Here is a 230,686-nt window from a genome sequence, read left to right on the forward strand (position 1 = left end):
ATGTTCCAGCGGTGGTTTCTTGCCAGCATGGTTGAATATGACAGTAATCAACTTGCCCAAGGCCTCGCTGTTTTCCTCATGCAGGTCATAGTAATGCTGCGAGAACGCTTCATCACGCAGGGCAATCAATTGCAACTCGGCGTCGAGGATCGCACAGCGGGTATTGTTCTTCAGGGTGTCGATATAGGCGTTCAAGCCATGGCTCAACTGCTCCGACGAATACCCCGACGTCAGGGTCGTACTCAATCGATCGATTTCAACGCGCTTGAAGCGTTGAGTCAGTTGCAGGAGCAAGTCCGATTTACTGGAAAAATTGGAAAAGAAGGCGCCTTTGGAGAAGCCGGCCTCCTCGGCAATGACGTTGACGCTGGCGGCATGAAAGCCTTTGCTGATCATCAGCTCAGTAGCGGTGTCGAATAATTTGTCTCTTGTTATTTGCTGGCTCTCTTCTCGACCTAGTCTCTTTTTAATCACGCCCTCGGCTCCTTTGGCCAGTCAAAATATGCACCTGTATCTGAATGCGACGAAGCGATTACTCACTGTAGTGAACCCGTGTTCGCCATCATATCTTATACGCGCCTCATTCAATCATTTACATTTTAACTTTCAAGAAGTGCCATGTATGTGCCATGTAACCGGGACAGCCTGCCGTGATGCAAGATGGACTATGCAGTCACGTTTTTCACACCGGGAACAGGTGAATCCAAACCATCGAGGCTCGTTGCTCGCGGGCGGGTTGGCCCCCTCTTTGACCTTCCTCAAGGCCGCATTTTCCGCATCTCCACGCCACGCTATCGGATGAAAAAATCCACGTAACGGCCGGCTCAGAGCCATCGATTCGCTAGCTTTGCGAAATACCGCTTGATTTTCAGATACCGAATGGTTTTTACTTGCGCCGTTGGTGGAGCCCAACGCCTGATCAGAGCATCGAGTCAGTGACACCGATCTCAATGCAATGACAGGTCACCTCACAGGAGCGGGATTTTAATGGAATATGCCTTCGTTACAGGCTCTACTGGCCTGCTCGGGAATAATGTCGTTCGTGCGCTGTTAAAACGAAACATCAAAGTAAAAGCCCTGGTTCGTTCCGCAGAGAAAGCCAAGAAACAGTTCAGCGGCCTGCCCGTCGAATGGGTCGAAGGCGACATGCTCAATGTCGACGCCTTCAGTCATGCACTGCAAGGGTGCGATGCCTTGTTCCATACGGCGGCTTATTTCCGCGACAGTTACAAAGGCGGGAAACACTGGCAAAAACTCTATGACACGAATGTGACCGGCACCGAGCGCTTGCTGCAAGCTGCTTATGACGCCGGCATCCGTCGTGCCGTGCACACCTCGTCCATTGCGGTGTTGAAGGGCAATAAAGATCAAGTGATCGATGAAACCATGTCTCGCAGTGAACAGGAGGCTGATGATTATTACTTGAGCAAAATATTGTCCGAACAGAAAGTCCAGCAATTCCTGGCGCAGCACCCGGACATGTTCATTGCCATGGTCTTGCCAGGGTGGATGTTCGGCCCGGGGGATATCGGCCCGACGTCCTCAGGGCAGTTTCTGCTGGACTTTGTCGGACAAAAACTGCCCGGCGTACTTCCCGGCAGCTTTTCCGTCGTCGATGCCCGGGATGTGGCCGAACATCAAATCGCGGCCATCACCCGCGGCAGGTCCGGAGAGCGTTACCTCGCCGCCGGCAATCACATGGACATGAAGAGCATCTTCCAGGCGCTGGCCAGCGTCAGTGGCGTAAAAGCCCCGGAACGAAAAGTGCCTTTGTTCATGCTGCGACTGATCGCGCTGATCTATGAAGGCTATTACCGAATTACCAAGAAGCCGGTACTGATCAGTACGTCTACGGTCAAGCTCATGGCGCAAGAACAAGACCGCACGCATTTCAGCCACAACAAAAGTTCAAGGGAGTTGCAATGCCAATTCCGCCCTGTCGCTGAAACCCTGACCGATACCCTGGACTGGTATCGGAACAACAACTACACAGATGCTTAATTGAGACCATTCATAAAGCCTGCCTCTGTAGTACTTTTTTGACACGCCCTATATCCAAGGATTGAAAGAGGTTGGTAAATGAAAAGCCTTTCATATAAAGAAGGTTTTCTGCATCGTTTTGTCGGTTTTTCGGAATCCTTTCCCGAGCAAGTGGCTATCCGACACTTGGACACGGAAGAAGACACCGTTACTTATCGCGAGCTGCGCATCAAGGCCGAAGCCTGCAATGGCGCCCTGACGGCACTCGGTGTATTGCCAGGTGATAAAGTCGCGCTGGTGCTGCCCAACGGGGTGGCCTTCATCGCTTATTACCTGGCGATTATCGGGCGGGGTGCCATTCCGGTCATCCTCAACTACAAGTTGACCTCTTTTGAAATGAACAGTGTGGTCAGCCTCGCCAGGCCGACCCTGGTGGTCACGACCCCAGTGCTATGGGTGCAACACAACGAGATATTCCAGCCCAACAACGGCGTCAGACACGCCCTGGTGCTGGACGACGGGAGCGAACCTTCATCGCCCCTGCCCGCCAGTGCAACGGCCGCCTCTCACTTGCCTCGACAGCTCGAACCCTTGTTGCTGCCCGAAGGCAATCCGATCGTCTCGGTGCAGTTCACTTATCGAGGCATCGGCAGGCCCCTGGCGGTTTCTCACCGCTACCTCGACCTGACGCAATCGAGCGATGGGCTGCACGAGCATTTTCACCTGCAAGGCGTCGGCTCCGTGCATCTGGTGACACTGCCGCTGTATGCCATCTTCGGCCTGTCGGTGATGATGGTGTTTCCCTTGAGCGTGGGCGCCACCCTGCTCATGACCAACACCCTGCTCAACCGGGACCTGGCAGAAGTCCTGTCCGAGCACCAGGTCACCTTTGCTTGCCTGGTGCCCGATGTCATTCGCTACTTCAATACGCGGCTGGCAAAACGCAAAGGCCCGCGGTTGCCGTTGCACCCGCAACTGATGCTCTACTCGGGCGGCAGCCACCTGCCGGCCGATGAAGCCGAAAAGCTGGGCACGCTGCTGGGCTGCAATCCGGTACTCCAGGGCTACGGCTTGACCGAAAGCATGCCGGTGCTCGTGCAGAGTTCGATTGGCCCGGTCCACCGCGGCGCCATGGGCCAGCCGATCAGCGGCGTGGAACTGCGCATCGTCGATGCCGAGGGCCAGGACGTGGCACCCGGGCGCATCGGCGAGTTACTGATCCGCGGCGCGATGGTGATCGGCGGCTACAACGATGCCGAGGACACCAATGCCCGATTCTTCCGCGACGGCTGGTTCCACAGCGGTGACCTGGTCTGGCGCGACGACGATGGGCATGTATTTTTCTTTTGCCAACGCCTGCGCATCTCGAAGATCAAGGCGCAGATGGTCGACCTGGTGGAAATCGAATCCATCGCCCTCAAGCACCCCGACGTGGTGCGCGCCAGGGCCTATATCGTCCCGGATCACAAGGAAGTCAACGTGCTGCACCTGTGCGTCGAAGGGACCGGCGAGCTGACCCAGAACGCGCTGGGCACCCTGCTTTCGCGTGACCTGTCGGGCTTCAAGCTGCCCAAGACCATCGAGATCATCCAGCTCAAGGAAGAGGCACATGCACATTAACAGCACCCAACCGGTACTGGCCGTTTTTGACTTCGACGGCACGTTGACCGACCGGCACACCTTCTGGCGCTACATGCGCTACATCGTCGGCACCCGTTCGTTCTGGCTGCGGATCATTCCCCTGCTGCCCAAGATGCTCAGCGTGATCCTGGGCATCACCCCACTGATGCAAGCGCGCCTGGCCTTCATTGCCTGTTACCTGGGCGGGCTGTCGGTGGAGCAAGAACGCGAGCACGCCAAATACTTCATCAGCGAACAGCTGCCGCTCTGGCTCAGGCCCGAGGCGTTGCGGCGACTGCAATGGCATCAGTCCATGGGGCATATCACCGCGCTGGTCAGCAACTCGCCGGAAAACTACCTGATCCCTTGGGGCCAGGCCGCGGGGTTTGACTATGTGTGCGGCACGCGCCTGGCCACGGCAAAAAACAAACTCACCGGCGGGATCGCCGGTACCAATTGTGTAGAGCGAGAGAAAGTCACGCGCCTGAAAGGCTGCCTGAGCAATCTGGATGATTTTTATATTTATGCCTACGGCGACTCATCAGGCGACGCTGACCTGCTCGGCATCGCCAACTCTCCCTTCTACAGAAACTGGTACTGATCGATGAACACGCTGAGCAACTTGGCCCCCAAGCATTTCAAGCGCCCTGACAGCGCCCCGACCGTCATGATCGTCGGCGCCGGGCCCATCGGCCTGTCCTTGGCAATCATGCTGAAAAAATGGGGCGTGGCGTTTCGCATCATTGAAAAGAACGCCGGCCCCTCGACCGCGACCAAGGCAATGGCGATCCATTCCCGCGCCCTGGAAATCTTTCGAGACCTGGGGGTTGCCGAGCAAGCCATTCACGACGGTTTCACGATCAACCAGTTTTCCGTGCAGTCGAATGCCAAGCGAGTGTTGAACTACAACTTCTCCTACCTGGACGCGACCTACCCCCTGCTCTTGAGCCTGCCACAGCCGCAAACCGAGAAGATTCTCCTGGAGCGGTTGAAGGAACTGGGCGCGGAGGTGGAGTGGAACACCGAACTGGTGGACATCGAAAACCTGCCGGGTTCGGTGCGCATGACGCTCAAGCATGCCGACGGCACCGACGAAACCTTCGCCAGTCGCTGGGTGGCCGCCTGTGACGGTGCTCGCAGCAACATTCGAAAACGCCTGGACATGACCTTCGAAGGTTCGTCCTATGACCGCTTTTTCATGCTCGCCGATGCCGATATCCAATGGTCCGGCAGCCAGGATGAGGGCGCGTTTTTCCTCGGTGCACAAGACGGTTACGTGGCGGTTGCGCCGATCAGCGCCCAGTCCCGTTATCGGCTGTTCATCGAAATGCCCTACAACCTGCCGCCAGAAGGCGAGCGTCCGTCGCTGAGCCTGGAGAACTTCCAGCGCCTGTGCGAAGGACGTGGGCAGAAGATGACGTTGTCCAATATTTCCTCGACGACCATCGCCTCGTTCCAGCATCGCCGCGTGCAAACGATGCAACAAGGCTCGGTGTTCCTGCTGGGGGACTCGGCGCATATCGGCAGCCCCATCGGTGGCCAATGGATGAACCTGGGGGTTTCCGAGGCCTATAACCTGGCCTGGAAAATCGCCTATGTCGATCAGGGCCTGGCGGATCCGTCCTTGCTCGACAGTTACAACGAGGAGCGTTATCCGGTTGCCCTGGAAGTCGAGAACACCGCCCACCGGTTGACGGGACTGATTACCGTCCGGCGGCGCGCCCTGGTCTGGCTGCGTGACAACGTCCTGCCGTTGTTGAGTAAACGGAAAAAGGTCCAGCGTAAGTTGCCGTCAATGATTTCCGGTCATCAGTATCACTACGAAAAGAGTGATTACATCCAGGAATCGCTGACGAAGAAACAGCGCTACAACTGGAACAAGAAAGGTAAAAAAACCGAGTTCCCGAGTGCAGCACCTCGCGCCGGGCAACTGGCACCCGATGTCGAGTTGTGGCAACTGCAAGGGCTGCCCACAAAACACTTGATCGACCTGTTCCACGGAACGTTCACGCTGTTGATCTTCAGCGCGGCCGATCAGTTTTCACCTTTATTGCCGGGCCATTACGCCTTGGCCGAGTCGGTGGAAAAGGACTACCCAGGCATCAAGGCTTATTGCGTGATCGATGCCCTGAGCAGCGCCGGGCTGCCCTCCTGGCACTCGACACTGCTGGATCCCGATTGGCGACTGCACAAGCGCTACCACGCCAAGGCAGGCACGTTGATGCTGATTCGTCCTGACGGCTACATCGCTTTCCAAGGTGCCAATGCGATAACGCTGGCGACTTACCTGAACGTAAGGTCCGGGTTGCTCAAGGGCGCCAGAAAAACCACCTCTTATGAGATCGACGCAGTGGAACTCCAACTTTAAGTCGCCCAATGGCTATTGCCAATTTGCTTCATTGATATAAACAAGGCCCAGTCCTGGGCCATGATTTTTGATCTTTCTTTTATATAGAAATATCGACCGACTTGGTTAGGAGAACCTGATGCGCTTGCAACTTAACGATGTGGTGCAGGAATTCATCGTGTCCAACGGGAGAATAGCCCACAGCTATTTCTCTCTGTCTGAAAAGATCATTGAGTCATTGTGCGAATCCAATGTCGCCAAGGAAGCGATATTGCTGCGCGTGTTGGAACAGGCCGAAACCGTCACGGCCCATTACTTCAATGCTCATCAACAAGTTCTCGAGGGCGTTTATGCCCATGGGATCGAAACCTCCGTCAGCCAAAGTGTTGCAGTGCTGGAGCCTGTTCACGCTAAACCGACCATATTGGCCCCGATGCCCGTCGCCGAAACCGTCGCAGAGACATCGGCACTCAGCTACGGGCAATGGTTGCGCGGCGAAATCAGCGCCGTCACCGGCTTCCAGGCACAACAGATCGACTTCGATCAAAGCTTCGAGAGCCTGGGGATCGACTCGCTGGGACTGGTGGATATTTTCGAGTCCCTGGCCCAGCACTTCCCGGAAAAGAAAGCGCTCACCGCGCAGCTCTTCGATGCCCCTACCCCGACCGCCTTGCTGGCCCGACTTGAAGCCGATCCACAGGCGCCGGCGGTGGATGTCCAGGGTTGGGTACTCGACCAACTCGCGGCGATCACCGGCTTTACGGTTGAGCAGATCGACCCGACACAAAGCTATGAAAGCCTGGGCCTGGATTCGCTCGTGCAGCTGGATTTCCTCGAGTCGGTCGTCGCCCTGTGGCCGCAGCTCAAGGCTCACAGTTCCGAGCTGGCCAATGCCAAATTCCCGCAGGCAACCATTGCCCTGATCCAAGCCGCCCTGGCCGATCCCCAACCGCAAGCGACGCCCTCACCTGCCGCGGCCGCCACTCAAGGGCAGGCGGAAAACCTGCTGCTCAACGCCCTGTCGCCGTTGATCCCGGACGCCGCGCAGTCCATCGATATCCAGACGCCGTTCGCCCAACTGGGCCTCAACGGCTTCGCTCGGGAGGCGCTCTGCCATTCCATGGCGCAACAGTGCTCGGCCAGCGAGTTTGCCGGTGAAGCGTTGATGTCCCGTCGCACGCCCCAGGATGCCTTGTCGCTGCTGGCCAGACTGAGCTGAGCCCAGCAACGAGCAACAGGAATGGAATCCGGGTGACGAACCAGTCACCCAGCAGTTTGGCGATCAGGAGACAGGGTATGAGTGGCGCAGCAACAACAGCGGGCGATTTTTGCTTCAGCGCGATGGCGGGCGAGTTTCCAGGGGCGCCGTCAACGGAAGCGCTTTGGCAGTTGCTTTCCCAAGGGCAGGTCGCACCGATCGAATCGATGCCGACACGCTGGGACGTGGACAAGGCGTCGATCTATTCAACCAAGGCCGGCGAGAAAGATCGCACCTACCTGGACAGCGCTTTTTGCCTGACCGACGACGCTTCCACTCCGTCACGGCACGAAGGCCGACAGGTCGCCATTGGCAAGAAAGTGCTCCAGACGCTGTTCAGCCAACTGGCCGCACAGGGCTCGCTACTGAGTAGCGAACGCACGGCATTGGTGGTCGCGACATCCTGGAGTGACGAGAGCTATTTCGTCACCGGCATGTCCGGAAAACCCGATGCACCGCTGGGCTTTACCCCCGGTGAACAAGTCGCGGCGCTGGCCGCGGCCTTTGCCTTGGGTGGGCCGGCGCTATCGGTGGACACCGCGTGCAGCTCGTTCCCCTATGCCTTGGACATGGCCCAGGCGCTGGTCAACAGCGGCCAGGCGGACAACGCGATTGTCATGGCCCTCAACACCGTGCTGCCACCGGCGCTGTTCCTGGGCTTCTCGCAGTTGACGGCGTTTTCCGCGCGGGCGCGGATGGAAGCCTTCGGCCAAGACGCCGACGGCATTGTACCGGGCGAATGTGCCGTTGCGTTCCTGGTCGAACCGGTCGCCCGGGCCCTGACCGCGCAACGCCGGCCCCTGGGTGTCTTGCGCGCCTTGGGCATGTCCGCCGACGGCGCCGAAGGCTCGGTGTTTGCCCCCGGCAAACAGGCTCAATATTCGGCTTACCAACGTGCTTATCGCGGCCTTGATCCAAAGGACGTGGACTACATCGAAACCCACGGCACCGGTACACCGCTGGGGGATGCGACGGAACTGGCGTCGCTGGACAGCTTCTTCGCACCCCATCGCACGGACGGCGAGAAAATCACCATCGGTTCGATCAAGTCGGTCATCGGCCATCCCCTGGCCGCTGCCGGCGGCGCTTCGCTCGCCAAGGCCCTGATGATATTGCGCCACAAAGGCATTCCCCCACAGCCGGGCTACCGCCCCAGCACGAAGGTCGACGCCACCTGCCTGCGACTCGCCACCCAGCAGGTACATCCTCTGGAGGCGCGTCAGTCGGCGAGCCGGATTGGCATCTCCAGTTTCGGCTTTGGCGGCGCCAACGCTCACCTGGTGGTGGATGAATACGTTCCCAACGAACGGCCTGCCGCAGCCCCCGCCAACACCTGCGGCGTGGTGATGCTGGACCTTGCCATCGTCGAGGCTGAGGCCGCGCTGGGTAGCCACCGTTCGTTGCAGGCATTCCAGCAGCAGCTCGACCAACCCGCGGCGCCTTCGGTCGTGTTCCCTTATGGGCGCTTCGTCGATTACACCCCGGCGCCCGGTCAGCCTTTGCTGGGCAAATTCCTCGCCCAGGACCACGTCATCGATATCGACGGCTTCGGCATGGGGCCCAAGCCGCTGGCTCACGTCGACCCGTTCAAACTGTTGATCACCGATCGCGTCAACCACTTGCTGCGACGCTTGCCGGGCGTGGCCGGTTCGCCCGGCACCGCGATGGTCATGTGCTGCAACATGGGCGGCGAGCGCTTCAGCAACGCCTACAGCAGCGCCCACAACTTCTTTTCGCGGACACAAGGCGCGGCGCCGGGCGTCGAAGTGACTGACGTGGCAACCATGCTTCCGAACATGTTGTCCGGCTACCCGGCGCAGATTTTTGACTTCAAGGGTTTCCATCAGACCCTGGTCGGCACCGCGGGCCTGTTCTGGCAAACCTTGCTGGCTTCGCCGCAATGGTTCGACAACGGCATCACCACCCTCCTGCTCGGTGCCGGGCGTTTTCTCAGCGGTGAAATCGAGGTCGAGCGTGCCCGGCGTACCGAAACCCAGCAGGGTGAAGGACTGGGGCTGCTGGCGGTGCGTCGCTATCAGCCGCAGGCCTCAGACAAACCGTTGCTGGTGATCCGCGCCGCAGTCCTCGCCCACGCCGCCGACTCGTTGGAAGCGGCTTGCCGGTTGGTGGGCAAAGCGCCGAGCGATTATCCGAACGTTGATGTCTGTGAGTTGCAGCCTGCTGCGACGCCTGCCAGCGGATCACTGCAGGAGATCACCGGCTTCCTGGCTGAAGCCAGTGGTATCGAAGCCCTGTTGGCGGTGATGTTGAAGGGCGCGACCCATAGCGTGATCGAGGTGCGTGAGGCCGGCAAGACGGTGATGTGGCTGTTTACCGAACGGCTTCGCCAATGGAGCCCGACCACAGCCGAGGCCAGCTCGCCCATCAAGCATCCGTTCATGCTGCGCTTTGCCCATTCGTCATCCCAGGAACTGCAGCAGGTCATCACGCCTGTCAGTCTGGTCCGCGAGCCGCAGAACGATGGTGTCGACGTGCAACAGCTCAGCGACATGCTCACCAGTACCCTGCTCTCCGGGCTGCGGGTGCGGGTGCGCGCCATGGAAAGCCTGTTCGCCCTGCACCGTGGCGATACCACCCAGCGCCCGACACCCTGGCAGCGCAGCGCGGAACATAGCGTGATCACCAACGCCCGGCGCAGCCCTCAGTCGCTGCACGCCCAACTGGTGGTGAATGAAGCGCACCCCTACTTCTTCGACCACCCCTTGGATCACATTCCGGGCATCTTGCTGCTGGAGGGCGTGCTGCAATTGCTCGAGCTGGCCATGCCGCCACTGAGCGGACGGGTCGCCTACATCAAGACCCTGACGATCAAGTTCCAGCACTACGTACAGAAGCACGGCACGGTCGATCTGCATGTGGAGCAAGGCGAAGATTCCCAGGTGTTCAATGCCAAGGTCATGCAGGCCGGAAAAGTAATGTGCACGTGCGTGCTCGGGATGGCCTACAGCTCGGCGTTCGAGACCTCGCCGGCCAGCGAGTTCACCGCCACGCCCTGCCGTGACGAGGCCCTGTTGCACAAGGCCCGGGCGGAAAACGTCATCGTCAGTGACATGAGTGGCATCGCCCAAGGCCTGAGCGTGGACACGGTGAAACTGCCGCCGGAACACTTCTTCCAGGCCGGTGATCCCGAGCACTATTCGATGGTGTATTTCCTCGAGGTGGCTCGCCAGTGCTACATGCAGATCGCCCATAGCCATTTGCGCATCCCGCTCAACACCCCGATGAACCTGCTGGCCTTGAGCTTCACCCTGGATCGTCCCATCCCCAGGAACAGCCCGCTGTCCTTGGCGCCGCAGGCCGGTTTTGACGCTGCGCTCCAGGCCTTCAAGACCAACCGCATCTACATCGACCTGTTCAACCGGGGCGAAAAAATCGGTCAAGCGAGCATTACCGCCCAGGTGCTGAGTCAATCCGCACCGGCGGCCTGAGCATTGAATGGATCTGCCCTCCAGCATGACCGTGCCCCCCACAACCAAGGTGTCGCCGTGAACGATGTCAAAGTGCAAGTCATAGTTAAATCGCCTCCTTCTGAAATCTGGAAGATCTGGAGCAATTTTGCAGAAGCGCCGCTATGGGATACCGACGTCCGCCAGTGTCAACTCGACGGCCCGTTCCAGGTGGGGACGCGCGGCAAGTGTGTGCTCAAGAATGGCTTGAACATGCCACTGAAACTGGAAGCCGTGAGCCTGCACGAAAGCTATCGCAACAGCGCACGGCTGCTGTGGATCGACCTCGAATTCGATCACCAGATGCGCAGGATTTCTCCCGATGAAACCCATGTCATCCATAGCGCGAAGATTTCCGGCCCGCTGAGCTTCCTCTACCGCGGGCTGCTGCGCAAAGCGTTGACCGCAGCGATGACCACGGCACTGGACAACCTGTGCACGCTGGCTGAACAACGGGCCATCGGCGCCCCAGGACACGAGAAAACCGCGACGCCTTTGCACCTCGTATGAATACCTCCCGGCAGGAGGCGCGCTGAACGCGCCTTCCCGGACTCGCTTCGCCTACTTATCGATAACAGCACATTTCGGATCTAGCATGAACCTACAAAAAAACATCCAGTATCTTGTCATGGGCATCGTTGGCCTGGGTGTCATCGCCCCAGCATCGACCTTCGCCGACACACTTGGCCCTTATGTCAGTGCCATGGGTGGCGTGAACTGGGTCTCTAATCAGGACCTGACCCAGAACAACCTCGACTTCGTCGAGATGGAATACAATCAACCGCTGCACTCGGGCTACGCTACCGGGCTGGCACTGGGCTGGCGGTTCCCGGTCGGGCTACGGCCCGAGGTGGAGCTGAGCTACCGCCGCAACACCATGGACCAGTTCAATAACCGGGTCTACGAAGGCGGCACCAGCATCGAGGGCAAAGGCGAACAGGAAGCCACCAGCCTCATGGCCAACCTCTGGTATGACATCTCGAACCTGCCGGCCCCCTTGAGCCGCTTCACACCTTATGTAGGCGGTGGCCTGGGCTACGCCGTGCTGACCATAACAGGCCTGGAAGCTGGCGGCGTCGAGTTCGGCGGCACCCATCGCGACACCGTCACGGCCTGGCAACTCGGCGCCGGCGTCGCTTACGAGCTCAGCGAACATTGGTCCATGTCCCTGGATTATCGCTACTTCAAGACCGGCGAAGCGAACTTCGGCAAGATCCAGGGCCTGCCCCAGGCCGATGTGGAAACCGAATACAATGCCCAGTCCTTGATGGTCGGTTTGCGGTACTGGATGTAAGCGCTGGACGGATCGGCGCCTGGCCTTGGCCGGGCGTCGATTATCATCCCGACTAACGCAAAGTGCCTGGCGCCCAGCTTGTTCAATCATTGCCTCAGGTATCAGGCGCTCCAGTAACAGCGTCATCCCCTCTCGGAACAGCGGGTGTTCGTCTGCCACGATGATTCGACAAATCTTCTGGCCCCGAAACGCATCGTTCATTGCGCCTCAAACTGCATCTTGATGACTTCACTGATTCTCTGCGCAACGCCATTGGCCAGCGGCGTGACGGATCGGATCGACTTCATGCAAACTCGCCCATGATCACCCCAAAGTTTTCCATGAATACGCCGATACATGACTGATAAACTGACCGGCTCGCAGATAGCCCCTTGCGACGCATCGATTAAGGAGATCCAACGGACATGATTGTCGGCATTGACCTGGGCACCACCCATAGCCTGATCGCAGCATGGCGCGACGGCGCGGCGCAACTGGTGCCCAACGCATTGGGCGAGTGGCTGACACCGAGCGTGGTAGGCCTGGACGACGAAGGCCGCGTCATGGTCGGCCGCGCGGCGCTGGAGCGCCTACAGACCCATCCCCAGGTCACCGCCTCGCTTTTCAAGCGCTATATGGGCAGCGCCCGCCTCACCACGCTTGGTCATCAACAGTTCCGGGCCGAGGAACTCTCGGCCATGGTATTGCGCAGCTTGCGCGAGGATGCCGAGCGGCATTTCGGCGAACCCGTGGAAGAAGCCGTCATCAGCGTCCCCGCCTACTTCAGCGATGCCCAGCGCAAGGCCACGCGAATTGCCGGTGAGCTAGCGGGCTTTAAGGTCGAGCGACTGATCAATGAACCCACCGCAGCCGCACTCGCCTATGGCTTGCACCAGCGCGATAGCGCCAGCACCTTCCTGGTTTTCGACCTCGGCGGCGGGACTTTCGACGTGTCCATCCTGGAGCTGTTTGAAGGCATCATGGAAGTGCGCGCCAGCGCCGGCGACAACTACCTGGGTGGGGAAGATTTCGACACGCTGCTGCTCCAGGATTTCGTTGCCGCCCAGGCGGACAACACCGAGGGCCCGCTAGCCCTTGAAGACGCTCAGCTCTACGGTCGACTGCGCCGTGAAGCCGAACGTGTACGCAAATTCCTGGGCCAGGAATCAAGCGCAACGTTTGCAGTACGCCAGGGCGAGCGCGAATGGCGTCGCGAATACACCCAGGCCGGTCTGACCGATCTGTATGCGCCCCTGTTCAGCCGCCTTCGAGCCCCTATCGAAACCGCTTTGCGCGATGCCCGTATCCGTGCCAGTGAGCTGGACGAAGTATTGCTGGTGGGCGGCACCACCCGTATGCCACTCGTGCGCAAATTGGCCGCCAGCCTGTTCGGACGTTTTCCCTCGATCCAGCTCAACCCCGATGAAGCCGTGGCATTGGGCGCCGCCGTGCAGGCAGGGCTGAAAAGCCGCGACGCGGCACTTGAAGAAGTCGTGCTCACCGACGTCTGTCCTTATTCCATGGGCATCGAAATTGCGGTCGAGTATGGCGGCAAGCTCGAAAACGGCCATTACCTGCCGATCATCGAACGCAACTGCGTGGTGCCCGTGAGCAAGGTCAAGCGCGTGTTCACACTCCAGGACCAGCAAAAGTTCGTGCTGCTGAAGGTCTATCAGGGCGAAAGCCGTCGGATCAGTGAAAACATTCTCCTGGGCGAACTGGAAATTCCGGTGCCGCCTATGCCTGCCGGGGAAGTGGGGATCGACGTACGCTTCACTTACGATACCAACGGCCTCCTGGAAGCCGATGCGCAGATCGTCCAGACAGGAGAGCGACGCAACCTGGTGATCGCCAGTAACGCCGGCGTGCTGAATAGCGAAGAGATCAGCCAGCGCCTCAAGGCCCTGGAAGCGCTGAAGATCCATCCACGGGACGAACAACCCAATACCTTGCTGTTCGCCCGGCTGGAACGCCTTTATCAGGAAAGCCGCGGTGATCTTCGCCAGCGGATCGATGAGCTGGCGACCCGCTTCGCCCAGATGCTCGATTCCCAGGAGTTGCACGACATCCGCGCGCTCCGGCTGCAGATCAGCGCCCAGCTCGACAGCCTGGAAGAAGGTGTCTGGCGATGACCTGTTGGATGGTACTCGGGCTACCGGAGGACGCCGATAAGCGCAGCATCAAGCGCCAGTATGCAAGCCTGCTCAAACAGCATCGTCCAGACGAGGATCCCGAAGGGTTCCAGCGCCTGCGAGAGGCCTACGAGCAGGCTTTGGCGTGGGCTGATTGGCAGCAGGAAGTGGCCGTCGACGAAGAACAGCCCGCCCCCATCGAGCTACCCCTCATGGAACTGCCAACCCCGAGGCAGGCACCGACAGGGCCTTCCCCCAGCCAGCGTCTGGCGGCGCAATGCCTGGAGGCGATAGACGCGACCAACCTCGCCAGCCGCCTGACGCAGGCGCGTCTTTATGCCTGCGAGCGTGAATTCGAAAACGGCCTGCTGGAGTTTTGCCTGGCGCAGGAAGATACCTACGACCTGGCCGAAGCGGCCATCGCCCAATTGCACTGGCTGACCCCTTGGCAACGCGAGGACCTGCCCAGCGCCGCCACCGAGCAACTGCGCGGCAGGCTCATGGATCTGGCATGGTCTCGCCTGACCGGGGCCTGGCACGATAGCCAACGCTTTCTCGATCTCGCCCGCCAGCTCGACGCCAGTCCTTGGCTACAGAGCCTGGACGCTCGGCAATGGCTGAACCGCTGCCTGGCCATGGCCCTCCTGCAGGCACCGACTTGGTCGGAACAGTTGTTCGACGCCATCTGCGCGCAACAGGGCTGGAAGCAGACCGGCCACCATAGTCCGTGTCCAGAACCCTGGTGGAGTCAACTGCTTGCCCGCAGCCACTGCGCTACGTTCCTTCAGCAGCAGGCTCGCCTCGCCCAGGGTTCCCACAGCAGCGAATCCCAGGCTGCACGCATGCTGTTTGGATCGGCCGATGAAAATGCCCGGATGCACTTGAGCATGAGCTTCAGCGCCAAAGATTGGGCAGCTGGCGAAACGCTGTATCGCAACGTCCAGCTTCGCTACCCCCGTCTACTGGACGAAATGCCTCAGTTGGCCCCGGAACTATGGCGCCCGCTGCGTCGCCACCCGCCGATCCTGGCCGTGCCACTGGCCCTGCTCGGCGCTTCGGCCTACATGAGCTGGGCCTTGGAGTATCAGCTTGGCGGCGCGTTCTACAGCAGTGTGATCAACATGTTCCTCCGCGCCCTGCTGTTCGGCGTTATCGCCTGGGGGCTCAAGGCATTCTGCAAAACACTGGGCCGTGGTGCCTGGCGCCTCGACCAATCGATCAATGCACGCTACGGCCACTGGTTGAGCTTGCGACGCCCCACCCCGCTGCCGATCCGCGAGAGCCTCTGGGTCGGCTTGCTAGGCATGCTCGTCTACATGGTTGGTGGCATTCTTGCAGCGGGAGCGTATTTCGGCATTCTCGGCGCGTTGGCGGGCTTGAGCCGGTGGGCCACGTCTAAACCTCACATTCCTTTCTTTTCTCGATTCTCTGAGCGGGTACCTCGAGGTGTCCTTATCGCATTACGCCTAGGGATGATCATTCCTGTGGTCTTGCTGGGCGCCGCCTTCGCCAAAAACAAGCCCCTCGCCGCAAACGAAGGCCTCCAGGCTTGGCCGCAACGAACATGTGCCGCTCCCAAGCAAACTGATTCGCCCTGCCCAACCCAACTGTCCGCAGCTCAGTGGCATACGCTTAAAAAACCACAGGTCAGTGAACCGTGATCAATACCCGATCCTTCATTTTTGTGGTTCTCGTTTTGGTGACATTGACCTGGCAAGCCCAGCGTTGGGCCGACCGGACAGATTCACGCAACAGCTACGTCAAGGCCTACGAACACTTGCGTCCGCCAGCTCAAGCCTTGAACTGGGAGTTGGAACATCAGCCGAACCCGCTTCTCGTGGAACAGCTCGACCAAAACCCACGTTTGCAAGCGGAGAGTAGTCAGGCCGCACCTTCGCAAGAAGCGTTAGAGCGACCACAATTGCTACTACGCGAGCAACAGTTGGCATCCATCGAAAAACGCCTGGGACATGACCAGCATTGGCACACGCTGCGCTTCATGATCCTGGCACGCCAGACCATCAACGCCCTAGACGCAATGACCGAAGGCGCCCCGCTGACCCCGCAACAACTGCTTGTCATGCATCAAATGCTGGCAACCGTCTGGACAGACGCCGATACCTTCGTGCTGGCTCTGCCCCGTCTACGCTCAGCCAACGACAGCCGCCCCGTGTGGACCCAGATCAACTTGGCAGCCAAAGATTGGATCACCGCCCTGGAGCGTCTGCAGCAGCACTGGGCCTCAGGGGCCGACGCCGCAGAACTGAACCAGGACCTCGCTGAAGCACGGGCCGGCTATGATGAGTTGCTGTCGCGATATAACGCTGCGGTGGAGCATCAGTATTAAGAAGTCGGGATTGTTATTCGAAGGGGCCCCTGCTTTAGAATCGCACAGTCACAAATGGTGATAGCGCATGCAAAATTCATCTGGTTAGAGTGAGCTTATGGTTCCCATAGCTGTTCAGGAAGAAGTTCGAGGCCGTCTGCGCCGTGCTGAAAATGAACATGAGGTGAAGGTCCTGCTCGCCGTAGAGTCAGGCAGCCGCGCCTGGGGCTTCGCATCCCCTAATAGCGACTACGACGCGCGCTTTATCTACGTCAATAAACCCGAGTGGTATCTCTCGGTCGGCCTTGAGGAGCAACGCGACGTCATCGAGTACCCAATCGTCGATGACATGGACATCAATGGCTGGGATCTGCGCAAGGCCTTGAGGCTGTTCTGGAAGTCAAACCCGGGGTTTGTCGAGTGGGTGCAATCCACCATCGTCTACGAACATTCCGGCTCCTTTCACGAACGCGCCAAAGCGTTGCTACCGCAGGTGTACTCGGTTGAAAGCGGTATCTACCATTATCGCAGCATGGCGAAGACCAATTACCGGGGGTACTTGCAGGCCCCTGAAGTACCGCTGAAAAAATATTTCTACGTACTGCGGCCATTGCTATCGGTACGGTGGCTGGAGCGCTTTGATAAACCAGCGCCCATCGAGTTTGACAAGCTGCGCGAAGTCATCGACGGCGAACCCGAATTGCACCGGGCCATTGATGACTTGCTTGCGATCAAGCGCGCATCACCAGAAATGGGGCTTTCCCCGCAGATCATGCCGATTCAGAAATTCATTGAGCGTGAACTGCATCGACTCGAGGCCATCAAGCCGACCCGCAGCGAACGCAAGGAAGTCGAGCCGCTATTGTCGGAGCTGTTTCGCTCGGTACTGAAGGAAACGTGGGGATAGCCCAAGACATTGGCTGTATCGAAAGTCGCTTGGACGGATTTAAAACGTACAAGCGACTCCTGACACTGTCCGGCGTGGATCGAGTTTCTAGATCGAAAGCACAAGGCGGCTTCCATTCTCGATGTCCTCGCCATCCGACAGCGCTCCAGGCACAAACCCGCACCGTTCAAGGACCTTCTTTGAGCCGACATTGCTCTCATAAACATAAGCCACCAACTGCGTGAGGTTCCAACGCATCCGTGCCTCTTGGATCAGATGTTTCAGAGCCAGCGTTGCCAGCCCTTGCCCGCAAGCGCGTTGATCAATGCGATAGCCCACCTCGGCGCAACCGTGTGATGAATGGATGCCTTTCAGATTCGCTCGCCCCACTATCCTCCCGTTGGAATCTTCGATGACAAACGGGTGCCAGGCACCCTCAGCGAAATCGGCCAGGTAGCTTTCGATGTGATCGGCGACACCTGTCAATGAATAAAAGGCCGGGTCGCGTGGGTCGATCTGCGACTCGAACCATTCACGGTTGTGGATTTCGAAGGCCAGCAGCGCTTGTGCATCAGTGCTTTCCAACTCGCGAATTCTGAATGGTTTCACTGATTGTTTCTCCGGGGCCTGGAAGCGCAATCGTAAGGTCGGATGATCGTTCATGACCAGGGTTTCTGCTTGAGCCGTCTGGCGCTGGGGGCTGCTGCGCAGCCCAGCGGGAGCAAGCTCCCTCGCCACAAAAGCGGCGCAGGTGCGTTCGAGAGAATAGATAGATGGAGAAATCCGAAAGGCCTTTGTGGTTATACCGGTGGATGACTCACGACTCCCCCAAGCCAAACACAACACCGTGGCGAGGGAGCTTGCTCCCGCTGGGCTGCGCAGCAGCCCCAATAAAGCCGAATGCGGTCTGCTGAAACACCACTGGTGTCTGGCTTGAGGGTCGCTTCGCGCCCCAGCGGGAGCGAGCTCCCTCGCCACGGGTTCATTTTGATGGGGGTATAAACGAAAAATGCTCCGTACCTTTCGATACGGAGCATTTCTTCAAGGCTTCCTCAGATGGCCAGGGCTTCACGCGGTGGTGAATCGCCTGGTTCAATCGCCTGCAGAATTCAGAGGGATTCTGCAGTTCCTGTCGGGGAGTCGGAACGGAACCTGCCTGGCGTCCTTCAGGCGTTCTGGTTCCAGGGACGATCTCCATGCTCGTCCTTGATGCGCGTCGGCAAGCCCATCACATCCAGCGCCTCGAGGAACGCCTCGGCAGGCAGCTCCTCGACGTTGACCATGCGCTGCACGTCCCACTCGCCACGGGCCACCAGCAAGGCTGCGGCCACGGGTGGCACGCCGGCGGTGTAGGAAATGCCCTGGCTGTCGGTTTCGGCGTAGGCATCCTCGTGGTCGGCTACGTTGTAGATGAACATCTCGCGCGGCTGGCCATCCTTGGTGCCCTTGACCAGGTCGCCGATGCAGGTCTTGCCGGTGTAGCCCGGCGCCAGCGAGCTCGGGTCAGGCAGCACGGCCTTGACCACTTTCAGCGGCACGACTTCCAGGCCTTCGGCGGTCTTGACCGGTTGCTCGGAGAGCAGGCCAAGGTTCTTGAGCACGGTGAACACATTGATGTAGTGCTCGCCGAAGCTCATCCAGAAACGCACGTTGGGCACGTCGAGGTTCTTCGACAGCGAGTGCACTTCGTCGTGACCGGTCAGGTACAGGTTCTGCGAGCCTACGACTGGCAGGTCGTCGGTGCGCTTGACTTCGAACATGGTGTTGCTGGTCCACTGGCTGTCCTGCCAGCTCCACACCTGTCCGGTGAATTCGCGGAAATTGATTTCCGGGTCGAAATTGGTGGCGAAATATTTGCCATGGGAGCCGGCATTGACGTCGAGAATGTCGATCGAATCAATGCGGTCGAAATGCTGTTGTTGCGCCAGTGCCGCATAGGCATTGACCACACCCGGGTCGAAGCCCACGCCGAGAATGGCGGTGATGTTCTTCTCCTGGCACTCCTGGAGATGGTTCCACTCGTAGTTGCCGTACCAGGGCGGCGTCTCGCAGACCTTGCCCGGTTCTTCGTGGATGGCGGTGTCCAGGTAGGCCACGCCGGTATCGATGCAGGCACGCAGCACCGACATGTTGAGAAAGGCAGAGCCGACGTTGATGACGATCTGCGACTCGGTTTCGCGAATCAGCGCCTTGGTCGCTTCGACATCCAGAGCGTTCAGTGCAAAGGCCTTGATGTCGGCGGGTTGCTTGAGACTACCCTTGGCCTTGACGCTGTCGATGATGGCCTGGCATTTGGAGATGTTGCGCGACGCGATAGCAATACGACCGAGTTCGTCGTTGTGCTGCGCGCACTTGTGGGCCACCACCTTGGCGACACCTCCTGCACCAATGATAAGTACGTTCTTCTTCAATTTCTTTATTTCTCCTTCCGCCAGCTCAAGAGAGGCTGGACAAGTAGTCGTCGTAAACAAACTCGCGAACCACCTCGACGCTGCCGTCGAGTTGCTTCACAACGATGGACGGCATCTTCAGGCCGTTGAACCAGTTTTTCTTGACCATGGTGTAGCCCGCTGCGTCGATGAACGACAGCCGATCGCCGATGGACAACGGACGATCGAATTTGTACTCGCCAAAGATGTCTCCGGCCAGACAGGATTTGCCGCACACCATGTAGGTGTGTTCGCCCTCGCTCGGTGCCAGCTTGGCGTCCAGGCGATAGATCAGCAGATCGAGCATGTGCGCCTCGATGGAGCTGTCCACCACGGCCAGGTGCTTGCCGTTGTAGAGCGTATCGAGCACGGTGACTTCCAGCGACGCGCTCTGGGTGATCGCGGCCTCGCCCGGCTCCAGGTAGACCTGCACGCCATACTTTTGCGAGAAGGCCTTGAGCCGTGCGCAAAAGGCGTCCAGGGCGTAGCCCTCGCCGGTGAAATGGATGCCGCCACCGAGGCTGACCCACTCGACCTTATGCAGCAAGTGACCAAAGCGTTCTTCGATAGTGCCCAGCATCTGGTCGAACAGGCCGAAATCGCCGTTCTCGCAGTTGTTGTGGAACATGAAGCCGGAGATGTGCTCGATGACCTGCTCGATCTTCACCGGATCCCACTCGCCCAGGCGACTGAACGGTCGCGCCGGGTCGGCCAGCAGGTAATCGGAGCTGCTCACCTGCGGATTGACCCGCAAGCCACGGACCTTGCCGGCGGACGCTTCGGTGTAGCGCTGCAATTGGCCGATGGAGTTGAAGATGATCTTGTCGCAGTTGGCGAGCATCTCCTCGATCTCATCGTCGGCCCAGGCCACGCTGTAGGCATGGGTCTCGCCGGCGAATTTCTGCCGGCCGAGCTTGAGCTCGTAAAGCGACGACGAGGTGGTGCCGTCCATGTACTGCTGCATCAGGTCGAACACCGACCAGGTGGCGAAGCACTTGAGCGCCAGCAAGGCCTTGGCCCCGGACTGCTCACGCACATAGGCGATCTTCTGCATGTTCGCCAGCAGCTTTTGTTTGTCGATGAGGTAGTACGGCGTTTTGATCATTTTCGAGGCCTCCGGGCAAGGCGAGCCAAAAAAGGATGCGCATTGTGCCTTCACTGACTGCAGATCGAAAGAGCGAAAAGCCCCGTTCGCGCAATCATCCTGATCCAGGCCGACGCTTTGCGATAACCGGACGTACCGGCCGCCCAGGCGACAAGAGGCTGGATCTGGCAACGAAGGGATAATCAAAAAGCGCTGACGCTCGACCTTGAGCCGTCACGGATAAGCGGCACGGCGGGTCAGCCGTCCGTGATCAGCTTTTATACATCAGGCCATGGAGCACACCGAACCTGAGGCCCGCTTCGCTAGCGAGCATGTCTGTAATACCGAAGACCTTGAACGCCGCCAGCATGATCGCCAGGCCACCGGGCAAGATGCCCAGGCGATGGCGTTGCAAGCCGGCCAACCTGAGTTGATCGACATGCCCGACTTCCAGCAGCCGCAGCGACAGGCGCAGCAACCCGCCGTAGGTGATGCCGCCTTGTCCGAAGTCGTTGAGGCCATTGGCCTTGAGCACCTTGGCCAACATCCGCGCCGTACCGGATGAGCCGATCACTTGCTGCCAGCCCTGCGCGCGATAATGCGCCGCCACGGCCTCAAACTGCAGGACGGCTACGCGTTCAGCCTCCAGCAGCGCCTGAGCGGTGATGCGTCCGCCCGGAAAGTAACGCGCGCCAAAGGTGCCACTGCCAATGGCAATGCTCTCCGTCAACAGCGGTTGGGCGCCCTGCCCCAAGATCAGTTCGGTCGAGCCACCGCCGATGTCCACCACCAATCGCGTCTGTTCGACGCCGGGCACCGTATGGGCCACGCCGGCATACACCAGCCGGGCTTCTTCATGCCCCGACAGCACGTCGATCCGAAACCCCAGGTGCCGTTCGGCACTGGCCAGGAACAGCTGGGCATTGGCCGCTTCGCGCACGGCACTGGTCGCCACCGCCCGTACCCGCCCTGCTTCAAAGCCGCGCAGTTTCTTGCCGAATCGGGCCAGGGCCTGCCAGCCTCGATCCAGCGCCAGCTCGTCCAGCGCCCCGGCCTGCAAGCCCTCGGCCAATCGGACCGGCTCGCGCAAGGTTTTCACTTCCTGGATCACCCTCTGTCGATTGCGCCTGACCGACTGGCCAATCATCAGGCGAAAGGCGTTGGAACCCAGGTCAATGGCCGCGAACAGGGGGGCGTCGCCTTTCATAGCGGTATTCCTTGATTCATCAGCCAGCAGGCACAAGCGCTGCCGAGCATCCCACAATGATTTGCGAGGATCCTGCCACGCGTTCGATGACACCTGGATGACACTCCCTGTTTTAGCCAACGACAAACGCATGAAGCGTAGATGACGTCACTACTATGTAACAAACTGCAGATAGCGTGGATCGCGCCTCCACGACCGAGTTCTCCACCATGCTTTCAACCCAGGACACCTTGGTACAACGCATCCACCGCGAGTTGCTCGATCACAGTGACGAAGAACTGGAGCTGGAATTGTCCGAAGACGGGCATGACCTGAACGCCCTGTTCGATGAACACGCCCCGCAAAGCAGCGAAAAGGAAAGCCGCCGACTGTATTTCAGCGAACTGTTCCGCCTCCAGGGCGAACTGGTGAAGCTGCAAAGCTGGGTGGTCAAGACCGGGCACAAGGTCGTGATCCTGTTCGAAGGACGGGACGCCGCCGGCAAGGGTGGCGTGATCAAGCGCATTACCCAGCGGCTCAATCCCCGGGTGTGTCGCGTTGCCGCCCTGCCCGCCCCCAACGACCGTGAACGGACTCAATGGTATTTCCAGCGCTACGTTTCGCACCTGCCGGCGGCAGGTGAGATCGTGCTGTTCGACCGCAGCTGGTACAACCGCGCCGGGGTCGAACAGGTCATGGGCTTCTGCACCGACGACCAGTACGAAGAGTTCTTCCGTACCGTGCCGGAATTCGAGCGGATGCTCGCCCGCTCCGGCATCCAGCTGATCAAGTACTGGTTCTCCATTTCCGACCAGGAACAGCACCTGCGCTTTCTCAGCCGCATTCATGACCCGCTCAAGCAATGGAAGCTCAGTCCCATGGACCTGGAGTCCCGTCGGCGCTGGGAGGCCTATACCAAGGCCAAGGAAATCATGCTTGAGCGCACGCACATCGCCGAGGCCCCCTGGTGGGTGGTGCACGCCGACGACAAGAAAAAGGCCCGGCTCAACTGCATTCATCACCTGCTGGGGCAAATGCCCTATGAAGAAGTGGAACTGCCGACCATCGAGCTGCCGCAGCGGGAACGGCAGGAAGACTATTCCCGCAGCCCGACGCCACCGGAGCTGATCGTGCCCCTGGTCTATTGAGACCCGCCTGGCAGGGACGCCCGGCATCGGCTTGTTCACCTACTGCCGTCACATATCTATGTGGGAGCGAGCCTGCTCGCGATAGTGGTGTGCCAGCCAACATCCATTCAACTGTCCGGACGCCTTCGCGAGCAGGCTCGCTCCCACACTGTTCCGAGGCGCTGCGAGTATTGATGTCTGGCCCAATTCCCCTGTGGGAGCGAGCCTGCTCGCGAAAGCGGTGCATCAGCCAACATCCATTCAACTGACCGGACGCCTTCGCGAGCAAGCCCGCTCCCACACTGTTCCGAGGCGCTGCGATTATTGATGCCTGGCCCAATTTCCCCTGTGGGAGCGGGCTTGCTCGCGATAGTGGTGTGCCAGCCAACATCCATTCAACTGTCCGGACGCCTTCGCGAGCAGGCTCGCTCCCACACTGTTCCGAGGCGCTGCGAGTATTGATGTCTGGCCCAATTCCCCTGTGGGAGCGAGCCTGCTCGCGAAAGCGGTGCATCAGCCAACATCCATTCAACTGACCGGACGCCTTCGCGAGCAAGCCCGCTCCCACACTGTTCCGAGGCGCTGCCACTATTGATGCCTGGCCCAATTTCCCCTGTGGGAGCGGGCTTGCTCGCGAAAGCGGTGCATCAGCCAACATCCATTCAACTGACCGGACGCCTTCGCGAGCAGGCTCGCTCCCACACTGTTCCGAGGCTCTGCCACTATTGATGCCTGGCCCAATTTCCCCTGTGGGAGCGGGCTTGCTCGCGAAAGCGGTGCATCAGCCAACATCCATTCAACTGACCGGACGCCTTCGCGAGCAGGCTCGCTCCCACACTGTTCCGAGGCGCTGCCACTATTGATGCCTGGCCCAATTTCCCCTGTGGGAGCGGGCTTGCTCGCGAAAGCGGTGCATCAGCCAACATCCATTCAACTGTCCGGACGCCTTCGCGAGCAGGCTCGCTCCCACACTGTTCCGAGGCGCTGCGAGTATTGATGTCTGGCCCAATTCCCCTGTGGGAGCGAGCCTGCTCGCGAAAGCGGTGCATCAGCCAACATCCATTCAACTGACCGGACGCCTTCGCGAGCAGGCTCGCTCCCACACTGTTCCGAGGCTCTGCCACTATTGATGCCTGGCCCAATTTCCCCTGTGGGAGCGGGCTTGCTCGCGAAAGCGGTGCATCAGCCAACATCCATTCAACTGTCCGGACGCCTTCGCGAGCAAGCCCGCTCCCACACTGTTCCGAGGCTCTGCGAGTATTGATGTCTGGCCCAATTCCCCTGTGGGAGCGGGCTTGCTCGCGAAAGCGGTGCATCAGCCAACATCCATTCAACCGACCGGACGCCTTCGCGAGCAGGCTCGCTCCCACACTGTTCCGAGGCGCTGCCACTATTGATGCCTGGCCCAATTTCCCCTGTGGGAGCGGGCTTGCTCGCGAAAGCGGTGCATCAGCCAACATCCATTCAACCGACCGGACGCCTTCGCGAGCAGGCTCGCTCCCACACTGTTCCGAGGCGCTGCGAGTATTGATGTCTGGCCCAATTCCCCTGTGGGCTGGGTGAGTTCATAGCCAGAAACGGTTAACATCCCTTTCCTTCGTCTACCCTCACAGAACGGCGTACTGCCCCTGTGGGCTGACGCTTCAATATTTCCTTGCCTTCCTGTATCGGAGATCCTTCATGCTCAAGCCGTCCTTGGCGTTGGCCGCTGGTGTTGCCCTGTCGTTTTGCAGTTGGCTGGCGCAGGCCGCCGACACCCTGAAAGTCAGCGCGATTCCCGACGAAGCCCCGACCGAGCTGCTGCGCAAGTTCAAGCCACTGAGGGCTTACCTGGAACAGCAGACCGGCATGAAGGTCGAGTTCGTCCCCGTGAGCGACTACCCGGCCGTGGTCGAGGCGCTGGCCACCGACCGGATCGACATGGCCTGGCTGGGTGGCTTCACCTTCGTACAGGCGCGCCTGAAAACCGGCAACGCCATCCCCCTGGTCCAGCGCGAACAGGACGCCCAGTTCACCAGTAAATTCATCACCGCCGACCCTGCCGTCAAATCCCTGGCCGACCTCAAAGGCAAGAGTTTCGCCTTTGGTTCGGTGTCGTCGACGTCCGGCAGCCTCATGCCGCGCTATTTCATGCTCCAGGACGGCATCAAGCCGGAAACCTACTTCAGCCGCGTGGGTTATTCGGGCGCCCATGACGCCACCGTCGCCTGGGTCCAGGCCGGCAAGGTCGACGCCGGGGTGCTGAACGCCAGCGTCTGGGAAAAACTGGTCGCGGCCGGCAAGGTCGATACGGCCAAGGTCAAGGTGTTCGCCACCACCCCCACCTACTTCGACTACAACTGGACCGTGCGCGGAACCCTCGACCCGGCGTTGGCGGCCAAGATCAAGGCGGCCTTCCTGGCCCTCGATCCGGCCAACCCGAAGGACAAGGAAATCCTCGACCTGCAAGCCGCCAGCCGCTTCATCGAAACCAAGCCTGAGAACTACAAGGGCATCGAGGAAGCCGCGCGCGCCGCCGAACTGCTCAAATGACCCTGCAACTGACCCAGGTCAGCGTAACCCATGCCAACGGCGTCCAGGCGTTGCGGGGCATCGACTTGCACATCGGCGCCGGCGAACAGGTCGCGGTCATCGGCCCGTCCGGTGCCGGCAAGTCGAGCCTGCTCAATCTGCTGGCCACCGCCCTGCGCCCGGGCAACGGCGAGGTGCAGCTGCTCGGCGAGCGTGCCTGGCAGCTGCCTGCCCGTCAGCGGCAGCGCTTGCGCGCGCGCATCGGCCTGATCCACCAAGCGCCGCCCCTGCCGCCACGCCAGCGGGTGGTCACGGCGGTCCTGGCCGGAAAGCTCGGTCAGTGGGGCATCGGTAAAAGCCTGTTGAATCTGCTGCACCCGCTGGACATTCCCGGCGCCAGGGCGGCATTGGCCCGGCTGGACCTGGGCGACAAACTGTTCGCGCAATGCCAGCAACTGTCCGGCGGTCAACTGCAACGCGTGGGCATCGCCCGGGTGTTGTACCAGGCGCCGGAGGTGTTGCTGGCCGACGAGCCGGTTTCGGCCATGGACCCGGTATTGGCCGAACACACGCTTTCGGTGCTTTGCCAGCATGCCCGGGAGCACAACGTGACCCTGGTCGCCAGCCTGCACGCGGTGGAACTGGCCTTGGCGCACTTTTCCCGGGTCATTGGCCTGCGTGAGGGGCAGATCCTGTTCGACCTGCCCACCGAGGCGGTCGACCGTCCGCTGCTCGACACGCTCTACGCCAACGATCAACTGCAGCCTTCACCAACGCCCCCTACTACCTTGAGCGTGCAGATCCCCCGATGCTGACACGCGATACCCGAGACCCCGCCACCCGCCCTCGCCTGCTGCTCAGCCTGCTGGCCCTTGTGCTGCTGTGGCCGGGCATCCGGTTCAGCGAATTGGACCTCAGCGTATTGGTGGCGAGTGACAGCCAGAGCGAGATGGGCCGCTTTGTCGCGGCGTTCTGGCCGCCCGCCCATGGCGACGAGTTCGTTGAACTGCTGTGGCAGGCCACCTTGCAGACACTGGCCATCGCCACGGCGGGCATGGCCCTGGCGTTGCTGCTGGCGGTGCCCGCGAGCCTGCTGGCCAGCCGCGCCCTGTCACTGTCGGCGGCCTCCCGTGCCGGCCACCCTGGCTATTGGGGCCAACTGCTGCGCTGGTCGGTACGCGGCCTGTTGATCTTCTTGCGCAGCGTCCCGGAAATCGTCTGGGCACTGCTCTTCGTCCGCGCCGTCGGCCTCGGCCCCACGGCCGGCGTACTGGCGATCGCGATTACCTACAGCGGCATGCTGGGCAAGGTCTACGCGGAAATCTACGAATCGGTCGACCAGCGTCCGGCCCACGCACTCTTGCAGTCCGGCAGCAGCCGACTCGCCGCCTTCTGCTACGGGATCCTGCCCAATGTCGCGGCGGAACTGTTGTCGTACACGGTGTATCGCTGGGAGTGCGCGATCCGCGCCTCGGTGGTGATGGGTTTCGTCGGTGCCGGGGGCCTGGGCCAGCAGATGGACCTGTCGCTGCGCATGTTCGCCGGCGGCGAAGTGGCCAGCCTGCTGCTGACATTCCTGGCACTGGTGCTGCTCGCCGATCAACTCAGCCGCCTGCTGCGCTGGAGGCTGGCATGAATCGCCTGATCAACGCGGCCATTGTCCTGTGCCTCGGCGCGGCGGTCATCGCCTCGTTCGTTTACCTCGGCATCGACCTGGGCGAGCTCGGCGACAGTCGCAATCTGCACCAGATGGGCGCTTATGCGCAGCGTTTCTTCAGTCCAGACCTGAGCCTGGCTCATTTGAAGGCGATCGGTCACGGCGCCCTGGAAACCCTGGCCATGTCGGCCCTGGGCACCCTGCTCGCGGCGGTGTTCGGCCTGCTGTTGGCCTTGCCGGCAGCCGGGCGCTTTGGCTGGCCCCTGCAGAGCGCATCGCGCCTGGTGCTCAACGCCTTGCGTGCCGTTCCAGAACTGGTGTGGGCCGCGCTGATGGTCCTCGCCGCGGGGCTCGGCCCGAATGCCGGCACCCTGGCCTTGGCGCTACACACCACCGGCGTGCTCGGCCGGCTGTTCGCCGAAGCCCTGGAAAATACCCCCTCGGAACCTGCCGACGCCATCCGCCTGCAGGGTGGCAACGCCGTGTTGGCGTTCTGTTACGGCACGCTGCCCAATCTCCTGCCGCAACTGCTGGCCTATGTCCTGTATCGCTGGGAAAACAATATCCGCATGGCCAGCGTGCTCGGCTTCGTCGGTGCCGGGGGCTTGGGGCAAATGCTCTACGTCAGCCTCAGCCTGTTCCAGGAAGCCCAAGGCAGCACGGTGATTCTGGCGATGCTGTTGCTGGTGTTGGCCGTCGATACGTTAAGCGGTTGGAGTCGCCAGCGTTGGGTCAAGGCTTGAGGGCGTTACCTTGCATTGATGTGGCATGAGCACAACTGCGCAACCCTGTGGGAGCGGGCTTGCTCGCGAAGGCATTATCAGATTCAACATCATCGTTGGCTGACAGTCTGCGTTCGCGAGCAAGCCCGCTCCCACAAAAGCTTTCCCCTGGGCATTTACCGCCCCCCATCGGCTGGGCTGGCGGTTCCGACAGGCCGGATTCAAGCCGGCGCCAGCCCAGCCGATAACCCTATCAATGATAGCCCCTGGCCTTGCCGGGCTCTGCCAGTTGCATAGGGTAATGATCAATGGGTTTGCCGCTGAATCGCCTGCTGATGTGGGGCGTCCTGATGTTCCTCGCTGCAAGCGCTCGCGCGGCAGAGACACCGCTGCGCATCGTGACGGAGGAGTTGCCGCCCTACAACATGACGCAGGACGGGCGCGTGACCGGCATGAGCACCGAGGTGGTCCAGGCCGTGCTCAAGGAAGTCGGCATGGACGCACCCATCCAGCCCATGCCCTGGGCCCGAGCCTACGAAATGGCGCTCAATGAAAGCAATGTGCTGATCTATTCGATCGTCCGCACGCCTGCACGGCAATCGCTTTTCCAGTGGGTCGGCACCATTGGCCCGACGCAGTGGTACATCTATTCCCTGGCAGACCGGCCGGTAAAACTCAACTCGCTGGCCGATGCCCATGGTCATCAGATCGCCACGGTCAATCAGGACGTGGGTGAGCAGTACCTGGTCTCGAAAGGCTTTCGCATCGGCGAAGACTTGCAGTCGAGCACCAAGTATGAACACAACTACCGCAAGCTCAAGGTCGATCACGTGGAGCTGTGGATTTCCAATGAGCTCAACGCGCTGTACCTGACGCGCCAGAACGGCGAAGACCCGGACAAGGTGCTGATCCGCTCCCTGGCGCTACCCGAACTGAGCAGCCCGGACGGCCTGAGCATGGCGTTCAGCCGCAAGACGCCGGCCGAAACCGTGGAGAAGTTCCGCGTCGGCCTTGAAACCATCCGGCGCAACGGGGTCTACGACGCCATCCTGCGCAAATGGTTATGACATGGGTGACCCTTTCCGCACGACGTCCTCCCTGCCACCAGCGACCAAGGCGTTCAGTTCCCTGGGCCGGCGCCTGGTGCTGGCAACGCTGTTGTTCTGCCTGGTCTTTACCCTGGCCATGGTCACCTGGCGCACCTGGCAGGCCTGGGAAAACAACCTGGCGGACATGAATTCTGAATTGGCCCTGATCGATCAGGTCTTCCAGAACACCCTGGCCTACGCCATTTGGGAACTGGACCGTGAATCCCTCGACCAGCAAATCACCAGCGTCGCCGCGGCCGCTCCCGTGGGTCGCGTGGTGTTGAACATCTTGCGCCCGGGACAAGCGCCGGAAGTCATCGAACTCAAGCGCTACACCGTCGATCAATCGGGCGTGGTGCCGGTGCTGCATCGCCAACTCATTGCCCACCCCTACGCCGGGGCCCATGAAAAAGTCGGTGAGCTGACCATTGAAGGCGACAATAACCTGCTGTGGGAGCGCCTCTGGAGCGAAGCACGCGGCATCGTCATCACCCAGCTTATCCAGTCCTTGCTGCTGGCTGGGTTGGTCATGACCATGTTCAACCGCCTGGTGACCGTGCATGTGGTGCATATCGCCCGTCACCTGGGTGAACTCGCGCCGCACACCCTCAAGCATCATCTCAAGCTGCAACGAGCGGTGCAGCGCCAGGACGAACTGAGCCTGCTCGAGTTCCAGGTCAATGAACTCCAGGACAATCTGCGCGCGCACCTCGAACGCCAACACTCGGACGAACTGGCCTTGGCCGCCAGCCGCGATCAAATGGCCGAACTGGTCGAGGCACGCACGGCGGAACTGAAGGCGGCGAACCAGTCGCTTGAAGCGCTGTCCCGTCACGATGCCTTGACGGGCCTGGCCAACCGTCGCTATTTCGACGAATTGAAGGAGATCGAGTTTCGCCGGGCGATCCGCCACAACACCCCGCTGGCCGTGCTCATGTGCGACGTCGATTTCTTCAAGATCTACAACGACACCTACGGCCACATGCAGGGCGACCTGTGCCTGAAAGAGATCGCCGAAACCCTGCGCACTGTGTTCGGTCGCTCAGGCGAACTGACCGCCCGCGTAGGCGGCGAAGAGTTCGTCGTGGTCCTGCCCAACGTCGACGCGGCCCAAGCCTGCGAAGCCGCCCAACGCTTGCGCGCCAGCCTGGCGGAACGTGAGCTGCCCCACAGCGGTTCCAAGGTTTCACCTTTCGTCACCGTGAGCATCGGCGTCGCCGTCCTGGACCCGCAGACCATGGACCATTTCGATCAACTGTTGCAACGCGCCGACCAGGCGCTGTACCGGGCCAAACACCAGGGACGCGACCGCGTCGCCCTGTAATTACTCTCGCGCGCCATGAGGTCTATCTATGCACTATCGCCTGATACTCTGCTCGTGCTTGCTACTCGCCTCGATCAGCCTGCACAGCCACGCCGACACGATCGAAGTCGTGACCGAAGACTCCCTGTACGCCCATCAGCGTGACGACAAGGTCATCGGGCCGGGCATTCGCATCGCCGAAGAAACGCTGAAAAGCGCGCAGCTCACCGATTACAGCCTGTCGCTGTACCCATGGGCCCGGGCCTACGAAAAGGCGCTGCACGAGCCCAACGTGCTGATCTTCCCGCTGGACCGCACCCCGGCCCGCGAACAATCATTCAAATGGGTGGGTGAAATACATCGCGTGGCGAGCCGGCTCTATAAATTGCGCGACAATAAAGACATCGCCGCCAACAGCCTCGAAGAAGCCAAGCAGTACAGCATCGGCGTGGTGCGAAACGACGCCAAGCAGATCTACCTGCAACAACGTGGATTCACCCGGCTGGTCATCTCGGCCAACAACCACGACAACTTTGAAAAACTGCTGAATCGCCAGATCCAGTTACTGCCGATGCCGGAGAATACCGCGCGCCTGATGAGCAAGGATGCCCAGGTGGATTTCACTTCGCTGGAAGAGGTCTATACCCTCGACGAACAACCTCACAGAGTCCACTTGGCCTTCAGCCTGAGCACGCCGGATGACGTGGTCGCCAAGGCCCAACTCGCTTTCGAAAAACTCAAGGCGTCCGGTGAAGTCGCACGAATCATGAACGAACAGCGGTAGACTCTGGGGGATCACACCGCAAGCAACGATGAGGTATGTCCCGATGAGTAAAGCGTCCTACGTTCCGCCCAAGGTCTGGAAAAACGACGCCCCGTCTGGCGGCCATTTCGCCAGCATCAACCGCCCAGTCGCCGGGCCGACCCATGACAAAACCTTGCCGGTTGGCAAGCACCCGCTGCAGCTCTACTCCCTGGCCACGCCCAACGGCGTGAAGGTGACCATCCTGCTGGAGGAGCTGCTGGCGCTGGGTCATGCGGGCGCGGAGTACGATGCCTGGCTGATCCGCATCAACGAGGGCGATCAGTTCTCCAGCGGCTTTGTCGAGATCAACCCCAACTCCAAGATCCCGGCCTTGCTGGACCGCAGCGTGGAACCCGCTATCCGTGTCTTCGAGTCCGGTTCGATCCTGCTTTACCTGGCGGAAAAATTCGGCGCCCTCCTGCCCACCGACCCGGCAGGTCGCACCGAAACCTTGAACTGGCTGTTCTGGCAGATGGGCTCTGCGCCCTACCTGGGCGGTGGCTTCGGGCATTTCTACGCCTACGCGCCGGAGAAACTCGAATACCCGATCAATCGCTTCACCATGGAAGCCAAGCGCCAACTCGACGTCCTGAACCGCCGCCTTGGCGAAAGCCAATACCTGGCCGGCGATGACTACACCATCGCCGACATCGCGGTCTGGCCCTGGTATGGGCAACTGGTGCGCAACAACGTGTACGGCGCCGCCGAATTCCTGAGTGCTCACGAATACACCCATGTGCAGCGCTGGGCGGAAGAGATCGCCAAGCGCCCGGCCGTACAGCGTGGGCAGCGGGTCAACCGCACGTGGGGCGATGAAGCGAGCCAGGTGCCGGAGCGGCATGCGGCTGGGGATTTGGGCTGAGGCCAGGTCCCATGTCGGATCGCTGGTAAACCCCGATTTCTCGACTGCCACAAATCTCCTTGTGGGAGCGAGCCTGCTCGCGATGGCGGTGGATCAGTTGGCATCGATGCTGAATGTCCGACATCATCGCGAGCAGGCTCGCTCCCACACTGGATGGGTGGTGAACCTCGGTTTCTCGACCAACACAGCCCCCTGTGGGAGCGAGCCTGCTCGCGATGGCGGTAGATCAGTTGGCATCAATGCTGAATGTGCCGACATCATCGCGAGCAAGCTCGCTCCCACATTGGATCGGTGGTGAACCTCGGTTTCTCGACTGGCACCGCCCCCCTGTGGGAGCGAGCTTGCTCGCGATAGCGGTGGATCAGTTGGCCTCGATGCTGAATTTGCCGCCGTCATCGCGAGCAAAGCTCGCTAATTCCCGCTCTGCAAAAAAATTCTGTTTGACAGCTTACGAGGCCCATTGAGTTTTCTCAGGATATACGCCCTCCTTCCAGAGCCTCGCTAATTTCATGCTTGCCCTCTGCATCCATTCTCCGTCTTGGTCTAATGGGCACGCAGCAAGTACCGTTAGCGTTCCCCGCACTTTGTTTAGCCTAAGAACACCAACATCCGTACCCCGCCCAAACGAGTAGTCAACGTACTCCTCGGTATCAGCAAGCTTGTCCATTTCAATGTAAAAGGCCATATTTTTCAGTCCTACCTTTGTTACTTCGTTAACGGGACACCGCCGTTAACGCGGAACAGCGGACGATCGGAGCAATAATGGAATGGGGTGTAGCCGACGGTTTTTGCTTCTGCTCGTTCGGTCATTTGCGATCTCCACTGACTGAGATGCAGCAGGACCGCGATACAGAGCTGCGGAGCAGATGAGGCTGTTTGCTTGATCTATTGATATGCACTGTTCAACTCCATTGATTCGAAGAGCTGCCGCATCCGTTACCAAGCGAATGGGTAGCAGCTGTGCGCAGGTTGGTAAACCGGGGAATCAAGGAAACCGGCACGTCAGAAGACGTCCCACGCACAGCTGCCATAAAACAAAATCGCAGGCCTGAAAGCCTGCAATCCTGTCCGTGCACTGTTACGCCTTATTCCACCGGGTTACCAAGCCCGGTCGCTGAATGTGCAGCGACATCCAGAGCGTAACGCGACAGAAAACCTCCGGCGAGAGGCTTAGGGCTAGGATAGTGCTTTTGGTGGGATTTTCAGAAGTTTCCTACGTGAGAAGCCAATGCGAATGAAGCAAGGCTCAGGGTCTCTCCGGGATCCTCAGGGTCTGTCCCTGAGGCTCCTCCCCTACTCGCACTTTAGCAATCGCTCTTGAATAATATGTTGTGCCGGTAAAGTAGTAAAAGTCTCTTCGCTCACTTCCTTGAAGTCATCGCACCACCTGTAAACTTTGCGATTTTTATAGAAGGCTGATACCAAGTGGAGTAACAATATTTCGTCTAGCCCCACGCCACCTTCGTCTAACTCAAAAACGACGAGGATTTCGTGTGAGACCTCGATTGGTAGAGAATGGCCTTCATCCTGCAAATATTCTTCAAGCGCTTGCTCCTTGAGTATCTCAATTCTAATCCAAGGTTCGCTGCCCTGACGGCTACTCCACTGAGCATTTACTTGCCATTTGTTGACTTTCAAATCAAGAAAGCTGCACTCATTGAAAATCTCCTGATCCTGGACATAAGAGACTGGCGCATCGCCCCATGCTTGGCTGACCAATAAGTCTCTTTCTGGCAAGACAATATCTTGGTCCAAAATAACAGCGTATTTACTGCCCATCGCATATTCCCTGCTTCTTGTAAACGTCTCAGCCCATTCTCAGCATTTCTGATCAACCAAAAATGGGGATAGACCCTGAGGGATCCTCACAAATCTACTCCAATGCCCGCACCTCTTCATGTACCTCTGCGCGCGCGGTGTAAGAACCGGATGGCTTGCATGAGACGGGATCTTGTTTTGTGTGGTGCAACACAAGCTGCCGACTCATGCAGGCCTCTCAAAACTCCAACTTATAGATTTGCGCAAGAAAATCAGGGAACCTCTCAGGGTCTGCCCCCGTTTTTAGCGATACTTCTGCATAAGTTGCTTCCTACCAATATCTGTTTGCCATATGTAGGCCAAGTAAGCTCCAAAATCATGCTCCTCGTCATCGGGATCACCAAGGGCCGGCCACCCTCCCTCCCCGTATCGTAACCACCACGAAGAATAAATAAATTCACGCAAAAAATCTCCGTCTTGCCTAACTGAAAGACAACTAACGCCTCCATTCCCATGAACGAACTTTACTGACAAGGATGGGGCAGACGCATCCCATAAATCGTCGCCAATCTGAAGAAAATAACCCTTCTCCTTTTTGTAAAAGGCCACTAATACGCCTTCAATTATGCTACCGACCCCACATACGACTTCACCCGGGCTCAATTCAAAAACCGTAGCATCACGACTTCCCTCATAAAACTCAATTCCACAACCAAACTCAGAAAACGATCTAATTCGCATCACAGCACCTATTATCCCCAGCAACATTAATTACCAAAAACGTGGTCTGCTCCTGAGGAATCCCAGAACCTACGATGCTCACGAAAACGGGACAGACCACGTTTTCTAAACTAAGACAGCAATCGCTGCCCCGGTCGATCTCGCTGAGTTCCGTGTCCGATAATTGCTTCAACTTCATCAGAGAACGTGGTCTGCCCCGCTTTTCCCAAGCAAAAACCGCTCTTTCAATGCAGCCACAACATCACGCATTGCTAAAAGCGGAGGAATCTCATCTTGAGAATATACGCTGCAAGAAGTCATATCCTCTGGGTAGTCAAAATCCGCATAAGCTTCTTGAAGGAAATTTATCTTCTCTTCGTAAGAGCCATCTAATGCTTCTATCCGCAATAAGAATCCCAGTCGCCACTTATCTACGTCGGAAGCACTATTTGTGCTCTCTAGCGTTGAAATTAGACCAATAAGCTCATCGTCACTTAAATCCTCGCCCCCGGCAATGATAGCGACATTCTCATTACTAGCATGACTGCCACTCACAAGCTGATTGACAGCGTAATCAAAAATGTCCTCTCTCTTTACCCACCCCCTTCTAAACCCAAAAACAAGTGTCGACCAACTCATCAAACCCAACCCAATCAGTATCTTGAACGGACACATTTTTTCCATCTTGTTTTTGGGACTCTGGTTAGGCAGCCGGGGGGAAACGGAGATAGACCACGTTTTCTAAATTAAGACAGCAATCGCTTTCCCAGGCGCCCCGGACGGCCTCGTTGAGCTCGCCGTCCAATCTTTGCTTCAATTTCATCAGAAAATGCGGCTTACCTCCATTTTTCCTGCCTGGCGGGGACGAATGGTGGTGGTTCCTTGGTTTACCGTAGAGAGGCCCCATTCCCAGCCGAGGGGGCTTCAGGCTTTTCCCATAGGGTGTATTCTTGGCCCATCATGCACGATCTCTCCTTCATTCGCGGCGCCCCCATAAAAAGACCTTTCAAACCGATGAGTTACAGCGAGAAAAGCAATGAATCAAACTGCTCTCCAACAAATTCGCGCTGTTTATGACGATAAAACCATTCGTGTTTATCAAGCCTATTCCGATGCCATTGCCGACAGCGCCTTAACACGCGGAACGTTTGTTTCGCCTCCCTTTAAAATGGAGCGCATGACGTGGATTAAACCATCATTTCTGTGGATGATGTATCGCGCCGGTTGGGGATTCAAGGACGAAGGCCAAAAACGCATCCTTGCCATCGACATAACCCGCGAAGGTTTCGAATGGGCACTGGCACATAGCTGCTCTAGCCATTCTGAACCTAACATGAGCCACGAGGAATGGAAACAACTCAAAAGCCGCTCCCCGGTACGTGTTCAGTGGGACCCAGAGCGCAATCTACTACTGCAACCACTGCCGTATCGTGCCATCCAGATAGGCCTCAGCCAAGAGGCCGTCCGTTTATATACCGAAGAATGGATTCAGCGGATTACTGACATAACACCACTGGCCCACAAGATCAATTCACTTGTAATGAATCAGCAGATGGATGAAGCAAAAAAACTACTACCTCCAGAAGCTCCACTGCTAGGAATATGAACCAAAAGGCCCATATACCACTTTGTTGTTCTGCATCGCCTCTTCAAACTCAAGCTGCGTTGGCATAGATTCAAAGTGATCTACCCACTGCTCTTTTATGTGTTCGAACCAGTCTCCAGAGTTCATCTCATGGATTGGCTCCAGAATTTCAATTGGACACAGACCATCATCAGAGAGCCGCTTTAGCGATTTCTGAGTAGCATCAACATAATCAATTCCAGACGCATAGCAACTTACATATGCCCCAGAAAAATCGGACGGCATGATTGACGACTCAAGCGGCCGAACATGAAAAGGAATAATAAAAATTATCGCCACCTTTACGCCTCTACTTAAGGAAAAAACGGAGACAAACTACGTTTCCAAACCAAGACAGCATCGCTTTCCGGGTGCCCCGGTCGGCCACACTGAGCTCCCCGCCCGATCATTGCTTCAATTTCATCAGAAAACGTGGTCTGCCCCCCGCTTCTCGCAAACTCAAGCTGCGTTAGCAGAGAATCAAAGTGATCTGCCCACTGCTCCTTTATGTCTCGGACCAGTCTTCATAGGGAAACGATTTTTATCAAATAAATTCGAGTTTCAACAAGACGATTTCGCACTTGATTCACATCAAAAACAAAATCTCCACCTTCAGGGCGATAGCACGCCAAAACTTCCACCGTCGCTTGCAAAAAATCATCTTCTGGATAAGCGTTATCAATCAACACTTCTAAACGATTTGCAGCTTCAATACTTGTATCTCTCCCATCAATAAAATGATCTAACAACGTCACTATCACCTCCATATTAACTTCTCTTTGATAAATTAAAGCGGAAATCCACTCTCACTTCTAGCTCAGCAAAAAAATCGTCCCATACTGGAAAACAGTGACCGCGTGCCGCTATCCGTCTCCGCGCCTCATACCACCTCAGAAGTCCTCAAAATAATTTACTACCAAATCCAACTGCTCGATCAAATTTCTAGGCGGTCGAGTATCGACATATGCTTGAGCCAAAGAAAATGGATCTATGGTTTTTTCTGACCCAAAGGTCCCAAACTCTCCAATCACATACCTCGAAAAGGTCTTTGACTCAACGCTTTCATCAACTACCCAGCACCCGTCAAATTTACCAACAAGCCACTCCCCAATAAAATAGCCAATCCTTGTCATCAACCAAATGCGATTGCTATCGCTCACATCTTGCACTGCCATATATCTACTTATATAAGGTAAAAACTTTTCAGGCACAATCAGGATTTCATGAGGACTTTCACAACCTAATATTTTAGCAAAATCATGTAGAACGGGCATACGTTCCTTGCGAAACACATCAAACCTGTCCTTTCTCTTTTTCAACTGAACCTTTTCTTCATCCGTCATTTTTCTCATTAAATTTTCTCACATTATTTATAAATTACACAAATACTAATACAGGGACAGACCACACCTCCAACCAAAACGGTAGGGACTTTCCCAGATGCCACACAGAAGACGTGCCCCCCGCCAACCCGTCTTTACTTTATTCTACAAGCAACTGCCAACGCCCACTTCTTGCTTCCTCTTGCGACAGCTCCACAAAATCTATTATTTCAATAACCGTGTAATCAAGATTTGATTGTTGATTTAGCATCTTACGCTCACCAACTACCGTCAGAGCCTGTCGAACCTCATCACCAGAAACCGGGTAAAATCGCTTACCGACAACATCAATACTTGAATTACAGCCTTTACAAGCGAGGATCGTAACCCCACCTGAAAGCTCAAATTTCTCGACTACGGTCATCGTAAATTTCACTTATTAGAGTCCCTTTTCTCGAAGAGATGTTGCCTTCCGACTTCTCTAGCGCGTTGGTCGATGCGCCCAACCCAAAAGGTTCATTGCTGGCAAAATTTATCGCTTACTGCCCTATCGATGATGATCTCGGAATGGTCCTTGTCACGTTTGACTATTGGCGACACTGAGCGAATCAGCTTGATATCGAGGACCTTTCCACAGACCTTAATGTTTTGACGATCAAATGACTCTAACCTCTCTTCGTCACTATCATTATCAACGTGCGAAACGAAAATTACGCTGTAGCTTCCGCCGCTCTGGACTACCTCAGAACAGGTCGTAGCATCGAATTCGTTGCAATATATTATTGGTATTGCTAGCTTGTTCTCAATACGAAGCTCGTCAAAAAAAACCTGCTCCATCTCTATCAGACAACAACTAGACAACGCCAGCGGCAGAACCACCACTATCATGGCGCGTAGAAATATAGATAGAATTTTCGACACAACTCTCACTCGCAATAGATTGGGAATATTTTTAAGGCATTATTTTATTAGTCACTTCAGCAGCTATTGAAGACACCACTAAGACTCTCGACCGCATTGTTAGCCTCATCAGACTCTACCCTCCTCCCCCTCATCAGTAAGCACAATATTCGCCAGCAATGAACCTAGAGGAAGCCCCATCGTTTTCCTAATTATTTGGCCTATTAATGTCCAGTAGACATCAAGGTCTGAAACCTCTAGGTTTTCGACAACATCTTTACCATTGAGAAATAATGGCACCTTGTATCCGATACATTCTTCATAGCCAGGAGCAGAACCTTGAGCTAGCCACTGAATATGGAAGCTAACAGCTAAAGCCGCTTCTCGGTGTTCAATCAATTCTTTGTTATGGAAAGTCACGATATTGCAAGGAATCTCTAGCGCCTCTCCGGTTCCTGGCTCAAACATAACAACTCCAGGATGCCCCTCTTCCAACCGGCCTGAATCAAGCGCAAATATACGCCCTAGCCAATCGTAACCAAAGCATTGCACGCGTCCATCGAAATTGGGAAACGCATATTCAATAGTTTGGTTCCACTCCTCAGCCGAGCTAGGCGTCATCACTCGGTATAATGCTCTATCAAATGAACACCCTCCAAACTCCGACGTCAGTTTAGACACTCTATAGTCATCGCCTTGAATATCCAGAGCAGCCAGGCTTTCATCGGCCACACGATAATCCTTGGAGAAAGAACTGCGAAAAATATCATACATGCATCAATCTCCAATCTTCCATATTGTCAACTCTAAAAAAACATGGAAGCAACTCACATTTTCTACAGCGTCCGCTTTTGTCTCCATGCCCTTGGGGCGCACTGGCTTATTCATCCTCGTTAGCTAAATAAGCAAACAGCCCCGGGAGATCGTAGGCTAGCGTTTCGGCATACCGTCGATCCATGCCTATAAACGGGATGCGTACTATCGGCATCGCTGCGTCATTGGTATCGAAGCCATACCCCTCTCCGCCTCCGCTCGAAGCGAATAAGAAAATGCCGGGAGCATAGATTTCTACTTCGTACTCCCGATTGAAGTCGGCCAACTCCTCTGCACTCCAAAAAACAATGTAATTCTCGCCTATGAAACCTTCGCCACCATTATGCTGCTTGAGGAAGTCGATATAGTTTTGGGGAAGTGCGACACCCGAGTGAATCGCGAGATCATTAAGGATCTCGAATTCAGCAGGGTCATTGAGCTCCCCCTCTATCAAATGATATTTCATAGCTAACAATACCTACTCCAATCACTTGGTTCGTCTGACGAATTTTCCTTACCAACTATAGCCCACAGCATCAGCTTCTCTCCCGTCAACCAAAGGGGAACTCCTGGCGTATCAGATACCTCTTCAATAGGAGCCAGAATTATTAACTCACCCTGTAATATTAGACGACAGTCTCCAAAACCTCGCTCCCCAACCCTAAGATCTATCAATCGATGTACGTCAGGTACTCACCACACGTTTCCGAAAATATTTCCGGATGGGCGCTGAACACTTTAAACAACTCCACGCCATCACCAAACTCAAGGTATTGAAGTAGAGCAGACTTAAGTCGGCATTGAACGCTCAAGCAAGCTCTCCAATAGCAGAAAACCGAAGGAAGTACAGGAACGGCCCCCACCCCTCACATCATCTTTCTTTGCCAAACACTTGATTTAGAGCTCCGCCACGCATGCCACCCAAGCGGAAGATCAGCCAACTCAATAACAGTTGGGTCGAGCATCACAATGCTTTGCAAACTCACGACCATTGCATCTTCTTCGCTGACAGGCTCCGATTGACTGGTATGAAACTGCCAAGCACCATCATCGCTATCATGCGAAACATAGGCTATCCAGCCACCCGATAAAACTATTTTCTGACTTGCAACGACCGCGACGTTCGGAGGATCACTAAACTGCCAACCTGCCGTTACCATACTTATCATCCTTAACTGCTTTTTGTTTTTTCTGTTTCCGTCTAATCACTACAGCCCCACTCGGCATAGTTAAATCATACACCCGCCAGCAATCCAACTCGTTAACGATATACCGATCCTTTTAAACTCATCAGGATCCATACTGCCCTGATCCACCAAGTACACACCTTCACCTGCAAGCGGAAGCATTATAGAACGACCACCACTATCGTCACCTATAGCAAGATAGGCCGGTGCATATTTTTCCACCTCGAAGGTCTTATTCCTCTCAACAAGGTCACTAGGAGAATATAAGACCACACCATTTTGCAATGAAAATCCGCCTACTGAATTAAGCACTTCCACATAAGGACTTGGCAGTTTCACGTGAAAACTTTCTTGCAACTGAGCTAGCTGAGCGCTCGGAATCGCATCATTAGCTACAGCCCCTTTAATATTTGAAATTTTCATCTAACCTCTCAGAAATCTGCCCCCATTACCACCTCATGAACCGTACCTGCAAGAGGAGACGACAAGTAGGTTTCCGTCTCACGCCAAGGATTGCTTCTGTCGGCCAAAAAAAGTAGCAAGAGGCCATCACCGAAGCATAGCGGCTACCATTTTTTCGTCTAGAGGTCAGAGACTGTTTTTTCATCGCCCTCCCCTGGCACCCATACGAAAGTCGCTAACCAACAGACCCAACAAACCCCAACCAAAAGCCCCTATGGACCACCCCCGCAACTAGCACAAGCTCACGCTCACACAAGCCCCCCCAGCCGTGACCGCTACAGCGAAAGGACTCCCCACGCATCCCTCGTATGCATCACGTCGCGCTCAACCGAGTCCAGCCATGAACCTAGCGAACCTCTTCAACAAGGCCCGAACCCACACTCAAGGGACGGTCAGCGTGGCCTGCACTTCGGGTGAACTTGACCAAACGCTGGCCAACCTACGTACCACCCCAGTACTGATCACCGGTTTCGTCTCCCCTCACCTGGACATCGACCAGGTCGCCGCCAAGATCAAGAAGCGCTTCGCCCACAGCACCATCAGCCTGTGCACGACCTCGGGTGAGTTGTGCAACGCTGCGAACACGCTGTACTGCCAGACCGGCGAAACCTGGGACCGGGTGGTGCTGCAGTTGTTTGACGCCAGTGTGATTGTGTCGGCCGAGGTGGTAATGGTGCCGCTGGAGTGCGAGGACATTCGCGGTGGCGGCAAGCGCCTGGCCATGCGTGAGCGAATCACCCGGTTGGTGAATAACATCAAGCAGGCGCAGGTGCGCACGCCCATTGATCATCGCGATACCTTGGCCTATGTGGTGTTCGATGGTCTTTCGGCCTCCGAGTCGTTCTTTATGGAAGCGCTGTATGAGTCTGGACGCTTCCCCTGCCTGTTCGTCGGTGGTTCGGCCGGGGGCAAGGCTGATTTCAAGAAGACCCTGATCAGTGATGGGCAGCGCAGTTACCAGAACCATGCGCAGATTGTCTTCCTGAAAACCGCGGCGGACGTGCGCTTCGGGGTGTTCAAGAGCCAGAACTTCCAACCGACCGGATTGACGTTCAGCGTGCTGACCGCGTCGGTCGAAGACCGCACCATCGATCAGGTCATCGACAGCCGGGGCAATATCAAGAGCATGGTCCAGGCGCTGAGCGAGGCATTCGAGTGCAGTGCCCAGGCGTTGGAGAAGAAGCTGGCCGATTATTCATTTGCCATTCGCGTGGGCGAAGAATTGTTCGTGCGTTCCATTGCCCGCATCGACCTTCAACAGCAGATCATCCAGCTGTTTTGCGACGTGGCGCCTGGCGAAGAGTTGGTGATGGTCAAGCGCACGCCCCTGCGCGAGGCGACCCGGCTCGACTACGAGAAATTCCTCAAGGGCAAAGGCGGCCAACCGGTGGCGGCTATTCTCAATGACTGCATCCTGCGTCGGCTCAACAACAGCAGCGACCTGGGCAGCATGACCGGTATTTTCGGGGATGTACCGTTGGCCGGTTTCTCGACGTTTGGTGAAATCCTCGGCCTGAACCTGAACCAGACGCTCACGGCGATTTTCTTCTTCAGGGTCACCAAGGGCGCCGGTTTTGTCGATGAGTACGTCGACAACTTCATCGCCCACTATGGCGAGTTCAAGGCGTTTTTCCTGCGCCGCCAGATCAAGAAATTGGCGGGGCTGAACCATGTGGTGGTCAAGCAGATCAAGGCGTTCAAGCTGAATGATTTCAGCAGCGCCTTGGATACCCGCGGCCTGGACCCGACGATCCTGCCGGTGTTCGATGGCCTGACGGACCTGGGTCAGGTATTGGCGCAGGCCAGCCAGCAGCAGGCGCAGATGGCGACGCAGATCAAGCATTACTCTGGCGAGTTGCACCTGTCGATGGATGACCTGACAGGCACGATCGACCGGCAACATAGCGTCGCCGAGCAGGCCGGCACGACCGTCGAGCAGCTGGCCACGCAAGCGGGTGAAGCGGTGGTCGGCGCCCGTGCGCTCGCCAGTTCGAGTTTGCGCATTCAGTCGATTGTCCAGGTCATCCAGCAAATCGCCGGTCAGACCAACCTGTTGGCCCTCAACGCCGCCATCGAGGCCGCGCGGGCCGGTGAAATGGGCAGAGGGTTTGCGGTGGTGGCCGATGAGGTCCGCAAGCTGGCGGAGATCACCCGCAAGAATGCGGCGGAAATCGGTGTGGACATTGATCTGCTCTCGACGGAGATCCAAGGGGTCGCCCAGCAGATCGAAGACCAGTCCGTCGCCGTGAGCGCCTTGCGGGCGATGCTCGATGCCCTGGAAGACTCGAGCCGGACCACCGAAGGCACGGCACAACGCACGAAGGCCATTGCGGACACTTTGACCGGGCTGACCCATGCCAATGCTTGAGATCGAGTCGGCCAGACAGTGAAGCGAGGGTAAGCGCCTGCCACAGATCCCTTTGTGGAACACTCCCTTGTGGGAGCGAGCCTGCTCGCGATGACGGCGGCCCAGTCAACATCACTGCAAACTGTCCACCGCTATCGCGAGCAGGCTCGCTCCCACAGGGTCAGTTGCAATGCCTGCAAGATCGCCTGTCAGGGAATCAACATCTGCACCTGCCCCGGCACGACGATCTTGATCACCCCAGCCCAGGTGCACATCAAGGTGCTGTTGGCGTCGATGGCCGGCATGTTGCCCAGCAACAGGGTCGGGGCGCCGCCGGGGATCCATGGGGCGGCGGTGGCCGGGATGCAGGGCATGGGGGTCAGCACACCCAGGGCCGCTGCGGTGGCGGCGGCCACGGTGGGGTTTGCCAGGCTCATGCACATGCCGAAGGTAGTGATGTTCACCAGCGGGATGTGATCCATGATGTTCGCCGCCGGCATCCCGCCGGTCAGCAGGCGATTGACCGGCAGCACATTGAGCACCGCCGGGGCTGCGCCGAAGCTGCATTGAAGGGTCGCGGTGCCACAGACTTGCGGGCATCCCATCGCGGTTGCTCCTTTGAAAGCGACAGACCCCAAAACCTTAGCTCGCCCCCATCCAGCGCGCACGCCGCCATGCATCAAGCCCGCTGATTATCCGGCAACACGCTAACCTATAAGACCCTGGCGTGCTTGTGACGCCTCCCACGCGCCATTAGATTAGCCAATGATCGATGGCCTCCAAAATAAGCAGAAGGGATAAGCATGGCGTTTACTGATCAGTCCACCCGCGTGCGCGACGGTGAAGAACTCGATGCCAACCTGATCGACCCGTACCTCAAGGCCCACATCCCCGGCCTGACCGGCCTGCCGACGATCAGCCAGTTCCCCGGTGGCGCGTCGAACCTGACCTACCTGCTGGAGTACCCCGAACAGGAATTCGTCCTGCGCCGGCCGCCGTTCGGCCACAAGGCCAAGTCCGCCCACGACATGGGCCGTGAGTTCCGCATCCTCAACCAATTGCGCGATGCGTTCCCGTATTGCCCCAAAGCCTACGTGCACTGCACCGACGAATCGGTGATGGGCGCCGAGTTCTACGTGATGGAACGCGTCAAGGGCATCATCCTGCGCGCCGAGCTGCCGCCGGAGCTGGGTTTCGACGCCGCCCGCACCGAAGCCCTGTGCAAGAGCTTCATTGACCGGCTCGTCGAATTGCACCGCGTCGACTACAACGCTTGCGGCCTGGCCGACCTGGGCAAGCCCGAAGGCTACGTGGCCCGGCAGATCCGTGGCTGGAGCGACCGCTACGAAAAAGCCCTGACCCCCGATGCGCCGAAATGGGAGACGGTCAAGGCCTGGCTCAACGACAAAATGCCCGCCGACCACCCGACGTCGAGCATCGTCCACAACGACTACCGCTTCGACAACGTGATCCTCGACCCGCAGAACCCGATGCAGATCATCGGTGTGCTGGACTGGGAACTGACCACCCTCGGCGACCCGTTGATGGACCTGGGCAACAGCCTCGCCTACTGGATCGAGGCCGATGACCCGTCACCGGTGCAACTGATGCGTCGCCAGCCAAGCCATGCACCCGGCATGCTGACCCGCCGCGAATTCGTCGACTACTACGCCGAGCGCGCCGGAATCCGCATCGACAACTTCGACTTCTACTACACCTACGGCCTGTTCCGCCTGGCCGGGATCGTCCAGCAGATCTACTACCGCTTCTTCCACGGCCAGACCCAGGACAAACGCTTCGCGCAGTTCGTTCAGATGAACAAATTGCTGGAGCAGATGAGCCTGCAGGTCATCGCTAAATCCACGCTCTGAGCGCCCTCATAACAAGGAAACAGCATGTCCAAGACCCAGTTGTTCGACCTCGACGGTAAAATTGCCTTCGTTTCCGGCGCCAGCCGCGGCATCGGCGAGGCTATCGCCAAACTGCTGGCCCAGCAAGGCGCCCACGTGATCGTGTCCAGCCGCAAGCTCGACGGTTGCCAGCACGTGGCCGATGCGATCATCGCCGCCGGCGGCAAGGCCACCGCCATCGCCTGCCACATCGGTGAAATGGAGCAGATCAGCCAGGTGTTCGCCGGCATCCGCGAACAGTTCGGGCGCCTGGACATCCTGGTGAACAACGCCGCCACCAACCCGCAATTCTGCAACGTCCTGGACACCGACCTGGGTGCGTTCCAGAAAACCGTGGACGTGAACATCCGCGGCTACTTCTTCATGTCGGTGGAAGCCGGCAAGCTGATGCGCGAGAACGGCGGCGGCAGCATCATCAACGTGGCGTCGATCAACGGTATTTCGCCAGGGGTCTTCCAGGGCATCTACTCGGTGACCAAGGCTGCGGTGATCAACATGACCAAGGTCTTCGCCAAGGAATGCGCGCAGTTCGGCATCCGCTGCAACGCCCTGTTGCCGGGCCTGACCGACACCAAGTTCGCCTCGGCACTGGTCAAGAACGACGCCATCCTGAAGACCGCCTTGGCGCAGATCCCCCTCAAGCGCGTGGCCGACCCGAGCGAAATGGCCGGCGCGGTGCTGTACCTGGCCAGCGATGCGTCGAGCTACACCACGGGCGTGGCGTTGAATGTGGATGGTGGGTTTCTGTCCTGACAGCGGGCGCCATAAAAGACCTGTGAAATCCCCCAGTGGGAGCGGGCTTGCTCGCGAATGCGGTGTGTCAGTCACAGCTGTATTCACTGATCCACCGCATTCGCGAGCAAGCCCGCTCCCACAAAGGGATCTTCAGCAATCACGGAAATGAATATTTATTCCAATATTTGCAATTAGCGAATATTTATTCCATAAAGAACCCTTCTGAAAATAAAAACTCAAAAGGGCTCTTTCTCATGCGTGAACTCGGCATCGGTCTGATTGGCACCGGCTTCATGGGCCGCGCCCATGCCTTGGCGTTCCACAATGCCAAGGCGGTGTTCGACCTCCCCTTGAACCTGAAACTGGCGGCCCTGGCCGACGCCGATCCGCAGCGTGCCCGGCAATGTGCCCAGAGCTGGGGGTTCGAGACGGCCCACAGCGACTGGCAACAGCTGATCGACGACCCGAAGGTTCACCTGGTCGCCATCACCACCCCCAACCACCTGCACTTCCCGATGGCCATGGCCGCGTTGGCGGCGGGCAAGCCGGTCTATTGTGAAAAGCCGTTGGCGGTGTCCCTGGAACAGGCCGGGCAGATGCGCCAGGCGGCCAAGGCCGCCGGGGTGGTGACGCGGGTCGGCTACAACTACCAGCACAACCCGATGATTCAACGGGCGCGGGACATGATCCAGCGCGGCGAACTGGGACGGATCATCAGTTTCCAGGGTGAATTCAGCGAAGATTTCATGGCCGATCCGACCTCACCGTGGTCATGGCGCTGCGAAGCGAGCCATGCCGGTGGCGCGCTGGCGGACCTGGGCAGCCACTTGCTGGCCATGGCGCGGCACTTGTTGGGCGATGTCGAGGCCGTCTGTGCCGACAGCCAGACCGTGCACCACCAACGCCCTGCCAGCGCCGGCAATGCCGAACAGCGGGCCATCGCCGTGGATGATCAAGTCCATGGGCTGCTGCGTTTCGCCAATGGCGCCCGGGGCACGGTGAGCAGCAGTTGGCTCAAGCACGGCTACAAGAATCACCTGGGTTTCGAGATCAGCGGCACCCTTGGCACCCTGGCGTTCGATCAGGAACGGTTGAATGAACTTCGCCTGTGCCGCGTCGGCCAGCCCGGCTTCCAGCGTTTGCTGGCCGGCCCGGATCTGCCCGGCTATGCCGCGTTCAGCCCGGCTGCCGGGCACCAGTTGGGCTACAACGAATTGAAGACATTGGAAGTGCAGGAACTGATCATGGCGCTGGCCGGCGAAGGCGCCGGCGGGACGGACTTTGACGAGGCCTGGGAAGTGGAGCGATTGGCGGCGGCAATTCGCATCGCGGCGCGGGAGGAGCGCTGGGTCAAGGTCAACGAGCTATAACTTGCTGAGCAAACCGCTCATGTAAACGGCTCTTGTGGCGAGGGAGCTTGCTCCCGCTGGGTTGCGCAGCAACCCCAGAGAGGCTGAATGCAATCAATCTGACATACCGGGGTGAATGGTTTTGGGGCTACTTCGTAGCCCAGCGGGAGCAAGCTCCCTCGCCACGGGGGGCTGTGTTCAACCTAGAGAAGGGTTTGCAGTTCAACCAATCGCCCCGCCAACGCCTTGGCCTGGCTCGCCACATCAGTCACCGCCGTGCTCTCCCACCACATCCCCCGCAGCGGCGGGCCCATGGCGAACAGGCGGCTGGCCGGCTCGCCTTGAGCATCCAGCACCGCACCATCGGCACGCGCGGCGATGCCCAAAGCCAACGGCCCCGGTTGGATCAATCCTCGAGCCAACAACTGTTGCGGCAACGGTCGCGCAACACGACGCCAGTCATATTCAATGCCACTGGAGTTGATCAACGCGGCGCCCTGCACCACTTCCAATCCAGCCTCGCCCCGTCGACGAATATTGATCGCTACCGATCCTTCGCCAGACGCCGCCAACCCCTTGAACGACGCCGCCTGAATCCGCAACCGCCCTTCCCCATGCAGGCGCGCCACCAGCTCCGCGCTCAACGGTGGCGAGCGATGATGATGACTCTCCCACCACGGCCGCACATGCCGCACGAATTGCCGGCGCTGCAAATCGCTGGCCTGGTTCCACAAGCGCCCGATGTGCGCGCGCACCGTGTCCAGCGGCGCCTGCCAGTCGATCCCTTGGGCTTGGGCCTGGCGGCATTGCTCGCGCAGAGCGCGCATCAACTGGCGTGGCGAACGCAGACTGTGATCTTCGGCGAGGAAATCCACCCAGGCGGGTGGCTGGCGGCGCACATGGGGCAGCAGGCCATGGCGGGAAAACACTTCGATCGGCCCGCGATGCCCGGCCTGTTCCAGCGACACCACGGCGTCGACCATGGTCAGCCCCGAGCCGATGATCAGCACGGTGGACTGCGGATCGAGCTGGCGCATCGCAGCGACGTCCCAAGGGTCGAGGGCTGCAGCGTTCAAGCCGCTGGATTCGGTCTGCGGGGTGCGCGCCGCCGGGAACATGCCGGTGGCCAGCACTGCAAAACGGCCACGCAAGCGTTGGCCGTCATCCAGCGTCACCATCACGGCGTCGTCGGCAAGCCGCAGGTCCACGGCCTCCCCGCGCACGTGCTCGGCGGTCGAGCCATTTTGTGCGCCCAGCTCGCGAGCCTCGGCCAGGCGTTGCTGCACATAGAGGCCAAACATCCCCCGGGGTGGGAATAACTCGCTGATGGGCACGTGCTGCTGATCCGACTCGGGCCAGCCGCCGGCCTCGATGAACGCGGTGAGCCATTGGGTCAGGTCATCGGCGTTGTCCGGGTCGACGCTCATCCGCGCCGCGTTGCCGTTCAAGGTATGGCCCAGCTCTACGGCGCTGTAGGCCTCTCCCCGTCCCAACTCGCTACGCGGCTCGACGATCAGCACCTCGCGCCGGCCCGGCAGGCGCAGCAGTTGCGCGGCGAGAATGGCGCCGCTCAAGCCGCCACCGATGATCAGGATGTCGGCGAGAGGTGGCGCGAGCGCAGTCGAGTCATTTTTCATTGAACGCTTCCATAAAAACAGTAAACGCCTCATTGATTACTCGTCATCGGCCAGGTGCACGGTGCGAGTTCCAATGAGATGAGCCACCTTACTGTCTTGCCTGATTTTTCGGAAGCTGGTTATAAAGCAGTTCACTTCATGCAGGGTCTGAGGGCCAAGAGATTAGCGATAGCTGAGCGAAGCCAGTAACGACTCTGCCCAATTTCCTGCTAGCTGACAACTGCCCCAGGGGCTCTAACCAGACTCAATCGCCGCGTCCAATCAGCTTGCAACAACCTTATAGATCTGTATGTCGGAGCTAATTGGGTCATCTTGAGATATCCGGGAAACCAACGACACCTGCGAACCCACAGGTAGGGGGTTGATACTACTTCCTAAGCTCCAACTCACCTTGCCGGCCTCCACGTGCTCATTATTGATCCACGTTGTGAACCTAAACATCCCCCCTTCGAAAAACATGTCACATTCGAGCATTTCCCCTAAGCCGGTTTTTGGAGGGAGGTCAGCAGTAACAGTAAAACCTCTAACAATCTCGGGCGGCACCGTCCCATTTATCGCACCCTCAATTCTTGGTTTTGGAAGAAATTTGGACATCCGATAAGTTCTGATTTCTTCTTTAGCGTTCATTTTTAGATCCTCGGTGATAATAGAATTTACAAGCGACGGACTATCACTTCATCCACCGCCAATAAAAGACTACGGATCCTATTCACAAGAAACTACTGTCAGAGTTGACAGGTGCCTAAATGCGTGGCGGACTCAAATCACCACATTGCGCACAAACCGCGTCGCCACCGAGCCATCGTTACGATAGGCATGGGGCTGGTTGCTGGCGAACATGAAGAACTCACCGACGCCTATGCGGCGCTCTTCGCTGCCCAGCAGCAACGTCAGGCAGCCTTCGAATACATAAAGTTGTTCGCTCCATCCATCTGCGTCGCACTCAGAATGGTAATGCTCGCCTGGCTCCAGCCGCCATTCCCAAAGTTCTACCTCCCGGCTGGCGGTGGCCTTGGCGAGCAACACAGCTTTGCTGCCCGGGATCACACCGGCCCAGACCAGTTCGTTGATGCGGCTCGAGTCGCGGGCTTCGGGGGCTTGGATCAAGTCGCTGAAGGCGACATCGAGGGCTTCGGCGACCCGGTCCAGGGTCGTCAGGCTGACGTTCTTTTCGCCGGCCTCGATGGCCACCAGCATCCGCCGACTGACCCCCGACAGCTCGGCCAGCGCCGCCTGGCTGAGCTCGGCGGCATGCCGCAGACGACGGACGTTCTGGCTGACGTGTTGCAGGACGGAGGCCCGCTGGCCGGATTCTTTGTGCACTATATTGCTCACATGGCAGGGTTGCGCATTATACTGCCCAACTTCGGGCGCATTGTGCGTCCGCCTCAAGTGGCGCGCAAGGTCATGGCATCGGTGAATTCCCCCCAAGCTTCCTCCCGTTTCTCAAGGTTCAGCAAGGCCGAATGCGTGCTGGTGCTGATTACCATGATCTGGGGCGGGACTTTCCTGTTGGTGCAGCACGCCATGACGGTCAGCGGGCCGATGTTTTTCGTAGGCCTGCGCTTCGCTGCCGCGGCCGCGTTTGTCGCGCTGTTCTCCTGGCGGCATCTGCGTGAACTGACGCTGTTCGAACTCAAGGCGGGGTGCTTCATCGGCGTGGCGATCATGCTCGGCTACGGTTTGCAGACCGTCGGCCTGCAAACGATACCCAGCAGCCAGTCGGCGTTCATCACCGCCCTCTATGTGCCGTTCGTGCCCTTGTTGCAATGGCTGGTGCTGGGCCGGCGGCCAGGCTTGATGCCGAGCATCGGCATCATGCTGGCGTTCACTGGGCTGATGCTGGTGTCCGGTCCGGCCGGGGCCTCGCTGAACTTCAGCCCCGGTGAAATCGCCACGTTGATCAGCGCCATCGCGATTGCCGCCGAAATCATCCTGATCAGCGCCTATGCCGGCCAGGTCGATGTGCGCCGAGTGACCGTAGTGCAACTGGCGAGCACGGCGGTGCTGGCGTTCCTGATGGTGGTGCCGACCCAGGAAGCGATCCCGGATTTTTCCATGTTGCTGCTGGTCAGCGCCGTGGGCCTGGGGGCCGCCAGCGCAGCGATCCAGGTGGCGATGAACTGGGCACAGAAAAGCGTCTCGCCGACCCGCGCCACGCTGATCTATGCCGGTGAACCGGTATGGGCCGGCATCGCCGGACGCCTGGCGGGCGAGCGGCTGCCGGCGATCGCATTGTTCGGCGCGGCGCTGATCGTGGCGGCGGTGATTGTCAGTGAGCTGAAGACTCGCAGCAAAGGTGTTGTCGAAGTGGATGAGGGGCTTGAGCGCGAGCAGTGAGGCCGGTTACCGGCAACGGTGATTGAACCTGTGGCGAGGGAGCTTGCTCCCGCTGGGTTGCGCAGCGACCCCAAGGAAGCCGAATGCAATCAACCTGACACACCCGGGTGACTGGTCTCGGGGCTACTGCGTAGCCCAGCGGGAGCAAGCTCCCTCGCCACAGGGATAAGCGCGACATTGCGCAAGACCTCGCCCCAACGGCTCCAATACGCGTGCTGATTCCTGAGCGGTGTCCGCTGACCCAAACACGCAAAGTCAGAAAACTCCACCTACCTTGTAGGATTCTGCGACACCCTTGCGGTTGGTGATCGGGAATACGCCACGTATGATCCCTCACAACCTTCCGCCGAATAGAAGCCTATGTCACTGATAGTTCTATTGCTTTTGCCCTTCATCGGCAGCTGTGTCGCGGCGCTGCTGCCGCATAACGCCCGTAACGCCGAATCACTGCTGGCCGGCCTCGTCGCCCTGGCCGGCACGGTTCAGGTGGCCTTGCTGTACCCGCAGATCGCCGACGGTGGCGTGATCACCGAGCGCTACACATGGCTGCCCAGCCTGGGCCTGGATTTCGTGCTGCGCCTGGACGGTTTCGCTTGGCTGTTTTCGTTGCTGGTGCTGGGCATCGGCACGCTGGTGTCGCTGTACGCCCGCTACTACATGTCGCCGGACGACCCAGTGCCACGCTTCTTTGCCTTTTTCCTGGCGTTCATGGGCGCCATGCTCGGGTTGGTGATCTCCGGCAACCTGATCCAGATGGTGTTTTTCTGGGAACTGACCAGCCTGTTCTCGTTTCTGCTGATCGGCTACTGGCATCACCGTGCCGACGCCCGGCGCGGTGCGTATATGGCGTTGATGGTCACCGGTGCCGGTGGGCTTTGCCTGCTGGCCGGGGTGATGCTGCTTGGCCATGTGGTGGGCAGCTATGACCTGGACAAGGTCCTGGCCGCCGGCAACCTGATTCGTGACCACGCCCTCTACCCCATCCTGCTGCCGCTGATCCTGATCGGCGCATTGAGCAAAAGCGCTCAGTTCCCTTTTCATTTCTGGCTCCCCCACGCCATGGCCGCCCCCACGCCGGTGTCGGCGTACCTGCACTCGGCGACCATGGTCAAGGCCGGGGTGTTCCTGTTGGCGCGGTTATGGCCGTCGCTGTCGGGCAGTGAAGAATGGTTCTACATCGTCAGCGGCGCGGGGGCCTGTACGTTGCTGCTGGGCGCTTACTGCGCGATGTTCCAGAATGACCTCAAGGGTCTTTTGGCCTACTCCACCATCAGCCACCTCGGGCTGATCACCCTGCTGCTGGGCCTGAACAGTCCGCTGGCGGCCGTGGCGGCGGTGTTCCATATTCTCAACCACGCCACGTTCAAGGCGTCGCTGTTCATGGCCGCCGGGATCATCGACCACGAAAGCGGCACCCGGGACATTCGCAAGCTCAGCGGCCTGGTGCGGCTGATTCCGTTCACCGCGACCCTGGCGATGGTCGCCAGCGCGGCGATGGCCGGGGTGCCGCTGCTCAATGGTTTCCTGTCCAAGGAAATGTTTTTCGCCGAGACCGTATTTATTTCCGCCACGGCCTGGGTCGAGCTGGCGCTGCCGATCATCGCCACCATCGCCGGGACGTTCAGCGTCGCCTACTCCCTGCGCTTCACCGTGGACGTGTTCTTCGGCCCCACCGCCAGCGACCTGCCCCATACTCCCCACGAACCGCCACGCTGGATGCGCGCGCCAGTGGAGTTGCTGGTGTTCACCTGCCTGTTGGTGGGGATCTTTCCGGCCCAGGTGGTCGGCTCGTTGCTTGCCGCCGCCGCGTTGCCGGTGGTGGGCGGCACGCTGCCGGAATACAGCCTGGCGATCTGGCACGGCCTGAACGCGCCGATGATCATGAGCCTGGTGGCGATGTCCGGCGGCATCGTCCTGTACCTGTTGCTGCGCAAGCAATTGCGCCAAGGGCACATCAAGCACCCGCCGTTCATTGGCCGGCTCAGCGGCAAGCGCCTGTTCGAGCGCTGCCTGGTGTTGATGATGCGCCAGGGCCGGCGACTGGAGCGCAGGATCAGCACCCGGCGCCTGCAAGCCCAACTGTTTTTCCTGGTGCTGGCGGCAGTATTGGCCGGGCTTATCCCGATGTTGCACAGCACGCTGGCCTGGGGCGACCGGCCGAAGATTCCCGGCTCCATCGTCTTCGTGACCCTTTGGCTGCTGGCGATCGCCTGCGCCCTGGGCGCGGCCTGGCAGGCCAAGTATCACCGGCTCGCGGCCCTGACCATGGTCAGCGTCTGCGGCCTGATGACCTGCGTGACCTTTGTCTGGTTCTCTGCCCCTGACCTGGCCTTGACGCAACTGGTGGTGGAGGTGGTCACCACGGTGCTGATCCTGCTGGGACTGCGCTGGCTGCCACGGCGGATCGAGGACGTCTCGCCGCTGCCCAACAGCGAGCGGCGGGCGCGTATCCGGCGCGTGCGGGACTTGCTGCTGTCCATCGCCGTCGGCGGCGGCATGGCGCTGTTGTCCTATGCGATGCTTACGCGGCAGACGCCCAACGACATTTCGTCGTTCTACTTGAGCCGGGCCTTGCCCGAAGGCGGCGGCAGCAACGTGGTCAACGTGATGCTGGTGGATTTCCGGGGCTTCGACACCCTGGGGGAAATCACCGTGCTGGTGGCGGTGGCCCTGGCGGTGTTCGCCCTGTTGCGACGCTTCCGTCCACCGAAGGAAAGCATGCAGCTACCGGCGCAACAGCGCCTGTTGGCGCCGGACGTGGTCACCGACCTGGTCAACCCGCGCCATGCCAGCGATACCGCCCTGGGTTTCATGATGGTGCCGTCGGTGCTGGTGCGCCTGCTGCTGCCGATCGCCCTGGTGGTGTCGTTCTACCTGTTCATGCGCGGCCACAATCAACCCGGTGGCGGCTTCGTGGCCGGGCTGGTGATGTCCGTCGCGTTCATCCTCCAATACATGGTCGCCGGCACTCAGTGGGTCGAGGCGCAAATGAGCCTGCGACCGCTGCGCTGGATGGGCACCGGGCTGTTGTTCGCCACCGCCACCGGCCTGGGGGCGATGGCCGTGGGGTATCCGTTCCTGACCACCCACACCTGGCATTTCGAACTGCCGCTGCTGGGGGATATCCACCTGGCCAGCGCGCTGTTCTTCGATATCGGCGTGTACGCGGTGGTGGTCGGTTCCACCCTGTTGATCCTCACCGCCCTGGCGCACCAGTCGGTCCGGGCCCATAAACCGGGCCTGCAACCCAAACCCGTCGCCGCCGTCAAAGGAGCCACCGCCTGATGGAAGAAGTCATCGCAATCGCAATCGGCGTACTGGCCGCCTCGGGTGTCTGGCTGGTGTTGCGGCCACGGACCTTCCAGGTGGTCATGGGCCTGTGCCTGCTATCCTACGGCGTCAACCTGTTCATCTTCAGCATGGGCAGCCTGTTCATCGGCAAGGAGCCGATCATCAAGGACGGCGTGCCCCAGGATCTTCTGCACTACACCGACCCGCTGCCCCAGGCACTGGTGCTGACCGCCATCGTGATCAGCTTCGCCATGACCGCGCTGTTCCTGGTGGTGCTGTTGGCCTCCCGGGGGCTGACCGGTACCGACCACGTGGACGGTCGGGAGCCCAAGGAATGATGTTGACGCCTCATCTGATCGCCGCGCCCATCCTGCTGCCGCTGCTGACCGCCGCGTTGATGCTGATGCTGGGCGAGAAGCACCGCCCGCTCAAGGCCCGGATCAATCTGTTGTCCAGCCTGCTGGGCCTGGGCATCGCCGTGCTGTTGCTGCGCTGGACCCAGGACCAGGCCCTGCCCGCGTCCATTGGTGTGTACCTGCCGGGCAACTGGCAGGCGCCGTTCGGCATCGTCCTGGTGGTCGATCGCCTGTCGGCGCTGATGCTGGTCCTGACCGGAATCATCGGCGTCAGCGCCCTGCTCTTCGCCATGGCCCGCTGGGACCGCGCCGGTGCCAGTTTCCATGCGTTGTTCCAGATCCAGCTGATGGGCCTCTACGGCGCCTTCCTGACCGCGGACCTGTTCAACCTGTTCGTGTTCTTCGAAGTGCTGCTGGCGGCTTCCTATGGCTTGATGCTGCACGGTTCGGGCCGGGCGCGGGTGTCCTCGGGCCTGCATTACATTTCCATCAACCTTTTGGCGTCGTCGTTATTCCTGATCGGCGCGGCGCTGATCTATGGCGTCACCGGCACATTGAACATGGCCGACCTGGCCCTGAAGATCCCGCTGGTGCCGGAGGCCGACCGCGGCTTGTTGCACGCCGGCGCCGGCATCCTCGCGGTGGCGTTCCTGGCCAAGGCCGGCATGTGGCCGCTGAACTTCTGGCTGGTGCCGGCCTACAGCGCCGCCAGCGCACCGGTGGCGGCGCTGTTTGCAATCATGACCAAGGTCGGCGTCTACACGATCCTGCGCCTGTGGACGCTGCTGTTCTCCGGCCAGGCCGGCGCCTCGGCGTATTTCGGCGCCGACTGGCTGGTCTACGGCGGCATGGCGACCATCGTCTGCGCCGCCATCGCCATTCTCGCGGCCCAACGCCTGGAGCGCATGGCGAGCCTGAGCATCCTGGTTTCGGCGGGGATCCTGTTGTCGGCCATCGGCTTCGCCCAACCGAACCTGGTGGGCGCGGCGCTGTTCTACCTAGTGAGCTCAACCTTGGCGCTCTGCGCGCTGTTCTTGCTGGCGGAGCTGATCGAACGTTCGCGCTCGGCCAATGAACTGTCCCTGGACGACGACTTCGACACTTTGCCGCGGCCGTTGGAATCCTTGCAGCCGCCCAAGGGCATCAACCTCGATGACGAGCAGAAAGCCGTGGTCGGCCAAGTGATTCCCTGGACCATGGCCTTCCTCGGCTTGAGCTTTATCTTTTGTGCGCTGTTGATCATCGGCATGCCGCCGCTCTCGGGGTTCATCGGCAAGCTGAGCCTGCTGAGCGCCTTGCTCAATCCCCAAGGATTCGGCGCCAGTGCCGGGGCGCCGGTGTCGAACCAGGCGTGGGGCTTGTTGGCGCTGCTGATCCTCTCGGGGCTGGCCTCACTGATCGCCTTCTCGCGCCTGGGCATCCAACGCTTCTGGACACCTCAGGAACGCCCGTCACCGTTGCTGCGGCCGTTCGAATGCCTGCCGATCGTCGTACTGCTGGGCCTGGGCATCGCCCTGACCTTCAAGGCCGAGCCGTTGCTGCGCTATACCCAGTCGGCCGCCGACGCGTTGAACACTCCGGAACATTACGTGATGTCGGTACTCGCCACCCGCGCCGTGCCCAACCCCGAAGCCCGCGCCGCGTTGCGGGAGGTACAGCCATGAAGCGCCTGTTTCCCGCCCCGTGGTTGTCCCTGGCGTTGTGGCTGCTGTGGCTGGTGCTGAACGTGTCCGTCAGCGCCGGCCATCTGCTGATGGGTGCTGCATTGGGGTTCCTGGCGCCGTTGCTGATGCGTCCGTTGCGCCCACGGCCCATCCGTATCCGCCGGCCGTGGGTGGTGTTGCGCCTGTTCCTGCTGGTGGGCCGCGACGTGCTGGTGTCCAACCTGGCGGTGGCCTGGGGGGTGCTGAACGCCGCCCGCCGCCCGCCTCGCTCGCGATTCATCAAGGTGCCGCTGGACCTGCGCGATGCCAACGGCCTGGCCGCGCTGTCGATGATCACCACGGTGGTTCCCGGGACCGTCTGGTCGGAACTGGCCCTGGATCGCAGCATCCTGTTGCTGCACGTGTTCGACCTGCCGGACGAGGCGTCATTCATCGCGCACTTCAAGGCCACCTACGAGCGCCCCTTGATGGAGATTTTCGAATGAGCCCGTTGCTGTCCAATGCGATCCTGTTGAGCCTGTTCCTGCTCTCCCTGGCGATGGTGTTGACCCTGTGGCGACTGTTCAAGGGACCCTCGGCCCAGGATCGGGTACTGGCCCTGGACTACCTGTACATCGTGGCGATGCTGATGATGCTGGTGCTGGGCATCCGATATGCCAGTGACACCTATTTCGAGGCGGCGCTGCTGATCGCCCTGTTCGGCTTTGTCGGCTCGTTTGCCCTGGCCAAGTTCCTGTTGCGTGGCGAGGTGATCGAATGACCGGCGAACTGTCGATGTGGGTGGAACTCCCGGTGGCGATCCTGCTGGTACTCAGCAGCTTTTTCGCCCTGGCCGGGGCGATCGGCCTGGTGCGCTTGAAGGATTATTTCCAGCGCATGCACCCACCGGCCCTGGCCTCCACATTGGGCGCCTGGTGCGTGGCATTGGCCTCGATCATCTATTTTTCGGCGCTCAAGTCCGGGCCGGTGTTGCACGCCTGGCTGATCCCGATCCTGCTGTCGATCACGGTACCGGTGACCACCCTGCTGCTGGCCCGGGCGGCACTGTTCCGCAAGCGCATGGCGGGGGATGATGTGCCGGCCGAAGTGAGTAGCCGCCGGACCGACTGACAGGTATCTCGCGCCGGTACAGCTTTTGTGGCGAGGGAGCTCGCTCCCGCTGGGGTGCGCAGCAGCCCTTGGACCTGTCACCTCGGTGTGTCAGGCTGACTTGTGTTCAGCTTTTTAGGAGGGCTGCGCCCTCCAGCGGGAGCAAGCTCCCTCGCCACAACTGTGTTCGGCCGGGTGACGGCGTGAGTCAGGCCCACGCCACCGTCAACAATCCGGCCCCGAGCACCACGCACAACGGCGAGTAGACCCAGGTGTCGAGCCTGGCGAAGGTCGAGCCCTTGACCTCCTTGAAGAAACCCACCAACTCCGACTCGCCAATGGCTCGGGCGAACATCAGCAAGGCAATCGCGCTGATCAGCCACTGCAACGCCCGATGGGTGACCGGCTGGGCGAGCAGGCCGACCCGCAGGCATACCAGCAGCGCAATCATCAGCAGCGCCAGGGCCACCAGCAACGTCAGCCAGCCCGAGGGGTCGAACGCCGGTCGCAACGCGTCCCCCTGCTTCACCGGCACCTGGGGCACCACCGCCAGGGCCGCCCACCGCCCGCCCAGGGCCCAATACAAATGAATCAAGCTGATGGTCGCAAACACTGCGACCAGCGACCGAGCCAATAAAAGCGTCATTCGCCAGCCTCCTCAAAAAGGTTGAACAATCATCCTAGCTCGAATTTGGCATTTCGCTGGACGGGCGCAGGTTGCCAGTTTTCAGCGAATGACGACTTGCCCAGGATCAACTGTTCAATTGACTGACGTACTCGCTACAGACCGGCGGACACCTTGTCGGCGACGTCCTTGGGCAGCCAGGCCTGCCAGACCTCAGGATGGGCCTTGAGGAACGCCTCGGCGGCTTCACGGGGTGGCGTGCGTTTCTCGCTCATGTCGGCCAGGGCCTTGTTCAACGGCTCGATGGGCAAGTCGACCTTGCTGAAGAACTCGGCAATGTCCGGGTATTGCTTCTGGAACGGTGCGGAGACGCCAATCGACAGTTTCGAGGCCAGCGAGCGGGTCGGCTTCGGGTTGGGGTTGTCGGCGTCGGTCAGGGTTTTCCAGGCCTCGGCATCGAAAGGCGGCTCTTGCAACTGCACCAGCTTGAAGCGCCCGAGCAGCGGCGTGGGCGACCAGTAGTAAAACAGGATCGGCTTGCCCCGGCGGATCGTCGAGCTGATTTCCGCATCCAGCGCCGCCCCCGAGCCGCTGCGAAAATTCACGTAGCTGTCGGACAGGCCATAGGCCTTGAGCTTCTGCTTGTTGACCACCTCGGAGGTCCAACCGATGGGGCTGTTGAGAAAGCGGCCCTTGTCGGGGCTTTCCGGGTCCTTGAACACGTGCTTGTAGCGCGCCAGGTCCTCGACGCTGCGCAGGTCTGGCGCCAGGGGCTTGATGCCCTTGGCCGGGTCGCCCTTGATGACATACTCGGGCACCCACCAGCCTTCGGTCGCGCCTTTGACCGTATCGCCCAAGGCGACCACCTTGCCTTCGGCCTCGGCCTTGACCCACACCGGGCTGCGGCCGGCCCACTCCTCGCCGATCACCTGGATATCGTTATTGGCCAGGGCGGTTTCCAGGGTGATGGTGGTGCCGGGCAAGGTGTCGGTCTGCAATCCATAGCCCTTTTCGACGATGACCCGCAGGATATCGGTGATCAGGCTGCCGCTTTCCCAGTTCAAGTCGGCAAAGTGGATCGGCGCTGTGGCGGCCGACGCCGGAAGGGGTGAAACCAACACAGCGAAGGTGGCCCAGGCAGCCAGCCACTGTCGAACTCGTCTCATGCTTTGCACCTCGTGCCAGATAACAGCAATCCCTGAACGGCCCTGCGTAACGAAACGCAAGCCCCTGAATAGTTCAGTCAATTGACTGTAGCCGAGGTTCCAGCGAGATCTTGCGAAACTGTCAGCGGTTTGGGTGCACAGGCGCCGAAACGGTCACTCACTGGCCTTGAAAGTGACCAGTTCGCCCTTGCGCCACTTGGCGGCCTTGGCGGTTACCGCTTTCAAGGTCTTGGTCAAGCCTTCCTGCAGCTGTTCATTGGCCGCGAACACGGTCACTACGCTGTGGCCTTCCTTGAACAGGATGGCCTGGCCACCGGGAGTCATGACGAAGGCGTAATCGCCAAGGCCATAGACCGTCAGCTTGATTTCGCGAAAGCGGATTTCAAACTTGCCGCCTTCGCGACTGGGCAATACCGCCGCGCGAAAATGATCACCGACTTTGAGCTCCAGCCTGGGTTTGTCATCGACTACCAGGGCCGATTCGGTGTCGATTTCGGCAACATAAATACCTTCGGCGGTCTGCTCGGTGATGTAGACGAAACGTGACTGGAATTGTTTGACCAGTTTTGCCCGCAGGTCACCAAGTACAAATAACGCATGCATGTCGAGATTACTTACTGCCAAGGAAACATCCCCATCTTTGAAAAAGACCCGCCCCGCGCAAAGGACGGACCACGAGAACCCGTACCGACTGTAATGTCGTAATGGACCTGTCACTGAAATTCGAAATGAACGGCGCGCCCTGTCCCGGGCCGAGAGCAGACTAAAGGTTGCCGCTCTCGCCGTCTTTCCCGGGGAGTCGCCAGAGGCTGAAGGAAAACGCCACTCTGAGCATCGGAAAAGATGGGACTACTAACTTTAGGGAAATTTCTCACTTAAAAAAGCATTTTTCTGACATCGAGCCCAAAAAAAATTGCTTTAGATAGGCGCAACCGTCCACACGGCTCTGCCGATTCTAGAGCAGCTCAAGGCGTGGAGACTACTCGAAGTCACCGGCAATTCGTCGGTAAATCATGAAAAGGAATTCATAATGATCGCTTTCCCTCCCCTGACCCACCCCTTCGCCCCATGCATCGCTGGAGCAGCCAACAGCTTTGACGGTGTCGATCGCCTGTCAATTTCGTTGATTCAACCGCGTTACCGGGTAGTCCTGGCCGGCAAGTGTTTTTTTCATATAGAAGAAACATCGACTGGACGTGTAAGAGGATTCCGAACCGACCATAACGAGGCCTGTCACCTGGCCAGGCGTCTCGAACAGAGCGCCTGAATGCCTCGTCCATGACTTAACTCAGCCGCCGACGGGCAACTGCTGCCATACTGCCCGTCCAGCGAAGATCGTCGTCCAATGGCGGATCGCGCACCCATAATGATTTTGAGGAGCAGGCGCGACGTGACGGAATTTGATATTGGCGAATTTTTTATCCGGGGCGAGGCCAGGGAAGTCGAAGGCGAGTTCCAAGCGGTCATTGTAATGCGTGCCAAACCACCGTTAACCACTGTCACCTGCCACCAGGTGGAAAAGGATCGCTGGTTCAAGACTTCGCAAGTCGCCGCCGAGGCCGCCAGGGAAGCAGCCAGGGCGCTGAAGGCCGCCGTGGACGAAGGCGCCTTGAAAGCCTGATTCCAATCGAACTCCTGATAAGCGCTTGCCTCAGATAAAGGAAGCACAGACGCGCCATGACGGCGCCGACCAGAGGAGACTCCCATGGAACAGCCTTCCCACGACCTCAAGACCCTGTTCGACCAACTCGGCCTGCCCTCCGATGGCAAGGCCATTGACGATTTTATCGTGGCCCACCCACTGTCCCCGGAAATCAAGCTGGTGGAAGCTGATTTCTGGTCGGACCAGCAGAAAGCGCTGCTCCAGGAATGGCTGCTCGCAGACGGCGAAGAAGCGGTGCTGGTGGACCAACTGAATGTGCGCCTGCACGACGGCAAGTAGCGGCAAGGCCCATTAATAGCATTCACCACCGCTCTTGTGGCGAGGGAGCTTGCTCCCGCTGGGGTGCGCAGCAGCCCTTGGACCTGCCGCCTCGGTGGGTCAGGTTGAGGAGGGTCAGCCTTTGGGGCTGCTGCGCAGCCCAGCGGGAGCAAGCTCCCTCGCCACAAAAGCTTCCTTGTCACATCCGTGGCGCTGAGGTCTAGCGCGGCTTCTCGGGTTTGTAGCCCAAGCGCAAGCCGCCCCAATGACGCCCCTTGAGCATGATTGGCACGGACAGGTCATGCATCAACTCCCCCGTGTCCCGGGTGTAGGTCTGCAACAGCACCGGTTGCTGGTGGCTGCCGCAGCGGATCCCGGTGCGATCGGAGAACTTGCGCTTGGTGCGGTTATTCAGCGTGTCCACCTGGGGATCGCCGGTCAGCGGCTGGCTGAAGACCTTATTGTGGGTCGGCACATAACCCTGCTGGGTGCAGGCAATCGCAAACACCAGGCCCTCGTGACGGGCCAGCAGCGGTTCCTGGATGGCGGGCATGACCTGGTCGGTGTAGCGGTCGAAGCGTGTCTGGTATTTGGCCGGCTGGGTATTGGGGATCGGTTGATAGTTACGGTCGAACAAGTCCTCGAGGCTGACACGGCCCTGGTCGATATCGGCCTCGAACTGCGCGGCGATCTGGCTTGCCCCTTCCCGCGCGAGGTCGTAGACCCGCTGGTGATAATCGTCGAGGCCCACCTCGGCCAGGCGTTCGCTGATGGTTTCGGCCTGGCCTTCCATCTGCACCGCCGCCTCGGCCAGGCGCTGGGTCTGCTGGTCGCTGATGGACAGGTCGCTGCGCATCTGCTCGATGGCGTGGAACAGGCAGTCGAGTTGTTCGCGATTGGTGTCAGTGCCCTGGGCAATGGCACCGACCTGGGTTTCAACCCCTTCTGCAAGGCGGGCGATGTTCTCCAGGTGCTGGCCGGTGTGCTCGACCTGCTGCACACCACTGTCCAGGTCGGCGGCCAGTTGGCGGATCTGCTCCACCACCTGGGCGGTGCGCTGCTGGATGTCGGCCACCATCACCCCGACTTCGCCGGTTGCCGCGGCGGTACGCCCGGCCAGGCCGCGAACTTCATCGGCCACCACCGCGAACCCACGGCCATGCTCACCGGCCCGGGCCGCCTCGATGGCCGCGTTCAGCGCCAGCAGGTTGGTCTGGCTGGCGATCGATTGGATCACCAGGCTGACCCGCTGGATTTCATCGCTGCGTACGCTCAGGGCTTCGATCAATTCCCGGCTGTCATTCGCCCGCTGGCTGAGCTGGTGCATGCGGCTGATGGACTCCACCAGTTCGCTGCGCCCGGCCACGCTGCTGCGATGGGCCTCGCTGGCGGCGCCCAGGGCTTGCTGACTGAGTTGTGAAGTGGCCTGTTCAGTGGCGATCATCGATTCGGCATTGCTGACGATCTGCGCCGCCGCATCGAGTTGGGACTGGACCTTGCCGGCCAGTTGCTTGACCGAATAGGCAACACCGGCGGCCGACAGGGCGTTATGGCTGGTGGTGTAGGACAAGTCGCGGGTCAACTCGGCCAGGGTGTCGGTGCTGGGTGCGGCTGCCGCGGCCACGCGTGAACGCAGGCGCGGCAACCAGACGATCAGCATCACCAGCGGCAGGCCCAAGTACAGCGACCAGCCGCCCAAGGCCATGCCGCACAGCAGCAAGGCCAGGGCCAGACTCTGCAAGGTCGGCGTCAGCCAGCGCGCCGCGCCTTTCGTTTCGGCTACCGAGGCCGGCACCGCACCCACCAGCGTTCCGTCTGTCGCCATGTTCGTCACCCACATTCTCGTTGTTATGACCGCATTAAACGCCACTACCGAGCCATTATCCATGGTCCATTAGTCGTGTTCTTGCAGCAGGTCAACGGGAGTAGACGAACAGGTACCGGCGAAAGCAAAAGATCGCGGCCTTCGTCAAAAGGTCGCGATCTTTTTGAACAACGCGAATCAGGCCTGACGCTGGTGCTTGTCGATTTGTTCGTGACGTTCCTGGGCTTCGATGCAGTACTTGGTGGTCGGGCTGATCAGCAGGCGCTTGAGGCCGATCGGCTCGCCGCTGTCGTCGCACCAGCCGAAGCTGTCGTCGTTGATACGGTCCAGGGCCTGCTCCAGTTGAGGCAGCATGCGCTGGTCGCGATCGATGGCGTTGACCAGCCAGGTACGCTCTTCTTCTACGGAAGCAGCGTCCGCCGGGTCGGCCGGGGTGTCCAGGCTCTCAATGGCGATTCGGTTCTGTTCGATGCGCTCGTGGGTTTCGACTTTCATGTTCTGCAACAGCTTGGTGAAGAAAGCCAGCTGCTCGGCATTCATGTAATCATCCGCCGGCATGGCCAGCAACTTTTCCTTTGTCATTGATTTCTCTATAAAAAAACGTGCATTAAGGCGAATTATGGAGCGTCCCGCAGCGCAGCTGCCACGCTCATCGGGAAAGGCGCCGTCTATTCCAAGCGCCACCCGGCACTCAATTTACGAGGGGCGGCAGTCTAAGGCCGAGTCGAGGCCTCAGCAACTGAAAACATAGGGAAAATGTCCGACAACCCCCTCAAATGTTCTCTGACAGGCTTTTGGCAGTCATCGGAGTGCGTTTATAACAAGAAATTCGGTGCAATTGCTGTATTAAGAAGACAAATGGCAACGCCACGCGGGTCAGGCGTGGCGCTTTGTCGCAACTTTCGGCTATCAGCGCTTGAGTTTGCGCTTGTTGCGGTACTGGTCGATGACCACCGCCACCACGATGATCAAGCCCTTGATGATGTCCTGGATGTAGGCATCGACCCCGACGAAGGTAAAACCGCTGGCCATCACCCCGAGGATCAGCGCCCCGATCACCGTCCCGGTGATGCGCCCCACCCCACCCGCCAGGCTGGTGCCGCCGATCACCGCCGCCGCAATCGCGTCCAGCTCATAGGACATGCCCATGCCCGCCTGCCCGGTCGCCGCCCGCGCCGAGGCCACCACGCCGGCCAGCCCCGCCAGCAACCCGGCAATGCTGTAGACGATCACCAAGTGGCGCTTGACGTTGATGCCCGATGTGCGCGCCGCCTGCATGTTGCCGCCAATGGCGTAGGTGTACTTGCCGTACTTGGTGTAGCGCAGGGCAATGTGGAAGATCACCGCCACCACCAGGAAGATGATCACCGGCATCGCGCCATGGCCAATGGCGGTATAGGAATCGGACAGCATGCTCACCGGCTGGCCTTCGGTGTAGTAGCGTGCCAGGCCACGGGCCGAGACCATCATGCCGAGGGTGGCGATGAACGGCGGGATGCCGGTAATGGCGATGATGCTGCCATTGATCGCCCCGGCCAGCAGCCCGACCCCAAGCCCCGCCACCACGGGTATCCACACCGGCAAGTCCGTCAGCGAGGGAAACACCGCCCGGGCGAAGTCCGAGGTCTGGGCCAGGCTGGCGGCGATCATCGCCGACAGCGCCAGCACCGAGCCGGACGACAGGTCGATGCCGGTGGTAATGATCACCTGGGTCACGCCGATGGCCAGCAGGCCGATGATCGACACTTGCAAGATCATCAGCACCAGGCGCTGGGAGTTCATCAGGAAACTCTGGTCACGCATGATCCAGCCGAACATTTCGAACACCAGGCCGATGCCGATCAGCACCAGGAAGATGCTCAGTTCCGTCGGCAACCGCCGCCGGGTCCTGTTCGGTGCTGCCGCGGGTTTGTTTTCCAGTATCGCGTTCATAGCCAATCACCTTTTTTGATCCGTGGCCAGGGAACTTGCTCCGCTGGGCCGTATTGCGAGCCGACACAGGGCCGCTTCGCGCCCCAGCGGGAGCAAGCTCCCTCGCCACATTTTTGCTCGACTTTATTTACCTGAGCCAAAAGGCATCAGGACAGGCCCGAGGCCAGTTGCATCACGCGTTCCTGGGTCGCTTCGCTGCGGTCGAGCGTGCCCATCAGGTCGCCTTCGTGCATCACCATGACCCGGTCGCTCATGCCCAATACTTCCGGCAGTTCCGAGGAAATCATGATCACCGCCATGCCTTCGCTGGCGAGATAGGCGATGAGCCGGTAGATCTCGGCCTTGGCGCCGACATCGATGCCGCGGGTCGGCTCGTCGAGGATCAGGATGCGTGGATTGGTCATCAACCAGCGCGCCAGCAAGGCTTTCTGCTGGTTGCCGCCGGACAAGGTGTCGATGCACTGTTCCAGCGACGGGGTCTTGACCCGCAGCTTCTTGCACATGTCCTCGCACAAGGCGCGCAGGGCTTTCTGTTGGATGAAGCCGTTGCCGACGTAATGGGGCAGCACGGCCATCTCCATGTTTTCCAGCACCGACAGGCACGGGAACAGGCCACTTAGCTTGCGGTCCTCGGTCAACAGCGCGAAGCCTTTTTCGATGGCCATGTGCGGGTCGGTGATGCGCACCGGTTGGCCGTCCAGGAGGATTTCGCCGCCGGTGCTCGGGGTCACGCCGAAAATCGCTTCGGCCACGTTGGTCCGGCCCGAGCCCATCAACCCGGCGATCCCCAGGATCTCCCCGGCATGCAGGTCGAAGGACACGCCTTTGAAGATGCCGTCCAGGCTCAGGTCGCGCACCGACAGCACCAACTCACCGATGGGTTGCTCGCGCACCGGGAACAATTGGCTCAGCTCACGCCCGACCATCATCGAGATCAGGCTGTCGCCGTCCATGCTGTCGGCCCGTTGCAGGCCGATATAGGCGCCGTCGCGAAACACCGCCACTTCATCGGCGATGGCAAACACTTCGTTCATCTTATGGGTGATGTAGATGATGCCTTTGCCCTGGGACTTGAGGTCGGCAATGATCGAGAACAGGTGGGCGACTTCGGTCTCGGTGATGGCCGAAGTCGGCTCGTCCATGATCAGGATGTCGGAGTCATACGAGACCGCCTTGGCAATCTCCACCATCTGCCGCTCGGCAATGCTCAGGTTGCCCACCTGCTCCTCGGGGTCGAGCTTGATGCGCAGGCGCTCCAGCAGCCGGGCGGTGCAGCGGTGCATTTCGCCATGGTCGACCATGTGCAGGCCGTTGAGCTGCTCGCGGCCGATCCAGATGTTTTCGGCGATGCTCATGTGGGGCATCAGGTTCAGTTCCTGATGGATCATCGCGATGCCGGCCTGCAACGCCGCCAGCGGCGTGTCGAACGTCACCGGTTTGCCGCGCAGGCGCAGTTCGCCGGCGTCCGGCTGGTAGATGCCGGCGATGATCTTCATCAAGGTGGATTTGCCCGCACCGTTTTCACCCATCAGGGCCAGCACGGAGCCGGGGCGCACCCGCAGTTGAACATCGGACAAGGCCACCACACCGGGAAAGCCCTTGCTGACGTTGACGACTTCCAGCAGGTACGGCTCATCAAGTAATACGTCCGGCTGGAAAGTCATGGCCGGGGCGCTCGAAGCAGTCGCTGAAGCGAACATGATCAGGTACTCCCTCGGCAAGGTGGCGTTGCAACCTTGCCTGCTTATTGTTGTGGTGGGACCGGGTTGAACGTCACTTGAACTGATCGACGTTGTCCGGCGTGATCAAGCGGTACGGCACCACGACGGACGCCATTTTCTCGCCCTTGGCCATTTTGACCGCCGTGTCGATGGAGCCATCGGCCTGGCCCTTGGCGTCCTGGAACACCGAGACCGCCATTTGGCCTTTCTTGATGGCGTTCAAACCGTCCGGCGTGCCATCGACCCCGGCAATCAATACGCTGCCTTTCTCTTTACCCGCTTGCTTGAGGGCCATGGCCGCGCCGATGGCCATTTCGTCGTTGTTGGACACCACCGCGTTGAACTCGCGGCCTTGGGTCAGCCAGTCGTTGACCAGGGTCATACCCTTGTCCCGCGACCAGATACCGGTCTGTTCCTGTTCGATCTTGATGCCCGGGTACTTGGCCAGCACTTCCTTGACGCCCTTGGTGCGGTTGGTGGTGGAATTGTTCGCCAGGTCACCCAACAGGATCACGATGTCGCCCTTGCCGCCCATCTTGTCGGCCAGGTATTGCATCTGCATGCGCCCGGCTTCGAGGTCATCGGAGGCCACGGTGACCACCCCTTCCGGCAATTTCGGATCGTCCGGGCGGCGGTTGACGTACACCAGTGGGATACCGGCAGCCACCGCGGCCTTGGTGATGCGCTGGGTCGCGGCGGTGTCCACCGGGTTGACGATGAGCGCATCGACCTTCTGGCTGATGAAGCTTTCCACCTGGCTCAGTTGCTTGACCACGTCACTGCGCGCGTCTTCGAACTGCAGGGTGACGCCATCGGGCAAGGACTTGGCCTTCTTGTCCATGGACTCGCGCAGGTAGGTCAACCAGGTGTCATCGAATTGGGACATGCTGACGCCGATCTTCAGGTCCGCCAGGGCAGCGCCGCTGGTGAGCATCAACGACAGGGCCAGCGAGGCGATACGGGTCTTGGTCTTCATGAACGGTCTTTCTCCACTTTTTTGTTGGTTTTATGGATAAGGCGTGACGGATCAGGAACGGGGCAAGCGCACGATAGGCGCACCGGGCATGCAACAGACCATGGCGCCCTTGCGCTGGATACAAAGGGATTCGAACAGGGGGAGGACTGCGGACAGGCGCAGCAGATGTGGCAGGTGAAACGCAGAGCGGCTGAAGGTTTTCATCGACGGTACCTAGCTGTGTTTCTTGTTTTTGTTTCGTCTGTCGTCCGTTCAAGGTTGGCTTGGCGGGAGGCAGACAGGGTTGTCGGTAACCTGGAATCGACTTTATTGGAAAATATTTTCCATATCAACTAATTTTAGAATTTTATTCGTTTTTTATTCCATGTCCCACAGGCGCGGATAAACACACCACTTCGCCCTGCTCGGCACTCTGCCTGGCCGCATCGAGGAGGCGCGTGGTGGCCAACGCGTCACGGGCCTCCACCGGCAGCGGGCCAGCGTCCTGCAACGCGCTTTGCAGTTGTTGGTAGAACGCCAGCCAGCAGCCACGTTCGGAAGTCACTCGCTCGCGCTCGGTGCCGTGTTCGAACCAGCCCCAGCGTCGATGTTCTTCCGCCCCCCAGCGTTCGCCCTCGGTCGCCGGGCTCAAGCCGGCCAGCGCCTGGGCCTCTTGCCCATCCAGGCCTTCGACGGTGTAGCAGCCCTGGGTGCCGTTGACCCGAAAACGCGGGCGCGCTGCGTTTTGCACGCAATTGCCGCTCAAGTGGGAAATCACGCCGCTGGCATGGGTCAGGGACATGAAGAAACCGTTGTCGAACACCTGGTCCGGCTGCCGATAATCCAGCTCGGCGTAGACCCGCACCACCGGGCCGAACAATTGCAGCGCCTGGTCCACCAGATGGCTGCCGAGGTCGCGCAGAAACCCGCCGCCGCTGCCTTTGCCCACCGACGTTGGCGAATAACGCTCGACGCTGGATTCAAAACGGATGATTTGCCCGAGGGCACCAGAGGCCAGCAGTTTGCGCAAGGTCAGGAAATCCGAATCCCAGCGACGGTTCTGGTACACGCTCAGCGGCACGCCGCGTTGTTCGGCGGCCAACACCATGGCCTCGGCCTGGGCGGCGTCAGGGGCGAATGGTTTGTCGCTGACCACCGCCACGCCGAGTTCGATGGCCTGCATCACAATGGCCGGGCGACCGTCCAAAGGGGTGGACACCACCACCGCATCGACGCCGGCCGCCACCAATTGTTCGAGGGTGTCGAAGGCCTGGGCATCCGGGTGATCGCTGGCCAATTGTTGACGGCGCTCGGCGGACCGCGTCACCACGCCGACAAACGTAGCCCCTGGCAGGCTGCTGATCAGCGGCGCATGAAAGAACCGCCCACCCTTGCCGTAGCCGACTAGTCCGATTCGCATGAAAGCTCCTTATCTGGAAATAACGCCGGGCCCTGTGGGAGCGAGCCTGCTCGCGATGGCGGTGGATCAGCCAGCATTGCGTTGACTGACCCACCGCTATCGCGAGCAGGCTCGCTCCCACAGTTTGTTCCCGGATGACTGCGGGAACTCTGCTCACCACAAATCCCTTGTGGGAGCTGAGCTTGCTCGCGATGGCGGCGGATCAGCCAGCATTGCGTTGACTGACCCACCGCTATCGCGAGCAGGCTCGCTCCCACAGTTTGTTCCCGGATGACTGCGGGAACTCTGCTCATCACAAATCCCTTGTGGGAGCTGAGCTTGCTCGCGATGGCGGTGTACCAGTCGACATCAATGCAAGCTGACCCACCGCCACCATCGCGAGCAAGCTCGGCTCCCACAGTTTGACCGAGTACCTTTGAGGGGAACGCAGCCGACTGTGGGAGCGGGCTTGCTCGCGAAGGCGGCGGTACATTTAGCATTGATAGCGACTGACACTACGCCTTCGCGAGCAAGCCCGCTCCCACAGAGAATGAATCTAGCCGTAAAAATGTGGGCGCTCGGGCAAGTCGACCTTGACGATCTGCCCACTCTGTTGCGCCTCGACACAAGCATCCGCCGCCACCGCCGCGGCAAACCCATCCCAGGCCGACGGCCCGCCCACTTGCCCGGCGCGCACGCCATCGATGAAAGCCTGCAACTCGACGTCGTAGGCGGCGATGAAGCGGTCCTTCCAATCCATCAGGATCGCATTGGACAGCTTGGCGCCGCTGCGCAGTTGCACCTGGGACGGTTCCGGCAGCTTGGCGATGCCGGTCTCCCCCACCACTTCGCATTGGATGTCGTAGCCGTACTGGCAGTTGACGAACACTTCGACGTCGATGCGCGTGCCCCGGGCGGTTTCCAGCAGGACAATCTGCGGGTCCCGCAGGTGGGCCAGGGCCTTGCTGGTCTTGCGGGGGAACACCACTTGCACCGAGACGTAGTCATCGGCCAACAGCCAGCGCAACACATCCAGTTCATGAATCAAGGTGTCGGTGATCGCCATGTCGGTCTTGTAGTTCTCGCCCACGCTCGGGTTGCGGTGGGCGCAGTGCAGCATCAGCGGTTCACCGATCTGGCCACTGTCGATCACCGCCTTGAGCGCGCGATAGCCTTCATCGTACGGACGCATGAAACCGACCTGCACCAGGCGCTTGCCATGGGCCACTTCGGCGTCGACGATCTTGCGGCAGCCTTCGGCCGTGACCGCCAGGGGCTTTTCACAGAACACCGGCTTGCCCGCCGCAATTGCCGCCAGCACGAACTCTTCATGGCTCGGGCCCCAGGAGGTGACGAGGATCGCCTCCACGTCCGGCGCCTTGATCAATGCATGACCGTCGGGATAGACCTCGGCGGTCAATTTCAAGTCGGCCACCACCTTCGCCGCCTGGGCGAGGTTGATGTCGGTCACCGCCACCACCTGGCTGTTGAGCAAGGTCTGGCTGCAACGACGGATATGGTCCTGGCCGATGGCCCCGGTGCCGATGACGCCCAGCTTCAAAGACATTTGGAACTCCTTTCGTAGGGTTGGGGCAATCAGTATTGACGGGCCTTGGCCAGTCGTTCGTTGAGGGTTTTGGCGACGGCATCGGTGCGGGCGCTGGTGGACACTTGCGCCACGCCAACCCGCCACCACGACAGGTATTTGTGGATCATGGTCTTGGGCAGAACCTTGATGTCGATCAGCGTCGAGACCGTCTGGCGCCGCGCATCGGCCAGGGCCGCGTGCAACTCATCCAGCGTCTTGACCTTGTAGGTCTTGCAACCGTAGGCCGCCGCGCTCATGGCGAAATCCACTGGCACAAAGGCACCGTCGAGCTTGCCGGTCTCGGAGTTGCGGAAACGGAACTCGGTACCGAAGCTGTCCATGCCGTGTTCCATTTGCAGGTTGTTGATGCAACCGAACGTCATGTTGTCCAACAGCACCACGTTGATCTTGCGGCGCTCCTGGATCGAGGTCGCCAGTTCCGAATGCAGCATCATGTAGGAGCCGTCGCCCACCAACGCATAGACCTCTTTGTCCGGCTCGGCGAGCTTCACGCCCAGGGCGGCATTGACCTCGTAGCCCATGCACGAATAACCGTACTCGACGTGATAAGTGTCGACGCCCTTGCTGCGCCAGCTGCGCTGCAAATCGCCGGGCAGGCTGCCGGCGGCGGCGACGATGATGGCGTCATCCGCCAAGGCTTGGTTGAGCGTACCGAGCACGCGGCTCTGGGTCAGGCAGGAACCGGTGAGCTCGATGAATTCGCGAAACACCGCCGGGTCCATGTGGTCGTTGATTTCCGGGACGAAATCCTCAGCCTGGTAATCCGCCTGGTAGATACGGTCCACTTCGGCGTCGAGCTGGGCCTTCGCATCGGCAACCTGCCCGCCCCATTCGGCACGATAATCCCCCATCGCGGCCGACAAGGCCTCCAGGCCCGAACGGGCGTCGGCCAACAGTTGCACGCCGTCGAGCTTCAAGGCATCGCACGGGCTGATGTTGAGGTTGAGGAACTGCACATCCGGGTGCTGGAACAGCCATTTCGACGCGGTGGTGAAATCGCTATAGCGGGTGCCGATACCGATGATCAGATCGGCTTTCTTGGCCAGCAGGTTCGCCGCCAGGCAACCGGTTTCGCCGACACCGCCAACGTTCAGCGGATGGCTGGACACCACCGCGCTTTTCCCCGCCTGGGTCTCGGCAAAGGGAATCTCGAAGCGCTCGGCAAACGCCTGTAGCGCGGCGTTGGCGCCGGAGTAGCGTACGCCGCCACCGCAGATGACCAACGGCTTGCGCTTGCCCTTGAGCAACGCCAGGGCATCGCCGAGCATCGCTTCGGTGGCCGGCCGGCGGTCGATGCGGTGCACGCGTTTTTGCAGGAAGTAATCCGGGTAGTCGTAGGCTTCGGCTTGCACGTCCTGGGGCAGCGCCAGGGTCACCGCGCCGGTTTCGGCCGGGTCGGTCAGCACCCGCATCGCGTGAATCGCGGCGGTCATCAATTGCTCGGGGCGGTTGATGCGGTCCCAGTATTTGCTCACGGCCTTGAAGGCATCGTTGGTGCTGATGCTCAGGTCGTGGAACTGCTCGATCTGTTGCAGCACCGGGTCCGGCTGGCGACTGGCGTAGACATCGCCGGGCAACAGCAGCAGCGGAATGCGGTTGGCCGTGGCGGTGGCCGCGGCGGTCAGCATGTTCGCCGCACCGGGGCCGACCGAGGAACTGCAGGCGTAGATCTTGCGCCGCAGATGCTGCTTGGCAAACCCGATGGCGGCATGGGCCATGCCCTGCTCGTTGCGGCCCTGATGGACCACCAGGTCGCCGCTGTCCTGCTCCAGCGCCTGGCCCAGGCCCAGCACGTTGCCGTGGCCGAAAATGGTAAAGACCCCGGCGACGAACTTGCTCTGGACGCCATCGACTTCGATGTACTGGTTATCGAGGAATTTCACCAAGGCCTGGGCCATGGTCAGTCGTGTTGTGGTCATGCTTGCACCTTGTCTGGAATGCAAATCTGGCGGTTTGCTCACTCCCCTGTGGGAGCGGGCTTGCTCGCGAAAGCGGTATGTCAGGTCACATCAATGTTGGATGTACTGCCGCCTTCGCGAGCAAGCCCGCTCCCACAAGGGGGATCTTCATCAGGTTGATAACGGGCTCAGGCCCGTGAGCTTTGCAGGTGATTCATGCTCGCCCCCAACGCCTGGCGAATGTCGGCCAGCTCATGGACGCTCTCGGCAAATGGCTCGAAAGACAGGTAGCCGTCATAACCGCCGCTGAGCAACGCCTCGATCTGCTTGGCATTGCCAAGGATGTCAGCCTTGCCCACCAGCACCCGGTGGCCGTCACGAATCGTCGCCAGAGGTGCCTGGGCATCCTCGACGCCGGAGATGTGCACCAGCCCGGTCAGTTCGGGGAAGAACTCCTGCTCGCCGGCCAGATGATGGTGGAAGGTGTCGTGCACCAGGCGGAACACATCCAGCCCGCCAATGCTCTTGATCGCTTCCACCGCCGTGCGCTTGCGACGCAGCGAGCACTCTTCGAACCCCAGGGGCTCGATGAAACCGTAGATGCCGAAGGCGCGCAGGATCGGTGCCAGTTCACTGAGGGCAGTACGCAGCCCAGCCGCACGCTCGGCTTCGCTGCGCGGGTCGGCGCGGTCATTGAGTGGGCACATCACCAGCCCCTCGGCGCCGCACTCGCGGGCGTAGTCGGCCAGCCGCACGGCCTGGGCGCGGCGCTCTTCGTTCCACACATCGAAGGGGTACAGGGCGTTGATCGACAGCACCTTGATGCCGCGGGCCTCGCACAATTCACGGACGCGAGCCGGCGGCATGCCGTCTTCGATCTCGACACCCTTCAGGTCGTTGCGAATCTCGATGGCATCGGTTTTCAACGCCAGGGCCAAGTCGATGAATGCCGGCAGTGACAGGCGCGGGGCAACCATTCGGTTCAAGGCAAAACGCAGGGGCTTGTTCATTGTTGTTCTCCCTCCGGCAGTCATTCGAAAAATGCGTTATTGGGCAGTCGGCATGCTGAATTCAGGGCCCTTGGCGATGCTGTCGGGCCATCGCTGCATCACGCTCTTATAGCGGCTGTAGAAGCGTAGGCCTTCCTCGCCGTAGGCATGGTGGTCGCCGAACAACGAGCGCTTCCAGCCGCCAAAGGAATGCCAGGCCATGGGCACCGGAATCGGCACGTTGATGCCCACCATGCCGACCTTGATACTGCGGGCGAACGCCCGGGCGATGCCGCCGTCGCGGGTGAAGCACGACACGCCGTTGCCGAACTCATGGGCGTTGATCAACGCCACCGCCGTGGCGAAGTCCGGCACACGCACGATCCCCAGCACCGGGCCGAAAATCTCTTGCTGATAGATGCTCATCTCGGCAGTGACCTGATCGAACAGCGTCGCCCCGACAAAGAACCCCTGCTCCGCCCCCGGCACTTTGAAGCCTCGGCCGTCGACAATCAGCCGGGCGCCCTCGGCCACGCCGGCATCGATGAAACCTTCGACCTTGGCCTTGTGCTCGGCGGTGACCAGGGGCCCCATGTCGGTGCCGGGTTGCTGGCCGTTGCCGACGTTCAACTGGTCGATGCGCGGCAGCAGCCGAGCGATCAGTTCGTCGCCGACGTCGCCCACTGCCACGGCGATGGAAATGGCCATGCAGCGTTCACCGGCCGAGCCGTAGGCGGCACCGATCAAGGCGTCCGCCGCCTGGTCGAGGTCGGCATCGGGCATGACGATCATGTGATTCTTGGCCCCGCCCAGGGCCTGCACACGCTTGCCGTGGGCCGTGCCCTGCTGGTGGATGTACTCGGCGATGGGCGTGGAGCCGACAAAGGAAATCGCTTCGATGTCCGGGTGCTGCAACAGCGCATCCACCGCCACTTTGTCACCCTGGACCACGTTGAACACACCGTCCGGCAGGCCGGCTTCGGTCAGCAAGCGGGCCATCAGCAAACTGGCGGACGGGTCGCGTTCCGAAGGCTTGAGGATGAAGCAGTTGCCGGCAACCAGCGCCAGGGGAATCATCCACAGCGGCACCATCACCGGGAAATTGAACGGCGTGACCCCGGCGCAAACGCCCAGGGGCTGGCGCAGGTTCCAGTTGTCGATGCCGCCACCGATGTTGTCGCTGAAATAGGTCTTGAGCAGGTTCGGCGCACCGCAGGCGTACTCGACGATCTCGATGCCGCGGGTGACCTCGCCGTGGGCATCGGACAGCACCTTGCCGTGTTCACGGCTGATGATTTGGGCCAGTTCGTCGTGGTGACGATCGAGCAGTTCCTTGAACTTGAACATCACCCGCGAACGGCGCAATGACGACTGCTCGGACCAGGCTGGGAACGCCGCCAGCGCCGAGGCCACCGCCGCGTCGACGGTACTCGGTTCGGCCAGGGCCACCCGCGCCTGCACCGCACCGGTGGCCGGATTGAAGACGTTGCTGGACCGCGGACTTTCGCTGTCCTGCACCTGACCGTTGATGTAATGGCCTACTACCGGGGCGTCGCTCATCGTGCTTGTTCTCCCTGCGTATGTGTGGGGTCAGAGATCCAGCAGCCAGCTGTGCTGCGGATCGTTGTGGAATTGCCAGACCCGCTTCGGGCCGGCCATGACGTTCAGGTAATACGACTCGTACCCGTAGGGCACGCTGACTGGGTGATAGCCCTTGGGGACGACCACCAAGTCGTTGTTCTCCACCGCCATGGCCTGGTCGATGCTGCGGTCGTCGGTGTAGACCCGCTGGAACACGAAGCCTTGGGACGGATTGACCTGGTGGTAATAGGTCTCTTCGAGGAAACTCTGGTGCGGCAGGTCGTCGGTGTCGTGCTTGTGGGGCGGGTAACTCGAGGAATGCCCCGACGGCGTGCGCACCTCCACCACCAGCAGCGAGTGCGCCGGTTCGCTGTCCGGCAGGATGTCGCAGACATAGCGGGTATTGGCGCCTTTGCCGCGCACGCTGCGCTTCATGCTGTCCGGGCGGATCAGCCGTGGGCCATGACTGTTTTGCGCCGAACCCGGTGCGGCGCACACGGCAATCTGCACGTCGCTCAGGGCGGTGACCTGGGCCTGGCTGCCGGGCGGCAGGTAAGCGGCATAAGGTGATTTGTCCTCGAACACCGACTGGCGATCACCGAGGTTGTCCCAATCGAAGGCGCCCTGCCCCGGCGCTTCGCCCTTGAGGCTGACGCGACCACTGAGCAGCACCAGGCACAATTCCTTGTCCCCGGCGGCCACTGGCAGGGTTTCACCGAGACGCAGGCGGTAGGCAGCGAAGCCGACGTATTCCAACTCGCCCGCCGGCAACTGGACCATGGTCCGGCCGCTGGATTGGCTCTTGATCAACAGGCTCATGACGGGCTCCTTTCGTTCAGCAAGGCGCGCAGGGTGTCGTAGCCCTTCTTGGCGTAGGCATAACTTGGGGCTACGGCAGGGTCCTGCTCGGCTTCCACCACCAGCCAGCCTTGGTAGTCGGCGGCCAGCAGCACGTCGAGCAACGCGGCGAAGTCGATGTCGCCATCCCCCGGCACGGTGAAGGTGCCGTTGATGATGCAGTCGGGGAAGCTCCAGAGGTTGTTGCGGGCCAGTTGCACCACCGGTTTGCGCACGTCCTTGAAGTGCACGTGGCAGACCCGCTCGATGTGTTTGCGCAGCACCTGCAACGGCTCGCCACCGCCCATGTAGCAGTGACCCGAGTCGAACAACAGGCCCACTTCGCTGCCGGTCAGGGCCATCAGTTTGTCGATGTCCGTGGGCGATTCGACGTAGGCGCCCATGTGGTGGTGGTAGGCCAGGCGCACGCCTTGGGATAGGGTGAAGCGCGCCAGTTCGGTGAGTTTGTCGGCGTAGGCTTGCCAGGCGTCATCCGTATGGAAACGCGGCCGCTCGACCAATGGAATCCGCTGGCCCTGGATGGAATCGGCCACTTCGCCGTAGACCAGCACCGTCGCGCCGTTCTGCGCCAACAGCTCGACGTGGCTGGCGATGGCGTCGATTTCTTCCGCCGCCGAACGCCGGGCCAGGCGACTGGAATACCAACCGGAAACCAGCGCCAGGTCATAAGGCCGCAGCACATCGCCGACGCCCTTGGCGTCCTTGGGGAATTTGCCGTTGAGCTCAAAACCTTCGTAGCCGATGGCCTTGCCTTCACTCAGCGCCGTACTCAACGGCGTCTCGCCGCCCAACGACGGCAAGTCATCGTTGCTCCAGGAAATCGGGTTGATGCCAATTCGAATAGCGGGCATGGCTGCACCTTTTATTGTTTTCACAATCAGTAAGAACGACGCTGAACACTTGTGGGAGCGGGCTTGCTCGCGAAGGCGGCGGCATATTCAACATTGATGTTGCCTGACACACCGCTTTCGCGAGCAAGCCCGCTCCCACATTGGATCTGCGTTAACTCATCAAGCACGGGCACTGCGCCACGCCTCGATCAATTCCACAAACCTGCCCTGCACATCCCGGATCAGCGTTTCGTCGTCGATTTCCCCGGCCAGCCAGGCCCGGCTCGGCTCCTGGAAGATCGTACGGCCCACGGCAAACCCACGGCAGGTGGTGCTCCGACGGGCCTGGCGAAAGCCTTCGGCCAACGCGGCGGCCGGGGCATTGAGGCCCAGCAGGACCACGCCACGGCAATACGGGTCGCGCTGCTGGATCAGCTCGTCGAGCTGCTGCCACTCCTGCGCGCCCTGGGCCTCGATCTTCCACCACGCCGGGAAGATACCCAGGTTGTAGAGGCGCTTGAGGGCACGATAGAGCACGTCCGGGTGCGGTGATGGGTGATCCTTGGGCGGTATGATTTCCAGCAGCAATTCATGGCCGCTGGCCTGGGAGGCCTTGTACAACCCCATCAACTGCGCCTCTTGCTCCAGGCGCAGCAGCGGTTCGTCGTCAGGGTGAAATTGCACCAGGCACTTGATGATCTGCTCCTGTGGCCAAGCGATCAGGTTGCTGCCAATGGAACGCCCATGTTCGAAGGCCAGCGGCCGCGAACCTTGCACCTCCACCGGCCGCGCCACCCACCAGCCGCGCCCGGTGGCAGCGTTCAGCGAATCCTGGCCGAAGCGCTGGTCGGCCAGCAGACCGACGTCAGCCTCGATGCCCTGATGCCGCAGGTCGGCTTCGACCCGCGCCACCGCCTGGATGAATAGTTGCTTGAGCTCGCCGATGCTGCTCAACTCGCGACCGCCCTTCTGGGCCAGTTCCACCAATTGTCCGCGATGGTCGAAGGCAAAGATGAACAACTGTTTCCAAGCCTTGCGGGGTACGCTGACCTGGTGCAGCCGTTGCAACACGACATCCTGGTCGGGCCGGGTGATCGGCACCGGGCTCTGGAATAAATAGTCGAGCTCGGCCCGGGTCGGCATCGCCGGGGCGCAGGCATGGCGCGACACCACCAGGCCGCCACAGGCATTGGCCAACTGACAGCAGCGTTCATCGCTGGCATCTTCCAGCCAGCCGGCAAGAAAGCCCGACATGAACGCATCACCGGCGCCCAGTACGTTCAAGACTTCGACGCGAACACCTGGGTAAATCGCACCGTCTTCGAGCCGGGCCGGGATAGCGCCATGGATCACCGTGCAGCCCTGGGGGCCGAGCTTGACCACCAAGGTCGCCGCCGTCAGCGAGCGTACGGTGCGCAGCGCGGTCAGCAGGTCTTCGCTGCCACCGGCGATGAGGAATTCTTCTTCGGTGCCAACGATCAGGTCGAAACGCGGCAGGATGCCTTGCACGTGCTGGCTGACCTTCTGGTCGGCGACAAACCGGGTTTCTCCGTCAGCCTTGGCCGCCAGGCCCCAGAGCACCGGCCGATAGTCGATGTCGAGGACGCGCTTGACCTGGTGCTTTTGCGCATAGTCCAGCGCCTGGATACTGGCCTGGTAGACGCCATCGGTGGAGAAATGCGTGCCGGTGATCAGCAGGGCCTTGCTGGAGGCAATGAAGGTTTCGTCGATGTCTTCGGCGCGCAGCGCCATGTCCGCGCAATTTTCCCGGTAGAACACCAGAGGGAAGGTTTCCCGGTCCTTGATCCCCAGCAGGACCATGGCCGTCAGGCGCTCGGGATCGACCTTGATGCCGCTGACATCGCAGCCTTCGCGGGCCAGGGACTCCACCAGGAAACGCCCCATGTGGTCGTCCCCGACCCGGCTCAGCATCGCCGACCGAAGCCCCAGGCGCGCCGTGCCGAACGCGATGTTGGCAGAGGAACCGCCCAGGTACTTGGCGAAGCTCGAAACATCTTCCAGGCGCGCGCCGACTTGCTGCGCATAGAGGTCGACGCCCAGGCGTCCCAGGCAGATCACATCCAATTGACGCCCACTGGCAAAACGAGTCTGGCCCATGCTGGCTCCTGTTATTTTTATCAGCCTGCGCTTGTCGCCGACACCGGCGCCAACGCTGTTGGTGAATGCAGACTAAAACGAGCCGCAGGCAAGAATCAATAATTATTCTATAAATTTTTTACGTGGAATATTTTTTCCAATACGCTATGACCCAAGCGAACCAGGCACAGTGCATCGTTTCAGCACTGCTGCAACATTTGTCCGCCCATGATTTTCCCTGCGCCTACGCTGTAGACTGCGACCAGCCAACCTATTGTCGAGGGCCGGTCTTTTTTGGGCCGCCCTATAAGAACAAGCCAGAAGGATTTCCTATGACCCGCCCCGATGATCTGCCGGCGCCGTCCGAGAGCGCGTCCGAACCCGCCCTCCCGAGCCCACCGATCAATGCCGAGCGCCTGTTGCAACTGATCACCGACGAATACGAAAGCCTGCCGCGCCAGCTCAAACGCATCGCCAGCTACATGAGCCAGCAGAGTGACCGGATCATGGTGGATCGCATCAGCGACATCGCCCGGGAATGCGAAGTGCACCCCTCGGCCATCGTCCGGTTTTCCCAGCGCTTCGGCTTCAGCGGGTTCAGCGAAATGCAGGCGTTGTTTCGCGAGGCCTACACTCACAAGACCACCCCGGTGCAGAACTACCAGCAGCGCATCCGCAGCATGATCGCCAACAAGTCGCAGAAAGCCAGCGGTGGCGACCTGGCCCGCGAATGCGTCAACGCAACCTTGTCGGGCATCGAGCGCCTGGGGTTGGAGCTGGACGACCAGGCGTTCGAAAAGGCCGTGGACCTGGTGGTCAACGCCGACAACATCTATGTGGTGGGTGTACGCCGTTCGTTCGCGGTTGCCGACTATCTGGTCTACAACCTGCAGCACACCAACAAGCGCATTCACCTGGTGTCCGGCCTGGGGGGCAGTTACCGCGAGCAGATGCGCAGCGTGCGGGCCAACGATCTGGTCATTGCCATCAGCTTCACACCCTATGGCAAGGAAACCCAGCACTGCTTGCGCATCGCCCAGCATCACCAGGCCAAGACCCTGATCATCACCGACAGCAACCTTTCCCCCCTGGCCAAACGGGCCAATGCGGTGTTGCTGGTGAACGAAGGCAGCTCGTTCGCCTTCCGTTCGCTGAGCGCCACGTTGTGCCTGTGCCAGGCGTTGTTCATCGCCGTGGCTTACCGGCTGGAACTCAAGGTCGATGAAATCCATGAACAGGTCGGGTTCGAGGATTAACACCCACAAGACTTTCTGAAGGAGATGTCATGAAACTGATCGGCATGCTGGACTCGCCCTATGTGCGACGCGTCGCCATTTCCGCCAAGTGCCTGGGGGTTGCCCTGGAACACGAATCCGTTTCGGTGTTCAGGCATTTCGACCAGTTCCAGCGCATCAACCCGGTGGTCAAGGCTCCGACCCTGGTGCTGGACGATGGCAACGTGCTGATGGACTCGACGTTGATCATCGACTATCTCGAGGCCTTGGCCGCGCCGGGTAAAAGCCTGATGCCGGTCGACAGTGGGCAGCGGCTGCGCTCCCTGCGCCTGATTGGCCTGGCCCTGGCGGCGTGCGAGAAATCGGTGCAGATCTACTACGAACGCAACCTGCGCCCGACGGAAATCCAACACGCCCCCTGGGTTGAACGCGTGGAAGGCCAACTGGCGGCAGCCTATGACTTGCTAGAGCAGGAACTGGGGAAACAGCCACTGGTCACCGATGGCACACTCGATCAGGCCGGTATTACCGTGGCGGTGGCCTGGAGCTTCACCCACCTGGTGGTACCGGACCAGGTGCAGGGTAAGTCATTCCCGTCGATCAGCGCGTTCACCGCCTATGCCGAAGGGCTGGAGGCGTTTGTCAGCACGCCGATGGAATAGCGAACGAGCGCAACTTCTGTAGGAGCGGGCTTGCTCGCGAAGACGGTGGCACATTCAGCATCATCGTCTCAGATAGACCGCCATCGCGAGCAGGCTCGCTCCCACAACTGGTCCTGAGTGACTGCCGGCCTGGTGGTCAACTCAAATCCCTGTGGGAGCGAGCCTGCTCGCGAAGACGGTGGCACATTCAACATCATCGTTTCAGATAGACCGCCTTCGCGAGCAGGCTCGCTCCCACAACTGGTCCTAGGTGATTGCCGGCCTAATGGTCAACTCAAATCCCTGTGGGAGCGGGCTTGCTCGCGAAGACGGTGGCACATTCAACATCATCGTCTCAGATAGACCGCCTTCGCGAGCAAGCCCGCTCCCACCACTGGTCCTGGGGACTGCCGGCCTAATGGTCAACTCAAATCCCTGTGGGAGCAAGCCCGCTCCCACCACTGGTCCTGGGGACTGCCGGCCTAATGGTCAACTCAAATCCCTGTGGGAGCGAGCCTGCTCGCGAAGACGGTGGCACATTCAACATCATCGTTTCAGATAGACCGCCTTCGCGAGCAGGCTCGCTCCCACAACTGGTCCTGAGTGACTGCCGGCCTAATGGTCAACTCAAATCCCTGTGGGAGCGGGCTTGCTCGCGAAGACGGTGGCACATTCAACATCATCGTCTCAGATAGACCGCCTTCGCGAGCAAGCCCGCTCCCACCACTGGTCCTGGGGACTGCCGGCCTAATGGTCAACTCAAATCCCTGTGGGAGCGAGCCTGCTCGCGAAGACGGTGGCACATTCAACATCATCGTTTCAGATAGACCGCCTTCGCGAGCAGGCTCGCTCCCACAACTGGTCCTGAGTGACTGCCGGCCTAATGGTCAACTCAAATCCCTGTGGGAGCGAGCCTGCTCGCGAAGACGGTGGCACATTCAACATCATCATTTCAGATAGACCGCCTTCGCGAGCAGGCTCGCTCCCACAACTGGTCCTGGGCGACTGCCGGACTAATGGTCAACTCGCTCCCACAAAGGCGGCGCACGCCTTGAGTCAGCCTGGCGCGCGGGAGCGGACCTGGACCGTCACCCACTCGGACCGCTGGCTGACGTCATCCAGGCGCTCGACCTGATAAAACACGCTCACTGACCTGTCGCGCTGTTCCTGCCAATAACTGGCAGGAATCACAAACTTGAGCGATTGACCTGCCGTGGCCTCGGTGATTTCGCGTTCAAGCACATGAGTGGAGTTGCCATTGCACTGCAACCAGACCCACTCTCCCGCCTCAAGCCCGGGGTCATCGATGACAATCGTCACCCCTTCTTGCAGGGCGTCGACCTCCAGCCATCCGGCGTTCATTTCTAGAATCTGGAGCGCCTTCAGCGCAGGACGCCGCAGCGGACCGATGTGCAGCGACAAAGGCTCGGCACGACGCACCGAATGCCCGTGCCGGACCACATAGACCAAGGCCAGGTCGTGCCCTTCATGGGGTGCGATCAACGAATGATCGATCCAGAGCGATACCTTACGCCCCACCGCGTGGGCTTCTATGTCCAGCACATCGCGCCACAGCACGTTGGAATCCTTGCTGGCCGTCAGGATCAAGCGATCGCCGACCGCCATCCTGGCGTAGGGCCGGATGCTCACCCAGGTTCCTTCAGGCACCCGGTTCGGATCGAGACTGCCACCCACCGCATCGTTGGCAATGACGGGCAGCAGTTGCGGCGCGGCATCGCCGATCCCCAGTTGCAGGTGTTCCGACGCCAGCGTGCCCGGCAACCGTTTGCCCGTCACTTGGTAGGAGATCTCCAACGAGCCACCGTCCAACTCGGCGATATGCGGTTCGCGCACGACGAACACGACATCTCGCCCCACTTGCCGTTCGGTGACGAACCCGGCCACTTCATGCCGGTAGGGTTCGCCATCGTTGTTGAGGCCGTGCCAACGCAGCAACACCTCATCCCCGCACGTCATCATGGGATACGGCTTGACGGTAATCACAGCCCTGCGCCAAGCGGGGTTGATCACCCCGTCCCTGGCCGCCGCCAGGACCGGTGGTGGCAACCTGGTTTCGGACATTGAACGGGTTCGTTGAAGCGATGGATAGGTGATCATGTGCAAGCTCCAGTCCTTGGATGAAGGCACCGTTCCGATAACGGCGCCTGATGGAGCCATTAAAACCCGCCCGCGGCAAACCCACAGCCAGACAAGGCGACAGCGGGAGTGAGTCCTTGGCGCTCGAACCTGTAGCTGCAAACGACAATGGTTATCGGAGGTCTCCTACACCTTTGAGCGCCACCGGGTTACCTCCCACTATTCCCACTTTTTTTATTCCGATTTCCCTGGATCAGGGCGGTTCCTTCCTACACCACACAGGATGAGCCTGCATTAGAGTGAAGTCGCAAATTCAAGGTGAACCTCTTCGAAAAAGGTACGAACATGCAACGGAATGCAACCACTCAATTTCCCATCCTGCTGGTCCATGGGTTGTTCGGGTTTGACCAGATCGGCGGCTTCGAACTTTTCCATGGCATCAAACAGGCCCTACGCGCAGGCGGTGCCCGGGTATTCATCCCGTACTTGTCGGCCAACCACTCCAACGAGGCCAGAGGCGAACAATTGCTGGCGCAGATCGATCGGGTCCTGGCCGGCACCGGTACTACCCGGGTAAACCTGATCGGCCACAGCCAGGGCGCGCTGGCCGCCCGGTATGCCGCCGCGCTGGCACCTGACAAAGTGGCCTCGGTCACCTCGGTCAGTGGTCCCAACCATGGCTCCGAACTGGCCGACTTCCTGCGCAAGGCCCTTACCCCCGGACGACTGCCTGGGCATGTGGCACGGGGTGTCGCCACGCTGTTCGCTGACTTCATCTCGTTGCTGGACGGCCAGGCGCAGCTATCGCCGGCCGCCGTCGCCGCCCTGGCGACGCTGACCACAGAATGCGTTGGCGCCTTCAATGACAAATACCCCCAGGGCCTGCCGAAGCACTGGGGCGGGAACGGACCGGAGCGGGTCAATGGCGTGCGCTACTACTCATGGAGCGGCACGTTGCAAGAACCGATGGGTAAAGAACAGGTGCCTTTGCAGGCTTTCTGCCGCGCCTTTTCCGAATACTTCATCACCGAAGCCGGGCAGAACGACGGCCTGGTCGGGCGTTTCAGTTCGCACTTGGGCAGGGTCATTCGCTCTGACTACCCCATGGACCACATGGAGGCCATCAACCCTGGAAGCGGCAAGGCATGCTCGGGAACAAACCCCGCAGAGCTTTACCTGCGCCACGCCGAGCGCCTGCGCAAGGCCGGCCTTTGATCGCCGGGCCCAAGGTTTTGACGCAATTTTGACAACACCCCGTCGATGAATCCGGTAGGCTCAACACCTTTAAATACATTGAAAGGAATTTTGCCCCATGGCCAAAGCCACTGCCCGCCACATCCTGGTTTCCAGCGAAGACAAGTGCAACGAACTCAAGGCCCAGATCGAAGCCGGCGCCGATTTCGCCGAAATCGCCAAGGCCAACTCTTCCTGTCCATCCAGCCGTCAGGGCGGCGACCTGGGTTCGTTCGGCCCGGGCCAGATGGTCAAGGAATTCGACACCGTGGTGTTCAGCGCGCCGATCAATACGGTCCAGGGCCCGGTCAAGACCCAGTTCGGCTACCACTTGCTGGAAGTCACCAGCCGCCAGGATTGATTCCGGTACAGAGCCCCTTCACTCAAGGGTGATGTGATTCATTGTGGCGAGGGAGCTTGCTCCCGCTGGACTGCGAAGCGGGCCCAACCATTGGCGGCTGCTGCGCACCCGAGCGGGAGCAAGCTCCCTCGCCACAAGGGCTGGCGATTCAGCCGCTGCTCGCGTACAAATCATGTCAACGTTCACCCGGCTTTAAGGCTGACAATGCGACTGGCGTTTTCTTCACTGCTATTGACTGCCGCAGTCCTGCTCACAGGCGCCCCAGGCGTCGATGCAGCACCGCAACATGCTCTGACCGTCTATGGCGAACCCGCCAAATATGCCGAAGGCTTCGGCCACTTCGCCTACGCCAATCCCCAGGCCCCCAAAGGTGGGACCATGCGCCGCTCGGCCATCGAGATCGGCCACTTCGACCACATCCTGCCCTACATCGACAAAGGCATCGGCGTCAGCCAGATCGACGGGATGCTGTATTCGCCGCTGGCCCAGCGCTCGCTGGACGAGCCCTATACCGTTTATGGCCTGGTGGCGCAGAAGATGGAGGGTGCCGACGATGGCCTGTCCCTGCGCTTCTACCTGAACCCCAAGGCCCGCTTCGCCGATGGCAAGCCCATCACCGCCGAGGATGTGCGCTATAGCTTCGAGCTGCTGATGACCCAAGGCAGCCTGCGCTATCGCACCCAGTTCGCGGCGGTCAAGGACGTCGTGGTCGAGGACGCGCGCACCGTGCGCTTCAACTTCAAGAACAACGAAAGCCGCACGCTGCCCCTGGACGTCGCCACCCTGCCGGTCTTTCCCGAACACTGGTGGAAGATCCGCGATTTCGCCAACGGCGGCGGCTACGAGGCCCCACTGGGCAGTGGCCCTTACCGAGTGAGCAAGGTCGATTCCGGGCGCAGCATTACCTTCGAACGCAATGCCGATTGGTGGGGCAAGGACTTGCCGGTCAGTCGCGGGCTCTACAATTTCGACCATTTCAGCATCGAATATTTCGGCGACACCGACGTCGCCCGCCAGGTGCTGCGCGGCGGCGCCTATGACTACAACCGCGAATTTTCCGCCACCGGCTATTCCATCGGCTATGACGGCCCGGCCCTGCAGGACGGGCGCCTGCAAAAGGCCCACCTGGCCAAAGAGGCGCCCCAGACCGCCCAGGGTTTTGTCTTCAACCTGCAAAAACCGCAATTCCAGGACCGCCGCGTGCGCCAAGCCCTGGCGATGCTCTGGGATTTCGAATGGAGCAACCGCCAGATGATGCGCAACCTTTATGTGCGTCAGCAGAGTTTTTTCTCCAACACCGACCTCGCCGCCCGCAAACTGCCGGACGCCGGCGAGCTGGCGATTCTCGAGCCGTTGCGCGGGCAGATTCCCGACGAAGTCTTCACCCAGGTCTTCCAGGCCCCGAAAACCGATGGCAGCGGCGTGATCCGCGACAAACAACTGCAAGCCCTGGCCTTGTTGGAACAGGCGGGCTGGAAACCCGAGGGCGACCGCCTGGTGAACGCCGAGGGCGAACCGCTGAGCTTCACCTTCCTGAACAGCCAGAACGGTATCGACCGCCTGCTGCTGCCCTACAAGCGAACCCTGGCGCAAATCGGCATCGACATGAGCATCCGCCGCATCGACGCCTCCCAGTACGTCAATCGCCTGATGAGTCGCGACTACGACATGATCATCACCGGCTATCCCGTCAGCACTTCGCCGGGCATGGAACTCTACAATTACTTCGGTTCGGCGGCCGCCAACGATCCAGGGGCCAACAACTACATGGCCTTGAAGAACCCGGCGGTAGACACGCTGATCGACGGGCTGGTCAAGGCCAGCACCCAGGCCGACATGCTGCACCATGCCCACGCCCTGGACCGGGTGCTGCAATGGAATTACTACTGGATCCCCAACTATTACCCGCCTGGCAGCTCCACCGTGTGGTGGAACCGCTTCGGCATGCCAAAGGTCCAGGCCAGCAATGACGAAGCCATCGAAAGCTGGTGGGAAGTGAGCACCACACCGCTGACCAACGAGCAGATGCGCGCCGAACGCCTCAGGCGCGGCACACCCGGAGGGCCGCATTGATGTGGGCTTATATCGCGCGGCGCCTGCTGCTGATCATTCCCACCCTGGTGATCATCCTGCTGGTGAACTTCGTCATCGTGCAGGCCGCACCCGGCGGCCCGGTGGAACAGGCCATCGCCCAGCTTCAAGGCATCGGCGGCGGCAGCGTCGGCAGCTCGGGCGGTGAGATGACCGGCAGCTCCCGAGCCAGTCGCGGCCTCGACCCGCAGTTGATCAAGGACATCGAAAAACAATACGGCTTCGATAAGCCGGCTCATGAGCGCCTGTGGCTGATGCTCGGCAGCTACGCCCGCCTCGACTTCGGCAAGAGCTTCTTCCGCGGCGCCACGGTCACCGACCTGATCCTGGAAAAAATGCCGGTGACCATCTCCCTTGGGCTCTGGGCGACCTTGATCACCTACCTGGTGTCGATCCCCCTGGGCATTCGCAAGGCCGTGCGCCACGGCTCGGCATTCGATGTGTGGAGCAGCACGGCGATCATCATCGGCTACGCCATGCCGGCGTTTCTTTTCGCGATGTTCCTGATCGTGATGTTTGCCGGCGGCACCTCGCTGAACTGGTTTCCGGTGCGCGGGCTGGTGTCGGACAACTTCGAGTCGCTGTCCACGCTGGGCAAGATCGCCGATTACTTCTGGCACCTGGTGCTGCCGGTCACCTCCCTGGTGATCGGCGGCTTCGCCACCCTGACGATCCTGACCAAGAACTCGTTCCTCAATGAAATCACCCGCCAGTACGTGGTCACCGCGCGAGCCAAGGGCATGAGCGAACGCCGGGTGCTGTACGGCCACGTGTTCCGCAATGCGATGCTGTTGGTGGTCTCGGGCATTCCCCAGGCGTTTATCAGCGTGTTCTTCGCCGGTTCCTTGCTGATCGAAGTGATCTTTTCCCTCGACGGCCTGGGACGCATGAGCTACGAGGCCGCCGTGTCGCGGGATTATCCGGTGGTGTTCGGCTCGCTGTTCATCTTTACGCTGTTCGGCCTGCTGATCAAACTCATCGGCGACCTCTGCTACACCCTGGTGGACCCGCGCATCGACTTCGCCGCGAGGAACGCCTGATGTTCAAGCTTTCCCCCTTGGGCCGCCGACGTTTCGAACGTTTCAAGAAAAACCGCCGGGGCTGGTGGTCATTGTGGCTGTTCATCGGCCTGTTCATCCTGAGCCTGGGCGGCGAATTGATCGCCAATGACAAACCGCTGGTGGTCAGCTACCAGGGCTCGCTGTATTTCCCGGTGTTCAAGCGCCATACCGAACAGGAGTTTGGTGGGCAGCTGCCGTTCCAGGCCGACTACCGCAGCAGCTACGTGCAGAACCTGATCCACAAGAACGGCGGCTGGCTGTGGTTTCCACCGATCCCGTTCAGCGACGACACGCCCAATTACGACCTCAACCAGCCGGCCCCGAGCCCGCCCTCGGCGGTGAACTGGCTGGGCACCGATGACCAGTCCCGGGACGTGCTCGCCCGGGTGATCTTCGGCGCGCGAGTGTCGATCCTGTTCGCCCTGGCCCTGACCACCATCAGCGCGTTGATCGGCATCGCCGCCGGTGCGTTGCAGGGCTATTACGGCGGCTGGGTGGATCTGCTCGGACAGCGCTTGCTGGAAGTCTGGTCCGGGCTGCCGGTGCTCTACTTGTTGATCATCCTGTCCGGCTTCGTCGAGCCGAATTTCTGGTGGCTGTTGGGGATCATGGCGCTGTTTTCCTGGCTGGCCCTGGTGGACGTGGTCCGCGCCGAGTTCCTGCGTGGGCGCAACCTTGAATACGTCAAGGCCGCCAGGGCCCTGGGCCTGTCCGACCGCAAGGTGATCGTGCGGCATATCCTGCCCAATGCGATGAACGCCACCCTGAGCTACCTGCCCTTTATCCTCACCGGGGCGATCTCCACCCTCACCGCCCTGGATTTCCTCGGTTTCGGCATGCCAGCCGGCAGTGCATCGCTGGGCGAGTTGATCGCCCAAGGCAAGCAGAACCTGCAAGCGCCGTGGCTGGGGTTGACGGCATTTTTCACCCTGGCACTGATTCTTTCCCTGCTGGTATTTATCGGCGAGGCGTTGCGCGACGCCTTTGATCCACGATCTTGAAACAGCCATGAAGCGGAACCTTGAGATGAGCGACAACCTGATCGAAATCCGCGACCTGAGCGTGGCCTTCAACGACCAGACGGTGGTGCGCAACCTGTGCCTGGACATCCGCCCCGGCGAATGCCTGGCCCTGGTGGGCGAGTCGGGCTCCGGCAAGTCGGTGACGGCCCATTCGATCCTGCAATTGCTGCCCGAGACCGGCACTCGCACCACCGGCAGCATTCGCTACCGTGGCCAGGAACTGCTGGGGGCCGAGGCCAAGACCCTGCGGGAATTGCGCGGCAACCGCATCGCCATGATCTTCCAGGAACCGATGACCTCGCTGAACCCACTGCACAGCGTCGAAAAGCAGATCGGTGAAACCCTGATGCTGCACCGGGGCCTGGGCGGCAAGGCGGCGCGCCAGCGCATCCTGGAACTGCTGGCCCTGGTGGGCATCCAGAAACCCGCCGAGCGGCTCAAGGCCTACCCCCATCAACTGTCCGGCGGCCAGCGGCAACGGGTGATGATCGCCATGGCCCTGGCCTGCGAGCCGGAGCTGTTGATCGCCGACGAACCGACCACGGCGCTGGACGTGACCGTGCAGCGCAAGATCCTGCTGCTGCTCAAGTCCTTGCAGCAACGGCTCGGCATGTCCTTGCTGCTGATCAGCCACGACCTCAACCTGGTGCGCAGCATCGCCCAGCGGGTGTGCGTGATGAAGGCCGGGGAAATCGTCGAGCAGGCACCCTGCGAAACCCTGTTCAGCGCACCGAAACATCCCTACAGCTGCGAGCTGCTGCACGCCGAACCGGAAGGCGAGGCCCTGCCCCGGGACGAACGCGAAGACGTGTTGCAGGTGCGGGACCTGCGGGTGAGTTTTGCCTTGGGCGGTGGGCTGTTCCGACGCAAGGAATACTTGCGCGCCGTGGACGGCATCAGCCTGAGCATCCAGCGCGGCAAGACCCTGGGCATCGTCGGCGAATCCGGTTCCGGCAAGTCCACCCTGGGCCAGGCGATCCTGCGGCTGATCGAATCCGAAGGCAGCATCCACTTCCAGGGCCATGCCCTTGAACAGTTATCCCACAAGGCCCTGCGGCCGTGGCGCAAAAAGATGCAGGTGGTGTTCCAGGATCCGTTCGGCAGCCTCAGCCCGCGCATGTCGGTGCAACAGATCATCAGCGAAGGCCTCGAAGTCCACAGCCCGTCCAGCGCCGAGGCGTGTGAGGCGCAGGTGATCCAGGCCCTCAAGGAAGTCGGACTCGACCCCCAGAGCCGCCACCGCTACCCCCATGAGTTTTCCGGTGGCCAGCGCCAACGCATCGCCATCGCCCGGGCCCTGGTGCTCAAGCCGGCCCTGATCCTGCTGGACGAACCGACCTCGGCCCTGGACCGCACCGTGCAGAAACAAGTGGTCGCCCTGCTGCGCCAGCTCCAGGAAAAGCACGGCCTGACCTACCTGTTCATCAGCCATGACCTGGCGGTGGTCCGCGCCCTGGCCCACGACATGATCGTGATCAAGGACGGCAAAGTGGTCGAGCAAGGCGCCAGCCATGACGTGTTCGACTCGCCCCAGCATCCCTATACCAAGGAGTTGTTGGCGGCGGCGCATCCGGGGTGGGCATAATCGGCGTCATGCCGTTGGACCGCGTCGCGGCCTGCTCGCGAAGAGGCCCGAACAGAACCCACACATTCTGGAACTAGCATGAACCCCACCGAAAGCCTCAAGGATTACAAGCGCGTGCGCACGCTGGCGATCCGTTCGTTGTTCGAGATCATCGAGCAGTCCAGCGAAGGCACGGTGATTGTCGACCGTGACGCGAATATCGTCTGGATGAACGAGCGCTACGCCCGTCGTTTCGGCCTGAACTCGGCGCAGGAGGCGATTGGCCGGGCCTGCGAGAGCGTGATCCCCAGCAGCCTGCTGCGGGAAGTGGTGCGCACCGGGCGGCCGATCCTGCTGGACATGCAGGACACCCCCAAGGAGCCGCTGGTGGTGATGCGGCTGCCGATCCACGACAGCGCGGGTGCGGTGATCGGCGCCATCGGTTTTGCCTTGTTCGATGAATTGCGCAGCCTGTCGCCGATGCTCAAGCGTTACCTGAGCATGCAAGAAGAGCTGGCCTCCACCCGTTCGCTGCTGCGGGCGCGGCAAACCAAGTACAACTTTGCCCATTTCATTGGCACCAGCAGCGCCGGCCTTGAGGTCAAGCGTCGTGCCCGGCGCAGCGCCAGCGCCGATTCGCCGGTGCTGCTGCTCGGCGAAACCGGCACCGGCAAGGAGCTGCTGGCCCAGGCCATCCACAGCGCTTCGCCGCGGGCACACAAGGCATTCGTCAGCATCAACAGTGCAGCGATTCCTGAATCGCTGCTGGAAGCCGAGTTCTTCGGCACCGCGCCGGGGGCCTTTACCGGGGCCGACCGCAAGGGCCGCGCCGGCAAGCTGCAGATTGCCCAAGGCGGCACGCTGTTCCTCGACGAGATCGGCGACATGCCGTTGCCGCTGCAAAGCAAACTGCTGCGGGTGCTCCAGGAAAAGGAATACGAGCCGGTGGGCTCCAACGAGGTGCTGCAAAGCGACGTGCGGGTGATCGCCGCCACCTCTATGGACCTGGAAGCGGCGATCAAGCGTGGAGAGTTTCGCGCCGACCTGTATTACCGCCTCAACGTGCTGCCGATCCAGGTGCCGCCGCTGCGCGAGCGCCTGGATGACTTGCCGGCCTTGAGCGAAGCGATCCTGGAAGAGCTGCGCAGCCAGCACGAATTGAACCCCGCCGCCCTCGACCTGCTGCGGCAACACGCCTGGCCGGGCAACATCCGCGAACTGCGCAATGTGCTGGAACGGGCCGCACTGCTCAGCGATGACCTGGTACTCACGGCAACGGACATCCGCGCGGCCATCGGGACGTTCACGCCGGTGGCGCGGCCAGCGGACGTGAGCATTGAACCCCTGCCCCATGAAACCTTCAGCCAGGCCCGGGCGCGCTTCGACCGGCAATTGATCGAAACCACCCTCGCGCAATGCGGGGGCAAGGTGGTCGAAGCGGCCGAGCGGTTGGGGCTGGGAAGGTCGACGCTGTACAAGAAGATGGTGGCGTTGGGGATTGCCGAGTCTCAATAAAGAGACTCATATCTCTATATTTAGACTCCTGTTTTGGAGCGCTTCGCGCTCATCGCGAGCAGGCTCGCTCCCACATGGGGACAGCGTTTCTCCTGTTCAACGCGGTCAACTGTGGGAGCGAGCCTGCTCGCGATGAGGCCCGCACAGCTCCAGAAATCTCAAAACAGAGACTAAATCTTCAGATCACCTCCACAAAATCAAACAATATCCTTATATTTCAGCCAGTTACACATCTGGCACAAAACTCGCTATAGCCCCGCCACCGCTTCACCACAACAATAACAATCCAGGAGACACACCATGAGTGTGATCATTGCCTTGGCAGCTCTCACGCTGCTGATGGTCGCCGCCTACCGTGGCTACAGCGTTATCCTCTTCGCCCCCATCGCCGCCCTCGGTGCCGTCCTGCTCACCGACCCGTCCGCCGTCGCCCCTGCCTTTACGGGGGTGTTCATGGAGAAAATGGTCGGTTTCATCAAGCTCTACTTCCCGGTGTTCCTGCTCGGTGCGGTGTTCGGCAAGCTGATTGAGTTGTCGGGATTCTCCCGTTCCATCGTCGCCGCGGCGATTCGCTTGCTGGGGACGCGCCAAGCCATGCTGGTGATCGTGCTGGTCTGCGCCGTGCTGACGTATGGCGGCGTGTCGCTGTTCGTCGTGGTGTTCGCGGTGTACCCGTTCGCCGCCGAGATGTTCCGCCAGAGCAACATTCCCAAGCGGCTGATCCCGGCCACCATCGCCCTCGGCGCGTTCTCGTTCACCATGGACGCCCTGCCCGGCACGCCGCAGATCCAGAACATCATCCCCAGCACGTTCTTCAACACCACCGCCTGGGCCGCACCGTGGCTGGGAGTGATCGGTACGATCTTCGTGTTCAGCCTTGGCATGCTGTTCTTGCAACGCCAGCGCAACAAGGCCCAACGCGAGGGCGAAGGCTACGGCACCGAGCTGCGCAACGAGCCGGAAACCGCCGAAGACATCCAGCTGCCCAACCCGTGGATTGCCGTTTCACCGCTGCTGGCGGTGGGGGTCATGAACCTGCTGTTCACCCAGTGGATTCCCCAATGGTATGGCAAGACCCACAGCCTGGCGCTGCCGGGCATGAGCGCCCCGGTGACCAGCGACATCGCCAAGCTCACCGCGATTTGGGCGGTGCAGGCGGCGTTGCTGGTGGGCATTATCATGGTCCTGCTGTTCGGCTTCCGGGCCATTCGCAGCAAACTGGCCGAAGGCAGCAAGAGCGCGGTGGGCGGTGCTTTGCTGGCGGCGATGAACACCGCGTCGGAATACGGCTTCGGCGCCGTCATCGCGTCCTTGCCCGGCTTCCTGGTACTGGCCGACTGGCTCAAGAGCATTCCCAACCCATTGGTCAACGAAGCGGTGACCGTCACGCTGCTGGCGGGCATCACCGGCTCCGCCTCGGGCGGCATGAGCATCGCCTTGGCGGCGATGTCCGAGACCTTCATCAGCGCCGCCCACGCCGCCAACATCCCTCTGGAAGTGCTGCACCGGGTGGCCGCCATGGCCAGCGGCGGCATGGACACCCTGCCCCACAACGGCGCGGTGATTACCCTGCTGGCAGTGACCGGGCTGACCCATCGCGAAGCCTATAAAGACATTTTCTGCATTACGCTGATCAAGACCCTCGCGGTGTTCTTCGTGATCGGTGTGTTCTACGCCACTGGCATTGTGTGAGGTTCCCCATGACAACCCCTCTTTCGGGCAAGACCGCCCTGGTTACCGGCTCCACCAGCGGCATCGGCCTGGGCATCGCCCTGAGCCTGGCCAAGGCCGGCGCCAACCTGATCCTCAACGGCTTCGGCGATGCCTCGACGGTGATCGCCGAGGTGAAACAGTTCGGTGGCAAGGTCGGTCATCATCCGGCCGATGTCAGCGACCCGACGCAGATCGCCGACATGCTCGCCTACGCCGAGCGCGAGTTCGGTGGCGTGGACATCCTAGTGAATAACGCCGGGATCCAGCACGTGGCCGCCGTGGAAGAGTTCCCGGTGGAGCGTTGGGATTCGATCATTGCCATCAACCTGTCCTCGGTGTTCCACGCCACCCGCCTGAGCCTGCCGGGTATGCGGGCCAAGGGCTGGGGACGGATCGTCAATGTCGCCTCGGTGCATGGCCAGGTCGGCTCAGTGGGCAAGGCGGCGTATGTCGCGGCCAAGCACGGGGTGATCGGCCTGACCAAGGTGGTCGGCCTGGAAACCGCCACCAGCAACGTGACCTGCAACGCCATTTGCCCGGGCTGGGTGCTGACGCCGCTGGTGCAAAAACAGATCGATGATCGCATTGCCACGGGCGTCGACCCGCAACAGGCACAGCATGACCTGCTGGCCGAGAAACAGCCGTCCCTGGAATTCGTCACCCCGCCGCAACTGGGGGAACTGGTGTTGTTCCTGTGCAGTGAAGCCGGCAGCCAGGTGCGGGGCGCGGCGTGGAATATCGATGGTGGGTGGTTGGCTCAATAGATACGCAACCTTGTGTGGTGAAAGCGCCCTTTGTGGCGAGGGAGCTTGCTCCCGCTCGGCTGCGTAGCGGCCGCCTATTGGGTCTGCTTCGCAGCCCAGCGGGAGCAAGCTCCCTCGCCACAGAAGCGACCTGGCTACAGGAAGCACCGTTTCACCGCTTGCTCCCTCGCCACAAAGTGCGCCTTGTGCTGCAATGTTTATAAGCCCGAAAAAACAAGAGGCACCCCATGTCCGACATCCTCTGGCAACCCAGCCCCGAACGCATCGCCCAGTCACGCATGGACGCCTTTCGCCGGTTCGCCAACGCGCGGCATCAGTTGCAACTGAACGACTACCCTGCCCTGCACGCCTGGAGCATCGACCAGCGCGAGGCCTTCTGGCAGGCCATCGTCGATTTCTTCGAGATTCGCTTTCACCAAGCCCCCGACGCGGTACTGGTGGAAGGCGTGCAAATGCCCAGCGCCCAGTGGTTCCCGGGCGCCACGCTGAACTTCGCCGAACACCTGCTGCGCCGCCGCGATGACGCCCTCGCCGTGGTAGCGCTGGCCGAAAACGGCGACGAGGAATACCTGACCTGGGCCGAACTCGCCGCCCATGTCGCCGGCCTGCAAAAAAGCCTGCAAGCGGCCGGCGTGACCCGGGGCGACAGGGTCGCCGCCTGCATGCCCAACACCTGGCAGACGTTGGTGGGAATGCTCGCCAGCACCAGCCTGGGCGCCATCTGGTCGTGCTCATCGCCGGATTTTGGCACCCAGGGCGTCATCGACCGCTTCGGCCAGATCGAGCCCAAGGTGTTGATCACGTGCGCGGGTTATCGCTATGCCGGGAAAACCATCGACCAACGGCCCAAGATCAACGAGATCCTTGAACGATTGCCATCATTGCAGCAATTGATCGTGCTGCCTTATGCCGAGCCTGACGCCCGCGTCGAAGACTTCAAGACCTCGGCTGCCGTCGCGTTGTGGAACGACTTTTACCAAAGCGGCGGCGAACCGGAGTTCGTCAGCGTCCCGTTCGACCACCCGCTGTACATCCTGTACTCCAGTGGCACCACCGGCGTGCCGAAGTGCATCGTCCATGGCACCGGCGGCGTGCTGCTGCAACACGTCAAGGAACATGGCCTGCACGTCGGCCTCGGCCCCGAGGATCGGCTGTTCTACTACACGACCTGCGGCTGGATGATGTGGAACTGGCTGGTGTCGGCCCTCGCCGTGGGCAGCGCAGTGGTGCTCTACGATGGTTCGCCGTTCCACCCCGGCCCCGCGCGCTTGCTGGACCTGATCGATCAGCAGCGCATCAGCGTGTTCGGCACCAGCCCCAAATTCCTCGCGACCCTGGAAAGCGAGGGCCTCAAGCCACGGCAGACGCACCGCTTGGACAGCCTGAAAACCCTCCTGTCCACCGGCTCGGCACTGGCGCCCCATAGCTACGACTACGTGTACCGGGACCTCAAGCCCGACATCTGCCTGGCCTCGATGTCCGGCGGCACCGACATTGTGTCGTGCTTCGTCAACGGCAACCCGCTGTCAGCGGTCCGCCGGGGCGAGATGCAGGGCAAGAGCCTGGGCATGGCCGTGCAGGTCTGGAACGAGGCCGGCACGCCGGTCATCGGTGAAAAAGGTGAGTTGGTGTGCACCCGGCATTTCCCGGCGATGCCCATTGGTTTGTGGAACGACCCTCGGCAGGAAAAACTTCGCGCGTCCTACTTCGCCCAGTTCCCCGGGGTATGGGCCCAAGGTGACTACGCCGAGGAACTGCCCCACGGCGGCCTGTTGATCCATGGACGCTCCGACGCCGTGCTCAACCCGGGCGGTGTGCGCATCGGCACGGCGGAAATCTATCGGCAGGTGGAAAAGGTCGAGCAGGTGCTGGACAGCGTCGCCATCGGCCAACAATGGCAGGGTGATGTCCGGGTGGTGCTGTTCGTGCGCCTGCGTGATGGCGTGATGCTGGATGAGGCCTTGGAACAACGGATTCGCCAGGTCATCCGGGCCAACACCACACCACGGCATGTGCCGGCGAAGATCCTCGCCGTCACTGATATTCCGCGGACCATCAGCGGCAAGGTAGTGGAGTTGGCGGTGCGCAACGTGGTGCATGGGGAGGCGGTAAAGAACACCGATGCCTTGGCCAATCCCGGGGCGCTGGAGCAGTTTCGCGGTCGGCCTGAGCTGGCGAACTGACCGTCAGGGCCTCATCGCGAGCAAGCTCGCTCCCACAATGGATCTCCGGTGAAACGCGGGCCACTGTGGCGAGGGAGCTTGCTCCCGCTGGGCTGCGAAGCGGCCCCCATTGGGTCGCCTCGATCACTCCAATAGACCGCGCAAGCCGTTTTACGACGGCTGCGCCGCCGAGCGGGAGCAAGCTCCCTCGCCACAAGGTGAGTGTTTGCCTGGAATAGTCAGTCTCTGAGCATCAGAAAAGCGAGATTGCCCGCGGTGCACGATCACCTGATCAATCCATCAACCCCCACTCACCCGCCGACGGATCGGCCGGTGGCGCCGCCGCGCCCGACTCGCTGTGCAGCTTCAAACGCAATCGCAGGTTGTTCGCCGAGTCGGCATTTTTCAGCGCTTCTTCCTCATCGATGGCCCCTTCGACTACCAGGTTGAACAGCGCCTGGTCAAAAGTCTGCATGCCCAGTTCCTCTGACTTCTCCATGATCCCCTTGAGCTCACCAAGTTCGTTGCGCCGGATCAGGTCGGCCACCGTCGGTGAACCCAGCATCACCTCCACCGCCGCCCGCCGCTGGCCGGTGCGGGTGCGCACCAGACGCTGGGAAACAAAAGCCTTGAGGTTGTTGCCCAGATCATGCAGCAACTGCGGCCGGCGTTCTTCCGGGAAGAAATTGATCACCCGGTCCAAGGCCTGGTTGGCGTTATGGGCATGCAAGGTGGAAATCACCAGGTGCCCGGTGTCGGCGAAAGCCAGGGCATGCTCCATGGTTTCCCGATCGCGGATCTCGCCGATCAGCACAACATCCGGTGCCTGGCGCAACGTGTTCTTCAGGGCGGCATGAAAACTGCGGGTGTCGACACCGACTTCCCGTTGGTTGATGATGGATTTCTTGTGCCGATGGATGTACTCCACCGGATCCTCGATGGTGATGATGTGACCGCTGCTGTTGCGATTGCGGTAATCGATCAGCGCCGCGAGGGAGGTCGACTTGCCCGAGCCTGTCGCACCGACGAACAGCATCAAGCCCTGTTTCTGCATGATGGTGTCCAACAACACCCGGGGCAGTTTCAGGTCTTCGAAGCGCGGGATATCCAGCTTGACGTTGCGGATCACCATGGACACGTCGTTGCGCTGCTTGAAGATATTGACCCGGAACCGCCCGACGCCCGCCAGGGAGATCGCCAGGTTCATTTCCAGTTCCCGATCGAACTCAAGGCGCTGTTCGGCGTCCATCAAAGACTCGGCGAGACGGGCAATGTCGCCGACCTTGAAGGCCTCGTTAGCCAAGGGCTTGATCACCCCCTCGAAACGCGCGCATGGCGGCGCACCGGTGGACATGTAAAGGTCGGAACCATTCTGGCTCGCCAGGATTCGCAACAACGGATCGATTTCCATGGACTGAAACTTCCGCGAGACATCAATGAAACAAGCTGAGCCGAACATGAAATCTTTCAGCCCCACTCGCACTTACCTTCCTCAAAGGATAGTAGACGCCGTGGTACAGACACGACAGGCAGGGAGCGCGTGATGAACGCGACACCCGCCAGCAGCGATACACAACGCCTGGTCAGCCAGGTGGACTGGGCCCAGACCCCGTTGGGCACCGCCCGGGACTGGCCCCAGAGCCTGCGCACCGCCGTGGACATCGTGCTCCATTCGCCCATGCCCATGGCCTTGCTGTGGGGCGCGCAGCTGTCCCACCTCTACAACGACGCCTTCGGCCGACTGGCTGGTGACAAACACCCTCGGGCGTTCGGCCAGCCAACCCATGCAGCCTGGCCCGAACTCAAAGGCACGACCGAAGGAATTTATCAGCGGGTGTTACAAGGCCAGACCCACACTTGTCGCGATCAGCGATGGCGCGTGCCCTTCGCCGGCCGTCTCTGCGATGTCTGGCTGGACCTGACCTACAGCCCGGTGCGTGACGAACGCGGCAGTGTCGCCGGCATTCTGGTCACCGCCATCGAGACCAGCGAGCGACGCCGCCTGGCCATGGAGTTCGAGCGGCGTTCCGAGGCCAGCCTCAAGGCCCAGCACGAAAGCGAAGAGCGCCTGCAACTGGCCCTGGCCGCCGCCGACGCGCTGGGCACCTGGGATTGGGACATCAGCGAGGACCGCTTTATTGCCGACGCGCATTTCGCCCTGTTGCATGGCGTCGATCCGGACCTGTCGCGACAATTGCCCATCAGCGCCTATCTTGAAGGCGTGCATCCCGAAGACCGGGCGATGGTTGCCCGCAGCATCAAGCACTGCATCACCCACGGCACCGAATACGCCGAGGAGTACCGGCTGCTGCAGCCCGACAATGAGTTGCGCTGGGTGTATGTGCGCGGCCGCTGCTACAAGGACCGCCACGGCCGGCCCAAGCGTTTCCTGGGCGCGGCCCTGGACCTGACCGAACGCAAGCGCACCGAGCAGGCCCTGCGCCAGAGCCAGACCGAGCTGCAACTGATCATCAACGCCATGCCGATCCTCATCAGCTACGTGGACCGCGAGGAGCGTTTCCGGCTGAACAACAGCGCCTATTTGGACTGGTACGGCATGACTCCGCAGGAGCTCTACGGCAAGACCATCCGCGAAGTGCTCGGCGATGAGGCCTATGCCGCCCGCGCCCAACAGATCGCCGACGCCCTGGCCGGCAAGCCGTGCAGCTTTGCCGTGCAGTCGGATCATCGCGACGGTCGCCCGCGCCATTCCTTGATCAATTACCTGCCGCGCCACGGCGCGGATGGTGCGGTGAACGGCTTCTACATCTTTGTGATCGACGAAACCGAGAGTCGGAAAACCGAGGAAGCCCTGCGCAACCTCAACGAAACGCTGGAGGAACGGGTCATCGCTCGAACCCAGCAACTGGCCGAGGCCAACCACCGGCTGCAGAGCGAGATGTTCGAACGCGAGCGCGCCGAAGAAGCCTTGCGCCATGCGCAGAAAATGGAAGCCGTGGGCCAGCTCACTGGCGGCATTGCCCATGACTTCAACAACATGCTGACCGGCATTCTCGGCAGCCTCGACCTGATGCAACGCTACATCGCCGCTGGCCGTGCCGCCGAGATCGGCCGCTTCACCGAAGCGGCGGTGTCCTCGGCCAACCGTGCCGCGGCCCTGACCCATCGGTTGTTGGCGTTTTCCCGTCGCCAATCCCTGGACCGCAAGCCGCTGGACGCCAACGAGCTGGTGCGCTCGCTCGAAGACCTGCTGAGCCGGACCACCGGCGATCACATCGTGCTGCGCCTGCAACTGGCCAATGAGCTGTGGCCGGTCAGCACCGACGCCAGCCAGCTGGAAAACGCCCTGCTCAACCTGGTGATCAACGCCCGCGATGCGATGCCCGAGGGCGGCGAATTGATCGTCGAAACCGCCAATGTCTATCTCGACGGCACGGACATCAACACCCTGGAACCGGTCAAGGCCGGCGACTACGTGATGATCGCCGTCAGCGACAACGGCAGCGGCATGACCCCCGCCGTGCTGGCCAAGGCCTTCGACCCGTTCTTCACCACCAAGCCCATCGGCCAGGGCACCGGCCTGGGCTTGTCGATGATCTACGGGTTTGCCCAACAGTCCGGTGGTCACCTCAACCTGGACAGCGTGCCGGGCCAAGGCACGCGAGTGCAGTTGTACCTGCCGCGCCTGCACGTTGCGCCGACCCAACAACCCGCCACGCCGGAGGCGGTCGAGGCACCACCGGCCATCGCTGGGGAAACCGTACTGCTGGTGGAAGACGAACCCGCCGTGCGCATGCTGGTGCTCGACCTGTTGAAGACCTTGGGCTACACCGCACTCGAGGCCCAGGACGCCATGATGGCACTGCCCCTGCTGGAATCGGAGCAACGCATCGACCTGTTGGTGACCGACGTCGGGCTGCCGGGCATGAATGGCCGGCAACTGGCGGAAATCGCCCGCCAGCACCGCCCGGGGCTAAAAGTGCTGTTCATGACCGGCTACGCGCAGAAAGCCGCCGAACGCCAAGGGTTCCTCGAACAGGGCATGGACATGGTCGCCAAGCCCTTCACCCTCGATCTGTTGGCCAACAAGATTCGGACGATGATCAACCATGGCGGCTGACTTGAGGCATAATCGCCGCCCCGTCGCACCCTTCAGGTCACCGCTGCAATGAAAGCCCAAGCCCGCCATATCCTGGTGAAAACCGCCGAAGAAGCCGAACAGCTCAAGCAACGCATCGCCAAGGGCGAAGCTTTCGATGTGCTGGCCAAGAAATACTCCACCTGTCCCTCGGGCAAGCGCGGCGGTGACCTGGGCGAAGTACGGCCGGGGCAGATGGTCGGGGTGATCGATGCGGTGATTTTCAAGAAGCCACTGCGGGTGGTGCATGGGCCGATCAAGAGCAAGTTTGGTTATCACCTGGTGCAGGTGTTCTACCGGGATTGAAGTGAATTGCCCTGACAACGCGATCCTGTGGCGAGGGAGCTTGCTCCCGCTGGCCTGCGCAGCAGGCCCATTTTTGCGACTGCTGCGCAGCCGAGCGGGAGCAAGCTCCCTCGCCACAAAGGCATAACCTGATTCCAAGGAGATGTCAGTCCTTGGGAATCAACGCCCCCGGCATCTGGATCACCCGGCTCGCCAACCGATGCCCCGCCTCGGCCGCTGCCACCGGGCTACCGCCCAGCAAGCGGCTCGCCAGATACGCGGCGCTGAAGGAATCTCCCGCCGCCGTGGTGTCGACTACACGCTCTACCCGCACGGCAGGCACTTCATAAGACTGCCCATCGCAACGAATCAAACAGGCCTCGGCACCGCGCTTGAGCACCACTTCAGGCGTGCCCAATTGTGCATACGCAGCGAATACCGCCTCGTCATCGACATGGCCGAACAGCGCCTGTTCGTCATCCACGGTCAAAAACGCAAGCTCGACGTAGGGCAACACGCTGCGGTAGGCCGCCCGGGCTGCCTCGACCGAGGCCCAGAGCCGTGGTCGGTAGTTGTTATCGAACACCACCTGGGCGCCGCGGCGCCGTGCCTCGATCAGGGCCTCAATGAGTTTGCGCCGCCCCTGCTCGCCGAGCACCGCCAGGGTGACGCCGCTGAAATACAGCACATCGTAATCCGGCAATGCGGCCAGGATCGGGGCGGCGGCCGGGGTGGTAAAACACTCGCGCACCGCCGCTTCGTTGCGCCAGTAGAGGAATCGCCGCTCGCCCGCCGCATCGGTCTGGATGCAATACAGACCCGGCAGGCGTCCAGGCAAGCGTTGAACCCTTTGCAACCCGATGTTTTCTTCGGCCCAGCGCTCACACATGGCATCGCTGAAACTGTCGTCGCCCAGGGCGGTGACGTAATCCACCGCGCCCCTGTCACCCAAGGCGCGGGACAGGTACACGGCGGTGTTCAGGGTGTCGCCGCCGAAGCTTTGCAGCAAGCTGCCGTCGGCGCGTTGTTGCAGTTCGATCATGCATTCGCCGATCAGGGCGATGCGGGGTGTGGGGTTGCTCATGGATGTTCCTGATATTTCAGCGGTGTTTTACAGGCCGTCTTCGCGAGCAGGCTCGCTCCCACACTTAGGGGGTTGTGAACACAAAATTTGTGACACCTAAGGTCCCCTGTGGGAGCGGGCTTGCTCGCGAAGGGCGCGACTCGGTCTCAAGCCTCAGAAACAAGTCTCCATAGCCTCGACCACCCTCAGTTGCTCATCCACCAGGCATCCCACTCGCCACTTATCGAACGTCAGGCACGGGTGGGAAGTCCCAAACGAAATGATGTCGCCCACACGCAGCTCAACCCCCGCCGCCACGCTCATGAACGCATGCTGGTCCATTACCGCCGTCACCTTGCAAGCGCTGACATCGTCCCCCACCACCGCGTCCGATCCGGGCGTGTAGCGCTTGAGCGGCACCGGTAACCCGGCGTCGTAGGCGACGTCGCGCTTGCCCAGGGCGATCACCGCGAAGCCCGGCTCCGGCAGCGATTGCACATGGGCCCAGACCTCCAGGGCCGGGTGCAGGCCTTCGTGCAGGTCGCTGCGGCGCTCCAGTACACAGCACTGGGCCTCTTTGTAGATGCCATGGTCATGGGCCACGTAGCTGCCGGGCCGCAGCACGCTGAGGAAACGCCCGTGGGCATTCTGGGCTTCGAAGGATTCGGCGATCAGGTCGTACCAGGCCGACCCCGAGGCGGTGATGATTGGTTTGTCGATGGCAAAGACACCGCCGTCCTGTAACTGCACCGCCAGCCGTACCAAGGAGGCTGCGAACGCGCGGATGCCGCTGATGGCGTGGTCGCCGTGGATCACCCCTTCGTAGCCTTCGATACCGGTCAACGCCAGCGCCGGTTGACTGCGGATCGCCTCGGCCAGGGCCAACACCTCGGCTTCGGTCCGGCAGCCACACCGACCACCGACCACACCGTACTCGATCATCACATTGAGCCGCACGCCGCGAGAAGCGAAGTAAGCGCCCAGGTCAGCGACGTTGTCTGGATGATCCACCAGGCAATGGAATTCGAACGCCGGGTCGGCGAGCAGATCGGCAATCAGCGCCATGTTTGGCGTGCCCACCAATTGGTTGGCCATCAACACTCGACGCACGCCGTGGGCGTAGGCGGCACGGGTCTGCACGGCGGTGGCGAGGGTCAGGCCCCAGGCGCCGGCCTCCAACTGTCGGCGAAACAACGCGGGGGTCATGCTGGTCTTGCCGTGGGGCGCCAGTTCGGCACCGCTGCGGGTGACGAAATCCTGCATCCAGCGGATATTGTGCTCCAGGGCCGCGCGGTGCAGCACCAGCGCTGGCAGGCTGACGTCCCGCAGCAGGTGGGCGCCGACGGTGGCAGCGCCCTTCTCGACGCCGGCATTAAGGATGGCAGATGACATGTTCGAACTCCTCGCGCACGGCCGCTAGTGCCGTTGCTGTCTATTCATTGATGCGACGGGCCAGGTTGTTGGCGCTTTCGATCAGCACCCGGCGGTAGTCGGCGTAATTGTTCTTGGCGTCGGCCCGTGGGGCGACGATGCACAGGGTGGCGATGGCCACGCCGCCGGGGTCTTTGACCGGTGCGGCGAAGCAATGGGTGAAGGTATCGGCGACGCTGTCGAAGGAGAAAAAACCATCGAGGCCGGCCTGACGGATTTCCTTGAGAAATTGCTCCAGGGGCAGGCGCTCGCCGTCCGGCAGGATGAAATCGTCGGGGTCGATCAGGTCGACGATCTGCTGGTCGCTCAGATGCGCCAGTAGCAGGCGCCCGGACGCGGTCCATGGGATCGGCGCGTTTTCACCGATGTCCGAGGAGATACGGAAATGCCGCTCGCCTTCTTTCATCAGCGCGACGGTGTATTTGCGCCCGTTGAGCAGGCACATCTGCGCCGTTTCCCGGGTCTGGCGCACGATCTCCTGCAAGGCCTGGTCGGCCTCGCGGCTCAGGTCGAAATGCCGCAAGTGCGCCTGTCCAAGAAAATACAACTGGCGGCCCAGGTAGACGTGACCGTCCTTGCCCACCGGCTCGAGGATGCGTCGCTCCAACAGCGACGCCACCAGTTCATAGACCGTGGACTTGGGGCTGCCGATGCCGCTGGCAATATCGTTCGGGCGCAGCGGTTGGCCAATTTCCTTGAGAAAATCGAGGATATCGAACGCCCGATCCAATCCCCGGGCCCGGCGTTTGATGGTGTCTTCGGTCATGTTTTCGGTTCCTGAAATTTCACCCATAGTCGCATGTATCTTTACTGTGGCGAGGGAGCTTGCTCCCGCTGGCCTGCGCAGCAGGCCCAGTTTCTCGCGACTGCTGCGCAGCCGAGCGGGAGCAAGCTCCCTCGCCACAGAAGCGAATTTTCCAGAATATCGTGTTCAGCCTTTTTTCTTGTAGGCAATGCAATCGATCTCGACCTTGCAATCGACCATCATGCTCGCCTGCACGCAGGCCCTGGCCGGGGCGTGTTCCGGGTTGAAGTATTCGCCGAACACTTTGTTGAAACTCCAGAAATCCCGCGGGTCCTCCAGCCATACGCCGCAGCGCACCACATCTTCCAGGCCGTAGCCGGCCTCTTCGAGAATGGCGACCAGGTTCTTCATGGTCTGGTGGGTCTGCTCGACGATGCCGCCGACAATGATCTCGCCGTTCACCGCCGGCACCTGGCCAGACACGTGCAGCCAGCCATCAGCCTCCACGGCGCGGGCGAAGGGCCGTGGCTGGCCGCCGCCTGCGGTGCTGCCGGTGCCGTAACGCGTAATGCTCATGGGTATCTCCTTGTTGAATTGATTGATAGCTGAATGGATTAAAAACGGGTGTTCTTGAGGAATTCCGCCAGACGCGGCGATTGCGGCCGCTCGAACAGTTCCTTGGGTGGCCCTTGTTCTTCGATGCGGCCCTGGTTCATGAACACGATCTTGTCGGAGACCTCAAAGGCGAAGCGCATTTCGTGAGTCACCAGCAGCATGGTCATGCCGTCTTCGGCCAAGCCCTTGATCACGTTCAGCACCTCACCGACCAGCTCCGGATCCAGGGCCGAAGTGACTTCGTCGAACAGCATCAGGCTGGGGTTCATCGCAATCGCCCGGGCAATCGCCACGCGTTGCTGCTGGCCGCCGGACAACTGGCCGGGAAAGTGGTCGCGCCGCTCCAACAGGCCGACCCGCTCCAGCCATTTTTCGGCCAGGGCCACCGCTTCGTCCTTGTGCAGTTTTTTCACCTTGAGCAGGCCCAGGGTGACGTTCTGCAAAGCGGTCAGATGCGGGAACAGGTTGAACTGCTGGAAGGCCATGCCGGTCATGGCCCGATGGCGGGCGATGACTTTCTCGGGGTGGCGCACGCGCTTGCCAGCCACCTCGTCATAACCGATGGACTCGCCGTCGAGCACGATCCGGCCGCCCTGGAATTCTTCCAGCATGTTCACGCAACGCAGCAATGTGGTCTTGCCCGAACCGCTGGAGCCGATCAGCGTGACCACATTGCCGCGCTGCATGCTCAGGTCCACGCCCTTGAGCACTTCCAGCGGGCCGTATTGTTTGCGCAGGCCGCGAATGTCCAGCAGCGGTTGGTTGTTTGAGAGCTTTGTACTGGAGAGTTTCGAAACGTCAGTCATGGCAACGCCACCCGCTTTTCAATGTGCCGCCCGAGCAATTCGATGGCGTAATTGATGATGAAAAAGAGAAACCCGGCGAACAGGTAAAATTCCAACGTCATGAAGGTCCGGGCGATGATCTGCTGGGTGCTGAGCAGCAATTCGGCGACGCCGATCACCGACAGCAAGGTCGAGGCCTTGACGATCTCCGTGGAGGAATTGACCCAGGTCGGCAAGATCTGCCGCAACGCCTGGGGCAACAGCACGTAACCCAGCGCCTGGTAGAACGTCAGGCCGATAGCCTGGCTCGCTTCCATCTGTCCACGGGGCAATGCCTGCAAGGCACCGCGCACGATCTCGGCCACGTGGGAGCCGCAGAACAGCGTCAAGCCCAGCACGCCGGCCTGGAACGCGCCGATCTGCCAGCCCAGGGCCGGGGCCATGTAGAAGCAGGCCAGCACCAGCACGAACACCGGCGTGCCGCGAATCAGGTCGACGTAGAAACGAAACGGCGCACGCATCCAGACACGGCCGTACGTCAACGCCAACCCGGCGACGACACCGATCAAGGTGCCCAACACAATCGCCAACAGCGAACACTGCACGCTGGTCAGGAAACCGGCCCACAGGGTGTCCCGGGCGACCCACAACTCATGCAACCAACTGGGGGATTCGTACATGGCAGACTCCTAACGGCGGATCGCCAGGCGCTGCTCGAAATACCGCAGCAGCATGGCAATGAGGTAACAGGCCGCGACATACAGGGCCGTGGTCACCAGCCAGGTTTCGATCACCCGGTAGCTCTCCACGTTGATCTTGCGGGCGTAGTAAGTCAGCTCCGGCACGGCAATCGCCGCCGCCAGGGAAGTGTCCTTGAACAGCGAGATGAAGTTGTTCGACAACGCCGGCAATACGTTGCGCAGCATCACCGGCACGGTGACGTAGGCCTTCACCTGCCACTCGCCCAGGCCGATGGCCAATCCCGCCTCACGCTGTCCCTTGTGAATGCTCAACAGCCCGCCGCGAAACACTTCGGTCAGGTAGGCCCCGGCGTACAGCGAGAGCGTGATGACGAACGACGGCAGCTTGTCCAGGCGAATGCCCAGGCTTGGCAGGGCGAAGTAGATCAACAGGATCAGCACCAGGATCGGCGTATTGCGGATCACCGTGACATACACCGACGCCAGCACCCGCAACACGCGATGCTTGCTGAGCAGCGCGAACGCCATCGCCAGGCCGATCACGCAACCGATGGCGATCGACACCAGCGCCAGGGAAAGCCCCAGGCCGAGCCCCGCCAGCAAGGTGTCGAAATCGCGCCAGACGGCGGCAAAGTTCAACTGATAATTCATGGTCGGCAGTACCTTCGACGGTGCGCCCACAAAGGGCGCCCCGGGCTCACAGGGTCATTTGAATTCAACGGGGAAACCGATCGCCGGCGACGGCAGCTCGACGCCGAACCACTGCTTGAACGACGCCGCGTAGGTGGGGAACTCCACACCGGTCATGGCCTCATGCAAGGTGGTGTTGACGAAGTTCAGCCAGTCCTGGTCGCCGCGCTTGACCGCGCAGGCGTAGGTTTGTGGGCTCCAGGCGTAGGCCGGGCTGCGGTAGCGCCCAGGGTTCTGCACCATCAGGTATTTGACCGAGGACTGGTCGGTGGCGGCGGCATCGGCACGGCCGGAGTTCACCGCCTGGTACATCAGGTCGACGCTGTCGTACTGGTCGACCTTGGCCTTGGGCAACGCCTGGTGCACCAGTTCTTCGGCGTACACGTTCTGCAGCACCGCCACGGTAACGTCGTCATCCGCCGCCTTGAGGTCTTCGATTTCCTTGTACTTGCTGTTGGCCGGCAGCAGCAGGCCCACGCCTTCGCGGTAGTACGGCAGGGTGAATGCCACTTGCTGGGCGCGACTGGCGGTAACGGTGATGAACTGGCAGCTCATGTCGACCTTGTCGGTCAGCAGGTTGGGAATCCGCGCATCGGACGACTGCACCACGAACTCGACTTTCTCCGGGTCATTGAACAGGCCCTTGGCGACCATGCGCGCGATGTCGATATCGAAGCCCTGCAACTTGCCATCCGCTCCCTGGAAGTGCCACGGCGCATTGGTACTGCCCGTGCCCACGATCAATTTCCCCCGCTGCAGCACGCTGTCCAGCTTGCTGTCGGCCGCCTGAGCGACCCCCATGGCAGCCGTCGTGGCCACGAAGAGAAAAACACACGCTTTGAACAAGGAAGGTCGGCGTTGCATGGCAAGCACTCCAGAGTGAGTTTATTCCGCTATACCGGAACATGGTATGTAACAACGGAATAGACAGCAGAAAGTGTGCCACAGGCTCGACGGCCCTGGGTGAGAAAAATAGAAATTGAGGGAAATCAGAGAGATGGAAAACAAGACGATTGACGGCGTCCTGCAGGTCGCACCGCCATTGCTACCGTTGACCACGGCTGGCGGGTAGCAAGGACCCAACCCGGTGCAACTGCACCGAAACGAAACGGCGAGCGCAACGCAGAAGTGGAATTGCGAATAGGTACATGTGGGAGCGGGCTTGCTCGCGAAAGCGGCGTGCCAGGCAACCAAGAATTTGAATGTGCCGGCCTCTTCGCGAGCAAGCCCGCTCCCACAATGAATCAGCGGTGTTTTTAGGCGTGAGAGGGCGCGCTATTTGCGCTTGTAACTCTTGCTGCCGCCAGGCGTGAGGCAATAGACCCCGCCCCGGGGCCCGACGCAGTAATTGCCACTGCCGCACTGGCAGCCGTCGGATGATTTGAGCAGCGATTGCGGCCGGGCGTCGTTGCGAAGCCCCAGCACCGCGGAACAGGACTTCTTCGAAGCGCTGATGGAACCGTCGTTGCACAAGAAAGTATCGCCGTCACACCCGGCAATACCGCCCTTGCGCCCGGAACACGGTTGATTGGCGGCAAGGGCCGAAGTCCCCAGGGCCAACAACAGGATCGCTACACTGGTACGAAGTAGAGTTGACGTTCCGTGACAGGGTTTCATGGCAGCTTCCAGGCCAATAGGCCGCCCTATGCTAGCACCTGATCAACTACTTACACCTAACGTCCGCAAAACCTCACCCGGGACAACATCCGCAAATCCCCCTCGCGGTAATAGTCATCGCTCCAGCTGTCATCCACCGCCAGCGGCTTGACCTGCTTGAGGGCGAGTTTTTTCGCAAAGTAGCGAAAGCGGTAATGCTCATAGAAACGCAGCAGTTCCAGGCCATAGCGGTCGGCCAGGTCGGTGTCGCCCTGGATGATCAGGTAATTCTCGTCGTTGCCACTGCTGGCCGCGGCGCTCAGGTTGTGACTGCCGCTGAGGATGGTCGGCGTGTCGCTGGTGAAGTCGGTGACGATGGCCTTGGTGTGCACCAGCAGATTGCCCTTCTGGCCTTTCATATTTTCCCGCAGCCAGCCTTCCAGGCCGGTGTTGAGCAACGCGGTGGCGGCGAACTCGGCGGTGCGGTCGGCATGGAAGCCGGTGATGCGGCTCCGGGTGTTTTGCAGGCCATAGCGCAGCACATCGTCATTGGGCGCGCCGAGCAAGGCGTCGAGGATGCGGTCGGGCAATACAAAGGCGGTGACGAACAACAGGTCCTTTCGCGCCCCCTTGATGATGTCGACGAAACGATCCAGGTCGCCCTCCCCGGTGCGCGGCGAGAACCCGGCGAACAACGCCTCTTGGGGCGCCATGGCGTTGTTCAGGTTCAACCATTGGCGAGTGGCATCGACATCTTGGGGTGTCGCCCAGATTTGCTCGAACACCTTGAGATAGCTGCTGCTGATCCGAGGATCGTCCAGCACATGCACGACGTTGGCCTGGCGGTAGACACCGTTGGCGGTGAAGTTGGTGCTGCCGCACAGCACGGCCTCCGGTTGTAACGAACCGCTGCCCTGCACCTTGCTCAGCACAATGAATTTGTTATGGAAAATGTTGTGGGTGACCCGCCCGCGTTTGTTGGCCGCCGGCATGCTCTCCAAGCTGGCTTCGTTGCGTGCCGTGGTGTCGTCCCCGGGCTCGGCGTGATACAGCACTCGCACCCGGGCGCCACGAGCGTGAGCGGCGGTCACCGCGTCGACGATCACTGGCAACTCGTATTCATAGATAGCGACATCCAAGGCCCAGCTGGCATCCAGCGCCCGGTCGATGAAACCGATCAAGCGCCCCAGCAAACCGTTTTCCAGCCAGCGACGCGGGGCGTCGGGCCAGTCGTCGATGGACAGGTGCTTGTTGGCGTCGATCAACGCGTCCAGTTCGGGAAACTTGCGTTGGAACGCCTGGCTGGCGGCCACGGCACGGTTGAAAATCACGCGCTGGTTGGTCGGTTGCCCGTCGTCGCTGGTGACGGTGACTTCCAGGGATTCGCCCAACTGCGGTGCCTCGGGGCTGCCATAGGCCAGGTGCACACGGTAATGGATCGTCACGCCGGGGTTGACGGCGTAGTCGGCCCAGCGAAATTTCTGCAGGGGCGCCTTGTCGCTGGGGGTGGCATGGAATTGGGGAAAGGTATGGGCCTTGTCGGGGAAGGTCAGGCTGTTGAACAGGAACAGCCAGGGCTTGTTGCCCTGCTGCTTCTCGATGGCAAAGCCCAGCAAGCCCTGGCGCCGGTGTTCAGCCAGGTCCATGGCGAGCAGCACGCCGTTGGTGCCAGCATAGGCCTTGACCCGAAAATCGTCCTGGGGATTGGTGACGAGTACGCGCATGGTTCACTCCTGTGAGGGGCTGGCTGAGCATAGTGCAGTGATGCGGGCTGGGTGGGCATATCCAGAACCGAGGTGATGCCTTCGCGAGCAGGCTCGCTCCCACAGGAAGAGCTGTGGTGGTCATTGGCTTTGTGTTCTCAACAGAACCAATGTGGGAGCGAGCCTGCTCGCGATGAGCCCAGATAGGCCACCGCAAATCTCAATTAGGAACCCCTTCATCAATATGCCGATACTCAGCCCCCAACAGCCCCGCCAACTGCCGGGCCCGGCCCAGGCGAATCGGGCCTCTTTCGATGTCGATCAACAGGCACGGGCAATCGAGGACCGGCGGTGAAAGCCCTTCCTTGACGCGTCCGTCGGTCATTACCAGCACCCGTTGCTGCTCCGCCGGGTAGCGCTTGCGCCGCGCCACCAGCCAGCGACCGGCCTCGTTCAACGCCGCCAGCAACGGCGTTCCGCCCCCTGCACCCAAGCCATCGAGCCAGTCGCGCAGACCGGCCGAGGCCTTTAGCCCCTGCACCTGCCAGTTCGGTTGCGTGCCGCTGGCTGTCAGCAGCGCCAAGCGGGCGCGTTGTCGGTAGGCGTCGTCGAACAATTGCGCCAACAGGCCTTTGCCGTCACTCAAGGCGCGGTGACGCCGGGTCGAGGCCGACGCATCGACGATGACCAGCCACAGCTCATGGGGAGACCGATGGCGATCGTGCCAACGCAAATCTTCATGTCGGCGTGGTCGGCCGTTGAGCAACGTCCCCGGCCAGTTCACCGCACCGCTGGCCGCCGCTTTGCTCCGGCCCTGGCGACCCTGGTCGAGACGTCCGGCGCGGGGTCTGGCATTCGCCCCCGCCGGCGAACGGGGGCGAATGCCTAGGGCTTTTTTGGCCAGCTCGGCACGTCGCGCCGGGCCCCGGTCGGCAATGCCCGCGCTGGCAGGTCGCCCCACTGGCCCTGGCCTTCGTTGGGTTCAGCGGTTTTTTCCGCCCCCGCCCCCGCCCCCGCCGGCGTCTGGGACGGCGCCGGTGCCGGTGCCGAATGCCCGCGCCGCCGGTGCCGCAAGGCAAACTCGGCGACCGCATCGATATCTTCGTCGGTAATCGCCGCGGCGCCGCGCCAGGCGGCATGGGCCCGGGCCGCCCGCAGCCAGACCAGGTCGGCGCGCAAGCCATCGACCCCAGCGGCAAAACAACGCTCGGTGATCTGCGCCAGCGCCGCATCATCGAGGGCGATCCCGGCCAAGCGCTCACGCGCCTGTTGGCAGCGTTCGCGCAACTGCTGCTGGGCCGTATCCCACTCGGTGCAGAACGTCAACGGATCGCTGTCGAAATCCAACCGCCGCCGAATGATCTGGCCGCGCTCGGCCGGTGCGGTGTGACCATCGAGGGCGACGTTCAGACCGAAACGGTCGAGCAACTGCGGACGCAGCTCGCCCTCCTCCGGGTTCATGGTACCGATCAGTACAAAGCGCGCCGAGTGCCGATGGGAAATGCCGTCACGCTCGACCAGGTTGGTGCCGCTGGCGGCCACATCAAGCAGCAGATCCACCAGGTGGTCGGGCAGCAGGTTCACTTCATCGACATACAGTACGCCACCGTCGGCCTTGGCCAATACGCCGGGAGAAAACTGCGCGCGCCCTTCCCCCAACGCCGCGTCCAGGTCCAGGGTGCCCACCAGCCGCTCTTCGGTCGCACCGAGGGGCAAGGTGACGAACTGACCGCTGGCCAGCAGGTCCGCCAGGCCCCGGGCCAATGTGGACTTGGCCATGCCCCGCGGACCTTCGATCAGCACACCGCCGATTTTCGGGTCGATCGCGGCCAGGCACAGGGCCAGTTTCAGGTCATCGGCACCGACCACGGCGGAGAGTGGAAAATGGGGGGTGTGGGTCATGTTGAATGTCTCATGAGTGTTCGATAGTCCCCTGTGGCGAGGGAGCTTGCTCCCGCTGGGCTGCGCAGCAGACCCGAATCGGGCACCTCGGTCTGACAGATGGATTGAGTCACGGCTTTTGGGGTTGCTTCGCAACCCAGCGGGAGCAAGCTCCCTCGCCACAAAGGTACTTCAGCCATCCTCTTCAATGTCCAACAACAAATTTTCCAACGCCTCGCGATACTCGCCTGGATCCTGCCACATCCCTCGCTGCTGCGCTTCGAGCATGCGCTCGGTCATGTCCCGCAGGGCGTCGGGGTTGTGCTGGCGAACGAACTCCCGGGTGTCCGGGTCGAGCAGGTAGGCATCGGCCAGCAAGGCGTACTGATGGTCATCGATCAACTGCGTTGTGGCATCGAAGGCAAACAGGTTGTCCACCGTCGCCGCCAGTTCGAACGCGCCTTTGTAGCCGTGCCGCTTCACGCCGTCGATCCACTTCGGATTGGCGGCGCGGGAACGGATGACCCGGTTGAGTTCCTCCTTCAGGGTACGAATCCTGGGCAAGTCCGGCTGGCTGTGATCGCCATGGTAACTGGCCGCCGCATCGCCACTGAGGGTCTCGACCGCCGCCAGCATGCCGCCTTGGAATTGGTAGTAATCATTGGAGTCGAGCAGGTCGTGCTCGCGGTTGTCCTGGTTCTGCAACACCGCCTGCACCTGGCTCAAGCGCCGGGAGAACTGCTCCCGGGCGGCGGTGCCTTCATCGCTGGCACCGTAGGCGTAGCCGCCCCAGTTCAGGTACACCTCGGCCAGGTCCTCGCGGCTCTGCCACAAACGACCGTCAATCGCACCCTGCACGCCCGCGCCATAGGCACCGGGCTTGGCCCCGAAAATCCGCCAGCCGGCCTGGCGCGCCGCGGCTTCCGGCTCAAGACCCGACGCCTGCAAGGCTTCGCGCTCGCTGCGCACCTTGGCCGCCAAGGGGTTCATGTCGTTCGGCTCATCAAGGGCGGCGACGGCCTGCACGGCGGCGTCGAACAAGCGGATCAGGTTGGCAAAGGCATCCCGGAAGAACCCGGACACCCGCAACGTGACATCGACCCGGGGCCGGTCCAGCAGGCTCAGCGGCAGGATCTCGAAGTCATCGACCCGCTGGCTGCCGGTGGCCCACACCGGACGCACGCCCATCAACGCCATGGCCTGGGCAATATCGTCACCGCCGGTGCGCATCGTGGCGGTGCCCCATACCGACAGGCCGAGTTGGCGCAGGTGATCGCCGTGGTCCTGCAAGTGCCGTTCAAGGATCAGGTTCGCCGACTGGAAACCGATGCGCCACGCCGTGGTGGTGGGCAGGTTGCGCACGTCCACCGAGAAAAAGTTACGCCCGGTGGGCAACACGTCCAGACGCCCGCGGCTCGGCGCGCCGCTGGGGCCGGCCGGTACGAAGCGCCCGCCCAGGGCATCGAGCAGGCCACGCATTTCCGCCGGGCCGCAGGCGTCCAGGCGCGGGGCCACGATGGACCGCAGGTTTTCAATAATGTCGAAAACCGTCTCCCAGCCCACCCCCTCCAGTGGCTCGACGACACCGTCCAGCGCCCGCTCGATCAACTGCGCCGCGAACAACTCCAGGCGCTCGCGAGTATCACCGGCGGTGCGCCAAGGCTCGGTACTGACCTGACGCAACGCGTCGGGGCGCTCCCCCGTCCAGGGCTCGGCCAAGGCACAATCCAGCGGATCGAAGCCCAGCCCGAACGCCTTCGCCAACGCTCGCAGCAGGCTCGACTGGGCGCCTTTGCCATCGCCCCGGGGAATGCGCAGCAACGCCAGCAACGTATCGATGCGCAGCCGCCCGCTGGGCGACTCGCCAAAAACGTGCAGGCCGTCGCGGATCTGCGACTCCTTCAAGTCGCACAGATAGGTGTCCAGGCGTGGCAGCCAGATCGCCGCGTCGGCATCGCTGTCCAGGGCGGCATCCAGTTGCAGCTCACGGTCGATGTGCGTCTCGCGCACCAGGTTGAGGATGTCCCGTTGCAGTTCCCGGGCGCGGCGCGGATCGAGCAATTGCGCCTCGTAGTATTCGTCGGCCAGCAGCTCGAGGTTACGCAGCGGCCCATAGGTTTCGGCCCGGGTCAGCGGCGGCATCAAGTGGTCGATGATCACCGCCTGGGTCCGTCGCTTGGCCTGGGCGCCCTCGCCCGGGTCGTTGACGATGAATGGATAGATATTCGGCAGCGGCCCCAGCAGCACGTCCGGCCAGCAGTTTTCCGAGAGCCCGACGCCCTTGCCCGGCAGCCATTCGAGGTTGCCGTGCTTGCCGACGTGGATCACTGCGTGGACGCCGTAGGCGTGGCGCAACCAGAAATAAAACGCCAGGTAACCGTGGGGCGGTACCAGGTCCGGATCGTGGTACACCGCGCTCGGATCGACCTGATAACCCCGCGCCGGCTGGATGCCGACAAACGTCAGGCCCAGGCGCAGGCCGGCGACCATCAGGCGCCCGTCGCGGAACATCGGGTCCTGCTCGGGCGAGCCCCAGCGCGCCAGCACCGCTTGGCGATTGGCCTCGGGCAGCGCGTCGAACAGGGATTGGTAGGCATCGAGGGCCAGGCTCTGGTGGCAGGGGCGCAGGTCGAGGCTGTCCAGGTCGTTACTGACACCGCCGAGCAATTGCTGGATCAACGCAGTGCCGCTCGCCGGCAGTTCGGCCGGCAATGGATAGCCCTCGGCCTGCAAGGCCCGCAGGATATTCAGCGCCGCCGCCGGGGTGTCCAGGCCGACACCGTTGCCGATGCGCCCATCCCGGGTCGGGTAGTTGGCAAGGATCAACGCCACTCGCTTTTGCCCATTGGGCAGGCGCGCCAGGGTGGTCCAGCGCTGGGCCAGTGCGGCGACAAAATCCATGCGCTCGGGCGCGGCGCGGTAGCAGACCACGTCGCTCTGGCTGCGTTCGCTGCGCCAGGCCAAGTCCTTGAAACTGATGGGGCGGCTGATGATTCGTCCGTCCAGTTCCGGCAAGGCAATGTGCATCGCCAGGTCCCGTGGTCCCAAGCCCTGCTCGTTGGCGCGCCAGCCGGGTTCGTTGTCCTGGGCGCAAATGGCCTGGATCACCGGGATATTGCGGCGAAACGGTCGCAGATGTGGGGCTTCGGGGCTGGATTGAGCGAAGCCGGTGGTGTTGAGGATCACCCCCGCTTCCACTTCGTCCAGCCAGTCCTCGACCCGCGCCAGGCAAGCCGGCTCCTTGAGGCTGGCCACGGCAATCGGCAGCGGATTGAGCCCCGCCGCTTGCAGGCGCTGGCAAAACACGTCGATGAACGCGGTGTTCGCCGCCTGCAGGTGGGAGCGATAAAACAGCACCGCCGCCACCGGTTGCCCGACCTGCCAGTCGGCTTGCCAATCGCCGAGGCTGGCGCTGGTTTTCGCCGGGTGATAGATGGCCGTGCGTGGCAAAGCCTGCGGCTCGCCCCACGGATAATCGCGGCCGAACCATTGGCTGCCGAGGTTGTGAAACAAGTCCAGGGCATTGCCCAGGCCACCCTGGCGCAAGAACTGCCAGAGCCGGTCGCGATCCTCGACGGCCACGTTGCTCAGCTCACTGAGCTCCGGGTCCGGACGGTCATCCCCCGGCACCAGGATCAGCTTCACCCCGCGTCCAGCCAGTTCCATCAGGCGCTCGATGCCGTAGCGCCAATAGCCGATGCCGCCGTGCAGCGACAACAGGATCACCTTGGCGTGTTGCAGCACGTCTTCGAAATACAGGTCCACCGAGGCGTGGTTCTGCACCTGCATCGGGTTGGCGAGGCGGAACTGCGGGTAGTCGTCCGGCAACTGCCGCGCTGCTTCGGCCAATAGCGCCAGGCTGGAATCGCCGCTGCACAGGATCACCAGTTCGGCGGGGGTTTGCCCCAGGTCGGCAATGTTGTCATCCGAAACGAAACCGCCGGGCTGGGTCCTGAGCAGGTGCATGGCTTAGGCGCTGAGGGCGGCGCGCAGCTGCGCTTCGAGCAGCGCGGCATCCAGCGCCTGGCCGATCAGCACCAGACGGGTGACCCGCGCTTCCTCGGCGCCCCACTGACGGTCGAAATGCTTGTCGAAGCGCGTACCGACGCCCTGGATCAACAGGCGCATCGGCTTGTTCGGGATCGCCGCGAAACCCTTGACCCGCAGCACGCCGTGCTGGACCACCAGTTGCGTCAGTGCATCCAGCAGCAGGCTTTCGTCGGCCTGGGGCAGTTCGATGGAAATGGAATCGAAGGCGTCATGATCGTGGTCATCGTCGTCGCCGTCATGGTGATGGTCGTGATGGCTGTGGCGGCCGTCGATGTGTTCTTCGGAACCGGCGCCCAGGCCGATCAGCACGTCCAGTGGCAGGCGACCGCTGCTGGCTTCGATGACCTTGACCGCTGGCGGCAGTTCTTCGGCGACTTCCAGGCGCACCCTGGCCAGGTCTTCAGGGCTGATCAGGTCGGCCTTGTTGAGGATCACCAGGTCGGCGCTGGCCAGTTGGTCGGCGAACAATTCGTGCAGCGGCGATTCGTGATCCAGGTTCGGGTCGAGTTTGCGCTGGGCGTCGACCTGGTCGGGGAAGGCGGCAAAGGTACCCGCGGCCACGGCCGGGCTGTCCACTACGGTGATCACCGCATCGACGGTGCAGGCGCTGCGGATTTCCGGCCATTGGAAGGCTTGGACCAGTGGCTTGGGCAGAGCCAGGCCGGAGGTTTCAATGAGGATGTGGTCGAGGTCGCCACGCCGGGCCACCAACTCACGCATCACCGGGAAAAATTCTTCCTGCACCGTGCAGCACAGGCAACCGTTGGCCAGTTCGTAGACGCGGCCGTTGGCTTCTTCTTCGGTGCAACCGATGGTGCACTGCTTGAGGATCTCACCGTCGATCCCCAGCTCGCCGAACTCGTTGACGATCACGGCGATGCGCCGGCCCTGGGCGTTGTCGAGCATGTGCCGCAGCAAGGTGGTCTTACCCGAGCCGAGGAAACCGGTGACGATGGTGACGGGGAGTTTGGCCAGTGTTTTCATCGGATGCCCTTTGGCAAGGTGGCGGGCAAACGGGACGACAACCGCTGGCACAGGCGTGCGGAAGATTTCGCCACCGGATCACCCCGCCCGGTTGTAGTGAGAATCTGTCTCGAGGCAGGTCTCCTGGCTGACGGCGGGCCGGTCTTTCGACTGGCAATTGCTGCGCCTTCCCGTGCGCCTTTGGCAAAAGGGCATGCACAGTGGCCTTGCAGAAACCTCACCGTTCACAGTTGCGGGGGCAGCCGCGGCTTGGACCGCGTTCCCTTCTTAGCTCCGGCGCATGCCGAAGAACCTCGAAGGCGCAAGGCTACGCAGGGTGTGGGGGCGGGTCAATCGCCAGAGCGTTTTGCGGTGCATGGGCGGGCCTCATCGCGAGCAAGCTCGCTCCCACAGTGGATCTACATTGGCCTTGAATTTTGGGCCCGGCGAAGATCCCTGTGGGAGCGAGCTTGCTCGCGATTGGCGCGACTCGGTACTCATCTTAGACCTTCCAACCGGCAACTGAGCCGCACATGGGGACAGATACATCTTCCGAGCAGGCTTTCATCAAGAAAATGGCAAAAATAACAAGTACCACCAACCTGACGGGTGGATGCAACTCAAACCCAGCCAATCGTTTTAGCAATAAAAAAATAGTCATCAATAGAAAAATAACGACAAGCCCCAACATAACATCCATGAACCCTATACAAAGTTCACGCCAGGAAAACGTCTCCATCGTGCCTCCGCCGAATCAGGAACGGCCTTTGTGAAAAAATGGCAACACCCACTGACACTATATTTCACCAGCTATTCAGCCACACAAGCGAATAGGCATATTATCTGAACATACGCGCACCATGATGAAGCCACCCCCCATGAAAACCAGATACTTAACCGACTGAGAAAACTCAAACCCAGTAATTTTTTTAATTAACAAACAGACAGCTGCCATCACAAGAAGCGCCACCCCTCCCCACACTCCGCCCGTAGCCAACACCATACAGACCTCACTCCAAGAAAACGCGCTCACCCCACCTCCTCAATAATTAATTGACACCCCACACCAATTACAAAAAACCCTCCAGACATCACCACAAACAAATCCGAATACTATAAAACCAAGAAACCCAACCACGAGCTTGCAACCTTTTGTCACAAGCTAAAGTTCGCGATAGAAGTCCACCCCGCATTGCGGCCACGCGCCCATACAGTGCAACCACGGACTTCCATCTGCGAATTCAAGTTAAGAAGCTAGGCAGCAGTATTTCCGAGCCCCCGACTCACATACCCTCCCGCCATACCGCCATAAAAACCTAACATCGCTGCCCCGGCCGCTTGTGCGGTGGTAGTGGGCGTAAAAAATCCAGCCACCGCGCCACCTAACATAGCTGCACCCGCTCCTGTCCAAGTGGCCGATGAGCCGCTTCCTGCCTGCGCTCCAACATACCCCGCCCCCGCTGCTGCAGCGCCAGCGACTGCCCCCAATGGACCTACAGCCCCACTGATCATCTCGATTTCAGCCAACGTCAAATCACGCATTTCCATATCTCCTTTCGGTCAATAAAGCGGTTCCAGTAAATTAGCTTACCGCCACCGCCAGCAAATCTTTAAAAGCACCAACCAAACAACCTTAATTGCCCTTGAAAATCTAAAAGCCCCGCAGCTTCATTGAACAGCTATTTAAACGTCCGCAATGTGCGGCATAGGGACGTTTGCGAGCCCAGTAAACTCTATTAACACCCTCCCCTCGGAAAATTTCCTTCATCCTCCCTATAGCCTCTCTTGCACCCCCGACAGGAAAACAAAAATCAATAATCCAAGTTCTACCCCCTTCGTTCCACTCCGAAGGGTGAAGCAAAAACTGTGGATCCGTGAGCAAGCGCTCCTCTGAATCAGGCGCCAAGTACGCCCAAGTCACATACCCCCTAGGCAGCCCAGTACGATCAAAGAAAAACACTATTTGCCTATGATCAATTGCAGGCGACAGCCAGAAATCCAATGTCAGCATCCGAAAGGTGGAATACTGCCTGCACATGAACATGACCATGCTGGCGAACCCTAAAAACTTTGCCTTCTCTTCTGTTATAGAACAGCGGCATTCAGTCCGCAGATCAAACTCCATTTTCACCTAGACACCCCCTAACTGCGCCCCGCTAATTTCAAGCGCCTCCAAAAAAGTTCATGACTGAGTTACCTGATTAACAGCACCGCCTTGATTTGAAGGTGAATTAAATATCACTTAATGCTGGATGAATACCCTACATGTGTAGGGGTAGGCGGCACCTTGCCAATTGACGCCCCGCCCCCGCGCATGCTCTCCTGTGCGCCTAGTTACGGGTGCCCTTCACAGGGTGAAACGGGAAACCGGTGAATCGTGTGCTTTACTCCAAGCCCACGTCAGTCCGGTGCTGCCCCCGCAACGGTAAGCGAGCGAAGCGTCTGAACCACTGTGTCCACGGACATGGGAAGGGTGGCGCTTGCAGGCCAGGCACAAGCCCAGCCCCTCGTGAGCCCGGAGACCGGCCCATGACTCAAGCATCAACAAACCCGCGGTGGGCGGGCGCTGTTCGAACCTTGGCGGGTTTTCGCCCGGGGTCTCATCGCGCTCGCATCCCCCACGGAACAAAAACAGAGGGAAGCGCCATGTCGACCATCAGCAGCACCGCCCGCTCCGCCAGCAGCACCACCACCCTGAGCCAACGCCTGAGTGCCGCGATCCTGGCTTCGATCCTGGGGGCGGGGCTGGTCTATTTCGCCGGGTTCTCCCACATCGAAGCGGTACACAACGCCGCCCACGATACCCGCCACAGCGCCGCCTTCCCCTGCCATTGAGAACCGACGACATGATCAAGCGTATCGCCCAGACCGCCGGTTTCAGCGGTTTGCTGGCCGCCCTGCTGCTGACCCTGTTGCAGAGCTTCTGGGTATCGCCGCTGATTCTCCAGGCGGAAACCTTCGAGAAGGCTCCGGCGACCGAGGTTCACGAACACGCCGACGGGGCCGCCCATACCCATGACGCCCAAGCCTGGGAGCCGGAAGACGGCTGGCAGCGGGTATTGTCCACTACCGGCGGTAACCTGGTGGTCGCCGTGGGTTTTGCCCTGATGCTGGCGGGCCTGTACACCTTGCGCGCACCGACTCGCACCTCCCAAGGCCTGCTCTGGGGCTTGGCCGGTTATGCCACCTTCGTCCTGGCACCGACCCTCGGCCTGCCCCCGGAGTTGCCCGGCACCGCGGCGGCCGACCTGGCCCAGCGACAAATGTGGTGGATTGGCACCGCGGCGTCCACGGCGGTGGGCATTGCCTTGATCGCCTTCGGCCAGCATTGGCTGCTCAAGGTACTGGGCGTGGCGACGTTGCTGGTGCCCCACGTCATCGGTGCGCCGCAACCGGAAGTCCATTCGATGCTGGCACCCGAAGCGCTTGAGAGCCAGTTCAAGATCGCCTCGCAGGTGACCAACGTCGCGTTCTGGCTGGCCTTGGGCCTGATCAGCGCCTGGCTGTTTCGCCGTGGCGACCAAGCTCACCACGACGCATGAGCGCCGCGCCGATCTTGGTGATCGGCCTGGGCTGCCAGCGCGGTTGCCCGGCCAGCATGCTGCGGGCCTTGCTCGAACAGACGTTGCTGGCCCACGGCATCGAGCTTCACCAGGTACGGGCCCTGGCCAGTATCGACCTCAAGCGTGACGAGCCAGGGCTGTTGGAACTGGCCGGGCAATTGGGCTTGCCGCTGACCTGCTTCAGTGCCGAACAGTTGGCCGAGTACGAGCCGCGGCTCAGTCACCGTTCCGAGATCGCTTTCGAGCGAACCGGTTGCTACGGTATCGCCGAAAGCGCTGCCCTGGCCTTGGCCGACCCGTTGGGCACCACGCCGTCAACACTGCTGATCCCCCGACAGAAAGGCCCCCAATGCACGTTGGCATTGGCGGTCGTGGTGTAAAACCCGATAATCGGCGTCCAGGATCATGAGCGATATTCATCTGGGCGACGCTCACCCACCTTTCTCAGGAGCCGGTCAATGACCGTGTACTTCATCGGCGCCGGCCCCGGCGACCCGGACCTCATCACGGTCAAAGGCCAACGACTGATCCGCCAGTGCGCGGTGATTATCTACGCCGGCTCGCTGGTGCCGACCGCCGTCCTCGAAGGCCATTGTGCCGAACAGGTGATCAACAGCGCCGAGCTGCATCTGGAACAAATCATCGAATTGATCAAGAGCGCCCATTTCAAGGGCCAGGATGTGGCCCGGGTACATTCCGGCGATCCGAGCTTGTACGGCGCCATCGGCGAGCAGATTCGCTGCCTGCGGGAACTGGGCATCCCGTTCGAGATCATCCCGGGAGTAACCGCGACCTCAGCCTGCGCCGCGCTGCTGGGCGCCGAACTGACCTTGCCGGACATCTCCCAGAGCCTGATCCTCACCCGTTACGCCGACAAGTCCCCGATGCCCGCCGGGGAGGAACTGGGCAGCCTGGCGCAGCACGGGGCGACCATGGCGATTCACCTGGGGGTCAATCATCTGGAAAAGATCGTCGACGAACTGCGGCCCCACTATGGCGGCGATTGCCCGATCGCGGTGATCCACCGGGCGACCTGGCCAGATCAGGATTGGGTGATGGGGAGGTTGGACGATATCGCGACAAAGGTACAAGCCAAGGGCTTTCGCCGCACGGCGCTGATTCTGGTAGGACGGGTGTTGGGCAACGATGTGTTCAGCGAGTCCTCGCTGTACCGCGCCGGGCATGCGCATCTCTACCGGCCCTGACTCCCTCAGCAAGAGCTAACCCAGATTCCCCTGTGGGAGCGAGCTTGCTCGCGATAGCGGCAGGTCAGTTGACGACGCTGTCGAATGTGCCGACGCCTTCGCGAGCAAGCTCGCTCCCACAGGGATTTGCAGCGACAAGAAAAGTGACGGTCACCGCAGCTCCCACAGGGTTCGGCAGGTGCCCACAGGTTTACGCGCCGATCACCGAAGCTTTTGTGGCGAGGGAGCTTGCTCCCGCTGGACCGCGAAGCGGTCCCCTGGCAACCCTGCATCATCACGAGAATGCATCGATTACCTGGCGATTGCTTCGCAATCGAGCGGGAGCAAGCTCCCTCGCCACAGCGTTTTGCGCGCAGCGAACACCTATCAGTAGTAGGCGTTTTCTTTCTGCGTATGGTCGGTCACGTCGCGTACGCCCTTGAGCTCCGGGATGCGCTCGAGCAAGGTGCGCTCGATGCCTTCCTTCAAGGTCACGTCGGCCTGGCCGCAGCCCTGGCAGCCGCCGCCGAACTGGAGCACGGCGATGCCGTCCTCCACCACGTCGATCAGCGACACCTGGCCGCCGTGGCTGGCCAGCCCCGGGTTGATTTCGGTTTGCAGGTAATAATTGATGCGCTCGTTGACCGGGCTGTCGGCATTGACCATCGGCACCTTGGCGTTCGGCGCCTTGATGGTCAGCTGGCCGCCCATGCGGTCGGTGGCGTAGTCGACGACCGCATCGTCCAGGAAAGCTTCGCTGAACGAGTCGATGTACGCGGTGAAGCTCTTGAGCCCCAACGCGGTGTCTTCGGGTTTTTCTTCCCCCGGCTTGCAGTAGGCGATGCACGTCTCTGCGTACTGGGTGCCGGGCTGGGTGATGAAGATGCGGATCCCGATACCTGGGGTGTTCTGCTTGGACAGCAGGTCGGCCAGGTAATCGTGGGCGGCATCGGTAATGGTTATGGCGGTCATGGAAACTCCTCGCAGGCTTGCCGGCAGTTTACGCCAATCATCGCGCCGGACAAAGTCCTAGTATTTTTGTCAGGAAAGCATCCGGCGGCACGGGGTTTGCCACCGGACCTGTCGATCAGAGGTTCTGGTAGCGATTCATGTCCAGCACACCGCTTTCCACGGGCTCCGTCTCCTGGATGTACTGGCTCAGGTCATGAAAGTAGTACCAGAACTGCGGGTGGCTGCGGCGAATCCCCCAGCGCTCGACAATCCGCTCGAACGCCGGCGCGTCCTGGACGCCTTGCATGGCTTCGACGAAAGCCGGCACTTGCCCGGCCGGAATGTTGAACAGGAAGTTCGGATAGCTGCTGAGCACGCCCGGGTAGACCGTCAGCGTGTCCAGCCCCGGTTGGTAGCGCCGTTCCTCGCCCAGCAGGAACGCCACGTTGCTGTGGGCGCGGTTGCGCAGCAGGCTGTAGACCTCACGACGACCGCCAACGGTTTCGACGCGCAGCATCGTCGCTTCCGGCAGTTGATCGATCACCTTGAGCCCCGCCGCCGGGCGCGACACCAGCCGGCTGAGGGCCTGCTCGGCGTTTTGCAGCGCCGGGTCGATGTTCGGGCGCGAGCAGTAGGCTCCGTCGCAGCGGTTGAGCGGATCGGGGCGCGCGTTCAGCTCGCCATAGCGGGCTAGCAATTGCTGGGTGAAATCGCGCTTGGGGTCGTGCTCGTCAAGCTTGAGGGCCGTCGGCTTGTCATTGTCGATGGCCTCGTAATCGAGCCACATCTTGACTTTGCCACCGTCCTGATACCAGTCGTCCAAGTAGTCTTCGCGGGAGTCAGCGGGCATCAAGCGCAGGAAGTTCTGTTCCGCGCCGTTGCGGATCAAGTCGAAATACAACCGGGTCTGGGCCTGGTGGGACACGTTGCCGAACACGTCGAAATTCACCGCCAGCTGATAATAGGTACGCTCCAGCAACGGGAAGTCGAACAGCCACATTGTCTGCGGTACCTCGCCGATCAGCCCCTTGGTGACCGAAGCACTGTCGAAATGCCGGAAAATGCTCAGCAGCGCGTTGTCGTTGCCGGCCCACAGCGTCGACCAGCTCGGTGCCGGCAGCTCGGCATAGTTGTCGCGGCGCAAGGCTTCGTATTCGTTACGTTTGTCCCGATAGTCGAGCCACAGACTGACGACACTGCCCACGTCATCGTTCTGCCCCGGCATCGCCAACAGCGGCGTGGCCTGGCCGCGGTAGTTCGGATCGGTGATGTACAGGTCGTGCTCGGGGGCCTGGAACAGCGCCCAGAAATTGTCGCGGATCACATCCGTGGCGATCTGGCCACGGCACACCGGCCCGCGAATGAACGTGCGCACGAAGTATTCGGCGTTATCGAGCATGAACTGGTAGCGGGCCTGGGCCGGGATCGCTTCGAAGGTGGAAAACGGATTGGCCCGGCGCTCCGGCCCATAACCCGGCAGCGCGCTGACCTGCCAGTTGCCGCTGTAGAACAGGCTCTTGATGCGCGCCATTTTCGCCGCGCTCAAGCCGTAGGTGATGTGGGTCTTGTGCACGATCACCCCCTGCACCGGCCAGAGCCGGTAATAAATGCGGGTACCAGGGTCGTCGTTGGGACGGCGGGTGTTGATCAGGTCGATCGGCTGGCCCGTGGGTGTGCGCGAACGCACCCACTGGAAGAAATGCCCCGGCTCGCCGCCCTTGAAATAGATGTGCGCCAGGAACCAGTGTTCGAACAACCAGCGGCCCACCAGGCTTTCCCGGGCGCCCGGGGCATTGAGCAGGTTTTCCCATTGCACCACCTGCAAGGCTTCGGCGGCGCTTGGGGCCAGGGCCTGCTGATCGATAGGCGCACCGGCCGCCAGCCAGCGCTGCAGGGTCTGGTATTGCTGGTCAGTCAGGCCGGTGACGGCCAGGGGCATGCCTTCCTTGGGATGGGCGCCGGCATATTCGTCGAATTGACCCGGCATCGCGCAACTGTTGTCGCGGTTGAGGCCCAGGACGATCTCTTCCGGCAGCTTGGCGTTAGGCTGCAACGGCGTGCGATGGCCCAACTCCAGCATGCGCGCCATCAACGCAGCCTGGCTGCCCTGGGCGTCGAGCACTGAATAGAAGCCCTTGCGTTGCCAGGCGCGCGGGCCGGAGGCGTCATAGAACAAGCGGGTCGGGTCGGCCGCCTGGCGCCGCTCGCCGTCATACACCGACAGCTTGCTCGCCCCCCGCGCCGCGCCCTCGCCGCTGCCCAGGTTCAACTGGCAGGCGGAGTCGTAGCAGGCATGGCAGGCCACGCATTTTTCCGTGAAGATCGGCTGGATATCGCGGGTGTAGGAGATCGCGGAAGCGGGATTCCCGGCGGCTGCGGTAAAAGACAACAGCAGCAACAGACTGCCGAATAAGACGCGGTACGGCATGTCTCGGGTCCCTAAGAGATAATCCGGCGATTCTACCGGGCCAGCATCGCCTTGCAAACATGAGCGATATTCATGCAAAAGCCGTCATGATCAAATCCTGCACAGGTTTGCTATTATCCCGGCCTTCGTAATGGTCTTTTTTCCAGGTAGTCCTATGTCTGATCGCAGCGCTCGCCTTTATCTTCTCCAGCAAGCCCTCAAGGAACGCATCCTGATCCTCGACGGCGGCATGGGCACGATGATCCAGAGCTACAAGCTGGAAGAACAGGACTACCGCGGCAAGCGTTTTGCCGACTGGCCGAGCGACGTCAAGGGCAACAACGATTTGCTCGTGCTGAGCCGCCCCGACGTGATCGGCGCCATTGAAAAAGCCTACCTGGATGCCGGTGCCGACATCCTGGAAACCAACACCTTCAACGCTACCCAGGTGTCCCAGGCCGACTACGGCATGCAAGGCCTGGCCTACGAGCTGAACCTGGAAGGCGCGCGCCTGGCGCGTAAAGTGGCCGACGCCAAGACCCTGGAAACCCCGGACAAGCCGCGCTTCGTCGCCGGCGTGCTCGGCCCGACCAGCCGCACCTGCTCGCTGTCGCCGGACGTGAACAACCCCGGCTACCGCAACGTGACCTTCGACGAACTGGTGGAGAACTACACCGAGGCCACCAAGGGCCTGATCGAAGGCGGCGCCGACCTGATCCTGATCGAAACCATCTTCGACACGCTGAACGCCAAGGCGGCGATCTTTGCCGTGCAAGGCGTCTATGAAGAGCTGGGTGTCGAACTGCCAATCATGATTTCCGGCACCATCACCGATGCCTCCGGCCGCACCCTCTCCGGCCAGACTACCGAAGCCTTCTGGAACTCGGTGGCCCACGCCAAGCCGATCTCGGTCGGCCTGAACTGCGCCCTCGGCGCCAGCGAACTGCGCCCATACCTGGAAGAACTGTCGAACAAGGCCAGCACCCACGTCTCGGCCCACCCCAACGCAGGCCTGCCCAACGAATTCGGGGAATACGACGAACTGCCGGCCGAGACGGCCAAGGTCATCGAAGAGTTTGCCCAGAGCGGTTTCCTGAATATCGTCGGCGGCTGCTGCGGCACCACCCCGGCGCACATCGAAGCCATCGCCAAGGCCGTGGCCGGCTATGCGCCGCGTCAGATTCCGGAGATTCCCCGGGCCTGCCGCCTGTCGGGCCTGGAACCATTCACCATCGACCGCAGCTCGCTGTTCGTCAACGTCGGCGAGCGGACCAACATCACCGGTTCCGCCAAGTTCGCCCGGCTGATCCGCGAGGACAACTACACCGAAGCCCTGGAAGTGGCCCTGCAACAGGTCGAGGCCGGCGCCCAGGTGATCGACATCAACATGGACGAGGGCATGCTCGATTCGAAGAAGGCCATGGTGACCTTCCTCAATCTGATTGCCGGCGAACCGGACATTTCCCGGGTGCCGATCATGATCGACTCCTCCAAGTGGGAAGTGATCGAAGCGGGCCTCAAGTGCATCCAGGGCAAGGGCATCGTCAATTCCATCAGCATGAAGGAAGGCGTCGAGCAGTTCATCCACCACGCCAAGCTGTGCAAGCGCTACGGCGCCGCGGTGGTGGTGATGGCCTTCGACGAAGCCGGCCAGGCCGACACCGAGGCGCGCAAGAAGGAAATCTGCAAGCGCTCCTACGACATCCTGGTCAATGAAGTCGGCTTCCCGCCGGAAGACATCATCTTCGACCCGAACATCTTCGCCGTTGCCACCGGTATCGAGGAGCACAACAACTATGCCGTGGACTTCATCAACGCCTGCGCCTACATCCGCGACGAACTGCCCTACGCACTGACCTCCGGCGGCGTGTCCAACGTGTCGTTCTCGTTCCGCGGCAACAACCCTGTGCGCGAAGCGATTCACTCGGTGTTCCTGTTGTATGCGATCCGCGCGGGCCTGACCATGGGCATCGTCAACGCCGGCCAACTGGAGATCTACGACCAGATCCCGGTGGAGCTGCGCGACGCCGTGGAAGACGTGATCCTCAACCGCACCCCCGAGGGCACCGACGCCCTGCTCGCCATCGCCGACAAGTACAAGGGCGACGGCAGCGTCAAGGAAGCGGAAACCGAAGAATGGCGCGGCTGGGAAGTGAACAAGCGCCTGGAGCACGCGCTGGTCAAGGGCATCACCACCCACATCGTCGAAGACACCGAGGAGTCGCGGCTGTCGTTCGCCCGGCCGATCGAGGTGATCGAAGGCCCGCTGATGGCCGGCATGAACATCGTCGGCGACCTGTTTGGCGCCGGCAAAATGTTCCTGCCCCAAGTGGTCAAGTCCGCCCGCGTGATGAAGCAGGCGGTGGCGCACCTGATCCCGTTCATCGAGGCGGAAAAAGGCGACAAGCCAGAGGCGAAGGGCAAGATCCTCATGGCGACGGTCAAGGGCGACGTGCATGACATCGGCAAGAACATCGTCGGCGTCGTGTTGGGGTGCAACGGCTATGACATCGTCGACCTGGGCGTGATGGTGCCGGCGGAGAAAATCCTGCAGGTGGCCAAGGAGCAGAAGTGCGACATCATCGGCCTGTCCGGCCTGATCACCCCGTCCCTGGATGAGATGGTGCACGTGGCGCGGGAGATGCAGCGCCAGGATTTCCACCTGCCGTTGATGATTGGCGGTGCTACGACCTCCAAGGCCCACACAGCGGTGAAGATCGAGCCCAAGTACAGCAACGACGCGGTGATCTATGTCACCGACGCCTCCCGCGCCGTGGGCGTGGCGACCCAGTTGCTGTCCAAGGAGCTCAAGCCGGCGTTCGTCGAGAAAACCCGCCAGGACTATATCGACGTGCGCGAGCGCACCTCCAACCGCAGCGCCCGTACCGAACGCCTGAGCTACCCGGCGGCCGTGGCGAAGAAGCCGCAGTTCGACTGGAGCAGCTACCAGCCGGTCAAGCCGACCTTCACCGGTGCCAAGGTGCTGGACGACATCGACCTGAACGTCCTCGCCGAATACATCGACTGGACACCGTTCTTCATCTCCTGGGACCTGGCCGGCAAGTACCCACGCATCCTCACCGACGAAGTGGTCGGCGAAGCGGCCACGGCGCTGTACGCCGACGCCCGGGCGATGCTGCGCAAGCTGATCGACGAAAAACTCATCAGCGCCCGCGCCGTGTTCGGCTTCTGGCCGGCCAACCAGGTGCATGACGACGATCTGGAGGTCTATGGCGACGACGGCAAGCCACTGGCGCGCCTGCATCACCTGCGCCAGCAGATCATCAAGACCGACGGCAAGCCGAACTTCTCCCTGGCCGACTTCGTCGCGCCGAAGGACAGCGGCGTCACCGATTACGTCGGCGGCTTCATCACCACCGCCGGCATCGGCGCCGAAGAAGTCGCCAAGGCTTATCAAGAGGCCGGCGACGACTACAACTCGATCATGGTCAAGGCCCTGGCCGACCGTTTGGCCGAAGCCTGCGCCGAATGGCTGCACCAGCAGGTGCGCAAGGAACACTGGGGTTACGCCAAGGACGAAAGCCTGGACAACGAGGCGCTGATCAAGGAGCAATACACCGGCATCCGCCCTGCCCCCGGCTATCCGGCCTGCCCGGACCACACCGAGAAGGCCACGCTGTTCCGCCTGCTCGATCCCGAGGCCAGTGAAATGAAAGCCGGACGCAGCGGCGTGTTCCTCACCGAACACTACGCCATGTTCCCGGCGGCAGCGGTCAGCGGCTGGTATTTCGCCCATCCCCAGGCGCAGTACTTCGCGGTGGGCAAGATCGACAAGGATCAGGTCCAGAGCTATACCGCGCGCAAGGGCCAGGATCTGAGTGTGACGGAGCGCTGGTTGGCGCCGAACCTGGGTTACGACAACTAAACGGAAAGACTGCGGACCGGTCTGTCGACGACACAGGCATCGACAGATCGGCCTCTGTATCCCCAACAGCACATCAGTTGCGGTGGGACGGTCCGGGTTGGGGTGATCGATTACCGAACTGATCCGCTCCAGGCACGATGCTTCGCAAATCCTTCAACTCTCTTCGCGTCAGCTCAACCAGTTTGTCCGTGCGCAGGGCATCGATCGTTCTTCCCAACGCGTTGAGTTCCAAGTTGTACTGCTGCGTATCGATTCCGCCGTCAGCCCGGCGATCCTCCAATGCGTCCAGGAGTTCGTGGCGCCTGGTGGCGACAGCATTGGCGATGTCGCTCATCTGTTCTGGATGTCGCTCCTGCAGGTAGCTCGTCCAGTAGTCACGCGACGTCATGCTCACCAATAGCGCATCGCTGCGCTCTGCCTCAAGAATCGAGTTGCGCGTGCGCGCCGCCAGTTCTCCAGCGATCGGTGCGCCAAAAGCCATATGCGTAGGCTGCCCCGGCAAATCAATGCCGTCGCCCCATCCGCTCGTCAGGCCAATGCGATAACGCAGGCGTATTTCCGCCCGATCCCTGCCTTGACCAGCCGCTTCGGCCAACGTCTCGACCCGCTCCAGTCGGAACAACTGCCGCGACAAGCGCAGCAATGCCTGGCCCTTGAGCATAGGGCGGTCCAATGGAATATCACGCAAGCATTGAAAGACAAACACTCGGACTTCCAGCTCGCTGAACGTCAAGATGCGGCCATCGATGCAGGTCCCGTGGGTTTCGGCTACCCGAAACAGCAACTGGCGCAGCTCGCTGTTTTCGCTGGCAGCTTCCATGACGTTCCATACCCGTCGCGTCAGTTCTGCCCGGTTAAATCTGAAATCGAACGTGTCTGCCAACAGACCCAACAATTGGAAGAAGCGCTCGTGATCATTTTCTTCGGCCAACTGCGTCCAGATTCTTTGCCGAACCGTGACCTGCTCACCGTCAGCCCCCACCAGCCAGGGTGCCAACGCCTCGGTCGACGCATCGCCCGAAGGATCGAGAAGGGGTTCGACCGGAGCGACTGCGGCATGGATATCGTTACGGACATTGCCGCCTGCGCCGCCATCGGAGTCGTCATCAAAATCGGACATGTCGCCTTGCGGCGCCTCTGACAGGGCTATCAGGCCATCGATTTCGTCTCGGGAAAAACCCAAGACTTCCTCGCGGTCGCTCCGTTCAAGGTAATCCCTGAGTTCATAAAACACTTCGGGGGAAAGGTATTCGTTATCGTTGAGATCCATTCCGTCCAGCAGTCTCTGGTGAGTGACCTCCAGCAGCCCCGCCGGAAGATCCGTAAACTCGTTGCCGCTCAAGTTCAGCTCCTCCAGCGCTGGGGCATCCAATAGATGGCTGGGCCAGTTTCCGATTTCGTTATAGCTGAGATCCAGCGCTTCGATCTGGCCAAAATCGGGAGGATCGAACGTATCCAGTCTATTCATGGAAAGGTTAAGCGAACGCAGGCGGCCGTGAGTCAATAACGGGTAAGCCGCCGCGGGGGGCAAGTTGTTATAACCGAGCCCCAGGTGCTCCAATTGCTCCATTTGCAAGACAGCATTCGGTACGGCGCTCAGTCCATTGCCGCCCAGGTCCAATCGGTTCAGATGGGGAAAAGCGCCCAGGAAACCGTTTGAACCTTGTTCAGTCAACAGGACTCCTGACAGGTCCAGCGTCGTCACGCCAGGAAATGGCTCAATCAGTTCAGGCAAGTCGCCCAGTTGCAGGCCATGCAGACTGAGTGTTTGTCCTGCCCCACTGTGGCGTATCAGTCCCTCTTGCCAAACCTCACGGATGCTCTTGGCCGCCAGCGCGCGGCTTTGCGCGGAAACGGTGCCCCCTGCGACTCGGACTTCTCTGGTGAAGAGCCAGTCATTCAACCGACGAATCAGCGAGACACACGATTGGTGCCACTGGCTGACCTGGTCGTCGATCTGCGTCTCGGTTCTCCCGTTTTCACGCCATTGCCCGAGCTTCAGGGCTGCCTGTTCCCGGGTCAGGATCGGATCCAGCCGCTGCAGGCGCAGTTCGCGCCCCGCATCCCCCTCGACCACGGCCAACGCCTCGGGCGGCGGTAATAGAAGTTGAGCGATCGACCAGCTTGTTTCCGTCGGCGGGAATTGATCCGGTACAGACTCCTTGGCAAATCGGGCCAATGCCCCATGGGGAAGCCCTCTTGCATCTTCGACTCGCTGATGTGCCGCACTCAAGGCTGCCTCGCCATCAGGGCTGGAGAGGTTACCGTCCAAATGGGTCTTTAACAGGACTTCATCATTGGACAGCACGGTTGGCGGGAATGACTGCAGTTGGTTATCCCGCAAGTCAAGCCAGGAAAGCTGCGTCAGGTTCTCGGCACCGGTTGGCCAAGCTCGCAACCGGGTGGCTTTGAGGCCCAGTGCCTTGAGCCGGGTCAAGGCACTGACATCAAGACTCTCGAGCGGGTTGTTTTCCAGATTCAGTTGCTCAAGCATCGTCAACCCATTGAACTGCGCCTGAACAGTGGGAGTGACGAGCAGGTTGTTGTTGCGCATATCGAGTTGCGTCAAGGCTGGCAAGTCTTCGGCGTCGAAAGGCAGCTCGGTGAAGCCGTTGCCGCTTATTTCCAATGTTCGCGTACCGCTGAATGCCCTGAAAAAGTTGCGCGCCTGCTGGGAGGAAACATCCAGCGATCCCAAGCGCAGCGTTTCTACGTGGGAAAAGCTTGCGGGCGGCAACGCTGGAAGCGCCGCAAACTTCTTACCGGGAAGAGCAGACCCGGGAACCGGCAGCTCAAACAAAGAGCCGCCTGCGGTCGGCAAACCCAGGCGTTGGCGTACAGCGCTGCGCCAGCTGCCTCGCAACGCTCGAAACAACAGACCTCCGCTCTCCCACCACACTTGGGAAAGCATGGCGTATGACAAATCTTCCGCTCCCGTCGGCTCAAAAAACTGCGCAAAGATTCCATCGTGTTCCGCCCTGAGTGCTTCTACCGCAGCAAATCGTTCCTGAGGAGTATTGGAGGCACTGTCAAACGTCACGGGCAGGCGCCCGAAAGACTCGGCCTCCCCGACCAGCGAGCGCAATTGCCCGCGACAGTAGCCGTCCACCATTTGATCCACGTCCACCAAATGGCCGAATGCTCCCGAGTATTCACTGACGTACCGGTAGGCGCGCGAGAACGCTTGCGGAGTCAGCTCTGACCAATTCAGCGATAGCCCCGCCCACAACTTTTCGTGCCCTTCGAATAGTGCATCCGGCAACGTACGTATCGATGTGCGCGCCAGGTCCAGACGTTCGAGCCGGGGAAGACGCTGCACGTATTCAGGCCATTGCGATAACGTTTGAGGCGCCTCGATTTTCAACGTACGCAAACGGCTCAATGGTGTCAGGTCAAGGTTGTGCATGGCGGTCTGATCGAAACCTGAGTAATCGATGTGCAGCACCTCCAGCGAAGTCAGGGAAGAGAGCCTTTGTGGAAAACTCTCGGCCAGCGAGACAGCGGCGCTGGAGAACCGCAAGTGGGTGAGTCCTGGCATCTGGCTCACCGCGTGCGGCAGGGTGGTCAACGGTGGGTGCCCGAAGGACAGATCGAGGAATCCGGATTCCCTGAGGCCAATCTCCAATTTCGTGATCCCAGGGAAAAGTGCCAGGAAGGCATCCGCATTGGCGTCTGTCATGCCGCCGCCGATCACCGACAATTCCCGTACATGCGCAAAATGGGTGGCTATTGGGGGCAGCGGCACCTCACAGGAAAGCACCAGCCGCGCGCCTTCGGGGGATTCTTCCGCTAACGGGCGATTGCGCCAACAGTCCCTGAGCGCCTGGGTAAATCGATATCTGTGAACCTCGGCCGGGCTGCCCACCGTCTCGTCCAGCCATCGTTCAAGCGTGCCATCGAGCAACTCCCATTCGCGCTGGCGCGTTTGCAGTTCCAAATAGATCTGCCGTTCTGTCTTGCCCCGTTGTTGCCTGATGAACGCCTCGGCTTGCTGTTCGCTGGGATAAAGCGCCTCCACCCGCGCTTCAATGGAAGGGTGCATTCCCCTGCCCCGGCCGCTCGCGTAATACCCCTTGAGCGTTGCGCTCACGCGAACCGGTGGCTTGAAGCGCTTGGCGGGGGTTTCAAGCAGCTGTGTCATATCCCCACGATGCAAGTAGGCGTAATCGATGATCATGCGTTGCAGCTCGGGGCCTTGAGCATCTGGAAGCCCCAGTGCGGAACTCGCGCTATCGGGCAAAGCATGCAGGATCGCGTCGTAGAAGCTGCCGCCCCGCCAGGACACACTATCAAAGACTTCCCCAAGCTCGTTGAATGCGTAGTAGCGAGGTCCGTTTTTGATCAGGTACGTTTTCTCAGGCGCACTCTTGTCGCCGATGCTTTCAAGCAACGCACCCGTGTTGCTTCCCTCGCGCACTTCCAGACGCAGCGTACTCGGCCAGCCTGGTAGTCTTTCCAGGGCGTGCAATGCCAGGCGTCGACTGTCAGCCGAAACGATGTTGTCACTGTGCAATCCCGCATACGCACGAACCTGGCGTCCTTGCCGTGCGTACCAGCGAGCCTCTTCCAGCATGTTCAGCGGCGCACGTCGCCTTGCATCGAGACGGGCAAGATCTGCAACGCTACCGTGGGCGATAACCTCCTGGGCGGCGGCCTCGCTGAGGCCGGGACACTCACACTGCAAAATCCTGACGCGACCGTCGACAGGTTCCGTGCCCTTGTAGAGGCTTTCGAAAATCCGCTGCCGGGAGAACGTTCCCAATCCTGCTGGATCTTGTGACGGGGCAATCACCTTACCTGCCTCGGCATCCGCCTTGAACAGGCGCATCGCATCCCTCAACTCAGGAGGCGGCATTGCATTGTCCATGTGCATTTTACGCAGCGCGTTGTCGCTGACGCCGCTGACATCGGCGAGCCTGAGCAGCACCTCATCCGAAAACACGGCGGTTTCATGACCCATGCGCCTGAGCAGCGTCAGGCGATCCCAAGTCATTGGCCGCTCCAATGAATGCCGCCAGGCTCCGGTGCCGTTATGCTCGAGGATGGGTTGATACGCCGCAGCGTCCGTCGGATGCTTGATGCGCCATTTGTGGATCGACTCATCGAAAAACTGCTCGTAGACCTTTCCCTGCAGACGGATGCAGGTCATCCCACCCACTACGTATTGTCCCTGAGCGTTCGGAGCGTTCGTGTCGGAAAGCGTTACTTGGCTTTCATAGCGCCTCAGGTCCGGCTTCCACAGGCGGGTTTCGCCATTGGGCAAGGTCACGGACTCAAGGTGCTCGATCACGGGGTCGGGCTTGATTGCGGCGAACTTGCCGACCGCGGCGCCCACACCGGCCATCACGCCCATCAACGCCAGATTTTGCGCGAGATCGATCAAGTGAGCCCTGGCTGCCCGTTTGTCGCCCTCACCCCACTCGACTGCGCCTTCAAGAGTTTCGTATAACAGCTGTCCCGCCATGACCACCATCATGGCCTCGCCAAACACCGGAATGAACATGGACAAAACGTTCACGGTGTTGAGCCCTATTTGCAATAGGCTGGCCAGTTTCTCTTGCCTGGTCTTGGCGTCGACATCCTCCGTGGGGACCGCATGACTGCGCGCATCGGCCAGCACCTTTTCACGGTGTTGCTCATAGAGGTACTGCCACGGATCAAGGTTATCGGCCCACAACGTTCGGCCTTTCTGCGGCCACGTCGAAGGGGCGATGTAGGGATCTGGCTCGCGCGTTGCCTTTGAGGGGTCGGGAGGAATACCGGGGAGGTGAATCATCAGCGAAGAGGGCATCAAGGGTTCGAAAATACCCATCCATGGCGCAGGCAATTGGAGGCTGGGCAGGCCGTCCGCTTCCTGGATGAATTGGCTGAAGTAATAAGGCTGTTTGCCGTAGGGCACGAATCGACTGAAAAAACGCTGATAAGGTGTCGGGGCAATATTCTGCGATTGCCCGGTATCGGGCGTGGTGAGCAATTGCTTGAAGCGTGTTTCAAGCTGGTCGCCATCGTAACGCTTCAGCGGATGCTCAGGGTCATGGGGCACGTAGAGGATCACTTCATCGCTGTAGCGATGAAGTTCACAAATCGAAAACGCAACACAACCCACCAGTCTCTGTTTCATCAGGGACAGGTCTTCGAACCAGACCGGCTTCCCGCCGATCCAAGGGTCATTTTCACCCTCGATGACCGAAAGGATCATCGCGTGATCCCCTGGCTCGATATCCCCTGCCAACACTGCTTGCTCGGCTGCGGCCCTCATCGCAGCTTTCTGGCTGGCAATGAAGCGCTGGCGAAGCGCCGTTTCGGTCGCCGCGTCAGCCGGGTAGAAAAATGACTTGAGGTAGGCTTGGTATTTCGCGCCAATATCCAGGGTGCGGCACAGGGTGAGGAATTGACCGACCGACACGTTCAACGCCACGGGCGCAAAAGTGCCAGGCGTGTCCGTCGCTACGACAAATCCTGACGTTTCATGATAGGCGCCGTGCTCGCATTCCCAACTTTCGAAGTTGTGCAGCGCAACTTGCAGCATGGGCAACCTGAACAATGTGAACGAAGAAATCTCCACCTTGACCACGGTTGTTTCCCAGGGCCGTGTCAGGTGCAGCAAAGTCTTGTCGACATCCACCTCTGTCTCGAACTGATCTTTCAGTGCCTGGATCAACAGCGGCCTGGCGAACGTGTCGATGTCCAGGAACGAGGACAGGGTTGTGTCCAGTTGATTCTGCGCTACGACACTTTGCTTGAAGCAGGCATCCACGACCTTGCGCTGCTCTGGCGAAGCGTTCGCATACCAGGCCGGCATCTGCGTTGCGACTTGCCTTATCGCCTGCCTGCGTTGCGTCGAAGCCTCTATCAGCCATGCAGGCATGGCAGCTTTCAGGAAGTCCGCGTGCAGACTTTCCGTGGCTTGCGGTTTTGACTGTGCTTTTTCCGGGTTCTGTATGGGATCCGTCGGCATACATCGCTCCTTTGAATGAAGCGACAGCAGACCAGCTCGACTAACCGCACTGGCGGTACATAGTTATAGGCCCTTGGAAACTTGCGTAACGAATGGCAAAAGCAATCGAATTCATCCACACAGGCGCGGCTTGACTATGCTTGGAGCGACGCGACTTTCAACGAGGGATTTATGGACGATCCAGTGGACAACAAACCGCCAACCCTGCTTCAGATGATGCACAGCGTGCTGGCTGCGGCCTTCGGCGTGCAAAGCGGCAAGAACCGCGCCCGGGATTTCACCCACGGCAAGCCGAGCCACTTCGTGATATTGGGGATCACGTTCACGGTGATCTTCGCCTTGACGTTGTTTGGCATCGTCAAGCTGGTGGTGCATCTGGCGGGGCTATAACAGCTACCAACACAACACATAACCCTGTGGGAGCGAGCCTGCTCGCGAAAGCGGTGTGTCAGTCAACACATAGTCGACTGAACCACCGCTTTCGCGAGCAGGCTCGCTCCCACATTGAGTTGTGTGTTGGATTGAAATTACTGATGACTGACCCAGAACACCGCCGTGCCCACCACCAGGATAATCAGGAACAAAATGGCCCAGGCATCAACGGTACTGTCGCTTTTCCTTGCTTTGGTCGGATTGCTCATTGCATCGCCTCTTGTCGGTTTTGTAGGTGATTGCATAGGGACTCGACCACAGTTAAGACGATGATTGCCCGTACGACAAATGTGGGTTAGGCAATAATCAGTCTCATTAGTCGATTTGGTTCTTTACATATACTCAAACATCACTTTTGCGCATAACTCAAAACAGGTATCTTGCACCGGCTCCTCTAGGAGTGCGCGGCCGTGCGCGCAGAATTGCCGAGGCAGAACCCGATTCCAGCGAGCCAACATGCAGCTGTTTCTGATCGGCCCAAGCCTGAGACCGAGACTTATATGTACGTATATGACGAGTACGATCAGCGAATCATCGAGGACCGCGTCAAGCAGTTCCGTGATCAGACCCGACGCTATCTGGCAGGCGAGCTGAGCGAAGAAGAATTCCGCCCTCTGCGCCTGCAGAATGGCCTGTATATCCAGCGCTTCGCCCCGATGCTGCGCGTGGCTGTGCCTTATGGCCAGTTGACCTCGCGCCAGGTGCGCAAGCTGGCGCAGATTGCCCGCGACTACGACAAGGGCTATGCCCACATCAGTACCCGGCAGAACGTCCAGTACAACTGGCCGGCCCTGGAAGACGTGCCTGAGATCCTGGCCGAACTGGCCACCGTGCAGATGCACGCGATCCAGACCAGCGGCAACTGCCTGCGCAACGTCACCACCGACCAGTTCGCCGGTGTCGCGGCCGACGAGTTGATCGACCCGCGGCCGTGGTGCGAAATCGTTCGCCAGTGGACGACGTTCCACCCGGAATTCGCCTACCTGCCGCGCAAGTTCAAGATCGCCATCAACGGCTCGACCTCGGACCGTGCGGCCATCGAAGTCCATGACATCGGCCTGGAGACGGTCTACAACGCCGCCGGCGAGCTGGGCTTCCGTGTGCTGGTGGGCGGCGGCCTGGGGCGTACCCCGGTGGTCGGCGCCTTCATCAACGAGTTCCTGCCGTGGCAGGACCTGCTGAGCTACCTCGACGCCATCCTGCGGGTGTACAACCGTTATGGCCGTCGCGACAACAAGTACAAGGCGCGGATCAAGATCCTGGTCAAGGCCCTGACGCCGGAAGTGTTCGCCGAGAAGGTCGAGGCCGAGATGGCTCACCTGCGTGGCGGCCAGACCACCCTGACCGAAGCCGAAGTGCATCGCGTCGCCAAGCACTTCGTCGACCCGCAGTACAAGGCGCTGGCCAATCAGGACGCCGAACTGGCTGCCCTCGACAAGGAACACCCGGGGTTCGCTCGCTGGCGCACCCGCAACACCCTGGCCCACAAGAAGCCGGGTTATGTCGCGGTGACCTTGTCCCTGAAACCAACCGGCGTCGCACCGGGCGACATCACCGACAAGCAACTGGACGCCGTTGCCGACCTGGCCGAGCGCTACAGCTTCGGCCAACTGCGCACGTCCCACGAGCAGAACATCATCCTGGCAGACGTTGAACAGAGCCAGTTGTTCACCTTGTGGGGCGAGCTGCGTGAGCAAGGTTTCGCCACCCCGAACATCGGCCTGCTGACCGACATGATCTGCTGCCCGGGCGGCGATTTCTGCTCCCTGGCCAACGCCAAGTCGATCCCTATCGCCGAATCGATCCAGCGCCGTTTCGACGACCTGGACTACCTGTTCGACATCGGCGAGCTGGACCTGAACATTTCCGGTTGCATGAACGCCTGTGGTCACCACCACGTCGGCCACATCGGCATCCTGGGCGTGGACAAGAAAGGCGAAGAGTTCTACCAGGTCTCCCTGGGCGGCAGCGGTAGCCGCGACGCCAGCCTGGGCAAGATCCTCGGCCCGTCGTTTGCCCAGGACGACATGCCTGACGTGATCGAGAAGCTGATCGACGTGTACATCGAACAACGTACCCCGGACGAACGTTTCATCGACACTTACCAACGTATTGGCATCGACCTCTTCAAGGAACGCGTCTATGCAGCGAATCATTAAGAACAACGAGGTCATCGACGAAACCTGGCACCTGCTGCCCAAGGACGCGAGTTTCGATGGCATCTCCAACTGTGACGACCTGATCGTGCCCCTGGCCCTGTGGCGCGATCATGCCCACGCCCTCAAGGCTCGCGACGGCGGCCTGGGTGTGTGGCTGGACGCCGACGAGGAAGCCGAGGAAATCGGTGATGATGCCAACCAGTTGCAGGTCATCGCCCTGAACTTCCCGGCCTTCACCGACGGGCGCAGCTACTCCAACGCCCGCCTGTTGCGTGATCGCTATGGTTTCAAGGGTGAACTGCGGGCCATTGGCGACGTACTGCGCGACCAGTTGTTCTACATGCGCCGTTGCGGTTTCGACGCCTTCGCCTTGCGCGCGGACAAAGACCCCTATGAAGCCCTCGAAAGCCTCAAGGACTTCTCGGTGACCTACCAGGCCGCCACTGACGAACCGCTGCCGCTGTTCCGTCGTCGCTGAAACCTGATACATGAAAAAGCCCTGATCCGGGTGTGCCGGTTCAGGGCTTTTTTTGTTGATGGATGATCGATGCCCAGCCCACCCCCGAACCACTGTGGGAGCGGGCTTGCTCGCGAAGGCGGTGTGTCTGGACAGAGGATGTTGGATGTGCCGCCGCTTTCGCGAGCAAGCCCGCTCCCACAAGAGACTGGCGGTGCCCCTGCGGCCCTCGGATTACCAGAACCGCTGCTGGGTCAGGCGGCTCCACCAACTGAGCAGCACACGATCCACCGAACCGCTGGCGGCCATGCCGATGCGTTCCTGCAGGCTTTTTCGTTCGGCGTAGTGCAGGTGGTACAGCTCGGCACCCTTGGCCCGTTCGGCCAGGTACTCGTCGCTGGTTTTCAGCTCGTCCACCAAGCGCTTGTCCAGCGCCGCGACACCCAGCCAGACTTCACCTGTCGCCACTTCATCGATGGCCAATTGCGGACGATAGTTGGACACGAAGTTCTTGAACAGCTCATGGGTGATGTCCAAGTCTTCCTGGAACTTCTCCCGGCCCTTCTCGGTATTTTCGCCGAACACGGTCAACGTGCGTTTGTATTCGCCGGCCGTCAACACTTCGAAATCGATGTCGTGTTTCTTCAGCAGACGGTTGACGTTGGGCAATTGCGCGACGACGCCGATGGAACCCAGGATCGCGAAGGGCGCGCTGATGATCTTCTCGCCGATGCACGCCATCATGTAGCCGCCGCTGGCCGCGACCTTGTCGATACAGACGGTCAGCGGCACGCCGGCCTGACGGATCCGCGCCAGTTGCGACGAGGCCAGGCCGTAGCTGTGGACCATGCCGCCGCCGCTTTCCAGGCGCAATACCACTTCATCCTTCGGCGTCGCCAGGGTCAGCAATGCGGTAATTTCGTGACGCAGGCTCTCGGTGGCCGAGGCCTTGATGTCACCGTCGAAGTCCAGCACGAACACTCGGGGCTTGGTCGCCGGCTTGTCCTTGTTTTTCTTCCCGGCCTTTTCAGCCTTGCCTTCGGCCTTGCGCAGCGTCTTGAGCTGATCCTTGTCCAGCAGCGTCTGTTCCAGGCGCTCGCGCAGCCCCTTGTAGAAATCGTTGAGTTTGCTCACCTGCAACTGGCCGGCCGACTTGCGCCGCCCCTTGCTGCGCAGCGCAGCAAAACTGGCCAGCACCACCAGGATGGCGATCACCAGCGTCACGGTCTTGGCCAGGAAACCGGCGTATTCGATGAAAAACTCCACAGCAACTCCTTAAATGCAATGCGCCACTGAACGCAGGCGCGTAACGGTCCCAGCATACCCATGCGCCTGCGTCGCGACCAGCCAAGAAACCTATGGTTACCTTGACGCGAGCGCGACAGGGCAAGGCTGCAACAGGCATTTCAAACAAGCGTATGTTTTTTCATTGACAGCTCACCGCCATCCCCATAACCTCGCCAAACCTTCAACGTACCGGGATGACGCGGACGTGGGCAGTATCTATCTGATTCGACATGGCCAGGCCTCCTTTGGTGCGGACGACTACGATGTCCTCTCGCCCAATGGCGTACGCCAGGCGCAAGTGCTCGGCGGCCACCTCGCCGAGCTTGGTGTCGTATTCGATCGCTGCCTCTCGGGGGACCTGCGTCGCCAACAGGATACCGCCGTCGGCGCGCTGGGCCAGATGTCTGCCGCCGGCCTGCCGGTCCCCGAGCTGGAAATCGACGCCGCGTTCAACGAGTTCGACGCCGACGCGGTCATTCGTGCCCTGTTGCCAGACATGCTCCCCGAGGAGCCCGAGGCGCTGCATATCCTGCGCAACGCTGCGCAGAACCGCGCCGAGTTCCAGCGCATCTTTGCGCTGATCGTCGAACGCTGGCTCAGCGGCCGGTATGACCCGCCAGGCCTGGAAAGCTGGCTGGGTTTCGTCGAACGGGTCCAGGCGGGCCTGCAGCGCATCCTGGAACAAGCCGACAACAGCCACAAGATCGCCGTGTTCACCTCCGGCGGCACCATCACCGCCCTGCTCCACCTGATCACCCGGATACCGGCCCGACAGGCCTTCGAACTGAACTGGCAAATCGTCAACACCTCGCTCAACCACCTGAAATTCAGGGGCCGCGAGGTGGCCCTGGCTTCCTTCAACAGCCATGCCCACCTGCAACTGTTGAAGGCCCCGGACCTCATCACCTTTCGCTGAGTCCGGATTACTGTAGACCCTTGCTGTACCACCCAAATAAGGATCGAAACCATGACCTCCGTAGCCGACGCCGTACAAGCCATGAAAGCCAAGTTCAACCCTGCCGCTGCTGCCGGCCTGGACCTGGTATTCGGTTTCCGCATCGACGATACCAAGCATTTCTCGCTGGTCGTCAAGGACAGCACCTGCGAACTGTTGGAAGGTGAAAACCCGGACGCCCAGGTGACCCTGGTGATGGACGCCGAAACCCTGGAAGGCATCGTCGACGGCAGCACCGACGGCATGCAAGCGTTCATGGGCGGCAAGCTGCGCACCGAAGGCGACATGATGCTGGCCATGAAACTGTCCGAGCTGTTCCCGGCCTGAGATTGAGTTCGCCCTCTTCGCGAACCTTTCGATTGCAAACGAATCCCGCCCCCGTGGCGGGATTCGTGTTTCTGCCTCCCTGATTTCCCACCGCACACAACCTTGATCCCTGTCAGTTCCCGCTTCACCTGCAACCGCTAACGTAACGCTTCCATCAAGGCCAGGGACGGCTCATCGGCAGCCTGCGCCTGCGCATCTCAAGGAAGAGAGATTCATGCCTCCACTGAAAATCGTTCTGCTGTCCAGCGCCTTCAACGGCCTGACCCAACGCGCCTGGCTGGACCTGCGCGAGGCTGGCTATCGCCCCAGCGTGGTGCTGTTCACCGATGCGGCCTCGGTCTGCCGGCAAATCGAAGAAAGCGACGCCGACCTGGTGATCTGCCCGTTCCTCAAGGACCGTGTACCCAAGCAATTGTGGCGCAACCCACGACGCCCGGTGGTGATCATCCATCCGGGCATTGTTGGTGATCGCGGTGCCAGTGCCCTGGACTGGGCGATCACCCGGCAGCTCGATCGCTGGGGCGTCACCGCCTTGCAGGCGGTGGAGGAAATGGACGCAGGCCCCATCTGGGCCACTCGCGAATTCGACCTGCCCAAGGGCCTGCGCAAATCCGAGCTGTATAACGGCCCGGTCAGCGACGCGGCCATTCATTGCATCCGCGAGGTGGTGAAAAAACACCGCGACGGTTTCGCCCCGGTACCGCTGGACTATGGCCGCCCTGACGTGATCGGGCGCTTGCAACCGAACATGACCCAGGATGATCGCAGCTTCAGCTGGCACGACAGCAGCGTTTTCATCCAGCGCTGCATCGACGCCGCGGACGGTCAACCCGGTGTGCTCGCCAGCCTGGCCGGCGAACAATTCTACCTGTACGACGCCCATCTGGATGTTCGCCATGGCCTGCCCGGCGAACTGTTGGCCGTGCGTGACGATGCAGTGCTGGTGGCAACAGGGGACGCGAGCCTGTGGATCGGCGCCCTGCGCCGCAAACCGCAACCCGGCGAACAGACTTTCAAACGCCCGGCGCGCCATGTCCTGTCGAACCGCCTCGAAGGCGTCCCGGTGCTTGACAGTTCCCTGGCCCGGCAACCGTTCAGCGACGAGCCTTATCAACCCATTCGCTACCGCGAATGCGGCCATGTGGGGGAGCTGACGTTCGAGTTCTACAACGGGGCGATGAGCACGGAGCAATGCCAGCGCCTGGTGGCGGCACTGCGCTGGGCCAAATCCCGGGACACCCAAGTGCTGTTGATTCGTGGTGGACGCGGCAGCTTTTCCAACGGCGTGCACCTGAACGTGATCCAGGCCGCCGCAGAACCCGGCCTGGAAGCCTGGGCCAACATCCAGGCCATCGACGACGTCTGCCTGGAGTTGTTCAGCGCCCGGCAACTGGTGGTCAGCGGCCTGACGGGAAACGCCGGGGCCGGTGGCGTGATGCTGGCGCTGGCCGCCGATATCGTGCTGGCGCGCCACGACATCGTGCTCAATCCCCACTACGCGACCATGGGCTTGTACGGCTCCGAATACTGGACCTACAGCCTGCCCCGCGCGGTGGGTCCGGACATGGCCTGGAAACTCACCCAGGACTGCCTGCCCATCAGCGCCCTGGAGGCATTGCGCTACGGCATGGTCCAGGAGATCGGCCCGCGTTGCCCCGACGAGTTCGGCCTGTGGCTGCTGCAACGGGCCAACCGCGCACTGCTCGATCCGGCCTACGAAAGCATCCGGGTGCGCAAGGCCGAACGCAGCCTGACGGCGATCCAGGCCTGTCGCGATGACGAACTCGCACAAATGCGCCGCGACATGGTGGACGATCGCCACGGCTTCGCCGACAAGTGCCGTCGTTTCGTCTTCAAGCACAAGGCCTGCCGTACACCCGAACGCCTGGTCGCACCTTGGGCACGGGCGGCACAACCCCAAGCCGTCGAATAACAGCCGGCTTCGAGACCATACTGCTCACTCAAGAACAACGATGCCCCTGTGGCGAGGGAGCTTGCTCCCGCTGGGCTGTGGGAGCAAAGCTTGCTCGCGAAACAGACGCCTCGATTCCGCGAGACCGCATCGCCTCCATCGCGGGCGAGCCTTGCTCCCACACAGCGGGAGCAAGCTCCTTCGCCACAGATCAGGCATGAACAGTACGAAGGTATCGGGAAGGCCTGGCAGCTCTTACAATGCCCGCTTCCCCCGCATCGGCCTGACCATGGACATCGACCTCGCCCGCACCTTCCTGGAAATCGTCCGCCACGGCAGTCTCGCCGCAGCGGCCGAGAAGCTGCACGTGACCCAGACGGCGATCACCGCCCGGGTCCAGAAGCTCGAAAGCCAGCTCGGCTGCGCGCTGTTCGTGCGCAACCGCGCCGGCGCGCGCTTGACCACCGACGGCGAGGCCTTCGTGGTCTACGCCAACCAGCTCGTGCAAACCTGGGAAGCGGCCCGCCGGGACCTGCCATTGCCCGAGGGCTATCGCAACGTCTTGCACCTGGGTGGCGAGGTCAGCCTGTGCAACCCGTTGATGCTGGCCTGGGCTGGAGCACTGCGCGAGAAAATTCCCGGCCATGCCTTGCGCATGGACATCCGCGACGGCGAAAAGCTGCTGCAGCAATTGGAACTGGGGCTGCTGGATGCGGCGGTGGTCTATCAACCCGAATACTGGCCGCGCTTGCAAGTGGAACAATTGCTGGAAGAAAAACTCATCCTGGTGCGCCTGGCCGCCCGTCCCGACCCCTACGTGTACATCGATTGGGGCGCGGATTTCCGACGCCAACACGACACCGCGCTACCGGACAAGGCCAAGGCCGCGGTGACTTTCAACCTCGGTCCCCTGGCCCTGCAATACATCCTCGAAAAGGGTGGCAGCGGCTACTTCCGCACACGGGTCGTGCAGAGCTACCTGGACAGCGGCATCCTGGAGCGGGTGCCCAAGGCGCCGGAGTTCAACTACCCGACCTACCTGGTGTATTCCCGCGATCGAGACTCAGCGGCGTTGCAGCAGGCGTTCGAAGTGCTGCGGGAGATCGTCAGGACCGGCAGCGACTGGTCCCAGCGCTGGGATCCATTGACCTGAGGGGTTATGAGGCAAGGCCTGGGATCTGGCGTGGTCCCGCTTTGTAGGAGCTGGCGAAGCCTGCGATCTTTTGATCTTGATTTTGATCCTTCACTAGAAACTCAAATGTCAGGAGAAAGATCGCAGCCTCGTTGCACTCGACAGCTCCTACACAGCGCCTACAGTCGCAGCCTAGCGGGAGCAAGCTCCCTAACCACAAGAAAGCCCTCGGCAGATTGCTGCCTGGGCTACCTCTGCATCCGCGCGGCGATCTGGTCCTTGATCTGAAGCCGTTCCTTCTTGAGTGTCTCCAGTGCATCGTCGGGCATTACGGCCGGGGGGCTCTCGGCCTTCACGACCTTGGCATCAAGTTTGGAATATTGCTTGATCAACGCATCGAGACTTTCATCCTCGCGGCGTTTTTTCAGGATGTCTTCTTCTGTGCACTTCAGATCCTGACAAAGATCATGGGACACCGGCATGGAGCACCTCCTTTGTTGGTTCGGTGGCAAGTGCTTTTCATGGCACTGCCTGTCACCAGCATGGCCTTGCCGGTCGGGTTCTGTCGACCGCCAATCCGACCAGCGGTGACCGTTCGTCGTACCGTCGCGCATTGCGATCAAACCTTTGCCAACGCACCGCTCTCCATTGATCAGTGACCACAAGAATCACTTGTACAACCTGTGTGGAGACTTACCTATGGACAGATTTACCCTGCGTCAACTCGGCCTGGCAGTTGCCCTGAGTACCAGCATGGGCATGGCATGGGCCGCGACTTCAAATGACTTTGTCGACAACGCGGCGGCCGGTGGCATTGCGGAAATCGAAACCAGCAAGCTGGCCTTGCAAAAAAGTCAATCGGCGGACATCAAGGCGTTCGCCAACAAGATGATCACCGACCATACCAAGGCCAATGAAGAGCTGAAGGCGCTGGCTCAGAAACATGACATCCAGGTACCCGACGACACCACGTTGATGAAAAAAGCCAAGGCGAAGATTCTCGACGTGCGCGATGAGTCTTTTGATCCAGCCTTCGCCAACAACCAGGTCAAGGCCCACGAAGAAACCATCGAACTGTTCAAGAAAGAAGCCAACACCGTTACCGACGACAAGAAAGCTGGCAACACCGAACTCAAGGCGTTCGCCCAGAAGATGCTGCCGGACCTGCAACATCACCTGGATGAAGCCAAGAAACTTCAGGCTGCTCACCCAAGCAAGTAACGGCAAGCCCGTCCCTTGAGCCGCCATAGGGCTCGCTCAAGAAAAAACGGCGCTTCTTCCAATAGAGGAAGGCGCCGTTTTTGTATCTCGAATTCTTATCAGGCCTGAAGCCCCTTGCGAGCCACCGCGGCACCGGCCTGCAACGCCCTCCCCACCTGCTCTTCGAAATCCCCCTGGCTCATCACCTGCAAGGCTGCGGCCGTAACGCCCCGATAAGCCACCAAGGCGTCGATCATCTGCTGGGGGTCACGATTGGCCAACAGTTGACTGCTGTTGACCACGACATTTTTTGCGGCCATCTGCGCGATGTCGCCAGGTATGCCGGCCAGCATCGCCTGACGGGCCAGGGCCGTCATCAGCAAGGCCGGAAAAGCCGGGCCGGTGCCCGAGAGCGCAGAGAGGTAATCGATGAAGTCCTCTTGCTGGACTTCTGCCGCGGTGCCTACGCATTCGAACACACGCTGCACCAGGTTTTTCGTTGCCGCTCCTACCCCGGTCGAACAATACCAAGGCGTAAAGGACTGCTCGATTTCCACCGCCGCGTTGGGCATCGCCCGCACGATCGCTGAAGCTGACGTCTGCGCTGCAATCATCTGGGCCGTAATCCCGGCCATCAATGAAATCACGATTTTGCCCGTCGCATCGATGCCCAGGCTGGCGAAATGCTCGGGGCGCACCGCGATGATCACGACGTCGCTGCGATCCACCAACCGTTGGTTGTCCGTGACCAGGCGAGCGCCTTGCTCAGCCAACGGATGGTTGCCGGAGCGATTGGAAATGATCAGGTTCCCCGCCGGCACCAGTCCCTTGGCCAGGACCGCCCTGGCAATCGCGCCACCCAACCAGCCGGTGCCGCCAATGATCCCCAAGGTTTTATTGATCATCGGCATTGCCTTCGAAAGTGTCCGTCAACGGAACGAAGACCCCGGGCTCTTTTTCGGCATAGCCGAACTTCCCGTAGAAACGATCCAGCTCACGCTGCTTGGGGACCTTGCCGGTAAAAATGCTCACGTAATGCGGGATGCGCTGGAAGCGCACGGTGATCAGCTCAGTGGTGTTCATGGTGATGTAGCCGATCTGCGTCAGGTAGATCGTTCGGGCCCGTGCATCAGCGCCTTGAGTGTCGTAGCCGAAGCGCTTGAACATGCTCGCCAGGGCATTCATGCGCTGCTCGTCCACCACCGCCACCTCCTGGGCCACTTCAGCGGACTGAAGCGCCCAACTGCGCACGGCGAATTCGAATTGCGAGTCGAACAATTGCGGATTTAGCCAGCACTCGAACACATTCAGGATCGCCTCGGAAATGCTTTCGGCATAGCTTTCACTTTGCCGTATGAGTCCCCCTGTATTGGTCTCCCGCCAACGCGACAGCAACGCCGCCAGCAGTTGCTCGCGATCCTCGAAAAACCAGTAGAAGCTGGTGCGTGACAAGCCCAGGCGCTTGGCCAGCGGCATGACCCGCACCGCATCGATGCCCGACTCCTTGAGGGCCTCATAGGCCGCTTCCAGCCAACCCTCCGGCGAGCCCCGCCAGCCTGCGTCCTGGGCCTTGCCACGTGCCTTTCCTACCTGGGGCATCCTGCATACCTTCTTCAATCATGCGTAGCACGAATGTACTTGGATGACCGCTGAATGTACACCAAAGTACATTTAATCGACTTTTTGGCCCAGAAGTGGCGAATCATTGATGATAAAAACTCATGAGGCACTGATTTAAAATGGTTTGTCAGCCAAAGGCACCTGGATAACTATCTCCCATAGGCAACGGACTCCAAACCAAAACAACAACGAGCCGCCATTATGAATCTTGCAGTGCACTCCTTTGGAAAACCCTCGACATCCGGCCAAAGAAAGCCGGGGCGACTGGCGTTGTCACACGCTTCTTCTGTTACCCCTTCCCTGCCCAACCTTCGATAACTGCTGACGCGACGCCTCGCGCAGTCGTTTTGCGTTGCCTGCGAACCTGGCACGCGAAGCGGCGCCCGGGCGGTTGCTGGCATGCGGTTTCTTTCCATCAACCGGATCAGTGATATGTGGATGACACAAGAGAAGCTTCCCCTGGGCGAACACATCGCCCGGTATGTCGAATGGTTGACTCAACATGGCGCCGGTATTTTCGACGCCATCTCGCTGTCGCTGTCGGGTGTGATCACCGCGTTTACCACCGCACTCCTGTGGTTCAACCCCTTGGCGTTGATCGCTGTTTTCGCCCTGCTCGCCTACTACATCCAACGCAAGGTGAGCCTCACCCTCTTTGTCACCTTCGCCTTCCTGCTGATCTTCAACCTCGGTTACTGGCAGGAGACCATGGAAACCCTCGCCCAAGTGACCTTCGCCACACTCGTTTGCGTGGTCATCGGTGTACCGCTGGGCATTGTTGCCGCGCACAAACCGATGTTCTACACACTGATGCGTCCGGTACTCGATCTGATGCAGACCGTACCGACCTTCGTTTACCTCATTCCTACGCTGACACTCTTCGGTCTGGGTGTGGTCCCGGGCCTGATCTCAACGGTGGTATTCGCCATCGCCGCCCCCATTCGCCTGACCTACCTGGGCATCCGCGATGTCCCGGAAGAACTGATGGATGCCGGCAAGGCCTTCGGCTGTTCGCGCCGCCAATTATTGGCGCGCATCGAACTGCCCCACGCCATGCCCAGCATCGCCGCCGGCATCACCCAAAGCATCATGCTGTCACTGTCCATGGTGGTGATCGCCGCCCTCGTGGGCGCCGACGGGCTTGGCAAGCCGGTGGTCAATGCGCTGAACACCGCCGATATCTCGATGGGTTTCGAAGCGGGTCTTGCCATCGTGCTGCTGGCGATCACGCTCGACCGCATCTGCAAGCAACGTGAAACCCTGAAAAGAGGTGACGTATGAGCATCATCCGTTTTGAAGACGTCGACGTCATCTTCGCCGCTCGCCCGAAACCTGCCCTGGATCTGCTCGACCAAGGCTTTTCCCGTCCGGAGATTCTTCAGAAAACCGGTTTGATCGTCGGCGTGGAGAAAGCCAACCTGGCGATCAACAAAGGTGAGATCTGCGTGCTGATGGGCCTGTCCGGCTCCGGCAAGTCCAGCCTGCTGCGCTGCATCAACGGGCTGAACACCGTCAGTCGCGGCAAACTGTTCGTCGAACACCAAGGCCGGCAGATCGACATCGCCGTTTGCACCCCCGCCGAGCTGAAAATGATGCGCACCCAACGCATCGCCATGGTGTTCCAGAAGTTCGCCCTGATGCCCTGGCTGACAGTGCGCGAGAACATCAGCTTCGGCCTGGAAATGCAGGGCCGCCCGGAAAAGGAACGGCGCAAGCTGGTGGATGAAAAACTCGAGCTGGTGGGCTTGACCCAATGGCGCAATAAAAAACCCCATGAGCTGTCCGGCGGCATGCAGCAACGGGTCGGCCTGGCCCGCGCCCTGGCGATGGACGCCGACATCCTGCTGATGGACGAACCCTTCTCCGCCCTCGACCCACTGATCCGCCAAGGCTTGCAGGATGAGTTGCTCGACCTGCAGCGCAAGCTGCACAAGACCATCGTGTTCGTCAGCCATGACCTGGACGAAGCCCTGAAGCTGGGCACGCGCATCGCCATCATGAAAGACGGCAAGATCATCCAGTACAGCAAGCCTGAAGAGATCGTACTGAACCCGGCCGACGACTACGTGCGCAACTTCGTCGCCCACACCAATCCGTTGAATGTGCTGTGCGCGAAAAGCTTGATGACCCCGCTGGGCCAGTGCGTTTTCGCCCGCGACGAATATTGCCTGGATACGGCTCGAAACCTGTGGATGGTGGTCACTGCGCAGCGTCATTTGAGCAGCGTGCGAAAAGGCGCCACGACCGCACACGTCCAATCCTGGAATCCGACCCAGGCAATCGGGACCTTGGCTCGGCAACCGACGTGCGTGCCGCCGACCACTACCATGCGCGACGCCCTGCAGATCCGCTACGAAACCGGCCACCCCCTCATCGTGCAGGAACAGGCCGGTACCGTCCTGGGCATCGTGGGCGACGGTGAACTGTATCGGGCACTGCTGGGGCATAACCTGTCGCGGCCCGTGCCTTCCGCCCCCCTAAAAGAATTTTCGCTGGCTTGATGCGCCAGTCAACGGCTTTGCCCCCACCGCCACTACCCCGTTTGAGTTTGAGCGAGATCGGAAAATGACCCTTAATACCTTGAAAACCCATCGTGCACTTCTGACCGACCGCACTCCCGGTCATGGCATGCCGGGTGGTTTGTTTGGTCGCCAGGATGTTTTTGAAACCGACGTCGAGATCTTTTTCACCCAGCATTGGATTCTGGTGGGGGTCACCAGCGACGTCCCCGAACCCGGTGATGTCTCCACCCTCGATATCGGCAAGTCATCCATCCTCCTGGTGCGCGACGATGACGAGCAGGTGCAGGCCTTTCGCAATGTCTGCCGGCACCGCGGGGCTCGCTTGAAGCAGGCCGGCAAGTCGACGGTGGGCATGCTGGTCTGCCCCTACCACCAGTGGACGTACGACCTCGACGGTAGCCTGAAACATGCAGCGCACATGGGGCAGGCCTTCGACCCAAAGTGCAAAAGCCTGATTCCCGTGCACACTCGGGTTATCGGCACCCATGTCTTCGTCTGCCTGGGCGACGAACCGCCAGAAGACATCCAGTACCTCGATCAGGTCATGACACCGCGTTTCGCTCAATATGACATCGCCCGTTCAAAAATCGCCTTCGAATCGGAAATCATCGAGAACGGCAATTGGAAACTGGTGATCGAGAATAACCGCGAGTGTTATCACTGCGCAGCCACTCACCCGGAATTGACCGCCTCGTTCCTGCCCGAAGATTTCGGTTTCTGCACCGATGGCCTGGGGGAGGACTCACTCCAGGCGCTGGCGGAGTATCACCGCCGCAATGCCGAGACCAAGGCCAACTGGGAGCGCGAAGGTTATATCTGCGAGGCCGTCGAACATCTAGGTGAAAACGCCGTGACCCAGTTCCGCTCGCAGCGGCTGGCCATTGCCGGCAACGGCGAATCCCAGACCCTGGACACCCGTGTGGCGTGCACCCGGCTGTTCGGCGACCTCACTCGCCGCGACTTGGGCGACATGCATTTCTGGACCCACAACTCGTGGACCCATGTCATGAGCGACCACGCCGTGGTTTCCTACATCATTCCGTTGGCGCCCGACAAGACCCTGGTGCGCAGCAAATGGCTGGTCCATGCCGACGCGGTCGAAGGCGTCGACTACCACTTGGATAAGCTGACCGAAGTCTGGGTCGCGACCAACCTGCAGGACGCCAGCCTCGTCGGCATCACCCACAGCGGCACCCAGGATCCGGCCTACACGCCCGGGCCGTTCTCGGCCTTTACCGAAACCTATGTCGACCAGTTCTCGCGCTGGTACGCGGCGCGCCTCGCCGCCCACGGCGTGTGAGGAATGAACATGACGACTTACGAACACCTGACGCGCCCTGGAAACGCCAGCGCGGTCCAGCGTTTCACTGACCCGACCACCTGGGGCACGTTCGGTGCGCAGTGGCACAGCGGCGAGCAGAAAACCCTGCAATGCTGCGCCGTGCGCCAGGAGACCCACGATGTCAGGACGTTCATTTTTCGCTGTGCCGACTTCAGCGCCCTGAGTTTCGAGCCCGGTCAATTCATCACGATCTCGCCGGTCATTGGCGGGCAAACCATTGCCCGCTGCTACACCCTGTCGTCCTCCCCGACCCGGCCCTTTGCCTTTTCCATCACCGTCAAGCGCGTACCGGGGGGCGTGGTGTCGAACTGGCTGCATGACAACCTCAAGCCCGGCGATAGCCTGAAGGCGTCCGGCCCAGCGGGCAGCTTTACGCCGGTCGGCCATCCGGCCAACAAGTTGTTGTACCTGTCCGCCGGCTCCGGCGTGACGCCGTTGATGTCGATGACCCGGGCCGCCTGCGACATGGCTGGCAACCTCGATATCGTATTCGTGCACAGCGCCCGCACGCCCACCGACATCATCTTCCATGGGGAATTGACGCACATGCAGGCAGCCATGCCGGGGCTGCGGGTCATCAGTATTTGCGAAGGGCTTGGCGACACCACGCAATGGCAGCAACCGATAGGCCGGCTCGACTTGTCGTTGCTGAGCCAGCAAGTGCCGGACTACAAGGAGCGGGAGATCTTCACCTGTGGTCCCCAGGGGTACATGGAAGCGGTCAAGTCGCTGCTCAGGGAAGCGGCGTTCGATTTCGCCCACTACCATCAGGAAAGCTTCGACATTGCCGCACTGAATGAGCAACCGTTGCTTGAGCAGGCCGCTTCGCTCGATCAACCAGCCGAGTTCACGGTGACCCTGTCGCGCTCCGGCAAGACATTCAGCATGCCGGCCAATCAGACCGTGCTGTCCGCCGCCAAGAAAGCCGGCGCCATCGTGCCCTCCTCCTGCAGCCAGGGCGTGTGTGGTACCTGCAAGACCGCCCTGCTCCAGGGCACGGTGGACATGAACCACAACGGCGGCATCCGGCAGCGGGAAATCGACAAGGGCCTGCGTTTGCTGTGCTGCAGCAAGCCCACTTCCGACCTGGTCCTTGATCTTTAGCCGTTCCTCGCTAATTAGGTAGTCACTGCACGCCGGCTTCTGCACAATCTCTGTGCGCCTAACACTGATAAGACTGAAGCCTGATGAAACTGCAACCCTTGCCGCCCCTCAACAGCCTGGTGGCGTTCGAGGCCGCCGCCCGCCACTTGAGCTTCACCATGGCGGCACGGGAACTGAACGTCACCCAAGGCGCCATCAGCCGCCAGGTACGCTTGCTCGAAGATTACCTGGGCACGGCGCTGTTCACCCGCACGACCCGGGAGATCAACCTCACCGCCACCGGCAGCCAGTATTACGAAAGCGTGCGCGACACGCTGCTGCACATCGCCCAGGCCACCGCGGGCATACGCCATTGGCAAGGTGCGCAGCAAGTCACGGTGGTCACCAGCACGGCGATGGCGTCGCTATGGCTGCTGCCGCTGGTGTCGCAGTTCCAGCGCCAGAACGAGGAGATTGACCTGCGCATCATCGCGACGGATCAAGTCAGTGATTTTTCCCGGCTCGACTGTGACCTGGCGCTGTATTACTGCAGCACGCCGCCAACCAACATGAAAGTCACACCGCTGTTCAACGAAGAGATTTTCCCGGTGTGCAGCCCCGCTTATCTGGCGCAACACCCGGAAATCGAGACACTGGAGCAATTGGGTGGATGCACCTGGTTGTGGCTGGAAGACCAGCACAGTGACTGGATTGGCTGGAAAGAATGGTTCCAGCGCCTTGGCTACCCAGCGCCAGAACCTCGACGGCGCATCAATATCAACAGCTACGCCATGCTGATCCAATCGGCCCTGGCTGGCCAAGGGATCGCCCTGGCGTGGTCGGGCCTGCTCAGCAATCACCTGCAAACCGGCAACCTGGTGCGGCCAACGCACGCCATCCTGCGCACCGACGCGCAGTTCTGCCTGCTGGAACCCCAAGGCCGGGCCCCGAACAGACAAAGCGTCAACCGCTTCCGCCAGTGGCTGATGGCCCATCTGGCAGAAACGGTCGACGCTTGATGGGCCGGGCGATCTAGCCGATTTTCACGTTCATGGTGATGCGCGCCGTAAAGACCTTTATCCCCGCCTCGTCGAAGATCTCGACCGGGACAATCTTGTCGCCCGAAGTCTGCCAGTCGATATCGCTACCGTCGGCAATCGCGTGGATGGACGTCTTGGCCTTGGCCAGGTATTCGACAGTCATGCCTTTGGGAATCCAGCGAGCGCCACTGGGGATGGACACCTCGGTCATCATGCCGCCGGCCAGCTCTGCCGCGTTACACAGTGCGATGGCGTGAACGGACGCCAGGTGATTGGTGATTTCCTTGCGAAACGGCACCTTCACTTCGCCGCGACCGGGGGCCAACACCGAAATTTCCGGGTTGATGGTGCCGAAGTACGGGGCCATCTGGCAGGCCATATTGCTGAACGCGGACGGACCGACGCTTTGGTACATGCTGAGAGTCTGGCTCATGGGGTATCTCTGGTCAGGTGGGCTTGAGTCATGAACAGAACATCACTCCATTACAGAATATTGCTCTGTTACAGAACAATATTCTGTAATCTGCCGCCCTGTCAATCGCTCGTGCCAAGCCTCCGTTTCAATTAACATGGCCCCTTTTTGCCTGGGCCGAAAAATGGAACCTGTCGATCTCCTCGAGCGCTGTTACCCAGGGCGTCGTGCCGAGTCCAAGCGGCATATCCTTCGATGTGCCTTGGCGCTGTTCAACCAACAGGGCATCGAAGCGACCACCATCGATATCATCCGTGCCGAAAGCGAGATGAGCGTGGGGGCCATTTATCACCATTTCGAGAACAAGGAAGGCTTGGTCGCGGCGTTGTACATGACCGCCCTGGACGATCAGGCGCGGCTCAGGGACAGCTACCTCGGCGCTGTCACGTCGACCCGGGAGTGGGTGCATGCCCTGGTGTTCAGCTATGTGGATTGGGTGGTCAGCCAACCCGATTGGGCACGGTTCCAGTACCAGGCGCGCTTTGCGGTCGCGCGCAGCAGCTTCAACGAGCGGCTGGCCGAGGCGAATCTGGCCAGGAACGCCGAACTGAAGAAATGGTTCAGTGACCCGGCCCACCAGCAGGATCTGCAGGACCTGCCTTTCGAGCTGATTCCCTCACTGATCATCGGCTCGGCAGAAAGCTACTGCCGCGCCTGGCTCTCCGGCCGCGTCAAACGCAGCCCTGAAGGCTACCGGCAGCAGTTGGCCGAGGCCGCCTGGCGTGCCGTTGGCATGCACGCCGGCACCTCGTCCTGAAGGTTCCGAGCCACCCGAACAGATTCATTGCATAGCGGCCCAGCCCTAGTGGCCTGTGTGGCTAATTCGTGCACTCAAATTAACCGTACAGGCCACTAGTTGCGCGCCGTCGGCATGGCACGATGGCCGAAACTGGTCGATGGCCGCGAACCTGCTATCTTTGAAACAAACCTGAGTAGTTGCGATCCCATACGTATCCAGGTTTGTACAGGGAGTAACGAAGTTTGGAAGCAGTGGAACTGCTCGCTGTTGATGAATGGGCAACATCATGTCTACGTGGCGATTGTGATGTGATCATCGTCAACTACAACGCCGGTGAGCTTTTGCTGGCGAGTGTAGGGTCGGCCTTTGCCGCCGGGGCTTCCCGCGTGATCGTGGTGGATAACAACTCCCACGATGACAGCCTGGTGCAGTTGGAGCGAATCCACCCTGCCGGCGACTCGCTTCAGATCGTCCGAAATACCGCCAACCTCGGCTTCGCCGTGGCGTGCAATCAAGGTGCTCGCCTGTCTGCGGCCCCCAACGTTTTTTTCTTGAACCCGGACACCGAACTGGCCGCCAATGCCATGGACCGCATGCTGCAGGCACTGCGCAGCTCGCCCGAAATCGGCATGGTCGGAGGTTTCCTGTGCAATCCGGACGGCAGCGAGCAAGCCGGTGGACGCCGGGTGTTTCCAACGCCCAGACGCGCCTTCATGCGAGCTTTCGGGCTTTCGCGACTCTCGACGCTTTTCCCATCGCTGTTATCCGATTTTTTATTGCATAAGGAACCGCTACCCAGTGCCCCCACTGTCGTTGAAGCCATCTCCGGTGCTTGCATGCTGGTCAAGCGTGAAGCGATCGAGAGCGTCGGGCTGTGGGACGAAGACTATTTCCTTCATTGCGAGGACCTGGACTGGTGCATGCGCTTCCATCAGGCCGGCTGGCGCGTACTGTTCGTGCCGGATGCCCGGGTAATGCATGTGTTCGGCGGTTGCAGTCGCGATCGACCTTATTTCGTCGAATGGCACAAACACTTGGGGTTCCTGCGTTTCTATCGCAAGTTTTTCCGCCGTAAATACCCTGCCATCCTGTGGATCAGCGTGGTGATGGGAGTCTGGTTTCGATTCAGCCTGGTGGTCCTTCGCCACGCCACGACCCGGCTTAAGCATGCATGGGACCTTCGATAATTGCGTCTAGGCATATTGGGCGGCACCAGCCTCCTGGGCGAGCGCGTCCTGCCATTGCTGGCCCAAGCCGGTCACTCGACGAGCGCCTTTGCCCGAAGCTTGCCCAGCGTGTCCTGCCCCGGCGTCACCTGGCGAAAGGCTGACGACTGGCACGGACTGGCGCTGGACACCTTCCTGTCATTCGCGCCCCTCTGGGTGCTGCCCGACTATCTGGAGCGCCTTGCCAGCACCCAGGTCAAACGTGTTGTTGTCCTCTCCTCCACCAGCCGCTTTGCCAAGCACGCATCGCGCCCGACGCTCGGGAACGGGACGTGGCGCAACGCTTGATACGTGCTGAAGAACAGCTTGAGCAGTGGGCGGTCGAACGGCAAATCGAATGGATAATCCTGCGTCCGACCCTGATCTATGGCTATGGCCGTGACAAGAACATTTCGGAAATCGCGCGGTTCATTCAACGCTTCGGATTTTTCCCGCTTATCGCTGGCGGTACCGGGTTGCGCCAGCCGGTGCATGGGGATGACGTCATCCAGGCGTGCCTGTCCGCCGTGAGCACGCCTGACCTGCCCAGTGGCGCCTATAACCTCTCGGGGGGAGAGGTCCTGCCTTATTGCACCATGGTCAGGCGCATATTCCAGGCCATGGGACGCCCGGAGCGAACACTGCCCCTCCCTGCCCCGGTATTGAGCCGGGCCGTTTCGATCATGCGCTGCCTGCCACGCTACCGACATCTTTCCAGCGCGCTGGTGGGGCGGATGAAAGAGGATCTGGTGTTCGATCATTCCCACGCCAGTGATCGACTTGGCTTTGCGCCCAGGGCGTTTCAACTGATGGATGAGGACTTGCCTGGGCGCAGAGGCTGCTGACGGCGGTGGGTCAGCTGCAGGGATGTTGAGTTGGCGGGCCTCATCGCGAGCAAGCCCGCTCCCACAGGGGAACTGGGTGCATATGAATTTTGTGCCTACCGAGAATCCAATGTGGGAGCGGGCTTGCTCGCGATAGCGGTGTGTCAGTCAATGAAAATGCTTGAGATGGACTCTTCGCGAGCAAGCCCGCTCCCACAGGGGGACTGGGTGCATATGAATTTTGTGCCTACCGAGAATCCAATGTGGGAGCGGGCTTGCTCGCGATAGCGGTGTGTCAGTCAATGAAGATGCTGGACTCTTCGCGAGCAAGCTCCCACAGGGGGACTGGGTGCATATGAATTTTGTGCCTACCGAGAATCCAATGTGGGAGCGAGCCTGCTCGCGATGGCGGCATGACCGTCGACGAGGATGTTGAAGGTAATGGCCCTGTGACGGCCTAACCCTTGTCCCCCGCCTCGTTGCGGTGAACATGGGCTTGCCAAGCGCCCCATTTGCTTTCGAAGTACGCCTGGTTCTTGTCCCAGAGGGCCTGGTACTCGCCACTGGCGATCAGCTTCCTGAACGAGGCCTGCCCGTAGTGATGGATAAACGCATCTTCGGCGCAGACCGTCCGATAGCCGGCCGCCTGCACGCGACGGCTGTAGTCGTCGTCCTCGAACATCCCGATCCCGAATGCCTCATCCAGATACCCCACTTCCTCGAGGACGCTGCGGCGAAAGGCGACACAAAACATCGCCAGCATCGAGATATCGAACGAGCGTCCCTTTCGGGCTTCGGTGTAGCGGCCTGCAAAGTCTTGCATCTGTTGAATGTCGGTATAGGAAACCTCGATTTTCGCTTCGTTGCCAACCGCATTCGTGACCGGCCCGACCAAGCCGATACTCGGATCCCGCACATGCCTGACCAGCGGGTCCAGCCAGCCGTCAGGCACGACCGTATCGTTGTTGAGCAGCAGCAGGACGTCACCATCGGCTTCGCGCAAACCCTGGTTGTTCGCCGCGGCAAAGCCCCGGTTGTCCGGGTTCAGGATGATCTTCGCGCTCGGCACCGCTTGGCGCAGGCGTTCAAGATAATCACCTGTCCCATCGTCCGAGCCATTGTCGACAACGATGAGCTCGTAATGGGGCCAGGTGGTGTTACGCAGAATGCTGTTGACGCATTGAATGGTCAGGTTGAGGTTGTTGTACGTCACGACCACGATGGAGACTTTTTCGTACAGGCCGACGATAGCCCGGTGCATGCTATCGAATCGATCCTTCCAATCATTGGCCCGGGCCAGCTCCACGCGCCGTTTGTACAGGGCCAGGTCGCGTTCGGCCAAGGCACGCTCGATCTGCTGGAGGAACTCATCGACCCCAGTGGCGAAGTACAGCAGGTCTTTATAAATGCTCATCTCCGTCAGTGGCGTGGAGATCACCGGCTTGCCTGCGCTGATGTACTCGTAGAACTTCACCGGATCAACCGCATGCGTCACGTTGTAGAGCCTGAAGGGAATCAGGCAGGCATCGAAATGATCCAGGTAAAGCGGCATTTGCGAGTACGGCTTGTGGCCCAACAGCTGCACATTGGGCTTGTGCTCGAGGCCCGCCAGATCCTCGACGAAAATGTCCCCCACCAGGACGAAGTTCCACGCTGGCCGCCGGTCCGCCAGCGCCGCCAGCAACGGATAATCAAGCCACTGGGCCAGGGCGCCGTAGTAACCAATGACAGGCCCGACAAGCCCGCTCAACACATCATTGGTAAAACAGTGCTGCCGGAAAAAAGCGAAATCCACCGCGTTTCGGACCAACACACAGCGTGGGTTGTAGGCACACCATTTTTCGTAAAGCAACGCGGCGGAAACGGTCACCAGGTCGGCCTGGGCAATCAGGGTCTTTTCCTCGCTCAGCAACTGTTCGCCGATGTTCGGAAAGCCATCCCAGTCATCCATGCAGTCGTAGTGAATGCGCCAGCCATGCACGGCGCGCAGGCTGAGTGCCACCGGGCTCCAGTAGGCGATATGCACCACCGAGAGGGCGGTCCTGATCTGCATGTCGGCAACCAACGCAGTAAGGGCTCGCAGCAAGGCTTGATGATTCTCAGGCGTCACGATCTTTTCGTAATACGCCGCTTGCGCGTCGCGCTGCAAGGCCACTTCAAAGACATTGGGCGCCACCGACGCCAATCGATAGAGCTGCCCCTGCTCCGGCACAACGGAGGGGACGATGTAAAACACTCGATAACCATTGTTCGCAAACTGGCTCATCAACTGCTGCGGTCGCTGAAAGCGCGCGGCCCACTCGATGTTGGCGAAGCAGAGAATATCCAGGCGTACTTTCGTGGCGAAATCAGGCGCCACCGCAACGTTCGGCAACGGCTCCGGTGCTGCCGGGTAGACGATTGCCGCGGCCGTTTCGGGAAATTCCCGGGTGGCGGCAAAACCATAACGCATCACCCGGAACAGTGAGCGCAGGGGGCGGGTGAAACGCCACGAACGGGTGTTTTGCAGGAAGTCGACTTTCGCCAGGGCGATATCGCGCTCGTTGATGGCCGCATCCCGTTGAGCCAAGGCGGCATCGCGGTCGATCAGGGCGCTGTCGAGTTTAAGCACGGGGGTACCCATGCAGCGGCGTGCTGTCACCCGGCGGCCACATGGAACTGACGGAGCCCGGCCGGTAGAACGTTGCCGTCAGGCTGCGGCGGGAAGATTGGCAGCCACTCACCACGGGGGTGACGGCATGCCATGAATGGTCCGAGCGCACCAGGATCGCCGAATTGCCCACCAACGGCTCGATCTCGGCCGCCACGGCGGTGGGATCATTGCGGTGCAGGATGGTCAGGCAGCCGCCGTCGTTGCGGTCCCAGGACTCATTGAAATACAGGATATGGGTGACCAGTTTGTCGGGCAGGTCCGGATGGGCTCCCAGGCTCGCACCGGGGCCGTAATGAAAGACGTTGACCTCCATCGGCACACTGCGCAGATCGATCCCGCTCAGCTCCGACATGGCCTCTCGATAGGCGGCCGAGCCGAGGTCCAGTGCCAGTCGCAACCACGCCTCGCTCAGTTCTTCGGGAAACGCGATGGTAGGGGTGCCCATGCTTACCAGGGCCCGCGCCTCATAGTCATAGTTTTTCTCGCCACCGTAACCACTCACCGTCTTGAAGTGATCGTGAGGAAAGGTTGCCGCCAACGCGGCGGCATCCTCGGTCGAATACAGATTGCCGATTTCAGCCCATGAGAACGGATGGGCCTTTAGCGCCGCTGGCGTGAGACGAGAGAGATCTAGCATTGTGGGTTCTTGTTCGCTGTCAGGTTTCGGATACCACGGGCGATGGAACGCAGTGGTGCGGTCATTCGAAATGAATTGGAGTTCTGCAACTCAAGCATCCTGGCGTCACTGAGGGCCAGTTGCTGGCTGAGCTGGACAATCCGTTGCTGCTGGGCGAACTCCTGCACTGCAAGGTTTTGTGCCGGTTCGATGATGGCCGGCTCTGGCACGACGGGGCTTGCCGGCCGTTCAGTCGACACGGGGTCACGGCCCTCGGCTGCGGCTTCAAGCAGATTGGGCAGATGCTGTAGAAACGCTCCCAACACCGGCTGGGACGCTGTTTTACCCTGGCGAATGATCGCCGCGACCCGGTCCCAATGCTCGACCAACTGATCCGCCGCCGCACGCGCCGCGGGCGATGGACAGGTCTTGCCCACGCGGGCGAGCAACCATTGCGGATCGATCGTCGCCACGTCCGGCAAGGCGTGGAGCGAGTCGAACCCCGCCAGCGCCGTGTATTTGCCCGTGGTCAGGTCCGCCGAGCAAAACACCGGGACGCCAAACGCCAAAGCGGTGATCGCCAGGTGGTAGCTATGGCCGATGACCGCTTGGGCCTGGCTGAGAATTTCCGCCATCAGCAATGGCTCTGGCCAGAACGACAAGGTAACGGCCCCCGGCAGGCGCCCGGCAATGACCGACGGATCGTCCCCAAGGACGGGGCCAATCGGCACCACCAGGAACTGATAGCCCTGGAATGCCTCGGCGTGGTCTTCGAACAGTTTTATAAAGGATTCCACCACGTGAATGGCGTGGATCACGATGTAGGGCCCGGTCAGCCCGGCCTGTTCGCGCAGGCCAATGAACTCGGCCGAGGGTTGCTGCTCATCGATCAGGCGCGGCAAGCCAAACGCGGTATCGGGCAGCACTTCGATCTCGGCCTGTTGAGTCAGCGTGGCGAGGGAATCGCGCGACAGTGCATCGCGCACGCGCACGTACTGGCTCTGCTCAAGGGTCATTTTCAATAGCGGCCTGGCCCAGTCGGGAATATCGTTGCAATGCATCCCGGGGGCATTCCACATGACCGGGACCGCGTGTTGCAGCGCGATTAGCGCAGGGGTCAGCCAATAACCGGTGGGGTGGTGGATATCGGCGGTTGTCGGACCATAGCCGTGGGCAACGACTTTATCGAAGCGGATCAGGAAACCACCGCCGATCAAGACCCCATCCAGGCTCGCCGCGACATGGGGCAACTCCGTCAGCGATGTCACTGCATAAGGCCATTGCAGTCGGGTTTTCCCGTGGTAGGAAAACCGATGCAGGTTGACAGAACCCAAGCGCCGGGTCAGCTCCGCCTCGGCGATGATCGGAAACAGCAGATCGCCGTAGTTCTCCACGTCAAAGGTGCCGAATATGGCGACCTGCCACGTGCGCGTGTCCGGGTGCTCCGTCAAAACCTGTTCTCCTTGAGCGGCGCAGACCTCGGGAGGCGGTTCAACCGGCCGAGGGTCGATCCGCTGTAACCCCAGGTCAACCATGCCCAAGAAGTTCTTGTGGTTCGGCAACATGTCGAACGCCAAGGGCGCCACCTGCTTTTCGATCAATTGCGAGGTGTCTTCCGTCGCGCCGTGCAACAGCTTGAGCGTGACATGATAGCGCCCCTCGGCGAGGTTGGCCGGGAAGCGCACCGTGATCGCCGCATGCCGCCAGCCGTTTTCGGGCGGGCTGGGTTGCAGTGCGAAGTTGCCCCCGCCGATCACCAGCAGCCTGGCCTCCTGGATAGTGAAGCTGATGTTCGGCTGCGTGATCGATTCATGCAGCAACGCCTCGACGCGAATCTCGATATCGTCCCCATACAGGTAGCTGGACGAAAGTTGCTGGGTGTTGGTGAAGCAGGCAGCGCTGATGTGCCCCTCGTCGGTCCCGAAGGCCATCCCCTCCTGCCCGCCCATGAATGACTTGCGCGTCACCGGTATCACGCCGCCACTGGCCCAGCGACGTTGCTCGTCCCGCATGTCGAGCAAGTGCAGCTCGGCCATTTCATCGGGCGAGCCGCTGGCCACGACCCGGCCTGCGCGCAGGTAGATGACCCGGTGGCAGAAGCGCTTGACCATGCTCATGTCATGGGAGACGAACAGCAGCGTCGTGCCTTTGGCAGCCAGCTCTTCCAGCCGGTTCAGGCATTTGAATTGAAAAGAGGCATCACCAACGGAAAGGGCCTCGTCGACGATCAGGATCTCCGGTTCGACACAGACCGAAACGGCGAAGGCCAACCGTACCAGCATCCCGCTGGAATAGATCTTGGTGGGCTGGTCGATGAAGTCGCCGATATTGGCGAAGGCGATGATGTCATCGAAGCGAGCGTCGATTTCCGAGCGATCCAAGCCCAGCACCGCCGCATTCACATAGACGTTTTCGCGACCGGTGAACTCCGGGTTGAAACCAGACCCCAGCTCGAGCAACGCCGCAATCCGACCATTGCCCTGGACACTGCCCCGGGTCGGCATCAACGTCCCGCAGATCAGTTGCAACAAAGTGGACTTGCCACTGCCGTTACGGCCGATGATACCGACGGTCTCCCCCCTCGCGATGGTCAGGGAAACATCGTCCAGGGCCCAGAACTCGCGATAGAACCGCTTCCTGCCGCGCACCAGCATCTGCAATAGACGGTCCTTGGGCGCATCATAAATCTGATAACACTTGCTCAGGTTTTCGGCACGGATGGCCACTTCAAACGACATCGACAAAACCCTTCCATGAATCACGGCCATTATTGCGGCGCTACTCAATCAGTCCTTCGCTGGGCACTGCGGATGAGTTAAGCACAGATGGGGAAAAAAACTTCGAATGAACCTGCACGTGGTCTACCCTCCAATGAGGACGCGACACAGGGAGCATCCGAATTTTGCCTTAAGGATCAAGCACCAATGCAGTCGTTCAGCACGTCCCCCATCGCCATGATCAAGAGTGTCCTGGTCAATCGAATCCTGATCTACGTATTGATCCGCAGAGAAGTCATCGGGCGCTACAAGGGTTCGATGCTCGGCGTCTTGTGGTCGTTCTTCACTCCGGTTTTCATGCTGGTGGTCTACACATTCGTGTTCAGCGTCGTCTTCAAGGCCCGCTGGTCGGGCGGCGGTGAATCCAAGAGCGAATTCGCCCTGGTGCTGTTCGCGGGCCTGTTGGTCTTCAACCTGTTTTCCGAATGCGTGAGCCGTGCGCCGGGCCTGGTGCTGGCCAATACCAACTACGTCAAGAAGATCGTGTTCCCACTGGAAACCCTACCCCTGGTGTCGCTCGGCGCAGCGCTGTTCCACATGGCTGTCAGCGTCCTGGCCTGGCTGATCTTTTATATCGTCCTGTTCGGAACGCCACCGGTAACCGCCCTTCTATTGCCATTGGTGCTTTTCCCCTTGGTGCTGATGACGCTGGGGCTCTCCTGGTTTCTCGCCTCGATCAGCGTCTACCTGCGTGATATCGGCCAGTTCATCGGCATCATCATCACGGCGATGCTGTTTCTCTCGCCGATTTTCTATCCCCTCTCGACGCTTCCGCAGGGCTATCAGGCCGCGTTGCAGGCAAACCCACTGACGCTGCCGGTGGAAATGGTTCGCGATGTGCTGTTCTGGGGCCGGCCGCCGCAATGGGCCTACCTGGCGGCTTATTCGGCCATTTCCGTGCTGATTGCCTGCGCCGGGTTTGCCTGGTTCCAGCGGACCCGCAAAGGCTTTGCCGACGTCATCTGACACTGTTGCATGGCGCCCCGCCCAGTACCCGCTATGCTGATTCATGCCACGGCGGGGAGCCTGGCTGGTGATTGACGCACACATCGTTACTGAAAGACCGAGTGTGCGTCGCCGTATTGACCAAAGGACCAGAAAACCGCATGGACCAGATCAACCGTCTTGTTGATTGCATTGACCAACTGACTCGCTCAACACAATCCAGAACCATTGAAACCTTGCAGTTGGTCAAGGAAATCGAGAATCGAGATCGGCTTATCGAACAACTGAACCTTGGTTCGAAAGCGCTTCGCACCCGTCTGTCGCTCCAAGAAGGCAAGACCGGGCGACTGCGCGAGCAACTGCGGGTGGCCGAACAGCGCCTCAAGGACGCCGAGGCATTAATCCAGACCAAGGAAAAAGAGGCTGTCGTGCTTTCCGATTGGGCGGTGGATCTGCGTGCCCAACTGGCGGCCAAGCAAGCCGAGATGTTCAAGCTTTCCGACTGGGGCAACGCCATCGAACGTGCACCGCTGCGTTATTCGATACGCAAGCAACTGTATAAGTTATCGCGTCGGGTCTACGCCTGGTTGCCACTCACCCCACAGCAGAAAAGCAAGCTGGCGCGTCGGCTTCGAAGTTGGTTGAAACCCGGCAAGGCAACACCGGGCGAATCATCGGCAGACGCCAGTTCTGCGCTGCAATCTCTGCCACCGCCGGTAAACCTTGCAGTACCGTCCAGCCTCGGGCAGCCCACGATCCTGATGTTCGGCGTGATCGATTGGCACTTTCGCATCCAACGCCCACAAAACCTGGCAAAGGAACTCGCCCGGGCCGGACAGACGACTTTTTATATCTCGAACAATTTCATCGACGACGAGGCCTCCGGCTTCGAAGCAGAGCCCTTGGAAGGTTCCAACCGGCTGTTCCAGATCCGTTTCAAGGTGCTCGGTGCACCGGCCATTTATCATGCCCCGCCATCAGCGGCCGCGATCCGCCAGTTGTGCGAAGGCCTGGCCATGCTCCTGCAATCGGCGAACGTCAACGCGGCGGATTGCATTGTCCAGCACGCCTACTGGTTCCCGCTGGCCAGGCGAGTGCCAAACGCCACGCTGGTCTATGACTGCATGGATCACCACGAAGGCTTCGGCAACGTGGCCCAGGAACTGCTCGACCTGGAAATCGCCCTGATGCGCCGGGCCGATCTGCTGGTGGCGACATCCGACTGGATCGAACAACACGGCAAGCGGGAAAACCGTAACGTTGAGGTGATCCGCAACGCCTGCGAGTTCAGTTTCTTCAGCCGACGTCCCGACAAGGTCTACCGGGCCCCCGGCAACAGAAAGATCATCGGTTACTACGGCGTCATTGCCGAATGGTTCGACCTGGACTTGGTCAAGCGGGTCGCCCAATCCTTCCCGCAGCACCTTATCCTGTTGATCGGCAGTGATATCGTCCAGGCAAAAAGACACTTCAAGGCCTTCCCGAATGTGGTCCTGGAGGGTGAAGTGCCGTATGCCTCCCTGCCTTACTACCTCCACGCCATGGACGTTTGCCTGCTTCCGTTCAAGGTCATGCCGTTGACCCTCGCCACCAACCCGGTCAAGGTCTATGAATACCTGAGCGCGGGGAAACCGGTGGTGTCGGTGAAACTGCCGGAGTTGAGCCAGTTTGGCAAACTGGTCTGGGCGGTTGAAGAGCCGACTGAGTTCATCTCGACCCTGCGCAGTGTCCTGGGCGCACTGCCGGAGGACAGCGCCACGCTGGCGGCCCGTCAATCGTTCGCCCGGGGCCAGACCTGGCAGCATCGGGCCGCCAGCCTGCGCGAGGCCATTGCAACCTTGCCCGTGCCCAAAGTCAGCGTCGTGGTGTTGACCTACAACAACCTCGAACTGACCAAGGCCTGCCTCGACAGCCTGTTGACCCAGAGCCAGTACCCGAACCTTGAAATCATCGTCGTCGACAACCACTCCAGCGACCAGACCCCGGCGTTCCTCACTGCCTGGGCCGACGGCCATCCAGACCGGATCGTGATCCTCAACCAGGACAACAAAGGATTCGCCGCCGGCAACAACCTGGGCCTCGCAGCGGCCAGCGGCGACTACCTGGTTATCCTGAACAACGACACGGTCGTCACCGCCGGCTGGATCAAAGGCTTGATCCGCCACCTGCAAGACCACAAGGAGATCGGCATCATTGGCCCGATCACCAACAACATCGGCAATGAGGCCAAAGTCAGCACCCGCTATGAGCGGATAGAAGACATGCCCGCCGAAGCCGCGCAAATGACCCGCGCCCGCATGGGCGAGTGGTTCGAGATCAACACCCTGGCGTTTTTCTGCGTGATGTTCCCGCGCTCGACCTACGAGCAGATCGGTGGCCTGTGCGAAGAGTACGGCCTCGGGTTTTTCGAGGATGACGACTACTGCCGCCGCATACAGCGCCGTGGCATGCGCGCGGCCTGTGCCGAAGATGTTTTCGTTCATCACCACCTGTCCGCCTCGTTCAACACCTTGGGCGCCAGGAAAAAACAGGCACTTTTCGAAAAGAACCGGGCGATCTACGAAAGCAAGTGGGGATCCTGGGTCCCGCACACGTACCGAGACGCCTAAACGTCCTTCGCATGCAAAGCGATTTACTTAAGGGAGCAGATGAAATGTGTGGCGAGGGAGCTTGCTCCCGCGCCACGAATCTTTGGTTTGCCTTATTGGACAGCGTTGTCCCTTTAACCGAGACGATATTTTGCCCAGATTCAGCCTGAAATATGCAGTAGTGCTGTTGGTTCTGCTGGCAAGTGCGGTGGTCGGTGTGTACGGTTTTTCGACGCTTGAACTGGCGTCCATGAACAGCAGTAGCCGGACGATATTGCTGTCAGTGGCAGTCCTCGCCGTCCTCACCGTCTTCACTCGCAAGCCACCGTTCATGCTTTGCCTGGGTTTACTGGCGTGCCTGGCCGTTGCCTGCGCGCAAGCTTGGCCGGTGATAGTGGTCGTAGTCTTCGCGCTGTCTGCCACGGTGCTCGGCAGGTGGATGCTCGGGCAAGCAGCCTCTGCCGACTGGAGTGTCCATCTGCTGGTAGGTGCCGGTACGTTCGGCACGCTAACGGGCCTGGCCGCGTATTGGCCGATCAACTACCCCTGGCTATATGGCGCGATGCTGTCGCTGCCGCTGCTACTGGGGCACAAGCACGTCACCGGGTTATGGCGTGAACTGCCGCGGCACATCCAGGCCACCCACTCAGCACACACACCCCTCCAGACCGGGCTCGACGTCCTGATCGGCGGCTTTGCCTGCCTTTACGTGCTGGTCGCCTTCATGCCGGAGGTCGGGCATGACGCGTTGGCCATGCACCTGTTCGTCCCTTCACACCTGGCCCAGCGACATCAATGGTCATTCGATGCCAGCACCTACGTGTGGGCCGTCATGCCCATGCTGGCCGACTGGATCTACAGCATCGTCTATATGCTGGCCGGCGAAACGGCAGCGCGCCTGAGCAACAGCGCATTCACCTTGCTGCTGGCGTGGCAGATCCGCAACATGACCCTCTGGGCCGGAGGCTCCGCCACCAGTGCCCGCTGGGCAAGCCTGATCTTCCTCTCAACACCCCTCGCCTTCGCCGAAAGCAGCAGCCTGCATATCGAGTCGGCGTGGACCGCCTTCATGCTGGCCGGCACCCTGGCGATCCTGAAGGTCGCAAGCTTCACGCCGGATCCCAGGGAACGCCTGTCGCAACTGCTCCTGGCCGGCGTCCTGCTGGGCTTCGCCCTGGCGACCAAGGCCGTGACGCTGAGCGTCCTGCCGGTCCTGCTGGTGATCCTGCTGGTGCAATTCAAGGCCTGGGTTGTGCCAGGCATCGTCAAGACGCTCCTGCTGGGCAGTGCCGGCCTGATACTGGCCGGCGCCACTCCCTACCTCTGCGCCGGGTTCTTGACCGGCAACCCGGTGTTCCCGTTTTTCAACGCCATCTTCCATTCGCCGCTCTGGCCCGACATCAATTTCGAACCGCCGGCCACGTTCGGTACCGGGATGACCTGGGATACCCTCTATCGAATGGTCTTCAAGTCGCCCCAGTTCATCGAGGGGCGCGTCGGTGCGGCCGGCTTCCAGTGGCTGTTGCTGCCCACGGCCGCCGTCGCCGTGCTGTTGAGCGGCAACAGAAAGGCCCTGTGCATTCTGCTGGTTGGCGCCGGCGCGATGTTCACGACGTTCCACTCAACGGCCTACCTGCGTTATGTGTTCCCGTCCTTCGCGCTGTTTTCGGTGATCCTGGCCCTGCCCTTCTCCGACGCCAGGGTTTTCCCCCGCAGCCTCGCCATCGTCGCCGGTGCCCTGCTGGTCCTGGCCAATACCCGTTTCATTCAGGCCGCGACTTATTACGGCGACATCAACCCCTCGGCACTGTTGAGCCAGGCAGGTCGGGAGGCCTATCTGTTGGAACGCCTGCCTATCCGGAAAATGGTCGACACCGTCAACGCCTTGAACAGCGGTGGTCAGCCCGTGGCGGTCTTTGCGTCGCCGCTGATGGCCGGTTTGCACGGCGATGCCCTTTACGCATCCTGGTACAACCTGAAGTGGAAAAAAGAATTCGATGCGGCGGCCTCACCCTCGGCGCTCACCCAGCGCTTGCGCCGGCGTCAGGTGAACTGGCTGCTGATCGACCTCAAATCCCTTCCCCAGGCGCCTCTCGATCGGCTGCTCGCTGTGTCCACGTCGTCTGCCAGATTGGGTGACCTGGACCTGCGCAAGCTCAACGTCACGCAGGATGAACACCTGCTCAACCCGGAACTGTCCAGCCTCGAAGGCTGGAGCCTGACGTCACCCTCGGCGTATGACGCGGCGCGCAAGATCCTGACCGTCAACGTCAACACACCGGCCACGCAGCGGGTCGAAGTGACACCGGGACTGACGTACATCAACAGCGTGTCCGCACGCTGCGCAACAACGGCCACCACCGGCAGAATCCAGGCCAATTGGATGGACGACCAAGGCGATTTCATCACCGCCAGCATCGAGACATTTGACTGCACCACGCAATGGGAGACCCATGAAATGAGCGTCGTTGCCCCTGCAAATGCCACGTCCGCGATCATCTATGCGTCCGGGCATACCGACACTCCCGTGGCATTCAGGTCACTTTCATTCAGGCAATAGTGGGCGATATCGATGAACTCAAAAACCGAGCTTTTCACGGATGAACAGCGAGTCGCCGTCGTCATCCCCAGCTATCGGGTCACCGCGCACATTGTCGGCGTCATCGACGCCATAGGGCCGGAGGTCTGGCGCATCTATGTCATCGACGATGCCTGCCCGGACGGATCAGGCGGGCATGTCCAGGCCTCCTGTAACGACTCCCGGGTCAACGTGCTGCCCCATGACGTCAACAAAGGCGTCGGTGGTGCGGTCATGACCGGCTATCGGGCAGCCCTCGCCGACGGTGCCAGTATCATCGTCAAAGTCGACGGGGATGGTCAGATGGACCCGACGCTGATCCCGCTGTTCATCGAGCCGATCCTGGCGGGTGAAGCCGACTACACCAAGGGCAATCGATTTTTCAACCTGGAAGAAGTGCAATCGATGCCGCGGCTGCGCCTGTTCGGCAACGCCGTGTTATCGCTGATGGCCAAACTGTCGACGGGTTACTGGGATCTGTTCGACCCCACCAATGGCTACACGGCGATCCACCGTGACGTCGCCCGGCTGTTACCCCTGGACAAGGTCAGCCAGCGCTATTTTTTCGAGACCGACATTCTGTTCCGCCTGAACACGGTGCGCGCCGTCGTGGTGGACATTCCCATGGAGGCCCGCTACGGCGACGAAGTCAGCCACCTCAAGATTTCGAAGATCGTGGGCGAATTTCTTTTCAAGCACCTGCGCAATTTCACCAAGCGCGTGCTCTACAACTACTATTTACGCGACATGTCGCTGGCGTCGATCGAGCTGCCGATCGGCATCCTCATGTTGTTGTTCGGCATCTTCTTCGGCAGTTATCACTGGTATGAATCGGCGCAGAATAGCGTCGCGACGCCCGCCGGTACCGTGATGCTCAGCGCCCTGCCCATGCTCATGGGGTTGCAGTTGATCATGGCGTTCCTCGGTTACGACATCGCCTCGGTACCCAGCCGGCCACGGCAATCCAGGCGCGGTAAAGCAACGTCATTGCGGGAAGAAAACTCATCAAAGCGCTAAGGGATTTTTTATCGGACCCGTCGCTCAAGGCATTGGATGTCGATGGCCTTGAACGCCTCGCACTTCACGGCAAAGTGCTTGAACGCAAGCGAATGCTGCGGGAAGTCTTCGTGGAATTTCACCACGGGTTTCATCGCCTGGCAGACCGCTACTTCAAGGTCGAGGGCCTTGAGGTGGAGTTGGGAGCGGGCATCGCGCCCATGCGCGATTCGTACCCAGAAGTATTGGCCACGGATATTGTCGCCACCGAGCAACTGGACATGGCGCTCAATGCCGAAGCAATGAGCCTGGACGATCATTCGGTCAGGGCCTTTTATGGCCAGAACTGTTTTCATCACTTTCCTCACCCCGAGCAATTTTTCACGGAGCTGGAAAGAACGCTCAAGGTCGGCGGCGGCGCCATTTTGATCGAGCCCTTTCACGGACCCTTTGCCGCTTTTCTCTATAAACGCCTGTTCAAGTCCGAAGGCTTCGACATGCACTTCCCGTCTTGGGAGACACCCTCGACCGGCCCCATGAACGGCGCCAACCAGGCCCTCAGCTACATCGTCTTCGTGCGCGACAGACAGGCGTTCGAGCGCAAGCACCCAGGCCTGGAAATCGTCCACCAGGAAATCTGCGGCAACTATCTGCGCTACCTGGTTTCCGGCGGCCTGAACTTTCGCCAGTTGTTGCCTGACGCGCTGATCCCCGTGCTCAAGGTCGTGGAGAAACTGCTGCATCCGTTGAGGCGACTGTTGGCACTGCATCACATCGTGGTGATCCGGAGGACGTCTTGACCTTTATCCGCTATGGCGCCATCCAGGTCATTGCCTATGCATTGGACATGGGCGCCTTTTTGCTGTTGATCGCGCTGGTCGACGGTCACCCCGTCCTGGCCAACATTGCCGGCAAAGGCGTGGCCGGAGTGTTCGCGTTCTTTTTGCATCGACACTTCACGTTCCAGTCGACCCACGGCAGCAGCAAGGCCCAAGCACTGCGTTATTTCTCGTTGCTCGCCATCAATATCCCGGTCGCTTCAGCGCTGTTCAGCGTGGGGCTGTATGTCGTCGACAGCCCCGCCCCGGTGAAATTTGTCTGCGACGTGATCTGCGTGGCCCTGACCTACTGGATCAGCAAACTGTTCGTGTTTCATTCCACTACGCCCCCGCCGGTCCCCACTGACCGAGCCGAAGGCGCATGACCATGAAGCTATTGATAACCGGCGCGACAGGCTACATCGGGCAACATTTGTCCGCCCTCGCGACGGCAAGGGGATACGAGGTCATTTGCGCCACCCGCCACCCGGGCCCGGCCCCCTATGCCTGGCTTCCTTATGACCTGCGGGGTCCGGCGCCGGAATGCCCGGCCGGCACTCAGGCGCTGATCCATTTGGCGGCCGACACCTCGACCGGTGCCGCCAACGACGCGGACGATGAAGTCAACGCGGCCCTGGCGCTGATCCGATGCGCCCAACAAGGCTCGGCCAGGTTCATCTTCATCTCCAGCCAAACCGCCGAGCCCACGGCCCCGAGCGTTTATGGCCGGACCAAGTGGCGCATCGAACAGCATGTGCTGGCCGCCGGGGGCACCGTGATCCGCCCCGGGCAAGTCTACGGTGGTCCCGAACGCGGCCTCTTTGGCCTGTTGTCGGGACTGGTTCGCCGAAGTCCGTTCATTCCGATTCTCTGGCCAGCGCCATGCGTACAACCCATCCATGTCGATGACCTCGCGGCCTCGATATTGGCCGTCGTCGAGCGGGACGACATTTGTGCCGAAATCCTCAACCTGGGCGCCATGCAGCCGATTGCCTTCGACCGCTTCCTGGGAGCGATTGCAGCGCACCGGGTCCGTGCCGTTCGCCTGCCAATTCCCCTGCCGGTGGTACTGCTCAGGCTGTTGCGTCGGTTGCTGGGGCACTCCATGGGCGCGAAGCTGGGCCTGGAGCGGATTTTTTCCCTCATCCACCTGCCGCCCATGGACAGTGAGCGTTCCCTGCAAAAACTCGGCGTTCAACTGCGCCCGCTCGCCCACGGCATGCATCGCTCCGGCCGGGGGCAACGTCGCGGGCTTCTCCAGGAAGCCACGGTTCTCTTGAACTATCTGCTCAAGCGCCCGCCGCAAAGAAGCCTGGTCAGTCGCTATGTCAGGGCACTGGAGCGTGGGGGGAAAACCCGCCCCGTCATTAGCTCACGCTTGCTGATGAGCTGGCCGATACTCCTGACGCTGCTGGACACCCCCGGCGTCCTGGGCAAGCCCGACGGCCAGGCGCTGGCCTGGCGCCTGCAGGTTGCACTCGCTATCGCCGAAGCCAGCCCCCAGGGCGCCCAGGTGTTTCTCGGTGTCCAACAATCGCGCAGCCCTGTCGCCACGCTGGTTGCGCTGGGGCTCACCGCGATCAAAGCGTTGACGTGGAAACTAGCGGCGTTGTCAGGCCGGCCCTTTGCCCGCCAACTGCTGCGTGAAAGTGAAGCCCACCGTGAAGCCTGAATTCGATGTGATCATTGTCGGCAGTGGCCCGGCCGGGACGTCGGCGGCCTATCCGTTGGTCAAGGCGGGCTTGAAAGTCCTCATGATCGATGCCCAGGCCAGCATCGGTTCATCGGTGCTGCCAACCCGCCCGTTCCTCAGCGCCAGGGCCAACGACGCGCATCAGTGGAAATGGATGATTGGCGATAACTTCCACGCCTTGAACCAACTGGATGCGGTATCGCCCAAGCTGAAGACACCGACCCACGCCCATGTCTTCGAAGGATTCAGCGCCGGCAATCGCATCGAGACCGACAACTTTATCGGCGTCGGCTCCCTGGCCACCGGCGGCTTGTCCAATGCCTGGGGCTGCGGCGTGGCAACGCTGGGTGCCAGCGACTTAGCCGGGCTGTCCATCGATCATGCCGAGATGCAAGCGTCCTACGAAACCGTCGCCCGCCGGATCGGCATCAGTGGCCGGATCGACGATGATCTTTCAAGCTATTTCGGCCTCGATGAGTGGTCGCAACCGCCGCTGCCGCTGGATGCCCTGCACCAACGTCTGCTCGATCAGTACGCCCGGCGTCGTTCGGCGTATCCCGAGCAGGGGTTTCGCCTTGGCCGCTCCAGGGTCGCCGTCTTGAGCCAGCCCCTGGACGCGCGCAAGGCCTGCGACCTGTCGGGAAACTGCTTGTGGGGCTGTCACAACCAAGCCTTGTACAGCGCGTCGCAAGAGCTGCAAAAACTCAAGCAGTACCCGGGATTCCAGCACGTCCAGGATTTCCTCGTGGAGGATCTGCAGAAACAGGACGGTTCATGGGCGGTCACCCATCATCGCTCCTCCCGGCGCTTCTGCGGTACACGCCTGCTGCTGGCGGCGGGCACCCTGGCCTCGACCCGACTCGCCCTCAAGGGCCTGAATCATTCGGCCCCGATACCGCTGCTGTCATCGCCGACAGCGGCCTTCCTGTTGTGGCTGCCAAAAATGCTCGGCACCCCGAGGGCGCCGGCATTTGGCTTGGGCCAGCTATCCTTCACCCTGGCGCTGACGGCCGGTGCGACGGCTTTCGGCTCGACATTCAACACCACAGGCTTGCCCATGACCGAGTTTGTCAACCGGATCCCCCTGAGCAAACGCTACAGCATCGAGTTGCTGAAAAACCTGCTCAGTGCCTGCGTCGTCGGGAACCTCTTCCTGCCCGGGCACCTGTCCCACAACACGGCGGCCTTGCGCCCCGATGGCTCGTTGAGCATCAACGGCCACGTGCATCCCGAACTCCCCGGACTCATGAAGACTGCCGAGACAAAGCTTCGCCGGATCTATTGGAAAATGGGCGCGCTGTTGATGCCCATGAGCTTCACCGTCGGCAGGCCGGGGGCAGATATCCACTATGCCGGCACGCTGCCCATGCACGCGACGCCCCGGATCGGGCAGACCGATCGCCTTGGCGAAGTCGCCGGCTTGCCCGGTGTGCATGTTGTCGACGGTGCCTGCTTGCCCAGGCTCACCGAAAAGTCCCACACACTGACCCTCATGGCCAATGCGGACCGGATAGCCCGCTCACTTGCCACCACGATAGGACATCAAAAGGCATGACCCACAAGGTACTTTGCATCGTTGGTACGCGTCCGGAAGCCATCAAGATGGCGCCCGTGATCAAGGCGCTCCAGGCCGAAAGGAATATCGCTTGCCGGGTGCTCGCCACCGCCCAGCACCGAGGCCTGCTGGACCAGATCCTGGACGGCTTCGCAATCACGGCCGACCTGGACCTGGACATCATGCGTCCCAACCAGTCATTGGCGGCCCTGACCTCTCGCCTGCTGCTCGAACTCGACAACGTCTTGCAAGCCGAGCAACCCGATGTCGTCCTGGCTCAAGGCGACACGACCACGGTCATGAGTGCCGCCCTGGCGTGTTTCTACCGGCAGATTCCCTTCGGCCATGTCGAAGCGGGCCTGCGTACCGGGGACCTCTGCAATCCGTTCCCCGAGGAAGCCAACCGGGTCATCGCCGGCAAGCTCACTCGCTGGCATTTCGCGCCCACCCAGGGCGCCGTGGACAACCTGCTGCGCGAAGGCGTCAGCGCCAGCGATATCACCCTGACCGGCAATACCGTGATCGATGCCCTGCTGATGACCGCGGCACAGGACTGCGCCTTGACTGTCCCATTGGACGCGAGCAAACGCCTGGTGCTGGTCACCTCCCATCGGCGGGAGAATTTCGGTGAACCGTTCCAGAATATCTGCCAGGCCCTCAAGCACCTGGCCGAACGGAACCCGGGCATCCAGATCCTCTATCCCGTCCATCCCAACCCGAACGTCAAGGAGGTCGCGCACCAACTGCTCGGCCAGACCCCGAACATCTTCCTCTGCGCACCACTGGATTACGCGCCGTTTATCGCGGCAATGAAGCGCTCGTACCTGATCATCAGTGACTCCGGGGGGGTGCAGGAAGAAGCCCCGGCCCTGGGCAAACCCGTGCTGGTGCTGCGGGAGGAAACCGAACGCCCGGAGGCGGTCGACCTCGGCGTGGTCAAGCTGGTGGGCGCCAACCGGGACCTCATCGTCGAACAGGCACAGCGCCTGCTCGACGATCCCGAGGCTTACCAAGTCATGGCACGTGGGGTTTCTCCCTATGGCGACGGCAAGGCCGCAGCACGTATCGTCGATGTGTTAAGGCAGTACTTCCAGCCATGCGCATGATTTACCTGTCGCCGCTGCCATGGGCCAGCTTCAGCCAGCGCCCCCATCATTTCGTCGATTGGTATCACCGCCAGACCGGGGCGCCGGTGCTCTGGATCGATCCGTACCCGACACGCTTACCCACGCTGAACGATTTCAGGGGCAAGCCGCCCGTCGCCGATCAGCAAAGCACCAGCGTTCCACCCTGGTTGCAGGTCCGCAAACCCCGTAGCTTACCCATCGAGCCCCTGCCAGGCTCAGCCATGCTGCTCAAGCGACTGTGGCGTAACCTGTTCAGCGAGGCCGTGGCATTTGCTGCCCATGGGCCCTGCATGATCTGTGTGGGAAAACCTTCCGAACTGGCCTTGCAGTTGCTGGCGCTGACTCCCCAAAGCCCCGCCGTCTACGATGCCATGGACGATTTCCCGGCCTTTTACCGGGGCCTGTCACGCAGGTCCATGGAACGTCGCCAGGCGCAGCTCATTCAACGGGTGGGCACGGTACTGGCGTCGTCCAACCCACTTCGCGACAAACTCTTGGGCATCACCGCCCCGGTAGCACTGGCCCTCAACGCCTGTGACCTGCATGGACTGGTGCCGGTCGAGCGCCTGGACCTGGGTGCCAAGCAGCAGGTGCTGGGTTATGTCGGCACGCTGGGTCGTTGGTTCGACTGGAACCTGGTTATCGCGCTGGCACGGGCCAATCCTGGCAATCTCGTCCGGCTGATCGGCCCCGTCTTCACACCCGCGCCTTGCATGCTGCCGGCCAACATCGAGCTGCTCCCCGAGTGCTCCCATGCCAGTGCAATCGCGGCCATGGCAAGGTTTTCGGTGGGTTTGATCCCGTTCAAGCGTAACCGCCTGACGGCCTCGGTCGACCCGATCAAATACTACGAGTACCGCGCCCTCGGCCTGCCTGTCATTGCCACTCGCTTCGGTGAAATGGCCCTGCGCGACCGGGAGCCGGGCGTCTGGATCGTGGAGGAAGGCACCGATTTGCGCAAAACCGTCGTCGAAGCGCTCGCCAGTCAAAGCGATTGTTCGGCTGTTCAGCAGTTTCGTGACGCCCATCGTTGGGCCCAGCGTTTTTCTGCTATCAACCTCAAACACGCGCCATAACGGCCGATACCCCGGATAAGACCCCACCACTGGGGCGCAGGACGGAACGGTAGGTCAGTCATGACAGAAATTTATTTGCTGATAGCGCACGGCACGGATCAGGGCGAAGCTTACGTGCTGGGCTGGTTCGACGACCGGAGCAAAGCCCGGGAAGTGGCCGAACAGAAAGAATGGGAAGCGTACCGCGCCCGCCTGAAGGAGAAACATCCGTGGTCCAGCCACGCACCGCTGGCGCCGGACCAGACGGACTATCGTCGCTATTGGATCAAGACCATCTCGAAATTCGAGCATGTGCCAGTGCCGAGGTCTTTTGCGGTCCATTGATCATCACGACTGAATATTCGACGAAACGCGCGTGATCGGTGGCGGTCTAGACGATTAAGCCCATCCGATGAGAGCGTTCTTATGTTGAAATTCCTTGGCGGCACCGTAGGCATCATTTTCCTGATTGGCCTGATCGTGGTGATTGCGCTGTTCAAGTTCATTTTTTGAGCGTGGCGGCGGCGGTCTTTGGTTTGGTGTTCATTTTTTTCAGACGTGAAAAAGCCCAATCTTTGCAGATTGGGCTACGTCATTGCGGCCAAACGTTTCGCTTGCTTCATGACGACATCCATTCAGGGATATCCCGCATGGCGTGTAAAACTCGCCATACGTCAATGTGCTCATTGCGCTCTACGTAGAACACCAAATAGGGATAACGCTTCAGCGGCCAGCAGAGTAATCCGGAAATATCCAGCTCATGGGCGTACCTGGACATACCCGATGCCGGATGGCGGCTGATATGCGTATAGGCATTTTCCAGGGCGTCGATGAAATTGAGTGCCGCCTGCTCGGCCTGCTCACCTAGGTAATAGTTGATGGCGTCCTCTACATCCTGGCTGGCAAGAGCTCGCGGAATGACGGGTTTCGCCTTCATCCTCACCCTTTGCGCACCTTAGCCCGTAGAGATTCGAAGTAGTCGCCATTCACAGGAGCAGTGGGATCCGACTCAGCCCCGGCCAGTACCAGGCCACGAAGGTGCTGCCGATCCTGATCCTTGCGAATCAGTTCCCGCACATATTCGCTACTGGTGCTGTAGCCTCTCTGACTAACCTGATCATCTATAAAAGATTTAAGAGCGTCTGGCAGCGAGATGTTCATGGTACTCATGACTTTGCCTGTTTTTTGACAAAATTTGCCAAAGTATACACCCTTGGGCCTGCCTCGCCAGGGGCGAGCTCGCGGGGGGCCAACCATCAGACGTTCAGGTCGCATCGACATGACAGACATAGACACGGCTATTGCTGACTGGGAGCCGCTTAACCTTGAATGGCATCAAGGCTTCGCGTTCATGGACGGCGTGCTGCTGGGCGACGGGCAAGTGCCTGATGTGTACATCATGCTCAGCCCTGAAGGCGCACGCCCCGGCGAGTTGGCACAAGCTGCCAACGCCGGGCACTATCCGCCCTCGCCCTTGCTGGCCGGTCAGCCGGTTTGGCGGCATCGACGCAGCCCTTGGGTCTTGCGCGACGTCCGGCGCGATTACTACCTGCTTCCAGCCTACCGGGCGCGCCACGGCTACCACGCGCTCCAAGTCTTGCCGTTTCGGTTCGACAACGGCCTGGAAAGCCTCGGCCACCAGTACTGGCGTGACGCAGCCGGCGCCTATTGGTTCGGCGAGTACGCGATCAGCCAGATTCCCGAGGCCCGACCCGACAGCCTGGCCCTGTTGCCAGAGTCGCCCGCCTCAGTGACTTCAGCGTCCGCCCTGTTCAGCGACGGGATGAATATCTTTTTGCAGGGGCAACGTCTCGCCAGCGCCACGGCGCGGGTGCGGTATTGCAATCACCCGTCCTATCGAGTGATCGACGATCAGGTCTACAAGGGCTTCAAGCCCCTGCACCAAAAGGACGGCACGCCGCTGCCGGTGGCAAACCCGGACGACTTCCAGATGCTCGCCCAACGCTGGGGCACCGACGGACAGTCGATCATCGTGCAAGCGCAGCAAGGTTCAAGCATTTCCTACGAATACTTCTACCGCATCGACAATGCCGACCTGGCAACCTTCACCGTGCTGAATGAACGCTACGCCAAGGACAAGCAACGCGCCTATTACCTGACCGGCAAGAGCATCCGCTACGTTGGCGATTTCCACCTGCTCAAGTGCTGGCAGCCGACGTTCGATGAATGCGGGCGCGTGGCCAGCGCCAGCGAATACGAGGATGATTATTTTGCCGTGGACGACAGTTTCGTCTATGCCGCCGGGACCCGCATGCGTGACGCCCATGGCCCAAGCTTTCGCCATTTGGGGTTCGACTATTACCGTGATCACCTGCACGTCTACAGGCGCCAGAAACGCCTCGATGTCGACGCGCAAAGCTTCGTCGTGACCCAGCTCTGTCGCAATGACCAGGATTACTCTCCCGTGCTGGCAGGCGACAAGCACGGCCCGCTGGGCTCAGACGGGATCATCGATGCGGCCATGCAAGAGGCCTGGGCACCTTATTTCGAGGCCCATCCGCAGTTGGAGGGTTACTGGTGGCACCGTTTGCGGGCAACAACCGAGGCCGCGCAAACACACGCGCAAACGCAGCCGCTACAGGCCATCGGTCTCGGATTCGAACTAGGCGACCAGGTGTATTTCCATGGCCGCGCGATCAGCGGGTTGGACGCAGCGAGTTTCAAATTGCTCGACACGCACCTGTGCGGCGATGCCCAGGGCTTGTATCTGATCCCGTTTCATAACGCCGAAACGCAAGTGCCTGAACGGTTTTCCCAAGAACCCGCGGAGCACTTCCGCGCGCTCGGTGGGCCCTACCTGACCGACGGAAAAATCGTGTTCTGCCACCGGATTTTCTACCATTCTCCCGAACCGATTCGTAAGGCCCATGTGGCTACCTTCGAGTCCTGCGATCATGGCTGGGCCCAGGATCAAAATGCGGTGTATTACTACGGCGAAGCGAAAAAACGCCTACATCCCTCGGATACCCGCATTCTCGGCACCTATGCCGTCAGCCCTACCCTGATCCTCTCGGAAGGCAAGCCGCTGGATGTACCGTTCGACCCCGATGAAGTCCGCGTGCCCCATCCTGATTTCCTGCAACTGGGCACGCGCAAGTTGTTCTGTCACCGACGGCCCGTCAGCGCCAAGCGTATCGACCTGGCTACCCTGGAATTCCTGAGTGAGCGCTATGCCCGAGACAGGAACCGAATGTACTACTACGACGGTTATGCAACCCTGACCGAGGTCGACGAAGCACAGTATCGGGAGTCTCTCGGCCAGCCGGTGGCAAGCGTTTAGAACTGGTTCGCGGACCGGCCTGGGCGCAAGCAAACGCAACAGTCAGCACAAATCCCCAACGCCCAAGAAACTCTGTCGCTTAGAGATTGCAGCTGTACTGATATTCGAAGGGAAAGAATACGGTATCGACCACCAAGGAGAACGGTGCGTCGATCAGCAGGAAAGGAATCAGCTTTCCTTTGGACGTGCCCACCAGCCACCAGTCAAAGCGCAGGCCGATGTAGGGGCACCGGTGCTTGTCGTAGTCCATCCGCATCGCGGTGGCCATGCAGCCGCTTAGGCTCGTGGAGAGAACCAGCAGAATTACTTTCCGTAGCACGTGATGTCCTTGTTACTTCTTTACGAGGAGCTGCATAGACGCGTTCGTGAAAAGCGAGTCACTCTTCATACCTGGCCGTAACTAACGAATTCCACGTACCCTCCAGACAGAGGGCCCAAGCTCAGCCTCACCGGGCATTCATATAAAAAACAGCATTAGGAACATTCGGCATGACCACAATGGCAGGCGCCCTTCGCAGCTTCGTCGAACAAGCAACAGGCGGTGTAACAAAGAAGCAGATCAAAGATCACATTGAAAGCAGCTATCCAGGTAAATGGACACCTGGCACGCTAACTGCCCACCTCTACGCCTGCGCCGTCAACAATCCTAAGGCCTACATCCATCACAAGTGGGCCGATCGGTTTCTCTATCGATCCGAAGACGGACGCTTCTATCGGTACGACCCCCAGGTTCATGGGGTGAACACTTGGAGCCCATCGCTAGATGGCCAAGCAGATGAGTACGACGTTGAGGACGACGCCAACATCGAAGAACTCGTCGAGACGTCAATCTCGTTGGAGCGCGACGTCGAAACTCATCTTGTGCGTAACCTGGATGCTATTGAGAAGGGACTTCGCTTCATCGATCGTCAGGTCAACATCGAAGTAGGCAGGGTCGACATTCTTGCAGAGGACGCGACGGGGCGCCGGGTCGTCATCGAGCTGAAGGTGGGCCAAGCAAAGGACTCCGCAGTGGGTCAGATCGCCCGCTACCTGGGCTGGTATTCCCGGCAAGATGGTGAGAGGCCTCGTGGAATGCTGATTGCGAGCGAGTTTTCCGATGCCGTTCGGTATGCCACTGAGGCGATTCCAGATCTTTCCTTGGTGCAATATCGAGTGCAGTTCGCATTCAGGGCGATCTCTATTGAAGAGTAACCCTACTCATAAGTGGCTTCCGTTCCGTTTGTAGCGAGCAAATAGTTGATCTGGCGCATAGTCAACAACGGTAGCAAAATGCCACAATCGCATCCATATCGGTCTGGGGGATCTTCGCGATCGTCAATACAAGCCCCAACTTAAGCTTGTCTGCCCCATGCCGATATCGTGCAGTAGATCTCTCTCGCAGGCACTCACGCCTACACGCAAAAGGAAGTTGCGAATGTCTGTGATCGTTCTGATTTATCCATGCCTCTTCTCTCTTTTTGTACCCCGCTGCCCTGCCGCAGAACGACGGGCTCCAACCCGGCTGACTTCGCGGTGAGTGATACACACCGCTGCTTATACGATCCAGATATCGCGCGCGACACAATATGTCGTCGGCATGTTCGACATTTACTCGTCTTGTTTTACATCTGAACCAGCGAGAGATATTCCCATGCATGAGGCGTTCTATCCATCCCAGACACGCTCGAAGCAGCCCATCTATTCACGGCCATCGACATGTGGGGATTGAAGGTGAGTACGCCGACGGAAACTGGCATGTCCTGCTTTGCAGGTTCGCTCTGGACTGGAACAAAAAACATCCAGACCAGGCAACGGCAACGTTATGGTCAAGCGTTCAACCCTGCAGCCTTTTCGCCAATGGATCGTCTTGAATGGAGAGCGCTCAAGTTGTGAAGCGACTGGAGCCCCTCACCACGACGATGCCCATAAACGTTTTTTGATTACGCAAGGATTCGTACCGATTATGTTGAAAACTCAAAGCACTTACCTCAACTATCTGAAAGCCATTTTGCCACTCATTGGAGACACCTCGATCCAGCCTGATGAGGTGACGCGGCTGCAGAACGATATCGAACATACCGAACTGCTCGTCCCCGTCATTGGTGCCTTCAGCGCCGGTAAGAGCAGCTTGCTGAATGCTTTCCTCGGCGAAAACGTCCTGGGTATTGGCCTGACTCCCGAAACCGAGTTGGCCACTGAGTTGCGCTACAGCAATGACCCGCATCTCCTGGCCATTCGCCAGGATGGCAGCAGTGAGCGCCTGGACGTCAACGCTCTTGCCGGTATCAAGACGCGCGCCAATGAATTCACTCACCTTCAGTTGTACCTGGATAACCCGCGACTCAACGCTTCGCCCTCGCTGGTTCTGGTTGACATGCCGGGATTCGGCTCCTCATTGGCCAACCACAACAAAGCGATCGCATATTACTTGCCCCGTGGCGTGCACTTCATCGTGGTAACCAGCGTGGAAGATGGCAACATCACTCAGTCGATGTTGCGTCAACTGGATGACCTGCAGACCTATGGGCGTGATTTCACCTTTCTGCTGAACAAGGTCAACTTGCGCTCGGACGAACAAGTACAGGAAGTCGCGGAACTGGTCGATGAGCAGATCCGGATCAACTTTGTCGACACGCGTCCCTTGGTCAAGGTGGGACTCGACGGTGACGCCCGATTGGGCGAAGTGCTTGCACGGCTGCAACCCGAACAAATCGTTCGCCAAGTGTTTGAGGATCGACTGAAGGACCTGACCCATTCACTGCTCAACCAGATCAACCTTGCGCTAACCTCGCTGAAAAAGAACCAAGCCGAAAATGAATATGTCTTGAGCGAACTGGCCAACGGCATTCGGCAGATCGAGCGCAAACGCGACGGTATTCTTGAAGACCTACGAGATAAGCAACTGGACCGCGCCGTCGATAGCTGCCTCAACGCGGTCGGCCGTGAACTTGATAACGCGCAGTCGGAACTGGTCAGCGCCGGTCTGGCGGGCAATCAGGAAGCTTTTTCGCGGATCGTATCCGAAGTGGTCCGAAGCTCGATGACCCGCACCATTAAGGAGCAAATGGACATTCTCAGTCGCTCCGTTGTCACCGACTTTGCGCAAGCCGTGGGTGACCTTGGCAAGAGCATGGGGCAGTTCAGCAATAATCCCAACTGGCTGGACCAGATCACCGACAGGATCAACCGCACCCTGCAAAAAACCGGAGAAGCCCTGGGCAACTGGAGCAAATCGCTGGCTACGCGCAATACAAACGAACTGGAAAGACTGAAGCAAGAAAGTGGCTGGAAGGACGGAAACCCGTTACCCAAAGTGAGCTATCAAGGCCTGGCCACCGTGCTGGCAGTCACTACGTCGGTAGTCAATCCTCTCATCGAACTAGCCATCATTTTTCTTCCGCAGATTCTATCTTTCATTAATGAGGGGCGTCAGCGTGACCAACTCCGCCTGAAAGTGACCAATGAAATCATTCCTTCGGTTAAACGCGAGTTACGGGACCGACTGCCGGTCCTACTCGCCGAACAGATGGAAGTGCTGGTAACCCAAGTCAGCGTGGAGTTCGAGCGCGAAATCGGTGAAAAGCAAAAGCTCATTGATGAATTGGTCGCCAGCCGCAATCTCGATGCCGAGGCCGCCGAGCATCAGATCGCGCTACTCACCCGCGCCAGAGAACAACTGCAACAACTCGCCAAACAAGCCCTTTACGAGTCGCAGCAATGAACGCACAGCACGTCCTGGATCTGAATCAACGCCTCCATCAATGGATGGAAAAGTACAACCCGGAGCTGGAGAAAGACATCGCTCAATGGCTACGCAAGCACGCCATCGACCGTAGCGAAGATCTGAAAAAAGCCTTCTCCAAGTTGGACGAAGACAATCGTTTGCTGCAGATCGGCGTCGTGGGGCGGGTCAAGGCCGGAAAATCCTCGTTGCTCAACGCCTTGGTCTTCGACGGCCACGCCATTCTACCTCGGGCGGCCACCCCGATGACCGCGGCGCTGACCACCTTGACCTATGGCGATACATTCAGCGCTGTAGTCCAGTTCTACAGCGCGGATGACCGAAAGAACATCGAGCAAAACGCCCTGCGCTACGAGCAACGACTGCGCGAAGAAAAGTCTCGCGCCCACGAAACATTGCGCCAGCGGCGTCAGCGCAGTGGCCGCCACGTAGAGGACGAGCAGTTTTACGCCGACGTCGAGAAAACCGCCCGACGAGCCTTGCAAGGGGAGCATGCCCTGGCGGCGGCCCATGACCAGTGGCAGAGCATCTGCAGCGCCAATGTCGATTTCAAATCGCTCGACAACCTGGGCCGCCTGCAGGCAACTGATGCTCAGTCATTAGCCGACAAATTGCTGGATTATGTCGGCGTTGGCGGCAATTTCATGCCGTTGACCAAAAGCGTCGATATCGTCCTGCCGCTGGACTCGCTGCGTAACGTATGCATCATCGACACCCCGGGCTTGAACGACCCCGTGCAGTCCCGCGAGGAACGCACGACAGCCTTGCTCAAGAACTGTGATGTGGTCTTTATCGTCAGCCCTGCCGGCCAGTTCCTCAGTGAGCAGGACATCGAGATGATGAGCCGGATCACCCAGAAAGAGGGTGTCCAGGAACTGGTGTTGATCGCCAGCCAGGTCGACAACCAGCTGTATGGCAGCGACACCCGCCAACCTACGCTTCAAGGATCGTTGGACAAGATCACTCAGACACTCAGCGCGCACATGGTCGATACCCTGCAACGCTTGAAAGTCCAGCATCCGGAGATCGGTGCGACTTTCGACAACCTGATTGATAAGGGCGCCGGCAAGGTCCTGCATACCTCGGGCATGTGCCACAGCCTTTCTGTACGTTTTGACCAACAGAACGAATGGGACAGTGGCGAGCAGAAGGCGTGGGAGAACCTCCAGGCAAACTACCCTGATTTCTTTACGCCAGAGCATGCCGAACGTTGCCGAGGCAACCTCGACTTGCTGGCCAACACCGAAGCGCTACGGGCAGTGCTTGACAGTGTCCGCGCACAAAAGGACCGCATTATCGACGACCGGCGCGAAGAACTCATTCGCGCCAAGTCCTCGGCACTTGAAGCGTTCCGGGCCGACTTGCTCAACTTTACCCTGGCCAAGTATCGGGAAGTCCGCAATGCCGATATCGAGGACCTGAAGGCTCAGCGGCGCAAGCTGGACAGTTTGATGGTCGTCGGCACCTACGAACTCGATAGGGTATTGACCCATTGCGCACAAGAGCTTTGCGAAGATCTGAAAAAAAATCTCACGAAGGAACTTGAATCTGCCTATCGCTCCACGCTTAAGGAGGTCGGTGCATCAGCGAGTGAAGAAGAGAAATCCAGAGAGGTCGTGCGCGACAGCATCGTTGCGAAATTCGCTAATTGGGGTTGGGGGGGCGGCACGGAAACCCGCCATTACACCGTATTCAAGCTGTACTGGCGGCAAGTCTGCAATGAGCTGGAGGAGTTCGCCGAAGGTCTGGCAGGCACCCTGAAAAGCACAAGCGATGCCCTGACCAAAAAATTTCGCGACAATCTGGTCAAAGAATCGACTTCAGTCGCCAGGCGTCACCTTGGTGATGACCTGGACACGGCGTTGATCATCCGAACCAACGAAGGTCTGGCTGCCCGTCTCAAGCTTCCCACCTTTGAACTCAGTAGCCAGGAACTGAGAAAACTCAAAGGCACTGGCAGTTACCTGTTGGACGAAGAGGCACGAGAGTTCCTGCACAATGCCCGACATCTTCTGGATGACCTCAAGGGACAAGCCAAAAAGCAAATCCGGAATTTGATGGAGGACGTGGCTGAAAAGCTCCCTCCCTCCTACGGCCGCGAGTTCTTCCACGATATGCAGGCGCGGATGGAGCAGCTGGAAGAACAGGTAGAAAATGCTCTATTGACCCTGGACCGCTTGCAACGCATGGCCAAGGAACTGGAGGCGGCATGAAGACGCAATTGTTTCCTCCGGCGCTGATGAGCCAACTGGAGATGCTCGGCCAATTGTTCATTCGGCGTCGCAAGCGGCTGCGTGACGGTGTGGTCAAAACACTCCAGGCTGCGGATGATCAGCACGATGCGTTGACCCGCGAATATCAGGGCACGGTAGCGCGTCTTGAGGCGCTGACCGCCGACCATGAGCAACTGACCGAGCGTCAGGCCAGTACCGCCGCTGAGCTGACCGACACTCGACGAGCCTTGCAAGGAGCGCAGCAGGCGCTGGTGCAGGCAAATACCCAGCATGCACAAGCTCAGCAGACGGCGCGGCTGCGCTTCGAGACCTTGTCGATGCGGCATGCAGAGCTGGTACAGGAACGTAACAACATCGAGGACACTCGGCAGGTCCTCGAACAAAAACTTGAGCAAGCGCGCCTTGAACTGCAAGCCGGTGCCGAAGCACTCAAAGTGTCGGATCAGCGTCACGAGGCACTGACCCAAGAGCACCGCAACACCCTGAGGCACCTTGAAACCCTGACAACGGAACACGGGCAACTGACCGAGCGCCAGGCCGCCACCGCTGCGGATCTGACCAACACCAGGCAGGCGCTCGAAGGTGAACGACAAACGCTGGAACAGACCCGCCAGGAACTACAAGCCAGCATCAGGGTGCACGAAACACTGCAGCAGATCCATGAAGAGAAACAACAACAGCACGCCCAACTGGCGGACGAATTTCAGGCGTTGAATCAACGCCACGGGGATACTTGGACGCGCTTCCAGCTCATCTCCCGGCTGCTCGCCGCTCGCCCTCGGGAAAGTGCTGGCCTGACCCGTTTCAGAGAGTTGTTGGCGAACGATTACATGACGTTCGCAGACCATGAGTCGTCCCTGGCCGCCGAAGCCAAGGCCCTCACGATGTTGCAGTCGATCCAACAGGAACTGGCCTTGCTCGTAGGCTTTCCAGACGTTCACGAGCGCACCATCGTCGGCATTGTCGGTGGTTTCAGCAGCGGCAAATCCGAGTTCATCAACAGTTTCATCCGTGATCCAGAAGTGCGTCTGGCAGTCGGCATGCAGCCAGTTACCGCAATTCCCAGCTACGTGCTGGCGACTGACGAGCGGATGATTCGCGGCTACTCCGCAAACGGCGGCCATATCAACCTGGATGTGGATTTCTACAAAAGCATTTCCCACGCCTTCATCAACTCATTCAGCTTCGACTTGAAGAGCCTGATGCCGTTCATGTGCGTAGGTGTTCAGATGAACCCCGAGCACTTCAGCAACATTTGCTTCATCGACACGCCCGGCTATAACCCGCCGGCGACAGCGGCCGAACACAGTCAGGGTGACAAACGTACGGCTATCCAGTTTGCGCAGCAGTCCGATGTGATCATCTGGCTCATCGGCCTCGATTCCAACGGCACAGTGCCTGACTCAGACCTGGACTTTATCCAACAGATCGGCGTCGAGCAGCGGTCGGTCTATGTAGTTCTGACGAAGGCCGACCTCAAGTCCGAAGACGACATCGGGTATGTCATGGATGAGGTCCAGGACATCCTGCAATCGGAGGGAATTGCAGTTGCCGGGATCAGTGCGTACAGCTCCACCCTGCGCAACGAAGTGGCTTATCGGGACGTGCCGCTTCTGGAGTACTTCTCCCGGATCAACCTGCAGGGAGATGCACGTCAACACCTGGATGGACGTCTGCGCGAAGTTTTTTCGATGTATGACGAAGCCATTCAGGCTGATATCAGCGCGATGCGTGCGCAAAAGACAGCCATCAATGGACTGCGGCTCGACAGCCTGGAGATTGGTGGCAAGGATGTTTATGAGCGAATGCTCGGCCCCATCGACAAACTCGACAGTAAGCTGGATACCGCCCCATTGGAGCGCTGGCTCAAGGAGTCACGACGTATATTCGAGGACCTCAGCGACGCGGTCCGGCTGACCGCAGAAGTGCCTGAAACAGAGATGTAGGAGGGATCCGGCGCAAGCCTTTCCCCCTGACAGCTAATAACGTCAAATCCATTTTGTGGATTCCAGACTAAGAGTCGGGCACGACAGATTATGTCGGGCCTGAATCTTCACCGACAAAGGAACAAAGCATGACGCTGTATGAATCAATTTTATTGGAAACGCGTAATGGCGCACTGAGCAATCCTTTTGAAATTCAGGAGCTGACCTCGGAGCGACGCCGGGTGATGTGCCTTGAGGGCAAGGAACTGATGGAAAAATATCGGATTGGCTTCGAGTTCTTCAAGAAGTCGGCGATTGGGACCACCGTCGCCAACAACGCACAAGATGAAAAGACCGGTGCGGATGGATTCAGCGTTGGCAAAGGGGCAAAAATTCAATACATGCGGGTAAAGCCCGGCGTATACACGGTAATGGGCATCGAGGAATAACGACCTGGCAGGTTTTTCGTTATCTGGATCACAGCCACTTTCCAGCTCCCCTACTCTTAGGCAGTCCAAACGAGCCTTACCTATGACGATCAAACAAGCAAACGAAATAGATGCCGCTTACGAAAAACAATACGACCAGTTCAACAAGCAGCACGACTTCCTGACAACGGTATTCGACCGTACTCCACTGGCAGACGACTTGGACACGCTGATGGATAAAGTCAGTGATGCGCGATGGTTGAACGTCAAAGCCGGATGGTTATCGGATACCTACCATAAATTCGATCGCCTCGATTACTTCGTTGCCCGACTCAAGCAGGACTATCGCGGGAAGCTCATAAAAAGCCTGGCCGATGTACCCGATGACTTGAAAGAGGAATTCTCCGACGACGAAGCCGAGTTCCAAGCGTTCATGGCCGAGGAGCGCGAGACCTGTTACAGCGCCTACGATGAAATGACTTGCTTGCGATCGGATGCAGAGGAGGAGCTGGTGGCTAACGATTACTTCGACACGATTGGCTCACAGCCGAGCGACTTCGAACTCAGCCCCTACGAAGAAAAATGCTTGCTGCCGCTGGTAGAAAATCTTGAAAGACTTTGGAACAAGCATAAGGCCGCGGGGTTTGGCTTGATGTGTATGGCTAGCCATTTGGGTGATACGGATTATGATCTCAGTCTGACACAGGCATTGATGTTCGATTGACGTGGCGTGTTGGGCAGTGGGATGCCAAGCGCGACATATAGGCGATGAGGATCGTTGGCGGATACGCCAGGAGCCGGCCTCGATCACCAAAACGCTGTATGTTCCACTACGAAGAAGCATGGCCACAAGTTTTGCGCACGCACAAAAAAGCCGATCTATCTGATCGGCTTAACTGTCTGATTTTACTCAGTAAATATGGTCGGGACGGAGTGATTCGAACACTCGACCCCTAGCACCCCATGCTAGTGCGCTACCGGACTGCGCTACGCCCCGACTAGGCGTGAATCTTGTTTCGCTTCTCAGCGGAACGCTCAGGAATATAACGCAAGCTTTTGAAAACTGGAAGTATTTAAAAGCAGAAATTATTTCTTGAGCACCACCAGCACATCTTCAAGCTCGGCGATCATCTGGCGGATCATCTGTTTGTACTGGGTTGTATCGTCCTTGGCCTCATCACCGGAGAGGCGCAGGCGTGCGCCGCCGATGGTGAACCCCTGGTCATACAGCAGCGCGCGGATCTGCCGGATCATCAGCACGTCTTGTCGCTGATAATACCGGCGGTTTCCGCGGCGCTTGACCGGGTTGAGTTGAGGAAACTCCTGCTCCCAATAGCGCAGCACGTGTGGTTTTACCGCACACAGCTCGCTGACTTCACCAATGGTGAAGTAGCGTTTGCCCGGGATGACGGGTAGTTCGTCGTTATGACTTGGTTCCAGCATAAGCCTCAACTCGGGCCTTCAACTTCTGCCCTGGACGAAAGGTGACCACACGGCGAGCCGTGATCGGGATTTCTTCTCCCGTTTTCGGATTGCGGCCAGGCCGCTGGCGTTTGTCCCGAAGGTCGAAATTGCCGAAACCGGACAACTTGACCTGTTCGTTGTCTTCCAGAGCGTGCCTGATTTCTTCGAAAAACAGTTCGACCAATTCTTTGGCCTCCCGTTTATTCAGGCCCAGCTCCTCATACAGACGTTCCGCCATCTCAGCTTTCGTCAGAGCCCCCATACGTCACTTCCTTAACGTGGCGTTCAACCTGGTTTCGAGCGAGGTGAGGATATTTTGCGTTGCGGTATTCACCTCATCGTCGTTAAGAGTGCGCGATGGATGCTGCCAGGTCAAGCCGACTGCAAGGCTTTTTCTATGCGGATCAATACCTTTACCCTGATACACGTCAAATAGCCTGAGGTCCGTTAGCCATTCGCCTGCATTTTCACGAATTACCTCCAGTACTGCACTGGAAGCGACCTCACGGTCGGCCAGCAGCGCAAGGTCACGGCGTACTTCAGGAAAGCGCGATAACTCCTGGAATTTCGGCATTTTCCCCTGTGCCACTTCGGCCAGGACCAGCTCGAAAACGAAGACAGGACGATCAAGGCCCAAGGTTTTCGACAGTTCCGGGTGAATGGCACCGACATAGCCGACTTCACGCCCGTCTCGCTCGATCCGCGCAGTCTGCCCCGGATGCAGCGCCGGGTGCTTGCCCGGTACGAAAGTGAATGCGTCGAGCGCGCCGGCGAAGCCCAGCACCGCTTCCACGTCAGCCTTGACGTCGAAGAAGTCGACAACATCGCGACCTTGCGCCCAGCCTTCCGGCAAGCGACTGCCACAGACGACACCGGCCAACATCGGCTCTTGCTTCAAGCCTTCCAACTGACCGACAAAACGCAGGCCGCTTTCGAACAGGCGCACGCGATCCTGCTGGCGGTTCAGGTTGTGCTGGAGCGACTTGACCAGGCCCGGCCACAGGGACGAACGCATGGCGGCCATGTCGTTGGAGATCGGGTTGGCCAGCAACAGCGGCTCGACGCCCGGGCTGAACAGCTCGAACTGGCGTGGATCGATGAAGCTGTAGGTGATCGCTTCCTGATACCCACGGGCCACCAGCAGGCGGCGCAGTTCCGGCAGGTCGCTGCGGGCTTCAGCCTTGGCTTGTGGCGCCAGGCGGGCTTGCGGGTAGCGAACCGGCAGGCGGTTGTAGCCGTACAGGCGGGCCAATTCTTCGATCAGGTCGACTTCCAGGCTGATATCGAAGCGATGGCTTGGCACTTCGACGCGCCACTGCCCTGCCCCATCGGCGCTGATGTTCAGGCCCAGGGCGCTGAGCAGGCGTTCGACTTCGGCCGAATCCATTTCCATGCCCAGCATCTGGGTGATGCGCTGGGCACGCAGGGTGATCGGTGTAATCTTGGGCAGGTGCTGTTCGCTGACAGTCTCGATGACCGGACCGGCTTCGCCACCGGTGATATCCAGCAGCAGGCCGGTGGCGCGCTCCATGGCTTCACGGGCCAGCTGCCAGTCCACGCCTCGCTCGTAGCGGTGCGAGGCGTCGGTGTGCAGGCCATAGGAACGAGCCTTGCCAGCGACGGCGATCTGGTCGAAGAACGCGCTTTCCAGGAATACATCGCGGGTGGTGGCGGATACGCCACTGTGCTCGCCACCCATCACGCCGGCAATCGCCAGGGCGCGGGCGTGGTCGGCAATCACCAGGGTGTCGCTGCGCAGGGTCACTTCCTGGCCGTCGAGCAGCACCAGCTTCTCGCCTTCTTCGGCCATGCGTACGCGGATGCCACCGTTGATTTCGGCGAGATCGAACGCATGCAGCGGCTGACCCAGCTCCAGCATGACATAGTTGGTGATGTCGACGGCGGCGTCGATGCTGCGCACGTCGGCGCGACGCAGGCGCTCGACCATCCACAGCGGCGTTGGCTTGGACAGGTCGACGTTACGGATGACGCGGCCCAGGTACCGCGGACATGCCGCCGGCGCCAGGACTTCAATCGAACGCACTTCGTCATGCACGGCCGGCACGGTCGCAACCGACGGACGCGTCACAGGAGCGGCATACAACGCGCCGACTTCACGGGCCAGACCCGCCAGGGACAGGCAGTCGCCACGGTTCGGCGTCAGGTCGACCTCGATGCTCGCGTCGTCCAGGCCCAGGTATTCACGAATGTCCTGGCCCACCGGCGCATCCGCCGGAAGCTCCATCAGGCCATCGTTGCCTTCGCCAATCTGCAGTTCGGCCTGGGAGCACAACATACCGTTGGACTCGACGCCGCGCAGCTTGGCTTTCTTGATCTTGAAGTCGCCCGGCAGTTCGGCACCGATCATGGCGAATGGGATCTTCAGGCCCGGGCGCACGTTGGGCGCGCCGCAGACGACCTGGAAGGTTTCCGCGCCATTGCTGACCTGGCAAACCCGCAGCTTGTCAGCGTCAGGGTGCTGCTCGGTGCCCAGTACCTCGCCCACCACCACACCGCTGAATGCACCGGCGGCCGGCGTCACGCTATCGACCTCGAGGCCGGCCATCGACAGGCGAGCAACCAGCTCGTCCTGGCTTACCTGCGGGCTTACCCAGCCGCGCAGCCATTGTTCACTGAATTTCATCCTGCTCTCCTAAAGGTTCGTTACGACTAGCGAAATTGCGCGAGGAACCGCAAGTCGTTGTCGAAGAACAGACGCAAGTCGTTCACGCCGTAACGCAGCATGGCCAGGCGTTCCACGCCCATGCCGAAGGCAAAGCCCGAGAATTCTTCCGGATCGATTCCGGACATGCGCAGCACGTTCGGGTGAACCATGCCGCAGCCCATGACTTCCAGCCAGCCCGTCTGCTTACAGACGCGGCAGCCTTTGCCGCTGCACATCACGCATTCCATGTCGACTTCCGCCGAGGGCTCGGTGAACGGGAAGTACGAAGGGCGGAAACGCACGGCCAGCTCTTTCTCGAAGAACACCCGCAGGAATTCTTCGATGGTGCCTTTGAGGTCGGCGAAATTGATGTCGCGATCAACCAGCAAGCCTTCGACCTGATGGAACATCGGCGAGTGGGTGATATCGGAGTCGCTGCGATACACACGGCCTGGGCAGACGATGCGGATCGGCGGCCGCTGCGATTCCATGGTGCGGACCTGTACCGGCGAGGTATGGGTGCGCAACAGCATGTTCGCGTTGAAATAGAAGGTGTCGTGCATCGACCGGGCCGGGTGATGGCCTGGGATGTTGAGCGCCTCGAAGTTGTGATAGTCGTCTTCGACCTCGGGACCTTCGGCAATGCCGTAGCCGATGTGGGTGAAGAACTGCTCGATGCGTTCCAGGGTCCGGGTGACTGGATGCAGGCCACCAGAAGTCTGGCCACGGCCAGGCAGGGTCACGTCGATGGACTCGGCGGCGAGCTTGGCAGCCAGGTCCGCCTCCTCGAACAACGCCTTGCGCGCATTGAGGACCTCTGTGACACGCTCCTTGGCAACGTTGATCAGCGCACCGACCTGCGGACGCTCTTCGGCTGGCAGGTTCCCCAGGGTCTTCATCACCTGAGTCAACTCGCCCTTCTTGCCAAGGTAGTGAACCCGGATTTGCTCCAGGGCATTGATATCTTCAGCGCTTTGCACAGCCTCTAGTGCTTGAGCGACCAGCGCGTCCAGGTTTTCCATGTACAGACTCCAGATACAAAATAGGGGAAGAGCTTTAAGGCTCTTCCCCTATTTATGACGTTTGACACCCGGGCCCACAGAGGTGGACCCCGGTGACTGCCGGGGGTACTTAAGCCAAGGTGGCTTTAGCTTTCTCGACAATCGCAGCAAACGCCGCTTTTTCGTTCACTGCCAGATCAGCCAGAACCTTACGGTCGATCTCGATGGACGCTTTTTTCAGGCCAGCGATGAAACGGCTGTAGGACAGACCGTTAACACGAGCACCAGCGTTGATACGAGCGATCCACAGAGCGCGGAACTGACGTTTTTTCTGACGACGGTCACGGTAGGCGTATTGGCCTGCCTTGATTACCGCTTGCTTGGCAACACGGAATACGCGGGAACGCGCGCCGTAGTAGCCTTTAGCAAGTTTCAGAATTTTTTTGTGACGTTTACGGGCAATGACGCCACGCTTTACACGAGCCATGAGTTACTTCCTCTATTCTTGATCCAAAAATTAACGAAGGCGCAGCATGCGCTCGACTTTTGCAACGTCAGACGGATGCAGCAAGCTGCTACCGCGCAGTTGACGCTTACGCTTGGTCGACATTTTGGTCAGGATGTGGCTCTTGAAAGCGTGCTTGTGCTTGATACCGTTAGCAGTTTTCAGAAACCGCTTAGCAGCACCACTTTTGGTCTTCATCTTTGGCATGTTCGGATACTCCGCATTCAGTTGATAAACATAATCGCAAGGCCTGCCGTGCCCTGGTGATTACTTCTTCTTTTTCGGGGCGATGACCATGATCAGCTGGCGTCCTTCCATCTTAGGATGCTGTTCGACCGAACCGTACTCGAGCAGGTCTTGTTCAACCCGCTTGAGGAGTTCCATCCCCAGCTCCTGGTGGGCCATCTCACGGCCGCGGAATCGCAAGGATACCTTGGCCCTGTCCCCATCACTCAGGAAACGTACCAGGTTGCGCAGTTTTACCTGGTAATCCCCTTCCTCCGTCCCTGGACGAAACTTGATTTCTTTTACCTGAATCTGCTTCTGGTTTTTCTTCGCCGCGGCAATCTGCTTCTTCTTTTCGAAGATCGACTTGCCGTAGTCCATCACCCGGCAAACCGGTGGGACTGCGTCCGCGGAGATTTCTACCAGATCAAGCTTGGCTTCTTCAGCAATACGAAGCGCTTCATCAATCGAGACGATGCCAATCTGCTCGCCGTCAGCGCCAATTAACCGAACCTCGCGTGCCGAGATATTCTCGTTGATCGGGGCTTTCGGTGCAGCTCGTTTATCTTGTCTCATTTCACGCTTAATAATAATTACTCCAAATCTGGGCGACCACGCCGGGAAACCGCTTGCGCGAGGAACTCAGCGAATTCGGCGACGGGCATCGAGCCCAGGTCAGCACCTTCACGAGTACGCACAGCGACAGTCTGCATCTCGACCTCCCGATCTCCAATAACCAAGAGAAAGGGAACCTTGAGCAAAGTATGCTCGCGGATTTTAAAGCCGATCTTTTCATTTCTCAAGTCGGACTTGGCACGAAATCCGCTTTGATTGAGAGTTTTTTCGACTTCAGCGGCAAAATCTGCCTGTTTATCAGTGATATTCATGATCACTGCCTGGGTCGGCGCCAGCCACGCAGGGAACGCGCCCTCGTAGTGCTCGATCAGAATCCCGACGAAACGCTCGAACGAACCGAGGATCGCGCGGTGAAGCATGACCGGGTGCTTGCGGCTGTTGTCTTCGGACACATATTCAGCGCCCAGACGGATCGGCAGGTTGAAATCGAGCTGCAAGGTACCACACTGCCACACGCGACCGAGGCAATCTTTGAGCGAAAATTCGATCTTCGGACCGTAGAAGGCGCCCTCACCCGGCTGCAGGTCGTACGCAAGCCCCGCGCTATCAAGGGCGGCGGCCAGGGCCGCTTCGGCGCGATCCCACAGCTCGTCGGAGCCGACGCGTTTTTCCGGACGAGTGGACAGCTTCATCTCGACCTCGGTGAACCCGAAGTCGCGATAGACGTCCATGGTCAGCTTGATGAACGCGGCGGATTCGGCCTGCATCTGCTCTTCGGTGCAGAAAATGTGCGCATCGTCCTGGGTGAACGCCCGCACGCGCATGATGCCGTGCAGCGCACCCGATGGCTCGTTGCGGTGGCAAGCACCGAACTCGGCCAGGCGCATTGGCAGTTCGCGGTAGCTCTTCAAGCCCTGGTTGAACACCTGCACGTGGCACGGGCAGTTCATCGGCTTGATGGCGTAGTCGCGGTTTTCCGACTGGGTGGTGAACATGTTGTCGGCGTAGTTGGCCCAATGCCCGGATTTTTCCCACAGGCTGCGGTCGACCACTTGCGGCGTCTTGATCTCCAGGTAGCCGTTCTCACGCTGGACCTGGCGCATGTACTGCTCAAGCACCTGGTACAGGGTCCAGCCGTTCGGGTGCCAGAACACCATGCCCGGGGATTCTTCCTGGGTATGGAACAGGCCCAGGCGCTTGCCGATCTTGCGGTGATCGCGCTTCTCGGCTTCTTCGATGCGCTGGATGTAGGCCGCCAGTTGCTTCTTGTCCGCCCAGGCGGTGCCGTAGACGCGCTGCAACTGCTCGTTCTTCGCGTCGCCACGCCAGTAGGCGCCGGACAGCTTGGTCAGCTTGAAGGATTTCAGGAAGCGCGTGTTCGGCACGTGCGGGCCACGGCACATGTCGACATATTCTTCGTGGTAATACAGGCCCATGGCCTGCTCGTCCGGCATGTCTTCCACCAGACGCAGCTTGTAGTCCTCGCCACGGGCCTTGAAGACTTCGATGACTTCGGCGCGCGGGGTGACTTTCTTGATGACGTCGTAGTCTTTCTCGATCAGCTGTTGCATGCGCTGTTCGATGGCGGCCATGTCGTCCGGGGTGAAAGGACGTTCGAAGGCGATGTCGTAATAGAAGCCTTCATCGATGACCGGCCCGATGACCATCTTCGCGCTCGGGTACAGCTGCTTGACCGCATGGCCGACCAGGTGTGCGCAAGAGTGGCGAATGATCTCCAGCCCCTCTTCATCCTTGGGCGTGATGATTTGCAGCGTGGCGTCGCTGTCGATGACGTCACTGGCGTCGACCAGCTTGCCGTTGACCTTGCCGGCCAGGGTGGCCTTGGCCAGGCCAGCACCGATGGATGCGGCGACCTCGGCTACGGAAACCGGGTGATCGAACGAACGTTGACTGCCGTCGGGAAGAGTAATAGTTGGCATGGCGCCTCCTCTCCTAGTGGTGACCCCTACCAAAGGTCACGTGGGTTGGGATGAGCCAGTACAAGATCCAGTCCAGGCCATTCAATGACGAACGCCTGCCTTACAGCGGCAGGAGCCTTGCGGCCAACCGGGAAACCGAACCAGAGTGACTGGGATTCAAATCAGGGGTTATTCGGGTTCTTTGCCACCGGGACGAACGATCATCCGCAGCCTGGAAATAGCCGAGCCCGGCATGCTAGCACAGATGAACGGTCATCGCCGCGTGGGAATTGAAGCAGACGTAAATCCAGGGTTTTTATGCCAGAGTGCTGAACTGAAGCGAGCGCAACGCCTCAGATAACAAGACATCGACCCGAAAGGAGCATCTTCGCATGCGTCTGAATACATTGTTCGCAGTAGTCGCCCCCCTCGCCCTGCTGCTTCCACTGACCGCCCATGCCGACTGGCCAAAGGGCGAGCGCGAAAAATACATGGCCCAATGCACGGAGGCGGCAACACCCCAGATCGGCGCGGCCGCGGCCAAGTCCCATTGTGCCTGTGGCGCCGATGCGATCAAGTCCTACCCTGCCTCGGACATCCAGGCCTTGATGGACAACAAGGCCACCCCGGAGCTGCAGCAAAAGGCACTGGGGCAGATCGCAAAATGCAAGGCCGACAACAAGCCGAAAAAGTAAGAAAACAGGCTTCCCGAACAGGCTTGGCAGGGTGGAAAAACCCTGATTTCAGGCTTTTTTGAACGATTTATTCAGGTTTTACAGCTTTTTTTATTGTCTTTACTTTCGGCTGAAAGCCTTTAAAACCGGGCCTTTCAGCGGGTAAAGGCGATAAAGTAAACACGACTGATTGGCAAACAGCGCCTGCGGGGGGCTCCCAAATCGAACATTTCGACTATGATACCCGGGTGTGCCCAGTTGGCCTGAGCAGCACAGTACACTGAAAATATATGTTTCTTGGAGATACACCATGTCTAATCGCCAAACCGGCACCGTTAAATGGTTCAACGATGAAAAAGGCTTCGGCTTCATCACTCCTCAAGGTGGCGGTGACGACCTGTTCGTACACTTCAAAGCTATCGAAAGCGACGGTTTCAAAAGCCTGAAAGAAGGCCAGACCGTTTCCTTCGTGGCTGAGAAAGGCCAAAAGGGTATGCAAGCTGCACAGGTTCGCCCAGAGTAATTTCTCGGCGCACTAAAAAAACCCCGTCCATGTGACGGGGTTTTTTATGGGCGATTGAAAAGCGTCGATCAGCCGCAGTTCACTCGATTGATCACCAGGCTGGCATCGGTATTGAGGTTCAGGCGATCGGAGCGATATTCAAGCGTCACCATGTCGTTGGGCTTGAGGATCCGCGCATTCTGCGCGCCGGCACGGGTACGGGCCTGCTCCAGCAGCTCTGGCGAAGCTTTCTTTCCAATGGCGAACTCGGCGGCCTTTGCTTCGCAGCGGCTGTGACCGGTCTCGGCCGCCACAGGTTCAGGGGTCGATTCAGAGGTGTTGCTGCAACCGCTCAAGATCATGGCGGCCAGCAAAGTACTCAATGACGCGAGCTTCCAAGGCATGAAGCCTCCTTTTTTCGATGAATAAACAGTGAGCGTGCGACAACCTAAACGGCGCTTGGTTGCAACACCGCAGCCATCAGACTGGGAAAGCTGGCAGTTTGCCTGAGCCCGTTCCCGCTGTTCAGGCTTGAATCGTGACTGGATATGAACGCGACTCAATAAACGTCGATGTAATCGAAGGGCGGATTGGGCCAGTTGTCCTTCAGCGCGTTGTAGATCTGCATGACCCAAACCTCGTCACTGGCAGCGACACGTCCGACGTAGCCCGAACCCTTCGCCCAGGTCTCGAGGCGAAACCGTAAACCGTCTATGTCGGTGCCGCCGACCACACCCGAGGACAAATAGGCGATGCCGCCTTTGGTCACGCGCAGCTGGGTATGCTCGTCATCACTGGCCGAGGCCAGCAACTGACGAACCGCCTCGACGGTCAGGCCATCAGGAGCGTTCAAATCGATCTGCACGGTGGGGCTCCTTAAAAATAAAAGACCAAGTGTCGCACAGCCCTCCCCCAATGCCTAAGTCGCAGTGCCAAATCCTCGACAAAAATGGTTAACTCAGCCTACAGACCTCCAACTCGCGAGCCCGACCATGAGCACCGTCAGCATCGAAGCCACCATCAATGCCAAATGGTCGCAGGGCCACAGCTCCTATAGCCCGGGCAGCCCGGAGGAACTGGCGCTCATCGGTATAGAATTGTTGGTGAAGGAGCTGGGAACGGAGGTCGCACGCGATTTCATCCAGCAAGCCTTCGAACGCTACCCGAGCATCGTCGACGCCGTGGATTGAGGCTCATGCACCCGCAGCTCCGGCCTGCGGGCACATGTCAGGCAAGTTACTTCAGGCGCGCCAGGCGCTCGGTCAGCAGATCGAAGAAGCCCTGGGCATCACCGTTTTCCACCCAGAACGCGTTCTTCGGTGCCTTCAAGCCGTCGTACCAGTCAACGATGGTCTGCCCGAACGTTGGCCCCTCGCGGCTGTCCACGACGACATTGACCGAACGGCCGGTGAACAATTGCGGCTTGAGCAGGTAGGCAATCACCGTCGCGTCATGCACCGGCCCGCCCGTCATGCCGTAGTGCTCCATGTCGCCCTTGACGTATTCGTTGAGAATATCGCCCACCAGCTTGCTGGCGTTATTGTTCAACGCCGCGATCTGCTTCAGGCGCGCTTCGCTGGTGAGGATCTTGTGGGTCACGTCCAACGGCAGGTAGGTCAGCTTCACGCCGCTCTTGGCCACCACCTCGGCCGCCTGCGGGTCGGCGAACAGATTGAACTCGGCCACCGGCGTGATATTGCCGCCGTTGAAGTGCGCGCCGCCCATGATCACCACTTCCTTGATGCCCTGGACGATATCGGGCTCCTGGACCAAGGCCAGCGCCAGGTTGGTCTGCGGACCCAGCATCGCAATGGTGATGCTGTGGGGCTTGGCAGCCTTTAGCGTGTCGATCAGGTAGTTGACGGCATTGCCCTCGGCCAACCCCTTCTTCGGCTCATGTACCGTGACACCCGACAGGCCTTCCTTGCCATGGATGTTTTCCGCGTAGATGGGCGTGCGCATCAACGGTTTCGGCGCACCGGCATAGACCGGCACGTCTTCGCGCCCCGCCCATTCACGGGCCAGGCGAGCGTTGCGCGAGGTCTTGTCCAGGCGCACATTGCCGGCGACGGTGGTCAGCGCACGGATATGCAGTTCCTCGGGCGATGCCAGGGCGAACAGCAACGCCACCACGTCGTCAGCGCCTGGATCGGTGTCGATGATCAAGTCAATTTTTTCCGCCGCCTGGGCGCTCGTTGCGGTGATCAGTGACAAAAGCAGCAGACTCCGGATCAGTTGATGCATTTTCTGAGCATAGCGGTGCATGGCGCACTCCTTGTGCAGGGTTGAACAGGATTAGAACGTCACTCCAGCGACCAGCACGATATTGCAGTACGGAGAGCACTCGCCGGTGCGAATGATCGCCCGCGCCTGTCGGCTGATGACCTTGAATTGCTCATGACTGACCAGCGCCCGCTCACCCAGCGCACCCTCTGCATTCAGCGCTTGCAGGGTCGTCAGGGCCGACGGTTGCTTGTCGAGGATTTCCTCGGCCAACACATGGCTTTCCACCTGCATTTCGCTGAGCACCACCTTCAAGGTGCTGACAAAGTCAGGAATGCCATGGGTCAGGGCCAGGTCTATCAATTCGACCTGGGGCGGCACAGGCAGACCGGCATCGCCGATGACCACCTTGTCTCCGTGGCCGAGGGAGGCGATCAGTCGAGACAGTGCCACATTCAACAACGGCGTCTTTTTCATGATTTGAAAGCCTGTACGTCCAGCAATGTGGGAATTGAAGGTTGCGCGCCGGATCGGGTGACCGACAGCGCGGCGGCGGCCTGACCGAAACGAATCGCTTCGACTTCGTTCTTGCCGCCGGCCAGGGCTGCCGCGAAGCCGCCGACAAAGGTGTCTCCGGCCGCCGTGGTGTCCACTGCCTTGACCCGCGGGGCCGGGAAATGTTCGAAGCTGGCACCGTTGGCGAACATCAAGCCCTGGGCCCCCAGGGTCACGATCACCTTGCCGGCACCGGCGGCGATCAGATGCGCTGCGGCGGCTTCGGCGGTTTCCAACGATTCCACCGCCAGCCCGCTCAGCACCGCGGCTTCGCTTTCATTGGGAATCAGATAATCGACACAGGCATACCAGTCGGCCGGCAACGCATGGGAAGCCGGTGCGGGGTTGAGAATGACGATTTTGCCCAACTCACGGCCGCGCTTGAGGGCATGGCCGACGGTGGCGTCCGGCACTTCCAACTGGCAGATGATGACATCGGCGCTTTGCAGCACTGCATCGACACTGTCCAAGACCTCGGCGGTGAGTGCTCCGTTGGCGCCGGCGACGATGACGATGGCATTCTGGCTGTTGTCATCGACGACAATCAGCGCCACGCCACTTGAGTCCTCCACCACGCGCACCGCCTGGCAGTCGATGCCCTCGACCAGCAGCGCGCCGCGCAATTGCTCGCCGTAGGCGTCGCTGCCCACGCAACCCACCATCGACACTTGCGCCCCCAGGCGCGCGGCGGCGACCGCCTGGTTGGCGCCCTTGCCGCCCGGGATGGTGGCGAACGAATGACCAATCAGCGTTTCACCGCCACGGGGCAGGCGCGGCGCCCGGGTCACCAGGTCCATGTTCAGGCTGCCTATTACCACTACTTTTGCTGGCATACATCACTACTCATCAATTCGGTTCAGCGGTATTGGGCGAATGTACCGGACAGCGGTGCAGTCGACTCTCGCAGGACAATACTCGGCGTCACGATCCGCTGATCGGTGGCAAGGCTCGGCGTCGCGATACGCAGCAGCAGCACTTCGGCCGCCATCTCGCCAAGCTGCAGGATCGACTGCCCCACCGTGGTCAACGCCGGGTAAACATAACGGCTCATCTGGATGTCGTCGAAACCGATGACCGACAGTTCGCTGGGCACGCGCACGTTGCGTTCGGCGGCGGCACGCAGCACACCGATGCCGATCATGTCGTTGGCCGCAAAGATCGCGCTGGGCGGCTGCCGCTCAAGCAGTTGCGCAGCGGCGCGGTAGCCGCCGGTACTGGTGAAGTCGCTTTCGAGCATGCGCTCGACGGGCAACTCGATCCCCGCCTCTTTCAGCGCTCGGCAGTAACCGGCCAAGCGCATTTGCGCCACGCTGGTATTGGCCGGGCCGCCAATGAAGGCAATATCGCGGTGCCCCAGTTCCAACAGATGCCGGGTCGCCAGGTAGGCGCCGTATTCATGATCGATGCGCACCAGGTCCGCATCGACACCCTCGAGCCCGCGGTCGACGATCACCATGGGCGTGCGCACGTTGGCCAGCCCCTCGGCCAGGCCGACATCACCGCCGGTGGACGCGAAGATCAGCCCATCGATACGTTTTTCCAGCAATACCCGCAGGTAGCTGCGTTGCTTGTCCGGGTTGTCGTCGGAGTTGCAGAGGATCACGCAATAGCCGTTGCGCTCACAGTAATCCTCGATGCCCCGGGCCAGTTCGGCAAAGTAAGGGTTGAGGCTGTTGGGCACCAGCAGGCCGATGGTCGCCGTGGTCTTGGCCTTGAGCGACCGGGCCACGGCGCTGGGCACGTAGTCCAGGCGCTCGATGGCCGCCTCGACCTTGAGCCGCACTTCCTCGCTGACCGGTCGCGTCTTGTTCACCACGTGGGACACGGTGGTGTAGGAAATACCCGCGAGCGCCGCTACATCCTTGATCGTCGCCATGGTTCAAGCCCGCCGACTGGCGCGCTGGCTGCGGTAGGTATCGAGCACGACCGCCACCACGATCACCGCGCCGGTAATGATGCGCTTGGTCGGCTCGGTGGCGCCAATCTGCGCCAGACCCGCCGCGAGCACGGAGATGATCAGCACGCCAAAGAAGGTGCTGATGACCGAGCCGCGCCCACCCATCAGGCTGGTGCCACCAATGACGACTGCAGCGATCACTTGCAGCTCGAGCCCCGAACCGGCGTTCGGATCCGCGGCCTCCAGGCGAGAAATCTGGAACAGCGCCGCCACACCGGCCAGCAGACCCATCAGGCTGAACACCAGGATCTTGTAAGGCTTTGGATTGATGCCGGCCAGGCGCACGGCTTCTTCATTGGTGCCGATGCCGATCAGGTAGCGACCGAACACCGTGCGGGTCAGCACCGCTTGGGCAATGAAGATCACCAGCAAGGCGATGATGAACGAAGGCGAGATGCCAAAGGCGATGGGATTGGACAGCCAGGCGAACGAGTCGCCGATGTAGGCGGTCCGGGAACCGGTCATCTGGTACGCCAGGCCCCGGGCCATTTCCAGCACGCCGAGGGAGACGATGAACGATGGAATCCGCCATGCCACGGTGATCGAACCGGTGACCGTGCCCGCCAGCGCCGCCACGGCCATGCCGAGCAAGGCCGATGGCCAGACGCTCCAGCCCCAGCCGAGCACGGCCACGCTGACCGTCGAGGCTGCCAGTGCGAGCACCGAGCCCACCGACAGGTCGATGCCGCCGATGATCAGGATGAAGGTCATGCCGACCGCCAGTACCATGAGGTCGGGAATCTGGTTGGCCAAGGTGCTGAACGTGTCATAGGACAGGAAATGGCTGCTCAGGACCGAGAACAGCGCGACCATGGCCAGCAGCGCGCCAGCCAGGCCCAGGTAAGTCCCGAGGCCATAGAAGTTGCCACTCGATTTGCCGACGGCAGATGCGGTTTTCATGAAAAATCCCTAGGCGCTGCTTCGTTGAGCAACGCATCACGTTTCTGGTAGCCGGCGAATGCGGCGGCAAGCAAGTCATCCTGGGTCCAGCTGTCGCGCTCGAAGGTGTCGATCAAGCGTCCGGCGGACAGCACGCCGATCCGGTCACAGATCAACATCAATTCCCGCAGGTCACTGGACACCACGACCAGCGCCTTGCCCTGGCGAGTCAGCTCGCCGAGCAGTGCATAAATGTCGAATTTGGCGCCGACGTCGATGCCACGGGTCGGCTCGTCGAACAGCATGACCGCACAGTCGCGTTCGAGCCAACGACCGATCACGACTTTCTGCTGGTTGCCGCCCGACAATTCGGACACCAATTGGGTTGGGCTGGAACTGCGGATGCGCATGGCATCGACCTGCCGCTGGGCCAAGGCCAATTCGGCATCGCCATTGACCAGGCCGGCGCTGGAAATCTCCGGCATGTTGCCCAGGGCAATGTTGGCTGCGATGGATTGGGTCAGCAGCAGGCCTTCGCCCTTGCGGTCTTCGGTGATCAACGCAATGCCATGGGCCACCGCATCGGCCGGCGAGCGAATGCTCACGACCTGGGCCGGCGAACCCAGCGCCACCGTGCCACTGTCGGCCGGGTCGGCACCGAAGATCAGCCGCAACAACTCGGTGCGCCCGGCCCCGATCAGGCCGGAGATGCCAAAGATCTCGCCACTGCGCACTTCGAAGGACACGTCACGGACCTTGTCGGAACGGGTCAAGCCTTTAACCGTCAACGCCGGTGCGCCGATCTGGCGCGGACCAAGGTCGATATGCTCGCCCAGCTCCCGACCGACCATCAGGGTCACCAGTTGCTCGCTGTCGTAGTTGGCCATCGGCTCGACACAGACCAGGTTGCCATCGCGCAGCACGGCAATGCGCTGGGCGACTCGCGCCAGTTCTTCGAGGCGATGGGAAATGTAGATGATCGACACGCCGCGCGCCTGCAAGCGAGTGATCTGCTCAAAAAGCATCTCGACTTCGCGCGCCGTGAGCATGGCGGTCGGCTCATCGAGAATCAGCACATGGCAATCGCCGATCAGGTTGCGGGCGATCTCGACCATCTGCTGGTGACCGATCCCCAGCTCGCCGACCAGCGTGTCGGGATCGATGGCATCGAGGCCCACCTGGGCCATGGCCTCGATCGCCGCCTTGCGTAACTGCTTGCGGCTGATCCAGCCACCGTGGCTGGGCAGGTTGTCGAGAAACAGGTTTTCAGCCACGGACAGGGTCGGCAGCAGGTTGAGTTCCTGCATCACCATGCGCACGCCCAGCTCTTCAGCCTGGGTCCGGCTGCCAGGGCGATAATCCTGCCCTTGAAATTGCATCTGCCCGGTCGTCGGCGTCACCAGCCCACCGATGATCTTGGACAAGGTGCTTTTGCCGGCGCCATTCTCACCGGTCAGCGCCAGCACTTCACCGCGCATCAACGTCAAAGTGATATCGGTCAGTACCGGCTGGGCATAAGTCTTACCGATACCGCTGACGCACAGGACAGCGTTCGGGTCGCGAACGGACATAACAAACTCTCCAATGCGCTCGCCCGGATGGGCGAGCACCGTTGTGTCGCCAGGATTACGGCTTGGTCACCAGCTCGACCGGAGTTTCGATAACGCCGTTGGTGCCGCTGTCGACTTTTTCGCCCTTGAGCATCTTCAGCGCTGTTTCGATGCCGAACACCGCCTGCTTGGCGGCGAACTGGTCGGCAGTCGCCAGGACACGTCCGTCCTTGAGCATCGGCTTGATGGCGTTGATGTTGTCGTAGCCGACCACCTGCACCTTGCCGGCCTTGCCCGCCGCGCGCACGGCCGATACGGCACCGACCGCCATGCTGTCGTTACCGGCCAGCAGTGCCTTGATGTTCGGGTATTCGCTGAGCATCGACGCGGCCACCTGGTTGCCCTTGTTGATTTCCCAATCGCCGGATTGCAGGGACACGACCTTGACCTGCGCCGCTTCCATCGCATCCTTGAAGCCCGCGGTGCGGGCCTGGGCGTTGGTGGTGGTGGAGACGCCTTCGATGATGCCGACTTCGTCACCGGCCTTGAGTTGCTTGGCCAGGTATTCGCCCACCAGACGCGCGCCCTTGCGGTTGTCAGGGCCTACAAACGGCACGGTGATGTTCTTGCTCTTGACCACGGCCGGATCGAGCTGGTTATCGATGTTGATGACCGTGATGCCGGCATCCACGGCTTTCTTGATCACCGGCACCATCGCCTTGGAATCCGCGGGCGCGATGATCAGGGCATCGACCTTGGACACGATCATCTGCTCGACGATACGGATCTGGTTGGCGGTGTCGGTTTCATCCTTGATCCCGTTGGAGATCAGGTCGAAATCGGCGGAGTGTTCCTTCTGATAAGCCTTGGCGCCGTCTTCCATGGTCAGGAAGAATTCGTTGGCCAGGGATTTCATGACCAGGGCGACCTTGGGTTTTTCTGCGGTCTGGGCGAATGCCGAGGAGAGAGGCAGCGCAGCGGAGGCGGCCGCGAGCATGGCAACAGCGAGAAGGCGTCCAGCGAATGGCAACTTCATGGGTTCACTCCGATCTTATGATTATTGTGAGCAAATCAGTGCACGGAACGCCGCGCAAACGTTTGCGTGAAGTGAACTATGGTAAGGCTTCGGGGATTTGTCAACGTTGCGGTTTCATCGGCAACGTCGCCGCTCAACGCAGAGACTCAGGCCGTCGTGTTGACCACCGTACCCGAACCGGCGCCCTTGGCCAGTTCCGTGACCAAATGGCCGGTGACTTCCAGCAACGCGCCACTGGTATCGGCGATTTGCCCCTGGATCGCCATGACCGCCGAGGTCTTACCTTCCGGCGTCGGATAGTTGCGCGCCTGGGCGACGGCCAGTTGCTGTTGCTGCTCACGAAGCTGTTGCTGCAGCTCTTGCATCCGCTTGAGCAGCACCTGGACGGCAATGCTCTCGGTGCTACCACCCTCCTGCGCCTGGTCGGTTGCTTCGGCGCTGGCCCCCATGCCCGTGCGGACCTTGCCCGAGGCTCGCGTCGTACCCAAGGCCTCATCGGCGGCCTGGGCTTCTGCCTCGCTCAGCGCCGTCAGGGTGGCTGCGGATTTGCCGCCGATGGTCACGGCTGCCGCATTGGGAAAGCCGATGAAAAAGGCCATATCAAAACTCCATGAAGGGGGATTCCTACGAAGGACATCGCCCGCCGAAACATTTTCTTTAGCGCCCGCTGAGATCAATCGATAGCTTCGCCACCCTGAACGGGTGACACCTGTTTATGCAAGCCGAGAAAAAAATCCTTTCTCCTACACCAAAACGAAAAAAGTGCTGTCAGACGATCTTCTTGAATTTTAAGTAGTTGCGTAAATGCCTACGGTTAAATACTGTATGCCCGTACAGCTTAATAAGGATAATCCTGTGGCCACTCCCTCCGCTGCAACCACCCCCTTAGATTCCTATACGCGACTCGGCCTTCGGGTCTCGAAAATCATCAACGCCCCCACCGCGCAAAAAGCCAAGGCCGCACTGATCTTCCGCCTTCCCGATGAGCCTGTGGATGAGTGGGAGCGCCTCCTGGAAGAAATCGACGAGAACGACAACGTGACCCTCGCCTATCGCGACGACGGTGGCGTGCAGGTTTTCTGGGTTGTGCCGAAGGAAGATTGAGCGTGATGAGTGTTCGCTGTTTAGCTTTACTGCTTGTGTTTATCGCCACGGGCGCACAGGCCGGTGCCCCACGCACCTTCAACGAAGCCAAGAAAATCGCCTGGAAACTCTACGCCCCGCAATCCACGGAGTTCTATTGTGGCTGCAAATACACCGGCAACCGCGTGAACCTGGCCGCCTGCGGTTATGTACCGCGCAAGAATGCCAGCCGCGCAGCTCGTATCGAGTGGGAGCATATCGTTCCGGCGTGGCAGATCGGCCATCAGCGTCAATGCTGGCAAGCAGGCGGTCGCAAGAACTGCACTCGCTATGATCCGGTCTATCAACGGGCCGAGGCCGACCTGCACAACCTGGTGCCGAGCATCGGGGAAGTGAATGGCGACCGCAGCAATTTCAGTTTCGGCTGGCTGCCGGAGCAAAAGGGCCAATACGGCTCATGCCTGACCCAAGTGGATTTCAAGGCCAAGAAGGTCATGCCCCGCCCTTCCATCCGAGGGATGATCGCCCGGACCTATTTCTACATGAGCAAGCAATATGGCCTGCGCCTGTCGAAACAGGACCGGCGCCTGTATGAAGCCTGGGACAAGACCTACCCGGTCGAAAGCTGGGAACGCCAGCGCAACCAGAGCGTGGCGTGCGTCATGGGACGTGGGAACGAGTTCGTGGGGCCGGTGGACATGAAGGCCTGCGGTTGACCTGCCCTTTGTAAACACCACAAACCCACTGTGGGAGCGAGCTTGCTCGCGATAGGGCATGTCAGTCAACATCTATATTGGCTGATCCATCGCTATCGCGAGCAAGCTCGCTCCCACAGGTTTTGTGGCGTAACTGAGTTTTTGGGCTGCCCGGTTATTGAGCCGTCGGGTAATCCACCACCAACGCCTCGATGTTGCGTTTCTTCGCCCGGACCAATGCGGCCGTGACCTGTTCCTGCTTGGCTTTGGCTTCAGCCTCGGAGCTCAAAGGGCCGACCAGGACGCGCTCCTTGCCGTTTTCCCGCACCACGGTCGACATGAAGCTGTGCTCGATGAGCCAACCGGTCAGGTCGCTGACAGCCTGCGGTGTCTGCCCGCGAACCTCGACGGCCCACTGCGGTGCGGCAGCGGCGGCCGGTGCGGAGGTCACGGCGGGTTTCGGCTTCGGTGCCTCGACGTCACGCCCTTCCCCGCATCCTGCCAGTGCCAATACCGCAATTACCCAAGCCAATTTGCGCACAACGTTTCCCCTGGAAGACATGAGGCACGGATTTTAGCACCCGCGCCCATCTAGATCGCCGCAAACAATGCTCAAAACACGAGAATCCTGCCCGGCGTCTCTGTATAGTCGCACCCTGGGAATTAATGCAGCATCTGCACGTCAGAAAGAGGCACCCACATTGTGACACTTAGCACTAATCTATAAGCAGTACCGACAACTGCACTGTCTGAATCAGGTGCCCTATAAAGCAATCAAGGAGAACACCATGCTGATACTCACCCGCAAAGTCGGTGAAAGCATAAACATTGGTGACGACATCACGATCACCATTCTGGGCGTTAGCGGCCAACAGGTCCGGATCGGCATCAACGCCCCGAAGAACGTTGCGGTGCATCGCGAAGAGATTTATCAGCGCATTCAGGCCGGCCTCACCGCGCCCGACAAGCCGCAAACTCCCTGAGCCTTGCAAGCAGTCCGCAGCCAGCCCGTTTGCATCGTCGCAATGGCTGGCTAAAGATTCTGGTCGACCGCGCCGTACCCCTGCCCTCCTCGCCTTCTTTCGTCCCGCCCGTGAACCGATACTAATGGCATGGCCTCTAGCATGGCTGTCAGACGTTTCGTTTTAATGATGACGAAGCAGGCGTTCGCGGCCGGTCAGCCCAGGCCCACGCCGCGCGCCATGCCTGTGGCGGCGACCACCATCAAGATCAGCAACAAGGCTTCGATGTGGCTGATCCGCGCAAGTCGGCCGGCTTTCGAAGGATCGATCGCCGTCCCTTTGCCCAGCGCCATCCGCCATTTGATCAGGGCGATCATCGGCACGATCTCCAGCAGCAGGATCAGCAGCAGCAAGGTCATCTTCAGGTGAAACAGCGGTTGGTGCAGATAATAGTCCGTGCCTTTTTCGAACCCGCCGAACGCTCGCATCCCACCGGTCACCAACAGCACCAGCGCCGACAGGCCCCACGCGTTGTCGGCGACCAAGACACCCCGCACCGCATCCACGCCGCCCGCCAGGCGTCGTAGCGCCGTGCCGCGCGTCAGCACCGCCCAGAACCCGAGGGCGAACGCCAGCAAATGGATTGCCGCAAGCGACCAATGAGCCAACATGGAAGACTCCTGACAGAGAGAACGTCGAATCGACCTGACAGTACTAGCTCATAAAGCAATGATTGCCAGGGTTGGCATGCAAAAAACTGTGGGGGGTATCAGTGACAAAAATGCTGCCTGACACACCGCATTCGCGAGCAGGCTCGCTCCCACAGGGGATTTTTGGTGTATGCGATGGCAGTGAGCCGCGCAAAAAAATGTGGGAGCGGGCTTGCTCGCGAATGCGGTGTGTCAGTCAACAAATCATTAACTGAGGCACCGCATTCGCGAGCAAGCCCGCTCCCACAGGAGGGTATTGCAGGCTTTGAAGATCTTAGTCCGCCAGTCGCCAGGTCGTCCCGCCCTTCCCGTCTTCCAGCACCACGCCCATGGCGGTGAGCTGGTCGCGGATGCGGTCGGATTCGGCCCAGTCCTTGTTGGCCCGGGCGGTCAGGCGCGCCTGGATCAAGGCTTCGACCTCGGCGGCGTCCACCCGGCCTTCGGCGCCGGCCTGCAGGAAGTCATCGGCTTCGAGCTGCAACACACCCAGCACGCTGGCCAGTTCTTTCAGGCGGGCCGCGAGACCGGCCGCGGCATTGAGATCGCTCTCACGCAGGCGGTTGATCTCACGCACCATCTCGAACAGCACCGCGCAGGCTTCCGGCGTGCCGAAGTCGTCGTTCATCACTTCGGTGAAACGCGCCACGAACCCCTCGCCACCAGCAGGCGCCACGGCAGGCAGGCCCTTCAACGCGTGGTAGAAACGCTCCAGGGCACCCTTGGCGTCCTTGAGGTTATCTTCCGAGTAGTTGATGGCGCTGCGATAGTGGCTGGATACCAGCAGGTAACGCACGACTTCAGGGTGGTACTTGTCGAGCACGTCGCGGATGGTGAAGAAGTTGTTCAAGGACTTGGACATCTTCTCGCCATTGATGCGAATCATGCCGCAATGCATCCATGCGTTGGCGTACGTCTTGCCGGTGGCCGCTTCACTCTGGGCGATTTCGTTTTCGTGGTGCGGGAATTCCAGGTCGCTGCCGCCACCATGAATGTCGAAGGTCTCGCCCAGGCAGCAGGTGGACATCACCGAGCATTCGATATGCCAGCCCGGACGCCCGGCGCCCCATGGCGACTCCCAGCTCGGCTCGCCCGGCTTGGCGCCCTTCCACAGCACGAAGTCCAGCGGGTCTTGCTTCGACTCGTCGACTTCGATGCGTGCGCCGATGCGCAGGTCTTCGATCTTCTTGCGCGACAGCTTGCCGTAGCCCATGAACTTGGCGACGCGGTAGTACACGTCGCCATTGCCCGGTGCGTAGGCATAACCTTTGTCGATCAAGGTCTGGATCATCGCCAGCATGCCCGGGATGTGGTCCGTGGCACGGGGCTCCAGGTCCGGCTTGAGGATATTGAGGCGCGCCTCGTCCTCGTGCATGGCCTTGATCATGCGCTCGGTCAGCGCATCGTAAGGCTCGCCGTTTTCACGGGCACGGTTGATGATCTTGTCTTCGATGTCAGTGATGTTGCGCACATAGGTCAGGTCATAACCGCTGAACCGCAACCAGCGGGTCACCAGGTCGAAGGCGACCATGCTGCGACCATGACCGATGTGGCAGTAGTCGTACACGGTCATGCCGCAGACGTACATGCGGACCTTGTTGCCATCCAGCGGTTTGAAGACTTCTTTGCTCTTGGTGAGCGTGTTGTAGATCGTAAGCACAGGGTTTCCCTTAAGACTTGATCACTGACCCCAGGAATCGCGCAAGGTCACGGTACGGTTGAATACCGGAGCACCGGGTTTCGAGTCCTTGATATCCGCGCAGAAGTAGCCTTCGCGCTCGAACTGGAAACGGTCTTCGGGCTGTGCGTTGCCCAGCGAAGGCTCGGCACGACAACCCGTAAGTACTTGCAGGGAGTCAGGGTTGATGTTGTCCAGGAAGCTGGCGCTGTCTTCGGCCTTCTCCGGGTTCGGCGAACGGAACAGGCGATCGTACAGGCGCACTTCGCACTCGACGCTGGCGGCGGCCGGTACCCAGTGGATCACGCCCTTGACCTTGCGACCTTCCGGGTTCTTGCCCAGGGTGTCGGGATCGTAGGAGCAACGCAGTTCGACGATGTTGCCGTCGGCGTCCTTGATGGCTTCGTCGGCGCGGATCACGTAGCTGCCACGCAGGCGCACTTCACCGGCAGGCTCCAGGCGCTTGTAGCCTTTTGGCGGCTCTTCCATGAAGTCGTCACGGTCGATGTAGATTTCCCGGGCGAATGGCAGGACGCGCACGCCCATGTCTTCTTTCGGGTGGCGCGGCAGCTCGAGGTTCTCGACCTGGCCTTCCGGGTAGTTGGTAATGACGACTTTCAGCGGACGCAGCACGCACATGGCGCGGGGGGCGCTGTGGTCCAGGTCGTCACGGATGCTGAATTCCAGCATGCCGAAGTCCACCACGCCGTCGGAACGGTTGGTGCCGACCATCTCGCAGAAATTGCGGATCGATTTGGGAGTGTAGCCGCGACGACGGAAGCCCGACAGCGTCGACATGCGCGGGTCGTCCCAGCCATTGACGTGCTTCTCGTCCACCAGTTGCTTGAGCTTGCGCTTGCTGGTGATGGTGTAGTTCAGGTTCAGGCGACTGAATTCGTACTGGCGCGGGGTGGCCGGCACCGGCAGGTGCTCGAGGAACCACTCGTACAGCGGACGGTGGCTTTCGAACTCCAGGGTGCAGATCGAGTGCGTGATGCCTTCGATGGCATCCGACTGGCCATGGGTGAAGTCATAGTTGGGGTAGATGCACCATTTGTCGCCGGTCTGGTGGTGATGGGCGTGACGGATGCGGTACATGATCGGGTCGCGCAGGTTCATGTTCGGCGAGGCCATGTCGATCTTGGCGCGCAGCACCCGTGCGCCGTCCGGGAACTCACCGGCGCGCATGCGGGCGAACAGGTCCAGGTTCTCTTCCACGCTGCGCTCACGGAACGGGCTGTTCTTGCCCGGCTCGGTCAGGCTGCCACGGTACTCCTTGGCCTGCTCGGGGGTCAGGTCGCACACGTAGGCGTTGCCGGACTTGATCAGCTCCACTGCCCAGTCGTGCAACTGGTCGAAATATTGCGAGGCGTAGCGCACCTCACCGGACCACTCGAAACCCAGCCACTTGACGTCGCTTTCGATCGCGTCGATGTATTCCTGGTCTTCCTTGGCCGGGTTGGTGTCGTCGAAACGCAGGTGCGTGACGCCGCCGAACTCCTGGGCCAGGCCGAAATTCACGCAGATCGACTTGGCGTGGCCGATGTGCAGGTAGCCGTTGGGTTCCGGTGGAAAACGCGTGACGATCTGTGTGTGCTTACCCGAGTCCAGGTCCGCCTGGATGATCGGGCGCAGGAAATTGACCGGCACGGCCGGGCCGGTCTTGGAATTCGAGGTAGGGTCGACAGTGGGCTTGCTCATAGGATCCTTGAACAGACAAGTGCGCGGCCGGGTGCGGCCTGATAAATCAAAGCCCGTATCATAGCCGATGCTGTCAAGCACCTGACAGGCCAGGCCGGCAAACGATTGAATTTAATCGACGGCCAGATGAAAAACAGCCTCGAATTTCGTGCCTGGCGCGCTAAACTGCCCAACCTGGCGATTGCAGCCGGACCGGTTGCGGGCGTTCGCGCCCCGAAACCCACGAATTTCTTGAAAGAGTAGTAATCATGACCCAAGTCAAACTGACCACCAACCATGGCGACATCGTCCTGGAACTGAACGCCGAGAAGGCTCCGATCACCGTTGCCAACTTCGTTGAATACGTCAAGGCAGGCCATTACGAGAACACCGTTTTCCACCGCGTGATCGGTAACTTCATGATTCAAGGCGGTGGTTTCGAGCCGGGCATGAAGGAAAAGAAAGACAAGCGCCCAAGCATCCAGAACGAAGCCGACAACGGTCTTTCCAACGACAAGTACACCGTCGCCATGGCCCGCACCATGGAACCGCATTCGGCCTCCGCGCAATTCTTCATCAACGTCGCCGACAACTCGTTCCTGAACCACAGCGGCAAAAACGTCCAGGGCTGGGGCTACGCGGTATTCGGTAAAGTCACCGCTGGCACCGACGTGGTCGACAAGATCAAGGGCGTCGCCACCACTTCCAAGGCTGGCCACCAGGACGTCCCGGCAGAAGACGTGATCATCGAGAAAGCCGAGATCATTGAGTGATACTGCTGATTTCAGACTTGCATCTGGAAGAGGAGCGCCCGGACATCACCCGGGCGTTTCTGGATTTACTGGCCACACGCGCCCGTTCGGCGCAAGCGTTGTACATTCTGGGCGACTTTTTCGAAGCCTGGATCGGCGACGATGCCATGACGCCGTTCCAGCGTTCCATCTGCCAGGCCCTGCGCGAATTGAGCGACAGCGGCACGGCCATTTTCCTGATGCACGGCAATCGCGACTTCATGCTGGGGCAGGCCTTCTGCAAAGCGGCCGGCTGCACCCTGCTCAAGGACCCGAGCATCGTGCAGTTCAATGGTGAGCCGGTGCTGCTGATGCACGGTGATAGCCTCTGCACCCGCGACGAAGGCTACATGAAGCTGCGGCGCTGGCTGCGCAACCCGGTCACGCTGTTCATCCTGCGTCACCTGCCGCTGGGCAGCCGCCAGAAACTGGCGCGCAAGCTGCGCAGCGAAAGCCGCGCGCAGACACGCATGAAAGCCAATGACATTGTCGACGTCACGCCCGAAGAGATCCCGCGGATCATGCAGCAATACGGCGTGAAGACCCTGGTCCACGGCCACACCCACCGCCCCGCCATCCACAAGCTGCAACTGGGCGAACACGCCGCCCGACGCATCGTGCTGGGGGATTGGGACAAGCAAGGCTGGGCGTTGCAGGTGGATGAACAGGGGTTTGCGTTGGCGCCGTTCGGGTTTGGTAATGCGCAGTTGGCATTGCCAGGAACCTGAAGCATACATAGATCCTGTGGGAGCGGGCTTGCTCGCGAAGGCGATGTGTCAGTCAACATAAAAAATGACTGTCATGCCCCTTTCGCGAGCAAGCCCGCTCCCACATTGGATTGCATCCAACCCTTGGATCAATGCCCTGCCGATGCAGGCCCCGCCTTCGCCGCGAACGGCGGTTTGGCCAGCCACACCAGCACGATCAACCCCATGAACGCCCACCCCAGCAACGTGAAGTAATCCACGGTGGAGAGCATGTACGCCTGGCTGTTGAGGATCTGGTCGAGCTGGGCATAGGCCGGCGCACCCGCGCCGCCGAGCTGGTTGAGGGCTTCGCGGGTGGTGGGCTCGAAGGTGCTGATGCTTTCGCTCAGGTAGGCGTGATGCTGGTCGGCCCGGCGGATCCAGATCCAGGTGGTCAACGACGCGGCAAAACTGCCGCCCAAGGTCCGCAGGAACGTCGCCAGCCCCGCGCCGTCGGCAATCTGGTGCGGCGGCAGGTCCGACATCAGGATGCTCAAGGTCGGCATGAAGAACAGCGCCACGCCAATCCCCATGAACAACTGCACCAGCGCAATGTGCTGGAAATCCACTTCGTTGGTGAAGCCGGCGCGCATGAAGCAGCTCAGGCCGATGGCCAGGAACGCCAGCCCGGCCAGCAAGCGCAGGTCGAACTTGTGGGCGTACTTGCCGACGAAAGGCGACATCAGCACCGGCAGGATGCCGATGGGCGCCACCGCCAGCCCGGCCCAGGTCGCGGTGTAGCCCATCTGCGTCTGCAACCATTGCGGCAGGATCAGGTTGATGCCGAAGAACCCGGCATAGCCGCCCACTAGCACAATGGTGCCGATGCGGAAGTTGCGATAAGCGAACAGCCGCAGGTTGACCACCGGATGACGATCGGTCATTTCCCAGATCACGAACACCGCCAGGGCAATGACTGAAATCAAGGCTCCGATGACGATGAAGTTCGACTCGAACCAGTCCAGGTCGTTGCCCTTGTCGAGGATCACCTGGAGTGCACCGACGCCGATGATCAACGTGATCAACCCGACGTAGTCCATCGGTTGATGACTGGTGACCACCGGCCGGGCCTTGAGCTGCTGGCGCACCACCATCACCGCAAAGATCCCAATCGGCACGTTGATGAAGAAGATCCACGGCCAGCTGTAGCTGTCGGTGATCCAGCCACCGAGGATCGGCCCGGCAATCGGCGCCACCACCGTGACCATCGCCAGCAGCGCCAGGGCCATGCCCCGCCTGGCCGGCGGGTATACGGCAATCAGCAGCGTCTGGGTCATCGGGTACAACGGCCCGGCCACCAGCCCCTGGACCACACGAAAGCCAATCAGCTCCGGCATCGAAGTGGAAATGCCACACAGGAACGAAGCGAGCACGAACAGCATCGTTGCCCACAAAAACAGCTTCACCTCGCCAAAGCGCCGGCTCAGCCAACCGGTGAGCGGCAGGGCGATGGCGTTGCTCACCGCGAACGAGGTGATCACCCAGGTGCCCTGCTCCGAGCTGACGCCCAGGTTGCCGGAAATGGTCGGCAAGGCGACGTTGGCGATGGTGGTGTCGAGCACTTGCATGAACGTCGCCAGCGACAGCCCGATGGTGCTGAGCAACAGGCTGGGCGGCGTGAAGGACGCGTTATTGCTCATTGCGAGAATCCTATGAAGCGAAGGTGGCGAAATCCCTTGAGACGGCAAGCCCCCCCCTGTGGGAGCGGGCTTGCTCGCGAAGACGATTTCACATTCAACATCTGTGTTGGCTGATACTGCGCATTCGCGAGCAAGCCCGCTCCCACAGGTTTTTTTACCATCCTGCTAATGCACAGATCGCCCGCCAACAGTGGTCAGCGCTGCGCGGTCTTGCTCGCCGCGGCGCTGTTGTCGTGGATCAGGCGGGTGATCATCGCGTCGGCATCGGCCAGTTGTCGGTCATAGACCTGGGTGCTGAACGAGGCTTTCTGCGGTGGTTGCTGGGCCAGCACCGGGCCGCTCTGGTCGTGCAGGTTGACGCTGACCTGGGTCGACAAGCCGACCCGCAGCGGATGCTTGGCCAGCTCCTGGGCATTGATGTGAATCCGCACAGGCACCCGCTGGACGATCTTGATCCAGTTACCGGTGGCGTTCTGCGCCGGCAGCAAGGCAAACGCGCTGCCGGTCCCGGCGCCCAGGCTGTCGATGGTGCCGCTGTACTTCACATCGCTGCCGTACAGGTCGGTTTCGATGTCCACCGGCTGGCCGATGCGCATGTCACGCAGTTGGGTTTCCTTGAAGTTGGCATCGATCCACAGTTGATCCAGCGGGATCACCGCCATCAGCGCCGTGCCCGGCTGCACCCGTTGGCCCAACTGCACGGTGCGCTTGGCCACATAACCGGTGACCGGCGCGATCAAGGTGCTGCGGGCATTGGTCAGGAAGGCTTGGCGCAGTTGCGCGGCCGCGGCTTGCACATCGGGATGGGATGACACCACGGTATCGTCCACCAACGCGCTGGTCGTCTTGAGCTGTTGCCGGGCATTGGCCAGGGCGTTCTGCGCCGAGGTCAGGTCATCCCGGGCGTGGGACAGTTCTTCCTGGGAAATCGCCCCGCCGGCCGCCAGGTTCTTGCGTCGGCTGTAGTTTTCCTGGGCCTTCTGCACTTCGGCCTCTTGGGCGTTGACCTGCGCCCGCATGCCGTCGACGTTGCTGTACAAGCCACGCACCTGGCGCACGGTCCGGGCCAGGTTGGCCTGGGCACTTTGCAGCCCGACTTCGGCATCGTTCGGATCGAATTGCACCAGCACCTGGCCTTCACGCACCAGGTCGCCGTCATCGGCACCGATGCTCACCACGGTCCCGGTGACTTGCGGAGTGATTTCCACCACGTTGCCATTTACATAGGCGTCGTCGGTGCTTTCGCTCCAGCGGCCATACAGTTCATGCCAGCCCCACACCCCCAGGCCCGCGAGGATGACGATCAGCGTGAGTGCCAACAGCATGACCTTGCGCTTGCGTGGGTTGCCGCTGTCTTGGGTTTGTGCGGATTGAGTCGTTTCGGCAGTCGCCATGACAAGTACCTCGAATCAGTGGGTCGGCGTGGCAGGGGTCGGCGTGGCCGCCGCCAGGGTCTGGGCTTCGAAACCACCGCCCAGGGCCTGCATCAGTTGGATCGACAAATCGATCTGCTCGGCATTCAGGTTCGCCAGTTGGCGCTGGGCCTGGAGCAATTGCTGCTCGATGCTCAGCACGTCCAGGTAATTGCCGATGCCCGAGCCGTAGCGCTGGACCACGGTGTCGTAGGAGTTCTGCGCGATGTCGGTGGCATGTTGCTGGGCACCGATCTGGCGAGCGATGTCACGCAACTGGTTGATGGTGTCGCTGACATCGCCAAGGGCCGTGACCAGGCTCTTGTTGTACTGCGCCACCGCCAGGTCGTAATCGGCGTCCCGGGCATCCAGGTCCGCCCGCAAACGGCCGCCGTCGAAGATCGGCAGCGACACGGTGGGCGCCACGTTGAAGAAACGGCTGGGCGAACCGAACATCGCATCGCCCAGCAACGACTGCACTCCCGCCGCCGCGCTCAGGTTGAGGTTGGGATAGAACTGGGTCTTGCCAGCCTCGATGTTCTTGCTCGCCGCCTCCACCCGCCAGCGCGCCGCGACCAGGTCGGGACGGCGGCCCAGCAGCTCGGCCGGCAGGTTCGACGGCAAGGCGACCGCGCTGGCTTGCAGCACGTTCGGCCGGGCGATTTCGTTGCCGCGGTCCGGCCCCTTGCCCAGCAGCACGGCCAGGGCGATCTTGGCGCTCTGCAGGCGTTTCTCGGCGTCGATCAGGGTCGCATCGGCGCTGGCTTCCAGGCTTTCGGTTTGCTGGAACTGATATTCGCTGTCGATCCCGGCGCTGAGACGGCGCTTGCCCAGATCGAGCATTTGCCGGGTGCGCTTGAGGTCCTCGGCGGCCAAGTCATGAATGATGTGGGCCTGGCCCAGGTCGCTGTAGGCCCGGGCCACGTCGGCGGCCAGGGTCAGCTGCGCGGCCTGGCGATCGATCTCTGCGGCGCGGGCCTGGCCCAGGGCGGCTTCCCAGGCGGCACGCTGGCCACCCCAGAGGTCGAAATTGTAGTTGAAGTCCACGCTCAGCGAACGCAGGGTGCTGTAGGCCCCGCCCTGCCCTTGCGGGTCCTGGTCACGGGCCAGGCGCGAACGGCTGACGCTGCCGCTGGCATCCAGGGTCGGCAGGCGTGCGGCGTTGGCGGCATAGGCCGCGGCACTGGCCTGGTGGACCCGGGCGCTGGCGACTTGCATGTCCGGGCTGTCGCGCAAGGCTTCACGGATCAGACCGTCGAGTTGCGGGTCGCCGAGGCTTTTCCACCAATCGTTTTTCGGCCACGCGGCCGGCGACAGCGTGACCCCATTCAACGATTGTCCAGCCTGGAGACTCTTGGCCTCGAGGCTGACGCCTTCGGTCTTCAAGCCACTGTAGCTGGCGCAACCGGCGAGGCTCATGGCCAACAGCACCAGGCTCAAGCGGGTACGCAAGGTTTGACGTTTCATTTCTCCCCCAATCGCAACACGGTGATGGGATCACCGGCGGCGAGCAGTATTTTCTTGAGGATGTCTTCGAGGGTTTGCAGCTCCTCGCGGCTGATGGCACCGGCCAATTGATTCATGGCGTCGGCACCAATGAACGGCAGGCGATCGGCGAGGGCCTGGCCAGCTTCGGTCAACACCAATTGCACCTGGCGCCGATCCTCTGCCGAGCGCTGGCGGACCAGGAAACCTTTCTGCTCCAGGCGATCGAGCATGCGCGTCATCGAGCCGCTGTCCAGGGACAGGTAGCGACACAGCTCGACCGGCGTGTCGATGCCGTGCTGGGCCATGATGATCAACACCTTGAACTGCGCGGCGGTGATGCCGACGGGTTCCATGTGGGTGTCGATGATCCGGTCCTTGAGCAGCGCGGCGCGGCCGAGCAGCATGCCGAGGTGGCAATTGTGAAATTCGTCAGGGGTGAAATGCTTCATCCGGGCACCGTTTGCTGCCTAGGCAGTGAATGTATGTCGAAATATTACTGCTTAGGCAGCAAATGTCAAACAAATCGTTAGCGTGCTATTCACCAACAGACGAAACGCAGACAAACCTGTGGGAGCGGGCTTGCTCGCGAATGCGGCGTGTCAGTCAACAAATCGCTAACTGATACACCGCATTCGCGAGCAAGCCCGCTCCCACATTGGACGTTGGGGATTCAGGAAGAGGTTAGAAATCGCGCTTGTAGAAGATATCCAGCGAGCTGGCGACGCCGCTGGCGGCTTCGAGGTAGACCTTCTTGCTGAGCTTGTAGCGCAGGGCGATGGTATTGGCCGGTTCGAACACGCCGACGCCGTAGCGCAGGCTGAGCTTTTCCGAGAGGTTGCCGCTGGCGACCACGCTGGTGGTATTGCCGCTGCCCTGGGTGTCGAGCTGGAAATCATCGATGCCCAGGTTATTGGCCAGGCTGCTGGTCACCCCCGAACTGCCCATCAACCCCAGGCCCAAGGCGGCCTGGGCGAGCATGTTGTTGTCCTCGCCCGTGGTGCTCAGCGGTCGGCCCAGCACCAGATAGGACAATGCCTGCTCCTGGCTCATGGCCGGTTCGGAAAAGATTTGCGTGGTCGGTTGCTCGGCGCTGCCGCTCAAGCGAATGCCGGCAATCACGTCGTCGGTCTGGCGGATGGCTTCGATGTCCAGGTAGGGCTGGTCGATGGGTCCGGCGAACAGCAGCCGTGCCCGACGCACCGTCAGTCGTTGCCCGTAGGCACGATAGCGGCCGTCGTTGAGCCACAGTTCACCGCGGGTGTCCATGTTGTCGCCGATGTGCACCTGGCCCTGGACGTTGGCCGTCAGGCCGAAACCCGAGAATGCGAGTTTGTCCTGGCCGACGATCACGTCGATGTCCATCGCCATGGCCAGCGGCGCCTTGCCCTCTTCGGTCTGGTGGCCGACGATCACCGTATCATCCGAGACCTTGACGGTGGACGGTGGCAGTTCGCGAACAGTGATCTCGCCTTTGGGCACCAGGACCTTGCCGGCAATGGAAAGCTGCTCGCCCTGCATCGTGATGTTCAGGTCCGGCGCCACGTCGAGCACCGCATAAGGCTCAACGGTGACCGGCAGTTGCGAGCCCTTGAGGGCCAGGTTCATGGAGAGGACCTCGCCCCAGCCGATGGTTCCGGTCAGGCGGCCCTGCCCGCGCTTGCCACTTTTCCAGTCGCCGTCGAGCCGTACCGTTTCGCCGGCGATCATCGCCCGCACTTGCAAGGCTTCGAGGCTGACCGGCAGCTCCGGCCCGGAGACTTCGCCGTCGCTGAGCACCAGGTTGCCGTTGACCTGGGGCGCGAGCAAACCACCGGATAATGTCCCGCTGCCGTTCAGGTGACCGGTGAGGGTTTCCACCATCGGCACGAACGGCCGGGCCACGGACAAGTCCAGGCCGGTCAGGCGGAATGAGCCGCTCAAGGGCTTGCTCGCCGGCAGCGGGTTGATTTGCGCCTGGAGCATCAGTTCGCCGAGCCTGGCACCGACGAAATTCAGGTCGGTGTCGATGCGCTTGGGGGTCAGGCGGCTGTTGAGCGTCAGGGTCTGGTACGGGAAGTCCAGCCATCGCGGTTTATCACTCGCCTTATCCCGAATCCGCAAGGTGCCGCCACTGGCATCCACCAGGATGCGGCCATTCGGGCCGCTGGCCGGCAGGTCCAATTGCAGGTCCGCGTTGAGCCGGCCCTGCCAGGCAAAATCCTTGGGCATCCACTGGGCCAGGCTTTCGATGGGGAATTGCTTGAGGTGATAGCGCAGCTTTGGCTCCGGCATCAGCCGTTGGTCTTCACCGCACAGGCTGGCTTCACCGGAACGCCAGCAATGGGCGCCGACGTTGAGCGTGCCATCGGCCAGGCGCTCGAGTTTCGCTGGGGCTTGCAGGCGCCAGGCTTGACCGCCGGCCTGCACCTCGCCGCTGGCCAGGCGCCCGCGCCAACTGCCCTGGTCGAGGGCGCCGTCGAGTGCCAGGGTCGTGTCGAGCTGCGGCCCCTGCAAATCCAGGTTCAGTGATTGCCGCTTGATGTCGCCCTGCCCGCTGACGGTCAGCACGCCTAACGACGTTTCGCCGGCGCGGATGCCACTGGCCTTGAGGTCGAGCTTGCCGCGCTGGGCGCTGTCGAGGGTCGCAGCGAGGTTCAGGCTTTGCAGGCGATTGTCCTGCAACGCCAACTGCGTGCCTTGCAGGCCGAGCTTGCCTTGGGGCGCCTTGAGCGTGCCGGCCATGTCGACCCGGCCGACCACTTGGCCGCGCAGTTGCGGCCAGAGCTGGGCCAGGCGCGAGAGCTTGATGTCGATCTGGCCGGTGAGTTTCTGTTGCAGGCTGGCGCTGCCGTTGATGCGGTTGTCTCCGAGGCGGATATCCAGCGCGCTGAGGTTCCACTGCTCGCCGGCACCGCTGGCCTTGGCCTGGAATTTTGCCGGTTGGCCGCGCAGCTTGCCCTTGAGGTCCAGGTCCGCGTCGAGGTCGAGGCGGTCGTTCTTCATCGCCCCTTTGCTGCGCAACGGCCCGGCCAGGGTCCCGGGCAGTTCGCCCAGCCAGTACCCCGGGTTGATGGCCGACAGTTGCAGCGCCGTGTCCCAGGCAATGCCGTCGGCAAATTGCAGGCTCAGGTGCCCTTCGGCCTTGCCCTGCCCCGCGGCGAGCTTGAGCTGTGGCAGATGAATTTGCGTCAGGTCGCCGCTGAAGGGGCTGTCCAGGCTGAAGGCTCCGGCCGGTCCGTCCAGGGCGGCCTGGAAGTTGCCCAGGTATTGACCATCGGTGTATGAGACTTCGCCGTTGAAGCTGCGCAAGGTCACCTGCGGCTCGTCGATCAGCGGATAAAGGCGATGCCAGGGGAAATCCAGCCAGGCGACTTTCGCCTCGGCGCTCAGGCCTTCGCGCCAGTCCAACTGCCCGTTGAGCTTCAGGCTTTGCTGATCGCCGGCGTCCAGGTCCAAACCGGCGATGTGTGCGCCATTGGCGTCCACGGTGCCTTGTAGCAGCAACGCCACCGGTCCTTTCTCGGCCGGCAGGGTCGCCTTGCCGAGCAGTTGGTAGCCGTTTTTCAGATCGCCTGCGCCGGTCAATTCCAGCTGGTTGAGCAACAAGGTGTCGGGCAGATCGCCGCTGGCCTTGAAGCCGTCGGCGGTGATGCGCACCTTGGCCGGCAGGTTGTCCGCCAACGGTTGCAACTCACCGGTCAACTGGCCTTGCAGGTAGCCGCTGCTGTCGGCCTTGAGGTTGAGGGTCGTGAGCAGGTTGCCGTCGACTTTCAGGTCCAGGGCCCAGGGCGCCGCACCTGGCGCCGGCAAGGTCAATCGGCCTTCGGCGTTCAATGGCCAGTCGCCGCCCGGCTTCAACAAGCCGGACAGCTGCAGACCCAGCGCGTCGCGCTGTAATTGCACCGAATCAATCTGCAGGCCCTCGGCGGTCCAATGGGCAACCAATTGCAAGCCCTTGAGCTGCTCGCTCCCGTTGAACGACAGGCTGCCGACTTGCACATCGCCCAGTTCGATCGCGAGCGGCAAGTCCAGGTCCGGCAAGCTGATCGGGCCGCTACTTGGCTCGTCGGCCGAGGCTGGCAATCGCAACGCGACCTGGTCGGCCTTGAGCTGCTCGATGCACAGGGTCATGCGCACCAGGCACAGCGGCGACCAGGCGAATATCAACCGATCCACCTCCACCCGACTGTCGCCCTGCTGCCACAGCAGCCGATCGGCGCTCCACTGTCCGCCCAGTCGGCCTTGGAAATTCTCCACGCTCAGCCCAGGCACCAGGCCAAGGGCCCAGCGGCTGCCAAAGGCCGTGCCCAGCGCCACGCTCAAGGCCAGCACGACCGCCAGCAATACCCCGGCGAGCGCCAGCAGCGTTGTCTTCAAACCACGCGTCACAGCTCAGGCCCCATGGAAAAGTGCAATCGAATGCCGCCCTCGTCGTCCATCGCATGGGCCAGGTCCAGGCGGATCGGCCCAACCGGCGACACCCAACGCACGCCAACACCCACGCCGGTCTTCAGGCTCGGCAGCTCCAGGCTATTAAAGGAGTTGCCCTGGTCGATAAACGTCGCCACCCGCCATTTTTCCGCGATGGAATATTGATACTCCAGGCTGCCGGCGACCATATAGCGACCACCGATACGGTCGCCCTCGGAGTTCTCCGGAGACAGGCTCTGGTAGTCGTAACCGCGCACGCTCTGGTCGCCACCGGCGAAGAAGCGCAGGGACGGCGGAATGGATTTATAGCCATTGGTGGCGCTCCCGCCGATCTGCGCCCGAGCCAGCAGCCGATGCTTGTCGAACACGGTGGTCAGGCCCTTGACCATGGCGGTGCCGTATAACAGGTTGTTGTCCGAACCCAGGCCTTCCTTGGCGACCTTGGTGTCGAACTGCAAACGGTAGCCGTTGTGCGGGTCGATGCGGTTGTCGCTGCGCAGGTAGGAATAACTCACGCCGGGCATCAACAACGTGCTCAGGCCCGCATCGTCGCCGAGGCGGTACTCCTCGCGCTGCCACTTGAGCGACACCACCCGCTGCCAGCCACTGGGCAACTTGCTGTGCCATTCCGGGCCCACGGTGAGCAGTTTGCTTAGGCTGTCGGTGCCGGCCAGTTCTTCATATTGATAACCGCCGGCGTAGCGCATCTTGTCGGTCAGCGGCGGGTCCAGCGGCACGTCGTACCACAGGCCGACGTTCTGCCGGGGCGCCGACACTTCCGCTTCCCAGCCATAACTGTGGCCCTGGGGGTTGACCCAGTGACGCGTCCAGTTGGCTTTGGCCCGGGGACCGACGTCGGTGGAAAAGCCCAGGCCCAGGCCCATGGTGCGCGGCTTGCGCGTGTCGAGCTTGACCGCCACCGGAATCACGTTATCGGTGGCAGCGGTGGGCGCGGCATCGACGCGCACGCCTTCGAAATAACCGCTCGATTGCAGGGCCTGGTTGAGTTCTGCGATGAGTTCGGAATCGTACGCCGTGCCGGCCTTGAACGGCACCATGCGTTGCAGCAAGTCTTCGTCGAACGGCGTGTCGCCCTCGAAGCTGACCGGACCCAAGGCATAACGCGGGCCGCTGTCGTAGACCAGCTCGATGTCGGCGAGGCCCGCCTGGGGGTCTACCAGGAGTTTCTGCTGGGTAAAGCGCCCACTGAAATAGCCATAGCGCGAGGCCTGGTTCTGGATGACCCGCTTGGCGTCTTCGTAACGACCATGGTTGAGCACCGCGCCGGGTTTCAGGCCGGCGTTGCCGGGTACGCGAAAAGCCTTGAGCGAAGCCGCCGGGCCATCGATGCGCACAGTGACATTGCGCAAGTGCACCGGCTCGCCGGGGTCGATGGTCAGCACCAGGCGCGGGTCCTTGCCGCCCTTGACCTCACTGTCGATTTGCGACTGGTAGTAGCCCAGCGCCTGGGCGGCCTTGCGCGCCTGTTCCTCGGCGCCGCGACTGAAGCGCAGCAAGGCCTCCTCGTCACGATCACCCAAGCCACCGATGTAACCTTCTACGTTGGCCTTGAGTTCGTCGTTGGACGGCTGGACGCGTACTTCCAATTCACTTTTTGCCAGGGCCGCGCAGCTGAGGGACAGCAAGAGCGCACCACTGATCATTCTTCCTGAGCGGTTCATGGCGCGGATGCTATCACGAGCGTAGGTGCCTGATAGAGCCGGACATTTCCTAAAAGTTCGCCCGACTATGCCGTTGCGCTTTGCAGAACCTGCGGGTTGGCGTGGAAGAACACATGCTCGCGGATCGGTCCTACCGCCACTTCCCCGATTTCCTCGTAACCCTGGCGTTTATAAAACTCCAGGTAACGCGGGTTACCGGTGTCCAGCACCACGCCCCGGGAATGTTCGTCCACCGCACACCAGTTATGCACCGCCGTGAGCAACTGTTCGCCGAAATGCTTGCCCTGGAACTGTGGGTGCACCCCCAGCAGCGGCAGTACATGGACCGCATCGGACGGCAGGCAGGCCAGCACCGCTGCGTGATAGTCCAAGTAGCGCCTTGTGCAACGAAAACCAGTGCTCAAGACCATGCGCAGGCGCCAGGCCCAGCTTTCGGTGATGCCCAGGCGCCGTTGTGGCGGGGCGATCAGGGCGATGCCGATCAGGCGGTCGTTGACCAGCAGGCCGATGGCCGGCAGGTCCTGGAGAAAATGCTGCTTGACCAGCTCACGCACCGTGGCCCGTACCCGCTGTTCATAACCGGGACGCTCGGATTCGAACAGGTAGCTGAAGGTCGGCTCATGGCGATAGGCCTGGTACAGCAACGAACGGGCTTCACGGGAATAACCACTGTCGAGCATATGGACGTCGGCGATGGCGGTTTCAGGCATGGCGTTGGATCTCCTGGGGCGAGGCTCGGTAAGGCCCTGCTCTTATTGAGTACGAACTCGATAGGGTCGTGATCGTTCCTACATGCAAAGGACATTAGCAGCGCATTTGTCCTACTGCCACGCTGGCTCCCTTCCCACATGTCAGCTAGCATCGCAGTTTTGCCAGGACAGCCGACCATGAAGATCGTCTCCTTCAACATCAACGGGCTGCGCGCCCGCCCCCATCAGCTGGCGGCGCTGATCGAGAAGCACCAGCCGGATGTGATCGGGCTGCAGGAAACCAAGGTCCACGATGAACAGTTTCCCCTGGCCGAAGTGCAGGCCCTGGGTTACCACGTGCATTACCACGGACAAAAAGGCCACTACGGCGTCGCCCTGCTCTCCCGCCAGGCACCGCTGAGCCTGTACAAAGGCTTCGAAGGTGACGACGAAGACGCCCAGCGGCGCTTCATCTGGGGCACCTTCGCCGATGCCAACGGCGTGCCGGTGACCATCATGAACGGTTATTTCCCACAGGGTGAAAGCCGCGACCATCCGACCAAATTCCCGGCCAAGGAACGTTTCTACAGCGATCTGCAGCATCTGCTGGAAAGCCGCTTCAGCAACGACCAACCGGTGGTGGTAATGGGTGACGTGAACATTTCCCCGGAAGACTGCGACATCGGCATCGGCCCGGACAACATGAAGCGCTGGCTGAAGACCGGCAAATGCAGCTTCCTGCCGGAAGAGCGCGAATGGATGGCCCGCCTGAAGAACTGGGGCCTGGTGGACAGCTTCCGCCACCTGAACCCGGACGTCATCGACCGTTTCAGCTGGTTCGACTACCGCAGCCGCGGTTTCGAGGACGAGCCCAAGCGCGGCCTGCGCATCGACCTGATCCTCACCTCCCACGGCCTGCTGCCACGGGTCAAGGATGCCGGTGTGGACTATGAGTTGCGGGGCATGGAAAAACCGTCGGACCATGCGCCGATCTGGTTGCAGTTGGGCTAAGTCCGAAGCATCCACATCCCCCTGTGGGAGCGGGCTTGCTCGCGAAGGCGTCGGCACATTCAACATTTACGTCGATTGACACACCGCTTTCGCGAGCAAGCCCGCTCCCACAGGAGATTTGTGGTGAGTCGGGCTAACAGGTAGCACCCCTGTCACCCTTCAGTAACCTGACTGACTTAATCTTCCGGCACTTCCTCGGGTTCAGCAGGTGCCGGCATGCGGCTGTGTGTTGTCTTTTTCATGGGCCTCTGGCTGCCGTTCGTGGCATGGGCCGGCAATTTGCCCATTCCCGAACACGGCCCAGCCTTGCGCCTGCAGGGTTCCAATACCATCGGTGCGGCGCTGGGACCGGCGCTGGTCAGGGGATTGATGGAGGACCAGGGGCTACTCAGGGTCAGCAGCGAAATCACGGGGCGCGACAATGAGCAGCGCATCGTCGGCCAGACCGCCGATGGCCGGCGGGTGCAGGTCGATATCGCGGCCCACGGCTCCAGCACCGGCTTTGCTGCCCTCAAACAGGCCAGCACCGACCTGGCGGCATCCTCCCGGCCGATCAAGGACAGCGAACTGAAGGACTTGTCGTCCCTGGGCGACCTGAAAAGTCCTGCCGCCGAACAAGTCATCGCCATCGATGGCCTGGCGATCATCCTTCATCCCCACAACCCACTGCGCCAGCTCGATACCGTACAGCTGGCTCGAATATTCAGCGGCGAGGCAAAAACCTGGGAAGCCGTCGGTGGCACAGGCGGGCCGATTCATCTGTACGCCCGGGATGAGCAGTCCGGCACCTACGACACCTTCAAGGAACTGGTCCTTAGCCGACAGGGAAAACGGCTGGATCCTACAGCGCGACGCTTCGAGTCCAGCGAACAGTTGTCCGACGCGGTCAGCCAGGACCCGCAAGGCATCGGTTTCATCGGTTTGCCCTACGTGCGCCAGGCCAAGGCGCTGGCCATTGTCGACGGCGCATCCCAGCCCATGCTGCCGCTTAACCACCTGATCGCCACCGAGGACTACCCGCTGTCCCGGCGCCTGTTCTTCTATCTGCCACCCTGGGGCACCAACCCCTGGGCCGAAGCGTTGGTGGCGTTTACCCAAAGCGACAAAGGCCAGGCCATCGTCGCCGCCAACGGTTTCATCGCCCAGACCGTCCAAGCCATGGCCGTCGCACCGAATGCACTGATGCCCGAGGGCTACCAGGCCCTGAGCCGCCATGCCCAACGCTTGACCGTGAATTTTCGTTTCGAAGAAGGCAGCGCCAGCCTGGACAACAAGGCCCACCAGGACCTGGGGCGCGTGCTCGACTATATAAAGCAGCATGGAAAAGCCGACCGACGCGTGACCCTGGTGGGTTTTGGCGACGCCAAGGACGACCCGGCCCGGGCCGACCTGTTGTCCAAACTGCGGGCCATGGCGGTGCGACGGGAACTGGTCAAATACGGCGTGGCGCTACGGGAAGTGCGAGGGTTCGGGGCGTTGATGCCGGTGGCGGCCAACAGCGAGGATGAAGGACGTGTCAGGAATCGGCGGGTGGAGGTTTGGGTTTACTGAATGCTTGGTTTCGTCTGAATCACTAACAGTTCTGATAGTAGCCAATCGTTGAAGAAACGCGGACGCTAGAAGCTGGTTTCATCCTTGAGTAGACGACCAATGCCTACCCCACCTCATACAAGCGTTTTATGCCGATATGATTACGACCCTTTGGATAGGTTAGTGAAATGCGAGTCTTATGAAGACACTGGCACTCTACGCTTTTATCAGAAAAACAAACTAACGACTGAAACTAAAACAACTGGGCACGCCAGCATTTTCCAGCACGGCAATCGCCTGCTGGCGATGCTTCAGCACGAAGGTCAAAGCACCAACACCCGATTATTGACCACCGATGAGCAACGATCACTATTGAGTACTATCGATGCTGGTTCGTTTCAGTCACTTGCCTATACGCCCTATGGCTACCTTTCGTTGGAAAGGCGTCTGATGAAGATGCTCGGGTTCAAGGGTGAACGGCCGGATCCAGTGACTGGGCATTACTTATTAGGTAATGGTTATCGAGCGTTCAACCCTGTATTGATGCGTTTCAACAGCCCCGACAGCTGGAGCCCCTTCGGCAAGGGAGGTATAAATGCTTATGCGGCTTTTGACGGTGATCCTATAAATAAAAATGACCCGAACGGCCATCTTTCTTTTTACTCCGCGGTTAAAACCCTGATCACCAAAATAAACGTTATAAAAACATGGCAACAAGCAACAACTGCCACCTTAAAAAAAATGCCTGACGTTCCATTGAACAGTGCGCTGTCCAACTTAGAACGCCTACCAGACGCAGCGGTAGAAAACCTACTAGGCTATCTCGAACCTCGCGAACTCAAATATTTATCCTTCACTTCCTCAACGATAAATATAAAAGTTAAGGCCAATCTACGCTCCATTCCCGGATTATTGAGAAACACCGAGCCAGGAACTGTCGCCCGAGCACAGAAATTTTCAAACATTGCCCTAGGTCTGGAGCAGGAGCACCTTCCTTCCCAAGTCATTGGAAACCCAGTCTATGCCGCCATCGCCAAGGGCAAAGAATTACCAAAGGAGCTACGAACGAACTTCCGCAGAGATCAAGAACGGATAAGAAAGGAAGCCAGCAGAGCAAGGAGAAAGGAAGTATATGGCGAGGATGCCGCCAGCGACACCAGTGTCGACAGCGATTGAATTCCTATGAGGTAAGGGGAACCTCCCCGGCCATTTTATGACTCTTGCGCAGCCGAGCGGGGCAAGCTACTTCGCCACAGAAGCCAGGAGTTTATCGGACTGATATTCATGTAGGACCGAACCGCCGCGTCTTGCGCCATTGCCTACAACTACGCCAGAATCCGCCGGCTTGTGCGCCTTGGGGCCAGGGCTTTATCGTTTCCGGGTCGCTGACGAATCAGCGATCGGGTTTGGTAGCCCGGTTTCCTGGCGCACGTGCATCCTGATGCAAGGGACTTCTACGTCCTCTGTTTTATGGTGGTCATGCGCAGGGCGTTCTCGGACGCGCCGGGTTGCCAGGTAACCGGTCTACCAACCTTCGTATGGCCACCACCCTTCGTTTGGTAGCGAGAGTGATGGCTCCAATTTCTTATCTGGAGTTTCATCCATGTTCAAACCAACACCCAACCCGCCGGACACCGATCCAGCCAAGTCAAAAGCGTTCGACAAAGCCGCCGACCGCGCCCTCGACCACTACCTCAAGCCCAAACCCAGCAAACCCGAGGCTGATGAAGGCCAACTCTTCACAGTCGCCAACGGTGTCGACACCGAAACCCTGCTCGCCAACCTCAGCGAAAACCTGGCCTCGGCCAACGCCATGCTCAACGACCTGGCCTTCGACCTGGAAGGCTCAAGGCGCCACATTGCCCTGGGCATCCACCAATTGATCGAATTGAGTGGACAGCTGGCAGACCGAGCGCTGGACAACGTCGAAGCGCGCCCGTCGACATAGCGGCATCCCGTGGCGAGGGAGCTTGCTCCCGCTGGGTCGCGAAGCGGCCCCAAGCATTTTGTGTCTAACCAAAAGCTTGGGCCTGCTGCGCAGTCCAGCGGGAGCAAGCTCCCTCGCCACAAGGGCATGTGTGTCATGACTGAACGAGCGGCCTGTTACCGCCCCGCCAACTCCATGATCATCCGCGACAACAGATAAATCCTTGGCACCACGCTCTCGACTTCGGCGTACTCCTCCGGCGTGTGGATATTGCCACCCACGATGCCAAACCCATCCAGCGTCGGCGTACCGACCCCGGCTGACAGACTGGCGTCCGCCGCGCCGCCACTGCCTTCTTCGGTCAGTTTGCGCCCCAGTTCGCCATAGATGCCCTGGGCCATGGCCATCAATCGGTCAGACTCCGCCGTCTGCGGCATCGGTGGCAGGCCGCGCTTGAGGCTGGTGGTGACTTCGGTGTCGGCGATCAACTTGTCCTTTGAAACACGGGCCAGGTCTTTTTCGATACGGTCGAATTCTTCCGGCACCGCCGCGCGCACATCGGCCTTGGCGCTCGCCTGGTCGGGGATCACGTTGGTCCGGTCACCGGCCTTGAGCACGGTGAAGTTGATGGTGGTTTTCTTTTCTGCGTCGCCGAGCTTGCCCAATTGCAGAATCTGGTGCGCGGCTTCCATCGCCGCATTGCGCCCCAGTTCCGGCGCGACACCGGCGTGGGACGCCTTGCCCTTGACCTCCACCAGCGCCGTGGCACTGCCCTTGCGCCACACCACCAGGCCGTCGGCCGGGCGACCCGGCTCGAGGTTGAGGGTCACGTCGTGGGCCTTGGCGGTTTTCTTGATCAGGTCGGTGGCCACGTCCGAGCCGGTTTCCTCGCTGGCGTCGAGCAGGAAGGTGATTTGCGCGTAATTCTTGAAATCGAGATTCTTGAGCACTTTCAAGGCGTAGATCCCGGCGACGATGCCGCCCTTGTCATCCATCACCCCCGGCCCGTAGGCGCGGCCATCCTTGATGTGGAACGGGCGTTCGGCGGCCGAGCCCTCCTTGAACACCGTGTCCATGTGGGCCATCAGCAGGATTTTTGCTTTACCGGTGCCCTT

The 230,686-nt window shown here is 60.5% G+C and carries 204 protein-coding genes, 1 tRNA gene, 3 pseudogenes and 2 riboswitches (2 of these 210 cut by a window edge); of the genes and pseudogenes, 104 read left to right on the forward strand and 104 right to left on the reverse strand.

Annotated elements, in window-relative coordinates; translation table 11 throughout:
- Nucleotides 1-474 carry the 5' portion of a TetR family transcriptional regulator gene (locus M1D99_RS18120; RefSeq protein ID WP_186707381.1) on the reverse strand. Its footprint begins 123 nt before the window's first position, so only the first 474 of its 597 coding nucleotides appear in the window; its start codon is at nt 472-474; its stop codon lies off the left edge, out of view.
- A 513-nt stretch (nt 475-987) separates the two neighbouring features.
- Between M1D99_RS18120 and M1D99_RS18125 the strand changes: the two genes are divergently transcribed.
- The 8 genes from M1D99_RS18125 (at nt 988) to M1D99_RS18160 (ending at nt 11,966) form a co-directional block, all read left to right on the forward strand.
- Nucleotides 988-2,001, forward strand: a complete 1,014-nt coding sequence (locus M1D99_RS18125) for an SDR family oxidoreductase (RefSeq protein WP_458130548.1) — start codon at nt 988-990, stop codon at nt 1,999-2,001.
- A 78-nt stretch (nt 2,002-2,079) separates the two neighbouring features.
- Nucleotides 2,080-3,600 carry a class I adenylate-forming enzyme family protein gene (locus tag M1D99_RS18130; protein ID WP_434570853.1) on the forward strand — a complete coding sequence of 507 codons (1,521 nt, stop codon included), beginning with the start codon at nt 2,080-2,082 and terminating at the stop codon, nt 3,598-3,600.
- The gene (locus M1D99_RS18135) at nt 3,590-4,201 is read left to right on the forward strand and encodes an HAD-IB family hydrolase (protein WP_434570855.1); all 612 of its coding nucleotides are present in this window, start codon (nt 3,590-3,592) and stop codon (nt 4,199-4,201) included. The genes M1D99_RS18130 and M1D99_RS18135 overlap by 11 nt, the downstream gene beginning before the upstream one ends.
- 3 nt (nt 4,202-4,204) lie before the next feature.
- The gene (locus M1D99_RS18140) at nt 4,205-5,968 is read left to right on the forward strand and encodes an FAD-dependent monooxygenase (RefSeq protein ID WP_458130549.1); all 1,764 of its coding nucleotides are present in this window, start codon (nt 4,205-4,207) and stop codon (nt 5,966-5,968) included.
- 118 nt (nt 5,969-6,086) lie between these two features.
- Complete coding sequence (locus M1D99_RS18145) at nt 6,087-7,166, forward strand: phosphopantetheine-binding protein (protein ID WP_186707376.1); 1,080 nt, start codon at nt 6,087-6,089, stop codon at nt 7,164-7,166.
- Nucleotides 7,167-7,243: 77 nt separating this feature from the next.
- Nucleotides 7,244-10,654 (forward strand): beta-ketoacyl synthase N-terminal-like domain-containing protein, encoded by a 3,411-nt coding sequence (locus tag M1D99_RS18150; protein WP_458130550.1) that lies wholly within the window; start codon nt 7,244-7,246, stop codon nt 10,652-10,654.
- A gap of 57 nt (nt 10,655-10,711) precedes the next feature.
- Nucleotides 10,712-11,182 (forward strand): SRPBCC family protein, encoded by a 471-nt coding sequence (locus tag M1D99_RS18155; protein ID WP_018603832.1) that lies wholly within the window; start codon nt 10,712-10,714, stop codon nt 11,180-11,182.
- A gap of 85 nt (nt 11,183-11,267) precedes the next feature.
- Nucleotides 11,268-11,966, forward strand: a complete 699-nt coding sequence (locus tag M1D99_RS18160) for an outer membrane protein (RefSeq protein WP_458130551.1) — start codon at nt 11,268-11,270, stop codon at nt 11,964-11,966.
- A 72-nt stretch (nt 11,967-12,038) separates the two neighbouring features.
- On the opposite strand, the pseudogene M1D99_RS18165 reads toward M1D99_RS18160, so the two are convergent.
- Nucleotides 12,039-12,167 (reverse strand): annotated as a pseudogene (locus tag M1D99_RS18165) (hypothetical protein); the annotation flags it as partial.
- A 203-nt stretch (nt 12,168-12,370) separates the two neighbouring features.
- Between M1D99_RS18165 and M1D99_RS18170 the strand changes: the two are divergent.
- The 4 genes from M1D99_RS18170 to M1D99_RS18185 all read left to right on the forward strand — a co-directional run bounded on the left by M1D99_RS18170 (nt 12,371) and on the right by M1D99_RS18185 (nt 17,310).
- Complete coding sequence (locus tag M1D99_RS18170) at nt 12,371-14,077, forward strand: molecular chaperone HscC (RefSeq protein WP_458130552.1); 1,707 nt, start codon at nt 12,371-12,373, stop codon at nt 14,075-14,077.
- A complete protein-coding gene (locus M1D99_RS18175; protein ID WP_458130553.1) occupies nt 14,074-15,738 on the forward strand; it encodes a J domain-containing protein in 1,665 nt (554 codons plus the stop codon). The genes M1D99_RS18170 and M1D99_RS18175 overlap by 4 nt, the downstream gene beginning before the upstream one ends.
- A complete protein-coding gene (locus M1D99_RS18180) occupies nt 15,735-16,424 on the forward strand; it encodes a DUF3829 domain-containing protein (RefSeq protein ID WP_434570868.1) in 690 nt (229 codons plus the stop codon). The genes M1D99_RS18175 and M1D99_RS18180 overlap by 4 nt, the downstream gene beginning before the upstream one ends.
- A 97-nt stretch (nt 16,425-16,521) precedes the next feature.
- The gene (locus M1D99_RS18185; RefSeq protein ID WP_434570870.1) at nt 16,522-17,310 is read left to right on the forward strand and encodes a nucleotidyltransferase domain-containing protein; all 789 of its coding nucleotides are present in this window, start codon (nt 16,522-16,524) and stop codon (nt 17,308-17,310) included.
- A gap of 87 nt (nt 17,311-17,397) precedes the next feature.
- Here M1D99_RS18185 and M1D99_RS18190 read toward each other — a convergent pair whose 3' ends face one another.
- The 4 genes from M1D99_RS18190 to M1D99_RS18205 all read right to left on the reverse strand — a co-directional run bounded on the left by M1D99_RS18190 (nt 17,398) and on the right by M1D99_RS18205 (nt 22,009).
- Nucleotides 17,398-17,898 carry a GNAT family N-acetyltransferase gene (locus M1D99_RS18190; RefSeq protein WP_434576533.1) on the reverse strand — a complete coding sequence of 167 codons (501 nt, stop codon included), beginning with the start codon at nt 17,896-17,898 and terminating at the stop codon, nt 17,398-17,400.
- A 557-nt stretch (nt 17,899-18,455) separates the two neighbouring features.
- Nucleotides 18,456-19,700, reverse strand: coding sequence for a saccharopine dehydrogenase family protein (locus M1D99_RS18195; RefSeq protein ID WP_122565818.1), 1,245 nt, complete (start codon nt 19,698-19,700; stop codon nt 18,456-18,458).
- Between the two features lie 25 nt (nt 19,701-19,725).
- Nucleotides 19,726-20,823: a carboxynorspermidine decarboxylase gene (locus tag M1D99_RS18200; protein ID WP_053122737.1), complete on the reverse strand. Its 1,098-nt coding sequence runs from the start codon at nt 20,821-20,823 to the stop codon at nt 19,726-19,728.
- Nucleotides 20,824-21,073: 250 nt separating this feature from the next.
- Nucleotides 21,074-22,009, reverse strand: a complete 936-nt coding sequence (locus tag M1D99_RS18205; protein ID WP_458130554.1) for a Ppx/GppA phosphatase family protein — start codon at nt 22,007-22,009, stop codon at nt 21,074-21,076.
- A gap of 209 nt (nt 22,010-22,218) precedes the next feature.
- Here M1D99_RS18205 and ppk2 point away from each other — a divergent pair, with 209 nt between their 5' ends.
- The 9 genes from ppk2 (at nt 22,219) to yghU (ending at nt 32,063) form a co-directional block, all read left to right on the forward strand.
- Nucleotides 22,219-23,136 carry a polyphosphate kinase 2 gene (gene ppk2 / locus M1D99_RS18210; protein ID WP_186707371.1) on the forward strand — a complete coding sequence of 306 codons (918 nt, stop codon included), beginning with the start codon at nt 22,219-22,221 and terminating at the stop codon, nt 23,134-23,136.
- Nucleotides 23,137-24,795: 1,659 nt separating this feature from the next.
- Complete coding sequence (locus M1D99_RS18215; RefSeq protein WP_458130555.1) at nt 24,796-25,647, forward strand: putative selenate ABC transporter substrate-binding protein; 852 nt, start codon at nt 24,796-24,798, stop codon at nt 25,645-25,647.
- A complete protein-coding gene (locus tag M1D99_RS18220) occupies nt 25,644-26,441 on the forward strand; it encodes a phosphonate ABC transporter ATP-binding protein (RefSeq protein WP_186707369.1) in 798 nt (265 codons plus the stop codon). Before M1D99_RS18215 ends, M1D99_RS18220 begins: the two co-directional genes overlap by 4 nt.
- Nucleotides 26,435-27,262, forward strand: coding sequence for a PhnE/PtxC family ABC transporter permease (locus tag M1D99_RS18225; protein WP_458130556.1), 828 nt, complete (start codon nt 26,435-26,437; stop codon nt 27,260-27,262). The genes M1D99_RS18220 and M1D99_RS18225 overlap by 7 nt, the downstream gene beginning before the upstream one ends.
- Nucleotides 27,259-28,026: a phosphonate ABC transporter, permease protein PhnE gene (gene phnE, locus M1D99_RS18230; RefSeq protein WP_434570879.1), complete on the forward strand. Its 768-nt coding sequence runs from the start codon at nt 27,259-27,261 to the stop codon at nt 28,024-28,026. The genes M1D99_RS18225 and phnE overlap by 4 nt, the downstream gene beginning before the upstream one ends.
- A gap of 287 nt (nt 28,027-28,313) precedes the next feature.
- The gene (locus tag M1D99_RS18235) at nt 28,314-29,072 is read left to right on the forward strand and encodes a substrate-binding periplasmic protein (protein ID WP_458130557.1); all 759 of its coding nucleotides are present in this window, start codon (nt 28,314-28,316) and stop codon (nt 29,070-29,072) included.
- A 1-nt stretch (nt 29,073) separates the two neighbouring features.
- The gene (locus M1D99_RS18240) at nt 29,074-30,417 is read left to right on the forward strand and encodes a GGDEF domain-containing protein (RefSeq protein ID WP_458130558.1); all 1,344 of its coding nucleotides are present in this window, start codon (nt 29,074-29,076) and stop codon (nt 30,415-30,417) included.
- 28 nt (nt 30,418-30,445) lie between these two features.
- Nucleotides 30,446-31,180 carry a substrate-binding periplasmic protein gene (locus M1D99_RS18245; RefSeq protein WP_458130559.1) on the forward strand — a complete coding sequence of 245 codons (735 nt, stop codon included), beginning with the start codon at nt 30,446-30,448 and terminating at the stop codon, nt 31,178-31,180.
- A gap of 43 nt (nt 31,181-31,223) precedes the next feature.
- A complete protein-coding gene (gene yghU, locus M1D99_RS18250) occupies nt 31,224-32,063 on the forward strand; it encodes a glutathione-dependent disulfide-bond oxidoreductase (protein WP_458130560.1) in 840 nt (279 codons plus the stop codon).
- A gap of 705 nt (nt 32,064-32,768) precedes the next feature.
- Here yghU and M1D99_RS18255 read toward each other — a convergent pair.
- From M1D99_RS18255 to M1D99_RS18270, 4 genes are all read right to left on the reverse strand, one after another.
- Entirely contained in the window at nt 32,769-32,873 is a 105-nt protein-coding gene (locus tag M1D99_RS18255; protein ID WP_458130561.1) for a DUF3077 domain-containing protein, read from the reverse strand.
- 483 nt (nt 32,874-33,356) lie between these two features.
- Nucleotides 33,357-33,842 (reverse strand): hypothetical protein, encoded by a 486-nt coding sequence (locus M1D99_RS18260; protein WP_458130562.1) that lies wholly within the window; start codon nt 33,840-33,842, stop codon nt 33,357-33,359.
- 282 nt (nt 33,843-34,124) lie between these two features.
- The gene (locus M1D99_RS18265) at nt 34,125-34,562 is read right to left on the reverse strand and encodes a hypothetical protein (protein WP_458130563.1); all 438 of its coding nucleotides are present in this window, start codon (nt 34,560-34,562) and stop codon (nt 34,125-34,127) included.
- Between the two features lie 177 nt (nt 34,563-34,739).
- Nucleotides 34,740-35,216 (reverse strand): DUF2247 family protein, encoded by a 477-nt coding sequence (locus tag M1D99_RS18270; RefSeq protein WP_458130564.1) that lies wholly within the window; start codon nt 35,214-35,216, stop codon nt 34,740-34,742.
- Between the two features lie 361 nt (nt 35,217-35,577).
- Here M1D99_RS18270 and M1D99_RS18275 point away from each other — a divergent pair, with 361 nt between their 5' ends.
- Nucleotides 35,578-36,147, forward strand: a complete 570-nt coding sequence (locus tag M1D99_RS18275; protein ID WP_434570890.1) for a DUF4291 domain-containing protein — start codon at nt 35,578-35,580, stop codon at nt 36,145-36,147.
- Here M1D99_RS18275 and M1D99_RS18280 read toward each other — a convergent pair.
- The 8 genes from M1D99_RS18280 to M1D99_RS18315 form a co-directional block, all read right to left on the reverse strand.
- A complete protein-coding gene (locus M1D99_RS18280) occupies nt 36,136-36,411 on the reverse strand; it encodes a hypothetical protein (protein ID WP_434570892.1) in 276 nt (91 codons plus the stop codon). The genes M1D99_RS18275 and M1D99_RS18280 overlap by 12 nt on opposite strands.
- Nucleotides 36,412-36,689: 278 nt before the next feature.
- Entirely contained in the window at nt 36,690-36,920 is a 231-nt protein-coding gene (locus tag M1D99_RS18285) for a hypothetical protein (protein ID WP_434570893.1), read from the reverse strand.
- A gap of 135 nt (nt 36,921-37,055) precedes the next feature.
- Complete coding sequence (locus M1D99_RS18290; protein ID WP_434570895.1) at nt 37,056-37,508, reverse strand: hypothetical protein; 453 nt, start codon at nt 37,506-37,508, stop codon at nt 37,056-37,058.
- Nucleotides 37,509-37,647: 139 nt separating this feature from the next.
- Nucleotides 37,648-37,911, reverse strand: a complete 264-nt coding sequence (locus tag M1D99_RS18295; protein WP_434570897.1) for a hypothetical protein — start codon at nt 37,909-37,911, stop codon at nt 37,648-37,650.
- A 605-nt stretch (nt 37,912-38,516) separates the two neighbouring features.
- Complete coding sequence (locus M1D99_RS18300; RefSeq protein ID WP_458130565.1) at nt 38,517-39,161, reverse strand: T6SS immunity protein Tdi1 domain-containing protein; 645 nt, start codon at nt 39,159-39,161, stop codon at nt 38,517-38,519.
- Nucleotides 39,162-39,267: 106 nt separating this feature from the next.
- On the reverse strand, nt 39,268-39,666 hold the full coding sequence (locus tag M1D99_RS18305; RefSeq protein WP_434570901.1) for an SMI1/KNR4 family protein: 399 nt from the start codon (nt 39,664-39,666) through the stop codon (nt 39,268-39,270).
- A 400-nt stretch (nt 39,667-40,066) separates the two neighbouring features.
- Nucleotides 40,067-40,360: a hypothetical protein gene (locus M1D99_RS18310; RefSeq protein WP_114730989.1), complete on the reverse strand. Its 294-nt coding sequence runs from the start codon at nt 40,358-40,360 to the stop codon at nt 40,067-40,069.
- Between the two features lie 69 nt (nt 40,361-40,429).
- Nucleotides 40,430-40,810: an SMI1/KNR4 family protein gene (locus M1D99_RS18315; RefSeq protein ID WP_458130566.1), complete on the reverse strand. Its 381-nt coding sequence runs from the start codon at nt 40,808-40,810 to the stop codon at nt 40,430-40,432.
- Between the two features lie 379 nt (nt 40,811-41,189).
- On the opposite strand from M1D99_RS18315, the pseudogene M1D99_RS18320 reads away from it, so the two are divergent.
- Nucleotides 41,190-42,344, forward strand: a pseudogene (locus tag M1D99_RS18320) (FIST signal transduction protein); the annotation flags it as partial.
- A 372-nt stretch (nt 42,345-42,716) separates the two neighbouring features.
- Nucleotides 42,717-43,217 carry a methyl-accepting chemotaxis protein gene (locus M1D99_RS18325; protein ID WP_411387527.1) on the forward strand — a complete coding sequence of 167 codons (501 nt, stop codon included), beginning with the start codon at nt 42,717-42,719 and terminating at the stop codon, nt 43,215-43,217.
- 188 nt (nt 43,218-43,405) lie between these two features.
- Here the strand turns inward: M1D99_RS18325 and M1D99_RS18330 are convergent, their stop codons facing one another.
- Nucleotides 43,406-43,801, reverse strand: a complete 396-nt coding sequence (locus tag M1D99_RS18330) for a DUF4280 domain-containing protein (protein ID WP_003202818.1) — start codon at nt 43,799-43,801, stop codon at nt 43,406-43,408.
- A gap of 198 nt (nt 43,802-43,999) precedes the next feature.
- On the opposite strand from M1D99_RS18330, the gene M1D99_RS18335 reads away from it, so the two are divergent.
- The 3 genes from M1D99_RS18335 to M1D99_RS18345 all read left to right on the forward strand — a co-directional run bounded on the left by M1D99_RS18335 (nt 44,000) and on the right by M1D99_RS18345 (nt 47,211).
- Nucleotides 44,000-45,067: a phosphotransferase family protein gene (locus tag M1D99_RS18335; RefSeq protein WP_053122767.1), complete on the forward strand. Its 1,068-nt coding sequence runs from the start codon at nt 44,000-44,002 to the stop codon at nt 45,065-45,067.
- Nucleotides 45,068-45,091: 24 nt separating this feature from the next.
- Nucleotides 45,092-45,859 carry an SDR family oxidoreductase gene (locus M1D99_RS18340; protein WP_025213231.1) on the forward strand — a complete coding sequence of 256 codons (768 nt, stop codon included), beginning with the start codon at nt 45,092-45,094 and terminating at the stop codon, nt 45,857-45,859.
- A gap of 236 nt (nt 45,860-46,095) precedes the next feature.
- On the forward strand, nt 46,096-47,211 hold the full coding sequence (locus tag M1D99_RS18345; RefSeq protein ID WP_434570907.1) for a Gfo/Idh/MocA family protein: 1,116 nt from the start codon (nt 46,096-46,098) through the stop codon (nt 47,209-47,211).
- 182 nt (nt 47,212-47,393) lie between these two features.
- Here M1D99_RS18345 and M1D99_RS18350 read toward each other — a convergent pair whose 3' ends face one another.
- The 3 genes from M1D99_RS18350 to M1D99_RS18360 all read right to left on the reverse strand — a co-directional run bounded on the left by M1D99_RS18350 (nt 47,394) and on the right by M1D99_RS18360 (nt 50,150).
- Nucleotides 47,394-48,827: an FAD/NAD(P)-binding protein gene (locus M1D99_RS18350; protein WP_458130567.1), complete on the reverse strand. Its 1,434-nt coding sequence runs from the start codon at nt 48,825-48,827 to the stop codon at nt 47,394-47,396.
- A gap of 261 nt (nt 48,828-49,088) precedes the next feature.
- Nucleotides 49,089-49,454 carry a hypothetical protein gene (locus M1D99_RS18355; protein ID WP_434570910.1) on the reverse strand — a complete coding sequence of 122 codons (366 nt, stop codon included), beginning with the start codon at nt 49,452-49,454 and terminating at the stop codon, nt 49,089-49,091.
- 132 nt (nt 49,455-49,586) lie between these two features.
- Nucleotides 49,587-50,150 carry a helix-turn-helix domain-containing protein gene (locus tag M1D99_RS18360; RefSeq protein ID WP_186729067.1) on the reverse strand — a complete coding sequence of 188 codons (564 nt, stop codon included), beginning with the start codon at nt 50,148-50,150 and terminating at the stop codon, nt 49,587-49,589.
- A gap of 12 nt (nt 50,151-50,162) precedes the next feature.
- Here M1D99_RS18360 and M1D99_RS18365 point away from each other — a divergent pair, with 12 nt between their 5' ends.
- The 7 genes from M1D99_RS18365 (at nt 50,163) to M1D99_RS18395 (ending at nt 57,588) form a co-directional block, all read left to right on the forward strand.
- Complete coding sequence (locus M1D99_RS18365) at nt 50,163-51,167, forward strand: DMT family transporter (RefSeq protein ID WP_434576540.1); 1,005 nt, start codon at nt 50,163-50,165, stop codon at nt 51,165-51,167.
- A gap of 360 nt (nt 51,168-51,527) precedes the next feature.
- Nucleotides 51,528-54,452: a monovalent cation/H+ antiporter subunit A gene (locus tag M1D99_RS18370; RefSeq protein WP_458130568.1), complete on the forward strand. Its 2,925-nt coding sequence runs from the start codon at nt 51,528-51,530 to the stop codon at nt 54,450-54,452.
- Nucleotides 54,452-54,796 (forward strand): Na+/H+ antiporter subunit C, encoded by a 345-nt coding sequence (locus M1D99_RS18375; protein WP_003202835.1) that lies wholly within the window; start codon nt 54,452-54,454, stop codon nt 54,794-54,796. The genes M1D99_RS18370 and M1D99_RS18375 overlap by 1 nt, the downstream gene beginning before the upstream one ends.
- The gene (locus tag M1D99_RS18380; RefSeq protein ID WP_186707346.1) at nt 54,793-56,478 is read left to right on the forward strand and encodes a monovalent cation/H+ antiporter subunit D; all 1,686 of its coding nucleotides are present in this window, start codon (nt 54,793-54,795) and stop codon (nt 56,476-56,478) included. The genes M1D99_RS18375 and M1D99_RS18380 overlap by 4 nt, the downstream gene beginning before the upstream one ends.
- Nucleotides 56,475-56,963 carry a Na+/H+ antiporter subunit E gene (locus M1D99_RS18385; RefSeq protein ID WP_186707345.1) on the forward strand — a complete coding sequence of 163 codons (489 nt, stop codon included), beginning with the start codon at nt 56,475-56,477 and terminating at the stop codon, nt 56,961-56,963. The genes M1D99_RS18380 and M1D99_RS18385 overlap by 4 nt, the downstream gene beginning before the upstream one ends.
- The gene (locus tag M1D99_RS18390; protein ID WP_018612749.1) at nt 56,960-57,238 is read left to right on the forward strand and encodes a K+/H+ antiporter subunit F; all 279 of its coding nucleotides are present in this window, start codon (nt 56,960-56,962) and stop codon (nt 57,236-57,238) included. Before M1D99_RS18385 ends, M1D99_RS18390 begins: the two co-directional genes overlap by 4 nt.
- Complete coding sequence (locus M1D99_RS18395; protein ID WP_458130569.1) at nt 57,235-57,588, forward strand: Na+/H+ antiporter subunit G; 354 nt, start codon at nt 57,235-57,237, stop codon at nt 57,586-57,588. Before M1D99_RS18390 ends, M1D99_RS18395 begins: the two co-directional genes overlap by 4 nt.
- A 187-nt stretch (nt 57,589-57,775) precedes the next feature.
- On the opposite strand, the gene M1D99_RS18400 is transcribed toward M1D99_RS18395, so the two are convergent.
- The 3 genes from M1D99_RS18400 to M1D99_RS18410 all read right to left on the reverse strand — a co-directional run bounded on the left by M1D99_RS18400 (nt 57,776) and on the right by M1D99_RS18410 (nt 59,961).
- Nucleotides 57,776-58,213 (reverse strand): DUF3995 domain-containing protein, encoded by a 438-nt coding sequence (locus M1D99_RS18400; RefSeq protein WP_434570916.1) that lies wholly within the window; start codon nt 58,211-58,213, stop codon nt 57,776-57,778.
- Nucleotides 58,214-58,347: 134 nt separating this feature from the next.
- Entirely contained in the window at nt 58,348-59,358 is a 1,011-nt protein-coding gene (locus tag M1D99_RS18405) for an ABC transporter substrate-binding protein (protein WP_434570918.1), read from the reverse strand.
- Between the two features lie 153 nt (nt 59,359-59,511).
- Entirely contained in the window at nt 59,512-59,961 is a 450-nt protein-coding gene (locus tag M1D99_RS18410; RefSeq protein ID WP_458130570.1) for a hypothetical protein, read from the reverse strand.
- Between the two features lie 787 nt (nt 59,962-60,748).
- Between M1D99_RS18410 and M1D99_RS18415 the strand changes: the two genes are divergently transcribed.
- Both M1D99_RS18415 and M1D99_RS18420 read left to right on the forward strand, forming a co-directional pair.
- Nucleotides 60,749-60,979 carry a hypothetical protein gene (locus tag M1D99_RS18415; RefSeq protein WP_186707341.1) on the forward strand — a complete coding sequence of 77 codons (231 nt, stop codon included), beginning with the start codon at nt 60,749-60,751 and terminating at the stop codon, nt 60,977-60,979.
- Between the two features lie 84 nt (nt 60,980-61,063).
- On the forward strand, nt 61,064-61,300 hold the full coding sequence (locus tag M1D99_RS18420; RefSeq protein WP_434570924.1) for a DUF2789 family protein: 237 nt from the start codon (nt 61,064-61,066) through the stop codon (nt 61,298-61,300).
- Nucleotides 61,301-61,499: 199 nt separating this feature from the next.
- On the opposite strand, the gene M1D99_RS18425 is transcribed toward M1D99_RS18420, so the two are convergent.
- The 14 genes from M1D99_RS18425 to M1D99_RS18490 all read right to left on the reverse strand — a co-directional run bounded on the left by M1D99_RS18425 (nt 61,500) and on the right by M1D99_RS18490 (nt 78,994).
- On the reverse strand, nt 61,500-63,104 hold the full coding sequence (locus M1D99_RS18425) for a methyl-accepting chemotaxis protein (protein ID WP_458130571.1): 1,605 nt from the start codon (nt 63,102-63,104) through the stop codon (nt 61,500-61,502).
- Nucleotides 63,105-63,281: 177 nt separating this feature from the next.
- A complete protein-coding gene (locus tag M1D99_RS18430) occupies nt 63,282-63,686 on the reverse strand; it encodes a TraR/DksA family transcriptional regulator (protein ID WP_003202859.1) in 405 nt (134 codons plus the stop codon).
- Nucleotides 63,687-64,013: 327 nt separating this feature from the next.
- Nucleotides 64,014-65,036: an ABC transporter permease gene (locus M1D99_RS18435; RefSeq protein ID WP_186710404.1), complete on the reverse strand. Its 1,023-nt coding sequence runs from the start codon at nt 65,034-65,036 to the stop codon at nt 64,014-64,016.
- A gap of 146 nt (nt 65,037-65,182) precedes the next feature.
- Complete coding sequence (locus M1D99_RS18440; protein ID WP_186729056.1) at nt 65,183-66,736, reverse strand: sugar ABC transporter ATP-binding protein; 1,554 nt, start codon at nt 66,734-66,736, stop codon at nt 65,183-65,185.
- Between the two features lie 73 nt (nt 66,737-66,809).
- Complete coding sequence (locus M1D99_RS18445) at nt 66,810-67,733, reverse strand: sugar ABC transporter substrate-binding protein (protein ID WP_434570928.1); 924 nt, start codon at nt 67,731-67,733, stop codon at nt 66,810-66,812.
- Between the two features lie 51 nt (nt 67,734-67,784).
- Nucleotides 67,785-67,937: a hypothetical protein gene (locus M1D99_RS18450; RefSeq protein ID WP_186710408.1), complete on the reverse strand. Its 153-nt coding sequence runs from the start codon at nt 67,935-67,937 to the stop codon at nt 67,785-67,787.
- A 142-nt stretch (nt 67,938-68,079) separates the two neighbouring features.
- Nucleotides 68,080-69,132, reverse strand: a complete 1,053-nt coding sequence (locus tag M1D99_RS18455; RefSeq protein ID WP_186710410.1) for a Gfo/Idh/MocA family protein — start codon at nt 69,130-69,132, stop codon at nt 68,080-68,082.
- A 535-nt stretch (nt 69,133-69,667) separates the two neighbouring features.
- The gene (locus tag M1D99_RS18460; RefSeq protein ID WP_186710412.1) at nt 69,668-70,678 is read right to left on the reverse strand and encodes a Gfo/Idh/MocA family protein; all 1,011 of its coding nucleotides are present in this window, start codon (nt 70,676-70,678) and stop codon (nt 69,668-69,670) included.
- Between the two features lie 29 nt (nt 70,679-70,707).
- Nucleotides 70,708-72,639 carry a 3D-(3,5/4)-trihydroxycyclohexane-1,2-dione acylhydrolase (decyclizing) gene (iolD, locus tag M1D99_RS18465; protein ID WP_458130572.1) on the reverse strand — a complete coding sequence of 644 codons (1,932 nt, stop codon included), beginning with the start codon at nt 72,637-72,639 and terminating at the stop codon, nt 70,708-70,710.
- Nucleotides 72,640-72,806: 167 nt separating this feature from the next.
- Nucleotides 72,807-73,628, reverse strand: a complete 822-nt coding sequence (locus tag M1D99_RS18470) for a TIM barrel protein (protein WP_434570936.1) — start codon at nt 73,626-73,628, stop codon at nt 72,807-72,809.
- A gap of 36 nt (nt 73,629-73,664) precedes the next feature.
- Nucleotides 73,665-75,167, reverse strand: a complete 1,503-nt coding sequence (locus M1D99_RS18475) for a CoA-acylating methylmalonate-semialdehyde dehydrogenase (protein ID WP_434570937.1) — start codon at nt 75,165-75,167, stop codon at nt 73,665-73,667.
- A 30-nt stretch (nt 75,168-75,197) separates the two neighbouring features.
- A complete protein-coding gene (gene iolB / locus M1D99_RS18480; RefSeq protein ID WP_411385000.1) occupies nt 75,198-76,007 on the reverse strand; it encodes a 5-deoxy-glucuronate isomerase in 810 nt (269 codons plus the stop codon).
- Nucleotides 76,004-76,897, reverse strand: a complete 894-nt coding sequence (gene iolE / locus M1D99_RS18485; protein WP_186710422.1) for a myo-inosose-2 dehydratase — start codon at nt 76,895-76,897, stop codon at nt 76,004-76,006. Before iolE ends, iolB begins: the two co-directional genes overlap by 4 nt.
- A gap of 159 nt (nt 76,898-77,056) precedes the next feature.
- Nucleotides 77,057-78,994: a bifunctional 5-dehydro-2-deoxygluconokinase/5-dehydro-2-deoxyphosphogluconate aldolase gene (locus tag M1D99_RS18490; RefSeq protein ID WP_434570941.1), complete on the reverse strand. Its 1,938-nt coding sequence runs from the start codon at nt 78,992-78,994 to the stop codon at nt 77,057-77,059.
- A 311-nt stretch (nt 78,995-79,305) separates the two neighbouring features.
- Between M1D99_RS18490 and M1D99_RS18495 the strand changes: the two genes are divergently transcribed.
- Nucleotides 79,306-80,229 carry a MurR/RpiR family transcriptional regulator gene (locus tag M1D99_RS18495; protein ID WP_003202885.1) on the forward strand — a complete coding sequence of 308 codons (924 nt, stop codon included), beginning with the start codon at nt 79,306-79,308 and terminating at the stop codon, nt 80,227-80,229.
- A gap of 29 nt (nt 80,230-80,258) precedes the next feature.
- Nucleotides 80,259-80,870, forward strand: coding sequence for a glutathione S-transferase (locus M1D99_RS18500; protein ID WP_186729050.1), 612 nt, complete (start codon nt 80,259-80,261; stop codon nt 80,868-80,870).
- A 1,035-nt stretch (nt 80,871-81,905) separates the two neighbouring features.
- Here the strand turns inward: M1D99_RS18500 and M1D99_RS18505 are convergent.
- Nucleotides 81,906-82,931 (reverse strand): hypothetical protein, encoded by a 1,026-nt coding sequence (locus M1D99_RS18505; RefSeq protein ID WP_434570944.1) that lies wholly within the window; start codon nt 82,929-82,931, stop codon nt 81,906-81,908.
- Between the two features lie 360 nt (nt 82,932-83,291).
- Between M1D99_RS18505 and M1D99_RS18510 the strand changes: the two genes are divergently transcribed.
- The 10 genes from M1D99_RS18510 (at nt 83,292) to M1D99_RS18555 (ending at nt 96,453) form a co-directional block, all read left to right on the forward strand.
- The gene (locus M1D99_RS18510; protein WP_458130573.1) at nt 83,292-84,161 is read left to right on the forward strand and encodes an esterase/lipase family protein; all 870 of its coding nucleotides are present in this window, start codon (nt 83,292-83,294) and stop codon (nt 84,159-84,161) included.
- A gap of 97 nt (nt 84,162-84,258) precedes the next feature.
- On the forward strand, nt 84,259-84,540 hold the full coding sequence (locus M1D99_RS18515) for a peptidylprolyl isomerase (protein ID WP_186710432.1): 282 nt from the start codon (nt 84,259-84,261) through the stop codon (nt 84,538-84,540).
- A 204-nt stretch (nt 84,541-84,744) separates the two neighbouring features.
- The gene (locus M1D99_RS18520) at nt 84,745-86,613 is read left to right on the forward strand and encodes an extracellular solute-binding protein (protein ID WP_458130574.1); all 1,869 of its coding nucleotides are present in this window, start codon (nt 84,745-84,747) and stop codon (nt 86,611-86,613) included.
- Nucleotides 86,613-87,671, forward strand: a complete 1,059-nt coding sequence (locus tag M1D99_RS18525; protein WP_434570951.1) for a microcin C ABC transporter permease YejB — start codon at nt 86,613-86,615, stop codon at nt 87,669-87,671. The genes M1D99_RS18520 and M1D99_RS18525 overlap by 1 nt, the downstream gene beginning before the upstream one ends.
- On the forward strand, nt 87,671-88,693 hold the full coding sequence (locus M1D99_RS18530) for an ABC transporter permease (RefSeq protein ID WP_186729037.1): 1,023 nt from the start codon (nt 87,671-87,673) through the stop codon (nt 88,691-88,693). The genes M1D99_RS18525 and M1D99_RS18530 overlap by 1 nt, the downstream gene beginning before the upstream one ends.
- A 25-nt stretch (nt 88,694-88,718) precedes the next feature.
- Entirely contained in the window at nt 88,719-90,299 is a 1,581-nt protein-coding gene (locus M1D99_RS18535; protein WP_186710441.1) for an ABC transporter ATP-binding protein, read from the forward strand.
- Between the two features lie 78 nt (nt 90,300-90,377).
- Nucleotides 90,378-91,793: a sigma-54 interaction domain-containing protein gene (locus M1D99_RS18540; protein ID WP_458130575.1), complete on the forward strand. Its 1,416-nt coding sequence runs from the start codon at nt 90,378-90,380 to the stop codon at nt 91,791-91,793.
- Nucleotides 91,794-92,093: 300 nt separating this feature from the next.
- The gene (locus M1D99_RS18545) at nt 92,094-93,485 is read left to right on the forward strand and encodes a GntP family permease (RefSeq protein WP_186706698.1); all 1,392 of its coding nucleotides are present in this window, start codon (nt 92,094-92,096) and stop codon (nt 93,483-93,485) included.
- Between the two features lie 8 nt (nt 93,486-93,493).
- Nucleotides 93,494-94,270 (forward strand): 3-hydroxybutyrate dehydrogenase, encoded by a 777-nt coding sequence (locus M1D99_RS18550; RefSeq protein ID WP_458130576.1) that lies wholly within the window; start codon nt 93,494-93,496, stop codon nt 94,268-94,270.
- 227 nt (nt 94,271-94,497) lie between these two features.
- Entirely contained in the window at nt 94,498-96,453 is a 1,956-nt protein-coding gene (locus tag M1D99_RS18555) for an acetoacetate--CoA ligase (protein ID WP_434570955.1), read from the forward strand.
- 271 nt (nt 96,454-96,724) lie between these two features.
- Here M1D99_RS18555 and M1D99_RS18560 read toward each other — a convergent pair whose 3' ends face one another.
- Nucleotides 96,725-97,843, reverse strand: a complete 1,119-nt coding sequence (locus tag M1D99_RS18560) for a PilT/PilU family type 4a pilus ATPase (RefSeq protein ID WP_458130577.1) — start codon at nt 97,841-97,843, stop codon at nt 96,725-96,727.
- A gap of 132 nt (nt 97,844-97,975) precedes the next feature.
- Between M1D99_RS18560 and M1D99_RS18565 the strand changes: the two genes are divergently transcribed.
- Both M1D99_RS18565 and M1D99_RS18570 read left to right on the forward strand, forming a co-directional pair.
- Nucleotides 97,976-100,513 (forward strand): PAS domain-containing protein, encoded by a 2,538-nt coding sequence (locus M1D99_RS18565; protein ID WP_458130578.1) that lies wholly within the window; start codon nt 97,976-97,978, stop codon nt 100,511-100,513.
- A 48-nt stretch (nt 100,514-100,561) separates the two neighbouring features.
- The gene (locus M1D99_RS18570) at nt 100,562-100,837 is read left to right on the forward strand and encodes a peptidylprolyl isomerase (RefSeq protein ID WP_003182808.1); all 276 of its coding nucleotides are present in this window, start codon (nt 100,562-100,564) and stop codon (nt 100,835-100,837) included.
- Between the two features lie 145 nt (nt 100,838-100,982).
- Here the strand turns inward: M1D99_RS18570 and M1D99_RS18575 are convergent, their stop codons facing one another.
- The 17 genes from M1D99_RS18575 to M1D99_RS18655 form a co-directional block, all read right to left on the reverse strand.
- Nucleotides 100,983-101,900, reverse strand: coding sequence for a sugar kinase (locus M1D99_RS18575; RefSeq protein WP_458130579.1), 918 nt, complete (start codon nt 101,898-101,900; stop codon nt 100,983-100,985).
- A gap of 153 nt (nt 101,901-102,053) precedes the next feature.
- Complete coding sequence (locus tag M1D99_RS18580; protein WP_458130580.1) at nt 102,054-103,271, reverse strand: amino acid deaminase; 1,218 nt, start codon at nt 103,269-103,271, stop codon at nt 102,054-102,056.
- 40 nt (nt 103,272-103,311) lie between these two features.
- A complete protein-coding gene (locus tag M1D99_RS18585) occupies nt 103,312-104,076 on the reverse strand; it encodes an IclR family transcriptional regulator (RefSeq protein WP_058543922.1) in 765 nt (254 codons plus the stop codon).
- A gap of 165 nt (nt 104,077-104,241) precedes the next feature.
- Nucleotides 104,242-104,631, reverse strand: coding sequence for a RidA family protein (locus M1D99_RS18590; protein WP_186706691.1), 390 nt, complete (start codon nt 104,629-104,631; stop codon nt 104,242-104,244).
- Nucleotides 104,632-104,669: 38 nt separating this feature from the next.
- A complete protein-coding gene (locus M1D99_RS18595) occupies nt 104,670-105,476 on the reverse strand; it encodes an amino acid ABC transporter ATP-binding protein (RefSeq protein ID WP_458130581.1) in 807 nt (268 codons plus the stop codon).
- The gene (locus M1D99_RS18600) at nt 105,473-106,135 is read right to left on the reverse strand and encodes an amino acid ABC transporter permease (RefSeq protein WP_053121514.1); all 663 of its coding nucleotides are present in this window, start codon (nt 106,133-106,135) and stop codon (nt 105,473-105,475) included. The genes M1D99_RS18595 and M1D99_RS18600 overlap by 4 nt, the downstream gene beginning before the upstream one ends.
- A 9-nt stretch (nt 106,136-106,144) precedes the next feature.
- Nucleotides 106,145-106,807: an amino acid ABC transporter permease gene (locus M1D99_RS18605; protein ID WP_014338685.1), complete on the reverse strand. Its 663-nt coding sequence runs from the start codon at nt 106,805-106,807 to the stop codon at nt 106,145-106,147.
- Nucleotides 106,808-106,861: 54 nt separating this feature from the next.
- Nucleotides 106,862-107,710 (reverse strand): transporter substrate-binding domain-containing protein, encoded by an 849-nt coding sequence (locus M1D99_RS18610; protein ID WP_207961909.1) that lies wholly within the window; start codon nt 107,708-107,710, stop codon nt 106,862-106,864.
- 411 nt (nt 107,711-108,121) lie between these two features.
- Nucleotides 108,122-108,463, reverse strand: coding sequence for a YdcA family protein (locus M1D99_RS18615; RefSeq protein WP_186706687.1), 342 nt, complete (start codon nt 108,461-108,463; stop codon nt 108,122-108,124).
- Between the two features lie 56 nt (nt 108,464-108,519).
- A complete protein-coding gene (locus M1D99_RS18620; protein ID WP_186706686.1) occupies nt 108,520-110,166 on the reverse strand; it encodes a phospholipase D-like domain-containing protein in 1,647 nt (548 codons plus the stop codon).
- A 199-nt stretch (nt 110,167-110,365) separates the two neighbouring features.
- Nucleotides 110,366-110,929, reverse strand: coding sequence for a vWA domain-containing protein (locus M1D99_RS18625; protein ID WP_458132151.1), 564 nt, complete (start codon nt 110,927-110,929; stop codon nt 110,366-110,368).
- Between the two features lie 101 nt (nt 110,930-111,030).
- The gene (locus M1D99_RS18630) at nt 111,031-112,047 is read right to left on the reverse strand and encodes an ATP-binding protein (protein WP_458130582.1); all 1,017 of its coding nucleotides are present in this window, start codon (nt 112,045-112,047) and stop codon (nt 111,031-111,033) included.
- A gap of 171 nt (nt 112,048-112,218) precedes the next feature.
- Nucleotides 112,219-115,992 carry a cobaltochelatase subunit CobN gene (gene cobN, locus M1D99_RS18635; protein ID WP_458130583.1) on the reverse strand — a complete coding sequence of 1,258 codons (3,774 nt, stop codon included), beginning with the start codon at nt 115,990-115,992 and terminating at the stop codon, nt 112,219-112,221.
- A 3-nt stretch (nt 115,993-115,995) separates the two neighbouring features.
- Nucleotides 115,996-117,060, reverse strand: a complete 1,065-nt coding sequence (gene cobW, locus M1D99_RS18640; protein ID WP_186706683.1) for a cobalamin biosynthesis protein CobW — start codon at nt 117,058-117,060, stop codon at nt 115,996-115,998.
- A gap of 96 nt (nt 117,061-117,156) precedes the next feature.
- Nucleotides 117,157-117,371: riboswitch (cobalamin riboswitch) on the reverse strand.
- A gap of 170 nt (nt 117,372-117,541) precedes the next feature.
- Nucleotides 117,542-117,778 (reverse strand): hypothetical protein, encoded by a 237-nt coding sequence (locus tag M1D99_RS18645; protein ID WP_434570977.1) that lies wholly within the window; start codon nt 117,776-117,778, stop codon nt 117,542-117,544.
- 75 nt (nt 117,779-117,853) lie between these two features.
- The gene (locus tag M1D99_RS18650) at nt 117,854-118,072 is read right to left on the reverse strand and encodes a hypothetical protein (protein WP_434570979.1); all 219 of its coding nucleotides are present in this window, start codon (nt 118,070-118,072) and stop codon (nt 117,854-117,856) included.
- A gap of 618 nt (nt 118,073-118,690) precedes the next feature.
- Nucleotides 118,691-119,164: a toxin-activating lysine-acyltransferase gene (locus M1D99_RS18655; RefSeq protein ID WP_434576545.1), complete on the reverse strand. Its 474-nt coding sequence runs from the start codon at nt 119,162-119,164 to the stop codon at nt 118,691-118,693.
- Nucleotides 119,165-119,360: 196 nt separating this feature from the next.
- Nucleotides 119,361-119,584: riboswitch (cobalamin riboswitch) on the forward strand.
- A 101-nt stretch (nt 119,585-119,685) separates the two neighbouring features.
- Here M1D99_RS18655 and M1D99_RS18660 point away from each other — a divergent pair.
- From M1D99_RS18660 to cobM, 4 genes are all read left to right on the forward strand, one after another.
- Nucleotides 119,686-119,874, forward strand: a complete 189-nt coding sequence (locus M1D99_RS18660) for a CbtB domain-containing protein (RefSeq protein WP_053121497.1) — start codon at nt 119,686-119,688, stop codon at nt 119,872-119,874.
- Nucleotides 119,875-119,885: 11 nt separating this feature from the next.
- Complete coding sequence (locus tag M1D99_RS18665) at nt 119,886-120,581, forward strand: CbtA family protein (RefSeq protein ID WP_458130584.1); 696 nt, start codon at nt 119,886-119,888, stop codon at nt 120,579-120,581.
- On the forward strand, nt 120,578-120,982 hold the full coding sequence (locus M1D99_RS18670) for a cobalamin biosynthesis protein (protein WP_434570983.1): 405 nt from the start codon (nt 120,578-120,580) through the stop codon (nt 120,980-120,982). The genes M1D99_RS18665 and M1D99_RS18670 overlap by 4 nt, the downstream gene beginning before the upstream one ends.
- A gap of 78 nt (nt 120,983-121,060) precedes the next feature.
- On the forward strand, nt 121,061-121,807 hold the full coding sequence (gene cobM / locus M1D99_RS18675) for a precorrin-4 C(11)-methyltransferase (RefSeq protein ID WP_434570985.1): 747 nt from the start codon (nt 121,061-121,063) through the stop codon (nt 121,805-121,807).
- Between the two features lie 366 nt (nt 121,808-122,173).
- Here the strand turns inward: cobM and nfuA are convergent, their stop codons facing one another.
- Both nfuA and M1D99_RS18685 read right to left on the reverse strand, forming a co-directional pair.
- Nucleotides 122,174-122,758, reverse strand: coding sequence for a Fe-S biogenesis protein NfuA (gene nfuA / locus M1D99_RS18680; protein WP_003182850.1), 585 nt, complete (start codon nt 122,756-122,758; stop codon nt 122,174-122,176).
- A gap of 115 nt (nt 122,759-122,873) precedes the next feature.
- A complete protein-coding gene (locus tag M1D99_RS18685) occupies nt 122,874-125,165 on the reverse strand; it encodes a fatty acid cis/trans isomerase (RefSeq protein WP_458130585.1) in 2,292 nt (763 codons plus the stop codon).
- A 154-nt stretch (nt 125,166-125,319) separates the two neighbouring features.
- Between M1D99_RS18685 and metH the strand changes: the two genes are divergently transcribed.
- Nucleotides 125,320-129,030 (forward strand): methionine synthase, encoded by a 3,711-nt coding sequence (metH, locus tag M1D99_RS18690; protein ID WP_186706676.1) that lies wholly within the window; start codon nt 125,320-125,322, stop codon nt 129,028-129,030.
- 73 nt (nt 129,031-129,103) lie between these two features.
- On the opposite strand, the gene M1D99_RS18695 is transcribed toward metH, so the two are convergent.
- Nucleotides 129,104-135,988 (reverse strand): NEL-type E3 ubiquitin ligase domain-containing protein, encoded by a 6,885-nt coding sequence (locus M1D99_RS18695; RefSeq protein ID WP_458130586.1) that lies wholly within the window; start codon nt 135,986-135,988, stop codon nt 129,104-129,106.
- A gap of 171 nt (nt 135,989-136,159) precedes the next feature.
- Here M1D99_RS18695 and M1D99_RS18700 point away from each other — a divergent pair, with 171 nt between their 5' ends.
- The 3 genes from M1D99_RS18700 (at nt 136,160) to M1D99_RS18710 (ending at nt 139,057) form a co-directional block, all read left to right on the forward strand.
- Entirely contained in the window at nt 136,160-136,378 is a 219-nt protein-coding gene (locus tag M1D99_RS18700) for a DUF2970 domain-containing protein (protein ID WP_092255470.1), read from the forward strand.
- Nucleotides 136,379-136,920: 542 nt separating this feature from the next.
- The gene (locus M1D99_RS18705; RefSeq protein WP_186706674.1) at nt 136,921-138,579 is read left to right on the forward strand and encodes a nitrite/sulfite reductase; all 1,659 of its coding nucleotides are present in this window, start codon (nt 136,921-136,923) and stop codon (nt 138,577-138,579) included.
- Nucleotides 138,563-139,057: a DUF934 domain-containing protein gene (locus M1D99_RS18710; protein ID WP_123413203.1), complete on the forward strand. Its 495-nt coding sequence runs from the start codon at nt 138,563-138,565 to the stop codon at nt 139,055-139,057. The genes M1D99_RS18705 and M1D99_RS18710 overlap by 17 nt, the downstream gene beginning before the upstream one ends.
- Before the next feature lie 213 nt (nt 139,058-139,270).
- On the opposite strand, the gene sohB is transcribed toward M1D99_RS18710, so the two are convergent.
- The gene (sohB, locus tag M1D99_RS18715; RefSeq protein WP_186706673.1) at nt 139,271-140,302 is read right to left on the reverse strand and encodes a protease SohB; all 1,032 of its coding nucleotides are present in this window, start codon (nt 140,300-140,302) and stop codon (nt 139,271-139,273) included.
- Between the two features lie 226 nt (nt 140,303-140,528).
- Between sohB and M1D99_RS18720 the strand changes: the two genes are divergently transcribed.
- From M1D99_RS18720 to M1D99_RS18735, 4 genes are all read left to right on the forward strand, one after another.
- Complete coding sequence (locus M1D99_RS18720) at nt 140,529-141,239, forward strand: histidine phosphatase family protein (protein WP_434570993.1); 711 nt, start codon at nt 140,529-140,531, stop codon at nt 141,237-141,239.
- A 51-nt stretch (nt 141,240-141,290) separates the two neighbouring features.
- On the forward strand, nt 141,291-141,605 hold the full coding sequence (locus M1D99_RS18725) for an SCP2 sterol-binding domain-containing protein (RefSeq protein WP_186706671.1): 315 nt from the start codon (nt 141,291-141,293) through the stop codon (nt 141,603-141,605).
- 214 nt (nt 141,606-141,819) lie between these two features.
- Nucleotides 141,820-143,538 carry a hydrogenase maturation protein gene (locus M1D99_RS18730; RefSeq protein WP_458130587.1) on the forward strand — a complete coding sequence of 573 codons (1,719 nt, stop codon included), beginning with the start codon at nt 141,820-141,822 and terminating at the stop codon, nt 143,536-143,538.
- A gap of 268 nt (nt 143,539-143,806) precedes the next feature.
- Nucleotides 143,807-144,670 carry a LysR family transcriptional regulator gene (locus M1D99_RS18735; protein WP_458132152.1) on the forward strand — a complete coding sequence of 288 codons (864 nt, stop codon included), beginning with the start codon at nt 143,807-143,809 and terminating at the stop codon, nt 144,668-144,670.
- 227 nt (nt 144,671-144,897) lie between these two features.
- Here the strand turns inward: M1D99_RS18735 and M1D99_RS18740 are convergent, their stop codons facing one another.
- Nucleotides 144,898-145,131 (reverse strand): YdcH family protein, encoded by a 234-nt coding sequence (locus M1D99_RS18740; RefSeq protein ID WP_186706669.1) that lies wholly within the window; start codon nt 145,129-145,131, stop codon nt 144,898-144,900.
- A gap of 39 nt (nt 145,132-145,170) precedes the next feature.
- Between M1D99_RS18740 and M1D99_RS18745 the strand changes: the two genes are divergently transcribed.
- Together M1D99_RS18745 and M1D99_RS18750 are read left to right on the forward strand one after the other, a co-directional pair.
- Nucleotides 145,171-145,308 (forward strand): hypothetical protein, encoded by a 138-nt coding sequence (locus tag M1D99_RS18745; protein WP_458130588.1) that lies wholly within the window; start codon nt 145,171-145,173, stop codon nt 145,306-145,308.
- A 40-nt stretch (nt 145,309-145,348) separates the two neighbouring features.
- Nucleotides 145,349-145,870 carry a DUF4142 domain-containing protein gene (locus tag M1D99_RS18750; protein WP_458130589.1) on the forward strand — a complete coding sequence of 174 codons (522 nt, stop codon included), beginning with the start codon at nt 145,349-145,351 and terminating at the stop codon, nt 145,868-145,870.
- A gap of 98 nt (nt 145,871-145,968) precedes the next feature.
- On the opposite strand, the gene M1D99_RS18755 is transcribed toward M1D99_RS18750, so the two are convergent.
- The gene (locus M1D99_RS18755; RefSeq protein WP_434570999.1) at nt 145,969-146,754 is read right to left on the reverse strand and encodes a pyrroline-5-carboxylate reductase family protein; all 786 of its coding nucleotides are present in this window, start codon (nt 146,752-146,754) and stop codon (nt 145,969-145,971) included.
- Nucleotides 146,744-147,448, reverse strand: a complete 705-nt coding sequence (locus M1D99_RS18760) for a TetR/AcrR family transcriptional regulator (RefSeq protein ID WP_186706666.1) — start codon at nt 147,446-147,448, stop codon at nt 146,744-146,746. The genes M1D99_RS18755 and M1D99_RS18760 overlap by 11 nt, the downstream gene beginning before the upstream one ends.
- A gap of 453 nt (nt 147,449-147,901) precedes the next feature.
- Between M1D99_RS18760 and choW the strand changes: the two genes are divergently transcribed.
- The 5 genes from choW (at nt 147,902) to M1D99_RS18785 (ending at nt 153,435) form a co-directional block, all read left to right on the forward strand.
- On the forward strand, nt 147,902-148,750 hold the full coding sequence (gene choW / locus M1D99_RS18765) for a choline ABC transporter permease subunit (protein ID WP_434576551.1): 849 nt from the start codon (nt 147,902-147,904) through the stop codon (nt 148,748-148,750).
- A complete protein-coding gene (gene choV / locus M1D99_RS18770) occupies nt 148,747-149,970 on the forward strand; it encodes a choline ABC transporter ATP-binding protein (RefSeq protein WP_434571001.1) in 1,224 nt (407 codons plus the stop codon). Before choW ends, choV begins: the two co-directional genes overlap by 4 nt.
- A gap of 64 nt (nt 149,971-150,034) precedes the next feature.
- Nucleotides 150,035-151,291 carry an aromatic ring-hydroxylating oxygenase subunit alpha gene (locus M1D99_RS18775; RefSeq protein ID WP_434571003.1) on the forward strand — a complete coding sequence of 419 codons (1,257 nt, stop codon included), beginning with the start codon at nt 150,035-150,037 and terminating at the stop codon, nt 151,289-151,291.
- 9 nt (nt 151,292-151,300) lie between these two features.
- Complete coding sequence (locus M1D99_RS18780; protein WP_434571005.1) at nt 151,301-152,437, forward strand: FAD-binding oxidoreductase; 1,137 nt, start codon at nt 151,301-151,303, stop codon at nt 152,435-152,437.
- Between the two features lie 83 nt (nt 152,438-152,520).
- Nucleotides 152,521-153,435, forward strand: coding sequence for a LysR substrate-binding domain-containing protein (locus M1D99_RS18785; RefSeq protein ID WP_434571007.1), 915 nt, complete (start codon nt 152,521-152,523; stop codon nt 153,433-153,435).
- Between the two features lie 13 nt (nt 153,436-153,448).
- On the opposite strand, the gene M1D99_RS18790 is transcribed toward M1D99_RS18785, so the two are convergent.
- Nucleotides 153,449-153,889, reverse strand: coding sequence for a hotdog fold domain-containing protein (locus M1D99_RS18790; protein ID WP_186706660.1), 441 nt, complete (start codon nt 153,887-153,889; stop codon nt 153,449-153,451).
- A 163-nt stretch (nt 153,890-154,052) separates the two neighbouring features.
- Here M1D99_RS18790 and M1D99_RS18795 point away from each other — a divergent pair, with 163 nt between their 5' ends.
- From M1D99_RS18795 to M1D99_RS18810, 4 genes are all read left to right on the forward strand, one after another.
- A complete protein-coding gene (locus tag M1D99_RS18795; protein WP_186706659.1) occupies nt 154,053-154,685 on the forward strand; it encodes a TetR/AcrR family transcriptional regulator in 633 nt (210 codons plus the stop codon).
- Nucleotides 154,686-154,975: 290 nt separating this feature from the next.
- Entirely contained in the window at nt 154,976-155,854 is an 879-nt protein-coding gene (locus tag M1D99_RS18800) for a glycosyltransferase family 2 protein (RefSeq protein WP_434571009.1), read from the forward strand.
- A complete protein-coding gene (locus tag M1D99_RS18805; protein WP_458130590.1) occupies nt 155,855-156,181 on the forward strand; it encodes a hypothetical protein in 327 nt (108 codons plus the stop codon).
- On the forward strand, nt 156,166-156,717 hold the full coding sequence (locus tag M1D99_RS18810; RefSeq protein ID WP_458130591.1) for an NAD-dependent epimerase/dehydratase family protein: 552 nt from the start codon (nt 156,166-156,168) through the stop codon (nt 156,715-156,717). The genes M1D99_RS18805 and M1D99_RS18810 overlap by 16 nt, the downstream gene beginning before the upstream one ends.
- Before the next feature lie 436 nt (nt 156,718-157,153).
- Here the strand turns inward: M1D99_RS18810 and M1D99_RS18815 are convergent, their stop codons facing one another.
- The 4 genes and pseudogenes from M1D99_RS18815 to M1D99_RS18830 all read right to left on the reverse strand — a co-directional run.
- Nucleotides 157,154-159,307, reverse strand: a complete 2,154-nt coding sequence (locus M1D99_RS18815) for a glycosyltransferase (protein WP_434576554.1) — start codon at nt 159,305-159,307, stop codon at nt 157,154-157,156.
- The gene (locus M1D99_RS18820; RefSeq protein ID WP_458130592.1) at nt 159,300-159,986 is read right to left on the reverse strand and encodes a 2OG-Fe(II) oxygenase; all 687 of its coding nucleotides are present in this window, start codon (nt 159,984-159,986) and stop codon (nt 159,300-159,302) included. The genes M1D99_RS18815 and M1D99_RS18820 overlap by 8 nt, the downstream gene beginning before the upstream one ends.
- A complete protein-coding gene (locus tag M1D99_RS18825) occupies nt 159,980-161,500 on the reverse strand; it encodes a polysaccharide pyruvyl transferase family protein (RefSeq protein ID WP_458132153.1) in 1,521 nt (506 codons plus the stop codon). Before M1D99_RS18825 ends, M1D99_RS18820 begins: the two co-directional genes overlap by 7 nt.
- A pseudogene (locus tag M1D99_RS18830) lies at nt 161,480-162,703 on the reverse strand (ABC transporter ATP-binding protein); the annotation flags it as partial. The gene M1D99_RS18825 and the pseudogene M1D99_RS18830, both read right to left, overlap by 21 nt.
- 186 nt (nt 162,704-162,889) lie before the next feature.
- On the opposite strand from M1D99_RS18830, the gene M1D99_RS18835 reads away from it, so the two are divergent.
- From M1D99_RS18835 to M1D99_RS18890, 12 genes are all read left to right on the forward strand, one after another.
- Nucleotides 162,890-163,708 carry an ABC transporter permease gene (locus M1D99_RS18835; protein ID WP_434571015.1) on the forward strand — a complete coding sequence of 273 codons (819 nt, stop codon included), beginning with the start codon at nt 162,890-162,892 and terminating at the stop codon, nt 163,706-163,708.
- A gap of 140 nt (nt 163,709-163,848) precedes the next feature.
- Nucleotides 163,849-166,296 carry a glycosyltransferase gene (locus M1D99_RS18840; protein ID WP_434571017.1) on the forward strand — a complete coding sequence of 816 codons (2,448 nt, stop codon included), beginning with the start codon at nt 163,849-163,851 and terminating at the stop codon, nt 166,294-166,296.
- A gap of 130 nt (nt 166,297-166,426) precedes the next feature.
- On the forward strand, nt 166,427-168,835 hold the full coding sequence (locus M1D99_RS18845; RefSeq protein WP_458130593.1) for a phospholipid carrier-dependent glycosyltransferase: 2,409 nt from the start codon (nt 166,427-166,429) through the stop codon (nt 168,833-168,835).
- A 12-nt stretch (nt 168,836-168,847) separates the two neighbouring features.
- Nucleotides 168,848-169,870 (forward strand): glycosyltransferase family 2 protein, encoded by a 1,023-nt coding sequence (locus M1D99_RS18850; protein ID WP_186706652.1) that lies wholly within the window; start codon nt 168,848-168,850, stop codon nt 169,868-169,870.
- Nucleotides 169,871-169,980: 110 nt separating this feature from the next.
- Nucleotides 169,981-170,649 (forward strand): class I SAM-dependent methyltransferase, encoded by a 669-nt coding sequence (locus M1D99_RS18855; protein ID WP_346343478.1) that lies wholly within the window; start codon nt 169,981-169,983, stop codon nt 170,647-170,649.
- Entirely contained in the window at nt 170,646-171,053 is a 408-nt protein-coding gene (locus M1D99_RS18860) for a GtrA family protein (protein ID WP_458130594.1), read from the forward strand. The genes M1D99_RS18855 and M1D99_RS18860 overlap by 4 nt, the downstream gene beginning before the upstream one ends.
- Before the next feature lie 2 nt (nt 171,054-171,055).
- Entirely contained in the window at nt 171,056-172,339 is a 1,284-nt protein-coding gene (locus tag M1D99_RS18865; RefSeq protein ID WP_458130595.1) for an NAD-dependent epimerase/dehydratase family protein, read from the forward strand.
- Complete coding sequence (locus tag M1D99_RS18870; RefSeq protein WP_458130596.1) at nt 172,329-173,915, forward strand: FAD-dependent oxidoreductase; 1,587 nt, start codon at nt 172,329-172,331, stop codon at nt 173,913-173,915. Before M1D99_RS18865 ends, M1D99_RS18870 begins: the two co-directional genes overlap by 11 nt.
- Nucleotides 173,912-175,021, forward strand: coding sequence for a non-hydrolyzing UDP-N-acetylglucosamine 2-epimerase (wecB, locus tag M1D99_RS18875; protein WP_458130597.1), 1,110 nt, complete (start codon nt 173,912-173,914; stop codon nt 175,019-175,021). Before M1D99_RS18870 ends, wecB begins: the two co-directional genes overlap by 4 nt.
- The gene (locus M1D99_RS18880; RefSeq protein WP_458130598.1) at nt 175,012-176,118 is read left to right on the forward strand and encodes a glycosyl transferase; all 1,107 of its coding nucleotides are present in this window, start codon (nt 175,012-175,014) and stop codon (nt 176,116-176,118) included. The genes wecB and M1D99_RS18880 overlap by 10 nt, the downstream gene beginning before the upstream one ends.
- A gap of 60 nt (nt 176,119-176,178) precedes the next feature.
- Nucleotides 176,179-176,442, forward strand: coding sequence for a hypothetical protein (locus M1D99_RS18885; RefSeq protein ID WP_458130599.1), 264 nt, complete (start codon nt 176,179-176,181; stop codon nt 176,440-176,442).
- A gap of 81 nt (nt 176,443-176,523) precedes the next feature.
- Nucleotides 176,524-176,610: a small membrane protein YohP gene (locus tag M1D99_RS18890; protein ID WP_442087941.1), complete on the forward strand. Its 87-nt coding sequence runs from the start codon at nt 176,524-176,526 to the stop codon at nt 176,608-176,610.
- Between the two features lie 106 nt (nt 176,611-176,716).
- Here M1D99_RS18890 and M1D99_RS18895 read toward each other — a convergent pair whose 3' ends face one another.
- Nucleotides 176,717-177,034 (reverse strand): type II toxin-antitoxin system RelE/ParE family toxin, encoded by a 318-nt coding sequence (locus M1D99_RS18895; protein WP_250962201.1) that lies wholly within the window; start codon nt 177,032-177,034, stop codon nt 176,717-176,719.
- Nucleotides 177,035-177,036: 2 nt separating this feature from the next.
- Complete coding sequence (locus tag M1D99_RS18900) at nt 177,037-177,267, reverse strand: type II toxin-antitoxin system ParD family antitoxin (RefSeq protein WP_250962202.1); 231 nt, start codon at nt 177,265-177,267, stop codon at nt 177,037-177,039.
- A 109-nt stretch (nt 177,268-177,376) separates the two neighbouring features.
- Here M1D99_RS18900 and M1D99_RS18905 point away from each other — a divergent pair, with 109 nt between their 5' ends.
- Nucleotides 177,377-179,398, forward strand: coding sequence for a DKNYY domain-containing protein (locus M1D99_RS18905; RefSeq protein ID WP_458130600.1), 2,022 nt, complete (start codon nt 177,377-177,379; stop codon nt 179,396-179,398).
- Nucleotides 179,399-179,477: 79 nt separating this feature from the next.
- On the opposite strand, the gene M1D99_RS18910 is transcribed toward M1D99_RS18905, so the two are convergent.
- A complete protein-coding gene (locus M1D99_RS18910) occupies nt 179,478-179,717 on the reverse strand; it encodes a YceK/YidQ family lipoprotein (RefSeq protein WP_458130601.1) in 240 nt (79 codons plus the stop codon).
- 170 nt (nt 179,718-179,887) lie between these two features.
- On the opposite strand from M1D99_RS18910, the gene M1D99_RS18915 reads away from it, so the two are divergent.
- From M1D99_RS18915 to M1D99_RS18940, 6 genes are all read left to right on the forward strand, one after another.
- Nucleotides 179,888-180,592, forward strand: coding sequence for an endonuclease NucS domain-containing protein (locus tag M1D99_RS18915; protein WP_458130602.1), 705 nt, complete (start codon nt 179,888-179,890; stop codon nt 180,590-180,592).
- A gap of 610 nt (nt 180,593-181,202) precedes the next feature.
- Nucleotides 181,203-183,101, forward strand: a complete 1,899-nt coding sequence (locus tag M1D99_RS18920; protein WP_458130603.1) for a dynamin family protein — start codon at nt 181,203-181,205, stop codon at nt 183,099-183,101.
- Nucleotides 183,098-185,335 carry a dynamin family protein gene (locus tag M1D99_RS18925; RefSeq protein WP_458130604.1) on the forward strand — a complete coding sequence of 746 codons (2,238 nt, stop codon included), beginning with the start codon at nt 183,098-183,100 and terminating at the stop codon, nt 185,333-185,335. Before M1D99_RS18920 ends, M1D99_RS18925 begins: the two co-directional genes overlap by 4 nt.
- Nucleotides 185,332-187,302, forward strand: a complete 1,971-nt coding sequence (locus M1D99_RS18930) for a dynamin family protein (RefSeq protein ID WP_458130605.1) — start codon at nt 185,332-185,334, stop codon at nt 187,300-187,302. Before M1D99_RS18925 ends, M1D99_RS18930 begins: the two co-directional genes overlap by 4 nt.
- A gap of 128 nt (nt 187,303-187,430) precedes the next feature.
- Nucleotides 187,431-187,730: a hypothetical protein gene (locus M1D99_RS18935; protein WP_458130606.1), complete on the forward strand. Its 300-nt coding sequence runs from the start codon at nt 187,431-187,433 to the stop codon at nt 187,728-187,730.
- 82 nt (nt 187,731-187,812) lie between these two features.
- A complete protein-coding gene (locus tag M1D99_RS18940) occupies nt 187,813-188,433 on the forward strand; it encodes a hypothetical protein (protein ID WP_458130607.1) in 621 nt (206 codons plus the stop codon).
- Nucleotides 188,434-188,629: 196 nt separating this feature from the next.
- Here M1D99_RS18940 and M1D99_RS18945 read toward each other — a convergent pair.
- The 9 genes from M1D99_RS18945 to thrS form a co-directional block, all read right to left on the reverse strand.
- Nucleotides 188,630-188,706 (reverse strand) — tRNA-Pro (locus M1D99_RS18945).
- Nucleotides 188,707-188,795: 89 nt separating this feature from the next.
- A complete protein-coding gene (locus M1D99_RS18950; RefSeq protein ID WP_003179985.1) occupies nt 188,796-189,152 on the reverse strand; it encodes a MerR family transcriptional regulator in 357 nt (118 codons plus the stop codon).
- Complete coding sequence (gene ihfA, locus M1D99_RS18955; RefSeq protein WP_002553164.1) at nt 189,133-189,435, reverse strand: integration host factor subunit alpha; 303 nt, start codon at nt 189,433-189,435, stop codon at nt 189,133-189,135. The genes M1D99_RS18950 and ihfA overlap by 20 nt, the downstream gene beginning before the upstream one ends.
- A gap of 3 nt (nt 189,436-189,438) precedes the next feature.
- On the reverse strand, nt 189,439-191,817 hold the full coding sequence (gene pheT, locus M1D99_RS18960) for a phenylalanine--tRNA ligase subunit beta (protein WP_458130608.1): 2,379 nt from the start codon (nt 191,815-191,817) through the stop codon (nt 189,439-189,441).
- A gap of 26 nt (nt 191,818-191,843) precedes the next feature.
- Complete coding sequence (gene pheS, locus M1D99_RS18965) at nt 191,844-192,860, reverse strand: phenylalanine--tRNA ligase subunit alpha (RefSeq protein WP_186706639.1); 1,017 nt, start codon at nt 192,858-192,860, stop codon at nt 191,844-191,846.
- A gap of 109 nt (nt 192,861-192,969) precedes the next feature.
- A complete protein-coding gene (gene rplT, locus M1D99_RS18970) occupies nt 192,970-193,326 on the reverse strand; it encodes a 50S ribosomal protein L20 (protein ID WP_002553161.1) in 357 nt (118 codons plus the stop codon).
- A gap of 30 nt (nt 193,327-193,356) precedes the next feature.
- Nucleotides 193,357-193,551, reverse strand: coding sequence for a 50S ribosomal protein L35 (rpmI, locus tag M1D99_RS18975; RefSeq protein ID WP_002553160.1), 195 nt, complete (start codon nt 193,549-193,551; stop codon nt 193,357-193,359).
- Between the two features lie 60 nt (nt 193,552-193,611).
- On the reverse strand, nt 193,612-194,163 hold the full coding sequence (infC, locus tag M1D99_RS18980; protein ID WP_169432615.1) for a translation initiation factor IF-3: 552 nt from the start codon (nt 194,161-194,163) through the stop codon (nt 193,612-193,614).
- A complete protein-coding gene (gene thrS / locus M1D99_RS18985; protein WP_014337550.1) occupies nt 194,163-196,085 on the reverse strand; it encodes a threonine--tRNA ligase in 1,923 nt (640 codons plus the stop codon). The genes infC and thrS overlap by 1 nt, the downstream gene beginning before the upstream one ends.
- Nucleotides 196,086-196,456: 371 nt before the next feature.
- Between thrS and M1D99_RS18990 the strand changes: the two genes are divergently transcribed.
- Complete coding sequence (locus tag M1D99_RS18990) at nt 196,457-196,759, forward strand: hypothetical protein (RefSeq protein ID WP_095962812.1); 303 nt, start codon at nt 196,457-196,459, stop codon at nt 196,757-196,759.
- A gap of 289 nt (nt 196,760-197,048) precedes the next feature.
- Nucleotides 197,049-197,261 carry a cold-shock protein gene (locus M1D99_RS18995; protein ID WP_003179963.1) on the forward strand — a complete coding sequence of 71 codons (213 nt, stop codon included), beginning with the start codon at nt 197,049-197,051 and terminating at the stop codon, nt 197,259-197,261.
- Between the two features lie 68 nt (nt 197,262-197,329).
- Here the strand turns inward: M1D99_RS18995 and M1D99_RS19000 are convergent, their stop codons facing one another.
- The gene (locus tag M1D99_RS19000; RefSeq protein WP_458130609.1) at nt 197,330-197,644 is read right to left on the reverse strand and encodes an I78 family peptidase inhibitor; all 315 of its coding nucleotides are present in this window, start codon (nt 197,642-197,644) and stop codon (nt 197,330-197,332) included.
- Nucleotides 197,645-197,799: 155 nt separating this feature from the next.
- The gene (locus M1D99_RS19005) at nt 197,800-198,105 is read right to left on the reverse strand and encodes a hypothetical protein (protein WP_186706636.1); all 306 of its coding nucleotides are present in this window, start codon (nt 198,103-198,105) and stop codon (nt 197,800-197,802) included.
- A gap of 127 nt (nt 198,106-198,232) precedes the next feature.
- Between M1D99_RS19005 and M1D99_RS19010 the strand changes: the two genes are divergently transcribed.
- Nucleotides 198,233-198,430 (forward strand): hypothetical protein, encoded by a 198-nt coding sequence (locus M1D99_RS19010; RefSeq protein ID WP_186706635.1) that lies wholly within the window; start codon nt 198,233-198,235, stop codon nt 198,428-198,430.
- Between the two features lie 46 nt (nt 198,431-198,476).
- On the opposite strand, the gene M1D99_RS19015 is transcribed toward M1D99_RS19010, so the two are convergent.
- The 8 genes from M1D99_RS19015 to M1D99_RS19050 all read right to left on the reverse strand — a co-directional run bounded on the left by M1D99_RS19015 (nt 198,477) and on the right by M1D99_RS19050 (nt 206,039).
- Complete coding sequence (locus tag M1D99_RS19015) at nt 198,477-199,505, reverse strand: nucleoside hydrolase (protein WP_003203636.1); 1,029 nt, start codon at nt 199,503-199,505, stop codon at nt 198,477-198,479.
- Nucleotides 199,506-199,535: 30 nt separating this feature from the next.
- Nucleotides 199,536-199,940 (reverse strand): D-ribose pyranase, encoded by a 405-nt coding sequence (gene rbsD, locus M1D99_RS19020; RefSeq protein WP_411385048.1) that lies wholly within the window; start codon nt 199,938-199,940, stop codon nt 199,536-199,538.
- Nucleotides 199,937-200,851 carry a ribokinase gene (rbsK, locus tag M1D99_RS19025; protein ID WP_186730389.1) on the reverse strand — a complete coding sequence of 305 codons (915 nt, stop codon included), beginning with the start codon at nt 200,849-200,851 and terminating at the stop codon, nt 199,937-199,939. The genes rbsD and rbsK overlap by 4 nt, the downstream gene beginning before the upstream one ends.
- A gap of 23 nt (nt 200,852-200,874) precedes the next feature.
- Nucleotides 200,875-201,894 carry a LacI family DNA-binding transcriptional regulator gene (locus tag M1D99_RS19030; protein ID WP_186706632.1) on the reverse strand — a complete coding sequence of 340 codons (1,020 nt, stop codon included), beginning with the start codon at nt 201,892-201,894 and terminating at the stop codon, nt 200,875-200,877.
- A gap of 3 nt (nt 201,895-201,897) precedes the next feature.
- The gene (locus tag M1D99_RS19035) at nt 201,898-202,875 is read right to left on the reverse strand and encodes an ABC transporter permease (protein ID WP_186706631.1); all 978 of its coding nucleotides are present in this window, start codon (nt 202,873-202,875) and stop codon (nt 201,898-201,900) included.
- Nucleotides 202,872-204,425, reverse strand: a complete 1,554-nt coding sequence (locus M1D99_RS19040; protein WP_186706630.1) for a sugar ABC transporter ATP-binding protein — start codon at nt 204,423-204,425, stop codon at nt 202,872-202,874. The genes M1D99_RS19035 and M1D99_RS19040 overlap by 4 nt, the downstream gene beginning before the upstream one ends.
- Before the next feature lie 55 nt (nt 204,426-204,480).
- Complete coding sequence (locus M1D99_RS19045) at nt 204,481-205,440, reverse strand: sugar ABC transporter substrate-binding protein (RefSeq protein ID WP_186706629.1); 960 nt, start codon at nt 205,438-205,440, stop codon at nt 204,481-204,483.
- Between the two features lie 146 nt (nt 205,441-205,586).
- Nucleotides 205,587-206,039 carry a hypothetical protein gene (locus tag M1D99_RS19050; protein WP_434571052.1) on the reverse strand — a complete coding sequence of 151 codons (453 nt, stop codon included), beginning with the start codon at nt 206,037-206,039 and terminating at the stop codon, nt 205,587-205,589.
- 205 nt (nt 206,040-206,244) lie between these two features.
- Between M1D99_RS19050 and M1D99_RS19055 the strand changes: the two genes are divergently transcribed.
- Together M1D99_RS19055 and M1D99_RS19060 are read left to right on the forward strand one after the other, a co-directional pair.
- Nucleotides 206,245-206,544, forward strand: a complete 300-nt coding sequence (locus M1D99_RS19055) for a DUF1654 domain-containing protein (protein ID WP_053121397.1) — start codon at nt 206,245-206,247, stop codon at nt 206,542-206,544.
- Nucleotides 206,545-206,549: 5 nt separating this feature from the next.
- The gene (locus M1D99_RS19060; protein ID WP_186706626.1) at nt 206,550-207,239 is read left to right on the forward strand and encodes an endonuclease; all 690 of its coding nucleotides are present in this window, start codon (nt 206,550-206,552) and stop codon (nt 207,237-207,239) included.
- A gap of 154 nt (nt 207,240-207,393) precedes the next feature.
- On the opposite strand, the gene M1D99_RS19065 is transcribed toward M1D99_RS19060, so the two are convergent.
- On the reverse strand, nt 207,394-207,759 hold the full coding sequence (locus M1D99_RS19065) for an SPOR domain-containing protein (protein WP_411385054.1): 366 nt from the start codon (nt 207,757-207,759) through the stop codon (nt 207,394-207,396).
- A gap of 247 nt (nt 207,760-208,006) precedes the next feature.
- Here M1D99_RS19065 and csrA point away from each other — a divergent pair, with 247 nt between their 5' ends.
- The gene (gene csrA / locus M1D99_RS19070) at nt 208,007-208,201 is read left to right on the forward strand and encodes a carbon storage regulator CsrA (RefSeq protein WP_003179932.1); all 195 of its coding nucleotides are present in this window, start codon (nt 208,007-208,009) and stop codon (nt 208,199-208,201) included.
- A 194-nt stretch (nt 208,202-208,395) separates the two neighbouring features.
- Here the strand turns inward: csrA and M1D99_RS19075 are convergent, their stop codons facing one another.
- From M1D99_RS19075 to M1D99_RS19085, 3 genes are all read right to left on the reverse strand, one after another.
- Nucleotides 208,396-208,851 (reverse strand): DUF2214 family protein, encoded by a 456-nt coding sequence (locus M1D99_RS19075; RefSeq protein WP_458130610.1) that lies wholly within the window; start codon nt 208,849-208,851, stop codon nt 208,396-208,398.
- A gap of 313 nt (nt 208,852-209,164) precedes the next feature.
- Nucleotides 209,165-210,547, reverse strand: coding sequence for a cysteine--tRNA ligase (gene cysS, locus M1D99_RS19080; protein WP_186730387.1), 1,383 nt, complete (start codon nt 210,545-210,547; stop codon nt 209,165-209,167).
- 21 nt (nt 210,548-210,568) lie between these two features.
- Nucleotides 210,569-212,266: a glutamine--tRNA ligase/YqeY domain fusion protein gene (locus M1D99_RS19085; RefSeq protein WP_186730386.1), complete on the reverse strand. Its 1,698-nt coding sequence runs from the start codon at nt 212,264-212,266 to the stop codon at nt 210,569-210,571.
- 248 nt (nt 212,267-212,514) lie between these two features.
- Between M1D99_RS19085 and M1D99_RS19090 the strand changes: the two genes are divergently transcribed.
- Both M1D99_RS19090 and M1D99_RS19095 read left to right on the forward strand, forming a co-directional pair.
- Nucleotides 212,515-213,018 (forward strand): peptidylprolyl isomerase, encoded by a 504-nt coding sequence (locus M1D99_RS19090; RefSeq protein WP_053121103.1) that lies wholly within the window; start codon nt 212,515-212,517, stop codon nt 213,016-213,018.
- A complete protein-coding gene (locus M1D99_RS19095) occupies nt 213,015-213,764 on the forward strand; it encodes a UDP-2,3-diacylglucosamine diphosphatase (protein ID WP_458130611.1) in 750 nt (249 codons plus the stop codon). The genes M1D99_RS19090 and M1D99_RS19095 overlap by 4 nt, the downstream gene beginning before the upstream one ends.
- A gap of 128 nt (nt 213,765-213,892) precedes the next feature.
- Here the strand turns inward: M1D99_RS19095 and M1D99_RS19100 are convergent, their stop codons facing one another.
- From M1D99_RS19100 to M1D99_RS19130, 7 genes are all read right to left on the reverse strand, one after another.
- Complete coding sequence (locus tag M1D99_RS19100; RefSeq protein WP_458130612.1) at nt 213,893-215,422, reverse strand: DHA2 family efflux MFS transporter permease subunit; 1,530 nt, start codon at nt 215,420-215,422, stop codon at nt 213,893-213,895.
- 194 nt (nt 215,423-215,616) lie between these two features.
- Nucleotides 215,617-216,816: an efflux RND transporter periplasmic adaptor subunit gene (locus M1D99_RS19105; RefSeq protein ID WP_186730384.1), complete on the reverse strand. Its 1,200-nt coding sequence runs from the start codon at nt 216,814-216,816 to the stop codon at nt 215,617-215,619.
- 15 nt (nt 216,817-216,831) lie between these two features.
- Nucleotides 216,832-218,301, reverse strand: a complete 1,470-nt coding sequence (locus tag M1D99_RS19110; protein WP_434571060.1) for an efflux transporter outer membrane subunit — start codon at nt 218,299-218,301, stop codon at nt 216,832-216,834.
- Complete coding sequence (locus tag M1D99_RS19115; RefSeq protein WP_186706617.1) at nt 218,298-218,771, reverse strand: MarR family winged helix-turn-helix transcriptional regulator; 474 nt, start codon at nt 218,769-218,771, stop codon at nt 218,298-218,300. Before M1D99_RS19115 ends, M1D99_RS19110 begins: the two co-directional genes overlap by 4 nt.
- Before the next feature lie 232 nt (nt 218,772-219,003).
- Complete coding sequence (locus M1D99_RS19120; RefSeq protein WP_458130613.1) at nt 219,004-222,690, reverse strand: translocation/assembly module TamB domain-containing protein; 3,687 nt, start codon at nt 222,688-222,690, stop codon at nt 219,004-219,006.
- On the reverse strand, nt 222,687-224,414 hold the full coding sequence (locus M1D99_RS19125; RefSeq protein WP_458130614.1) for an autotransporter assembly complex protein TamA: 1,728 nt from the start codon (nt 224,412-224,414) through the stop codon (nt 222,687-222,689). The genes M1D99_RS19120 and M1D99_RS19125 overlap by 4 nt, the downstream gene beginning before the upstream one ends.
- A 65-nt stretch (nt 224,415-224,479) precedes the next feature.
- Complete coding sequence (locus tag M1D99_RS19130; protein WP_186706615.1) at nt 224,480-225,124, reverse strand: GNAT family N-acetyltransferase; 645 nt, start codon at nt 225,122-225,124, stop codon at nt 224,480-224,482.
- A gap of 177 nt (nt 225,125-225,301) precedes the next feature.
- Here M1D99_RS19130 and xthA point away from each other — a divergent pair, with 177 nt between their 5' ends.
- The 4 genes from xthA (at nt 225,302) to M1D99_RS19150 (ending at nt 229,592) form a co-directional block, all read left to right on the forward strand.
- Nucleotides 225,302-226,114, forward strand: coding sequence for an exodeoxyribonuclease III (gene xthA / locus M1D99_RS19135; RefSeq protein ID WP_458130615.1), 813 nt, complete (start codon nt 225,302-225,304; stop codon nt 226,112-226,114).
- Between the two features lie 216 nt (nt 226,115-226,330).
- Entirely contained in the window at nt 226,331-227,665 is a 1,335-nt protein-coding gene (locus tag M1D99_RS19140) for a substrate-binding domain-containing protein (protein WP_186706613.1), read from the forward strand.
- 162 nt (nt 227,666-227,827) lie between these two features.
- Nucleotides 227,828-228,820 carry an RHS repeat-associated core domain-containing protein gene (locus tag M1D99_RS19145; RefSeq protein ID WP_458130616.1) on the forward strand — a complete coding sequence of 331 codons (993 nt, stop codon included), beginning with the start codon at nt 227,828-227,830 and terminating at the stop codon, nt 228,818-228,820.
- A 427-nt stretch (nt 228,821-229,247) separates the two neighbouring features.
- Nucleotides 229,248-229,592: a DUF6124 family protein gene (locus M1D99_RS19150; RefSeq protein WP_434571069.1), complete on the forward strand. Its 345-nt coding sequence runs from the start codon at nt 229,248-229,250 to the stop codon at nt 229,590-229,592.
- Nucleotides 229,593-229,747: 155 nt separating this feature from the next.
- Here M1D99_RS19150 and M1D99_RS19155 read toward each other — a convergent pair whose 3' ends face one another.
- Nucleotides 229,748-230,686 carry the 3' portion of a M20/M25/M40 family metallo-hydrolase gene (locus M1D99_RS19155; RefSeq protein WP_458130617.1) on the reverse strand. 300 nt of this gene lie beyond the right edge of the window, so the window shows 939 of its 1,239 coding nt (coding positions 301-1,239); its start codon lies beyond the right edge, outside the window — the gene reads right to left on this strand; the stop codon is at nt 229,748-229,750.

It is taken from the genome of Pseudomonas sp. R3-41 (genome assembly GCF_054161485.1).

Coding starts and splice junctions, on each gene's coding strand:
- ihfA (WP_002553164.1), bottom strand. CDS start 189,435: ATGGGGGCTCTGACGAAAGCTGAGATGGCGGAACGTCTGTATGAGGAG.
- M1D99_RS18395 (WP_458130569.1), top strand. CDS start 57,235: ATGACCGGCGAACTGTCGATGTGGGTGGAACTCCCGGTGGCGATCCTG.
- M1D99_RS18265 (WP_458130563.1), bottom strand. CDS start 34,562: ATGCGAATTAGATCGTTTTCTGAGTTTGGTTGTGGAATTGAGTTTTAT.
- thrS (WP_014337550.1), bottom strand. CDS start 196,085: ATGCCAACTATTACTCTTCCCGACGGCAGTCAACGTTCGTTCGATCAC.
- M1D99_RS18330 (WP_003202818.1), bottom strand. CDS start 43,801: ATGGGATGCCCGCAAGTCTGTGGCACCGCGACCCTTCAATGCAGCTTC.
- M1D99_RS19115 (WP_186706617.1), bottom strand. CDS start 218,771: ATGAAGCATTTCACCCCTGACGAATTTCACAATTGCCACCTCGGCATG.
- M1D99_RS18630 (WP_458130582.1), bottom strand. CDS start 112,047: ATGACCCACACCCCCCATTTTCCACTCTCCGCCGTGGTCGGTGCCGAT.
- M1D99_RS18570 (WP_003182808.1), top strand. CDS start 100,562: ATGAAAGCCCAAGCCCGCCATATCCTGGTGAAAACCGCCGAAGAAGCC.
- M1D99_RS18150 (WP_458130550.1), top strand. CDS start 7,244: ATGAGTGGCGCAGCAACAACAGCGGGCGATTTTTGCTTCAGCGCGATG.
- M1D99_RS18610 (WP_207961909.1), bottom strand. CDS start 107,710: ATGCAACGCCGACCTTCCTTGTTCAAAGCGTGTGTTTTTCTCTTCGTG.
- M1D99_RS18595 (WP_458130581.1), bottom strand. CDS start 105,476: ATGACTGACGTTTCGAAACTCTCCAGTACAAAGCTCTCAAACAACCAA.
- M1D99_RS18575 (WP_458130579.1), bottom strand. CDS start 101,900: ATGAGCAACCCCACACCCCGCATCGCCCTGATCGGCGAATGCATGATC.
- cobM (WP_434570985.1), top strand. CDS start 121,061: ATGACCGTGTACTTCATCGGCGCCGGCCCCGGCGACCCGGACCTCATC.
- M1D99_RS19050 (WP_434571052.1), bottom strand. CDS start 206,039: ATGGCCTTTTTCATCGGCTTTCCCAATGCGGCAGCCGTGACCATCGGC.
- M1D99_RS18685 (WP_458130585.1), bottom strand. CDS start 125,165: ATGCCGTACCGCGTCTTATTCGGCAGTCTGTTGCTGCTGTTGTCTTTT.
- M1D99_RS18865 (WP_458130595.1), top strand. CDS start 171,056: ATGAAGCTATTGATAACCGGCGCGACAGGCTACATCGGGCAACATTTG.
- M1D99_RS18840 (WP_434571017.1), top strand. CDS start 163,849: ATGGACCAGATCAACCGTCTTGTTGATTGCATTGACCAACTGACTCGC.
- M1D99_RS18290 (WP_434570895.1), bottom strand. CDS start 37,508: ATGACGGATGAAGAAAAGGTTCAGTTGAAAAAGAGAAAGGACAGGTTT.
- M1D99_RS18735 (WP_458132152.1), top strand. CDS start 143,807: ATGGACATCGACCTCGCCCGCACCTTCCTGGAAATCGTCCGCCACGGC.
- M1D99_RS18170 (WP_458130552.1), top strand. CDS start 12,371: ATGATTGTCGGCATTGACCTGGGCACCACCCATAGCCTGATCGCAGCA.
- M1D99_RS19100 (WP_458130612.1), bottom strand. CDS start 215,422: ATGAGCAATAACGCGTCCTTCACGCCGCCCAGCCTGTTGCTCAGCACC.
- M1D99_RS18525 (WP_434570951.1), top strand. CDS start 86,613: ATGTGGGCTTATATCGCGCGGCGCCTGCTGCTGATCATTCCCACCCTG.
- M1D99_RS18935 (WP_458130606.1), top strand. CDS start 187,431: ATGACGCTGTATGAATCAATTTTATTGGAAACGCGTAATGGCGCACTG.
- M1D99_RS18580 (WP_458130580.1), bottom strand. CDS start 103,271: ATGTCATCTGCCATCCTTAATGCCGGCGTCGAGAAGGGCGCTGCCACC.
- M1D99_RS18510 (WP_458130573.1), top strand. CDS start 83,292: ATGCAACGGAATGCAACCACTCAATTTCCCATCCTGCTGGTCCATGGG.
- M1D99_RS19040 (WP_186706630.1), bottom strand. CDS start 204,425: ATGTCCGTTCGCGACCCGAACGCTGTCCTGTGCGTCAGCGGTATCGGT.
- M1D99_RS19035 (WP_186706631.1), bottom strand. CDS start 202,875: ATGAAAACCGCATCTGCCGTCGGCAAATCGAGTGGCAACTTCTATGGC.
- M1D99_RS18760 (WP_186706666.1), bottom strand. CDS start 147,448: ATGCCCCAGGTAGGAAAGGCACGTGGCAAGGCCCAGGACGCAGGCTGG.
- iolE (WP_186710422.1), bottom strand. CDS start 76,897: ATGCCCGCTATTCGAATTGGCATCAACCCGATTTCCTGGAGCAACGAT.
- nfuA (WP_003182850.1), bottom strand. CDS start 122,758: ATGACCGCCATAACCATTACCGATGCCGCCCACGATTACCTGGCCGAC.
- M1D99_RS18585 (WP_058543922.1), bottom strand. CDS start 104,076: ATGACCGAAGACACCATCAAACGCCGGGCCCGGGGATTGGATCGGGCG.
- M1D99_RS18455 (WP_186710410.1), bottom strand. CDS start 69,132: ATGCGAATCGGACTAGTCGGCTACGGCAAGGGTGGGCGGTTCTTTCAT.
- M1D99_RS18775 (WP_434571003.1), top strand. CDS start 150,035: ATGACCCTTAATACCTTGAAAACCCATCGTGCACTTCTGACCGACCGC.
- M1D99_RS18995 (WP_003179963.1), top strand. CDS start 197,049: ATGTCTAATCGCCAAACCGGCACCGTTAAATGGTTCAACGATGAAAAA.
- M1D99_RS18305 (WP_434570901.1), bottom strand. CDS start 39,666: ATGAAATATCATTTGATAGAGGGGGAGCTCAATGACCCTGCTGAATTC.
- M1D99_RS18620 (WP_186706686.1), bottom strand. CDS start 110,166: ATGCGCGTACTCGTCACCAATCCCCAGGACGATTTTCGGGTCAAGGCC.
- pheT (WP_458130608.1), bottom strand. CDS start 191,817: ATGAAATTCAGTGAACAATGGCTGCGCGGCTGGGTAAGCCCGCAGGTA.
- M1D99_RS18475 (WP_434570937.1), bottom strand. CDS start 75,167: ATGAGCGACGCCCCGGTAGTAGGCCATTACATCAACGGTCAGGTGCAG.
- iolB (WP_411385000.1), bottom strand. CDS start 76,007: ATGAGCCTGTTGATCAAGAGCCAATCCAGCGGCCGGACCATGGTCCAG.
- M1D99_RS18235 (WP_458130557.1), top strand. CDS start 28,314: ATGGGTTTGCCGCTGAATCGCCTGCTGATGTGGGGCGTCCTGATGTTC.
- M1D99_RS18460 (WP_186710412.1), bottom strand. CDS start 70,678: ATGTCTTTGAAGCTGGGCGTCATCGGCACCGGGGCCATCGGCCAGGAC.
- M1D99_RS18380 (WP_186707346.1), top strand. CDS start 54,793: ATGATGTTGACGCCTCATCTGATCGCCGCGCCCATCCTGCTGCCGCTG.
- M1D99_RS18885 (WP_458130599.1), top strand. CDS start 176,179: ATGACAGAAATTTATTTGCTGATAGCGCACGGCACGGATCAGGGCGAA.
- M1D99_RS18260 (WP_458130562.1), bottom strand. CDS start 33,842: ATGGGCAGTAAATACGCTGTTATTTTGGACCAAGATATTGTCTTGCCA.
- M1D99_RS18710 (WP_123413203.1), top strand. CDS start 138,563: ATGCAGCGAATCATTAAGAACAACGAGGTCATCGACGAAACCTGGCAC.
- M1D99_RS18130 (WP_434570853.1), top strand. CDS start 2,080: ATGAAAAGCCTTTCATATAAAGAAGGTTTTCTGCATCGTTTTGTCGGT.
- M1D99_RS18790 (WP_186706660.1), bottom strand. CDS start 153,889: ATGAGCCAGACTCTCAGCATGTACCAAAGCGTCGGTCCGTCCGCGTTC.
- M1D99_RS18450 (WP_186710408.1), bottom strand. CDS start 67,937: ATGAAAACCTTCAGCCGCTCTGCGTTTCACCTGCCACATCTGCTGCGC.
- M1D99_RS18355 (WP_434570910.1), bottom strand. CDS start 49,454: ATGAACGCTAAAGAAGAAATCAGAACTTATCGGATGTCCAAATTTCTT.
- M1D99_RS19045 (WP_186706629.1), bottom strand. CDS start 205,440: ATGAAGTTGCCATTCGCTGGACGCCTTCTCGCTGTTGCCATGCTCGCG.
- M1D99_RS18325 (WP_411387527.1), top strand. CDS start 42,717: ATGGATGACCTGACAGGCACGATCGACCGGCAACATAGCGTCGCCGAG.
- M1D99_RS18430 (WP_003202859.1), bottom strand. CDS start 63,686: ATGACAAAGGAAAAGTTGCTGGCCATGCCGGCGGATGATTACATGAAT.
- M1D99_RS18275 (WP_434570890.1), top strand. CDS start 35,578: ATGAATCAAACTGCTCTCCAACAAATTCGCGCTGTTTATGACGATAAA.
- M1D99_RS18185 (WP_434570870.1), top strand. CDS start 16,522: ATGGTTCCCATAGCTGTTCAGGAAGAAGTTCGAGGCCGTCTGCGCCGT.
- M1D99_RS18950 (WP_003179985.1), bottom strand. CDS start 189,152: ATGCTGGAACCAAGTCATAACGACGAACTACCCGTCATCCCGGGCAAA.
- rbsD (WP_411385048.1), bottom strand. CDS start 199,940: ATGAAAAAGACGCCGTTGTTGAATGTGGCACTGTCTCGACTGATCGCC.
- M1D99_RS18470 (WP_434570936.1), bottom strand. CDS start 73,628: ATGAACAAGCCCCTGCGTTTTGCCTTGAACCGAATGGTTGCCCCGCGC.
- M1D99_RS18215 (WP_458130555.1), top strand. CDS start 24,796: ATGCTCAAGCCGTCCTTGGCGTTGGCCGCTGGTGTTGCCCTGTCGTTT.
- M1D99_RS18255 (WP_458130561.1), bottom strand. CDS start 32,873: ATGACCGAACGAGCAGAAGCAAAAACCGTCGGCTACACCCCATTCCAT.
- M1D99_RS18535 (WP_186710441.1), top strand. CDS start 88,719: ATGAGCGACAACCTGATCGAAATCCGCGACCTGAGCGTGGCCTTCAAC.
- M1D99_RS18390 (WP_018612749.1), top strand. CDS start 56,960: ATGAGCCCGTTGCTGTCCAATGCGATCCTGTTGAGCCTGTTCCTGCTC.
- M1D99_RS18780 (WP_434571005.1), top strand. CDS start 151,301: ATGACGACTTACGAACACCTGACGCGCCCTGGAAACGCCAGCGCGGTC.
- M1D99_RS19130 (WP_186706615.1), bottom strand. CDS start 225,124: ATGCCTGAAACCGCCATCGCCGACGTCCATATGCTCGACAGTGGTTAT.
- M1D99_RS18660 (WP_053121497.1), top strand. CDS start 119,686: ATGTCGACCATCAGCAGCACCGCCCGCTCCGCCAGCAGCACCACCACC.
- rplT (WP_002553161.1), bottom strand. CDS start 193,326: ATGGCTCGTGTAAAGCGTGGCGTCATTGCCCGTAAACGTCACAAAAAA.
- M1D99_RS19075 (WP_458130610.1), bottom strand. CDS start 208,851: ATGTTGGCTCATTGGTCGCTTGCGGCAATCCATTTGCTGGCGTTCGCC.
- M1D99_RS18705 (WP_186706674.1), top strand. CDS start 136,921: ATGTACGTATATGACGAGTACGATCAGCGAATCATCGAGGACCGCGTC.
- M1D99_RS18890 (WP_442087941.1), top strand. CDS start 176,524: ATGTTGAAATTCCTTGGCGGCACCGTAGGCATCATTTTCCTGATTGGC.
- rbsK (WP_186730389.1), bottom strand. CDS start 200,851: ATGCCAGCAAAAGTAGTGGTAATAGGCAGCCTGAACATGGACCTGGTG.
- M1D99_RS18615 (WP_186706687.1), bottom strand. CDS start 108,463: ATGAAACCCTGTCACGGAACGTCAACTCTACTTCGTACCAGTGTAGCG.
- M1D99_RS18880 (WP_458130598.1), top strand. CDS start 175,012: ATGCGCATGATTTACCTGTCGCCGCTGCCATGGGCCAGCTTCAGCCAG.
- metH (WP_186706676.1), top strand. CDS start 125,320: ATGTCTGATCGCAGCGCTCGCCTTTATCTTCTCCAGCAAGCCCTCAAG.
- M1D99_RS19000 (WP_458130609.1), bottom strand. CDS start 197,644: ATGCCTTGGAAGCTCGCGTCATTGAGTACTTTGCTGGCCGCCATGATC.
- M1D99_RS18590 (WP_186706691.1), bottom strand. CDS start 104,631: ATGAGCATTACGCGTTACGGCACCGGCAGCACCGCAGGCGGCGGCCAG.
- M1D99_RS18345 (WP_434570907.1), top strand. CDS start 46,096: ATGCGTGAACTCGGCATCGGTCTGATTGGCACCGGCTTCATGGGCCGC.
- M1D99_RS18665 (WP_458130584.1), top strand. CDS start 119,886: ATGATCAAGCGTATCGCCCAGACCGCCGGTTTCAGCGGTTTGCTGGCC.
- M1D99_RS18835 (WP_434571015.1), top strand. CDS start 162,890: ATGCAGTCGTTCAGCACGTCCCCCATCGCCATGATCAAGAGTGTCCTG.
- M1D99_RS18385 (WP_186707345.1), top strand. CDS start 56,475: ATGAAGCGCCTGTTTCCCGCCCCGTGGTTGTCCCTGGCGTTGTGGCTG.
- M1D99_RS18925 (WP_458130604.1), top strand. CDS start 183,098: ATGAACGCACAGCACGTCCTGGATCTGAATCAACGCCTCCATCAATGG.
- M1D99_RS18495 (WP_003202885.1), top strand. CDS start 79,306: ATGACCCGCCCCGATGATCTGCCGGCGCCGTCCGAGAGCGCGTCCGAA.
- M1D99_RS18540 (WP_458130575.1), top strand. CDS start 90,378: ATGAACCCCACCGAAAGCCTCAAGGATTACAAGCGCGTGCGCACGCTG.
- M1D99_RS18315 (WP_458130566.1), bottom strand. CDS start 40,810: ATGAAAATTTCAAATATTAAAGGGGCTGTAGCTAATGATGCGATTCCG.
- M1D99_RS18655 (WP_434576545.1), bottom strand. CDS start 119,164: ATGGAGTTTGATCTGCGGACTGAATGCCGCTGTTCTATAACAGAAGAG.
- M1D99_RS18530 (WP_186729037.1), top strand. CDS start 87,671: ATGTTCAAGCTTTCCCCCTTGGGCCGCCGACGTTTCGAACGTTTCAAG.
- M1D99_RS19150 (WP_434571069.1), top strand. CDS start 229,248: ATGTTCAAACCAACACCCAACCCGCCGGACACCGATCCAGCCAAGTCA.
- M1D99_RS18670 (WP_434570983.1), top strand. CDS start 120,578: ATGAGCGCCGCGCCGATCTTGGTGATCGGCCTGGGCTGCCAGCGCGGT.
- cobW (WP_186706683.1), bottom strand. CDS start 117,060: ATGAAAACACTGGCCAAACTCCCCGTCACCATCGTCACCGGTTTCCTC.
- M1D99_RS18820 (WP_458130592.1), bottom strand. CDS start 159,986: ATGCTAGATCTCTCTCGTCTCACGCCAGCGGCGCTAAAGGCCCATCCG.
- M1D99_RS18225 (WP_458130556.1), top strand. CDS start 26,435: ATGCTGACACGCGATACCCGAGACCCCGCCACCCGCCCTCGCCTGCTG.
- M1D99_RS18135 (WP_434570855.1), top strand. CDS start 3,590: ATGCACATTAACAGCACCCAACCGGTACTGGCCGTTTTTGACTTCGAC.
- wecB (WP_458130597.1), top strand. CDS start 173,912: ATGACCCACAAGGTACTTTGCATCGTTGGTACGCGTCCGGAAGCCATC.
- M1D99_RS19055 (WP_053121397.1), top strand. CDS start 206,245: ATGCCTACGGTTAAATACTGTATGCCCGTACAGCTTAATAAGGATAAT.
- M1D99_RS19085 (WP_186730386.1), bottom strand. CDS start 212,266: ATGAGCAAGCCCACTGTCGACCCTACCTCGAATTCCAAGACCGGCCCG.
- M1D99_RS19060 (WP_186706626.1), top strand. CDS start 206,550: ATGAGTGTTCGCTGTTTAGCTTTACTGCTTGTGTTTATCGCCACGGGC.
- M1D99_RS18785 (WP_434571007.1), top strand. CDS start 152,521: ATGAAACTGCAACCCTTGCCGCCCCTCAACAGCCTGGTGGCGTTCGAG.
- M1D99_RS18740 (WP_186706669.1), bottom strand. CDS start 145,131: ATGCCGGTGTCCCATGATCTTTGTCAGGATCTGAAGTGCACAGAAGAA.
- M1D99_RS18490 (WP_434570941.1), bottom strand. CDS start 78,994: ATGGGCCAGACTCGTTTTGCCAGTGGGCGTCAATTGGATGTGATCTGC.
- M1D99_RS18425 (WP_458130571.1), bottom strand. CDS start 63,104: ATGGCGACAGACGGAACGCTGGTGGGTGCGGTGCCGGCCTCGGTAGCC.
- M1D99_RS18550 (WP_458130576.1), top strand. CDS start 93,494: ATGACAACCCCTCTTTCGGGCAAGACCGCCCTGGTTACCGGCTCCACC.
- M1D99_RS18825 (WP_458132153.1), bottom strand. CDS start 161,500: ATGGTTGACCTGGGGTTACAGCGGATCGACCCTCGGCCGGTTGAACCG.
- M1D99_RS18505 (WP_434570944.1), bottom strand. CDS start 82,931: ATGTCCGAAACCAGGTTGCCACCACCGGTCCTGGCGGCGGCCAGGGAC.
- M1D99_RS18565 (WP_458130578.1), top strand. CDS start 97,976: ATGAACGCGACACCCGCCAGCAGCGATACACAACGCCTGGTCAGCCAG.
- M1D99_RS18605 (WP_014338685.1), bottom strand. CDS start 106,807: ATGAATTATCAGTTGAACTTTGCCGCCGTCTGGCGCGATTTCGACACC.
- M1D99_RS18310 (WP_114730989.1), bottom strand. CDS start 40,360: ATGGTAACGGCAGGTTGGCAGTTTAGTGATCCTCCGAACGTCGCGGTC.
- M1D99_RS18695 (WP_458130586.1), bottom strand. CDS start 135,988: ATGCCGACGGATCCCATACAGAACCCGGAAAAAGCACAGTCAAAACCG.
- M1D99_RS18405 (WP_434570918.1), bottom strand. CDS start 59,358: ATGAGACGAGTTCGACAGTGGCTGGCTGCCTGGGCCACCTTCGCTGTG.
- M1D99_RS18725 (WP_186706671.1), top strand. CDS start 141,291: ATGACCTCCGTAGCCGACGCCGTACAAGCCATGAAAGCCAAGTTCAAC.
- M1D99_RS18920 (WP_458130603.1), top strand. CDS start 181,203: ATGGTCAAGCGTTCAACCCTGCAGCCTTTTCGCCAATGGATCGTCTTG.
- M1D99_RS19030 (WP_186706632.1), bottom strand. CDS start 201,894: ATGGCGACGATCAAGGATGTAGCGGCGCTCGCGGGTATTTCCTACACC.
- M1D99_RS19140 (WP_186706613.1), top strand. CDS start 226,331: ATGCGGCTGTGTGTTGTCTTTTTCATGGGCCTCTGGCTGCCGTTCGTG.
- M1D99_RS18270 (WP_458130564.1), bottom strand. CDS start 35,216: ATGTGTCCGTTCAAGATACTGATTGGGTTGGGTTTGATGAGTTGGTCG.
- M1D99_RS18335 (WP_053122767.1), top strand. CDS start 44,000: ATGGCGTTTACTGATCAGTCCACCCGCGTGCGCGACGGTGAAGAACTC.
- M1D99_RS18375 (WP_003202835.1), top strand. CDS start 54,452: ATGGAAGAAGTCATCGCAATCGCAATCGGCGTACTGGCCGCCTCGGGT.
- phnE (WP_434570879.1), top strand. CDS start 27,259: ATGAATCGCCTGATCAACGCGGCCATTGTCCTGTGCCTCGGCGCGGCG.
- M1D99_RS18795 (WP_186706659.1), top strand. CDS start 154,053: ATGGAACCTGTCGATCTCCTCGAGCGCTGTTACCCAGGGCGTCGTGCC.
- M1D99_RS18755 (WP_434570999.1), bottom strand. CDS start 146,754: ATGATCAATAAAACCTTGGGGATCATTGGCGGCACCGGCTGGTTGGGT.
- M1D99_RS18295 (WP_434570897.1), bottom strand. CDS start 37,911: ATGACCGTAGTCGAGAAATTTGAGCTTTCAGGTGGGGTTACGATCCTC.
- ppk2 (WP_186707371.1), top strand. CDS start 22,219: ATGCTTTCAACCCAGGACACCTTGGTACAACGCATCCACCGCGAGTTG.
- M1D99_RS19015 (WP_003203636.1), bottom strand. CDS start 199,505: ATGCACCGCTATGCTCAGAAAATGCATCAACTGATCCGGAGTCTGCTG.
- M1D99_RS19090 (WP_053121103.1), top strand. CDS start 212,515: ATGACCCAAGTCAAACTGACCACCAACCATGGCGACATCGTCCTGGAA.
- M1D99_RS18555 (WP_434570955.1), top strand. CDS start 94,498: ATGTCCGACATCCTCTGGCAACCCAGCCCCGAACGCATCGCCCAGTCA.
- M1D99_RS18350 (WP_458130567.1), bottom strand. CDS start 48,827: ATGAAAAATGACTCGACTGCGCTCGCGCCACCTCTCGCCGACATCCTG.
- M1D99_RS18205 (WP_458130554.1), bottom strand. CDS start 22,009: ATGAAAGGCGACGCCCCCCTGTTCGCGGCCATTGACCTGGGTTCCAAC.
- M1D99_RS18445 (WP_434570928.1), bottom strand. CDS start 67,733: ATGAAGACCAAGACCCGTATCGCCTCGCTGGCCCTGTCGTTGATGCTC.
- M1D99_RS18145 (WP_186707376.1), top strand. CDS start 6,087: ATGCGCTTGCAACTTAACGATGTGGTGCAGGAATTCATCGTGTCCAAC.
- M1D99_RS18435 (WP_186710404.1), bottom strand. CDS start 65,036: ATGAACGCGATACTGGAAAACAAACCCGCGGCAGCACCGAACAGGACC.
- M1D99_RS18745 (WP_458130588.1), top strand. CDS start 145,171: ATGGCACTGCCTGTCACCAGCATGGCCTTGCCGGTCGGGTTCTGTCGA.
- M1D99_RS18900 (WP_250962202.1), bottom strand. CDS start 177,267: ATGAGTACCATGAACATCTCGCTGCCAGACGCTCTTAAATCTTTTATA.
- M1D99_RS18905 (WP_458130600.1), top strand. CDS start 177,377: ATGACAGACATAGACACGGCTATTGCTGACTGGGAGCCGCTTAACCTT.
- M1D99_RS18420 (WP_434570924.1), top strand. CDS start 61,064: ATGGAACAGCCTTCCCACGACCTCAAGACCCTGTTCGACCAACTCGGC.
- choV (WP_434571001.1), top strand. CDS start 148,747: ATGAGCATCATCCGTTTTGAAGACGTCGACGTCATCTTCGCCGCTCGC.
- pheS (WP_186706639.1), bottom strand. CDS start 192,860: ATGGAAAACCTGGACGCGCTGGTCGCTCAAGCACTAGAGGCTGTGCAA.
- cobN (WP_458130583.1), bottom strand. CDS start 115,992: ATGCACCTGCTCAGGACCCAGCCCGGCGGTTTCGTTTCGGATGACAAC.
- M1D99_RS18520 (WP_458130574.1), top strand. CDS start 84,745: ATGCGACTGGCGTTTTCTTCACTGCTATTGACTGCCGCAGTCCTGCTC.
- M1D99_RS19010 (WP_186706635.1), top strand. CDS start 198,233: ATGAGCACCGTCAGCATCGAAGCCACCATCAATGCCAAATGGTCGCAG.
- M1D99_RS18365 (WP_434576540.1), top strand. CDS start 50,163: ATGGCAGGGTTGCGCATTATACTGCCCAACTTCGGGCGCATTGTGCGT.
- M1D99_RS18240 (WP_458130558.1), top strand. CDS start 29,074: ATGGGTGACCCTTTCCGCACGACGTCCTCCCTGCCACCAGCGACCAAG.
- M1D99_RS18700 (WP_092255470.1), top strand. CDS start 136,160: ATGGACGATCCAGTGGACAACAAACCGCCAACCCTGCTTCAGATGATG.
- M1D99_RS18850 (WP_186706652.1), top strand. CDS start 168,848: ATGAACTCAAAAACCGAGCTTTTCACGGATGAACAGCGAGTCGCCGTC.
- M1D99_RS18175 (WP_458130553.1), top strand. CDS start 14,074: ATGACCTGTTGGATGGTACTCGGGCTACCGGAGGACGCCGATAAGCGC.
- M1D99_RS18645 (WP_434570977.1), bottom strand. CDS start 117,778: ATGGAGACGTTTTCCTGGCGTGAACTTTGTATAGGGTTCATGGATGTT.
- iolD (WP_458130572.1), bottom strand. CDS start 72,639: ATGACCACAACACGACTGACCATGGCCCAGGCCTTGGTGAAATTCCTC.
- M1D99_RS18280 (WP_434570892.1), bottom strand. CDS start 36,411: ATGCCGTCCGATTTTTCTGGGGCATATGTAAGTTGCTATGCGTCTGGA.
- M1D99_RS18750 (WP_458130589.1), top strand. CDS start 145,349: ATGGACAGATTTACCCTGCGTCAACTCGGCCTGGCAGTTGCCCTGAGT.
- M1D99_RS18915 (WP_458130602.1), top strand. CDS start 179,888: ATGACCACAATGGCAGGCGCCCTTCGCAGCTTCGTCGAACAAGCAACA.
- M1D99_RS19125 (WP_458130614.1), bottom strand. CDS start 224,414: ATGAACCGCTCAGGAAGAATGATCAGTGGTGCGCTCTTGCTGTCCCTC.
- yghU (WP_458130560.1), top strand. CDS start 31,224: ATGAGTAAAGCGTCCTACGTTCCGCCCAAGGTCTGGAAAAACGACGCC.
- M1D99_RS18220 (WP_186707369.1), top strand. CDS start 25,644: ATGACCCTGCAACTGACCCAGGTCAGCGTAACCCATGCCAACGGCGTC.
- M1D99_RS18940 (WP_458130607.1), top strand. CDS start 187,813: ATGACGATCAAACAAGCAAACGAAATAGATGCCGCTTACGAAAAACAA.
- M1D99_RS18515 (WP_186710432.1), top strand. CDS start 84,259: ATGGCCAAAGCCACTGCCCGCCACATCCTGGTTTCCAGCGAAGACAAG.
- M1D99_RS18300 (WP_458130565.1), bottom strand. CDS start 39,161: ATGTATGATATTTTTCGCAGTTCTTTCTCCAAGGATTATCGTGTGGCC.
- M1D99_RS18730 (WP_458130587.1), top strand. CDS start 141,820: ATGCCTCCACTGAAAATCGTTCTGCTGTCCAGCGCCTTCAACGGCCTG.
- M1D99_RS18990 (WP_095962812.1), top strand. CDS start 196,457: ATGCGTCTGAATACATTGTTCGCAGTAGTCGCCCCCCTCGCCCTGCTG.
- M1D99_RS18125 (WP_458130548.1), top strand. CDS start 988: ATGGAATATGCCTTCGTTACAGGCTCTACTGGCCTGCTCGGGAATAAT.
- M1D99_RS18245 (WP_458130559.1), top strand. CDS start 30,446: ATGCACTATCGCCTGATACTCTGCTCGTGCTTGCTACTCGCCTCGATC.
- M1D99_RS18140 (WP_458130549.1), top strand. CDS start 4,205: ATGAACACGCTGAGCAACTTGGCCCCCAAGCATTTCAAGCGCCCTGAC.
- csrA (WP_003179932.1), top strand. CDS start 208,007: ATGCTGATACTCACCCGCAAAGTCGGTGAAAGCATAAACATTGGTGAC.
- M1D99_RS18440 (WP_186729056.1), bottom strand. CDS start 66,736: ATGTTCGCTTCAGCGACTGCTTCGAGCGCCCCGGCCATGACTTTCCAG.
- M1D99_RS18370 (WP_458130568.1), top strand. CDS start 51,528: ATGTCACTGATAGTTCTATTGCTTTTGCCCTTCATCGGCAGCTGTGTC.
- M1D99_RS18340 (WP_025213231.1), top strand. CDS start 45,092: ATGTCCAAGACCCAGTTGTTCGACCTCGACGGTAAAATTGCCTTCGTT.
- M1D99_RS18160 (WP_458130551.1), top strand. CDS start 11,268: ATGAACCTACAAAAAAACATCCAGTATCTTGTCATGGGCATCGTTGGC.
- xthA (WP_458130615.1), top strand. CDS start 225,302: ATGAAGATCGTCTCCTTCAACATCAACGGGCTGCGCGCCCGCCCCCAT.
- M1D99_RS18930 (WP_458130605.1), top strand. CDS start 185,332: ATGAAGACGCAATTGTTTCCTCCGGCGCTGATGAGCCAACTGGAGATG.
- rpmI (WP_002553160.1), bottom strand. CDS start 193,551: ATGCCAAAGATGAAGACCAAAAGTGGTGCTGCTAAGCGGTTTCTGAAA.
- M1D99_RS18500 (WP_186729050.1), top strand. CDS start 80,259: ATGAAACTGATCGGCATGCTGGACTCGCCCTATGTGCGACGCGTCGCC.
- M1D99_RS18895 (WP_250962201.1), bottom strand. CDS start 177,034: ATGAAGGCGAAACCCGTCATTCCGCGAGCTCTTGCCAGCCAGGATGTA.
- M1D99_RS18560 (WP_458130577.1), bottom strand. CDS start 97,843: ATGGAAATCGATCCGTTGTTGCGAATCCTGGCGAGCCAGAATGGTTCC.
- choW (WP_434576551.1), top strand. CDS start 147,902: ATGTGGATGACACAAGAGAAGCTTCCCCTGGGCGAACACATCGCCCGG.
- M1D99_RS18400 (WP_434570916.1), bottom strand. CDS start 58,213: ATGACGCTTTTATTGGCTCGGTCGCTGGTCGCAGTGTTTGCGACCATC.
- M1D99_RS18200 (WP_053122737.1), bottom strand. CDS start 20,823: ATGATCAAAACGCCGTACTACCTCATCGACAAACAAAAGCTGCTGGCG.
- M1D99_RS19110 (WP_434571060.1), bottom strand. CDS start 218,301: ATGAAACGTCAAACCTTGCGTACCCGCTTGAGCCTGGTGCTGTTGGCC.
- M1D99_RS19105 (WP_186730384.1), bottom strand. CDS start 216,816: ATGGCGACTGCCGAAACGACTCAATCCGCACAAACCCAAGACAGCGGC.
- M1D99_RS18600 (WP_053121514.1), bottom strand. CDS start 106,135: ATGTACGAATCCCCCAGTTGGTTGCATGAGTTGTGGGTCGCCCGGGAC.
- M1D99_RS18545 (WP_186706698.1), top strand. CDS start 92,094: ATGAGTGTGATCATTGCCTTGGCAGCTCTCACGCTGCTGATGGTCGCC.
- M1D99_RS18410 (WP_458130570.1), bottom strand. CDS start 59,961: ATGCATGCGTTATTTGTACTTGGTGACCTGCGGGCAAAACTGGTCAAA.